Raw genomic sequence first — 230,686 nt, 5'->3', positions numbered from 1 at the left:
CATTTGTGACTGGTATGCTGGCTGCGAAATGGGAGACGCAGCGCTATGCAACGCAAATGCTTGGCAGTTCTGTTTCAACCACTCTGACGGCGCGGATTGTCTCGCTCGAGCAGGAGGCTGAAGACAATGGCAAAGCCGGACGCTGGCGTATTGTTGCCGATGTGCTGACAACGGAAAAACCGCATCTGCGCTTTGCGCCGCAGCGGTTGCGGCTCTCTGCCCGTGACTTACCTGCACAGGCTGAAACCGGTTCTGTTCTGAAAGGGGCGGTGCGATTGCGTCCCCATGGCGGGCCGGTACGTTCCGAGCAATATGATTTCGCATTTCATGGATATTTTCGCGGCATTGGCGGTAATGGCTTCTATCTCGGCGTGCCGAAACTGGTTGATGGTGAATTTGCCGGTGATGCAGTATTAAAGAGCTGGACTGCATCCGTTGAGGCACTGACCGGTCAGTTGCGGGCAATGATCGGCGGGCGGATTATGCAGGCACTGTCCGGTGAAGAGGGGGCGGTGGCCGCAGCGCTGATCTCCGGCCAGCGGGCAGGGATCAGCGAGACAACCAATGAGGCGCTGCGCATTGCAGGATTGGCGCATATTCTCTCAATTTCGGGCCTGCATCTGGCGCTGGCAGCAGCAATTGTCATGGTGAGCCTGCGTGGCATTGCCGGACTGTTCCCGTCTTTAGCGCTGTATTATCCGGTGAAGAAAATCGCCGCATTGATTTCGCTGTTTTCTTCGGGTTTTTATCTGGCTTTGTCGGGTGCAGATGTGGCGGCACAGCGTAGTTTTATCATGCTGGCCGTGATGCTTTGTGCGGTGATTTTAGATCGTAAAGCTCTGACCTTGCGCAATCTGGCGATTGCAGCGCTGTTCAGTATTTTTGTGACACCGCATGAAATTCTGGGGCCTAGTTTTCAGATGTCTTATTCGGCAACCGGTGCGCTGATTGCAGGTTTTGCGTGGTGGAAATTGCGCAAGAGACAAAACAACGAACAAGCGAAAAGGCAGACGACATTGGGGGGTAAGCTCAGGATTTGGCTTGGCGGGATTGCGGCGACTTCTCTTTTAGCAGGTACTGCCAGCGGGCTTTTTGCAGCCTTTCATTTTAACAATATGGCACCACTGGGAATGCTGGGAAATGCACTGGCATTGCCGGTGATCTCGGTGCTGATTATGCCTTTTGCGGTGCTGTCTCTGCTGCTGATGCCTTTAGGACTGGAATGGCTGCCTTTGCAAGTGATGGGGAAAGGCATTGAGCTGGTTAAATGGATTGCGCATTTTGTTGCCGGGCTTTCCCCTGATCTGATCCCCGGCCTGCTGCCCGTGCCTGTATTGTTGCTTTGGACGGCGGCAATGCTTTCGGCGATGATCTTCACCAGTCATTTGCGGCTGATATCGCTGTTCTTTCTCGTGGCTGGCGGGATTGTGCTGAGTATGAATACTTTACCGGATATTATTATCTCGGAAGATGCCAGACTGGTTGCAGTCCGTCAGAACAATAGTCTCTATGTAAACCGTGCACGACCGGCTGCCTTCACAGTCGATAACTGGCGCAAGGCCTATAGAATTCATGAGGTTAAAATGCCGGATACAAGCAGCGCGGCAAGTTCAGAAGGTTTTGTCTGTGAGGACGGGTTATGCAGTTTTGATCTGCAAAACGGGCAGGTGCTGGTCTATGCAGAAAACCGGCCTGCGGCAGATATTGCCTGTACTATCGGCGATATTATCGTTCTCGCTTATGCGGGAAACCTGTCTTGCCCCGATAGAAAAGCCGGCAATATTACAGGGACAGTGACGCAAAATGCCCCTGCCATCATCACCCGCCAGCAGCTGGCACTACGAGGCGTGGCAGAGATTTATCTGGAACCGGATAGCCGCAGATATACAGACACAGCACAAAGTCATACTTCAGATATGCTGCAAAGCTCTGTTTCTGGAACACAAGTACATCAAACTGGTTTGGCATATCGGCCGGAACAGGCTCAGGTCGTTTTTGCAGTGGGAGAGCCGCAACGACCTTGGCATAGCTACCGCCTCTGGTCTCGTGCTGCTCGCAATCTGGAAGATCCGAAATAAGGATTGTTACGTCTGTCTAGGGTGCCTGAGATTATAACTGTGTAATCGCAGCGAAACATAGCTTGTAGGGTACTATTTGTGTCATGAGGCGCAATACTTAAAATGACCCGTTATTGCCCATGCAAGAAAGGGCAGCAGGAGCAATGAACCGTCTGAAGTCGAAAACCGGCAGTAATGCCGGTTTTCGCCTCGATAGCATATTAGTAGCGGCGTACCAGACCAACCAGCTTGCCCTGAACGCGTACGCGGTCAGGACCGAAAATACGGGTTTCATAGGCCGGATTGGCAGCTTCAAGCGCAATAGATGCGCCTTTGCGGCGGAAGCGTTTCAGTGTTGCTTCTTCATCATCGACCAGAGCCACAACGATTTCACCGGCATTGGCGGTATCACCACGACGGATAATCACTGTATCGCCATCGAGAATACCGGCTTCGATCATCGAGTCGCCTTTAACTTCCAGCGCATAATGCTCACCGCTGCCAAGCATTTCCGGCGGTAGGGTAATCATATGGGTCTGGGATTGGATCGCAGAAATCGGTACACCGGCTGCAATACGTCCCATCACAGGAACGCTTATACCGGCAGGTGCCTCAGATTCTGTCGCAGGCGCTGCTTTTTTAGGCAGTTCGGTGACATTCTTTTTGCCGAGATCGCCTTCAATGACACTTGGTGAGAATTTCTTCTGGCTGTTGAGACCTGGTGCAATCGAGTCCGGCAGACGCACAACTTCAAGCGCACGCGCTCTGTTTGGCAGGCGGCGGATAAAGCCGCGTTCTTCCAGAGCAGTAATCAGACGGTGAATACCGGATTTGGAAGCGAGATTGAGCGCTTCTTTCATCTCGTCAAACGAAGGGGGAATGCCGCTTTCCTTCAGGCGGTCATGGATAAACAGCAATAATTCATGTTGTTTACGCGTCAGCATTATACGCTCCCAAAGCCTTTATATTATCTGCCGATTACTGAAATTATGGTGGCAGATAATGAAGTCGTGCGGACTAAACGCATTACCGCATGCACGGGGCGCGGTTGCGAGAATCAATTTTTAAAACAAACCCAGAACGAACACTATATGTTCCAGTATTGTTCTGCAAGGCTTTAAAAGTGATTAATCCGATTGTTTAAAGGATTTCAGCGTATCATCAGGATTTGACAGCGATCACCGGCTTTGGCTGCCTCAGCAAAAGGCTCACGGATCAGCAAAGCATCCGCACGGGTAATAACGGTCAGCATGGAAGAATCCTGCACCGGCAGGGGCGTTGCCAGTAACTCGCCATCGCTGTTGCGGGTTAGTGCTGCGCGGGCATAATCGCGGCGGTTGCCATTGGCAGCCATGTCCTGTGCCAGTCTGGCGCTGGCAATATAGGTGGTCGCGGCTTTGCCTGCCAGACGCGCAACCAGCGGCGCCAGAAACACATAGGAACAGACGAGACTGGAAACCGGATTGCCTGGAAGACCAAGAACGAGCAGGGGCACTTTGCCTTCGCGTTCCAGCTGGCCGAACATCAGCGGTTTGCCCGGACGCATGGCGATTTTGTAAAAGCCGAGTTCAACGCCGCAATTGGTCAGTGCTTTATGCACCAGATCATGATCGCCGACGGATGCGCCGCCCAGCGTAATCAGAATATCGGCATCCGAAGCTGCAACATTGCGAATGGATTGTTCGATAAGTGCCAGATCATCCGGCACAATACCCAGATCATCTGCCGTGCCGCCATTGCGCCGTATAATTTCTGCGACACCATAACTGTTGGAGCTGACGATCTGATCTGCCGCAGGAACAGTCCCCGCAGGCACCAGCTCATTGCCGGTAGCAAGAATAGCTGTTTTAGGGCGTTTATAGACCTGCAATTGCGCATGGCCGGACGCTGCAGCCAAGGAAAGCGATGCCGGATCAAGCAGATGACCCGTTTGCAGCAAGCATTCGCCGTCTTTGAAATCCAGTCCGCTGAAACGGATGTGACGGTTTTTGTCCACATCCCGTAACAATGTGACCAGATTGCCTTCCTGCTGCGTGTCTTCCTGAATGACAATCGTGTCAGCACCGGCAGGCATTGGCGCACCGGTGAAAATACGCACAGCCTCACCGGATCGGACTGTACCGTCAAAGCCTTTGCCAGCAGCAGATTCGCCGATGACTTTCAGTGTCACCGGCAGCTGTTCTGCATCGGCAAAGCGAATGGCATAGCCGTCCATAGCCGAGGCATCAAAAGGCGGCTGATTGAAAGAGGCAAAGATTGACGTGGCGAGAACACGGTCACCGGCTTCATGCAGAGCAACTTGCTCATGGCCGGAAGGCATTTTATCCGCCAGCAAAAGCCGCAATGCTTCGTCAACCGGTAATAATGCCATGAAATCTACCCCGTAAAAATAAGAGCGATATGCTAAGAGCGCTGCCAGTCACCGGATTTACCGCCGGTTTTGCTGTCGACGGCGATATTGCCGATGATCATGCCTTTATCTGCAGCTTTTGCCATATCATAAATCGTCAGGCAGGCGACGGAGACAGCCGTGAGTGCCTCCATTTCCACACCGGTTTTGCCGGTGAGTTTGACGGTTGCACTGACCCGCAAACCAGGCAATGTCTCATCCGGCTCGATATCAACCGAGACTTTGCTCAGCATCAATGGATGGCAAAGCGGAATAAGATCAGAGGTCTTTTTCGCAGCCATAATACCGGCAAGACGGGCGGTGCCGATCACATCGCCTTTGGCAGCATTGCCGGAAAGGATCAGCTCAAGCGTCTGCTTGTGCATAGTGACACAGCCCGAAGCCGTGGCAATGCGCACAGTCTCGGCTTTGTCGCCGACATCGACCATATTCGCAGCGCCGCTTTCATCGAGATGTGTCAGCTTGCTCATAGCTTACTCTTTGCCGGTCAGGAGTTTGCTGGTTGCACTGGCCACATCCTGCTGGCGCATCAGGCTTTCACCGATCAGGAAGGTGGAGATGCCGGATTTCTGCAAACGCAGGCAATCATCATGCGTGAAGATACCGCTTTCACCAACCAGAAGACGGTCATCCGGCACCATGGCTGCCAGACGCTCAGATACTGCGAGATCGACTTCGAAAGTACGCAGGTTGCGATTGTTGATGCCGAGCAGACGTGACGACAATTTGAGCGCCCGTTCCATCTCCGCTTCATCATGCACTTCAATCAGTGCATCCATGCCGAGCGAAAAGGCGGTGTCTTCCAGCTCTTTAGCCATAGCATCATCAACGCTTGCCATGATGATGAGAATGCAATCCGCACCCCAATGACGCGCTTCATAGACCTGATAAGGATCAAACAGAAAGTCTTTGCGCAGCGCTGGAAGAGAGCAGGCAGCGCGCGCTTGTTGCAGGAATTCCGGTGCGCCCTGAAAACTTGGTGTATCTGTCAGAACAGAAAGACAGGCCGCACCACCATCTTCATAGGCTTTTGCCAATGCAGGCGGATCAAAATCCGGACGGATCAGACCTTTGGACGGGCTGGCTTTTTTGATTTCCGCAATCAGACCGAAAGAACCGGCAGCCTGCTTTGCTTCCAATGCTTTAAGGAAACCACGGGCAGGTGGCTGATCGGCTGCAGCCTTCTTAACATCTGCCAATGGCAAACGGGCTTTGGCTTCTGCAATTTCAACAAGCTTATAGGCTTCGATCTTTTTGAGAATATCGGTCATTTTATTCACTTGTCTTGCTGTTCGATACAGCAATCAGCTGATCGAGTTTGGCTTTGGCCGCGCCGCTGTCAATCGACTGTGCAGCAAGGGCAATACCTTCTTTGATATCTTTGGCTTTACCGGCAATCACCAGTGCAGCACCTGCATTGAGCAGCACGATATCGCGATAAGCACCGGCTTCACCGCCAAGTACGCGCAGCAGGGCTGCTGCATTATGCTGGGCATCGCCGCCTTTGAGAGCGTCAAAAGCAACGCGCTTCAGGCCGACTTCTTCCGGTGTGATTTCAAATTCGGTGATTTCACCATTATGCAGCGCTGCAATATTGGTGGTGCCTGCGGTGGTCATTTCATCCAGACCATCGCCATAAACAACCCAGACATGATCTGAACCGAGTTCTTTCAGCACTTTAGCGATCGGCAGTACCCAGTCGCGGGAGAAAACGCCGACGAGCTGATGCTTAACACCAGCCGGATTGGCGAGCGGGCCGAGCAGATTGAAAATTGTACGGGTGCCAAGCTCTACACGGGCAGGGCCGACATGGCGCATTGAAGAATGATGCATCGGCGCGAACATAAAGCCGAGACCTGCATCATGAATGCAGCGGCTGATTGTTGCCGGATCGGCCTCAATATTAATGCCGAGCTCTGCCAGTGTATCTGCCGCACCGGAGCGTGAGGACAAAGCGCGGTTACCATGTTTGGCAACGATCACGCCTGCACCCGCAGTCACAATAGCTGCACAGCTGGACACGTTATAAGAGCCGGACTGATCGCCGCCGGTGCCGACAATATCAATTGCACCGGCAGGTGCATCAACGGGGATCATTTTCGCCCGCATTGATTCTACAGCGCCTGCAATTTCCGCAACGGCTTCACCGCGCATGCGCAGAGCCATCAGAAAACCGCCGATCTGGGCAGGGGTGGCGGAACCGGACATCATAATGTCAAACGCTGCTTTGGACTCCGCCTGAGTTAAAGGTGTGCCTGTAACAGCTTTGGCAATGTAGCTTTTGAAATCTGACATAGTGTACTCGAATCTTTAGTGAGGCTCCGCCTGCCTTCAAAGGTGAGAAGGCGTTAGAAGGACAGAGCCTGATCCATCAGGGTCTGATTGATTTTAACCGGATATTCGCTCTGCAGACGGCCAACCAGCTGTTCCAGCAGGTCGTCACCAATGCGTGAGGAAATCGCATCGCGTGTGCCCTGAGGCAGGCTTTCCGCGCTGACACCGGCAGGCTCGGTTGTCTCAATCACTTTGAACAGGATCTGAGTTTCTTTATTGATGCCGCTTGCAACGCCTGTGAGATTTTCTGCGCCGCCGAAGATCTGCGCAACCGCAGCCTCTGACAGTTCAGAATCTGTAGCCGTACGGGTCAGGCCGCGCTTGGTCTGTTTTTCAACGCCGGCTTCCTGAGCAAGAACATCCAGAGTTTCACCGGCTTCAAGACGCTTGCGCAGCTCTTCAGCTTTGGCTGTCAGGCGCTTTGCTGCTTCATCCTGTTTCCACTCGGCTGCAACCTGATCTTTGACTTCATCAAATGTTTTGTCGCGGGCAGGTGTCACGCCATCCAGCTGATACCAGATATAACCACGGGTTGGAGTTGGCAGTGCATCATTATCAATGCCCTGATCCGACTGGTAAACAGAGGTCAGGAAGGAAGGCAGCTGCGGCAGATCAGCAACCGGCTTACCGTCCGGAGCATTGCCGTTCACATCAACAGCTTCAACGGTTTTAACTTTAAGTTTCAGCTTTTCAGCAGCCTGCGCCAGCGTTGCACCATTGCCGCGTTCTTCTTCAAACGAGTCATGAACCGCATTCAGCGAGGTCAGCGCCTGTGTCAGAGCCAGAGTTTTGCGGATTTCCGGTGCAACTTCTGCTTCTGTTTTCACAGCTGCAGGCTCAATTGCGCTGACATGCAGCAGCACAGGGCCGAATGCGCCTTTTACAACATCGCTTGTACCATTGGCAGGCAGAGCGAAAGCCGCATCAGCAATCACTGCATCCGGCAGATCGCCTTTTACAAATGTGCCGAGTTTAACATCTTCTGGCTTTTTGCCGCTCTGGGTAACGAGATCAGCAAAGCTGGTGCCGGATTTGATTTTATCCGAAGCCGCTTTTGCTTCCTCTTCATTGGCGAAATTCAGCTGCTCAAGAGTACGCTTTTCTTCAGTCGAGAAACGGGCGATGTTCTTTTTGTAATATTCCTGAATCTCTTCCGGCATAACATCGGCTTCGTTGACAATGTCCTGCGCTTCAAGCGGTACATAGCTGACTTTGCGATATTCCGGTGCGCGGTAATTGCCGAGATGGCCATCATACCATTTTTTCAGCTCAGCATCATCAGGTGTCGCGATTGTGTCGGCTTTTTCCTGAGTAAGGGTGATGTAATCAACCGTGCGGCTTTCACCGTCATAAAGCGCCAGCGCCTTGAACAATGTGTCCGGTGCGCTCATGCCGTCTGACACAGCTTCAACGATCTGCTGACGCAGCGCATATTTGGTGCGGCTGTTGAAATAGTCCTGCGCGCTCATACCGGCCTGACGCAGCACTGCGTTAAACTGGTTATTGGAGAAGCGGCCGCTGGAATCCAGAAATGCCTGATCTTCACCGGTGAGACGGGCGAGGTGATCTTTAGACATGCCCAGTCCCATCTGGCGCGCCTGTTCATCAAGCAGAACGCCTGCAACCAGCTGGCCCGTTACCTGTGACGGAATACCGAGCGCTTTAGCCTGATCACGGGTCAGCTGCTGACGCAGCTGGTTGGAAACAGCAATCACCTGACGGTCATAGGCCAGACGATATTCAGTCGGCGATACGGATGAGCCTCCGGCTTCCAGAACAGCATTGCCGCTGAAACCTTCACGGAACACATCTGCGATACCCCATGCTGCAAAAGAGAGGACGAGAAGACCGAGAAAGAATTTCGAGACCCATGATTTGGATGCAGTGCGCAAGCTGTCAAGCATAGAAGTACCTTTGTGGAGTAAACTCACTTTGTTAAATAAGGGGATAGCCGCCGATGATAATGCAGTCAAACGGAAACCTGCCTTCAGGGCACTAAGAACGAAAAGAATTGTGGCATTATTGCCGTTAAAGCCATGTTGAGCGATGCGTTTGGGGATTTGCTTTCAGGTCTGAATTTGCTAGAGCGGTTTCAGTTTTGGGCACGAACCGGCTCTGCCGCACCGGTCTAAGCCGGCGAGGCCGTGTCAGAAGCCGCTATGCAATGCGGCTGAAATCATTGGTGAGGAGGGTGTAATGACCCCGGAAATACGTCCGCTTGTTGCGGGTAACTGGAAGATGAACGGCACCGGCGAGCAGCTGGGTGAACTGCGTGCAATCGCTGCCAATCTCAGCACGGATATCGGCCGCAAGTTCGATGTAGTGATCTGCGTACCTTCCACTCTTATTTCGCGTGCTGCGGCCACACCGGAAACCGATGCTATCGGCGTTGGCGGTCAGGATTGCCATGCAGCAGAATCAGGCGCGCATACCGGCGATATTTCTGCACTGATGCTGAAAGAAGCAGGCGCAAGCCATGTGATCCTCGGCCATTCCGAACGCCGCACAGATCATCATGAGACCAGTGAAGCCGTTTGCTCCAAAGTACAGGCCGCATGGAAAGCCGGCCTGACTACGATCGTCTGCGTTGGCGAAACCGCTGAACAGAAGCAGTCTGATCAGACCCTTGAAATCGTTGGTCAGCAGATCGCAGATTCGCTGCCTGAAGGTGTGACACCGGAAAATACCGTTGTTGCCTATGAGCCTGTCTGGGCAATCGGCACCGGCCTGACACCAACCGTTTCGGATGTGCGCACGGTACATGCTTTCATCCGCTCGAAGCTGATTGAGCGTTTCGGTGCCAAAGGTGCGCATCTGCGTCTGCTCTATGGCGGTTCGGTCAAACCGAATAATGCTGTTGAATTGCTCGGTGTTGCTGATGTGGATGGCGCGCTTGTCGGCGGTGCCAGCCTGAAAGCCACAGATTTCCTCGCAATTTGCGACGCCTATCGCGTGCTCTGAATTTGAATAAATATCAATCCCTTGCAAGCATTCGGTTGCAGGGGGTTGGATTGTCGGATAAATCCGTGTAGAAAGCCGTTTCTACTCCTATAAGAAAGCAGTCCGGAAACCCATGCAAACCGTTCTTATTGTTATACATCTCCTGATCGTTCTCGCACTTGTCGGCGTTGTGTTGATTCAGCGTTCCGAAGGTGGTGGTCTTGGTATCGGTGGTGGTTCAGGTTTCATGACTGCGCGCGGTGCAGCCAATGCTCTGACCCGCACAACTGCAATTCTGGGCGCAGGTTTCTTTGCAACTTCGCTGCTTCTGGGCATTATTGCTATGAACGGCGAACGTCCGACAGATATTCTCAACCGTATCCCTGCCGGCAGCTCGCAGACTGCACCTGCAGGCGGCAACGGTATTCTGGATCAACTTGGCGGTGGTACAACAACACCGGAAAGCACACCGGCACAGCCTGCCACTCCGGCAAGCCCGGTTCCGAGCTCACAGTAAGAGCCGGATTTATGAATGATAAAAAGCCTCCTTCGCGGAGGCTTTTTTATTTTAAAGGTTTTGCAATAAAAGTGTTGCAGGCTTGCCATAGACGACGGGATTAGCTTGTGGGTAACATATTGCCCGTTGAGAGATCAGTGAGTTTGGCCTATCAGCAAGCAACCTGTTTACACCTCATCTTCGGCTCATCGTTTTGATGAGACATAAAAGAGTGTTTTGAGAAAGCCCCATGATTTCATCCCGTGTTCTCATCGCCGGTTTTGCCGGTTTGTGCTTAAGTTTCTCCGCTCTCACCGGTCAGGCTGCCGCCCAGACGGCTGCTGCGGCCGCATCAACGGATACGACGGCTAAAGCCGCCAAGCCGGAGAAGAAGAAAGCCACAACCCAGAAGGCTGCCAAAGGCAAATATAATATTGATCCGAGATATCAGGCACAGACAGTTGCCTTTTCGGGCTATCCGGTAGGGACAATCGTTGTCGATCCGGCAAAATATTTCCTTTATCTGGTAGAAACACCAACCACAGCCCGCCGTTACGGTATTGCTGTCGGTAAAGTCGGTCTGGAATTTAAGGGCACCGGTACAATCAATGCCAAGCGTGAATGGCCGCGCTGGATTCCGACCGCAGACATGGTCAAGCGCAGCCCTGAACATTACGGCCGTTTCAAAAACGGTATGGACGGTGGTCTGGGTAATCCGCTGGGTTCACGCGCGCTCTACCTGTTTCAGGGCAATAAAGACACCTATATCCGTATTCACGGCACGGTTCAGCCTTGGACAATCGGCAGCTCGGCATCAAATGGCTGCTTCCGTATGACCAATGAAGATGTCATGGAACTCTATGAGCGTGTAAATCTCGGAGCGACTGTCGTCGTTCTCTGATTATGCCGACATAAAACAAAAGCCGGCTCAGGCCGGCTTTTTGCGTTTTTGTGAAGTAAATTTAGTTTTACAAAAAGTTTTTCAGGACAAGCGAATAAGCAGTGGCAATTTGTTTGTCGAAGCACTATCTGTTTGCTCAGAGCTGCGGAGCAGATTTCCGTAGCGCGTTATCAACGCAGGTTTTGTAATTTCAGCACTGTCAGGAAAATTCCTTACGGTGGTGTTGTTGCGTGAATTATGGGTTTTGCCAAAAAATCCTTCATGGATTTTACGGGTAAATGTTAAGAATAATGAAAAATCCGTTACGAAAGTCATTTTTTAGTGGCGGAATCAATCAGGAGAGTCTAACGACATAAGCCCATGGCGCGATATGTATTCATCACAGGCGGCGTGGTCTCTTCCCTTGGAAAAGGCATAGCTGCAGCAGCACTGGCGGCTCTTCTTCAGGCACGTGGTTACCGCGTGCGGATCAGAAAGCTCGACCCTTATCTCAACATTGATCCGGGCACGATGTCTCCTTACCAGCATGGTGAGGTATTTGTGACCGATGACGGTGCGGAAACCGATCTTGACCTTGGTCATTATGAGCGTTTCACCGGTCGTTCTGCGACAAAGCAGGACAATATCACCACCGGCCGCATCTACCAGAACATCATCGAGAAAGAACGCCGCGGCGATTATCTCGGTGCGACGGTTCAGGTTATTCCGCATGTAACGGATGAGATCAAAAACTTCATTACGGAAGGTAATGAGGATTATGATTTCGTGCTTTGCGAAATCGGCGGCACAGTCGGCGATATCGAAGCAATGCCGTTTCTGGAAGCCATCCGTCAGCTCGGCAACGAATTGCCGCGCAACACTGCCGTTTATATTCACCTGACACTGATGCCGTATATTCCGGCAGCGGGTGAGCTGAAAACCAAGCCGACACAGCATTCGGTGAAAGAACTGCGTTCTATCGGTATTGCTCCGGATGTTCTGCTGATCCGTGCGGATCGTGAAATTCCGGAATCCGAGCGCAAGAAGCTTTCGCTGTTCTGTAATGTCCGCCCGAGCGCGGTTATTCAGGCGCTGGATGTTAAGTCGATTTATGATGTGCCGATGGCCTATCATAATGAAGGACTGGATTCAGAGGTTCTGGCAGCTTTCGGCATTGAACCTGCACCTAAACCCCAAATGGAGCGTTGGGAAGAAATTGCCAATCGTATCCATAATCCGGAAGGTGAGGTTACTATTGCAGTTGTCGGTAAATATACCGGCCTGAAAGAAGCCTATAAATCGCTGATCGAAGCTCTGACCCATGGCGGCATTGCCAACCGTGTGAAAGTCAATCTCGACTGGATCGAAGCGGAAGTGTTCGAGAGCGAAGACGCTGCACCTTATCTCGAAAAAGTTCACGGCATTCTGGTGCCGGGCGGCTTTGGCGAGCGTGGTGCCGAGGGCAAGATTCTCGCGGCAAAATTTGCCCGTGAGCATAAAGTTCCTTACTTCGGTATCTGCTTCGGTATGCAGATGGCATGTATTGAAGCCGCGCGTAATCTCGCCGGGATCAAAGATGCTTCTTCTACAGAATTCGGTCCTGCGAAGGAACCGGTTGTCGGTCTGATGACGGAATGGCTCAAAGGCAATATGCTGGAGAAGCGTTCTGCGTCCGGTGATCTCGGCGGTACGATGCGTCTGGGTTCCTATGAATCCATGCTGAAAAGCGGCACCCGTATTGCTGATATTTATGGCTCGACAGATATTCATGAGCGTCATCGTCACCGCTATGAAGTCAATATTGACTACATGGAAAAACTTGAAAAAGCCGGTCTGACCTTCTCCGGCCTGTCACCTGACGGTGTTCTGCCGGAAACAATCGAATATGCTGATCATCCGTGGTTCATTGGTGTGCAGTATCATCCGGAGCTGAAATCGCGTCCGTTTGAGCCGCATCCGCTGTTTGCCTCCTTTATCGAGGCAGCGGTCACTCAGAGCCGTCTGGTTTAAGATCTGAAGCGGGCACTTTAACAGTGCCCGTTTTGCTTTTATCAAAAGGACTGGATATTGCGGTTTGCAATGTCCATATGCTGAAAATGAAACCGCGCTGCGGTTTTCTGCGCAAATTTACCTGCGCCATTATTTATTGGGAAAAGTCAGGTACTTTTCAATTTTGAGGAACAGATATGACTGCCAATCCTGTTGTTGAGGTTAAGGCGCCGTCAGGCAATGTAGTGTTTTCCAACAGGGGCGCATTGTCGATCATTGCCGGCCCGTGCCAGATGGAAAGCCGCGAGCACGCCTATGATATGGCTGGTGCCTTGAAAGAAATGACAGATAAGCTCGGCATTGGTCTGGTTTATAAATCGAGTTTCGACAAAGCCAACCGTACTTCGCTGAAAGGTCAGCGCGGTATCGGCCTCGAAAAGGCTCTGGAAGTTTTCTCTGATCTTAAAAAAGATTTCGGCTTTCCGGTGCTGACCGATGTGCATACTGAAGAGCAATGCGCTGTTGTCGGTGAAGTCGTTGATGTGTTGCAGATTCCGGCATTCCTCTGCCGTCAGACTGATCTGCTGATTGCTGCCGCCAATACCGGCCGTGTGGTCAACATCAAGAAAGGTCAGTTTCTGGCACCTTGGGACATGAAAAATGTCATGGCCAAAGTGGTGGAGAGCGGCAATCCGAATGTGATGCTGACCGAGCGTGGCGCATCTTTCGGCTATAATACACTCGTGTCGGATATGCGTTCCTTGCCGATTATGGCGGGTCTTGGCGCTCCGGTGATTTTTGACGCGACTCATTCGGTTCAGCAACCGGGCGGTCAGGGTGGCAGCACCGGCGGTCAGCGTGAATTTGTTGAAACACTCGCCCGTGCATCGGTCGCGGTCGGCGTTGCCGGTGTTTTCATTGAGACGCATCAGGATCCGGACAATGCGCCTTCCGACGGCCCGAATATGGTGCCTTTGAAAGATATGCCGCGTCTGCTTGAAACACTGATGGCTTTCGACAAGCTGGCAAAATCCCTTTGATCTTGCCGGTTGCCAATTAGCAAAATCTCTCTGAGATAATTGCCCAATAAAAAGCCCCGCATTATGTGGGGCTTTTTTGTGTCTCAGAACTTCTTGCTAAGGCTGACTTTGAAATTACGGCCAGGCATGGCGGTAATGCCATCGCTCAGATAAGGCTCGTATTTCTTGTCAAAAATATTGTCGAGACCAATATCCAGCTTGGCATCTTTCATCATGCCGCTTTGCGGTGCCCATGTCAGAAACAGATCATGGATACCATAGCCTGCACTTTCAGGACGGGCATAATCGCCGCCATTCTGATTATGCGGTGTCTTGGACTGTCTGGCGACAAAAGTCCCTGTCCAGCCCAGAGTCAGATCATAATCAGGCATTTTCCAGCCCAGCGTTGTCACCAGTGTCGCCGGTGCCAGATCCTTGAGATAGGTGTTATAGCCATAGATATTATTCAATGCACCATGACGGCTGCCATGCATTGTAGAGAAGGCCGCATCGGCAAACATATAAGTTGTGTCGTAATGGGCTGAAATCTCGATACCGGCAGAGTAGTAGGACGGCATGTTCCAGTAAGTGTCACCCGGTTCTCCTTTTGGTGGAGCATTTTCCTTGCCAAAGCGCCGGTTAATCGGATTGGTGACATGATTGTAATAGGCGGTCGCACGGAGTTTAAGCTGATCGTCACTGGTGAAAAGCTGATCGTGAATCGTTTCAACGCCAATCTGGAAATTGTTGTTGCGCTCCACTTCAAGATCGCGGCTGCTACGTGGCAAACTTGTTCTTTCACTCTGCACAGAATAGAGCTCATCAATATTCGGCATACGCATCGCATAGGCCCAATCAGCAAACAGACGGAGATTTGAGGTTGCGTCATAGGTCATGCTCAGACCCGGTGTCAGGCCGTCATGGCTGACTGCGCTGTAATCATGCCCTACCGTGATATCATTATAGGTCTTTGCAGCGTTAGGCTTGCCTGTTGATCGCACATAATCATAACGCAGACCCGGAATAATGGTCAGCCGATCGGTCAGAGCAATCTTATCAATCACAAAAGCGCTGAAAGTTTCCTGCTTGCCTTCAGGCATATTATACGGAGCAAAATAGCCGTAATTATAATTGGCATTATTTTTATAAGTATCGGCATACATGACAATATCACGGTTGTGACGCTGTAGCTGAATGCCGTAATTCAGGCTGTGATTAAAACCGCCGAGCGTGAAATTGGATGTGTTTTCCGCTTCGATCCGCAGGTCGGAATATTTGGATTCGTTCCACTTGCCGCCAAGCGATGCAGACGTGCTCACACCATCAGGGCGCTCGGCATAAAGCGATGTAAAGGCATAACTCACCATCAGGCGCGTATTGACCAGATCGCTGTTACCGGAAAATTTATGCTCGACCGATGAGCTGAAATCTTTGAGATCGCGCCAGGCGAGGCGGCGGCGGATCGCTTCATAATAGCCGTATTTTTTGACATCGCTGCCAATCGGTTCAACCTGTCCGCGAATAGCCGCAGGAGGCCCCCAGTTCTCGCTCATACCGTAGCTTGCAGTCGCTTTCAGCTCATGGCCGTCAGCGCTGGCACTGCCCTTGGCAGAGAAGGATGTGAGCTTGCTGTCGGAGAAATTATAGCGTTCACCGCCGCCGATACGCATGTCCTCAGTCTTGCGCCATGTGGCTGCGGCAAGACCGTCAAAATTGATGCCGCTATAATTTGTGCGGCCATAAACAGCGCCGCTCTGCACCCAGCCTTTATTGGCTGTCTGATAGCCGGTCTTTGACCAAAGACCCCAGTTCTCACCTTCGCGCAACATATCGGCTGCGTCTTTGGTTTCCATCTTGATGGTGCCGCCGAAACCGCCATTCCCATATTTGATGGAAGTCGCGCCTTTTTCGATCTCAACGCTTTTAAGCAGTTCCGGCTCGATAAAGACTGTTCCTTGATCATAACGCTCAAAATTCTTCTGCGCGCCGTCCATGATAATGCGCACATCTGTCTGACGGGCAAAGCCACGGATAGCAATGCTCTGACCCTGAATACGCACGCCGCCGAGCATGGTGACACCCGGTGTCTGTTTTACCAGTTCCGGCAGGCTTGCAGCCTGAACACGGTCAATTGTCTCGCGGTCGATGGTGACAATATTCGGGGCATCTGTGCCGTAGCTGCCGGAGCCGACTGTGCCGGTGCCGATAGTGATTGTGTTCAGCTGTAATGTGCCGGATGCATTATCCGCCTGCTGTTTTTCCGTTTGTTTTTTAGGCTGTGCCGTCTGGGCGAGAGCCGCAGGCGTAAGGTTCAGAAATGCAGCAGTGCTTAAAACCGTTGTTGTAAGAAAGAAAAGTGAAAATTTATGCAGGCATAAAAAATTGCGTGCACCGGTGGCAGAACCACCAGCAGCATAAGCAGACATCAGCGCAACTCCTTGGGAGGATGGTTGTTTAAGCTTTGTTAATAGATATGCGCTGCCATAGGAGGATTTATCGTATTTTGCAAATATGTAATTTAATAATTGAGTAAATTAATCATATTTAATCAAAGATCGGATTGATACTGTGTCCGTGTGGTTACAGCCGTGCTCTGGTACTGCGCGGTGTGGCCAGCAACAGATTGGTTTCACTATTGGTAATACCCGGAACCAGACGGACACGACGCAGCACACTGTCGAGATCGCTCAGCGTATCGGCATTGATTTCGGCAATCAGATCCCAGCGGCCATTGGTGGTGTGAATTTCTGAAATCTCCGAGAAACCGCCCAGCGCTTTCACCACGCGTTCTGTCACATGGCCTTCAATCTCGATCATCATAATGCCGCGAACAGCCTGCTCAACAGTGTCCGCACGCAGAATAACCGTATAGCCGAGAATATGGCCGTCTTTTTCCAGACGCTCCAGACGGGCACGGGCAGTGGCACGTGAGACACCGGCATCAAGGGCGAGATCGGAGATGCTGCGGCGTGCATTATGACGGAGCAGGGTGATGAGTTTCTGGTCGAGTTCGTCCACTGTCTTACCATTTTGTTCATTTAACTGCGCAATCTGATAAAGCATCTGTGGAGATTTGCCAATCTTCTCTGTCCACTCTGCCAATGTTTCGTGGTTTTATACCGGAAAATCACCGCTCTGATTGTGCTTTGCAGTCATGGCGGCAGACAATTTACAGTCGTGAGGAACATATATGCATTGTAAGCTGATTGGTGCACCTGTGCAGGACGGAACCGGACGCATGGGCTGCGAAATGGGACCGAGCGCGTTTCGCGCCGCCGGACTGACACAGGCTCTGGAAGAGCTGGGTCATGATGTTACCGATCTGGGCAATGTGGAACCGGCTGCAAAACGCAATCTGACCCATTCCAATCCGGTTCTGAAAAATCTGCCGGAAATCGTGGCATGGATTGAGGCGCTGGATAAAGCTGCCTATGAGCACAGTGCTGATGGTTTCCCGATTTTCCTCGGCGGTGATCATGCTTTGGCTGCCGGAACTGTTTGCGGTCTGAGCCGTCGCGCCAAAGAGCAGGGACGTCCGCTTTTTGTGCTGTGGCTTGATGCTCACACGGATTTCCACACGCTGGAAACCACCACAAGCGGCAATCTGCATGGCACACCTGTTGCCTATTATACCGGCCAGAAGGGTTTTGAAGGCACTTTCCCTGAAGTGCTGGCTCCGGTTGATCCGGCGAATGTCTGCATGATCGGTATCCGCTCGGTTGATCCGGCAGAACGTACAGCGATCCGCAAGACTGAAGTGACCGTCAATGACATGCGTATGATTGACGAGCACGGCGTTGTTGCACTGCTCAACCGCTTCCTGAAGCGTGTTGAGGAAGCCAATGGCCTGCTGCATGTCAGCCTTGATGTGGATTTCCTTGATCCGAATATCGCACCGGCCGTTGGCACCACAGTTCCGGGCGGCGCAACATTCCGTGAAGCCCATCTGATTATGGAAATGCTTCATGACAGCGAGCTGGTGACAAGTTTTGAGGCGGTCGAACTCAATCCGTTCCTTGATGAACGCGGTCGTACAGCCTTCCTGATGGTCGATCTGATCGCCAGCCTTATGGGCCGCAGCGTGATGGATCGTCCGACCCGCAGCTTCGTGTAAAGCTGACAAGATTTACAGCCAAAGCGCTTCAATTGTCTCTGATGGGCATGAAGCGCTTTTCTTAGTTTAACAGGTTCCGGCAAGACCGGAGGGAGAAAACCTGATGCGTGACAGAACAACTTTGAACCTCGTACCATTTGTCAGTGTTGACCACATGATGAAGCTGGTTCTGAAAGTCGGTATTGAAGAATTCCTGAAAGAACTCTCTGCCTATGTGGAAGAAGATTTTCTGCGTTGGGAAAAGTTTGACAAGACCCCGCGTGTTGCTTCCCACTCCCATGACGGCGTTATCGAGCTGATGCCAACCAGTGACGGTGCGCTTTACGGCTTTAAATATGTCAATGGTCATCCGAAAAACATGAAAGACGGTCTGCAGACCGTTGCTGCTTTCGGTATGCTGTCCGATGTGGATACCGGCTATCCGATGCTGCTGACCGAAATGACCATTCTGACAGCGCTGCGCACTGCTGCAACTTCAGCTGTTGTTGCCAAATATCTGGCACCGGAAAATGCGCAGACCATGGCGATTATCGGCAATGGCGCACAGTCCGAGTTTCAGGCGCTGGCATTCAAGGCGCTGCTCGGCATTAAGTCCCTGCGTCTCTATGATATTGACCCGTCTGCCACTGAGAAATGCAAACAGAATCTTGCAGGCTTCGGTTTTGAAATCACCACCTGCACCAGTGCGGAAGATGCAGCGCAGGGCGCTCAGATCATCACCACTGTGACCGCAGACAAGCAGAATGCCACGATCCTGACCGACAATATGATCGGCAGCGGCATTCACATCAACGGCGTTGGCGGTGACTGCCCGGGCAAGACAGAAATGCACAAAGACATTCTGCTGCGCTCCGATATCTTTGTTGAATATCCGCCGCAGACACGCATTGAGGGCGAAATCCAGCAGCTCGATGCCGATCATCCGGTTATCGAAATGTGGCAGGTGATGAACGGTACTGTTCCGGGTCGCCGTGACCAGAACCAGATCACCCTGTTTGACTCAGTTGGTTTTGCGACCGAAGATTTCTCGGCACTGCGTTATATTCACGACAAGCTGAAATCCACAGGTCTCTATGAAAATCTCGATCTGCTGGCAGATCCGGATGAGCCGCGCGACCTGTTCGGCATGCTGCTGCGCTGCGAAAAGAAACTCGCAGGCGAAGCAGCTTAATTCGCGAATAAATGACAGAGACGGGCAGGGTTACTCCTGCCCGTTTTTGTTTGTGCAATTGCTGAATACTAGACATCATTAAAACAACGGAGTAATTGCCGCTCATGGCACTGCATCTTGTAAAACTCTGTGTGGGATGTGATTCCCTTGAAGATCTGGCAGCGTGGATTGATTTCCGCCTTGAGGAATGCCGTGCAAATGGCGTGGTGCCGGAGCAGTTTCATACAACACGAATGGTACCGAAACGCCAAGCAGAGCTGCTTGACGGTGGTTCACTCTATTGGGTTATCAAAGGCAATATTCAGGCGCGCCAGCGTTTGCTGGAAGTGCGCACATTTACCGGTGAAGACGGTATCGGCCGTTGTCATCTGGTGCTGGAGCCGAAAGTGATCCCGACTGTCTGGCAGCCGCGCAGAGCGTTTCAGGGCTGGCGTTATATTGCGGATGAAGAAGTGCCGCAGGATGACAGAGCCGGAGCGGGCGGCGGTATGCAGGCTTTGCCTGTGGAGCTGCGCCGCGAACTGGCGGCACTGGGTCTTATTTAATCAATAAACAATATCAGCGCAGTTTAAGGCGGATTGCTGTGCGTCCGTTTACATTGCCTGTCACAATGCGCAGGGATGCTTCCGGCAGGCTGATACGACGGCTGCGCTGTGCATTGCAGACCAGAAGCCCTACAAATTCACGCGTATTCAGGGATGCGCCGTCAGCGCGCAAATCGGCAAGACGGGCAGCAGCACTACGCAGGGCGTGGACGCTGAGCAAAGTGGTTTTGCCTGGCTTTTGTGAGTCGGATTCCACCGGATCAACATTGGTGAAACCAAACAGATTGAGCATATTCGACATTGTAAACCCTTTACACAATACTCATTGGGTTTGCAGATGGCCTGCCTGAACTATACCGGCGAAACACAAAGCCGGATAATCTCGGATATTATGGTATTAAACGGTGCGAACCGCGCGCATTAACGCGCGATTGCATAGCAGCTGAAGTTCTTTTTCTTCAGGGCGGCACAGGCATCCCATGCGGCAGTTTTGGTGTCAAAACCAACAAAACGTGCACGGTAGAATGTGTTGTTACCCTTGTTGAAAGTCTCAGTCATCGGGGAGGTTGCACGCAGGGTGCTGCCTGCCTGCTGGGCGGCTTTATTCAGCATTTCCTGTGCCTGATTTTCGCTAGGCAGAGAGCCGATCTGAATAGCCCATGCACCGGAAATATCAGCTGCGGCAGCCATGGCAACGGCAGTCTGTTGCGGCTGTTGCTGGCGGGTATTTTCCTGCGGTACAGCAATCGGCTCATTGCGCACAGCAGCAACAGGCTTTGGTGCCAGACCCATGCGGGAAGCAGCTGTATTGGCGGAAGCTGTGGTAACCGGATCAACATTCGGGATCGATGCTTTAGGCGTCGGAATAGCCACAAGCTGAGAAGATACCGGAGCAGAAGGACGCGGTGTCGGCGCTGCCAGAGCCAGCATTTCAGGTTGCTGGGCAGGTACCGGTTTCTGACGGGCGATAACAGCGCTGATCGCATCCTGTGCGCTGCCTGCGGAGCCGGAAGCATCAGCAACCAGAACCGGCTGGTCGGCACGTTCAGCCGGCAGCGGAACCGCACGCGGCAGAGGAGATGGTTCAGCCGCAACTGCCGGACCTGCCGGTGCATCATTACGGGCAATCAGCAGGGCATCACTGCCACGACGCGACGGTGTTGCTTTTGGCAGATGTGCCTGAATAAGGCGGGTCATTGCTGCGTCACGGGATGCACCGCTGCTGCCGCCCATAACAACGGCGACGATGCGACGGCCGTCACGGTTGACGGAAGTGACAAGATTATAACCGGATGCGTTTACATAGCCGGTTTTAATGCCGTCAACGCCTTCAACGCGACCGAGCAGGCGGTTGTGACCATTGATCGTGCGGCCACGGAACTGGAAGCTGGAGCGGCCGAAATAGCCGTAATATTGCGGGTAATGCTGACGCAGCGCGATACCGAGAATCGCCATATCGCGGGCAGTGGTCTGCTGGTTCGGGTTTGGCAGGCCAGAAGCATTACGGAATGTGGTGGAGCGCATGCCGAGACGACGTGCCTTGGCTGTCATCATCTGTGCAAAACGTGGCTCGGAACCGCCGAGATATTCACCAAGAGCAGCCGCAGCATCATTGGCTGAGCGGGTAATCAGCGCCATAATCGCATCTTCAACGCTGATTGTCTGGCCTGCCGGTACACCGATTTTTGTCGGCGGACGGGTTGCTGCATATTTGGAGAACGGAATTTTGGTGTTTTTGTTGATGCGTCCGGCCTGCATCGCCTCGAAGACCATATAAAGGGTCATCATTTTGGTGAGGGAAGCGGGAAAACGCTTGGCATCTGCGCTTTCTGCAAACAGGGTTTTGCCGGTATTTGCATCAATCACAATCGCGGCATGACGCGGGTTCTTTGCTGCCTGAGCGGAACCTGTCGTGATGGTAAGAGTGAGGGCGCCGGCCATTGTTACTGCTAACAATGAGCGGGCCGCAATCTTGATGCCGGATGCGGCGTGACGGAACGCATGATACACGGTGACTTACCTACCTGGACTGCCAATTTTCAGGTGTGGCGCAAAGGACACGCCACGAACATTTCCGTGATCATATTGCCAACAGCCTTACCAATCCGTTTATAGACGGGCAAATCATGATCTTTTTTTGATTTTTATGATGCTTTTTAGCTGGCGGGCATGTCAGGACAGCCATCCGGTCTGTCTGCATCGTGTTAAGTACCTGCTAATAAATAAAAAATTTATGCGGTGTTTCTTCTCAAGCTGGTTTCAAGAAATTGTGAGTCTTACGAAAATTTTGCTCTGTAGAAGCGTATTTTCCTGTTTGTAACGCATCTTCTGTCCTGAAACTGTTAATAATCAGAGCTAAGGGACTAAGGCATTACGGGCTGCAATTTACCGGCCCTGATGAGAGTGATTTGGTTGAATCACTTGCCAGTCTTCAGGCCGATCTTGAGACTGGTATTTAAAATGCAGAAACGGGGACAATTTTGCGTGCTTTATTAATTTGCCCCTGTGCGGTTTGCGGAAATCTTTTCTTAAATGATGTGTTTCATGCTGGTTTTTTCCTGCAGGCGCGATACTCTGGACGTGAATGAGGACGTGTCGGGCTTTGTGTTCTGCGGGGCTTAACATTGCCGCGTTTCAACCTACATAATAGGTCTACGATGTGTGGTTTCCCGCCATACAGCGTGACTTCAGAAAATACAGATACGATCAGGACGGATACGATCAGGAATGTGTGCAGCAGACCATTTTTTACAGGTTACTCCTTTTATGCAGGCCAAGTCTCCTGTGATGGGGAGTGACGATGGTGACCCGAAGGACCCGGGTAATGGTACAGCTGTTATTACGCGGACGAAAACCCGCTTAAAACGGCCAAGCCTGTACAGGGTGCTGCTGCTGAATGATGACTATACGCCGATGGACTTCGTTATTCATGTGCTGGAGCGTTTTTTCCAGAAAAACCGTGAAGATGCGACACGCATCATGTTGCATGTCCATAATCACGGGGTCGGTGAATGCGGTATCTATACTTATGAAGTTGCCGAAACCAAAGTGACGCAGGTGATGGATTTCGCCCGTCAACATCAGCATCCGCTGCAATGCGTGATGGAGAAAAAGTGAGGTACAATGCCAACATTCTCCCAAAGCCTTGAAAAAGCACTTCATCAGGCGCTGACCATCGCCAATGAACGTCATCACGAATATGCCACGCTTGAGCATCTTCTGCTTGCTCTGATTGATGACAGAGATGCCGGCGCGGTTATGCGTGCCTGCAATGTCGATATTGCGCAGCTTAAAAAGACTGTCACCGACTATATCGACCGTGAGCTGGATAATCTGGTGACCGGTTATGATGAGGATTCCAAGCCGACAGCCGCTTTCCAGCGGGTGATTCAGCGTTCGGTTATCCATGTGCAGTCATCAAACCGCGATGAAGTGACGGGCGCCAATGTGCTTGTCGCAATCTTTGCCGAGCGGGAAAGCCATGCGGCTTATTTCCTGCAGGAACAACAAATGACCCGCTATGATGCGGTCAATTACATTTCTCATGGTATTTCCAAGCGTTCGGGTGTCAGTGATGATCTGACCGAAGGCAAGGCGCATAGTGCTGAAGATTCAGCGCAGCCTGAGAATGAAGAACAGAGCAAAAAGAAAATTGATGCGCTGACCGCCTATTGCGTCAATCTCAATGAAAAAGCCAAGGCCGGTAAAATCGACCGTCTGGTTGGCCGCGAAAGCGAAATCAACCGTACGATTCAGGTTCTGTGCCGCCGCTCCAAGAATAACCCGCTTTATGTGGGCGATCCGGGCGTGGGTAAAACCGCGATTGCCGAAGGTCTGGCCAAGCGCATTGTTGACGGTGATGTGCCGGAAGTTCTGCTCAATGACACGATCTTCTCGCTCGATATGGGCAGTCTGCTGGCCGGTACCCGTTATCGCGGTGACTTTGAAGAGCGTCTGAAGCAGGTCGTCAAGGAGCTGAAAGATTATCCGGGTGCCGTGCTGTTTATCGATGAAATCCACACCGTTATCGGTGCGGGTGCCACATCCGGCGGCTCGATGGATGCGTCCAATCTGCTGAAGCCTGCTTTGTCTTCCGGTCAGATTCGCTGCATCGGCTCAACGACTTACAAGGAGTTCCGCCAGTTCTTTGAAAAGGACAGGGCACTTGTGCGCCGCTTCCAGAAGATTGATGTGGCCGAGCCGACTATTCCGGATGCCATTGAAATCATGCGCGGTCTGAAGCCTTATTTTGAAGACTTCCATAAAGTGAAGTTCTCCAATGATGCGATCACTGCCGCAGTAGAACTGTCTGCCCGTTATATCACTGACCGTAAATTGCCGGATAAGGCGATTGACGTGATTGATGAAAGCGGTGCCAGCCAGATGCTGCTGCCGGAAGCCAAACGCAAAAAAATTATCGGCATCAAAGAGATTGAAGCGACCGTGGCAACCATGGCGCGGATTCCGCCGAAAACTGTCTCCAAGGATGACGAGCAGGTGCTTGCCAGTCTGGAAAAAGATCTCAAGCGTGTGGTTTATGGTCAGGAACTGGCGATTGAATCGCTTAGCTCTGCGATCAAACTGGCACGTGCAGGCCTGCGTGAGCCGGATAAGCCGATCGGTTCTTATCTGTTCTCCGGTCCGACCGGTGTAGGTAAGACGGAAGTTGCCAAACAGCTTGCCAGCACATTGGGCGTGCAGCTGCTGCGTTTCGACATGTCCGAATATATGGAGCGTCATACCGTATCGCGCCTGATCGGTGCACCTCCGGGTTATGTCGGCTTTGAACAGGGCGGTCTGCTGACTGATGGCGTGGATCAGCATCCGCATTGCGTGTTGCTGCTTGACGAAATCGAAAAAGCCCATCCGGATCTTTTCAACATTTTGTTGCAGGTTATGGATCATGGCCGCCTGACAGATCACAATGGCAAGCAGATTGATTTCCGCAATGTCATTTTGATTATGACCACCAATGCCGGTGCGGCAGATATGGCGAAAGCAGCAATCGGCTTTGGCTCCACCCGTCGCGAAGGTGACGATATGGAGGCGATCAACCGTCTGTTCACGCCGGAATTCCGTAACCGCTTAGATGCGATTATTCCGTTTGGCCCGCTGCCTGTTCCTGTCATCCATAAAGTGGTGCAGAAATTCATCATGCAGCTGGAAGCTCAGCTGGCTGATCGCGGTGTGACCTTTGAACTGGATAAGAAAGCTATCAACTGGCTGGCTGACAAGGGCTATGATGAACGCATGGGTGCACGCCCTCTGGGTCGTGTCATTCAGGAATATATCAAGAAGCCTCTGGCCGACGAGTTGCTGTTTGGCAAGCTCAAGAATGGCGGCACGGTCAAAGTCACAACCGGCGAAAAACCGGATGGCAAGACTGGTCTGGTGATGGATGTGGTGAAGGCCAAGCCGGTCAAGCCGCAGAAAGAACAGCCTGACGAGGAGGTTGCGGAAGCTGCGGCCAAGCCGGAAAAGAAACCGGCAAAAGTTGCAGCCGATAGCAGCTCTGCTCCTGAGACAACGGAACCGAAGCGTAAATCGGCTTCTGTGCCGAAGGTTCCAAGAACGAAGGAATAAAATAAAAAGCGCCCGTTTCAAACGGGCGCTTTTTTATTAGAGAAATCTATGTGCTGAAAGCCGGATCAGCTTTTCAGCATCGTACCGGTTTTCTCTTTTAGCGCATACCATGAGATGGCTTCTTCAAGAATATGCGGGGTCTGACCGCCACGCTCACAGGCGCGGGCAAAGTAGTCGCGCAATTGCGGGCGGTAATCCGGATGGGCACAATTCTCGATAATCACGGATGCGCGTTCACGCGGAGCAAGGCCACGCAGATCGGCAAGGCCGTGTTCTGTCACCAGAATATCCACATCATGTTCCGTATGGTCGACATGCGGCACCATCGGCACGACTGAGGAAATCGCACCATTCTTTGCCACCGATTTGGTGACGAAAACCGACAGGAAGGCATTGCGCGCAAAGTCGCCCGAGCCGCCGATGCCGTTCATCATATGTGTACCCGCCACATGGGTGGAATTCACATTGCCGTAAATGTCGAATTCCAGCGCGGTGTTGATACCGATAATACCAAGGCGGCGGATAACTTCCGGATGATTGCTGATTTCCTGCGGACGCAGCACCAGCTTGTCTTTGTAGCGGTCAAAATTGCCGAAAACGCGCTCGCCGCAAGCCTGACTGAGTGTGATCGAAGAGGCCGAAGCAAAGCTCAATTTGCCTGCATCCATCAGATCGAATGTGCTGTCCTGCAAGACTTCGCTATACATGCGCAAATGATGGAAGGGACTGTCCACGAGGCCGGTCAGAACCGCATTGGCAATCGTGCCGATACCGGCCTGCAACGGGTTAAGAGACAGGTCGAGACGGCCTTTTTCCACTTCACTTTCAAAGAAGTGAATCAGGTGTCCGGCAATAGCCGATGTTTCGCTGTCCGCCGGTTCAATCAGTGAAGCACTGTCCGACTGTTCGGTGATGACAATCGCTGCGATTTTTTCAGGCGGGATCGGAATATAAGTTGTGCCGATGCGGCTTTCACAGGACACAACCGGAATCGGATCGCGGGACGGGCGCTTGGTCGGAATATAGACATCATGCAGCCCCTCCAGCGCCAGAGAGTGACTGAGATTGATCTCAACAATCACTTTCTTTGCCAGAATAGCGAAACTGGCCGAATTGCCGATGGAGGTTGTCGGGATCACACCGCCGTCTTCATTGATGGCAATGGCTTCAATAACCGCATAATCAACCGGCCCGATCTGATTGGAGCGCAATTGCTCAACAGTTTCAGAAAGATGCTGGTCGATAAACATCACTTCACCGCGGTTGATGGCGGCGCGTAATGTGCGGTCAACTTGAAACGGCATGCGGCGGGCAAGTACACCGGCTTCGGTGAGGATTTTATCGACATCATGGCCGAGCGATGCACCGGTGAGCAGGGTGATTTTGAACGGTGTGTCTTTAGCCTGCGCAGCCATGGCAACCGGCACGGCTTTGGCATCGCCGGCACGGGTAAAACCGCTCATGCCGATTGTCATCCCGTCTTTGATAAAGGCTGCGGCCTCGGCAGGTGTCACAACTTTATCTTGCAGGGAGGAATTGCGGATACGATCTTCTAGCATGGGAAACCTATATTCGAAGGATCTCTGACAGGGAGGAGCCAGAGAGTTAGTCGCATATGTATTGTATGCTGTAGAGCATAATTTCTTAAACTTGAATTAGTTTAAATTATGCTCTCATTTTAAAGTGTTAGAGCGACCTTTGTGCGCCCATGGGGCGCCCGGCGCTCTAATACGCAGTATCGGCGTAAGAGCAGAAGTTGAAGATTAACCTAAACGTAAACTGCTCTGCCAAAAGGGCTTATCCCTTACCGGAGGCTTTTGCCAGCCTTGTCTTTGATAAGGTCATTCTGTCGCGATTTTACATTCATGTGTCTTGAACGGGCTATGCATAACAGGCTTGACGATAAGAACTTCATGCCTGTTACGAATGACTGCTTTTGACAGCATTGCAAAGCACATGGGCTGGGTCTAACAATAATGTCATATATGCTGACATTTATATGTAAGATAGTTTGCCATGCCAGATCATCAGCCGCCCGTTAGCCAGTCTGCGCCGCAGTTGCCAAAAGCGCATCGTAATGCAGACGACTATAATGCGGATGCCGTTTCATCCTTTGCGGAGCGGGCGCAATGGTTCGGACGTGGTGCGCGCAACATATTCAGCATACCGGCGCTGCTGCTGATCAGCTCTTTTATCGGCTTTTCCGGTCTGGCCATTGAGAGCGGTATTACCATGGGGCAGGCAGTGTTTATGACGCTGACGATCTGGGCTCTGCCCGCCAAAGTGGTTCTGATCGGTGCGATCTCCGCTGGAAGCTCAATGGCCGCCGCCGCATTGGCTGTGGCACTGTCCTCCGTGCGTCTGATGCCGATGGTTGTGGCCTTGTTGCCGGAGCTTAAAGGGCCGCGTTCACGCAAGATCACTTTGCTGTTTCTCTCGCATTTTGTGGCGGTGACCGCATGGGTGATGGCAATGGAACAGTTGCGCCATATTCGCCGCGATCTGCGCACCAGCTATTTTGCCGGTATCGGCGTGACACTGGTGCTGACCAATGCGGCTGTTGTAGCGCTGATTTATTTGCTCTCGGCCAGTTTTCCGCCGCTGCTCTTTGCAGCGCTTTTCATGCTGACACCGATGTATTTTCTCACTTCGCTCTGGCGTTCATCTCGTGAGCAGGCGGGTAAAGCAGCATTGCTGAGCGGTCTGCTGATCTTTCCGGTGATGCATGCCATTGCACCGGGTTATGATCTGTTGCTCACCGGCCTGACCGGTGGTGCGATGGCCTTCGGTTTCCATCTCTATGTGCAGAATTTGCGCCGGAAAGAACAACTGTCATGAACTTCGCAAGCTTTGATACATGGTGGTGGCCGTATCTGTTCATCCTGATCGCCGGTGCGCTGGCGACGGATATCTGGCGCTTTCTCGGCGTGTTGGTTGGCGGCAAAATGCGCGAGGATTCGCAGGCTCTGGTGCTGGTGCGCTGTGTGGCGACAGCCTTGGTGGCGGGCGTGATTGCGCAGCTTATTCTCTACCCGACGGGTGAACTTGCAAATTCGCCGATGTGGCTGCGGGCTGGTTCTGCCATTCTTGGATTCGGGGCGTTCCTGCTGGCGGGGCAGCGTATTCTGGTCGGTGTACTGATCGGTGAAGCCCTGCTGCTCGCAGGACTTCTTATTTTATAATGCTCTGTGCAGAGATATAAGTCTTATAGATTAAAGGCTTGCGATAATTTTTTGACAGTTTTCAGCAAGAACAGCCTGATCTTCCATCTTGCCGGTATGACCGGTCAGGGCAACGCCTTCAAAACGCGGAATGACATGGAAATGCAGATGGAAAACGGTCTGGCCTGCCGCCGGTTCGTTAAACTGCATGACGGTGACACCATCGGCATCAAAAGCCTTCTTCACCGCAACGGCTATTTTCTGCGTGGCAGCAACCAGCTTGGCCAGCACGGCGCTGTCTGCATCGAGAAGGTTGCGTGAACCCTGTTTCGGGATGACAAGGCTGTGGCCTTTGCCCTGCGGCATCACATCCATGAATGCATAGACATCATCATCTTCATAGATTTTATGGCTCGGAATTTCGCCGCGCAGGATCTTGGCGAAAATATTGTCGCTGGCATAAGGCGTGGTCATGGATGGCTCCCTATTCAGGTTGATGAAATTTACGAAACGGGCTGTGTTCCGTATAATAGCTGTTATTCATTTCGACTTCGCGGACCTCGCGGCGCAAATATTGCGCCACAGCATCACGAAAGCCGGGATGGCTGATATAATGGGCGGAATGGGTGGTCACAGGTTCATAGCCGCGTGCCAGCTTATGTTCCCCCTGTGCACCGGCTTCCACTACCGATAATTTATGTGCAATCGCATAATCAATCGCCTGATGATAGCAGACTTCAAAATGCAGAAACGGGTGATCTTCAATGCAGCCCCAATGGCGGCCGAACAGCCGGTCACCACCGATGAAATTGATCGCACCTGCAATATAGTGCCCGGCGCGCTTGGCCATAATCAGCACAATATCATCGCCCATGCGCTCGCCGATCAGCGAATAGAACTCACGATTGAGATATGGACGCCCCCATTTGCGGCTGCCGGTATCCATATAGAATGCGTAGAACTGATCCCAGATGTCTTCTGTCAGATCGGAGCCGGTCAGCCATTCAATAGAAATGCCATTGCTCAGAGCTTCGCGGCGTTCGCGCTTTAAGGCTTTACGTTTGCGGGAAACAAGTTCTTCTAAGAAATCATTATATTCCTGAAAGCCATTGTTTTTGAAATGAAACTGCTGATCCTTGCGATGCAGGAATCCGGTCTCTGTCAAAGCCTGAATATCCGGCATTTCAGCAAAGGTTACATGCGCCGAGGACAACTGGTTCTGATCAGTGAATTGCGCAACGGCACTGGCAAGCAGGCGGCGCAATTCAGGGTTATTCTCTGCGGTAAGCAGGCGCGCACCGGTCGCCGGAGTGAACGGAATACCCAGTTGCAGCTTGGGGTAATATTGTCCGCCCGCACGTTCAAAGGCTTCAGCCCAGCCGTGGTCGAACACATATTCACCCTGACTATGGGATTTCAGATAGGCAGGAGCTGCGGCCAGCAATACGCCCTGTTGTGTTTCAAGACGCATATGGCAGGGCAGCCAGCCGGTATTTTCACCGACGCAACCGGAATCCTCCAGCGCGGAAAGATAGGCATAAGAGAGAAACGGGTTATAGGATTTGTTCGCAGCAATGCCGTCTGTGGACGGAGCTGCGGAATGTTTGCTGGTTTCAGAAAATTGCGCCCATGCCTCAGGGCTGAAACCCTGCATGGAGCTAACGTTACGCAAAATAATGCTGGTTTCTTCCTCTGCTTCCTCACGCATAGCAATCAACCATTCCCACCCGTTTTGTCATGTCTGGTTTTTACCGGCGCATCACACTATGCGCCGGTAAGATAGTGTTGCCTCAGGCGATTACGCTGTCGGGTATAAAGCCTTCAAACGTGATCTGCTGTGCATGCATGTCGCTCACGGCCTTTTCCTCCGCGCTACGCACTGTCCATGTGATGACAGGACGGTTGAGCACGGTGCGGAAGAAGCTGATGAACGGATTTGGCAGATGGTGGAAATTGTAAGAAACAAAATCCACATCATGCGCGAGCATGGCAAAGTGCTTTTCCATATCGGCGGCACTTGTACCTTCTGCCGTCAGGCCGGCAGCAACACCTGGTGCATCGCTGCGGAAACGGCGGATGAGGTGATGGTCGAAGGACATGATCGCCGCTTCGCCCTGATAGTCTTTCAGCTCTTTGGCAACGGCGGCAACCAGACCTTCATCCTGACCTTCAATGCCTTTGAGTTCGATAACCAGCGGCACGCGTCCGGCAACCAGATCAAGCATCTGGCGAAGCGACGGAGCGTGATCCTGTGTGGTGCCGATGGTCAGGGCCTGAGCCTCGGCCAGTGTCAGATCACAAATGCGGCCTTCGCGACCGGCAAGGCGATCCAGCACATCATCATGAAACACGATGACTTCACCGTCTTTGGTCAGATGCACGTCGCATTCAATGGCATAATTGCCTGCAATGGCTGCACTGAAGGCAGGGAGAGTGTTCTCCCAGACCTTTTTATTCATATCGTGCAACCCGCGATGGGCAATCGGCCGGCGGGTAAGCCATTTCAGTTCATCACGAGGCGCAGCGCTCATAATCAGGCAACCTCAATCACGGCTTCGATTTCAACCGGTGCATTCAGCGGCAGACCAGCCATGCCAACAGCGGAGCGGGCATGTTTGCCTGCATCGCCGAGAACGTCGATGAACAGCTGCGAACCGCCGTTTGCAACAATGTGCTGATCGGTGAAATCAACAACAGACGCAACAAATACAGTGATTTTAACAATGCGCTTGATGCGGGAAAGATCGCCGCCAAGAGCCGCTTTTGCCTGCGACAGCACATTGATAGCGCAATATTTTGCAGCTTCCTGCGCCTGTTCAATGGTCAGGTCGCGGCCAACCAGACCGGTGGAAACGAGCTTGCCGTCTTTCAGTGGCAACTGGCCGGAGGTGAACAGCAGATTGCCGCTCTGGGAAAAAGGCAGGTAAGCCGCAGCCGGTGCTGCGGATTCTGGAATTGAAATGCCGAGATCTTTGAGGCGGGTTTCGATTGTCGAGGTCATGGCGCTCTTTCCGGTTTTATTTTATCGTCACATCAGAGTGGACGGCAAACAATAAGGTCATTTTGGGGCGGTTTATATTCCGCAGGGATTCTTTAACAGTTTGCCCTTCATTGTCGGTTCCGAATGTCGGCCCTGAATTGTTGGGATGAATGTTTATGCGTGATCTGTGTGTTTTAGGTGTCATGCATATACAAAAATAAAGTTCAAACTGACAGAATCAGTGGAGCATAGCAAAAGCTGTGATTTTTGCCTCGCTTCCGCCATGAGTTATTTTAACATGGCGATAAATTTATCGGAGAATCTTTATGCGTTTTTTGCAGGCCCCCATTTTGCAGGCCCTTGTGTTCGGATCTGGTTTTGTTGTTCCTGCAGTGCTGAGCACAGCAGCTTATGCAGGAAGCACACTTCTGCCGCATCGCGCAGTTTATGATCTGACACTGGAACGCGCCGATGAAAAATCCGGCATTGCCGGTGTAACCGGCCGTATGGTCTATGAGTTCAACGGCTCGGCCTGCGAAGGCTATACAACGAATTTCCGCTTCGTGACCCGTATCGATATGGAAGGGCAGGATCAGCGGGTTACAGATCAGCAGACCACTACTTTTGAAGCCGGAGACGGCAGCCGATTCCGTTTCGTCAATAAAACCTTTGTCGATAAAGAGCTGATTAAAGAAGTGCGCGGGAATGCGGCGCTTGGCGACAAGCAGATGGATGTGGCGCTGACCAAGCCTGAAAAACAGGATCTCAAACTGGCACTCTCGCAGTTCCCGACCCGTCATATGGAAGAACTGCTTGTTCGCGCGCAAAAGGGCGACACTTTTTATCAGACGACAATTTTTGACGGTTCCGATGATGCCAATAAGATTATGGCGACCACAGCTGTAATCGGGAAAGGGCAGGTGCTGCCTGAAGACACCGAAACGAAAGTCATGGGTGAGGTGGCCAAGCAGGAAAGCTGGCCTGTGACCGTCGCTTATTTTGATGATGAAGAGAGCGACGAGGGGCTGCCGGTCTATCGCGTGAATTTCAAACTCTACCGCAATGGTGTGACCCGTGATCTGAACATGGATTACGGTGATTTTTCCATGAAAGGCACCTTGGTCAATCTGGAAATGTTTAAACCGGCAGCGGCGGCAACCTGCGAATAATCCGGCATAATTCTACAGGTTTCGATGACAAGGCGGCACTTCCGGAAACGGATTTGCCGCTTTTTTCATTTTATTGAATTTCCGTGCCTTGTATTCTGTAGTCTTGACTATAAATATCTCTGTGACTGAGATTGATCCGTGCGTGCTGCGGCGGCGCGGATAATTTTTACAAGCAAAGGTATTATAATGTCCGATCTTTTTTCTTCCTATGACCTCAATGGCCTGCCGCTTAAAAACCGTGTGGTGATGGCGCCTATGACACGCGCACGTGCCGTTGATACGGTGCCGAATAGCGACACGGCATTATATTATGCCCAGCGTGCCGGAGCAGGCCTGATTGTGAGTGAAGGAACGCCGATCTCTGATGAGGGGCGCGGCTATCTCTATACGCCCGGTGTATATTCTGCCGAGCAGGTTGAGGGCTGGAAAAAAGTAACGGATGCCGTTCATGCGCAGGGTGGTAAAATCTTCTCACAAATCTGGCACGTCGGACGTGTTTCCCATGTTTCCGTACAAAAGAACGGTATTGCGCCTGTTGCGCCGGTTGCTGAAATTGCAAAAGACTCAAATGTTTTTGCCCTTGGTGAGGGCGGAACACCGGGGCTGGTTGCCCCCAGCGCACCGCGTGCATTGAATGCTGACGATATTGCCCGCATTACCAGAGAATTTGCCGATGCCGCGGATAATGCCGTTAAAGCCGGTTTTGATGGTGTCGAAATTCACGGTGCAAACGGCTATCTGATTGAGCAGTTCATCAATGCCGGTTTCAATAAGCGTGAAGATGGCTATGGCGGCGCGACAATTGCCGGACGTATCCGCTTTGCGCTGGAGGTTGTTGATGCGGCCGTTGCACGTATCGGCTCTGCCCGTGTCGGTATCCGCCTGACACCTTTCAGCCGCCTGTTTGATCTTCATGCCTTTGACGGGGAGGAAGAAACATGGCTGACACTGGCTGCTGAACTCTCCGCCCGCAAACTGGCTTATATTCATATCGGCAATGCCGGTGGTTTGCTGGCAAAAGAAGAAGGCCGCAATTTCCTGAAGAGGTTCCGTGAGGTTTATCAGGGCACATTGATCTTTGCCGGCGGCTATACGCAGGAAACGGCTGAGCGTGTTCTCGATGAAGGGCTTACAGATCTGGTGGCTTTCGGCCGGCCATATATCTCAAATCCTGATCTGGCCGAGCGTATGCAGCGCGGCTGGCCGCTGGCACCGGCCGATCACACAACTTTCTATGGCGGTGCGCAAAAGGGTTATACCGATTATCCGGCCTATGAAGCTGTTTAAACGCAGATAAGGGCAGGGATGTTTCCGCCGCAGAACAAGAGTTCCGGCGGGAATGTCCCTGTGCTATAGTCTTATGGCTGTGTAATATTTGATAATGAGGGCTGCGATCCGGCTCCTGACGGTTTTTGACCGTTCAGGGCTTGCATTTTCTTCATTCATCGTTTACCAGCCGCATTATTCCACACACGGGATTTGGGTTATGGGCGGGAGAAATCCGCACAACGCCTCCGGTGGCACATTTGTGCCTCAGCCCGTGGAGGTTCAACCGGAAAAGGAAAATACAATGGCATTGCCTGATTTCAGCATGCGCCAGCTTCTGGAAGCTGGTGTTCACTTCGGTCACCAGACACATCGCTGGAACCCGAAAATGGCACCTTTCATCTATGGTGCACGTAACAACATCCACATTCTTGACCTGGCTCAGACCGTTCCTCTGCTGCATAATGCGCTGAAGGTTGTATCCGATACTGTTGCCCGTGGCGGCCGCGTTCTGTTCGTTGGCACCAAGCGTCAGGCTTCGGAAATCATTGCTGACGCTGCTGGCCGTTCGGCTCAGTATTACGTCAACTCCCGCTGGCTCGGCGGCATGATGACCAACTGGAAAACCATTTCCAACTCGATCCAGCGTCTGCGCAAGCTTGACGAACTGCTGTCGAGCGAAGCTCAGGGCTATTCCAAAAAGGAACGCCTGACTCTGGAACGCGAACGCGAAAAGCTGGACCGCGCTCTCGGTGGTATCAAGGATATGGGCGGCGTTCCTGACCTGATGTTCATCATCGACACCAACAAGGAATCGATTGCAATTCAGGAAGCCAAGCGTCTTGGTATCCCTGTTGTTGCTGTTATCGACAGCAACTGTAATCCAGACCAGATCGATTTCCCGATCCCAGGTAACGATGATGCTGCTCGCGCAATCTCGCTCTATTGCGATCTGATTGCTAAAGCTGCTCTGGACGGCATTATGCGTCAGCAGGGCGCTCTGGGCATCGATATCGGTGCGCAGGCTGAAGCTCCTGTTGAGCCAGCTCTGGAAGCTGCTGAAAACGCTTAATTCGTTTTCTTGTCTGCCGGATCTGTTTTCAGATCCGGCAGATATTCTGCTTAAAAGACACAATTTGCCGTGTTTGCAGAGCTTCAAAAAACTGAAGTTTTAAACCGGTAAATATCTGAAACGGGTGAGTCGTTTCTGATTCCGTCCGCGCACGGTGAAATCTGTGTCTTATTTAATTGAGCCTTTTCGGCTCCTGCTATCCCGTATGTATACAGTTGACGTTTTGCAGAAATTGCAATGCGGGCTGTAATGATTAATCGGTCATTGGATAAAAGACAGGTCCGCTGTTTGAACAATGATCCATAGCGGGCATGCCGCTTTGCCGGATGTCTGCTGCTTTCTCTGAGAGGCGACAATGAGCATTACCGCAGCAATGGTTAAAGAACTTCGTGAACTCAGCGGCGCAGGCATGATGGACTGCAAGACCGCTCTGAACGAAAATAATGGCGATATGGAAGCTGCCATGGACTGGCTGCGCAAGAAGGGTATCGCTAAAGCTGACAAGAAAGCCGGCCGTACAGCTGCTGAAGGTCTGGTAAGCGTTGCCAGCGAAGGCAAAAAAGCTGTTGTTGTTGAGGTTAACTCCGAAACAGACTTCGTTGCCCGTAATGCTGCTTTCCAGGAAATCGTTCTGAACGTAACCAAGGTTGCTCTGGGCACCGACGGTTCGACTGATGCCGTTGCAAACGCAACCTATCCGGGTTCGGAAAAGACTGTAACTGACACTATTAAAGATGCTGTTGGCACCATCGGTGAAAACATGGCATTCCGTCGTTCCGCTGCTCTGAGCGTGGAAAATGGTGTTGTTGCTTCTTACATCCACAACGGCGTTGCAGACGGCCTCGGCAAGCTGGGCGTTCTGGTTGCTATCGAAACAACCGGTGATGCAGAAGCTGCTGCCGCTATCGGTCGTCAGATCGCTATGCACGTTGCTGCAACCAACCCGCTTGCTCTGACTTCTGCTGAAGTTGATGCTGCTGCTGTTGAGCGCGAAAAAGCAATCTTTGCAGATCAGGCTCGTCAGTCCGGCAAGTCGGAAGAAATCATCGCCAAGATGGTTGACGGCCGTATGCGCAAGTTCTTTGAAGAAGTTGTTCTTCTGTCGCAGGCTTTCGTTATCAACCCGGACCTGAGCGTAGAAGCTGCGCTTAAAGAAGCAGAAAAAACAATCGGCGCACCTGCTAAGGTAACCGGCTTTGTTCGCTTCGCTCTGGGCGATGGCATTGAAAAAGAAGAAACCGACTTCGCTGCTGAAGTTGCTGCCGTAAACAAAGGCTAATTCTTTACAGGCGCATCCTGAATTGCGATGCGCCTTTCAGAATGCGGTTTACTGCCCGAATTTAAAATGCCGGTCTGACTCTGTCAGGCCGGCATTTTTACGACATGCGTAAAACAAGAAAACAGAGCGGGCGCTATGCATTCCATAAAATGCAACAGGCTCTAAAAACTTGTCAGTTATGAAAGGGCATCGCGTGACAATGCGATGCCCTTGATGTATGCGAAACATATTCATGCTTTTTCTTGTCATCTGCACCGGTCATGCAATTATGCTTGGCGACGGTTGCTCGCGGCAGAAAATCATTCTGTGTTCCGGCTAAAAATGTGAATATCTGCAAGTTCATGTGCACCGGACTATTTAAAACCATGTCCGCTTGCCGGTGGGGAAGTTCGGACCGAAATCAAAAAAAAGGGATCCCATGGCTGGTAAGACACTGTATAAACGGGTTCTCCTCAAAGCGTCAGGTGAGGCGCTGATGGGTGAGCAGGGATTTGGCATTGACGTGTCCGTTGCTGACCGCATTGCAAGTGATATTGCTGAAGCGCGTGCGCTAGGCGTTGAAGTCGGCGTGGTTATCGGCGGTGGTAATATTTTCCGCGGGCTGGCTGTTGCCTCCAAAGGCGGCGACCGCGTAACCGGCGATCATATGGGTATGCTGGCTACAGTGATTAACTCGCTGGCTCTGCGCACCTCTCTGGTCAAGCAGGGTGTTGATGCGGTTGTGCTTTCGGCGATTGCTATGCCGGAACTGTGCGAGAGCTTCTCGCAGCGTCAGGCAACCGCCTATATGGATCAGGGCAAGGTTGTAATCTTTGCCGGTGGTACCGGTAATCCGTTCTTCACAACCGATTCTGCGGCTGCTTTGCGTGCTGCTGAAATCGGTGCGGATGCCCTGTTTAAGGGCACGCAGGTTGACGGTATTTACAGCGCCGACCCGAAGAAGGATCCGTCTGCCACGCGTTTCGACCGTCTGACCCATAAGGAAGTGCTGGATAAAGGTCTGGCTGTGATGGATGTGACGGCAGTGGCTCTGGCACAGGAAAACCGCATTCCGATCGTGGTTTATTCTATTCATGAAGCAGGCGGCTTTGCGCAGATTCTGCAGGGCAAAGGCCGCAGCACGGTTGTGACAGACGCCTGATAAGCACCGGTTCCTGAATTGAATCTGTGTGTGTACACAGATTCAATTCAGCAAAGCTTTGATTTTGTGCTTATCATTTGCGTCAAGCTGTTCTAAACAAAAAGCGAATTGTGTGGTCTGAAACCTGTTTCCGACTATCAGGCAGTATTATGCGCTGTAAAAGCGCAAGATGTTTGGTGTACGCCCAAGGAGAGATATTATGAGCGACGCTCTGGATGTAAACGATCTGAAACGCCGTATGGATGGTGCGATTCAGTCCTTCAAACATGATTTGGGTGGTCTGCGTACCGGACGCGCTTCAGCAAGCCTTCTGGAGCCTCTGACGATTGAAGCCTATGGTTCGACCATGCCGATCAATCAGGTGGCGCAGATTACTGTTCCTGAAGCCCGTATGCTGTCTGTTTCCGTTTGGGACAAGAGCATGGTCGGCGCGGTTGAACGTGCAATCCGCGACAGCGGTCTGGGTCTGAACCCGATCACTGACGGTATGACACTGCGCGTACCGCTGCCGGAACTGAACGAACAGCGCCGTAAGGAACTGGTTAAAATTGCGAACCAATATGCCGAAGGTGCTAAAGTTGCCGTTCGTCATGTGCGCCGCGATGGTATGGATCAGTTGAAGAAACTGGAAAAAGACGGCACCATCAGTCAGGATGACAGCCGCACCCTGTCTGACAAAGTGCAGAAAATGACTGACGAAACCATTGTGGAAGTTGATAAGCTTCTGGTTTCGAAAGAAGCGGAAATTATGCAGGTCTAAGGCACCATTCGCCCGATCGGGCGCATAAAGGTCGCTCTAAACTGTAAGAACAGGCATCAGAGTGGTTCAGTATCAATTAACCACTCTGATATCTGAGACTGCCGTATATCTCCGGTGAAAAGAATATATCCACGAATACGCATAGTGAATGCCGGAGTGGCCGTGCAAAAGACATTTTGCGGATTCTATTATAGTACAGAATAATTATGCATGTTGTTGCTGGTTGCAGTCTGATGCTGATAATTCTCTAAGTTCTTAAACCGGATAAGCATGGCGCCTGACGGCAGCCGTTCTGTCAAAAAAAGGAATATGCCTGAATGTCCGATCCGCGCCACATCGCCATTATTATGGATGGCAATGGTCGTTGGGCTAAAGCGCGCGGTCTGCCGCGTGTTGCCGGTCATAAAGCGGGTGTGGATGCTCTGCGCGGCATTGTGCGTGCTGCAGGGGATAAAGGGCTGGAATTTCTTACCCTCTTTGCATTTTCTTCCGAGAACTGGTCGCGTCCGAATTCCGAAGTCACGGAACTGATGGGATTGCTGAAGCTGTTCATCCGCCGCGATCTGAATAAGCTTCACAGTCAGAATGTCCGTGTACGTATTATCGGCGCGCGTGATGATCTTGCCTCCGATATTTGTGTGCTTCTGAATGAGGCCGAAAAACTGACCGCAGCCAATAGCGGTCTGACGCTTATTATTGCCTTTAATTACGGGGCGCGGGACGAGCTGACACGGGCAATGCGTCAGATTGCGGAAGCCGTTGCTGCAGGGCAGATGAAGCCGGATGCGATCACGGCCGAAATGATTTCTGAAAGGCTTGATACAGCAGATATTCCGGATCCTGACCTGATTATCCGTACCAGCGGCGAAATGCGGCTGTCCAATTTCCTGCTCTGGCAGGCTGCTTATTCAGAATTTCTGTTCGCTCCGGAATATTGGCCGGATTTCAAGCCTGCGCATTTATTTGCTGCGATTGATGAATATCGTAAGCGCGTTCGCCGCTTTGGCGGGCTGGAAGCTGATGACATGCAAAATTTGTCCGGTGAAACGGACGTGGTACCTTTGCGGCATAATGCGGGTTAGGTTCGTGCTGTGCGTTTCAGCTTGGCCGGATCATAAATAGACAGACTTAGAGCGCATCCCGAAAAGTGCGAAGCGGTTTTCGGAGCAAGATGCGCGTAAAATCAAACAGATAGAGCATTTGCAATGTTTCAATCTAAACTAAAAATGCTCTAGGGGCGAGGGTTTTCGTGTCCAATCTTCAATTGCGTATCATGACGGCAGCAGTGCTTGCGCCCGTTACAATTCTGCTGATCTGGCTGGGCGGTATGAGCTTCCGCGTGCTGGCTGTGGTGATTGGCTTCGCGATTTTCTATGAGTGGACAACGCTGAGCGCCTCGAAGCAGACGCGCTCCGGCCTGACGGCAGGCTGGGCGGTGCTCTCGGTTGCTGCGGGTCTTATGCTGATACAGGTTCCGGCAATTCAGATTCTGGCCATTCTTGCAGCCGGTGCGGTTTTCCTGATCCAGCGTTCTAACTGGACTGCGGCAGGGCTGATCTATGCCGGCGTGCCGATGGTTTGTCTGGCGGTCTTGCGCGGCGAAACGACATCCGGTCTGATTGCAATCATCTATTTGTTCGCACTGGTCTGGGCGACAGATATTTTTGCGTATTTCACCGGACGCAGCCTCGGCGGGCCAAAACTGGCTCCGCGCTTTTCTCCGAATAAAACATGGTCCGGCGCAATTGGCGGTGTTGTGGCAGCAATGATTGCTGCCGCGGCGGTCAGCTATTTCAGCTTTGACCGCGTGAAATATCCGATGGTTATTCTGGCTATTGCGCTCTCGGTTGCCTCACAGATGGGCGACCTCGGAGAATCATGGGTCAAGCGCCGCTTCGGAGCCAAGGATTCCGGCAAGCTGCTGCCGGGGCATGGCGGGGTGATGGATCGCGTGGATGGCCTGATTGTGGCGGCTGTCATGCTGTATATTATCGGTGCTCTGGTGACAGGGCCGGATTCACCTTCAGCAATGTTTATCGGCATTGTTTTGCAGCCTCTGTAAGTAGCGCTGCGGTAAAAGCATATTTTGAGACTTTGAATTACGGGAGTTAGAGTTTTGGGTGATCCCCTTGCATATTTATTCGGCGGCGACAGCCTGCTGGTTGGCACATTACTTCCGTTTATTCTCGTTCTGGCCGTTGTTGTTTTTGTTCATGAGATGGGACATTTCATCGTCGGCCGTTTGTGCGGTATCGGCGTTCAGGCCTTTTCTATCGGCTTCGGACCGGAGCTGATCGGTTATACAGCGCGTAACGGTACACGCTGGAAGCTCTGTGCGATTCCTCTCGGCGGCTATGTGAAGTTCGCCGGTGATATGAATGCCGCCAGTGCGCCGGACGGCGAGGGTCTGTCCTCCATGACTGAAGCCGAGCGCAAGGTTGCTTTTGCGACGCAGCCGGTCTGGAAACGCGCTGCAACCGTTTTTGCGGGCCCGGCATTCAATTTTCTGCTGACAATTGCCATTCTGAGCTTCTTCTTTGCCAGCTACGGACGCCTTGTTGCTGATCCGACCATTGCAGAGGTTAATGAAGACAGTCCTGCCGCTGTTGCAGGCTTTAAACCGGGTGACCGTTTCATCAATGTGGAAGGTACGCAGATCAATAGTTTTGCCGATGTGCAACGTATTGTGAACGGACGCAGCGGTGATGAACTGTCTTTCACTGTTGAGCGTGACGGGCAGGAAATCAACCTGAAAGCTGTTCCTGAAATTATGGAACAGACGGATGCGCTGGGTAACAAAATCAAGCTCGGTGTGATCGGTGTTACGATCACCAAAGACACAGGCAATTACCGCAAGGTTGAATATTCCCCGCTCGAATCGGTGGGTGAGGCTGTGGTCGAAACCGGACATATCATCAGCCGTACCGGTACTTTTATGAAGAGACTGGTAATGGGGCGTGAAGATAAATGTCAGCTAGGCGGGCCCGTAAAAATTGCTAATATGGCCGGACAAGCGGCGCAACACGGCTTTGAATGGCTGGTTCAGCTGATTGCGATGCTGTCGGTTGGCATTGGATTGTTCAATTTATTTCCGCTTCCCCCTCTTGATGGCGGGCATCTGGTGATTTATGCGGGAGAGGCTGTTTTGGGACGTCCTGTTCCGGTGGCAGTACAGGAATTATTCTTCCGGCTTGGTTTCTTTGTCGTTATCGGCTTTATGGGATTCGTCTTTTACAATGATCTCTTTGGCTGCTAATCTGAACTGGACAAGGCTCAAGCCTTTGAATTAAAACATTAACGAATTGTGTAAAATACGAGGGGATTATACAAGAAAAGCAATAATCTGTTTACCATGCTATTGGATTTGCGTGGCACCTGTGCCACGTTCAGGAATGAAGTAAACAGATTTTAATAGTGAAGCTTGCTTGTATATGAAAACTGGTTATTACAGTTTGCATTATGCGCTATTTTCCCGGATTACGGCCCGGGGCAACGAAACGAAGGTTAAATAGACCTATGACGGCAAATTCAAAGTTCTTTGGTGCTGCTTCTGCGGTCGCTATGTCGGTAGCTATGGTTGCTGCCGGAACGTCAGCGATCTCATTTGCTACTGTGAGTGTTGCACAGGCAGCAGTCGTTAGTCGTATTGACGTTCGCGGTAACAAGCGGGTTGATGCATCGACAATTCGTGGCGCCATCGGCATTAAGCCTGGCAAGTCATTCACCAATGCTGATATTGATGCGGCTGTAAAAAGCCTTTTCAATATGGGCCTGTTCTCTGATGTTCGTATCAGCCAGTCGGGTGGTGCACTCGTTGTCACTGTTTCCGAGTTCTCGGTTGTTAACAACGTACTCTTCCAGGGTAACAAGAAGGTCAAAGATGCTGATCTCGGTCGTGCGGTAGAGCTGAAGGCGCGTAGCCCTTTTGATCCTGCACAGATGGAATCAGATCGTCAGGCCATCATTCAGGCTTACCGCAATGTCGGCCGCAGCGACGCTGTTGTGAACGCCCGTACGGTTGATCTCGGTCAGGGTCGTGTAAACGTTGTTTATGAAATCACTGAAGGCGGCCGTACAAAAATCGCCAATATCGATTTCGTAGGTAATGAAGCTTTCGGTGGTCGTCGTCTGCGTGACGTGATCTCCACCAAGCGTACCAATCCATTGTCATGGCTGACACGCGGCGACATTTACAGCGAAGATCGTCTGCAGGCAGATGAAGAAGCGCTGCGTCGTTTCTACTACAACCGTGGTTATGCTGACTTCCGCGTGATTTCGTCCAATGCGGTTCTGGATCCTGCGACAAACGAATATACCATCACCTTCACTGTTGAAGAAGGTCAGCGTTATACATTCGGTGATGTTCAGGTTGAAAGCTCAATCGCCGGAGTTGATACTGAAGCGCTCGGCGGCATGCTGAAGACCCGCGCAGGTAAAGTTTATAGCGCCAACGACGTTGAAAAGTCGGTTGAAGCTGTAACTGAACGCGTTGCCGGCAGCGGTTATGCTTTCGCTAAGGTTGAGCCACGCGGCGACCGTAACTTCGAAAACCGCACAATCTCGGTTGTTTATAACGTGGAAGAAGGTCCGCGCGCTTACGTGCAGCGTATCGAAATCCGCGGTAACGATAAGACCCGTGACTATGTTATCCGTCGTGAATTCGACATGAGCGAAGGCGATGCTTTCAATCAGGTTATGATTACACGCGCCAAGCGTCGTCTCGAAGCTCTGGACTTCTTCCAGACAGTTAACATCTCGACCGCTCAGGGTTCTGAGCCGGATCAGGTTGTGCTGATCGTTGACGTTGTTGAAAAACCTACAGGTGAATTCTCCATCGGTGCAGGTTATACATCGGGTGGTGAAACACCGGGTGCTTCGGTTGAAGGTTCGGTTGCAGAGCGCAACTTCCTCGGTCGTGGTCAGTATATCCGTATCGGTGCAGGTGCCGGTCAGGATGATGCGCGTAACTATTCGTTCTCGTTCACCGAGCCTTATTTCCTCGGTCAGCGCGTTTCTGCAGGCTTCGATATTTTCCGTAAATCGTACCGCGTTAAAGATCAGTATGACGTAGAACAGACCGGTGGTACAATCCGTTTTGGTCTGCCGATTACCGATAATTTCGGTGCGAGCATCGGTTATAACCTGGTTCAGGAAAAGTATAAGCTCAAGAGCGATGATATGAATATCTACGCTCCGGCTTTGATTGAAGCTGCTGAACAGAGCCCATGGCTGCGTTCGTCGATTTCGTATGCTCTGACCTATAATACGATCGATAACCCGAACAATCCGCATGACGGTATCTATGTTCGCTTCGGTCAGGAATTTGCTGGTCTCGGCGGCGATGCCAAATTCATGAAGACAACTGCAAAAGCAAGCTATTACAAGACCTTGCTGCAGGAAGCTGATGTTGTTGGTGTGCTGACTGCCGGTGGTGGTTACATCCACTCCTTCACTGATGACGGTCTGCGTATCTTTGATATGTTCAAAGGTAACACTGACATGATCCGTGGCTTCAAATATAACGGTATCGGTGCTTATCAGGATGCTGCTAACGGTGACCGTTACTGGCTCGGTGGCACAACTTACTTCAACGCCAGCGCTGAAGTTCAGTTCCCGATGCCGGTTGTTCCGGAAAGCCTTGGTATCCGTGGTGCGTTCTTCGCAGATGCTGCAACGCTCTATGGTAACAAGACTGAAGGCGCAATGGGAACCGGCAGTGCACTGCGAGCTTCGGCTGGTGTAAGTCTGATGTGGGCTTCTCCGTTCGGTCCGCTGCGCTTTGACTATGCTATTCCTATTAAGAAAGAAGATTCCGACAAAGTTCAGAACTTCAATTTTGGTATGTCGAGCAAGTTCTGATAAATTTGCTTTTTCCTGAGGCGTAATCTCTGAAAAGAAGATCCGCCTCAGGAGAGAAAGTATGTTGATGGCAGATCCTGTATTTTATACGCTGTCCTGTGCACTCAACGTCGCTGATATTGCTCAATTTACCGGTTCCGAATTGCTGACAAAGCAATATGCCGACCGGAAAATTGAGCATTTGGCGTCTTTGGATAATGCAACACCGGATTCTCTTGTTTTCCTTGAAGGTAAGAAAAACGAAGCTGCTCTGAGCTCGCTCAAAGCGGCCGCTGTGCTATGCGCAGAAGCGCAGGCATCATTGATTCCTGAGGGCGTTGCGATTCTGGTGAGTAAATCGCCGCAGCGGGATTTTGCTGCTGTTGGCCGTAAGCTTTATGCGCAGGCTGTGCATCCGCGCTCATTGCTGGGCGTTCCCGGTATTTCTGAAAATGCCACGATTCACCCGAGTGCCGAGATTGAAAGCGATGTTACGATTGAACCGGGCGCAGTCGTCGGTGCTGGTGTATCTATCGGTTCCGGTACAACAATCTGTGCGAATAGTGTAATTGGTGCGGGCTGTAAAATCGGCCGTGATTGTATCATCGCGCCGAATGTTTCCCTGACCTATGCGCTGATCGGTAATCGCGTTTATCTGCATCCGGGTGTTCGAATCGGGCAGGATGGTTTCGGTTATGTACCGGGTCCTGCAGGACTTGAAAAAGTGCCGCAACTCGGTCGCGTTATCATTCAGGATGGTGTGGAAATCGGTGCGAATACCACGATTGATCGCGGTTCACTGAGTGATACTGTGATCGGCGAGGGCACCAAGATCGATAATCTGGTGCATGTTGCACATAATGTAAAAATCGGGCGGCATTGTATTGTGGCCGGTCACTGCGGAATTTCCGGCAGTGTTACCATCGGCGACATGACAATGCTTGGCGGGCGTGTCGGCCTTGCAGATCACATCACAATCGGTTCGCGCGTGCAGATTGCTGCTGCGAGCGGTGTGATGAATGATATTCCCGATGGTGAGAGATGGGGTGGTCTGCCAGCCAGACCGCTGAAGCAGTGGTTCCGCGATATTGCGACGTTGCGCAGTATCGGACAGTCTAAAAAGGAGAAATCCTGATATGAGTGAGAATGTTGAGCAGAACAGCCTTGGTTCAGCAGATATTCAGAAGTTGCTGGCAGTTCTGCCGCATCGTTATCCGTTTCTTCTTATCGACCGTATTGTCGATATTGACGGTGATGATTCCGCGACCGGTATCAAAAATGTGACATTCAATGAACCACATTTTACTGGACATTTTCCTGCGACCCCTATTATGCCCGGTGTATTGATCATTGAAGCTATGGCGCAGACCGCCGGTGCGATTTCAATGCTCAAAATGGGCCTTGAAAATGCAGGAACCGTATTTTTGCTGACAATTGATAACGCAAAATTCCGTCGTCCTGTTGTTCCGGGTGATCGCATGTTGCTTCGCGTTAAAAAAGTGAAGCAGCGCGGAAATATTTCAAGATTTGCATGTGTCGCTGAAGTTGACGGCGTTAAAGTTGCTGAAGCGGATGTCTCTGCAATGACCGGTGCGTAAGCAGACAGTCTGTTACAGGCGATCCTGCAAACAAATACATTAATTTTCAAAGTCCGGTTCGGGCTTTGACATAACTGAAGAAAAAGCGTGATTTGAATGCGTGAAACCTCTATTCACCCGACAGCCTGCGTTGAACCGGGCGCCAAACTTGGTCAGGGTGTTTCTGTCGGCGCTTTCTGCCATGTTCAGGCAGGCGCAGAGATTGGTGATAACAGCGAGCTGATGAGCCATGTTGTTGTCACGGGGTTTACGACACTTGGTGAAAACGCCAAAGTTTTCCCGCACGCTATTCTCGGTTGCGAACCGCAAAACGGTAAGCATAAAGGTGGCCACACCAAGCTGCTGGTCGGCAAAAATGCGATGATCCGCGAAGGCGTAACCATGCATCGTGGTTCCGATACCAGCCGCGGCTATACCAATGTCGGCGATAATTCCACATTTCTTGCGTATGCCCATGTCGCCCATGATTGCGATGTCGGTAATCACGTAACTTTTGCGAATAATGTGATGATCGGCGGCCATTGTGAAATCGGCGATCACGCAATTCTCGGCGGCGGTGCTGCTGTGCACCAGTTCGTCCGCGTCGGGCATCATGCTTTTGTTGGCGGTATGGCGGCTGTTGTGCAGGACGTTATTCCGTTCGGCATGGCTATTGGCGTTCATGCGCATCTCGGCGGCCTCAACATCATCGGCATGAAACGCTCTGGTCTGGAACGGAAAGAAATCCATGCTGTGCGCCGTGCAACACGTATGTTGTTTGACCGTACAAAACCGGTGAAAGAGCGCGTGGAAGACGTGCGTATTGAGTTTGCAGATTCACCGGCAGTGGGCGATCTGATTGCTTTCATCACAGCCGATGCCAAACGCAGCTCGTTTACGACACCGCTTCTGCATGGCAAGCACGGTCATATTGAAGACCATTCATAATATGACGAAAAGCGCTGTTTCTGTCCGGGCCGTAAATGCTGAAGCCAGAACCGCTATTATTGCCGGTAACGGGCTTTTGCCGCAAGTTGTGGCAGAGGCTCTTGAAAAGAAAGGCAATTCGCCCTTTGTCATTTGTCTGAAGGGCGAGGCGGACGAAAGTCTCAAACGCTTTGAACATGAAACTGTTTCAGTGGTGGAATTCACACGCCTGATTAAGGCGCTGAAACAAGCCGGTGCGAAGAATGTTATTCTGGCGGGCGGTGTCCGCCAACGTCCGCATTTAAGCGATATACGTTTGGATATGACAACCATCCGTGCTCTGCCGCGGGTGTTTAAAGCATTGGGCAAAGGCGATGATGCTTTGCTCCGTGCTTTTATCGGGCTTCTGGAATCCTACGGCTTTCATATGGTCGGCGCGCATCAGATTGTGCCCGATATTCTGGCACCGGCAGCATCCGTGCTGACTGCGGTTAAGCCGGATAAAAAAGAACAGCATAATATTGATCTTGCACGTGAGGCTGCCTTTATCTTGGGCAAGCTGGATGTCGGGCAGGGTGCCATTGCTGCCGGTGGTCGTGTTGTGGCGCTGGAGGGTGCTGAAGGCACCGACAATATGATTGAGCGTGTGCGCCAGCTGCGTGAGGAAGGCCGCATCCCGCGTCAGGGCGGAGTGCTTGTTAAATGCGCAAAACCTGCACAGGATGAGCGGGCAGATCTGCCGACGATCGGCATTGATACGGTGACCAATATTGCAGCTGCAGGGCTTGCAGGGATCGCTATCGAGGCTGGCCGTACTGTGATGTTGTCCTATCATGACACAGTTCAATCCGCCGATGCGCAGGGCTTGTTTATTGTTACTTTCGACAGTCCGCGCGAATAAATTTTCAAAACCTGTATAGCTCTGCCGCTGTTCAGCAACTATGCTGCAGCTCTTGCAACCGAAGCACTTTCGTTTAATCGGGCGTTCAATCGGGTGCGAGCCGGAGCATTTCAGAGTCAGGTTGGCTCAACTTGACGGCAGCTGTAATGCGACCAGATAAAGAGATAATACGGTTCCAATGATTTTGCTCTGACCGGAACCACTTTAATCCAAAGGATGCCGGTTTGAATATGAGTGAAAAACTTCCGTTGAAAATTGCTGTTGTGGCCGGTGAGGAATCCGGAGACCTGCTTGGGGCGGATCTCGTGGATGCGCTGCGTACGAAAACGGATCGCCTGATCAGCCTTGTGGGCGTTGGCGGTACTCATTTGCAACAGCGCGGATTGCAGAGCCTGTTTGATCCTGATGAGATTGCCCTGATGGGTATTGGGGCAGTGCTGGCGCGGTTGCCGAAACTGATTATGCGGATCAGCCAGACAGCCAAAGCGATTGTGGCTGAAAAGCCGGATTGCCTGCTGATTATCGACAGTCCGGATTTCACTCACCGCGTGGCGAAGAAGGTGCGTCAGGCCGATCCGTCGATACCGATCATCAAATATATTGCCCCGACTGTCTGGGCATGGCGTCCGCAGCGTGCCAAGGAAATGCGCAAATATATTGATCATGTGCTGACGGTTCTGCCTTTTGAAGTTGAGGTCATGCAGCGCCTTTCCGGCCCGAAATCGACTTATGTCGGCCATCGGCTGAGCAGCTACCAGCCATTGCTGGATGTGGCTAAAGCGCGGAAAAACCGCAAAGCACCGGCAGAAGATGCCGAGAAAACCATTCTGCTTTTGCCGGGCTCCCGCCGGTCTGAAATACAGGCTTTGCTCAAAGAATTTGGCACAACACTGCAATTGCTGAATGAGCGAAACGGAACTGTGCATGCAATTCTACCCACACCGGAACGCCATGAAGCCTATGTGCAGAACCTGACGAAAGACTGGCCGGTTAAGCCGGTTATTGTTACCGGTGAGGCTGCGAAATGGGATGCCTTTGCCAAGGCCGATGCGGCATTGGCTGCTTCCGGTACTGTGTCGCTTGAACTGGCGCTGACCAAAATTCCGGCAGTGATTACCTACAAGGCCGATCTCTTCAGCAGATTATTCATCACACGGCTGATAACCATCTGGAGCGCATCACTGCCGAATATTATTGATGATACGCCGGTTATTCCTGAATTCTTTAACGAGTTTGTCCGTGCGGGCATGCTGTGCCGTCAGATTGAGCGTTTGCTTGAAGATGGTTTGGTGCGGCAGGCACAGATCGATGGTTTCGAGCGGATTATCACTAAAATGCATACGGATAAGCCTGCCGGTGAAATGGGGGCTGATGTGCTACTGGAGCTTCTATCAAACAACAACTGATCTGATTGTTTGACCAATTAAAAAGCCTGCCTCTGGGATCAGAGGCAGGCTTTTGTGTTTGTCAAATGCCTTATCTTTTAAAGCATGTCGCGAAAAAGTGGGTACCGGTTTTCCGATAACGACATGCGTAAAAACAAGAAGATAGAGCGAGCGTAGTGGCTATGATTAAACGCGACACGCTCTATCGGATAAGGTGAACAGTGATCCGGCGCTCAATCCATTCAATGATATTGCGCAGCACTTCCACAATCGCCAGATAAATGATTGCCGCCCACAGATAGGTCTGGAAATCAAATGTACGGGAATAGGCGCGGCGGGTTTCGCCCATCAGGTCATAAACCGTGATGATTGCAACAATGGCGGAGCCTTTAATCATCAGAATGATTTCATTGCCGTAAGGACGCAGAGCAACAATCAATGCCTGAGGCAGGATGATTTTACGGAATGTCTGGAATTTAGACAGGCCGAGCGCATGCGCACCTTCCCACTGGCCTTTTGGCACGCTGAGGATTGCGCCACGCAGAATTTCAGCCTGATAGGCGGCTGTATTCAGCGTAAATGCCAGAACTGCGCAATACCATGCTTCGCGGAAAAAGCCCCAGAGCCCGATGGTTTCCAAAAACGGGCGGAAGGTTCCCAGACCGTAATAGATCAGGAAGATCTGCGCCAACAATGGTGTACCACGGAAGAAATACACATAGGCATAGGCAATGCCGCCCAGAATACGGTTGTCCGACATGCGGGCAAGCGCAACCGGCAGTGACAGCAAAGCGCCAAGCACAATCGACAGCGCAACCAGAATAAGGGTCGTTTTCAGACCGTTCCAGTAACGCGGCGCATAGGTTTCAACCAGATCAATCTGCCATGAATTATACAGATAGATTGCAAGACCGGCGAACAGCGCAAGCCAGATAGCAACCAGTATATGGCCGGTAATGCGTGCACCTGTCCACGGACGGGGCGGCTCAGCTGGGCGGAAAACGCGATCAGTTTGCATATTGCTTATTGTTGTCATTGACGCACCACACTTGCTGCCGGCTGTTTGCGGCTGCCTTCAGCCCATTTTTCAATGCGGGCGATAAAGTAAGAAGAGATAATTGCAAGTGCCAGATAGATCAGGCAGGCCACGCCGTAGAACAGGAACGGTTCTTTGGTGACGCGCGCAGCAACCGAAGTCTGACGCAGAATATCTGTCAGGCTGATAACCGATACCAGCGATGTATCTTTGAGCAGAACCATCCAGAGATTGGCGAGACCCGGCAGAGCAATCTTAATCAGCTGCGGGAAGATAATCTTGCGCATGGTCTGAAAATTGGTGAGGCCGATGGCGAAAGCGCCTTCATACTGGCCTTTCGGTATGGCGCGAAACGCGGACAGGAACACTTCACTGGAATAGGAAGAGAAAACAAAGCCCAGAGCAATCATACCAGCGGCAAAGGCATTGACCTCTACCGAACCCTGAAAGCCGATCAGCGCAAAAACCTTCTGAACTGCAAGAGAGCCGCCGAAATACACCAGAAACAGTGTGAGCAGCTCAGGCAGTCCGCGGAATATCGTTGTATAAATATTGGAAGCAAGGCGCAGCGATGGCTCAGCCGATTGCTTTCCTAAAGCCACAAGGAAACCGAGTAACAAACCGATTGGCAAAGTGGCAAGCGCCAGCAAAACGGTCGTCAACAGCCCCCATGCTATGCTCAGCCCCCATCCGTCCGGACCAAAGCCAATTAACACAGCATATTTTTCCATTTAGTCTATCCCTGTGAGGACGGGTGGCAAATCCGGTTTGTCACCCGTCAAGATCAGTTTATTAAAATACCGGCCAGACGGATCTGACCGGTTTCTTCGGAATTATTCGCCGTAAATATCGAAATCAAAATATTTGTCGTTGATTTCTTTGTATTTACCGTTGTCACGGATGGCGAGAATAGCTGTGTTGAATTTCTCAACCAGTTCTTCACGACCTTTTTTGATGGCAACGCCAACACCCGGACCGTGAATTTCAAGATTCGCCTTCACTGGACCGACCAGTTTGCAGCAGGTACCTTCCGGTGTCTTGAGCCAGTCAATCAGCGATACGATATTGTCGTTCACAGCATCAACACGACCGGCAACCATGTCCATACGCGCTTCATCCGAGCTGCCGTAATTGTTGATGGTGCTGTCGGAATAGGTTTGTTCAGAAAACACAGCATGAACAGTTGAGGACTGTACGCCGACTGTTTTGCCTGCGAGGTCTTCTTTTGCTGTGCCTTTGATATCAGAATCTTTTGGCACGGCGATTGCCGCAGCAGGATTGTAATATTTATTGCTGAAATCGACCTGTTCTTTACGGGCCGGAGTGATCGACATGGAGGAGATCACAACATCAAGCTTGCCGGACTGAAGGGCGGGGATCATACCATCCCAGTCCTGCACAATGATTTGACATTTGGCTTTTAATTCTTCGCATAGCGCGTTGGCGATGTCGATTTCAAAGCCTGCAACCGTGCCGTCAGCCTTGACGAAATTGTAGGGAGGATAGGCGCCTTCCGAACCGACTTTCAGTGTAAGCTGCTCCTGAGCATGCGCGGATGCGGTCAGTGCTGCAACGGCAGTGATTGTCACCACACCGGCAGTTGCCAGCCCGCGCAGAGCTTTGCTGAAACGACGGTTTGCTCCCGTAATTTTATTCATTCTTCTGATACCCCCATAAGTCCCATTGTAAGAAGCATTGTTGTTTTTTTCTTCTCTTCGCTGGCGTTTTTTTAGCGCATTTTCTTTGCGAAGAAAAATTTGTTAACGGCGATATTCCCATCATTCCGGCGTTAAAGGCAAGTATCAAAAATCATGTTTTGCCTGCACACGGAAAAATAAAGCACTGGACATGGTTTAAATCACTCTTAGTTGCAGGTAATCAGACGGTATTCTTGATATAAAATATTAAAAATCAACATATTATGGTGATAATTTAATATTGTGGATTTCAAAAATTTCTTTCTTCTCTATCAGTCACTCGCACGCAAAACACTCGCATTTACGACATGCAGGTGACGGCTTTCAGATGATTATGCATAGGTTGATGTGGTTTTTGCATTAAATCGGGATCAATGGCAGTAAACATAAAAAAAGCTGCATCACAAGGATGCAGCTTTAAGAGAGTTTCAGCCGGTAAACCCGCCGATATTAGTCTGTTTCCGCGCCATAAGCGTCGAATTCAAAGTATTTATCGTTGATTTCTTTATATTTGCCATTCGCACGAATAGCTTTAATCGCATCGTTGAATTTGGCGATCAGCTCAGGATTGCCTTTTTTGAAGGCTACGCCAGCGCCCGGACCATGAATTTCCAGAACCGGAGCCCATGTGCCAACCATCTTACAGCAAGCACCGTCTTCGGTTTTCAGCCACTGGGACAGGGTCACGCTGTCATCACTTGCGGCATCAAGACGGCCATTGGCCAGATCAAGACGATATTCTTCCGCAGTCGGATAGGCTTTGATGGTGCTGTCCGTGAAGGTTTTTTCTGCGTAATTGGCATGGGTTGTGGAGATCTGCACGCCGATGGTTTTACCGGCCAGATCTTCTTTGGTTGTGCCTTTGATGTCGGTATCTTTCGGAGCAGCAAGACCCGGAGGGGTGTTATAATATTTGTTGCTGAAATCAACCTGCTTCTTACGCTCATCTGTGATGGACATGGAAGCGATGAAAGCATCAAATTTACCGGCCTGCAGGCTCGGAATAGCGCCATCCCATTCAATGGTGATGAATTTGCATTCAGCCTTCATTTCTTCGCAGAGCGCGCGGCCGATATCCACGTCAAAACCGGACAGCTCGCCGGAAGCGCTGATGAAGTTAAACGGAGGATAGGCACCTTCAGTTGCAATTGTCAGCTTCAAAGGTTCCTGTGCCTGTACTGCTGTGGCAGTCAGGGAAACTGCACCGGTCATGACCATGGCAGACAGCGCGGTTCCGATAATTTTCTTGTAATTTTTCATGTACTTTTCACCCGTTTAACCCATCCAAAAGTTGCAATCATAATGTCAGAACTACAAAGCCGGTTTATTCTAATCGGTTTATTTTTTACCGGATTCTGACGTAATAATTGTTCGCTGGATATTCCCACCATTTTTGCGAGAAAGGCAAGGGTAAAAAAGCGTTTTAAAACAATGTGAGCAAATGTGAAAATTACTGCTCAGCAGTTCATAGGTGAGTTAGAATTAATTTTTTTAATTTATGATTTTAAATCAGTATATTGTTTGGATAAATTAATATTTTGATTTCATCATTTTCACCGGTTCTCAAACCTTGTTTTCCGGTTTCAGTTTTTCAATCCGCAGTAGTTTTCGACAAAATCGCTGACGGCTGCAATATTATTCAGGTCCAGAACCGGTACGCTCTGATCTCTCAAACCCTCATCAGTGGCGATGGCCACGATCGAATATTGCTCTGCATTGAGGGGGATTTGAGTCGGACTGTCTTTGCGCCGCACTTCAATTTTTGGATGTTTATCGTTCTTGTAACCCTCAACCAGTATCAGGTCGCAGGGTGCCATACGGCTGACAATTTCCTCAAGCGCAGGCTCCTGAGCATCGCGCAATTCATGCATCAATGCCCAGCGATTGAAAGAGACAATGGCAACCTCAGCCGCTCCGGCTTGACGGTGGCGATAGGAATCCGTTCCCACTGTATCAATGTCAAAACTGTGATGGGCATGTTTGATTGTTGAGATTTTATAGCCGCGTTTGGTCAGTTCGCGCACCACACATTCAGCAAGTGTGGTTTTGCCGGAGTTTTTCCATCCGGTGATGCCGAAGATTTTCTGAGTCATGATTCACGCTCCTGCCAGCCGCTCATATCCTGCAATTGCCAGGCTGATCTGGCCAGCGCCAGTTCCGTTTGTGTGTTTATGTTAAAAAACGGATCAAGACCGCTGATTTTATCAGTTTCGCTGAAATCTGCATAGGCAACAGTGTGATTATTCGCGAAAACGCGAATGCTGCGTCTTTTGGTTTCTGAGAGCCAGTTTTCCAATGAGGCAGCAATATTGGCAGGCCACAGTGCAAAGGTCGGATGCGCACCAAAATCCGAACGGGCGAATATAATCGTGTCTTCCATGGGGGAAGCTGCGTCCGCCAGAACCTGCGCAAAGCGGTGCAACAGATCGGGCGGGAAGAACGGTGTATCCGCAGCCACGCTCATCACATGGCTGCAACCAAGCTGGGTTGCATAATGACAACCGGCGAGAATACCGGCCAGCGGGCCGCTGTTAAGCCATTTCCCGTCATTGATGACCGGATAGCCGAAACTTGCGAAAAAGGCAGGATCGCTATTGGCGCTGAGAATGATCTGATCGGTTTGCGGCTTCAGGCGCGCGCATACCTGATGAAGAATAGTATGATCTCCGAGCGGGCGCAGGGATTTGTCGCCGCCGCCGAGACGCTGGCTGCTGCCGCCTGCCAGAATGAGCCCCAAAACATTTTTACCTGTCAGCACTTGTTTGCCGGTAGATATGATCGGGACAGACATGACTGACGCACCTTTGATTGAAAAGCCGGATTTCAGGGAGAAATACTGCTTCCGGCATTTTGCCGCCGCAACTCCCTACGCATCCGATAGCCCGTAATCGCTTCACGATAAAGCATATAGCAACCGCTGGCGACCACGATTGCAGAGCCGATCAGCGTATTCTGATCCGGTATCTGATTGAATACAATATAGCTCAGCGCGATTGCCCAAAGCAGACTGGTGTAACGAAACGGCGACGCAAAGGACATGTCACCGGCACGGGTGGCAAGGATAATGCAGTGATAGCCGATGATGAGCAGCACAGCAGCAATGCTGACATGGATAATATCTGTCGTCGTCGGCTGCACCCAGCCGGTATCCGTCTGCATGATAATGAAACCGGTAATGGTAATCATAATCGAAGTCATGGCAGAAATCAGAATGGTGGGGATTTGCATATTGATACGACGGGTAGAGAGATCGCGCATGGCTGTAAAGCAAACACCAACAAGCAGCAGCAGGGCATAGGCATTCATACCATTACCGGAGGCATCACCGCCAGGGCGGATGATAATCAGCACGCCGATAAAGCCGATGCCAATTGACAACCAGCGCCGCCAGCCGACTTTTTCACCGAGAAACAGCACTGCGCCCAGCGTTACCGCCAGCGGCACTGCCTGATAAACGGATGAGACAAATGCGAGGGACAGATGTGTGAGCCCCACCAGATAAAAGGTCGTCGCGCCGACTTCACCAAAGCCGCGCAGGATGGTGACTTTGTCCAATGCATCGCGCCAGCGGCTGAGCACGCCCTGTCGCGCGGCAATAAAGGCCAGCAGGAGAATGCATAATAATCCGCGCATAAACATGAATTGCCCGAGATTGAGCGTCTGCGTGGAATATTTGGTCAGAGCATCGCCGATGGCGAAAACACCCATGCCGAGCATCATATAAAGACTGGAGCGGATATTAGCTGAAAGTGCCACGGTCATATTCCTGCAGGAAAAGCTGAAGAGCTTTTCATTTAGAGCATCGTCCTGCGCAAAAGGCTCACGCACTTTTGCCGGAAATGCTTTTATGCCGGACTTATAACAAGTATTTATGCGACATGGTCACCCGTTTGCGTCATGCACAGCAAAATAATGATATAAAAATCAAGATAATGCCGGTTTATGATCCGGATTAGGCCATGTGCACATCGCATGGTCGCGGGCGTTAAATGAGTGCACTTAACGCTGATACGCTTTAGCCGCCGGTGACACTCATATGGCGCGAGACTGCAGGGCGGTTATGCCGCCGGTCGATGATGAAGTCATGGCCTTTTGGCTTGCGCAAAATTGCATTGTCGATTGCTTCCGACAGCAGCGCATTATCAGCACTTGCCCGCAGTGGTTCACGCAGGTCGGCCGCATCTTCCTGACCAAGGCACATATAAAGTGTGCCGGTGCAGGTGATCCGCACGCGGTTGCAACTTTCGCAGAAATTATGAGTCATCGGCGTGATGAAGCCGAGGCGGCCGCCGGTTTCCGCAATCTGCACATAACGGGCTGGCCCACCTGTCTGGTAGGGAATATCAGTCATGGTGAACTGTCGTGCAAGCGTAGCACGCAGCATGGAGAGCGGCAGATACTGATCTGTGCGGTCGAGATCAATCTCGCCCATCGGCATGGTTTCAATCAGTGTCATATCCATGCCGCGGCCATGCGCCCAGCGCAGCATGTCCGGAACCTCATGATCGTTAAAACCTTTGAGAGCCACGGCATTGAGCTTGATATGAATGCCTGCTTTTTGCGCGGCATCAATACCACGCAGAATCTGTGCCAGATCACCCCAGCGGGTAATTGTCTTGAACTTTTCCGCATCCAGCGTGTCGAGCGAGACATTGATGCGTTTGATACCGCAGGCTGCCAGTTCCTCTGCGTAGCGGGAGAGCTGCGAACCATTGGTGGTCAGTGTCAGTTCATCAAGCGCACCGGCTTCAATATGGCGCGACAGACTGCCGATGAGGTGCATGATATTTTTACGCACCAGCGGCTCACCACCGGTGAGGCGGATTTTGCGCACACCCTTATCAATAAAAGTTGAACAAAGGCGGTCGAGTTCTTCCAGCGATAACAGATCTTTCTTCGGCAGAAAGGTCATATGTTCGGCCATGCAATAGGTGCAACGGAAATCACAGCGGTCAGTTACAGAAACGCGCAAATAGGTAATTGCCCGTCCGAACGGGTCAATCATAGGTGCTACCGGCGTTGTTTTTTGGGCATTCAGTGCTGTTACGTCCATATTACCTGTATATCGGCTTCTTCAGTCATCGCTTCTATATAAGAGAGATAAGTTCAACATATGGTGCTGTCCAGTACCATTATGTCACGCAGGCTCTTGCCCGTCCGCGTTTCTGATACTACCACGTAAGGCAGACGTGAATATGGTGGATCATTCAATGAGCGATATCTGGCCGGAAGAGTTGCGGGTTTCCCAAGACCGCAAAACCCTGTCTGTGACATTCAATAACGGACATAATTATTCATTTCCGGCGGAGATGCTGCGTGTCTTGTCGCCGTCAGCGGAAGTGCAGGGACATTCGCCCGAGCAGCGCGTGACTGTGCCGGGTAAGATCAATGTTGGTATTATGAAGATTGATCCGGTCGGTAATTATGCGGTGCGCATCACTTTCGATGATATGCACGATACCGGCCTGTTCACATGGATTTATCTGCATCAGCTCGGTGAGGAATATGAAACCCGCTGGCAAGACTATCTGGATGAGCTGAAAGAGAAAAATCTCAGCCGCGAACCGAAGTTTCATTAAAGCAGTTTCAGAAAAAGTGGACGCCGGTTTTTCGTTCGAAACTGCGTAATTCTAAAAGCAAGAAAGCCGGAGTTTCCTCCGGCTTTCTTTTTGGTTTTATGAAAGATTGAGTTCTTTGAAGAAGTCATTGCCCTTGTCGTCAATGACGATGAAGGCAGGGAAATCTTCAACTTCAATACGCCAGATGGCTTCCATGCCGAGTTCCGGATATTCGACCACTTCAACTTTCTTGATGCAGTCCTGAGCCAGACGTGCAGCGGGGCCGCCGATGGAGCCGAGATAGAAGCCGCCATGTTTACCGCAAGCATCGCGTACCTGACGGGAACGGTTGCCTTTGGCCAGCATGACCATGGAACCGCCGAAAGACTGGAACTGATCCACATAGGAATCCATACGGCCAGCGGTAGTCGGGCCGAAAGAGCCTGAAGCGTAACCGGTTGGGGTCTTGGCAGGGCCTGCATAATAAATCGGATGATTTTTGAAATAATCCGGCATGCTATCGCCGTTTTCCAGACGCTCGCGGATTTTCGCATGTGCCAGATCGCGTGCCACGATGATTGAGCCGGTCAGCGACAGGCGGGTCTTCACCGGATGCTGCGATAGGGTCTTGAGAATCTCTTCCATCGGCTGGTTGAGGTCGATTTTCACCACGCTGTCAGAGAGCTTGGCTTCATCAATATCAGGCATATATTTCGCCGGATTGGTTTCCAGCTGCTCAAGGAAGATACCGTCTTTGGTGATCTTGCCTTTTGCCTGACGGTCGGCCGAGCAGGAAACGCCCAGACCAATCGGCAGCGATGCGCCGTGACGCGGCAGGCGGATAACGCGAACATCATGGCAGAAATATTTGCCGCCAAACTGTGCACCCACGCCCAGAGACTGGGTGAGTTTGTGGATTTCCTGTTCCATTTCCAGATCGCGGAATGCATGTCCGTCTTCCGAGCCTTTGGTAGGCAGGCTGTCGAGATAGCGGGTGGAGGCTAGTTTAACAGTCTTGAGATTCTGTTCTGCCGAGGTGCCGCCGATCACAATAGCCAGATGGTAAGGTGGGCAGGCTGATGTGCCGAGTGTCAGGATTTTCTCTTTGAGAAACTCGATCATGCGGTCATGGGTCAGCAGGGACGGTGTGCCCTGAAACAGGAATGTCTTATTGGCTGAGCCGCCGCCTTTGGCAACAAACAGGAATTTATAGGCGTCTTCGCCTTCCTGATAAATGTCGATCTGTGCAGGCAGGTTGTTCTTGGTGTTCTGTTCTTTGAACATTTCCAGCGGTGCCAGCTGGGAATAGCGCAGGTTCTTTTTGAAATAGGCATCCATCACACCGGAACCCAGCGCGCTTTCATCGCCGCCTTCAGTCCAGACGCGACGGCCTTTTTTACCCATAATGATCGCGGTGCCGGTATCCTGACACATCGGCAGCACGCCGCCAGCGGCAATATTGGCATTCTTCAGAAGATCATAGGCAACAAAACGGTCATTATCGGTTGCTTCCGGATCTTCCATAATATTGCTGAGCTGCTGCAGATGACCCGGACGCAGCAGATGGTTGATGTCGGCAAAAGCAGCTTCGGCCAGCAGACGCAGGCCTTCCTGTTCAACAGTCAGGATTTCCTGACCTTTGAATGTATCGACCGAGACATAATCAGATGTCAGTTTGCGATAGGGGGTTGTGTCCTCACCAAGCGGAAACATTCCGGTATTTACTTGCTCAGCCATATATCACCTTGTTCGCCGGTTTTGCCGCTGAGGTTTCAGCAGGCAGCCGGTCAGACGTAAGTTATCAGATGACGGGCTTTTAACGCTTGTGGCCGCTATTGCCACTGCGGCAGATTGATCTTTTTCTAAGTTTTGACGGGAGAAGGGGCTTTGACCGCTAAAATTATATTTATTGTTAAAAGTTTCTAAATCACAATGGCACACACTATTGGGAATGAATCATTGCGGTGCCGGATCATTTCGCCGTCCACTGCCTGCATAGCTTGTTTTGCTCGAGAACTGACGGACAGATATGACACTTTCGCTGAAATCCTTTCCCCTGATCGTAAGTTCTTCCATGCGCAATGCATTTTTTACAACGGCTATCACCGCTGTTACCGGTATTTCTGTGCTGGCTCCGGTGCAGTCAGCCAATGCAGCCAGCAATCTGATGGATTTGTTCCGTGAGAAGCGTGAGGCGCGTGAAATGCAGCGCCAGCAAATACAGCAGCCTGTTCAGCAGGTGCCGCAAGCCGCAGGCGCAGCGCGCACTGCCAAACCTGCCGGTGCCGCGCAGCCTGCCAAAACCGCAACTGCGCCTGTTAAGACTGTTGCGGTCAAAGGCCCGCAGATTTACGATTACAAGCCAGAAAAGCTGGTGAAAGTGGATTTCACCGCAGTTGATATGCAGCTGACCGCAGCCATTTCTGAGGATGAGGGTGGCTTACTGCCGTCTGAACTTTATGCTGAAGCCGCGGATTTTATCAGTACTCTGCCGCAGCGTGCCGATGGGCTGATTAATCCGGTTGCCCAAAAGACCGTAGTGCAAACAGACACAGCTCAGGTGACTGCCATTCTGGATGCAATGAAAGCCACGGATGTTAAGGCTGAGCAGTCTGTTGCAGAGGCAATTGTGTCCTTCTATGCAACCGAGCAGGCATTGTTATGGTCTGACGGGTTGAATGTTTCTTCCCGCGCTGAAGATGTGCTGGCGCTGTTCGAACGGGCAGAAGAAGAAGGGCTGGTTCCTGCAGAATATGCAGTGAAAGTGCCTGATCTGGCCTTTGACGCTGCGCAAAAAGATCAGCGCATTCGTGAAATGGCAGCATTTGAAATCAATCTGACCGCACGGGCATTGCGCTATGCGCTGGATGCCGGTGAGGGACGGGTGATTGCCAATCGCCTGAGCGGTTTCCACGATCTGCCGCGTAATCGCATCAAACCGGAACTGGTGCTGAAAGCACTGGCTGCTGATGCTGAACCTGCGGAAACATTGGCCGCTTTCAACCCGCAAAACAGCTATTATCAGAAGCTGAAAGCGCAGCTGGCTTCGATGAAGCCGGAAACAAAAAACACTGTTCGTATTGCCGCGGATACACTGATTAAGCCGGGTCAGGACAATGCGGAACTGCCTAAAATTCTGGCGCTGATCGTACAAAAAGCACCGGCCGGTTATCTGAATAGCTATCAGGAGATGTTTGACCGTCACAAAGACGGGACGCTGTATGATCCTGAATTGGTGGCTGCGGTTAAAGATTATCAGAAACTGATGGGAAAAACGCCGGATGGTGTGATTGGTCGCGCGACCATCGCAGGCTTGCAGGGTGAAACATCTTCGGTCAAACGTGAGCGTATTCTCTATGCGATGGAACGCCTGCGCTGGCTGCCGCGTGATTTCGGTCAGCGCTATGTCTTCGTCAATCAACCTGCCTATCGTGCGCAATATTTCGATCAGGGCAAAGAGCAGCTGGCAATGGACGTGGTGATCGGTTCACCGCGCAACCAGACGCATTTCTTCTATGACACAATCAGCACCGTGGTGTTTAACCCGTCATGGGGCGTGCCGCGCTCTATTGTAATGAATGAAATGATGCCGCGCATTCTGGCTGATTCCGGCTATCTTGACCGCAATAATTATGAGGTGATTGCCGGTGGCAAGCGCGTGGCTTCATCCTCGGTCAACTGGTCTGCGGTTGCGCAAGGTAAAGCACATGTTGGCGTGCGACAGAAACCGGGGCCGAATAATGCGCTGGGCGAATTGAAGATTCTGTTCCCGAACAGCCACGATATCTATCTGCATGACACGCCGTCAAAAGCAGCGTTCAAGCGCGATATGCGGGCGATCAGCCATGGCTGTATCCGTCTGGCCGATCCGCGTGCCATGGCTTCTGCGGTCATGAGTACCGGTGAGGAAAACCTGACCAAATATTTCGGCAAAAATGAGCGCGGCATTAAAGTGCCGTCCGGTGTGCCGATTTACCTGACCTATTTCACCGCATGGCCGGATGAGGCGAGCGGTAAAATCCGTTATTATGACGATGTTTATGCGCGTGATGAAGGTCTGGCTAAGGCTTTCCAGAAAACGGAACAGAGTCGGGTAGCGGCAATGTAAATGTAAAAAAGGAGCAGTTCATTTGCTCCTTTTTTATTTTGTGGGCGGGATTTTTGCCGCTGTCGCAAACTCTTCACTTTAATATCGTTTGAAAATCCGGAAATTAACATCTGATTGGCCGAAGCCCTTTGCGTCCGGCAATCTGATTGGTTATCAATAGCGCGAAATTTCTGTAATACCGTTTCGGCTGATGAGGGCGGCGCGGTGTTGGCTCTACCGGTTTGTTTTACGCATTGTCTTTACGCAAAACCGCTTCGTCATTTTGCCGGACATGCTTTATGGAAGGATACTCCCAATGACAGCGATCATCGATATTGTCGGTCGTGAAATTCTCGACAGCCGCGGCAATCCGACTGTTGAAGTTGATGTGACACTGGAAGACGGTTCTTTTGGCCGTGCGGCTGTACCAAGTGGTGCATCAACCGGCGCTCACGAAGCAGTTGAACTGCGTGATGGCGGTACCCGTTATCTGGGTAAAGGCGTTGAACAGGCCGTTGAAGCCGTCAATGGTGCGATTTTTGATGCACTGGCCGGTCATGAAGCGGAATATCAGATCGAAATCGACCAGACCATGATTGATCTGGACGGTACGCCAAACAAAAGCCGCCTTGGCGCCAATGCTATCCTCGGCGTTTCCCTCGCGGTTGCCAAAGCTGCTGCACAGGCCTCCGGTCAGCCGCTTTATCGCTATGTTGGCGGTGCCAATGCCCATATCCTGCCGGTGCCGATGATGAATATCATCAATGGCGGCGCACATGCGGACAATCCGATTGATTTTCAGGAATTCATGATTCTGCCGGTCGGCGCATCCAGCTTGCGTGAAGCTGTGCGTTACGGTGCGGAAGTGTTCCACACACTGAAATCCCGCCTGAAAGCTGCCGGTCACAACACCAATGTCGGTGACGAGGGCGGTTTTGCTCCTAACCTGCTGAGCGCGGAAGCAGCGCTTGATTTCGTTATGGAATCGATTGCGAAAGCCGGTTTCAAGCCAGGTGAAGAAATTGCAATCGGTCTGGATTGCGCTGCAACTGAATTCTTCAAAGGCGGTAACTACGTCTATGAAGGCGAGGGCGTAACCCGCACACCGCAACAGCAGGCTGAATATCTGGCCAAGCTGGCCACAGATTATCCGATCATCAGCATTGAAGACGGTATGTCGGAAGATGATTGGGCAGGCTGGAAGACCCTCACCGATCTGACAGGCAAGAAAACCCAGCTCGTTGGCGATGATCTGTTCGTAACCAATTCCGCACGTCTGCGTGATGGTATCAAAATGGGCGTTGCCAATTCCATTCTGGTTAAAGTCAACCAGATTGGCACGCTGTCTGAAACCATGGATGCCGTGGAAACCGCTCATAAGAACGGCTACACCGCTGTGATGTCGCACCGCTCGGGCGAAACAGAAGATTCCACCATTGCGGATCTCGCTGTTGCCACCAATTGCGGCCAGATCAAAACCGGCTCGCTGGCACGTTCAGACCGGTTGGCAAAATACAACCAGCTGATCCGTATTGAAGAAGAGCTCGGCACACAGGCGCGTTATGCCGGTCGTTCGGCTTTTAAAGGCCTGTAAGATCCTGCTTTGAGATAAATTAAGGAGAGGCCTGCATGAAAATGCAGGCCTTTTTTGTATTCGAGCGCCGTGTGCCCGATTGGGCGCACAAAGGTCGCTCGAACACTTTAAAATGAGAGCATAATTTTAACTTGAATTGATTCAGATTTAAAAAATTATGCTCTAAGTGCAGCTTTTCTCTGCTTCCGTAAGTCTCTGTTAAGGCTAATATGCTTTAAATAAATATCGGGTGGAATTTATCGTGTGTTGATAATTCCAGTCCTTATTTACGGGCAGATATCCGCGTATCGGATGCGTATTGCTCCAGAGGTGTGAGTATGTGGACAAAACAAAAGCGTAAAAGCATTAAAGGCCGCCTGATTGTGCCGGTTCTGGCTACGGCTTTTTTGTCCTATTTTGGTTTTCATGCTTATAATGGTGCCTATGGTATCTATTCCAAGGAACAATTGCTGGCGCAAACCGTTTCGCTCAATAAGCAACTGACTGATCTGACCGAGCAGAGAGAGTCTCTGGAGCGACAGGTTTTGCAGCTTCGTGACGGTTCAATTGACAAGGATATTCTGGATGAGCAGGCGCGCCGCGCATTGAATCTGTCTCATGCGGATGAGGTTACAATTATTGTCGATCGCGGCAAAAAGACCAATTAACTGAATTGCAGTTAATTGGATGTTTTCTTATTATTTTCAATAACTTAAATAGTGCAAAATTAGCTGTTTAGACATATTGTAAGTTTGGCTGATGAGGTTTATTCTGCGCCCACCATAACAGGGAGCAAAATATGGCACCTAGGGCACAAAAAACTGCTGCGGGTAAATCGCAGGCAGCTCTGTCTAACACTCTCAAGGCACCCCAGCCTAACCAGTTCACCAAAGAAGAAGATCTTCACGCTTACCGTGAGATGCTGCTGATCCGTCGCTTCGAAGAAAAAGCCGGTCAGCTCTATGGTATGGGTTTCATCGGCGGTTTCTGTCACCTTTACATTGGTCAGGAAGCTGTTGTTGTCGGCATGCAGAAAGCCATGCAGGAAGGCGATCAGGTTATCACTGCCTATCGCGACCACGGTCACATGCTCGCAGCCGGTATGAGCGCGCGCGGCGTGATGGCTGAGCTGACCGGTCGTCGCGGCGGCTTGTCGAAAGGCAAGGGCGGCTCGATGCATATGTTCTCGAAAGAGAAACATTTCTACGGCGGTCACGGTATTGTTGGTGCGCAGGTGTCGCTCGGTACCGGTCTGGCTTTTGCAAACCGCTATCGCGGTAATGACAGCGTTTCCATCACCTATTTCGGTGACGGTGCTGCCAACCAGGGTCAGGTTTACGAAAGCTTCAACATGGCATCGCTGTGGAAGCTGCCTGTTGTATTTGTAATCGAAAACAACCGTTATGCGATGGGTACTGCTGTAACCCGCGCTTCGGCTGAAACCGATTTCTCCCGTCGCGGTCTGTCCTTCAATATTCCTGGTATTCAGGTTGACGGTATGGATGTGCGCGCTGTGAACGCCGCCAGTGAAGAAGCACTGGAATGGGCACGTTCCGGCAAGGGTCCGATCATTCTCGAAATGCAGACCTATCGTTACCGTGGTCACTCGATGTCCGATCCTGCGAAATACCGCAGCAAGGATGAAGTGCAGAAAATGCGCTCCGAGCATGATCCGATCGAGCAGGTTAAATACCGCATGATGGATAATGGCTGGTTCTCGGAAGATGACCTGAAGGCGATTGATAAGGAAGTTCGTGACATTGTTGCTGATTCAGCAGACTTTGCACAGAATGATCCGGAGCCGGATGCATCTGAACTCTACACTGATATTCTGCTGTAAGGAGCGAGCGCTATGCCTGTTGAAATTCTTATGCCAGCGCTCTCCCCGACAATGGAAGAGGGCAAACTCTCCAAATGGCTGAAAAAGGAAGGCGATAAAGTCGCTTCCGGTGATGTCATTGCTGAGATTGAAACCGATAAAGCGACCATGGAAGTGGAAGCTGTTGACGAAGGCACTATCGGCAAACTGCTGATTGCTGAAGGGACTGAAGGCGTTAAGGTAAACTCAGTGATTGCTGTGTTGCTGGCTGACGGTGAAAGCGCTGACAGCATTGGCGCAGCGGCTCCTGCTGCAGCGCCTGCCGTTGAACAGCCGACCATGGTCACTTCGGAAGCGCCTGTTGTTGGTGGCGAGAAGCCAGGTGCTTCAACACCTGCGGCACCTGCTGCACCTAAAATCGAAGTTGCCAATGATCCGGATATTCCGGCTGGTACAAAGATGGTGCCTACCACTGTTCGTGACGCTCTGCGTGACGCAATGGCTGAAGAAATGCGCCGTGACCCTGACGTATTCGTCATGGGTGAAGAAGTTGCTGAATATGAAGGTGCCTATAAGGTAACCAAAGGCCTTCTGGCTGAATTCGGTGACAAGCGCGTTGTTGATACACCAATTACCGAACACGGTTTTGCAGGTATCGGTGTCGGTGCTGCTTACACTGGTCTGCGCCCGATTGTTGAGTTCATGACTTTCAACTTCGCCATGCAGGCGATCGATCAGATCATCAACTCTGCTGCCAAGACATTGTATATGTCCGGTGGTCAGATGGGCGCGCCTATGGTGTTCCGTGGTCCTTCGGGTGCTGCTGCACGCGTTGGTGCACAGCACTCCCAGTGCTATGCGGCATGGTACAGCCATATTCCGGGTCTGAAAGTCATCATGCCTTATTCGGCTGCTGATGCTAAAGGTCTGCTCAAGGCTGCGATCCGTGATCCGAACCCGATCATCTTCCTTGAAAACGAAGTTATGTATGGTCACACATTTGATGTGCCGGACATTGAAGATTTCGTGCTGCCAATCGGCAAAGCCCGTATTCATAAAGTCGGTAAAGATGCGACCATCGTGTCCTTCGGTATCGGCATGACCTATGCGATCAAGGCAGCTGAAGAGCTGGCTCAGCAGGGTATCGACGTTGAAATCATCGATCTGCGTACCATCCGTCCGATGGATATGCCGACTGTGATTGAATCGGTCAAAAAGACCGGCCGTCTGGTTACTGTTGAAGAAGGCTTCCCGCAGTCTTCCGTGGGTACAGAAATTGCAACCCGCGTGATGCAGCAGGCTTTCGACTATCTCGATGCGCCGATTATGACCATCGCCGGTAAAGACGTGCCGATGCCATATGCCGCCAACCTTGAAAAGCTGGCACTGCCATCGGTTGCGGAAGTTGTTGAGGCTGTTAAAGCTGTCACCTACGCTCGTTAAGGGGAAGATTAAACATGGCTATCAAAATCACGATGCCGGCTCTTTCTCCGACAATGGAAGAAGGTAATCTGGCAAAATGGCTGGTCAAAGAAGGCGATAAAGTCTCCGCAGGTGACGTTATTGCTGAGATCGAAACCGACAAGGCAACTATGGAAGTAGAAGCCGTTGATGAAGGTATCGTAGCCAAGCTGGTTGTGCCTGCCGGAACTGAAAGCGTGAAGGTCAATGCCCTGATCGCTGTTCTGGCGGAAGATGGTGAAGATGTTTCTGAAGCTGCAAAAGCAGCTTCAGGCGATGCACCTGCCGCAGCGCCAAAAGCTGAAGCCGCTGCACCGGTTGCTGCCACTGCTCCTGCGCCAGTTGCTGCTGCTCCGGCAGCGACACCTGCACCTGCTGCGGCTGCTCCGGCTCCTGTTGCTAAAGGCGAGCGTCTGTTCGCTTCGCCGCTGGCACGTCGCGTTGCCAAGGATGCAGGCGTGGAACTGGCTGCTGTTTCCGGCACCGGCCCGCATGGCCGCATCATCCGTAAGGATGTTGAAGCTGCGATTGCTTCCGGCGTTAAAGCTCCTGCCAAGCCGGTTGCTTCTGCTGCTGCACCTCAGATTGCCGTTTCCGGCGCTTCGGATGAAGCCACCCTCAAAATGTTTGAGGAAGGTTCATACGAGCTGGTACCACATGACGGTATGCGCAAAACCATTGCGCGCCGCCTGATGGAATCCAAGCTGACTGTTCCGCATTTCTATTTGACGATTGATTGCGAACTGGATGCTCTGCTGGCGCTGCGTTCACAGCTCAATGCTGCGGCACCAATGATCAAAACCGAAAAAGGTGAAGTGCCTGCTTACAAGCTTTCGGTCAATGATCTGGTCATCAAAGCAACGGCTCTGGCACTGCGCGATATTCCGGAAGCCAATGTTTCCTGGACTGATGCAGGCATGGTCAAGCACAAACATGCGGATGTCGGCGTTGCCGTTTCTATTCCGGGTGGCCTGATTACGCCAATCGTTCGCGGTGCAGAAACCAAGGCTCTGTCTGCCATCTCCAATGAGATGAAAGATCTGGCCAAGCGCGCCCGCGACCGTAAGCTGAAGCCTTCGGAATATCAGGGTGGCACCACTTCGGTGTCCAACCTCGGTATGTTCGGCGTCAAAGACTTTGCAGCGATCATCAACCCGCCACATGCAACAATCTTTGCAGTTGGTGCCGGTGAACAGCGCGCAGTTGTCAAAAACGGCGAACTGGCTGTAGCAACCGTAATGTCCGTCACGCTTTCCACTGACCACCGCGCCGTTGATGGTGCGCTGGCTGCGGAACTGGCGAAGGTTTTCAAGAACTACATTGAAAACCCGCTCGGCATGCTGGTCTAAGAAAAGACAGGCGCCTCAGATTTCTGGGGCGCCGTTGCTTTCCCGCAAAAGGCGCGAACATGAAATCAGTTTTATGTTTTGGTGATTCACTGACATGGGGCTATCAGGCGCCGGATGGTGCACGTCTGCCGCATGAGGATCGCTGGCCGTCTGTTTTGCAGAAAGGCCTTGGTGCTCAGGCGCATGTGATTGCTGAAGGGCTGAACGGCCGCACCACTGCTTTTGACGATTATACCGCACCGGAAGACCGCAACGGTTCACGCATTCTGCCGACATTGCTTGGCACCCATGCGCCGCTTGATCTGGTGATTATCCTGCTCGGCAGCAATGATATGAAACCGCAGGTCGTTGGTGATGCTTTTTCCAGCCATTGCGGTATGCGCAGACTGATCCAGATCATCCGCAATCATCCCTATCGTGAAGGCTATGCGGTACCAGATATTCTGATTGTGGCTCCGCCGCATATCACTGAGAGTGCTGATCCGTTTTTTGCCTCGCTCTTTGCCGGAGGTATTACGGAATCGCGCAAGCTGGGGCTGCTCTTGTCAGATCTGGCGGATGAAATGGAATGCAGCTTCTTTGATGCATCCGGCATTGCGAAAACCACGCCGCTGGATGGTGTGCATCTGGATGCGGAAAATACACGGGCTATCGGCAAGGCGCTTGAGCCTGTTGTGCGCCTGATCTTGGGTTTGTAGTTATAAGAGCGTATCCCGAAAAGTGTGAAGCGGTTTTCGGACAAGATACGCGAAAACCAATAGATATAATGAATGATGCGCCGGTAACCGGCATAGAAACCATTCAAGGAGAATGAGCGTGTCCAACAATTACGACGTTATCGTGGTCGGTTCCGGTCCCGGCGGTTATGTAACTGCTATCCGTGCCGCTCAGCTCGGACTTAAAACCGCGATTGTTGAACGTGAGCATCTTGGCGGTATCTGCCTTAACTGGGGCTGTATTCCGACCAAAGCTCTGCTGCGCTCGGCTGAAATTCTGCATTTCGGTGAAAATGCCAAGGATTACGGCCTGATGCTCGAAGGTAAAATCAGTGCGGATGTGAAGGCAGTTGTTGCCCGTTCGCGTGGTGTGTCAGCGCGCCTCAATGGCGGCGTTGCCTTCCTGATGAAGAAGAACAAGATCGATGTGATCTGGGGTGAAGCCAAAGTTACCAAAGGCGCATCCGCCGGTAAGCCTGCTGAAATCGTAGTTTCCAAAACCACCAAACAGCCAATGCTGCCACAGAATCCGGTGCCTAAAGGCGTTTTGGGTGAGGGTACTTACACTGCCAAACACATTATTCTGGCAACCGGTGCGCGCCCTCGTGCGCTGCCTGGTATTGAGCCGGATGGCAAGCTGATCTGGACCTATTTCGAAGCAATGGTTCCGCAAGAACTGCCAAAGAGCCTGCTGGTTATGGGCTCCGGTGCTATTGGTATCGAATTCGCTTCCTTCTACCGTACCATGGGCGTTGACGTGACTGTTGTTGAAGTCATGAAAAACATCATGCCGGTTGAAGATGCAGAAATCTCGACTTTTGCCCGTAAACTGCTTGAAAAGCAGGGCATGAAGATCATCACCGAAGCCAAAGTGACCAAAGTGGTCAAAGGTGCAAACTCGGTTACCGCCAGCGTTGAAACCAATGACGGCAAGGTGCAGGAAATCACGGCTGATCGCATGATCTCGGCTGTCGGTGTTGTCGGCAATATCGAGAATCTCGGCCTTGAAGCGCTTGGCGTTAAAACTGATCGCGGTTGCGTGGTGATTGACGGCTACGGCAAGACCAATGTCGAAGGCATTTATGCCATCGGCGACGTTGCCGGTCCTCCGATGCTGGCACACAAAGCCGAGCATGAAGGCGTTATCTGCGTTGAGAAGATTGCCGGTGTACCGAATGTTCATGCGCTGGATAAGGGCAAAATTCCGGGCTGCACCTATTGTAACCCGCAGGTTGCGTCCGTTGGTCTGACCGAAGCCAAGGCCAAAGAACAGGGCTTTGATATCCGCGTTGGCCGCTACCAGTTTGCTGCAAACGGTAAAGCAATTGCGCTGGGCGAAGATCAGGGTCTGGTTAAGACCATTTTCGATAAGAAGACCGGCCAGCTGCTCGGCGCGCACATGGTTGGCGCTGAAGTCACCGAACTCATTCAGGGCTTCGTGATTGCAATGAATCTCGAAACCACCGAAGAAGAACTGATGCATTCCGTATTCCCGCATCCTACCTTGTCAGAAATGATGAAGGAAAGCGTGCTGGATGCTTATGGTAAAGTTTTGAACGCCTGATAATGATTTCCGGCCTGATGATAAAATTCAGGCCGGTTTCGCTCTTGAGAAGGATTGCAATTGCCGCTGATTAAAGACGGATCACCCTATCGCAAAGCCGCGCTGACAGTGCTGAAATATTCAACGCTGATCGGTCTGGGGCTTGGTTTTGGTGTGTCGACACTCAGCTTTCTGTCCGGCAATGTAATTTCAATCAATGGCTATGCACTCTCGGGCTGGTATGGCGTGTGGAGTGTAACACTGGCGCTGGGGCTGGCCGGATTTTGTTTCGGCCTGATCTGGGCACTGGTATTCAAGGCAATCGGTGAAGCAGCGCGACGTTGAGACCGGTTGTATATAAAAGCTGACGGCTTATATGAGCTGTTATCAGTTTTGATAAGAACAGGGTTTGAAGCTTGTAGTTTACCTTGTTCGTCCTGCCTGATAAACAGGCGCAATATTCTGGCCGGACTTTCCGGTGTTACGAAATCTGAAGGCCGCAACGGCCGTTTTGGGAAAGACATATGGTTACGCTTCTGGACACCGTTAACGACGACAGAAAACGCCTTCGTCATCCTGAGAAGGCCAATCGGCCCGACACAGCACTTTTGAAAAAGCCTGACTGGATTCGCGTGAAAGCTCCGACTTCGCGCGGTTATGGCGAGACCCGCGATATTGTGCGCTCTAACAAGCTTGTCACAGTATGCGAGGAAGCCGGCTGCCCGAATATCGGCGAGTGCTGGGATAAGAAACACGCGACATTCATGATTATGGGTGAAATCTGCACCCGTGCCTGCGCGTTCTGTAACGTATCGACTGGTATTCCGACCAATCTCGACCCGAATGAGCCGGAAAATGTGGCCAAGGCCGTGAAGCAAATGGGGCTGACCCATGTGGTTATCACCTCCGTTGACCGCGATGATCTGGCCGATGGCGGCGCACAGCATTTTGCTGAAGTTATTCATGCAATCCGTGCTGCCAGCCCGCAGACCACGATCGAAATTCTGACACCGGACTTCCTGCGTAAGGAAGGTGCTCTTGAGATCGTTGTTAAGGCGCGTCCGGATGTGTTCAATCACAATCTGGAAACAGTGCCGTCCAACTATCTGAAGGTGCGTCCGGGTGCCCGTTACTTCCACTCCCTGCGTCTGTTGCAGCGTGTGAAAGAACTCGATCCGACCATTTTCACCAAATCCGGCATCATGGTTGGTCTGGGTGAAGAGCGCAATGAAGTGCTGCAGCTGATGGATGATCTGCGCTCGGCTGATGTGGATTTCATGACCATTGGTCAGTATCTGCAGCCAACCCGTAAGCACCATGCGGTTATCCGTTATGTGACACCGGACGAGTTCAAGTCCTTTGCCACAATCGGTAAAACCAAAGGCTTCCTGCTGGTCGCTTCCAGCCCGCTGACACGCTCATCGCATCATGCGGGTGATGATTTTGCCAAGCTGCGTGCCGCCCGTGAAGCGCTGATTGCCAGCCGTAACTAAAACTTATAGATCATGCCGCAATTTACTGCCACACGTCAGGTTCAGCACCGCGCGGAGCAAATGTTTGCTCTCGTCGCGGATGTTGAAACTTATCCGCAATTTGTCCCGATGTGTGAAGCATTGACCATCCGCTCGCGTAAAGAGCGCGATGGCAAGACATTACTGGTGGCCGACATGACTGTCGGCTACAAACTGATCCGTGAGACATTCACCACACAGGTGCTGCTCAAGCCGGATGAACGGGTAATTGAAGTCAAATATATTGATGGGCCGTTCCGCTATCTCGACAATCGCTGGACATTTGTACCGGTCGGTGACGGTACGCATAGCGATGTGGATTTTTTCATTGATTATGAATTTAAGAGCCGCACGCTTGGTCTGGTAATGGGCTCAATGTTTGATCTGGCTTTCCGCAAATTTGCTGAAGCTTTTGAAAAACGCGCCGATCAGATTTACGGCATTGAAGCCGGTAATGCGATTAAGTAATTAAAATTACTCAGTCAGTCTTTGCAGAACCAAATCCAGTGCGGCCTGCACTGTAGCTAAGCGGATGGCTTCGCGCGATTGGTCGCCGAAGCGGCATTCCAGATGCAAGGTTTCAAAACCCTGTCTCGCACAGGCAATATGCACCAGTCCGACAGGTTTTTCAGCGCTGCCTCCCGAAGGGCCAGCAACGCCGGTGACTGCAATGCTGATACCGGCCTGCGGGGCATGTTTCAGGGCACCTTCAGCCATGGCAATAGCGACAGGTTTCGACACTGCACCAAAATCACGGAGCAGGCTTTGAGGAACACCGATCAGTGAAGCTTTGGCTTCATTGCTATAGGTGACAAAACCACAATCCACCACATTGGACGAACCGGCTATGTCGGTCAGTGCGGCGGCAATCATGCCGCCGGTGCAGGATTCGGCAGTGGTAATCATGAGCTGCGCCTTGCGGCAGGCATCAAGAACGGCGAGGGCCTGCTCTGTTGATTTATTATTGCACATGTTCTTGTCCCAAAACCGCTGCCCACTTTTGGGGAACATGTTGTGCAATCAAACTCATGATCTTCTTCCTTTATGCGGGCACTTCACCCGGATAGATAACGCTGACAGTCACGATAGAGGCAATGCCTTCCTTGCGGCCGACAAAGCCCATTTTCTCATTGGTCGTGGCTTTGACCGAAACACGGTCGGCGCTCACGCCAAGCATATCGCTGAGTTCTGCGGTCATGGCTTCACGATGCGGGCCGATTTTCGGTTCTTCGGCAATCAGTGTAATATCGGCGTTAGCGATACGTCCACCGGCTTCGCGCACAGTTTTAACTGCAAACTCAACAAATTGCCGTGAGGCAGCACCTTTCCACTGCGGATCAGACGGCGGGAAATGCGTACCGATATCGCCTGCACCGCGGGTGGCGAGCAGGGCATCCGTCAGCGCATGCAGCGCCACATCGGCATCGGAGTGGCCATTGAGCTTGTGTGTGTGCGGAATTTTCACGCCGCAAAGCCACACATGGTCGCCTGCCTCGAAACTATGCACGTCATAACCATTGCCCGTGCGGATGTCTGGAAACGCAACCATATCCTGACGCAAGCGCTGATCTGCCATTTCAATATCCTTTGCCCATGTAATTTTAGTATTGTCGGCTGAGCCTTCGACAACACGAACAGGAATGCTCTGCCATTCTGCAATGGCGGCATCATCGGTGAAATCTGTGCGTCCCAATGCAAATGCTGCATTATGCGCATCGAGAATTGGGGCGAAGGGAAAACTCTGCGGTGTCTGCGCAGCAAAAAGGCCTGCGCGCGGCACGGTTTTGGTGACCAAAGCATCGCCGCCAGCCTGTTTCAGCGTATCGGACACGGCAAGGGCAGGCAGCACGCCGGTTTGCGGGTGCAGGGCAATCATGATGCGCTTGAGTAGATCCTGGGTGATGAACGGGCGCACGCCGTCATGAATCATCACATAATCCGGTGCATCCTCGCACAAAGCGAGCAGGCCGAGACGGGTGGATTCCTGCCGTGTCGGGCCACCGGTAACAAGGCGGATACGCGCGGCATCAATATCAGCGCGTTGCAGTGCAGCATGATAAAGATCGTGATCGTCGGAATGGATCACCACCACCACAGGCGAAATCTGCTCGCAGGCCAAAAAAGTACGTAAAGTATGCGCCAGCACGGCCTGACCGCCGATACGACGATATTGCTTAGGGCCTTCGGTGCTCTGACCGGCGCGTTCTCCGCGTCCTGCGGCGACTATAACTGCTGCTGTGCGAATGAGATAAGCCTTTCCGAGCTGCCACACCTGTGTTTATAGCGAATACCGCCTTGATAAACGAAATGCTAGAGCATTTCACAGTCAAGTTTGTACAGCTTGACGACAGTGATAATGCGATCATTAAAGAATCTAGAGCGACCTTTGTGCGCCCAAGAGGGCGCACGGCGCTCTAGTGATGTTTTTTTGATAATGGATTCATCGGTTAATCGCATTGCGACGAATCCGCTTTTTCTTGCATGAAGATGATAAAACCTATAAATCTGCTTAAAGTTTAAGCGTTTTTGATATTGCATAATTTTTAGGCTGATGATGACGACTGCACCCCTGCCATTGAAAATCGGACCGGTGGAAATCCGCAATCGCGTATTTCTGGCGCCGATGTCCGGCGTATCCGATCTGCCGTTTCGCCGTCGGGCGTGGGAGGCCGGTGCAGGACTGGTTGTATCTGAGATGGTTGCCAGTGCGGAGCTGTGCAATCATCATTCTGAAAGCCGTAAGCGGATGGAACGCGGTGACCTGCAAACCCATGTGGTGCAGCTCGCAGGCCGTGAAGCGCATTGGATGGGTGAGGCCGCCAAAATCGCTGAAGGTGAAGGTGCTGATATTGTTGACATCAATATGGGCTGCCCTGCCAAGAAGGTGACCGGTGGTTATTCCGGTTCGGCGCTGATGCGCGATCTGGATTATGCGCTGACACTGATTGAAGCCACTGTGCAGGCTGTCAAAGTGCCGGTAACGCTGAAAATGCGGCTTGGATGGGATCACAATTCAATCAATGCGCCGGAACTGGCGCAACGTGCCGTTGATGCCGGTGTGCAGATGATTACCGTGCATGGCCGCACGCGCTGTCAGTTCTATACCGGTCATGCCGATTGGGACGCAATCCGCGCCGTGCGTGAGGCAATTTCTGTACCGCTTGTTGCCAATGGCGATGTTGGCAGTACTGCGGATGTGCAGGAAATTATGCACCGCTCCGGCGCTGATGCGGTGATGATCGGCCGTGCCGCCTATGGTCAGCCTTGGCTGGCGGGGCAGGTCGCAAGCGAACTGAATGGTTTGCCACATGGTGCCGCGCCGCTAAACTTAAGTGATTATATTCTAGCGCATTATCACGCCATGTTGGAACATTATGGTGAGAAAACCGGTATCCGCCATGCCCGCAAACATCTGGGCTGGTATATGGAACGCCATACAGAGGGTGTCCCTGATACCGTCAAGAAGGCGCTGATGACCTCAGGCAATGCGCAGAAAGTATCAGACATTCTCACGGATATTTTTACCGGCCTGTCACCGGTGGCAGGGGCAAAATCCCTGAAGGATGCCGCCTGATGGACGCTGTAGTATTTTCTCTGTCCGATCATGTGCTGAATACATTGCCGCAAGCGGTGATAATGGCGGATGCTGCGGGACAGATTATTTACGCGAATGCGCAGGCTGAGGTGTTTTTCCGCTCCAGTGCGGGAATCTTGAAGCGCCATGGTCTCAATTATTTTCTGCCGCCTGCAAGCCCGCTGATCGGACTGATTACGCAGGTTATTCAAAGCGGTACAGCGGTTAATGAATATCATATTGATCTGTCATCGCCGCGTATGGGCACTGAGCGCATGGTGGATGTGCAGGTAACGCCGGTCAGTGAAATACCGGATCAGGTTGTTATCCTGTTTAAAGAGACAGCCATGGCGGAGAAACTCAATCGCCAGATGAGCCATCGCGGCGCGGCGCGTTCTGTCACCGGTCTGGCGGCAATGCTGGCGCATGAAATCAAGAACCCACTTTCGGGTATTCGCGGTGCGGCGCAATTGCTGGAAATGTCGGCACGCGATGCTGCCAATGAGTCCGACTGCGAACTGACACAGCTGATCCGTGATGAAGCTGACCGTATAGTCGCACTGGTCGACCGGATGAATGTGTTTTCCGACGAGCGTCCGATTGAGCGCTCTGCTGTCAATCTGCATACGGTACTGGGGCATGTTAAAACGCTGGCGAGCCACGGCTTTGCATCCCATGTCACGATCCGCGAGGATTATGATCCGTCTTTGCCGCGTGTCTGGGGCAATCGCGATCAGCTGATACAGGTATTTCTCAACCTGATTAAAAATGCAGCCGAAGCGATTGAGCCGGAAGAGCGCTCGGGGCGTAAAGGTGAGATATTGCTGACCTCTGCCTATAAAGCGGGCATGCATATGATTGTACCGGCGACGGGCGAGCGCCTGTCTCTGCCGCTGGAATATTGCGTGATTGATAATGGCGGCGGTGTCGCACCGGATATTCTGCCGATCCTGTTTGATCCATTTATTACCACCAAAACCAATGGTTCCGGTTTGGGCTTGCCCTTGGTTGCCAAGATCATTGCCGATCATGGTGGCATGATTGAATGCGAAAGTTTCTCCGGAAAAACCATTTTCCGTATTCTGTTGCCGATATGGAAACAGGACAGTACTGTTCTTTAAATTTAAATATTAAAACATCGATCTAATATCATGTAATATAATATTTATATGTGTGGGAGTGAGGCATTGAATGAACCGGTAATCATCGTTGCAGAAGATGATGCAGCCATGCGCACAGTGCTTAATCAGGCGCTGAGCAGAGCAGGTTATGCTGTGCGTCTTGCCAGTAATCGTGCGGCGCTTTGGGGGCTGATTACGAGCGGCGAAGGTGATCTGGTTATCAGCGATGTGAATATGCCGGATGGTTCGGTGTTCGAAATTCTGCCGCGCATCCGCAAAGCGCGCCCCGATCTGCCGGTAGTGGTGATGAGTGCGCAGAATACTTTCATGACCGCGATCCGCGCCTCCGAAGCCGGTGCCTATGATTATCTGCCAAAGCCTTTTGACCTGAGCGAGATGGTGAGCCTGCTGCGTCGTGCGCTGTCCGAACCAAAGCCGGTGCAGGCAAAGCAGGATGTGGACGATCAGGCAGAGAATATGCCGCTCGTTGGTCGCTCGGTGGCGATGCAGGATGTCTATCGTGTACTGGCACGCATGATGCAAACTGATTTGACTCTGATGATTACCGGTGAGTCCGGTACGGGTAAGGAACTGGTTGCCCGCGCTTTGCATGAATATGGCCGCCGCCGTAACGGGCCGTTTGTGGCGATCAATATGGCAGCTATTCCGCGTGATCTGATTGAATCTGAATTATTCGGTCATGAAAAAGGGGCATTTACCGGCGCGCAGCAGCGCTTTTCAGGTCGTTTTGAGCAGGCCAATGGCGGTACGCTGTTTCTCGATGAAATCGGTGATATGCCGATGGAAGCGCAGACGCGTCTGTTGCGCGTGCTCCAGCAGGGCGAATATATGACCGTTGGCGGACGCACGCCGATTAAAACCGATGTGCGTATTGTGGCCGCGACCAATAAAGATTTGCTCAAAGCAATTCATAAAGGACAGTTCCGCGAGGATTTATACTACCGGCTCAATGTGGTACCGCTGCGTATGCCGCCATTGCGTGAACGCAGTGAGGATGTGCCGGATCTGGTGCAGCATTTCTTTCGGCTGGTGGAAAAAGAAGGTCTGCCGCCGAAGCAGATCAGTGCCGAGGGCTTTGCTGCGCTGCGCCATTACACATGGCCCGGTAATGTGCGCGAACTGGAAAATCTGGTGCGCAGACTTGCAGCACTCTATCCGCAGGATGAGATTAATGCCGAGATTATCCGTCACGAATTGCAGCATCTGCCACCGTCATTACAGGCTGACGAAGCAGGGCTGAAAGCGGATCAGATCAGTAACTTACGTGAGGTGACAGAGATTTATCTGCGCCAGTATTTTGCCTCCTTCAACGGTGAACTGCCGCCGCAGGGGCTATACGACCGGATTTTGCACGAGATTGAATATCCGCTGCTGGCTGCAAGCCTGACAGCCACATCCGGCAATCAGATCAAGGCCGCAGAATTGCTGGGTTTGAACCGTAATACGCTGCGCAAAAAAATCCGCGACCACGACCTCAATATTTTTAGGGGTTGATGGAAATTTGTTTGATTTTTAAAGTAAAAATTTCAAGAGGTGTATTTAAGTAATTATAATATATAGGGAAAATATTTTATGGGTATTATAAGAACGCTGCTGCTTGCATCGATTTCGCTTATGTTTGTAGTTCCAGTAGCTGCTTTTGCGGAAGACAGGCGTTGTAATGATCGTAAGCCGGTGAATTCAATCAATGAAATGTTTTCGGCTCTTTATGCGTGCTGGCAACCACCGAAAGGAACTGTGGGTATGAGTATTACATTGCGATTTTCTCTGCGGCGCGATGGAACTCTCATAGGCAAGCCACGCACAACTTTTACCGAAAAAATAAATAATGATGAGCTTTCCAAGGCCTTTGTGGTTTCTATTTTAGAAGCGCTCAATAAGTCATTACCTGTGCCATTTACGGAAAGTATGGGGGGAGCGGTTGCTGGCAGACCTATGACTTTGAGATTTATATCCCAAGAAATTCGCGACCTTTAATAAAGCTATTATATTTTAATTCGCACAGCGATAACGTTGCATATGTGCAACATTCTGTTGCATGACGGCAACGGTTTATAATAGATTAACGAAATGGATAAGACGAGTCTGCTTGAGTGGTTGCGCGAATTTAAGCCTGCACGGGTGAGTGAACAAAGACGTTTGCTGGCTCTGCCGGGTGTGATCATTGTTGTCCTGTCGATTATTGCATCACTTGTCTCCTTTCTGATTATGATCGGTGTCACGCCGATTGTTCCTGATCTGCATGTGACGCTGACGCTCATCATCATCAATGTGGTGCTGGTCGTCAGCCTGCTGGCACTGATTATCCGCGAGATTTTCCGCATCACACAGGCGCGGCGTCATGGCCGCGCTGCCGCGCGTTTACATGTGCGCATTGTGGCGCTGTTCTCACTGATTGCAGCGGTTCCGGCGATTGTTGTGGCGATTGTCGCCAGCGTAACGCTCAATCTCGGGCTGGATCGCTGGTTTGAAACCAATACGCGCAATATCGTCAATTCATCGATCAGTCTTGCCAATGGTTATATCAATGAAACCGCGCGCAACCTGCAAAGCACCACCTATTCCATGCTGCAGGATATGGATGCGCAACGCACGCTCTATAGTCTCGACCGTAACGGTTTTGTGCAGCTGATGACCTTGCAGGCGCTGGGTCGTGGCTTGCTCGGAGCGCAATTATTACGCGAAGACGGTTCTGTCGCCTTGCGCAGCGAACAGGGCGGCGCAAATCTGCCGCAACCGCCGTCTGAGGCGGTTGAAACAGCACGGGACGGCAATCCGGTGATTATCCCGCCGGGTCCGACCAGCAACTTCGTTGGCGCGATTATCAAGATGCGTGAGATACCTGATGTGTATCTCTACACCGTACGTGCTGTTGATGCGCAAATTCTCGATTCCATGCGTCTGATGGAGGCGAACACCAAGCGCTATCAGGATATGGAGGCGAACCGTATCCCGACGCAGGTGATCTTTGCGCTGCTCTATTTCGGCCTGATGCTGATTGTTTTGCTGCCGGCGATCTGGACAGGTATTGCTGTGGCAGACCGTCTGGTACGGCCAATCCGCCAGCTGATCGGCGCTGCTGATGAAGTGGCTGTCGGTAATCTGGATATTTCCGTGCCGGTGCGCTCCAGCGATGGTGATCTCGGCGCATTGTCCGGCACTTTCAATAACATGGTTGCCGAGCTGAAAAGCCAGCGCACCGATCTTTTGGCCGCTAAAGACCAGATTGATGAGCGCCGCCGCTTCTCCGAGGCTGTGTTGTCCGGTGTTACCGCCGCGGTGATCGGGGTGGATGCACTTGGGCTGATTAATATCGTCAACCGCTCGGCAGAGCAGATGTTCTGCCTTGAGCCGGATGAGGTTATCGGCACAAGCCTGAGTACGCATATTCCGGAAATCGGACAGGTTTTTGAAGTGGCGCATGATTCCGGCCGTGCGGTTTACCGCGAGCAGGTCTCGATGATGCGTGGCGGGCTGACCCGTACCTTCAATGTGCAGATCACGATTGAGGACGGCACAGGCGATGAACGCTCCTATGTGGTTACAATTGATGATATTACTGATCTGGTACAGGCACAGCGCTCAACGGCATGGGCCGATGTGGCGCGGCGTATCGCCCATGAAATTAAGAACCCGCTGACACCGATCCAGCTTTCTGCCGAGCGTATCCGCCGCCGTTATGGCAAGGTTATTACCGAGGATCGTGAGGTTTTCGACCAGTGCGTGGAAACGATTATCCGTCAGGTCGGCGATATTGGTCGTATGGTGGATGAATTCTCGTCCTTTGCACGGATGCCGAAGCCGAAAATGGAAACCATTGATTTGCGGGATTCGCTGAAAGAAGCCGCATTCTTGGTGGAAGTCAGCCGCAGTGAGATCAGTTTTGAGCAGCAATTGAGTGAAATGCCGCTTTATGGCCATTTTGACAGTCGTCTGCTTGGACAGGCTTTTGGTAACATTATCAAGAATGCCAGCGAGGCTATTGAAGCAGTTACTGATGAAGATAATTATCACGGACATATTCTGCTGAAAGCCTATCAGGACAAGGATCAGCTGATTGTCGATGTGATTGATAACGGCAAAGGCCTGCCCGGCGATAACCGGCAGCGGCTGCTGGAGCCTTATATGACAACGCGTGAAAAAGGCACCGGCCTTGGCCTCGCTATTGTCAGAAAAATCGTTGAGGATCACGGCGGGCATATGGAACTGCATGATGCACCGGCTGACTTCTATCAGGGCAGAGGTGCGATGATCCGTATGGTTTTCCCTGCAACACCGCCGGAAATGGCAGGGACACAGACAAATGAGGAGTTGCAGGCATGACAGACAGATGCAGGCAGCTGAATGATAAATACCTGCGGATAGATCACTTTGTGGTAAATCTGCAGGATAATGGGAACAAGGCAGGTGGATTAAATGGCTTCTGATATTCTCGTCGTTGATGATGAAACGGACATCCGTGATCTGGTTGCTGGTATTTTAAGCGACGAAGGTCACGAAACCCGCACAGCTTTTGATGCGGACAGCGCATTGGCCGCGATCAATGATCGTGTGCCGCGGCTGATTTTTCTGGATATCTGGTTGCAGGGCAGCCGTCTGGACGGGTTGGCATTGCTGGATGAAATCAAGAAACTGCATCCGGATCTGCCGGTGGTGATGATCTCCGGTCACGGTAATATTGAAACTGCTGTCTCGGCTATCCGTCGCGGCGCTTATGATTTCATCGAAAAGCCGTTCAAGGCAGATCGTCTGATCCTCGTGGCAGAGCGGGCATTGGAGACATCAAACCTTAAGCGCGAAGTTTCTAACTTACGCAAACGCTCCGGTGAGACATTCGAACTGCTGGGTAATTCGCTGGCGATGAACCAGTTGCGCCAGACCATCGAACGCGTGGCACCGACCAACAGCCGTATCATGATTACCGGCCCTTCGGGTTCGGGTAAGGAAATGGTGGCACGTGCCATTCATGGACAGTCGAGCCGTGCTAACGGGCCTTTCGTGACTGTGAATGCCGCTGCTATTACACCGGAACGTATGGAAATCGAGCTTTTCGGCACCGAAATGGATGGCGGGGAACGCAAGGTCGGCGCACTGGAAGAGGCGCATGGCGGTATTCTCTATCTCGACGAAATTGCCGATATGCCGCGTGAAACCCAGAACAAGATTTTGCGTGTTCTGGTTGACCAGCAGTTTGAACGTGTTGGCGGAACCAAGCGTGTGAAGGTTGATGTGCGTATCATTTCTTCGACCGCGCAGAATCTTGAAGGCATGATTGCCGAAGGTCTGTTCCGTGAAGACCTGTTCCATCGTCTGGCCGTTGTTCCGGTGCAGGTACCGCCACTGGCACAGCGCCGCGATGATATTCCGTCACTGGTGTTCTTCTTTATCAATCAGGTGGCTGAACAGGCCGGTATCAAACCGCGCCGTATCAGCGATGATGCGATGGCGGTTCTGCAATCCCATAGCTGGCCCGGCAATGTGCGTCAGCTGCGTAACAATGTGGAACGCCTGATGATTTTGGCGCGCGGCGATGATGTGGATGCGCCGGTAACGGCTGATCTGCTGCCGGCGGAAATCGGTGACACGCTGCCGCGCACACCGACTGATTCCGATCAGCATATTATGGCGCTGCCGCTGCGCGAAGCGCGTGAAATGTTTGAAAAGGAATATCTGGTCGCACAGATCAACCGTTTCAGCGGTAATATTTCACGCACGGCTGAGTTTGTGGGTATGGAGCGTTCCGCTCTGCACCGTAAACTCAAGTCGCTCGGAGTGTAATTATGCGCATCATTATCTGCGGTGCCGGTCAGGTCGGCTTCGGTATTGCTGAGCGGCTCGCTGCGGAACATAACGATGTGTCGGTGATTGATACATCGGAAAAGCTGATCCATGCCGTGCGTGATCTGCTTGATGTGCGTGGTTTTGTCGGTCACGGCTCGCATCCGGATGTACTGGAAGCGGCCGGTGCCGATGAAGCGGATATGATTATCGCCGTTACACTTTACGACGAGATCAATATGGTGGCCTGTCAGGTTGCCCATTCGCTGTTTAATGTGCCGACCAAGATTGCCCGTATCCGTGCGCAGACCTATCTGCAAAAGCAGTATCAGGAGATGTTCTCGCGCGATAATATGCCGATCGATGTGGTGATCTCGCCGGAACTGGAAGTCGGCGACATGGTGCTGCGTCGTATCGCTTTGCCGGGTGCTTCCGATGTGTTGCGCTTTGCCGATGACAAAGTGGTCGCGTTTGCCATTGAATGTATGGAAGACTGCCCGATCATCAACACACCGCTGAAACAGCTGACCGATCTGTTTCCAGATCTGCCGTCAACGGTGGTCGGCGTGGTGCGTAATGACAAGCTGTTTGTGCCGCATTCCGAGGATCATCTGCTTGCAGGCGATCTGGCTTATGTGGTGACAACGGTAGAGCAGGTGCGTCGTACGCTCGGCCTGTTCGGGCATGACAAGCCTGAGGCACGGCGGATCATCATTGCCGGTGGCGGTAATATCGGGCTCTATGTCGCGAAAAAGATGGAAGAGCGCCAGCCGCATACACGGCTGAAGATCATTGAACATAATCGTGAGCGTTCAGCCTTTGTGGCTGATGAGCTGGATAAGACGATTGTGCTCAACGGCAGTGCGCTGGATCAGGAATTGCTGCGCGAGGCGGAAGTTCAGGATGCTGATCTGATGGTGGCACTGACCAATCAGGATCAGGCGAATATTCTGTCCGGCATTATGGCCAAGCGCCTTGGCTGTAAGTCGAATATGGTGCTGATTAATAATTCTGCCTATCAGGAATTCATCCATACGGTTGGTATTGATTCTTACGTCAGCCCGAAAAATGTGACGATTTCCAAAATTTTGCAGCAGGTGCGGCGCGGGCGTATCCGCTCGGTGCATAGTGTCTATGACGGGCGGGCGGAGCTGATTGAGGCGGAAGCCCTTGAAACTTCACCATTAGTCGGCGCGCCATTGCGCAATATCGACCTGCCGGCCGGTTTGCGGGTGGGGGCGGTTTACCGTGACGGAAAAGTTATTAAGCCGCATGGCGATCTGCATATTCGCCGCAATGACCGCGTAGTGATGTTTGCGACAAGTGATGCGGTGAAGCACGTAGAACAGATGTTCCGCGTGAGTCTCGATTTCTTTTAAGCGCCTCATTTTAAAATTGAGTATGTTTTATGGATATTTGTACATTCTGGTACGGCAGCCAATTACGGCCGGTGGATCATATGTGCCTGACTTCCATGGTCAGAACCGGACAACGGGTTAAGCTGTTCAGCTATCAGCCCGTCGAAAATCTGCCGGAAGGTGTGGAGCAGCATGATGCTGCAACGATCATGCCGATTAAATCATTTCGCCGTCTTGATCCCGGTTTTCCGAACCTGAAAGATAATCTGACGATTGTTCAGTTCAGCGATATATTTCGTATCAATCTGATGAAGCATCGTCAGGGTGTGTGGCTGGATACGGATGTTTATCTGCATAAGCAGTTTCATCCGGATGCATCCAAACCCTATCTGGCGCGTGAAAACAGGGAGCGCGTCGGCGTTTCGGCTTTGTATTTCCCGCCCGATCATCCGGTGATTGCCGAATTTGATGCTTATATGGCCGGTGATTATCCGCTGCCGAAATGGCTCGGTTTACGCAGACGGGTTCTACGCCCGCTCTGGTACCGCCTCATCGGCAAGGAAGTGACCCCTGCTATGATCGGCATTACCATTTTTGGCAATGACGGTATTTCAAGGCTGGCCAAGAAATATGGCTGTTTCAATGATGCGGCGCCCAAAGAAAGTTTTTACTACTGGACTGCGCGTGACTGCCTGAACATTTTTGATCCGAAATATGGTCTTGAACCGCTGAAACATCCTGAATTTATCGGCTTTCATGTGCATCGCAAAAGTCCGGAAGAACTGGTTGCGCGCAAGGGCAGCTTTTATGAATGGATGCTGAAGCAGACAGGTGAGCTGACGGAGGCTGATTAAGCGCCATGAATTGTCAGAATACAGGTCAGATACAAAATATATTTGGCCTGAATGGCATAGTTCTGACTGTGCGGCAGCTAATCATCCGGCAGCATACAACATTTTGACGTTGCGCAAAAAATAGCGGCCTGTTAACCCTTTGCGGAATGTGGGATTATTCCCGCAACTATTGATTCTGTATCAATATACAGGTGCAATATCTGGGGCAGATGATAAAACCGGATGACAGGGGAAGTTTTTCTGCTGTTTCTTCGGAAATGAACTGTTTACGGGCTATGCGCTTCAGGCGGCATATTTGTAAACAGGGTAGATGTCTCCCCGAAATCAGTGCTGGTTGCGGATCGAAATAAAGGAATAAAAAAATGGCTGAACGATCGCAAAATCTTCAGGATCTCTTTCTGAATTCTGTACGTAAGCAAAAAATCTCTCTGACGATCTTTTTGATTAATGGCGTTAAGCTGACAGGTATTGTCACATCCTTTGATAACTTCTGTGTCTTGCTGCGCCGTGACGGACATTCACAGCTGGTATATAAACATGCCATCTCAACCATTATGCCAAGTCAGCCTGTGCAGATGTTTGAAGGCGAAGAAGAGTAAGTATTACAGGTCATTACGACTGTTTACTGAAATTTCGGAATGTTTTTATATCCGCAGTGCCTCAAGGCCTGCGGATATATTTGTTTGTAAATACGGGAATAATTATCTGAGGCGCGCTCATTGATGCAGGCAGCCCTGATGATTATCTGATGGGAACAGAAGCCGTTCCGGACAAAGATGGCCGGTTATGGCGATACATAAATCAGGATACACATTTGAAAAAACGCAATGATCCGGCAGCTGATCTGACGCCAGAAACAGAGATGCCAGAAACATATGAATTATCATCCGATGATAATTATGATGACGGCGCCAAACAGAAAAGCAGCAGAAAGCCTTTCACAACAAAAGTAGAAGATACACGGGCTTTTGTTGTCGTGCCGATTTTGCCGGAACGTTACGCGCTGGTCGTCGATCAGGATGAGAGCGAACGCCCGAAATATCGCCGGAGTGATGAAGCGCGGCTTGAAGAAGCTGCGGGACTTGCACGGGCGATTGATCTGAAAATTATCGACAGTTTTCTGGTGCAGACCTCCCAGCCGCGTCCTGCTACTCTGCTTGGCACGGGTAAAGTTGAGGATATTGCCGAACGCATCGAGCGTGAAGAAATCGAGCTGGTGATTGTCGATCATCCGCTGACACCGGTGCAGCAGCGCAATCTGGAACGCGAATGGAAGGTCAAGGTTATTGACCGTACCGGCCTGATTTTGGAAATTTTCGGCCGCCGCGCGCAGACCCGTGAGGGTAGTCTGCAGGTTGAACTGGCACATCTGAATTATCAGAAAGGCCGTCTGGTTCGCAGCTGGACGCACTTGGAGCGTCAGCGTGGTGGTGGCGGCTTTATGGGCGGTCCGGGTGAAACCCAGATCGAGGCCGACCGGCGTATGCTGCAGGAGAAAATCCTGCGGATCAAACGCGAGTTGGATACGGTTGTGCGTACCCGTCAGCTGCATCGCCAGAAACGCCGTAAGGTGCCGCATCCGGTGATTGCACTGGTTGGCTATACCAATGCGGGCAAGTCTACTTTGTTCAATCGTCTGACCGGTGCTGATGTGCTGGCGGAAGATATGCTTTTTGCCACGCTTGATCCGACTTTGCGCCGTCTGCGGCTGCCGCATGGCGATATGATTATCCTGTCCGATACGGTTGGTTTCATTTCCAACCTGCCGCACCATCTGGTTGCCGCGTTTAAAGCGACACTGGAAGAGGTGATTGAGGCAGATCTGATCCTGCATGTGCGTGATATGTCTGACCCTGACAATGCGGCGCAGGCTGAGGATGTGGAGACAATTCTCAGCGGTCTCGGCATTAAAAAAGGCGATGAGCGTGTCATTGAAATCTGGAACAAGATAGACCGTTTGAGCGAGCCGATGCAGGACAGCGCGGAAAATCTGAGCAGCGGCAGTCATGAAGATGCACGGCCTTTGCCGCTGTCTGCGTTGACAGGGCAGGGTACGTCTGAATTGCTGGCTTTGATCGAAAGCCGTATTTCCGGTGCGATGGAAAAGGTGCAGGTCAGCCTGCAGCCGGATCAGTTCGGTCTGATTGACTGGATTTACCGCCATGGCAGCAATGTGCGCCGTCAGGATGAGGAAGACGGTTCGGTGATTATCGATGTGGATATGACCGCCGGTTCCGCGCAGAAATTCCGCGATAAATATGCTTCCGTAACAAAACGCAGCTAAGGATGTGCAGCAGTCTGCCGTCATTTAGATTTCGGTAAGCATGAAAGATTAGACAGGGGCGGAATAGGGCGTTTATAGCGCAACACCTTGCGAAACGGGTACGCCTCGCCCTATGTATTGAGTATTACGAATCCTGACGGCAGTGTTTCGCTCCGTTCTCCGATAGCCAAAGGCAGTTAATGATGAGAGATCCAATTGAAACCGTTATGAATCTGGTCCCGATGGTGGTTGAGCAGACTGCACGCGGTGAGCGGGCCTATGATATTTTCTCGCGTCTTCTGAAAGAGCGCGTGATTTTCGTGAACGGTCCGGTTGAAGACGGCATGGCTATGCTGATCTGTGCGCAGCTTTTGTTCCTTGAAGCGGAAAACCCGAACAAGCCGATTGAAATGTACATCAATTCGCCAGGTGGCGTGGTCACTTCCGGCATGGCAATTTATGACACGATGCAGTTCATCAAGCCTCCGGTTTCCACGCTCTGCATGGGGCAGGCGGCATCCATGGGCTCGCTGCTGCTGACAGCCGGTGCAACCGGTCAGCGTCTGGCACTGCCGAATGCACGTATCATGGTTCACCAGCCATCCGGCGGTTTTCAGGGGCAGGCTTCCGATATCGAGCGTCATGCGCAGGATATCATCAAGATGAAGCGTCGCCTCAATGAAATCTACGTCAAACATACCGGCCGTGATTATGAAACTATCGAGCGCACACTCGACCGCGATCATTTCATGACCGCTCAGGAAGCGCTCGAATTCGGCCTGATCGATAAAGTGATCGAATCACGCGATCTCGGCGAAAAGAAAGACTGATAAACCGGATTCTGATCCGTTTTGCCTGAAAAACGGATCAGTTTTCTGAAGACCGGAATTTCGTGACAAGTGGTTTTCCGGCAGAAATCTTCGGCATTGTATAATTTTAGCCACATTTTTTCTGCCATTACCGCTTTTACTGTACTGTCGCATAAAACAGTGCGGTAGACAGGTTGTAAAACTGTCTTTTGCCTGTTTATGCTGAATGCTGTGTTAAGTGATTGTTTGGGTCTTGTGCCTAAAAAGACGACTGCCGTTCATGTCGGTTTCGGTCGGGAAGACATAACGGTTAGAACTTGGTGCCTGTTGCGGACAGCGGGCGGCCATTACTGAAAGGAAACTGCGATGAGCAAAGTCAGCAACGGCGGTGGCGATTCCAAAAATACGCTCTATTGCTCCTTTTGCGGAAAAAGCCAGCATGAGGTGCGCAAGCTGATTGCGGGGCCGACCGTTTTTATCTGTGATGAGTGCGTCGAGCTTTGCATGGACATCATCCGCGAGGAAAACAAATCCTCGATGGTGAAGTCGCGTGAAGGCGTTCCGACCCCGCAGGAAATTATGGCGGTTCTCGATGATTACGTCATCGGTCAGAGCCATGCCAAGCGTGTTCTGTCGGTTGCGGTTCATAATCACTACAAGCGTCTGGCTAACCAGCCAAAGAGCGGTGATGTTGAACTGGCAAAATCCAATATTCTTCTGGTTGGCCCTACCGGTTGCGGTAAGACCTATCTGGCACAGACACTGGCGCGCATCATTGATGTGCCGTTCACCATGGCTGATGCCACGACACTGACCGAAGCCGGTTATGTCGGTGAAGATGTTGAAAATATCATTCTCAAGCTGTTGCAGGCTGCCGACTACAATGTCGAGCGTGCGCAGCGCGGTATCGTCTATATCGACGAAGTGGATAAAATCAGCCGTAAGGCCGATAATCCGTCGATTACCCGTGACGTATCCGGTGAGGGCGTGCAGCAGGCTCTGCTGAAGATCATGGAAGGCACTGTGGCTTCCGTACCGCCGCAGGGCGGGCGCAAGCATCCGCAGCAGGAGTTCCTGCAGGTGGACACAACCAATATCCTGTTCATTTGCGGCGGTGCATTTGCCGGACTGGATAAGATCATTTCGTCCCGTGGCGAAAAGACCTCCATCGGCTTCAGCGCGACTGTAAAAGCGCCGGATGAACGCCGTATCGGTGCGATTTTCCACGAGCTGGAGCCGGAGGATCTGGTGAAATTCGGTCTTATTCCGGAATTTGTCGGTCGTCTGCCGGTTATTGCGACACTGGAAGATCTGGATGTGGCCTCTCTGGTCAAGATCCTGTCTGAGCCGAAAAATGCTCTGGTGAAGCAGTATCAGCGCCTGTTCGAGATGGAAAATGTTGAGCTGACATTCCATGAAGATGCGCTGCTGGCAATTGCTGGCCGTGCGGTAGAGCGTAAGACCGGTGCCCGTGGTCTGCGTTCGATCATGGAAAAAATCCTGCTTGATACCATGTTTGACCTGCCGACACTGGAAGGTGTTCAGGAAGTGGTTATTTCCGGCGAAGTCGTGGATGGCAAAGCGCAGCCGCTTTACATCTATGGCGACCGTAAGGAAGAAAAAGGCACGGTTTCCGCTTAAGGAAACAAACAGCCTGTCAGCTGTGACGAAAATTAAAAACGCTCAGGAGCAATCCTGAGCGTTTTTCGTTTGAATATACGCTCCAGAGCTCACATTCTTATATTTATGAGTTAAAATATCATATTTTATTGTGCTGGATTGTGGACGATAGGGGAAACACGGCGAAACCGGCACTTTAGGCGTTTCTTTAACCGCGAAACCGCTTTAAAAGATGGGTATGAAAATTGCATTTTGATCCGGTGGTCATAAATGCGCTGATTTATTCTGCTGTATGAAGCATAAACAGTGCTTGAAATAGCGGCAACGGGTGGCCAATTATACAGTCGATGCACGCAGTGATTTGCTGATGAAACGGGGGTCATTGTGTGGCGATCGGGTGGTTAACCCGGGAAAGGACTTAAAATGACGGATACAGAGTTGAAGACATCGGTGGGTGGTCAGGACGGGCTCTATGCCGTATTGCCATTGCGCGATATTGTTGTCTTCCCGCATATGATTGTGCCGCTTTTTGTCGGCCGCGAAAGATCAATCCGTGCGCTTGAAGAAGTGATGGGCGTTGATAAGCAGATCCTGCTTGCCACGCAGAAAAATGCTGCCGACGATGAGCCGGCCAATGACGCGATTTATGAAATCGGTACAGTTGCCAATGTGCTGCAGCTGCTGAAACTGCCGGACGGCACTGTAAAAGTGCTGGTCGAAGGTATTGCACGCGCCAAGATTTCCAAATTCAGCGACCGTGAAGATTATCACGAAGCCTATGCTGACATTCTTGAACTACCGGAAGAAGAGCCGGTGGAAATCGAAGCGCTGTCCCGCTCGGTGATGAGCGACTTTGAAAATTACGTAAAGCTGAACAAGAAGATTTCGCCTGAAGTTGTCGGCGCGACCAGCCAGATCGACGATCATTCGAAACTGGCCGATACGGTAGCCTCGCATCTGGCGATCAAGATTGCTGAAAAGCAGGAAATGCTTTCGATCCTGTCGGTTCGTGAGCGTCTTGAAAAAGCTCTGGAATATATGGAATCCGAAATCTCGGTTCTTCAGGTTGAAAAGCGCATCCGCTCGCGTGTTAAACGCCAGATGGAAAAGACCCAGCGCGAATATTATCTGAATGAACAGATGAAGGCGATCCAGAAGGAACTGGGCGACGGTGAAGACGGCAAGGATGAACTGGCCGAGCTGGAAGAGCGTATTGCCAAGACCAAGCTGAGCAAGGAAGCTGCGGAAAAAGCGCAGGCTGAAATGAAAAAGCTGCGGTCGATGAGCCCGATGTCGGCGGAAGCCACAGTGGTGCGCAACTATCTCGACTGGCTGCTGTCCCTGCCGTGGAACAAGAAGTCCAAGGTCAAAACCGATCTGGCTTTTGCCGAGGAAGTGCTGGATACAGAACATTTCGGTCTGGATAAGGTTAAGGAGCGTATTGTCGAGTATCTCGCGGTACAGTCACGCGCAGCTAAGATCAAAGGCCCGATCATCTGTCTCGTAGGCCCTCCGGGGGTTGGTAAGACCTCGCTGGCGCGCTCGATCGCCAAGGCAACCGGTCGTGAATATGTGCGTATGTCGCTTGGCGGGGTGCGTGATGAGGCTGAAATCCGCGGTCACCGCAGAACCTATATCGGCTCCATGCCGGGCAAGGTTGTGCAGTCGATGAAGAAAGCCAAGAAGTCCAACCCGCTGTTCCTTCTCGATGAGATTGACAAGATGGGGCAGGATTTCCGTGGTGATCCGTCATCGGCTATGCTGGAAGTGTTGGATCCGGAACAGAATGCAACCTTCATGGATCATTATCTGGAGGTCGAATATGACCTGTCCAACGTAATGTTCGTGACGACTGCAAACTCGCTGAATATTCCGGGTCCTCTGCTTGACCGTATGGAGATCATCCGTATTGCCGGTTACACCGAGGATGAAAAACTTGAAATTGCCAAGCGGCATTTGCTGCCGAAGGCAATCAAGGAACATGCTTTGCAGCCGAATGAATTCTCGGTTGATGAAGCAGCCATTCTTGCTGTGATCCAGCACTATACCCGCGAAGCCGGTGTGCGTAGTCTTGAACGTGAAATGATGAAACTGGCGCGTAAAGCTGTCACGGAAATCGCACGTAAAAAGACCAAGTCGGTTCATGTGACCAAGGATAATATTTCTGATTATCTCGGTGTCATGAAGTTCCGTTACGGACAGATCGACGGTGAAGATCAGGTTGGTGTTGTTACCGGTCTGGCATGGACGGAAGTGGGCGGCGAATTGCTGACCATTGAAGGCGTGATGATGCCGGGTAAAGGTCGTATGACCGTGACTGGTAACCTGCGTGATGTGATGAAGGAATCCATTTCGGCTGCGGCATCCTATGTCCGCTCCCGTGCGGTGGATTTCGGCATCGAGCCTCCGCTGTTCGACAAGCGTGACATCCACGTGCACGTACCGGAAGGTGCGACTCCGAAGGATGGTCCGTCTGCCGGTACAGCAATGGTAACGGCAATTGTTTCTGTGCTGACCGGTATTCCGGTACGCAAGGACGTTGCTATGACCGGTGAGGTCACATTGCGCGGTCGTGTTCTGCCGATCGGCGGCCTGAAGGAAAAACTGCTCGCAGCTCTGCGCGGTGGTATCAAGAAGGTGCTGATTCCGGAAGAAAACGCCAAGGATCTGGCTGAAATTCCGGACAATGTGAAAAACGCATTGGAAATCATTCCGGTCTCTTATGTCGGTGAAGTGCTTGAACATGCACTGATCCGCAAGCCGGAGCCGATCGAATGGGTTGAACCGGAAGTATCAGCCATTGCCAAAACCGGCGATGATGATGCTGTTGTGGGCATGGCTCACTAATCATCTGCAATAAAAAATCAAAAGCCCCGCAAGTCTGACTTGCGGGGCTTTTTTATTTCACAATGATAGTAAGGGTTTTCTCTTCTAAAACACCGTCTGAATATGCAAATCGTAATTTAATAGTATCTGTTCCCTTAAATCCTGAATTGGCCGTGTAATAGGCGACAGGCCCGTTAACTTTAGTCGACCGACACCGCTTATACGCTGTATCGCTTGGGAATATGCGCTTCATGCCAAGATCGACTTTGCCATTTTTAGGTGCAGAAATTACTTGAATAATAGGGAGGCCAAAGTTTTCGCAATCTGGTTGTATGTGCCAAAGCGCTGCAATCTCGATCCTTTTACCTGCGATTGTGTATTTCGTACTATTAAATTGCTTTATTCCGGGGGCGGATACACATCCGGAAAAAATAAAACCAACAACAATCAGCAGCCAGATTTTATTCAACTGCCTCATACATCCCTCCGGTAATCCCAAATCTAAGATGTAATGTATCTGGAAATACCACTCTCGCAAAAACAACTAAGTGCTAGCAAATCAATGTTAAATCGCTTTTTTGGAGTCTGTCGCTTAATTATCCGTGCCTGTTGCTTTGACGGTTTCGAGCGTTTTGGTGTCGAGCAGATTGCCCTTGCCGTAAGCAGCGAACATCCGAATAGCAAATATAAAAAAGACCAGTATCAAACTGGTCTTTTCATTTTGTGAGGCTTTTTATTTTTAGTGTTCTGCGCCTGAGCCGCCGACAGCAACAATGCTGAATGGCTGATCGGCCACAGGTATGGTGCGGTCTTCTTTAAAGCTTTCAATATTAATCAGACGTACCAGACTGTGGCGCGGATCGGTAATCGCAATATGGTCACCCGCAACGGCCAGACGCGGGCGCGGATCACGCCAGTGGCCGTCTTTGCTGTAAGGCTCGGTCACTTTCGCAGAACGGGTGATTGTGCCATCCAGAATATTGATGAGATGCAGCTGGCCGTCTTCCGTCAGCACATAGGCATTTTTCAGACGGGCAGGGTCGAGCGCAAAATCCACACGGCGGGTCGGCAGATCAACGAGGCGGTAAGGCGTGTCGCTTTCCGGATCAATCAGCGCAATCTTATCCTCACCGTAATTGCCGAGAAAGAACTGCATCGCCTTGCTGCCGATGAGCGTGCTGACTTTGCCCTTTGGCAGATCGGCACCATAGGTCAGCATTTTCAGCTCGGCTTTTTTGTCTTTGGACGGGCTGGCAATCAGCACGCCTTCCTCACAACCAAACGCAGCGAGACTGGCGGAGAAGGCTTCGCCATGCAAGGCTGTGCAGGTTGCAACATCGCCGGTTTGCGTACCGTCAGATTCAAGAACACGCAGGCCGAGGCGTGGCGGCAGGGCATCGGGCTTGGTTTCTGCTTCCAGATTTGGCACGGAAGCCAGATATTGAGTGCCGAAAGGCACGATCACACCATGATGCGGCGCAGTTGCATCAATGATTTTTGCCTGCGGCTTGCCTTTCAGAATATCCTGCTCGGACAGTTCATGGCCTTTACCTTCCCGGTCGAAGAACAGCACAACACTGTCACCATGCATCACCGCATGAACCGGCCGTTTGCCTTCAAATTTCTCATCCAGCAAGGCTGTGTCTGAAATTTCCAGATCACGATGGTCGCCATGATCGGAAAGGCTGATGCCGGTTTTAATGACATTCACCTGATCGGCATCGGATTGCACGGCGAATACAGTTTCACCGGATGCACTCGCCGTCAGACCGGCATGGCCTTTGATATCAAATTTTCCGAGTTCTTTGCCGCTCTCCAGATCAATCGCCCGAACCACCGGCTTGGTATGATCGGCAACAAACAAACGCCAGACTTGCTTGTGTTCCTCATCTGCACCGGCATGACCGGCAATCAGTAGGGAGCCTAATATGCCGAGCGCCGTTGCGCATTTTAGCTGTTTTAGCATCATAAACCTCAAGTCGAAATGTAATAACATTACGATTGATAGATGCGTTTATCTGACATGTCTATGCCACAAAAGAAATTATTGTAATTTTATAACATAATAGAGCGGTCTGATTGAAACTTAATCGTGAGAACCGCTCTATCTTTTTTATCCTCGCATTGTTCGACGCAAACCGCTTCGCACTTTGCTGGAAATGCTTTTATGGCTGCGTTTATAAATGCAGCCATTCCTTTGCACGGGCAATATCATCCTGCGAGAGCTGATGACCTGCATTGAGCGTCTCTGCCGTTAAACTCGCGCCGTTCTTGCTGAGCCATGTATTCAGCGCTTCAGCATATTTGCCGTAAGGATCAGATTTTCCGGCCAGAGTCAGTACCTCTGTGCCGGACAGGTCAGCCTGCGGTACATCTTCCAGCACATGCATCGGGCGGCACAGAATAGCGCGGCGGATCAGTTTCGGGAAAAGCGCCATCACTGCAGCGGCAAAATTTGCACCATTGGAGTAGCCGAGCACCGTGATATCTTCCGGTTTCAGGCCATAAGAAGCAATTGCCCCTTCAAAAAAGGCGTTAAATGCCTCAGCCTCCGAGCGGATATCCGCCTGATCGAACTGCGTGGCGCCAAAGCGGCGGAACCAGCGGGCAGTCCCTTCCTCATGGCTGCGTCCGCGCACGCCGAGCAGGGTAGCACGCGGGTTGACGCGATGCGCCATCGGCATCAGATCAGCTTCATTGCCGCCGGTACCGTGTAGCAGCAGAATAACACTGCCATCGGGATTTTCCGGCGTATAGAAGCGATGCACAAAGGGCAGGTCACGCATGGCAATTCTTTCCTCTCCGGGCATCGCAAATTGCGGCATTATCACTTTCAGATCCTGCGCGCGCTCCTGATTATGCGGTGGTACAAACAGTGTTTCACCCAGATGCTCCGGTGTTTCATCAATGGTAAAACCCGGTCCGTCGGTTGCCAGCTCAATCAGCGTTCCGCCCGGTTCACGCACATAAAGTGAGGTGAAATATTTGCGGTCATGGAAATTGGTGATCGACGAATTGAGGCGAGACAATTCCGCTTCAGACGCTTTGACTGCATCGACATCTTTGGCGCGGAATGCCACATGGTCGGCAATGCCGGTTCCGGGAATGCCCGGCACAAAGCCGCTGACATTGCGAACATCCACGAAATCCGTGTCGGAAACCATGCGCAGTACGGTTTCTTCACGCTGACCTTCACTATAACCGAAGCGCTTGATGAAAGCGGCGGTTTCTTCCTGCGTTTCTGTGAAAAGGGTAACGCTGTGAAGACGGGTAGGGGCAGAATTCCACGGATGTGCAGCCGGCATGTCATGACCGACCAGCTTGACGGTAACACCATCCGGATCTTTGAGGCGCAATACCGGTTCACCGAATTCACGCTTTGGCCCTTCAACGCGAATCTGCCGGGACAGAGCGCGTGTCAGCCAGTCACCGATTGATTCCGGCGGGACTGCGAGTGCAATTTCCGCTACCTGACCATGCCCGACACGGCCGCGCGCACCTTCTTCCCAGACAAGAAATGTAATCAATGAACCCGGAGAGCCAAGGGCATCACCGTAAAACAGGTGAAGCTGCTCACCGTCTTCAAAGCCGCCGGTTTGCTTGACCAGACGCAACCCCAGAAAACCTGCATAAAAATCAATATTGGCCTGCACATTGCGGGTGATAAGGGTCACATGATGGATACCGGAGGTCATATTGGCCTTTCTGATACTGATAAAGCAGAGAATGAAATCAATCTCTGCCGAACTGTTCTGTGTTTCGCATTATATTATCGTAGATTTGTATTTTTGTAATATGGGCAGGGTGAACACTGTATCAACACCGTTCAATTCCAGAAAAGTTGATTTTTTTCACAGGCATAAAAAGACCCCGCATTGCAGAGCAATACGGGGCAGATATCGAGTAGGTATCATGAGGAGATCAACTTGGTGAAAATATCATCTGTTGACAGTCCAACTATACGCATGAGTGCATATTAAAATAGTCCAATATAAGACTGGCAATTTGTTGTTATTCTAGCATTCTGATTTTTATGAAATCATCGTAAGTGTGTGAAAAATACAGCTTATGATGTTGTTTTGGTGCGTACTGCACGTTACGTACTTTATTTTTTGTGTTCTTATATAAGTATATTCACACATAATAAATGTGGAGGTGCTTATGAAAGAGCTCTTATTAGCAAGTACAGTACTTAGCGGTGCATTTATTTTCAGTTCTGCTGCGAATGCCGCACCATGTGTAGTCAATGCAAACGGAACCTTTACCGTTAACAACGGCAATAATCAAAACGGATGTTCTGTATCATCTGTCCAAAATATAATTGGTAATACATCTTCAGGAAATATCGGTTTTCTCATTTACAGTCAGAGACTTAATCGTGTTTTGACAATTGAGAATGATTTCACAACGACGGTTAAGGGAGCTGTAGGTATCTCAGCTTATGGTACGTCTCCTGATTTTACCTCAACATTTGACGCCGCCGGTAAAACAATTAATCTAACAATTGAAAATACTGATGCAAACTCTGCAGCGCCTGCCGGTGATAATATTGCCAAGAATGGTGTCGGGGTGACGCATGGTGGTACCGTGAGAATCGGTACATTGAATTTAAAAATGTTGAATTTGCCAAGCCGTGGGTTTTTTGAACATTATGGTGTGGTGGCCGGATCGACAAATAATGCCGGTGAAACATCCGCATTTAATGGTATGCGCTCAAGCGCGCTTTTTGATAATCTTGATATAAAAATGCAATCCGGACCGTATATTTTTGGTTACCCTCTTTTAGTCGGTATTCGTGCTATACAGGGTGCGCATCAGCAAAGCGGAAACGGATCTGCAGGATATGTGGAAGTAAAAGGTAATCTGGCAATCGATATTGATGCGGCATCAAATGATGCTATCGGTATTTATGTATCAGGTTCAGAGCAAAACCGCAGGGTTCCGGAAGTCAGGCTAAACAACAGCAATATTAAAATTAAGAGTACATCCGGTCGTGCCAATGCAATCCGTCTTGGTAAAACTGCTAATGTTGGCACAGGTGAAGGCCGCCTGACCTCACTTGGACACATGGAAATTGATACTACGGCTGCCGCCAACAGTTCCGCCATCGCTGTTATCTGGCAAGGGGCTGTTTTGGATGCCAATACCGATACTTCAAGTACGACCATTAAAGCAGGCCGTGAAGCCATTAGTATCAGCGGTAATTTCAACCAATCCAATGCACAGACCGACACGATGTTTAATAATCTTGTTGCGTCTACAACTTCAACAACGGCGAACCTTGTTGAAGTTGCAAGTAATCAGCAAAGTTATTTTCTGACTGTGCGTGGCACGGATAGTTTGCTGACAGCTGCCAGTGGCGGATATCTGCTTAATGTCGGCGGAACTGCTCTTGCCCCAAGTATGACCACATTCAATTTTTCAGAAGGTACAATGCTTGGCCTGACCAATAAGGCAGCTGTATCAACTTTGAATCTGAATCTCGATAAGAAGGCAAAATGGGTTTTGCAGGAGAAAACCGGTTCTGCGCCTTCAACGACGGCTGTATTCACCAAGCTGGATCTTAAAAATGCTTCCGAAGTTGTAGCTTACGGATCAGGCGGCGCTCCCGCTGCTTTTACATTGCAGGGAGACATCAACAGCATTGGCGGTATTCTCAACCTGTCGGATGGTAAAACCGGCGATCAGCTGATTTTGCAGGGGCAATATATGGGCTCACAGGGGGCTGTTGCCCATCTGGATACATTCCTTGGCGCCAGCGGCTCAGCTTCTGATATGATTGTGAATGATGGTGGTTCAATTTCCGGACAGACTTTGCTGCGTATTAAAAATACAGGGACTGATCCTGATGGGGCAGATACTGAGCCGGGGCATGGCATTAAACTTGTAAATTCCATGAATGGTGGCACAACAACAGCTGATGCTTTTATGCTTGATGCAAGTGCAGCCAATGCCTATCAGTTTAATGGCAAGACTGTTGTTGGTGCCGGTGCCTATGCCTATTCCTTATATAAAGGCCCAAATATCAAATCCTCCTCCGTAGCTGATGACTATTCAGACAGTGAGATTGCGGATGACTGGTATTTACGCTCGGAACTCGACAAGAAAGATCCAGTCGATCCGGTAGATCCAGTCGATCCGCAGTTTACACAAGGCGTGCCTGTCTATGAGGCTTATCCGCAGGTTCTGTTGGCTTTGAACAGTCTGCCGACACTCCAGCAGCGCGTCGGCAATCGTTACTGGAGCAATGCCGGTAATATTATGATTGAGCAGGGCGCAGACGTGATCGGCACTCCGGCTGTTCCTGCGGCTGAAACCGGAAGTTTTACCGAACGTAATGGCATTTGGGGACGCATTGAAGGTCAGCACCTGAAGTCCAAGCCGGCCGTCACCACATCAGGCACGCAATATGATGTTGACATCTTTAAAATGCAGGCCGGTCTTGATGGCGTTTTAACAGAGACTGACAATGGTCTGCTGATTGGCGGTATTACAGTTCATTATGGTCATGCATCGGCGGATACCCGTTCTGAACATGGTCTTGGTAAGATCTCGACAGATGGTTATGGTTTTGGCGGCACGCTGACCTGGTATGGAAATAACGGTTTCTATGTCGATACACAGGCACAGGCAACTTGGTATGACAGTGATCTGAGCACGAGAGGCGGAAGCGCTGTCTCTCTCGTCGATGGTAATAACGGCTTTGGTTATGCTTTATCTGCTGAAACCGGTAAACGAATTACGCTGAATGACCGGTGGTCGGTTACACCTCAGGCGCAGCTCACTTATTCCAATGTCGATTTTGATAATTTTACCGATCAATATAGTGGTGCTGTTTCCCTTCACAAGGGCGACAGTCTTCAGGGACGTATCGGTATTTCCGCAGATTATCAGAACTCCTGGTACAATGATAAAGGCATGATAAACCGTTCTTATGTCTACGGTATTGCCAATCTGTATTATGAATTCCTCGATGGCTCAGCAGTTGACGTATCGTCTGTGCGTTTTGCCAGCCGCAATGACCGTTTCTGGGGCGGAATTGGACTGGGCGGCAGCTATAATTGGGATAATGATAAATATTCCATCTATGGCGAAGGGTCGGTAAATACCAGCCTCAATAATTTCGGAGACAGCTACGCCTATAAAGGAACCATCGGACTTCGCGTCAAATGGTAACAAGTTTGAAGATCTTTTAAAAACATTGAAAGCCCTGGAGACATCCGGGGCTTTTTTATTCAGCAAGCATTTGATAATGCGAAGCGATTAAAGAAAATATCTGTAAGCTATTTGAGGGGAAAGTGGTGAGCGCGCACGGGTTCGAACCGTGGACCTACTGATTAAAAGTCAGTTGCTCTACCGGCTGAGCTACGCGCTCTTGCAATTTCTGAGACATGAAGTCCCTGTCAGGAGCATCTCGGTAATGCTCTGCAAGTGGGGCGATACATAAGGCGGTTTGGCGCCATCGTCAACACTAAAATCAGTGTTTAAATTCAAAATCTTAAGTTTATACACAAGACAGGTACAAAGACAGATTTAATGCGCAGACAAACAAGCTGTTCAAATTTAAGAGGATTTTATAAGGGGAGAAAGTGGTGAGCGCGCACGGGTTCGAACCGTGGACCTACTGATTAAAAGTCAGTTGCTCTACCGGCTGAGCTACGCGCTCTTGCAATTTCTGAGACACGAAGTCTCTGTCAGGAGCATCTCGGTAATGCTCTGCAAGTGCGGCGATACATAGGTGCCGATATCGCGATCGTCAACACCAAAAATCATTGTTTTTGATGTGAAAGTGGATTTTTTGAAGTTTTTTCCGGTTTTTCCCCATGTTGAGGTGCGGAAATCGCGCTCATATCATGCATATTTGATGATTTTTGTGTTCTGAAGAAAAATATAGAGGGGCGATTCATGTCTCCGAATGAGATTCTTTTAAAGAATGATTCCGGCAAGCCATTGTTTGCGTGATTGATTCCTGAAAATTTACAGATATTCGCACCTGCAGTTCCTATCCGGAACATTTCTGGCTATAAGACCCGCACGACTATAAGCAGCACCATGCCCGTGAGCTCGCACTGAATCGGCGGGGCAAGGCTGGTGGTTGCTGAAAGTCGCAGATTTCGTAATTTGACAGGGAAATAATATGGCAATCGACATTTCTTATCTGACAGCTGTTGGTGCCGGTGCCTTATCTTTTCTCTCTCCCTGTGTTCTGCCGCTCGTGCCGCCTTATCTCTGTTATATGGCCGGTGTGAGTGTGGATGATTTCCGCAATGGCGGAGAGGCCTCGCAGGCCACACGCAACCGCATCCGGTTGCTGGTGACGTCATTTGCATTTGTTCTCGGCTTTACCACCGTATTTGTGGCACTTGGTGCCGGTGCATCGTCAATCGGTCACTTTCTGCGTCAATGGCAGCAGGAAATGGCGATTGCCGCCGGTCTTGTTATTATTGTGATGGGGTTGAATTTTCTCGGACTGATCCGCATTCCGTTGCTGTCACGGGAAGCACGTTTTCAGGCAAATTCCGCACCGGCCACACCTTTGGGTGCCTATATTATGGGGCTGGCCTTTGCATTCGGCTGGACACCATGTATCGGGCCGGTATTAGGGCCGATCCTGACACTGGCAGGCTCCAAAGCTTCTGTGCTGGATGGTGCATCGCTGCTGGCTGTTTATTCGCTGGGGCTGGGCATTCCGTTTATGCTGGCGGCGCTGTTCTCCGGCCGTTTCATGCGGTTCCTGTCACGTTTCCGCGTGCATATGGGCAAGGTCGAAAAAGTAATGGGTATTTTGCTGGTGCTTGCCGGTATCCTGTTCCTCACCGGCGGTATGGAAGCTTTTGCTTTCTGGCTGCTTGAGACATTCCCTGTATTGGGCAAGCTCGGCTAATCACGATACGTACCGGCTGTTTCTGAAAAGTGACCGGCACAACCATAAATCCTGAACAGGAAACTGTTTAAAAACAGAATAATACCGCGATTCATACAAAATCATCGGCACCTTGCTTGTTTTGTGTAAATGAATCTATACGTTTTGCCTTTAAAGTGGTTCTGATAATTCAGACCTCTTTGCCAGTTATGAAACACGGAATTAATATGGCTTCCAGATCCTGCCTGACTATCATCCTCGCTGCCGGTGAGGGTACCCGCATGAAGTCTTCCATGTCCAAAGTACTGCATGAGATTGCCGGCCTGCCGCTGGTGGGGCATGTAGTTAAGGCCGTGCAGGGTGCTGATGATCAGGCTGATCTGGCCGTTGTTGTCGGTCGCGGCGCGGCTGATGTGCAGAAGGCTGTTGGCAAAATCAGCGATAAAGCGCGTTTCTACGAGCAGACCGAGCGTCTTGGTACTGCCCATGCGGTTCTGGCTGCGCGTGAAGCTCTGGCGGAATCGCATGATGATGTGCTGGTCGTGTTTGGTGACACACCGCTGATCGAAGAGACCTCTTTGCGCGCTGCCCGTAACAAGCTGGCGGAAGGCGCGGATATTGTGGTGATGGGCTTCCGTCCGGAAAACCCGACCGGCTATGGCCGTCTGGTTGAAGAAAATGGCAAGCTGATTGCAATCGTTGAAGAAAAAGACGCGACGGACGAGCAGCGTAAAATCACATTCTGCAACGGCGGATTGATGGCGCTGAATGGCAAGCATGCGCTGCAGCTGATCTCTGCCGTGAAGAACGATAATTCCAAAGGCGAATATTATCTCACCGATGTGGTGAAGCTGGCACATGCGCAGGGGCTGAATGTTATTGCCATTGATGTACCGGTTGAGAATGTCATTGGCATCAATAATCGTGCAGAACTGGCCGAGGCTGAAGCTCTGTGGCAGGCACGCAAGCGCCGTGATGTAATGCTATCCGGCGTGACGCTGATTGCACCTGAAACGGTTTTCTTTGCGCATGATACGCTGATTGAGGCCGATGTGCTGATTGAGCCGAATGTGTTCTTTGGTCCAAAGGTGACCGTTGAGTGCGGTGCCGTTATCCATGCATTCTCTCATGTTGAAGGCGCACATATTGGTGCCAATACCAGTGTGGGGCCGTTCGCACGCCTGCGTCCGGGTGCAAAACTGGCCGAGAAAGCCAAGGTCGGCAATTTCTGCGAAGTGAAAAATGCGGATATCGGCGCCGGTGCCAAGGTCAATCATTTGTCCTATATCGGTGATGCAACTGTGGGTGCGGAAACCAATATCGGCGCGGGCGTGATTACCTGCAATTATGATGGCTATAACAAGTTCAAAACCATAATCGGTAGCAATGCCTTTGTTGGTTCCAACTCTGCTCTGGTTGCGCCACTGACAATCGGCAATGGTGTTTATGTGGCTTCCGGCAGTGTGATTACCGATGAAGTGCCTGAAAATGCATTGGCTCTCGGCCGCGCCCGTCAGGTTAATAAAGAAGGCCGTGCAGAGATTTTGCGCGAAAAATATAAAGCCATTAAGGCAAATAAAAACAAATAATTATCATAAAATAATCATTTTTAAATTTAAAGTGATGATAGGAATTGTGTGGTCTTAAGGCCTATAGGTCAGACCTTAAAACAAAGACGCAACAGGAACAGACACTCATGTGCGGAATTATTGGTATTGTCGGTAAAAAGCCGGTCGCAATGCGGCTTGTGGATGCGCTGAAGCGTCTTGAATATCGCGGTTATGATTCAGCCGGTATTGCCACTCTGGTAGATAATCAGATTTCCCGCAGCCGTGCGGAAGGCAAGCTGGTTAATCTGGAAAACCGATTGGCAGCAGAACCGCTGAGCGGCACAATCGGTATCGGTCACACACGCTGGGCAACCCACGGTGCGCCGACAGAACGCAATGCGCATCCGCATGCCACTGAGCAGGTTGCGATTGTTCATAACGGTATTATCGAAAATTTTGCTGAACTGCGCACAGAGCTGGAAGCTGAAGGCGTTAAGTTCCAGAGCGATACGGATACGGAAACTGTAGCGCAGCTGGTAGCACGCAATATCCGCTCCGGCGATGCACCTGTTGATGCGGTGCGCAATGTGCTTAGCCGTTTGCGCGGTGCATTTGCACTGGCTTTCCTGTTTACCGGCGAGAACGAAATGCTGGTCGCAGCACGCCGCGGTTCGCCACTGGCAATCGGCTATGGTGAAGGGGAAATGTTCCTCGGCTCCGATGCGATCGCGCTGGCACCGTTCACCGATAAAGTGACCTATCTCGAAGATGGTGACTGGGCAGTTCTGACCCGTGACAGCGTAGCCATCTATGATGAAGGCAACAATGCGGTCAGCCGTGTTGTGCAGCAATCGGCCAGTGGCGCTTATGTTGTTAATAAAGGCAATTATAAGCACTTTATGGAAAAGGAAATCTATGAACAGCCGGAAGTGATTTCCCGCACATTGGCGCATTATCTGGATTTCGCATCCTCGTCGATCCGCACCGATGTCAATGATATCGACTGGTCGAAGATCAACCGTATGGCCGTTTCCGCCTGCGGAACCGCCTATTATGCTGCAACCATCGGCAAATACTGGCTGGAACGCTATGCGCGTCTGCCGGTAGAAATCGATATTGCATCGGAATTCCGCTATCGAGAAATGCCGCTCTCAACTGATACGCTGGCATTGTTTGTGTCACAGTCGGGTGAAACTGCCGACACGCTGGCCTCGCTGCGCTATTGCCGCTCACAGGGACTGCCTATTGCCGCTGTGGTCAATGTGCGCGAATCCACCATTGCCCGCGAGTCCGATATTGTTCTGCCGACACTGGCAGGGCCGGAAATCGGCGTGGCATCGACCAAGGCTTTCACCTGTCAGCTTTCGGTTCTGGCCTCGCTGGCACTATCCGCTGCCAAAGCCCGCGGCACGATTACACCGGAAGAAGAGAAACAGCTGGTCAGCGAGCTTGGCAATCTCTCCGGCGTGCTGCATGAAGCGCTGAAACTGGCGCCAAAGGTCGAAGCAATCTGCCGTGATCTGATGAATGTCAAAGATGTGCTTTATCTGGGTCGCGGTACTTCCTATCCGCTGGCTCTTGAAGGCGCGCTGAAGCTCAAGGAAATCTCCTATATTCACGCAGAAGGCTATGCAGCCGGTGAGCTGAAGCACGGCCCGATTGCCCTGATTGATGAAACCATGCCGGTGATTGTGATTGCACCATTCGACCGTCTTTATGAAAAGACCGTATCGAATATGCAGGAAGTGGCAGCCCGTGGCGGCCGCATCATTCTGATCACTGACAAAGAAGGTGCGAAACACGCTAATGTGGATGCCCATTCCGTGCTGATTATGCCGGATGTGCCGGAATTCATTGCACCTCTGGTTTATGCTCTGCCGATCCAGATGCTGGCTTATTATACTGCTGTGTTTATGGGTACAGACGTCGATCAGCCGCGCAATCTGGCGAAATCAGTGACTGTTGAATAAGCCAAAGCAGTCTGTTTTTTCAAAGCCCGCTTGTCTCAGATAAGCGGGCTTTTTATTTATAGATCATAAGCAGCGGGAGGATGGTTATGCTGGTGCAGCAAGGCAGATTGGCGATACGTGTTTTGCAGAAAAGCGATGCGCCGCTGATGCTGCGCTGGCTGCAGGATGAGCGGGTGCTGGAATTTTATGAAGGGCGCGACAAGCACTTCGACCTGCAAACGATCATCGAAGTTTTTATCGATGATCAGGGGGAAACCACACCATGTCTGGTGTTGCTGGATGATAAACCGCTGGGCTATGTGCAGTTCTACCCGCTGGATAGCGAAGATAAACAGGCACTGGAACTACCGGTTGAGGACGTGATCTACGGGCTGGATCAGTTTATCGGCGAACCGGATTTCTGGGGGCTGGGACTTGGCGCACAGCTTGTCTCACTGATGCGCGATTATCTCATAACAGAAAAGGCAGCACAGCGCCTTGTGCTCGACCCGCAAAGCCGTAACTTACGTGCTATTGCCTGTTATGAAAAATGCGGCTTTGAGAAACTCCGCCTGCTGCCCGCCCATGAAATGCACGAAGGGCAGCTGCAAGATTGCTGGCTGATGCAGTATTATCCCGCACGCAGCAGTCTGATTGCCTCGTCACGGCCGAAAATATAGAGCAGCAGGCGCAGAGCCTGACCACGCTCAGATTGCAAATCAATATCGCGCTCCAGCATCAGACGGGCATCTTTACGGGCGATTTCCAAAAGATCAGTATGCGCTTCCATCGAGGCGAGCTTAAAGCCCGGCGTGCCGGACTGGCGGGTGCCGAGCAATTCGCCTTCGCCGCGCAGTTTCAGGTCTTCTTCAGCAATGCGGAAACCGTCTTCCGTCTCGCGCATCACCTGTAAACGCGCTTTGGCAATTTCCCCCAGCGGGCCTTTATAGAGCAGCAGACAAGTGGACGGCTTATCACCACGTCCGACACGACCACGTAGCTGATGTAATTGCGACAGGCCGAAGCGCTCGGCATGTTCAATCACAATCACAGTTGCATCAGGCACGTCCACACCAACCTCAATCACCGTTGTGGCAATCAGCAGGCTTGTATCACCGCGCTTGAAAGCCAGCATGGCATCATCTTTTTCCTGTCCGGTCATGCGGCCATGAATGAGGCCAAGCTTGTCACCAAATACCGGCAGAAAGGATTGAAAGCGTTCTTCGGCAGAGGTCAGCTCAACATGTTCTGATTCTTCCACCAGCGGGCAGATCCAGTAGATTTTCTGCCCCTCAGAGATTGCCTTACGCATCCGGTCAACAATTTCACTCAACCGCTCACTTGGCACAATCGCTGTGGTGATCGGCTGGCGGTCTGCCGGTTTTTCTGTGAGCTTGGAAACATCCATATCGCCAAAGGCGGTCAGAACCAGCGTGCGCGGTATCGGTGTGGCGGTCATCACCAGCATATCCGGCGCAGTACCCTTGGCGGTGAGCTGCAGACGCTGATGCACGCCAAAACGGTGCTGCTCATCAATAATCACAAATACCAGATCATGATATTCGACTTTATCCTGAAACAGCGCATGGGTGCCGATAATGATATGGATTGTACCATCAGCCAGTTCGTCGAGAATGCGCTGACGCTCTTTGCCTTTTTCACGCCCTGTCAGCAAAGCAGCTTTCAATCCGGCTTTTTCAGCCAGCGGTGCAATGGTTGCAAAATGCTGACGTGCCAGCACTTCAGTCGGTGCCATCAAGGCGGATTGTCCGCCTGATTCCGCTGCATGTGCCATAGACAGTAAGCCAACTACAGTTTTACCCGCGCCGACATCACCTTGCAGCAGGCGCAGCATGCGCTCCGGCTGCTTGAGGTCGCCGATAATATCTTTAACTGCCTGTTCCTGACCTTTCGTCAGGCTATAGGGCAGATTGGCCAATATCTGCGCGGTGATTTTGCCTGTGCCATTGAGCGGGCGACCTGAGAGACGCTTGGTCTTGGCGCGCACCAGTGCCAGTGCCATTTGTCCGGCGAGAAATTCATCATAGGCGAGGCGGCGACGCGAAGGGCTCTCTTGCGCAATATCTTCCGGTTCTTCCGGCAAATGCAGATGATGCAAAGCTTGCGAGAAAGACGGAAAGCCCTCCCGCTGCATCAGCGTCTTATCCTGCCATTCCGGCAGATCAGGAATGCGTGTCAGCGCATCACGCATCGCGCGTGCCAGTGTTTTGGGTGAAAGACCGGCAGTCAGCGGATAGACCGGCTCGATCAGCGGCAGATCATCGCTGCCGTCAATCGGCGCAATATGATCGGGATGCACCATCGAGGCACGACCATTGAACCATTCCACCTTGCCGGAGACGATGACCTTTTCGCCAAGAGGCAGGCTCTTTTCCAGCCACGGGCGCTGGGCACGGAAGAAAACCAGTGTTACTTCGCCCGTATCATCATGGGCATAAATGCGATGGGGTACGGAGCCACGCATAAAAGCACCGGATTTGGCCGTAGAGGGTGAGAACTGATATTCATCAACTGTCACTTCCAGCGTGACCACCGCACCGACCTCGGCAAAAGCCACACCCGGACGGTTGCGCCGGTCGATCACACTGTTTGGCGGCAAGAACAGCAATTGTCCCACACGCGGTTCAAGCATCGTCGCGCTTTCCGCGCCGAGCAGTTTCAGCAACAGAGCAGAGACTTTAGGTCCGATGCCGGTAAGGGTGCGGACGGATGCAAACAGGGGATCAAGCAGACTTGGACGCATGAAAGCAAACTTACTTAGATCTTATTAACTTGCAAGCTGACATCGCGCTCATCCCGCGTTATATGGCTGGTAACATACTTGAATACACAGACGTTAATCCGGAGAGTGATATGAGCACAGGCAGTAAATTATCGGGCACCGAGGCAGGCGCGCAGCTGGATCCGCGCCGTCGCAAGCTGCTTTTCCGCTCATGGCACCGCGGTATGAAGGAAATGGATCTGATCTTCGGTCAATATGCGGACATGCATATTGCAACAATGGATGAAGATACATTGAATGAGTTTGAGCGCCTGCTCGAAGTGCTCGACCGCGACCTGTTCAAATGGATTACCGGCGAAGACAAAACACCGGAAGATTTTGACACGGTTTTGTTCCGTGATCTTATTTTGTTCCGCGATAAAATCGACTATTGATCTTATAAATCAGAAGTTCGTACACATAGCAGAGACATCCTATGCCCGTATTTTCCAAACTTGGTCTGAAACCGGTACTCGTCAATCATGTGCTGATTGACGGTGTAGCCGATGGTTATGAAGCCTTTGTGCTGGCCAAGATTCTGGAAGAGGCGGGGGATAAAGGGCCTGTCCTGTTTATCGCGCGTGACGGGCAGCGCGTGGCGGATATTGAGCAGGTGATCGGTTTCATCATGCCGGAATTGCCGGTACTGCATATTCCTGCATGGGACTGTCTGCCCTATGACCGCGTTTCCCCCGGTGCAACAGTCTCTGCCAGACGTCTGAATGCGCTGAGCCAGTTGAGCGCTTTGCGGGAGCAGAAACATCCGGCGCTGATTATTGCCACAGCCAATGCGGTGTTGCAGAAGCTGCCGCCACGCGCTGTGCTGGCCGAGCAGAGTTTCTCTGCACGGCCGGGCAACCGCGTGAATATGGATGAATTGACCCAGCGCCTTGAGCGCAACGGCTTTGAACGCGTGCCGACAGTGCGCGATGTCGGTGAGTTTGCAGTCCGTGGTGGTATTCTCGATCTGTTTGTACCGGGTGCGGAAGAACCGCTGCGTCTCGACTTCTTCGGGGATACGCTGGAGAGCATCCGTGCGTTCGATCCGGCTTCGCAGCGCACCACCGAGACGCGGAAGGAGTTCACACTCCAGCCGATGAGCGAGATTACGCTCTCGCCGGATATGATCAGCCGTTTTCGTAAGAATTATATTGCTGCCTTTGGTGCGCCGTCGCGTGATGATGCGCTTTATGCGGCAATCTCAGAAGGTCGCCGCTTTGCCGGTATGGAGCACTGGCTGCCGCTGTTCTATGACGAGATGGAAACCCTGTTCGATCATACAGGCGCAATGCCTGTTGTATTTGATCATCTGGTGCCTGAAGCCATTGCCGAGCGTCACAAGCTGGTGCTTGACCATTATGATGCCCGTCAGAAACAGGCAGAGGGCAAAGAAGCAGCAGATGCTATTCCCTATAAGCCGGTAGCACCAAGCCAGCTTTATATGTCGCTGCGTAAGGTGGAAGAGGCGGCAGAAGCCAATGGCAAGCGCTATGATCTCACGCCTTTTGAAGCGCCTGAGGCCAGTGGCCGGCATATTATCCATGCGGATGCCCATAAAGGCCGTAGTTTCGCTGAGGAACGCGCCGCTAAAGACGTCAATCTGTTCGAGGCCGTAACCAAATATATTGCCGAACTGCGTGCAAGCGGCAAAAAGATCATGATCGCCGCATGGACGGAAGGCTCACTTGATCGTCTGCTACAGGTACTGGATGAACATGGTCTGGAAAAGATCGAGACAGTCAAAGACCTGCGTACGGTCAAAGCGCTGTCGCGCGATAAGATCACTGCGACTGTGCTGGCGGTAGAAAGCGGTTTTGATGCCGGTGATCTGGTTGTGGTGGCCGAGCAGGATATTCTCGGTGATCGCCTGATCCGCCGCACCAAGAAACGCAAGCGCGATGCGGATTTTATCTCCGAGGCCGGTAGCCTGACCGCAGGCGATATCGTGGTGCATGTCGATCATGGTATCGGTAAGTTTGTCGGCTTGCGCACAATCACCGCTGCCGGTGCGCCGCATGATTGCCTTGAACTGCATTATGCCGGTGACGACCGTCTGTTCCTGCCGGTTGAAAATATCGAACTGTTGTCGCGCTATGGCTCGGAAGGCTCAAGCGCTGTTCTCGATAAGCTCGGCGGCGGTGCATGGCAGGCGCGTAAAGCCAAGCTCAAGAAGCAGCTGCTGGAAATGGCCGGACAATTGATCCGTATTGCTGCGGAACGCGCAATGCGTGGTGCGCCGGTGCTAAATCCGCCCGATGGTCTCTATGGCGAATTTGCTGCCCGTTTCCCTTATGATGAGACAGAAGACCAGCAGCGCGCCATTGATGCGATCTTTGATGACTTAAGCGATGGCAAACCAATGGATCGTCTGGTTTGCGGTGATGTTGGCTTCGGTAAAACCGAAGTTGCGCTGCGTGCGGCCTTTGTAGCGGCTTTGAACGGCTATCAGGTGGCTGTTGTTGTGCCGACCACGCTGCTGTCTCGCCAGCATTTCAAAACCTTCTCCACACGCTTTAATGGTCTGCCGATCAATGTTGCCCATGCCTCGCGTCTTGTCGGCAGCAAAGAACTGGCACTGACCAAGAAGGGCGTTGAAGAAGGCACGGTGGATATTGTTGTCGGCACCCATGCGCTGCTTGGCAATTCGATCAAGTTCAAAAATCTCGGCCTGCTGATTATCGACGAAGAACAGCATTTCGGCGTGAAACATAAAGAACGCCTGAAAGACCTGAAATCCGATATTCACGTGCTGACACTCACAGCAACGCCGATCCCGCGCACCTTGCAGCTGGCGCTCACCGGTGTGCGTGAATTGTCGCTGATTACCACGCCGCCGGTTGACCGTATGGCCGTGCGTACCTTCATTTCACCTTTTGATGCGCTGGTCATCCGCGAAACCCTGATGCGCGAACGTTATCGCGGCGGTCAGAGCTTCTATGTCTGCCCGCGTATTTCCGATCTTGCCGAGATCAAAGAATTCCTCGACCAGCATGTACCGGAGCTGAAAGTTGCCGTGGCTTATGGGCAGATGGCGGCCGGTGAGCTGGAAGACATTATGAATGCCTTCTATGACGGGCAATATGATGTGCTGCTTTCCACCACTATCGTGGAATCCGGCCTGGATATCCCGACAGCCAATACCATGATCGTGCATCGCGCGGATATGTTCGGTCTTGCGCAGCTTTATCAGTTGCGTGGTCGTGTTGGCCGTTCCAAGCAGCGTGCATTTGCGCTGTTTACACTGCCTGCGGGCAAAACGCTGACGCAGACCGCTGAGCGCCGTCTCAAAGTGCTGCAATCGCTGGATACTTTGGGCGCTGGTTTCCAGCTTGCGAGCCACGATATGGATATTCGCGGCGCGGGGAACTTGCTGGGTGATGAGCAGTCCGGTCATATTAAAGAAGTCGGTTTCGAGCTGTATCAGCAGATGCTGGAAGAGGCGGTTGCCGAGTTGAAATCCGAAGGTCCTGTGATTGACAGCCATTGGTCGCCACAAATTGCGGTTGGCACAGCGGTGATGATACCGGAAACTTATGTGCCGGATCTGCAATTGCGTCTTGGTCTCTATCGTCGTCTGGCCGATCTGGAAACAACGCAGGAAATCGACGGTTTTGGTGCCGAGCTGATCGACCGTTTTGGCCCGCTGCCGGAAGAAGTACAGCACCTGCTCAAGATCGTGTTTATCAAGGCGCTGTGCCGTAAGGCTAATGTTGAGAAATTGGATGCAGGGCCGAAGGGCATTGTTATTCAGTTCCGTGAGAAGACCTTCCCGAATCCGGCAGGTCTGGTGCAGATGATTGCGGCACAGGGCTCGCTGGCGAAGATCCGGCCGGATCAGAGCATTGTGTTTATCCGCGATTATCCGACCGCTGAAAAACGCCTGACCGGTTCAGCCGTAATCATGACGCAACTGGCAAAAATCGCCGGAGAATAAGCAAAAAACAGGGGGAATAGAATGCAAAAACAGCTTGTTGAAACCAGACATGGCCGTCTTGAGGTCATGACAAGCGCAGGCAAGGGCGCACCGGTTTTGTTTATTCACGGCAATTCTGCGTGCAAGGAAGTGTTTCACAAGCAGTTTGAATCCTCTCTGGCGCATGATTTCCGGCTGATTGCTTTTGATTTGCCGGGGCATGGCGCTTCTAATGATGCTGCTGATCCGCAAAAGTCCTATACATTGCACGGCTATGCGCAGGCCGCAGCCGATGTGCTGAAGGCGCTGAATGTATCATCGGCATCCGTGTTCGGCTGGTCGCTCGGCGGGCATATCGGTCTGGAAATGATTGCGCAGCAGGCACCGGTCAACCGGTTGATGATTACCGGCACACCGCCTTTTACTAAAAATGCGGATGCGGTAGGTCAGGCTTTTGTGGCGAGTGAAGCGCTGAAATATGGTGGCCAGCGTGATCTGGACGATGCGGAGGCACAATCCTATGCGCGCCATGTGGTGCATCCGGATAAACCGACACCGGCTTTTATGGTGGATGCCGTACGCAGAACTGACGGGCTGACACGCCAGACAATGTTCGAAAATATTCTGGCGGAGAATATCGCCGACCAGCAGCATATGGCTGAGAATTGCCCCGTGCCGCTGGCTATCCTCAATGGTGCTGAGGATCATTTCATCAATAATGCGCATATCGCATCGCTGAATTATAAAAACCTCTGGGAAGAGACGATTTTCCTGCTGCCACAGGTCGGCCATGCGGCTTTTCTGGAAAAGCCGCAGCTGTTTAACCGCATATTGGAACGCTTCCTGCGCGGCTAATCTTATGGTTTGCGCAGGCGCACAATCCATGCAATCGGCGTAACGCGCGTATCGGCTACAACATCTTCACGTGTAGCCAGTTCTTTCGTGGCCATTGGTTCAACACTGGCCTCGAGAATGAAACCTGCAGCGTTGATCATGCCGATCCACTCGCTCAAAGTACGGTGAAAGCGCGGAATATTGAACGGTTTATGCTGCTCACGCTCAGTTTGCGGAACGCTTGAAAACAGCCATGTTTCAAGACTGCCGTCAATATTCTCAAAATAATCTGCAACCATAACCGCGGTTACTTTACCATTCTCATCACGAATATTCTTACGAAACGGCGGCACAAAACACGGATGCAGAATGGTGAACTGGAAGAAACCCTGCGGTTTAAGAATGCGGAGTATTTCTTTCAGTACATCGCCTTGTTGCGGCATATCCATCATCGACATGAAGGCGCTGGCGAAGTCAAATTGTGCATCATCGAATGGCAGGTGCAGGGCATCCGCCGTCAGATAACGGATACCAAGCGGCTCGTTTTCTTCATATTCGGAAGCATGGTGCACAAAGGTCGGCGCAATATCAATGCCGGTCATTTTCGCACCGGCGCGTGCCAGAGCGCGCGTATTGGCACCTTCACCGCAGCCGACATCTAATCAGTTCAAGCCTTTGATATCCGGCAGCATTTCCAGAAAAGCCGGTGTGTGCAGCGCATCGCGGTAAATATCATAACCGGCGCGGACAAGCTTCGTCCATGTCGCAGCATTGGCCTCCCAATTTTCTGACACTGAGCGTTTCAATGCATTATTTGTGGACTGATCTGCCATAGAGCACCTTTATAATGGAAGGAAAGACGAAAAAGGCTCCTTGGTGAGCACCAAAGAGCCTTAGAATAATATTGTTGCAGTGGTTTAAAGATCAGCGATCTTCGCTTAGACCCGGCTCATAACCTTCCGCAATCTGACGGATAGCATCAGCCATGGCCTCGGCGCTCTGTGCACCCATGACCGCATATTTCTGATCGAGAATGAAGCATGGCACACCGGTCACGCCCATCTGTCCGGCAACGGCGATTTCCGCACGAACATTATCGCTGTCCGTGTCACCTTCAAGCAGGGTTTCGATAATGGTATATTCCATACCGGCATCTTCTGCGGCTTCGATCAGGATTTCATGGCTGCCGATATTTTCGCCCTGTTCAAAATAGAGTGAGAACAATTCGCCGACAACGCGATCCTGTACTTCCGCGCTGACTTCACCCGCCCAGCGGATCAGGCGATGAGCATCCAGCGTATTTGGTGCCACTTCAATCGCATCAAAGTCGAACTCTATGCCTTCTTCTTTGCCGATGGCGATCAGCTGGTCATGCACTTCATTCACGCGGCTCTGGGAGCCGAGCTTTTCAACCAGATAGCGTTTGCGCTCTTTGCCTTCAGCCGGAAGTGTCGGGTCGAGCTGAAACGGACGCCAGCGCACTTCAACATTCAGTTCCGGCAACATTTCAAGGGCGGCTTTCAGGCGCTGACGGCCGAGATAGCACCACGGGCAGACGACATCGGAAATAACATCGATTGTGATTTGTTTATTAGTCATGAAATTACCTGTCATCATTTACCAGTTATTATTAGTTCACAGAGGTGGTTTCAGTCCACCATGTAGGGAATTGATAGCCGTAAAGCGAGGTTTTTTGTGGAATTTTTATCCGTTCCCACCGTGCAACTTGCTGTTTCGGCAAATAATAGAGTGGCAGATAATAGCTGCCGGAAATCAGTAACCGGTCAAAGGCGCGCACTGCATCGGTAAAAGCAGGGCGGTCTTTTGCGGCAAGCATGGCTTCAATCATCGCATCAATAGCCGGATCCTGCGCACCCGGATAGTTGAAACTGCCGGATGCATCACGGGAGCCGGAACCCCAGCGCATCCATTGTTCATTGCCGGGTGAGAGCGAGGCTGTCAGCGCACCGATAATCATATCATAATCGAAATTCTGCAAGCGCTGCTGATATTGTGCATCATCAGCACTGCGGATTTCCGCAACAATACCAAGTCGTGCCAGATTGCGCTTATAGGCCAGTGCCAGCTTTTCCTCATCGACCGAGCGGGTCATGATTTCGAAACTCAGACGCGTGCCTTCCGGTGTGTGCGCTACACCGTTTTCAAAAGTAAAGCCTGCCTGCTTCAGAAGATCATAGGCTTTTTTGGCAGGCGCACGGTCATGACCGCTGCCATTGGTTGTAGTCGGACGCCATGTGCCGTCCATTGTTTCCGGCAGAATCTTATCCTGATAGGGCGCGAGTAACTGCTTTTCACCTTCGCTCGCCGGACGACCGACGGATGATAATTCCGAACCCTGCCAGAAACTCGCCATACGGTCATATTGACCGGAGAACAGTGAGCGGTTTGCCCATTCAAAATCAAAGAGTTCGGAGAGCGCACGTCGGACTTTGACGTCGGCAAATTTTTCGCGTCGCGTGTTGAAGACAAAACCGAGCATATTGGCCGGTGTGCCTTTGACAAACGTGTCCTTAATGACTTTCCCTTGTTTTACCGCAGGGAAATCATAGGCTTTGCTCCAGTGGTTAGGTGAACCGTCAACATAAACATCAACGATTCCCTTCTTGAAAGCCTCGAAATAGGAGGTTTCATTGCGGAAATATTCGATGGTGATGGTGTCGAAATTGCTGAAGCCGCTGCGGCTTGGCAGGTCTTTTGCCCAGTAGTCAGGATTGCGTTGATAGGTGATGCGCTCACCAGGTTTAACTGTCTTAACAATATAAGGGCCGCTGGCGATCGGTGGCTTCAGCGAAGCTTTGCCGAAAGTTTCCGGATCAACGGCATGTTTCGGCAGCACCGGCATAGTACTGGCCAGCAGTAACGGGAATTCCCTGTCAGCCTTGTCATTAAAGGTAAAACGGATGCCGCGTTCACCGGTTTTCTCGATTTTGGCAATGCGGTTCATACGGGCATTATAGGGCGGGCGGCCTTTTTCCGTCAGGATTTCATAAGTGAATATCACATCTTCCGGTGTCACCGGCTTGCCGTCAGACCATTTTGCCTGTTCGTTCAGTGTGAATTCAATGAAACTGCGCGCATCATCCGTTTCAACACGTTCTGCCAGCAGGCCGTAAAGCGTGAAAGGCTCATTGGCAGAACGCTGCATCAGTGTTTCAAACATCAGATTGCCGAAATCCGCATCATTGAACATGCCACGCGCTGTGGTGCGCATGCTTTGCAGAACAAACGGATTGAGGCTGTCAAAGGTACCGACCACACCATAGGTGATATTGCCGCCTTTAGGTGCTGCCGGATTGGTATAAGGGAAATGTTTGAAATCGACTGGCAGCGCAATGTCGCCATGCATGGACAATGCGTAGGATGGCACGCTGTCTTGTGCGGTAGCTACAGTCTGCGCCTGTGCTGTATCATGAGTAAAGGGCAGGCCGGTTGTGCCAAATGCGGTTGCCAGAACGGAGGTTCCCAGCATGGCAAGCAGATGACGCCTGTTGATGATGCGCGGGAAGGGCTGGAACGGCTGTGTCATTGGTCAATCACTATCCGGTAAAATTATAAGAATGCTCTGATTTGTCAGAATTTTGCGTGTTTTTGATTAATTTTGAGAATGTTTGAGGATTATACCGTTCCGGTACCATATTTGATTCGTATCGGATGCACTGTATAAACCGCTTTTTTAGCGGGAATATGCAGCAAGCCACAGAATTATAATATGAAATATTGACCGGCCGGTTTTCGTTTTCTGATAAGTCAGGCGGGAAATGCGTTGTTTTTATAGCGCAAATCGACGTTAAAAAACTATGGTTAATAAAACGGCACTGGATAATGCGTTACAGTCAGTGTAACACCGCAAATAACGCAGGGTCACGCTGTTGCCGTATTTTATCCGCAGTCATGGTTGCGAAAATTCGGTTCACTTGCTGATCCGCAAGGGGAAAATGTTGTCTTGCCAGTCTCGATGATAATTCCCGTAAAAAATACAGGCTGTTTATTTCTCTGAAACAGCATAGCCAGAATTCAGATCAGAGTGTTGAAAGGAACCTGTTGATCATGACCAGCACGAAGACATTCGCTGCCGCATCCGCAATTGCCGGCGCCGTTGCCCTGCTTGCAACCGCGACCCTTCCGGCCACAGCTCAACAGCTGCCGCCGCAGGGATGGTTCAAGGTCTGCTCGAAGCAGGAAGATAATGATATTTGCAATACACAGAATATCGTGACTGCAGATTCCGGTCAGCTGCTGACCGCGATCAACCTGATCGAAATCAAAGGCAAGATTAATCGTAAGATTTTTCAGGTTTCCGTTCCGACCGGTCGTCTGATCCCTGCCGGTATCGGCATGCAGATTGATGCGAACAAAACCACCAAGGTTGAATACGGTATCTGCTTCCCGGATCGCTGCATTGCAGAAGCTCCGCTGACAGATGAAATGGTCAATGCGCTGAAAAAAGGCGGCAAACTGACCCTTACATCCGTAAACTTCCAGAATAAGCCAAATCCGATCACTGTTCAGCTCACCGGTTTCTCCGATGCTCTGAATGGCAAGGGTCTGCAGCAGAACGAACTTGAACAGCGCCAGAAAGAACTTCAGGACGCAGTTCAGAAGCGCCAGAAAGAATTTGAAGCCAAGATGAAAGCAGAACAGGAAAAGGCGAAAGCCGGTAACTGATCTGGAACATCCGGAAACAGATTTTAAAGGGCGCCTCTGGCGCCCTTTTTTATTGGAGGAAAAATGACAAGACCTGAACTGACAACGCAGCGTCTGAAACTGCGGATATATACACCGCAGGATGCTGCGGAAATGTACAGCCATATCACACCGACGCTGACCCGTTTTATGGCGTGGGAGCCGCCTGCATCCTATGAAGAGTTTCTGGAGAACAAACCTCTGTGGGAGGAGCGTTTTCTGAAGGGGACAGATTACCACTTTGTTGCCAGAGATATCCGAAGCGGTCGCTATATCGGTATTGTCGGTGTGCATCGGGCAACAACGACTACACCGGAATTCGGCGTTTGGATGTGTGAGGATGTGCACGGGCAGGGTTTTGGTAAGGAGGCGGTCACTGCTGTGTTCGACTGGGCAAAGGAAGCGTTACAGGCAGACTATTTCGTCTATCCGGTAGCCGAAGAAAATCGGGCTAGCCGCAAGATTGCCGAAACTCTGGGCGGCAAGCTTGTCTCCTCTGAGCAGAAGCCGAAATATATGGCTGTGACCTATCACATTCCGGCTTAAAACATACGCGGAGTATAGGCGTTAACGTGTAATTTCTTGTAATTGCCACGTAATGCTGAAGTCATATCATCGGGTTTTCTTTATAAGGAAACTCGATGATACCAGAAATTGAAACAACGCGTATGATCTTGCGTCCATTCAGGGCAGAAGATGCGGATGAAATCTGGCCGTGTATGACAGCGAATTTAGCACGTTATATGCGCTGGGAGCCGCCTGAGCGGGCTGAAGATTTTGAAAAAATTTGGCGTAAATGGCCGATGCAATTTGCTGAAGAAAGCAATTGCATTTTCATCGCGCGGAAAAAAGTGGATCATTCTTTTATTGGTCTATTCGGTATGCATAGTTTTAAAACACCAACGCCACGTTTAGGTCTTTGGGTGCGTGAGGAACTGCACAGGCAAGGGTTCGGGCCTGAAGGCATAGTTTCTGTCATGAATTGGGCGCGAGGGGATTATTCACCAGACTATTTTATTTATCCGGTAGCAGAAGAAAATATACCGAGCCGCAAGCTTGTAGAAAGCCTTGGCGGGAAAGCTGTGACAACGGAACAAGATCCCAAGTTCACGTTGATTATTTATCATATTCCGGCTTAAAATTTCATGATAATAATGGCCGGATATGTCCGGTTATTGTCCCGATACTGACTTTTTCATTATGTTTTGGCGCGGTAATTTCTGTTATACCACTTTACAGGAGTTACCTAAAATGTCCGCCAATGATACTGCTCTGATCGTTATTGATGTTCAGGAATCTTTTCGCCAGCGTCCCGTATGGCAGGATGATATCGCCCGTCCTTTTATCCGGAATGTGCAGACGCTGATTGATGGTGCTACAAAGCGCAAGATTCCGGTCGTGCAGATTTTGCACACGGATAATGATGATGTGTTTCAGCTGGAAAGCGGTTTTGTGCGCACATTGGAAGGTCTGGAGATTGAGCCAACCGTACAGTTCTACAAGAAACGTCATTCTGCTCTGGTGGAAAGCGGGCTGAATATCTGGCTGACGGAGCGCGGTATTCGCAAGCTGATTATCTGCGGCATCAGAACCGAACAGTGCTGTGAAACGACAACACGTCATGCGTCTGATCTGGGCTATCAGGTGGATTATGTAACGGAAGCCACGCTGACTTTTCCGATGCAGCATCCTTCAGGGCAGGTCTTCTCCGTTGAGGATATCAAAATGCGCACGGAGCTGGTTCTGGCAGGACGTTTTGCGCGCATTGCTACGGTTGAAGAAGCACTTCAGGCTGCCTCACTATAAGGAAACCGGATTGTGAATAAGCCAAGCGGCACGACGGTCCCAAAGATTATACCTGTCTATGTTGTTGTGCCGCCGCATATCCTGCTGCTGGATGTGGCAGGGCCGGTAGAAGTACTGCGCCGTGCCAATGCGGAACAGAAGGACATTCTGTTCGATTATCATTTTGTCTCAACGCAAGCGGAGCAGGTGAGTTCAATCGGGCTGGCTGTTGCAGGGCTTGAGTCGTTGCCCGCACAGCTGCCGGATGATGCCTATATTCTTGTTTGCGGCACCATAACAGCACCGGCAGAGGCAATTGATCCTGAGCCGGAATACCGGCAATTGGCTACATGGCTGAAAACGGTCTTCCGGCCAACAATGCATCTGGTAACGATCTGCTCCGGTGCTCTGATCGCTGCGCGTGCCGGTTTGTTCGATGGTTATGCCTGCACCACCCATGCGCTGTCCGTCGATGAATTGCGTGAAATTGCTCCGGCGGCGCGTGTACTGGATAACCGGCTCTATGTGGAAGATGGCTCACGTTATTCGAGTGCAGGTATCTCCACCGGAACTGACCTTATGCTGCATCTGGTGGCAAAACTGACATCGCCGGTCGTGGCTCTGAACATTGCGCGTTACATGGTTGTCTATATCCGGCGTACCGGTGGCGAGCCGCAATTCTCACCGTGGCTGAGCGGGCGTAATCATATTCATCCGGCAATTCATCGCATTCAGGATGCGATTATTGCTGATCCGGCGCGGTGCTGGTCTCTGGCAGAGCTGGCTGATACCGGTTTTATGAGTGTTCGCAATCTGTCGCGTCTGTTTCAGGAGCATACGGGGCTGACGGTGACGGAATATGTCAATCTGATCCGCGTAACACTGGCCAAAGATATTCTGACCAATTCACCGCTGGATATGGAGAATATCGCCGAGAAAACCGGCTTTACCTCAGCCCGCCATCTGCGCCGTGTCTGGTCGAAATATAATGCTGTGCCGCCGAGCCATTATCGCCGGATTACCGGACAGGTGTAAGATCACGTTGCACAAGACCGCAAATCACTGCGAGTAATAACAATCCGGCCGAAGCCCACAGACCACTTGAGAGATTGTGCGTCAGGTCATTGATAAAGCCGATCAGCACAGGGCCGACAATTTGTCCGATTGAGAACATAACAGTCATCATACCGATTGCTGCTGCCCAGCCTTCCGGTGGCAGATTGCGGCGCACATAGACTGTAGTTGAAGCAACAACTGCGAAAAAGGCACAACCGAAACCGGCAGCAGAAACCATCAGCAGAGGCGTGCCGGATGAGAAAATCGGCAGCAGTGATGCAATCAGCGTGACGAGTGAGAGCAGAGCGAAACCATAGCCATGCAGCACTTTTTTCTGAATACCTGCACAAACCCATGGTGAGGAAATTGCGCCAAGCCCGATCACAAACCAAAAGGCTGATTGCAGCATAGCCCCGCCGCCGGAATTCTGCACCCATGCGATCATAAAGGTCATATAGGCAATATAACCGGCACCGACAAAGAGATATCCCGCTAGAATGCCGCTCATGGCTTTGTAATCAACGCGGTAAGGTTTGCTTTTCTGATCCGGCTTGTAGAGCGTTACATTTTGTCCGCGCGCACCGATCAGCAACAGAGCCAGCGGGGCGGCGACCAGCGCCAGCAAAGCCCATGCATAAGGCCATGAACCTGCACCCAAATAGGCAATCAGATAAGGAATGACGAGACCGGACAGGAAAATACCGATGCCCGGTCCTGCATAGAAAATACCGAGAATAACCGAACTGCGTTCAGGATGGCGTTGAGCAAGACCGGTTGTCAACAGGCCACCGGCCACAAAAGCCAGACCTGCACTGAGTCCGGCAATAAATCGCAGCAGGTTGAGAATAAGCACATCGCGGAAGACCGCGCAGAGTGCCAGCGAAGCGACAACCAGCCAGATATTGATGATCATCATTTTATAGGCACTGATATAGCGCAGCAGGCGCGATGTGAGCAAAGCGCCGAACAGATAACCAATCCCGTTGCTGGTATTCATCCAGCCTGCATCCGCATAGGACCAGTGCAGATCGGCACGCATATCCGGCAGCACAAGCGCATAGGCAAAACGTGCAAAACCCAATCCCAGTGCCGGAACCATTGCTAAGGCCAGCACAACGGCTAAGGCATTTTCACTTTTTCCGAACGGGTTTTGGGTGGTCATTACAGGCATTCCGGTATTGTTTTACAGTATAACTTATAGCGGATTCACAGCTTGGCGGTGATGATTAATCCGCATGAGAGAGCGTGTTCAAATAGAAAAAGCCCCGCCTGATTATTCAGGCGGGGCTTTTACAAATCATGGCTGATTAAGCAGCCATTGCTTTCTGCAGGTTTTCGTCGATCTTGTCGAGGAAGCCTGTTGTGGACAGCCAAGGCTGATCCGGACCGATCAGCAAAGCCAGATCCTTGGTCATGTAGCCGGATTCAACTGTGTCTACGCAGACTTTTTCCAGTGTATCGGCAAAGCGCTTCAGTTCGGCATTGTCGTCGAGCTTGGCGCGGTGCGCGAGACCACGGGTCCATGCGAAGATCGAAGCGATCGAGTTGGTTGAGGTTTCCTCACCCTTCTGATGCTGGCGATAGTGACGGGTTACAGTACCGTGAGCAGCTTCTGCTTCAACAGTCTTGCCATCCGGTGTCATCAGAACCGAGGTCATCAGGCCGAGCGAGCCGAAGCCCTGTGCCACGATGTCGGACTGCACGTCGCCGTCATAGTTCTTACAAGCCCAGACATAGCCGCCGGACCATTTCAGAGCCGAAGCAACCATGTCGTCGATCAGGCGGTGTTCGTACCAGATCTTGGCTTCTTTGAACTTCTCAGCAAATTCAGCCTGATACACTTCTTCAAAGATATCTTTGAAACGGCCGTCATAGGCTTTGAGAATGGTGTTCTTGGTCGACAGATAAACCGGATAGCCGCGCTGCAGGCCGTAGTTCAGCGATGCGCGTGCGAATTCACGGATGGATTCGTCGATATTGTACATAGCCATAGCTACACCGGAGGATGGTGCATCATAGACTTCGTGTTCAATGGTTTCGCCGTCTTCACCAACGAATTTGATCGACAGCTTGCCTTTGCCCGGGAATTTGAAATCAGTCGCGCGGTACTGGTCACCGAAAGCATGACGGCCAACGATGATCGGCTGAGTCCAGCCCGGCACCAGACGTGGTACGTTTTTGCAGATGATTGGTTCGCGGAAAATGACGCCGCCGAGAATGTTGCGGATGGTGCCGTTTGGCGATTTCCACATTTTCTTGAGTTTGAATTCTTCAACGCGGGCTTCATCAGGGGTGATGGTGGCGCATTTCACACCAACGCCGTGCTCTTTGATAGCATTCGCTGCGTCGATGGTAACCTGATCATTGGTTGCATCGCGGTGTTCTACCGACAGATCATAATATTTCAGATCGATGTCGAGATATGGATGGATGAGTTTGTCTTTGATAAACTGCCAGATGATGCGGGTCATCTCATCGCCGTCAAGCTCAACAACGGGATTTGCAACTTTGATCTTTGCCATTAAAACCTCTCCTTCATGAAGTTGCGCCTCTCATAGCACTGCTTAGGCGAGAGGCAAAGTGCTAACGACGCCTTGAGAACAGGAATAATAAAAAACGCCGGAGATAACGGGTTTTTATACTGTCAGAGGGCAATTTATTTGTTCACGATGGTGTGAGATTTGCTTCGCTCCGGTGCATGACAGAGCCGGTACAGGTTGCGGGCGATTCAGTTTTTTGAACTGAGACCTGTTTAATTATCATGCATGATTTGAATTCCGTCACTCTTCCGTTTAAGAAAAGCGCGAAAAGCGCATGCGGAATGTCTCGTTTTGCGCGTGAAGTTCGAGTTTTGAGAAGATAATGGCCGGTACAGACAAACAGCGCCCGATGATTTCAGAAGGCCCAGCAATCATTCTCGTGGAGCCGCAATTGCCGGAAAATATCGGTATGGTGGCACGCGCTATGGCGAATTTCGGCCTCGGCGAATTGCGTCTGGTCAATCCGCGTGAAGCCTTTCCGAATGATAAAGCCCGCTCTGCTGCCAGCAAGGCCGATCATATTATTGACAGCGCGGTTCTCTATGATGATCTGCCGTCAGCGCTGGCTGATCTGAATTTTGTCTATGCTACAACCGCCCGCGAGCGTGACGGTTTCAAACAGGTGCGCGGCCCTGTGGAGGCAGGTAAAATCCTGCGTCAGAAATTCCGTACCGGTGAGAAAACCGGCATCATGTTCGGCCGTGAACGCGTCGGCCTGAAAAATGATGAAGTCGGTCTGGCTGATGAACTGGTGACTTTTCCGGTCAATCCGGCCTTTGCCTCGCTCAATATCGCGCAGGCTGTGCTGCTGATGTCCTATGAATGGATGAAATCCGGTCTGGAAAATGAAACAGACACGGTTTTCCGTGGGCCTGAACTGCAACCGGCGAATAAAGAATATCTACACGGTTTCTTTAATCATTTGGAGGAAGCTCTGGATACGCGCGGTTATTTCCGGCCAGAAGCGCGTAAGGAGATCATGGTGAATAATCTGCGGGCAGTGCTGACCCGTCCGGCATTTGCGGAAGCTGAAATCCGCTTGCTGCGCGGCGTGCTGACCTCGCTGGATTATTTCTCACCGAAGAGCCCGCGTGGATCCGGCGCGCCCGAAGGCCGCGCCAGAATACCCAATGATGCCGCTCCAGAAGGTAGAGCCAGAGTGCATAAAGACGAGACACAGAATACTGAGCAGGATAAACCGGACGAAAAGTCCTGAGGCAGGTTTGCGATGCACCATCTCGCGCAATATACAGCAACCAATATTTCCAGCAGGCAGGATGCGCCGGTCATCGTTTTTGACAGCGGTATCGGCGGTCTGACCGTGTTGCGCGAGGCGCGGGTGCTGATGCCCGACCGTCATTTTATCTATGTGGCTGATGATGCAGGTTTTCCCTATGGTTCATGGGAAGAGCCGGCTCTGCGCGAGCGTATTGTCAGCCTGTTCGCTGATCTGATCCGCCGGTTTCATCCTCAGCTCTGCGTGATTGCCTGTAATACAGCGTCCACACTTGTGCTTGATGATCTGCGGCAGGCTTTTCCCGATACGCCTTTTGTCGGTACAGTTCCGGCGATTAAGCCTGCAGCTGAGCGCACACATTCCGGTCTTGTCTCGGTTCTGGCGACACCGGGCACGGTTAAACGCGCCTATACGCGGGATCTGATCCAGTCTTTCGCTACACAGTGCCATGTGCGCCTTGTCGGCGCTGACCGGCTTGCCACATTGGCCGAAGCGCATATTCGCGGCGAAAAGATTGATGATGAGCTGGTGCTTGAGCAAATCACGCCATGCTTCATTGAGAAAGACGGTAAGCGTACGGATATTGTTGTGCTTGCCTGCACGCATTATCCGTTTTTGGCCAATGTATTCCGCCGTTTAGCACCATGGCCGGTTGACTGGCTTGATCCGGCTGAAGCAATCGCCCGGCGTATGTTGTCGCTGCTGCCTGAGAATAAAGACAAGATTCTCCATCATCATGATGATCTGGCTGTGTTTACATCCGGAAAACCGGATTATGCGATCCGCCGCTTGTTGCAGGGCTTTGGCCTGCGGAACTAGAGCTAAGCAGCAAATTGCTATGCCCGCTTCCGGCGGGCAATCTTCACCATTCCTGCGGATAAAATCTTTTTTAAAGAAAGCACTTGACCTTAACCTAAGGGCAAGCCTGCATAACTTGTGCGATGATAGTCACAAGGAGAAAGCATGCTCACAATAGGACAAATGGCGCGCTCCCAAGGGGTAACGACAAAAACACTGCGCCATTATGACAGTATCGGTCTGTTCAGCCCCTGCCTGAGCGGGCAGGATAATGGCTACCGCTATTACCGGCCGGAGCAGATTGTAACACTGGGGCGCATTGTCTGGCTGAGGCAGCTTGGTATGGCGCTGGATGAGATCAAAACACTGGCTGCCAGCGGCGGTCTGGACAGTGTGGAGAAGATGCATGCAAGCCTGCAAAATCATGCAGTGCAGCTTGAGGCTGACATCAACCGCCGTCAGAAAACCCTCGATCATCTTTATCGCTATCTCGCACAACCGGAGCGTAAAATGCCTGAATTACAAAAGCCTGAACGTGTTTTCTTCGCTGCTCAACGGATTATCGGCATGTGCTGGTATCCTGAGGATGAGGGCAGCATCGCGCAAATGTGGGATCGCTTTGAAGCGCGTGAGCATGAGATTGAACGCCTGAATGAGCCTGTCGGTACTTTCGGCATTTGCCAGCCGCTGGAAGACGGCCAGTGGCGTTATATTGCGGGTCTTCCGGTTGGCGCAGATGCTGTGATTCCTGAAGGACTGGTCGCCATGGAAATTCCGGGACGCTATTACGCGAAAGTTGAGCATCAGGGAGAAGTGACGACCTTGCCGGAAACATTCCGTGCGGCCTATTCCGAATGGCTGCCGAGTGCAGGTATGCAGCCTGATGAAGGGCCGGAATTTGAATATAGCGGCGCGCGTTTTCTCGGGCCGATGAATCCTGAAAGCGTGACCGAGATTTATATTCCGCTGAAATAATCCGTATTCAAAAATGAAGTGATAAATGAGCGACCTTGATCATGTTTCAGGTCGCTCTTTTTATGATTGCGTTGTACTGCCGGTAACGAAAAAGAATATCAGCGGAGATTGGAATGATGAAACAGACAGTGGCTGTATTGGCGGCAGGGCTTGGTATTTTGACGCTGACAGGCAGTTTGGCCTCTGCAAATGAGCAGGTGGGTTTCCGGCAAACCGAACTGGCAGATAAGAGCGGCAAGCGTGACTTGAAAGTCGCGCTTTGGTATCCGGCATTCGACACAAAAGCAGCCGAGACTGTTGGTGAAAATCCGGTCTTTAAAGGCATTCAGGCAATGCCGGATGCTGCGCCTGACGGCAAAACGCATCCGCTTGTAGTCTTGTCGCATGGCTATGGCGGTAGCTGGCGTAACCTGAACTGGCTGGCAGGTGAGCTGGTCGGGCAGGGCTATATCGTTGCCGCGCCGGATCATCCGGGCACAACGACATTTAATCGTGACAAAGAGCAGGCTGCGCAGCTCTGGGAACGACCGTATGACCTTAGTCGTGTGATTGATGCTGTGACCACTGACAGCGCCTTAGCGGGCAAAGTTGAGCCAAGCCGCATTGCTGCGATTGGTCATTCACTCGGAGGCTGGTCGGTTGTGGCTCTGGTTGGCGCACAGTTTGACCCTGCGCGCTTTGACAGGGATTGCACAGAGCAGCCCAATCCGCGCACTTGTGGTCTGGCGAGTGAGCTGATTACCCCGCGAGGCGAAGTTGCGGCAGAAAAACTGAAAACAATGAAGGCCGATCCGCGTGTTGGTGCGATTGTCACGCTCGATCTGGGCTTGGCGCGCGGTTTCACACCGGAGAGCCTGAACAGCATTACTATACCGGCGCTGATTTTTGGGGCAGGCGTTGATATTGGTGATCTGCCTGCGAAACTGGAATCCGGCTATGTCGCTTCCAATATGTCAGCAAAAACTGCGCAATATGTTGAGATTGCGGATGCCATGCATTTCAGCTTCATGCAGATATGCAAGGCCGGTGCATCAGAACTTATCGAGGCAGAAACCCCGGGAGACGGTATTGTCTGTAAAGACGGCGGAGAGCGCGGCCGCGAGGCAATACATCGTGGAGTCGCTGATATGATTATTGCATTTCTGGCGAAATCACTACCTGCAAAATGATAAGAAAAAGGCCGCTAAATAGCGGCCTTTCTTTTGAGAGCCTTGGGAGGCTTATTTTGCTTTTAACTCACTGACTTTGCCGACGGTGAAGAACTGGGTTTCACCATTGGAGTCATCCACACCGTCATTATCAGTCACAACATAGCCGATGCCGTTTTTGTCGATGGCGAAGCCTTCAAGTTTATCCGGAACAAAACCGTTGAGCTTCTTGAGGTCAGGAATGAAATCATAGACCAGTGTTTTGCTGACAAGCGGCAGTTTCTCACCGATCTTCGCTGGCTTCAGATCAGCCAGAGCCACTTTGTAGAGGCGCTTGTTGACAGCTTCATTGCCGATCAGGTTATCACGCTCAACGATATAGAGCTGACCGTCATGGGCAGTGATTTCCGACAGGCCGACCCAGCCTTTTTCTTTCTTATCCAGCGGATAGGAAACGGCAGCCCATTCTTCGCTCTTCAGATTGTAGCTGAGGATTTTGACATTGCCCTTTTCGTCGTCAGCCCATTCGCGCTGTACAACCATCCAGAGCGTTTCATTGTCGCCTTCACCGGTGCGGGTGATGCCTTCAAGACCGAAACGGGTTTGATGCTTGAGCAGGTCTTCAGGCAAAGCGATTTCTTTTTTGATCTCGCCTTTATCATTCACATTGAGAATGGCATGCGGCACCAGTTTCTTCTGGTCGCCTTCATTAGCCAGCCAGAAACCGCCTTTGCCATCGGTCGTAATGCCTTCAAGATCAATCTTTTGCGCTGCATCTTTACCGCGCTTGACGAGCAGCGCAGAGGTGATTTTCGCAGGCTTCTGATTGGCGTCAATCGTGTAGATTGTCGGCGCAGCGAAATAAGCAGAGTCAGAGACTGCATAGAGAATGCCGTCTTTGCTTTCATCAGTAACCAGACCGGAGAGCGCGCCCCAGGCGATGGGTGTGCCTTCTTCCGTCAGTTCGGAAACCAGTTGCGGATAATCTGCGGCTTTGTCCTGCAACTCATAAATCATCACATGGGAGCGGGCGGCGCCGTCTTCACCCAGATCAGTTTCATTAGCGGTTACCAGCAGGTTACGTGACGGGATCGCCAGAACACCTTCAGGGCCGATGCCTGATGGCAGCAGCTGAACGAATTCAGGATCTTTACCGGTATCTTTATAAACACCGACCATCGAGCCGCGCTCGCTGGCAACGAAGAGATAGTTGGTCTCGCCAAAACGACCGACCTCGGCACCTTCCAGCTCAACGCCTTTCTTGTTGCGCTTTTCCGGATAATGGCCGTGTGCAGCAATTTTGTGCTCCAGCGTATTGCCGGATTCGTAAGTTACCTTGCCGGTCTTATCGAAAATCGTGAAGCCGCGGGAGCCGTCTTTATAATCGCCTTCATTGGCGGTCAGCAGGCGATCATCGCCAACCCATTTGATAGTGTCCGGCTCGCGGGCGACATTTTTCATCTCGCCGTTAAATTTGATCTGGCCGTCTTTCTTGGTATCGATCTTGTCGAGGTCAACAGTACCGGCAGAAAAATGCGCGGTGATCTTGCCGGAAGCAGCATCGACGATCGCAATATGGTTGTTTTCCTGAAGGGTAACAGCAATTTCATTCTTGCTGTTGATGGAAACAAATTCCGGCTCCGGATCTTCCGGTGCAACTTCTGCAATGCCGGTCAGATCAACCACTTTCATGGTTTTGCAATCCGGTGTGCCGTCTTTGAGATTGAGAATAACCAGATTACCGGCTGGCAGCTGTGGCAACTCACCATCATTCAGCTCTTCATCGCGCTCATTCTCAATGGCAACGGCGAGGAATGTCTTGTCCGGTGAAACGGCAACGGAATCCGGCTGACCGCCGAGATCGCAGCTCATTTCAACCTTGCGCGATGCAATGTCAATGACATCCAGACGGCCGGATGGCTTCACATAGCTTTCAGATGTGTTGACACCGGCGAAAACGCGCTTGCCTGCAACGGCGACCGATGTCGGTTCGCCTTCAACTTTAAGAACGCCGCCGGCTTTAGGGTTTTTAGGATCGGTAATATCAACAAAACCGATGCCGCCATACGGGCTGTCGGAATAGATCAGCATATTACCGTCTTCCGAAACCGTAATGATTTCAGAGGAGGTTGCCGCTTTTGCATCTGCATCTTTCGGCAGGTTATCGGCGACTGCAAAGCTGGCGATGCGGTTGAAAACCGGCTCAGCCGAAGCGGAAAAAGCAACGGAACTTGCCAGAGTGGCAGTAAGAGCGGTGATGAGAGAAAGTCTCATAGAACGGCGCGACATGAATATCCCCAAATGTTGGATAAAATTCTGGATCTCTGATCCAAAAGCCGCCATGCCTTGCAGCAAATGGCAATTTCTACGCTTCCGGTACTCACGTACTTATATATACGCTGCGTTCCGGTGCTCGAAATCACCATTTTCGCTATGGCCTGCCACTTTTTGATTCAGACATTGAGGGGAGATTTCGCCGTTCTCTGTTTCAGACAAATGTCACTTCCATGAAGAAATGATGACATGGCTTTTATTAGCATTTTATTCGCTGATAAAACGGTGGGAAAACGGGATGCGGTCGGTTTCAGAAAACGCTGAAACGCTTGCAGATTGTATTGTCGCCGGTGCGATAGCTTTGGAAACCGATTGCGTCATAATAAGCAAGCCCGTTGGCATTATCCGCGCCGATAGTCGCGTCAATATTTTGCAGGCCTGCATTTTCAGCAGCAAGTTTTGTTGCGGAAAACAGTGCCTTGCCGACACCGTGTCTGGCCGCACTTGGACTGACATGCGTGCCGATAATACCCCAGCCCGCTGAGACACCATATTTATTGCCCTCAGCTGCGCGGATCAGCGACTGGAAGCCCAAAACCTCGCCATTTGCATCTTCTGCCACGCTGCATAGAATGCCATGCGGGTTATTGATATAAGTATCGCGCACGAAATCCTGATCATGCGGGCGCTGCCGTTGTGTAACTGCAATAATATCTGTCAAAATGCGGCTCATGGCTTCAGCATCACTCAATCGGGCAGTTCTGATGAACATTGTTTTATCTTCCAAATAGCTGAGTGCATTTATTTGTCTGACGGTGTCTGCGGTCGTGCGAGGTTGCCTTTGCCGAAAGTGTAACCGGTCTCCACTGTTTTCGATCCGAATTTTGAGCGCAACTTATCAATGGCTGTTTCAGCCGCCGCACGCTTGCCGGCTTTGATATCCACGAGATCAGGCGGATCAGCCTTCACCGGATCGGTGAGGTCGGTCACGCCGATGCCGAGCAGACGATATTTGGTGCCGTCAATTTCCTTTTGCAGCATATAAAGGCCGGTGCGGAAAATCCTGTCGGCAAGCTGCGTAGGATCGCTCAGACGATGATTGCGTGTACGGCTTTGGAAATCCTTGGTTTTGAGTTTCAGCACCACTGTATGACCGGCAATCTCGCCATGTTTCAGCCGTCCGGCCACTTTTTCCGACAGTGCACGCAGAACCGGCACCAGCTCTTCAGCCTTGGCGATATCAATATCAAAAGTGGTTTCATTGGAGATGCTCTTCATCTCACTTTCAGGCTGGACGGTGCGTGTGTCCATGCCGCGGGAGAGGCGGTAGAGACGCTGCCCCATCACGCCATAGGACTTCATCAGCGCAGATTCTTCCATTTGCTGGAGCTGTCCAATGGTCTGAATACCGTCAGCATTGAGCTTGGCATTGAGCGCCTTGCCGACACCCCAGATCATACCGACTGGCTTAGGCTTCAGAAAATCCAGTGTTTCCTTTTCCCCGATCACCGAGAAACCACGCGGCTTCTCCATGTCTGAGGCAAGTTTCGCCAGAAATTTGCAATAGGACAAGCCGACAGAAACGGTGATGCCGATTTCCTGTTCAATCCGGCGGGCGAATTCTGCCAGCACAAGGGCAGGCGGCGCACGGTGCAGTTTGGCCGTACCGCGCAAATCCAGAAACGCCTCATCAATCGAAAGCGGTTCGACCAATGGCGTGAGATCAAACATCATTTGGCGAATCTGATGCCCGACCTTGCGGTATTTCTCCATATTCGGCTTAACGAATATGGCCTGCGGGCAGAGCTCAATAGCTTTGAAGGTCGGCATGGCAGAACGCACGCCGTGAATACGCGCAATATAGCAGCAGGTGGAAACCACACCACGCTTGCCGCCGCCGACAATCACCGGCTTGTCACGCAGTTCAGGATTGTCGCGTTTTTCAATGGAGGCGTAAAAAGCATCGCAATCAATATGTGCAAAGCTTAAATCATATAGCTCTTCATGACGTACCAGACGCGGGCTGCCGCAAGCGCTGCAGCGTGGTCTCGGTTCATTACGGCGTTTTTTCTGCACAGTCAGGCAATCGCGGCAGAAACCTGCCTGCGGATCGGCCTCAGCAAAATAACCGGAAACACCGTTGACCATCGTAAAACCTGTATCATGATCCGAACATAAGCGGAACATTTGCACAATACAGGCAGATGGTTTCAAGTGCCAGCGAATTTTATACACAATCTGCAGCGATGCAGGAGGTCGCACTTACATGGATTGGTCGTAAGCACTGTCGCCGTTCGGCAGAAAGCGCAGCGCCTGATTCATGCTTTCCGGCTTATGGCCGGTGGCTTCACAAAACTGCATGAGCGTTGGCTCATGTGCCAGATAGAACTGCAAAACACCGGTCAGAAAAGCCGGTTCCCCTGCGGCTTCGCGGATAGATGAGACTTCAATACCGGTGAGGGACAAAAAGCGATTCATCAGATCTGGTTGCTGCGCCAGAAAGACCAGAGCTTCAATGGCCAGATTTTCAGCATCGCTTTGATTCAAGATGGTTTTTGACATTTTATATCCGGCTGGCTTTTACGTTTTGGCAACTGTAATTGCATCTTTAGCTGTATGAAAGCTGTTTAGGAGCATTTTGGTCATTGTTCAATGCTATGCTGATGGGGTTGGAATAATCATGGTCTCTGTGTGCTGTACCCGTGCGTGGTAATTGACGTGAGCCGAAAACTACGAAATGCTGCGGCCAGCACGCGGATATATTCAGACAATGTTCTGAGTAATAAGGTATTTTTTCATGACCAAAAAAGTAATGATCGTCGAAGACAATGAGCTGAATATGAAGCTTTTCCGCGATCTGATTGAAGCCAGCGGTTATGAAACCATCCGTACGCGTAATGGTCTTGAAGCTATGGATCTGGCGCGAATCCACCATCCCGACCTGATTTTGATGGATATTCAGCTGCCGGAAGTCTCCGGCCTTGAAGTCACAAAATGGCTGAAAGAAGATGACGACCTGAAAGCCATTCCGGTAATTGCCGTCACAGCCTTTGCTATGAAGGGCGATGAAGAGCGTATTCGTCAGGGCGGTTGCGAAGCCTATATTTCCAAGCCGATCTCCGTGCCGCGCTTTATTGAGACGATCAAGTCCTATCTCGGCGACCTGTAGTTACAGGATTTCGCCTTACTGAGGTGAATGATGAAAATTCCTACGTTCCGCATTGTAAGGCCGACAGATAATCCGGATGTATTGCTTCCCTTTTATCGGGATGGTTTAGGACTGACAGTTCTTGATAGTTTTCAGGATCATGACGGTTTTGACGCGATCATTATGGGGCGTGAAAATGTGCCCTATCATTTTGCGTTTACACGCACCGATAAGCATCAGGCCGGTAAAGCACCAACCAAAGAGAATCTGCTGGTTTTTTATTTGCCGGATCATGCCGAGTGGGAAAATGCTGTTGAGCGTATGAAAGCGACCGGCTTTGTGCCTGTGAGCGCATTCAATCCCTATTGGGACAAGAAAGGGGTAACTTTCGAAGATCCGGACGGTTACCGTATTGTTTTGCAGCAGACAGATTGGGCGCCTTAATTACGGTTCCGACACAAATTGCCAATCGAAAATGCTCTGTATTCAGACAACAAAAAACCCGGGCTGATAACAGTCCGGGTTTTTTTAATAACCGAAACCAGAATTATTTGATTTTGGTTTCTTTGAATTCGACGTGTGCCTTAGCAACCGGGTCGTATTTACGCTTTGTCATTTTTTCAGTCATTGTACGGCTGTTCTTCTTGGTTACGTAGAAGAAGCCTGTGTCTGCGGTCGACAACAGCTTGATTTTAATTGTTGTAGCCTTAGCCATAACGATATCCTGCTCTTTTAAATAATAAAACCGCCTGCTTGTCCGGCGATTTCATCCGGGTGCGGGAATTTGGCGCGACACTACGGATACACGCCGAAAAGTCAAGCCCGCTGTTTACGAACTACCAGTCTGATAAGCAGAATTATGATAAATGCTGCAAAAAAGAGTGATAAAGTGACCGGGAAACCTGTTGCTCCCAGCAAATCCATACCGACACCGGCTGCCTGAGGGCCTGCCAGCATACCGATGCCATAGCAGAAAATGAACGCGGCATTGGCCGAAGCAAGCTCACGTCCCTGCAATTGCGAACCAAGGTGGGCGAGGCCGACAGTGTAAAGACCGGCAACCACACCGCCCCAGATCAGTAGCAGAACTGCCATCAGATACCAGTTGCTGACAACATAAGGCAGCAGCACCATACCGGCGAAACCGATAATAGCACAAATCAGCAGCAGAATACGGCGGTCACCGATGCGGTCGGAGACGAGGCCGAGCGGAATCTGCATCAGAACATTGCCGAGACCGACCATGGTCAGCAACAGCGCGGCATCGCCTTCATTGAGGCCGACACGCGTGCCGAAGACCGGAAACAGGGCAAAGCCGCCGGTTTCTACCGCACCATAGACAAAGACCGCCATTGTCGCTGCCGGAACCGCGAAAATATAAGGCATGAAGGGAACGTGTTCACCTTCTTCAAATTCAGGGCTGTCTTTACTGGCAATCATGACAGGGAAGGCTGCCAGCGCAATGATGACGATGCCGATACCAAATGGCATGAAACCGCCGCTGCCGATGATTGAGAACAACCACGGGCCGACCGCGAAGCCGAGCGATAGACAGGTCGCGTATATACCAAGCACCAGTCCGCGTTTGGCAGGCGGGGCAGAGGTATTGACCCAATATTCAGACAGCACAAATAGCACTGTGAGCGCGAAATGCAAGGAAACGCGCAGTGCAAACCATGCAATAATATTCGGAAACAGATAGAAACCGAGGAAGGACAGACCGCTGATGAACAGCATCAGCATCATCGAACGGGCAACGCCCAGATAGGAGCCGATACGCGCGGATAGCGCTGCGCCGAACAGCGATGCAAGACCGGCAACAGCCGTATTTGCACCGATGGTGCTGGCTGAATAGCCACGGCTTTCCAGAAGCACACTCAGCAGCGGAATACCAAGGCCGATCGCTGCACCAACGGCGCTGATCGTAGCAATGGCTGCGCCAAGAGAGCGCCATTGCGTTGGTTGAAGTACCTCTGATGCGGGTTCAGTTGAAAGATGGTCTTGCTGCATGAAACTTAAATCACCTCACGGACATGACGGCCATGCCGTTTACGATAGAACGGAACCGGATATATAGAGGACAAATTCCTGTCTTCGAGCAGGAGTTTTTCGATATCCCGCAAAATAATGCGCGTAATCGCTGCAATATTGAGATTAAAGGCCTCGGAAAAGCTCACAAATTTCAAATCAGACAATTCCGGCTCATTATAAGCAGATGATTCTATAGCGCTTATGTCAGCCGGATTGTGGTTTCGGGCAGGGAGTTCCGGGCTGATTTCATCCAGGAAACTGGCAAAGAAACGCGCATCATAGCGGCGCACATGACCGGGCGGGGTGATCGCGCGCGCCACATAACGCAGCTGCGATAAATCGGGCAGGTGATTGCTGCGGGCAAAACCTGTCCACGGATGTGTTTGCGCATCATCATGCGGCGTACCGAGCAACAGGCCGGTTTCCTCATAGGTTTCGCGTATTGCAGTCATGGCAAGCGCACGCGCGCGTTGTGTGCTGGCACGTTTGCCAAGTCCTGCCAGCAATTTTATTTCATCCTGCGGCCTGAGGCTGTTGGCAGCATTAATTCTGCCGTCCTGCGCTTCTGTACCGCCGCCGGGGAAGACAAACATATCCGGCATGAAATGCATCGCACGGGCGCGGCGCCCCATGAGAATACGCGGCTCATTGCCGTTGCGGTCGATGAGGATGAGTGAGGCAGCATCACGCGGCCGTATAATGCGGGATGCTGCGGTGCCCTGATTACTCAAAGCTGTCGCATCATCCGGCCGGTGCATATCCTGCAAAGCGTGGTCTGTTTTATGTCCTGACATTTGCGTCAGATATATTCCTGCTGACTTTCTTTATCAAAGCCATGCATATAAAGCGCCCATTGCAGGCCGATGGTGGCACCCTTGATCGGTTGCAGCAGCACCAGTGACATCAGAATGGTCACCGGCCCCCAGATGGCCAGATGCCCCCAGAGTGACAGGCCGCCCATATTTTCCACCATCATGAACAGCGCGACGACAACGTGGCCGACAATCAGCACGGTCAGATAGGCAGGCAGATCATCGGCACGCTGCGGTGTGTAATCTTCATTACAGACAGAGCAATTGGCGACCGGACGCAGGAAGGAGCGGAACAATTTGCCGTCACCGCAATGCGGGCAGCGGGAGAGAAAACCGCGCTGCATGGCTTGTCCCAACGGGCGCGGGGTGCGGGCGGGTTTTGTCTTTTCGCCGCCGAAAACCTGCGCTTCCGTCTGTGTCAGGGTCTGATCGCTGCTCATCATCGTCTCCCAATACCTGTGTCGGGGTTATCTTTTGCTCTTACGCGAAATATGGGCTGGTTTGCCTCTGGCCGGACCGCCGGTACGGGATTTCCCCGCCTTGCGGCTGAATTTGGTAGCTTTGTGGTGCGATTGCAAGGATGCAGGCAGCAAACGCGGTTCTGTCAGCATTTCAAAACGCAGCGCTCCGGCAACCGGCTGCGCTTCAACCAGTCGTACTTCCACACTGTCGCCAAGACGATAGCCTTTGCCTGACCGTTCACCGGCGACAGAATGACCGGCTTCATCATAGTGATAATATTCCCGGCCCAAAGTGGAAATGGGAATAAAGCCGTCGGCACCATATGTCGCAAGGGTCACAAACAGACCGGCTTTGGTCACACCCTGCACACGCGCCTGAAATTCATTGCCAACCTGTTCGGCCAGATGATGGGCGATCAGACGATCTGTCGTTTCACGTTCGGCCAGCATGGCGCGGCGCTCTGTCTGGGAAATGCTGAGCGCAATGGCAGACAATTCGCCAATCTCGTCATTGCTCAGACCATCGGGTCCCAGATTGAGCGCGCGGATCAGCGCACGATGCACGATCAGGTCAGCATAACGGCGGATCGGCGAGGTGAAATGCGCGTAATGGCGCAGATTCAAACCAAAATGGCCGATATTATCGGTATTATATTCGGCCTGACTTTGCGAGCGCAGTACCACCTGATTGACCAGTTCTTCATGGTCTGTACCCCGAATGCGGGACAGAATGCCGTTGAACTGACTCGGGCGCAGTTCCGCACCGCGGGCAAGGCTGATTTCCAGTGTTTTGAGGAAGTCACGCAGGGATTCCTGCTTGGTCAGCGACGGCAGATCATGAATACGATAGATCAGCGGCTGGTTTTTTGCTTCCAATGTTTCAGCGGCGGCGACATTGGCCTGAATCATAAATTCTTCGATGAGCTTATGCGCATCGAGCCGGTCAGGCACGATAACTTTCAGCACCTGTCCCTGATCGTCGAGGATCAGTTTCTTCTCCGGCAGATCAAGCTCCAGCGGCTCGCGCTTGTCGCGGGCTTTTTTCAGCGCCGCATAGGCCTTCCACAGCGGCTTCAGGCTGATATCAATAACGCGTTCGGTCTTCTCATCCAGAGCGCCGTCAATGGCCGCCTGTGCCTGTTGATAGGCGAGGCGGGCAATAGAGCGCATCATGATGCGGTGGAAGCTGTGCGAGCGTTTGCGGCCATCTGCACCGATGATAATGCGCACCGCCATGGCCGGACGGTCAACACCTTCACGCAGCGAGCACAGATCATTGGAGATGCGTTCCGGCAGCATCGGCACCACGCGGTCAGGGAAATAGACCGAATTGCCGCGCTTCAGTGCTTCATGGTCGAGCGAGGAGCCGTGCTGCACATAATGGCTGACATCGGCAATCGCCACGACAATGACAAAGCCGCCTTCATTGGCCGGATCAGTATCCGGTTCGGCAAAAACCGCATCGTCATAGTCTTTCGCATCAGCCGGATCGATGGTGACCAGCGGCAGCGAGCGCCAGTCCTCACGATGAGCCATAGTGGCAGGTTTAGCGTTTTCCGCCTGCTCAATCGCTCTTTCAGGGAAAATATGCGGAATTTCATATTCGTGAATCGCAATCATCGACAGCGCTTTTTCACTGCCGATTGAGCCGATCACCTGTTCAATCTTGCCCTGCGGCAGGCCAAAGCGGCTTTTCTGATGCGGGATCGCCTCAACCAGATCACCCGGTTCAGCACCGTTCAGATGTTGCGCATCAATGCTGATTTCATTCTGTTTGCGGTTGACCGGCTCAAGGCGGTATTCGCCGCTCTGCAGCTGGCGTAAAACACCAAGCACGGCATTATCGCGTTTTTCCAGCTTTTTGATAACGCGGCCGGTATAAGGCGCGGCGCTTTTATCGGAACTGGCAAAGATTTTCGCCAGAACCTGATCGCCAACACCAACTGTCGGGCCTTTATCCTTGTGTGTCCGGCGCAGCAGTACCAGTGGCGCTGCTGTTTCACCATTCCACTCAATCGGACGTGCAATCAGGCCGCCATCGCTGTCGCGACCGGTAATGGTCAGCGCTGCAATCGGAGGCAGGGTATTCGGGCGTGACAGTTTCTTGGCACGCTTCTCCACCTGTCCGTCATCGGCCAGTTCACGCAGAATATCTTTGAGATAAATGCGGGCATCACCCTTGAGATTGAACGCCTTGGCAATATCACGCTTGGCAGCGCGATCCGGATTTTCAGTGATGAAAGTGAGGATATCTTCCTTCGTCGGAAGATAGGCTTCCGAGAGCGGCTTCACTTTGGATTTACCGGAAAAGCTCTTGTTGTTTTTTGCGCCCTTCTGGTTTTTTTGTTTGCCTGAGCCGCTGTTACGGTCAGATGAAGGGTCTATTCTGCGAGCCAATCCGGTCATCCTTAATATTTACTTTTCATAAAGTCCTGAAAACTCTTTAAAGCATTTCAGCACAGAATGGAAACATTTGCTGTGCCTGCGCTGATGCAAATAAAAAAGGCACCATAGTAACTATGGTGCCCTCTGTTTTACGTGCTTTGTGCTGCTTATTCAGCCGCATCCGCTTTTTTAGGTTTAGCGGCTGCTTTAGTCGCAGTCTTTTTAGCTGCCGGCTTTTTGGCTGCTGCCTTTTTTACCGGTTTGGCTTCATCATCCGCAGCCTTGGCTTTGGTTGTCTTCTTCGGAGCCGCCGGTTTTTTCGGTGCGGCTTTCTTCGTGGTCTTCTTGGCGGAACCGGCTTTCGCTGTAATCAGCTCCAGCGCTTCTTCCATTGTTACCGTTGCCGGATCTTTGCCCTTTGGCAGCGTGGCATTGACCTTGCCCCAATTGACATAAGGGCCGTAGCGGCCGTCACGCACCGTAATTGAACCGCCATCCGGATGATCGCCGAGTGTGGCAAGCGCAGCCGGTGTTGCGCGGGTGCGACCGCCTTTAGCGGCTTTCTCCGCCAGCACAGTCACAGCACGGTTGATGCCGATTTCAAACACATCCTCAATGCTGTCGACATTGGCGAAAGCGCCGTCATGGGCAATATATGGACCATAACGGCCGAGGCTTGCGGTGATCATCTTGCCGCTTTCCGGATGCGGACCCACATCACGCGGCAGATTGATAAGCTGCAAGGCTTTTTCCAGATCAAGTTCAGCCAGTGACCAGCCTTTTGGCAGGCTGGAACGCTTGGCTTCCTTGCCTTCACCGCGCTGAATATACGGGCCGAAACGGCCGGTACGCGCAGTGATATCTTCACCGGTTGCCGGATCCTGACCAAGTACTTTTGGTTCATCAGATGCAGCTGCTGCATCACCTTCGCCTTCACCACCAAGCTGACGGGTGAATTTGCACTCCGGATAGTTGGAGCAGCCGACGAAAGCACCATATTTGCCGAGCTTCAGCGAGAGATTGCCGGTGCCGCAGGTCGGGCAGATACGTGGATCCATGCCATCGCCGCGATCAGGGAAGGCAAGGGCGGAAAGCTGCTCATTGAGCGCATCCAGCACATTGGTAACGCGCAGTTCTTTGGTGCTGTCGACATTGCCGGAGAAATCCTGCCAGAAGTCGCGCAGCACGTCTTTCCATGCCAGTTTGCCATCGGAAATCAGATCGAGCTTTTCTTCCAGCGCAGCGGTGAAATCATATTCCACATAGCGCTCAAAGAAGCTTTCAAGGAATGCGGTGACCAGACGGCCTTTGGCCTGCGGGATCAGCTTGCGCTTATCCATCGTGACATAATCGCGGTCACCCAGAGTTTTCAGCGTTGCAGCATAAGTCGACGGGCGGCCGATGCCGAGCTCTTCCATGCGCTTGATGAGCGATGCTTCGGAATAGCGCGGAGGCGGTTCAGTCGAATGCTGGGTTGCGTCGATTTTCTCGCGCTTCAATGTCTCACCGGCATTGATCTGCGGCAGACGTGCGCTGTCCTCGTCTTCATCTTCTTCTTCGCGGTGATCAGTATAGGCCGCGAGAAAGCCGTTGAAGCGGACAACCGAACCATTGGCACGCAATACAGCCGAACGGGCGCCGTTTTTAGCTTCAATATCAACGACTGTGCGTTCAATATCGGCAGGCTGCATCTGGCTGGCGATGGCGCGTTTCCAAATCAGCTCATAAAGGCGAGCCTGATCATCATCGAGATATTTGCGCACTTCTTTCGGATGACGGCTGAAATCGGTCGGACGCACCGCTTCGTGCGCTTCCTGAGCATTTTTCGCTTTAGTGGAATAGTAACGCGGCTTTTCCGGCACATAATTATCGCCGAATGTCTGGCCGATTGCTTTGCGCGCAGCGGAAATCGCTTCCGGTGCCATCTGCACACCGTCAGTACGCATATAGGTAATCAGACCGGTGGTTTCACCACCAAGTTCAATACCTTCATAAAGGCGCTGCGCAACCTGCATAGTGCGCGATGCGGAGAAGCCGAGCTGACCGCTGGCGGCCTGCTGCAAGGTGGAGGTGGTGAATGGCGGGCCCGGATTACGTTTGGTCGGCTTGGCATCAACGCTCATGACATTGAAGGCCGCGCCTTCCAGCATGGTGCGGATGGCACTTGCCTGCTCTTCATTTTTAATATCGAGCTTGCCGAGTTTTTTGCCGTCAACAACAGTCAGGCGGGCAGTGAAATTATCGCTGCGCGGTGTCTGGAGCAGGGCGGCAATATTCCAGTATTCTTCACGGATGAAGCGTTCGATCTCGGTTTCACGGTCGCAAACGAGGCGCAGTGCAACCGACTGCACACGGCCAGCCGAGCGCGAACCCGGCAATTTGCGCCACAATACCGGCGACAGCGTAAAGCCTACCAGATAGTCGAGCGCACGGCGTGCCAGATAGGCATCCACCAGCGGCACGTCGATTTCACGCGGATTGGCCATCGCTTCGAGCACGGCATTTTTTGTAATGGCGTTGAACACCACGCGCTTGACCGGCTTGGAGCCGAGCACTTTTTTAGCGCGCAGCACATCCAGCACGTGCCATGAAATTGCTTCCCCTTCGCGATCAGGGTCAGTTGCCAGAATCAGTTCGTCACTTTCCTTGACCGCTTTGGCGATCTCGGAAAGGCGCTTGGAGGAGGCCGCATCGACCTCCCAGCTCATGGCAAAATCTTCATCAGGACGAACAGAGCCGTCTTTTGCAGGCAAATCGCGGACATGACCGAAAGAGGCCAGAACCTTATAGCCTGAGCCTAGATATTTATTGATTGTTTTGGCCTTGGCGGGCGATTCAACGACAACGACATTCATATTGCGGGTCCAGATTAACGTACACAGCCGGATATGCCCGGATTGCGCCAGTGTTGATAATCATCAGGCTGGCAGGATATTTGTCATTCAAATGAACAGCGAAATCAGATTGGTCAAGAGCAAGCCACTGTTTTTTACGCAAAACAACGACAGGTTGACATTGTTTATTTTGTAATCATAGGTTGATTTCAGGCATTGTACATATCAAATTTGTCTGTTCCGGCTGCAATAGAATGACATTTTATTTGGTTCTTTAATTTATATATTTAGGCTTAAGGCGGGCTCATGAAGGCAGATAAAGAGAAGTCCTATCATGAAATCATTTATGTTCATGATAAACTACTGGAATTACGTCATATTGCTCAGTCCAACCACTATCCGATGCTGGCTTATTTCATAGAAATGGCATGGGTTGAGGCATCAGATGTTTTGCGCAGCCAGTCAGGCCGGATGACGAAAAACTGATTATTGTGAGGGCAAAAGCGCAACCAGACCATTGTCGCTGCGTTGCAACTGCCCCGCGAGATCAAGCTCCAGCAATGCCAGATGCACGGCAGAGGCACTGAGACCTGTGTGGCGGATAATCACATCCGCTGAAACGGGGGGGTTGCTGAGAGCGTTGCGGATACGCTCATAATCATTGTGTGCCGGAACAGGATTTTTACCGGTATCGAAACCGATACTTGCCGGCTGCTTCATCAAAATCTGAGCTGTGTCTTGATTGAACAATGTTCCGGCCTGCATTTGTGCCGTACAGGCCTTACGCAGCATCGGCTCCAGTGCATCCAAAATATCCTGTGCTTCGGTGAGCATGATAGCGCCGTTCTTGAGCAGAGAATTGGCACCATTCGCACGCGGATCAAGCGGTGAACCCGGTACAGCAAAAACCAGCCTGCCCATTTCTGCAGCCAGTCGTGCACTGATGAGCGAACCGGAACGCTGCGCCGCTTCAATCACTGCAAGCCCGAGCGACAGACCGGCGATGATGCGGTTGCGGCGCGGAAAGTCCTGTGCGCGCGGAACCCAGCCCATCGGCATTTCAGTAATAATGACCCCGCCATTATCAATGATCTGGTCGAGCAGCGGAATATTTTCCGGCGGATAGGGGCGGTCAAGCCCGCCTGCCAGAACGGCAATCGTACCGGTCTCAAGGCTGGCTTTGTGCGCCGCCGTATCAATGCCTCGCGCAAAGCCGGAAACGATGGCGCAGCCGGATTGCCCGAGATCGCGAACCAGCTGGCTTGTGAAAGCGCAAGCTGTAGCAGAAGCATTTCGTGCGCCGACAATCGCCACGGGCGGCTTGCTGAACAGCGACGCATCTCCAAGCACAGTTACCAGTGGCGGAGGATTGAGGATTTGTCTGAGATAGGGTGGATATTCCGGCTCGCCCATTCCGATAAGTTTGGCACCGGCGCGTTCTATCGCTTCCAGTTCCTGTTCGGCTTCATCAATTGTATGAATACGCAGCGGGCGTTTGGCTGTGGAGCGCACCAGTTGCGGCAGGCGCTCAAGTGCGGCAGCAGCGCTGCCGCAATAGGCGATCAGATCGCGAAAACTGGCAGGCCCGACATTATCGCTGCGGATCAGCCGCAACCAGTTGAGTCTCTGCTGATCTGAGAGACGAATTCCTTTTGACTGCGAACCCGTCTCTGCGATCATTTATTTTGATCCTATTTTGGTTTCTGTGCCGCTCAGTAACCGTTCAATATTTGCACGGTGCTTGATAAAAATTATCAGCGTCAGAACTGCAAAGAGCAGCGCTGTTTTCGTCAGCCCGAGATAGAGAATGGAAAGTGGAACGATGATACAGGCGATCATCGCTGAGAGCGATGAATAGCGTGTGAGAAGCGCGATTACGATCCACACTGCGGCAAAAACCAGTGCACCCGGCCATGCCAGTCCCAGCAGAATACCGAGATAAGTGGCAACGCCTTTGCCGCCTTTAAATCCAAGCCAGACCGGAAAAATATGGCCGAGAAATGCGCCAAGCCCTGCGGCCAAGGCATAGTCGCGGCCGAAATAGGCAGCAACCAGTACGGCAATAGTGCCTTTGAGCATGTCGCAGAGCAGAGTTGCCGCAGCAATTTTCTTATTGCCGGTGCGCAACACATTGGTTGCGCCGATATTGCCGGAACCGATGGAGCGCACATCGCCGAGACCCGCCATGCGGGTGAGCAGTAAACCAAAGGGGATTGAACCGAGCAGATAGCCAAAGACCAGCGCTGCAAAAATGCCAGCCGCGCTGCCGGTGATAATCAGTGGTTCAAGCATGAAGTCCCCTCAGAGTGATTTGTCCGCGCAACCGGACAGCAGAAATTAGGCATAAAATCCGCACCAAAACAATATTTATAATGCGAAGACTGTTTTGCCGCTGACCACGGTACGGATCACGCGACCCTGAAATTTAGCATCTTCAAAAGAGCTGTTTTTCGAGAGCGAGTGCAATTCTTCAGCCTTTACAACCCATGGTTCATAAAGATCAACCACGGCGAAATCAGCTTTTGCACCAACTTTCAGAGTGCCTGCATCCAGACCATAGAGTTTGGCCGGAGCGGTGGAAAGCACTTCGATCAGACGCAAGAGGCTCAATGAGTCATTGTGATAGAGACGCAGCGCTGCCCCCAGCAGGGTTTCCAGTCCGATTGCACCGGCTTCCGCATCGGCAAATGGCAGACGTTTGGTATCAACATCCTGCGGATTATGCGCGGAGACAATCACATCAATCGTGCCGTTGCGCACGGCTTCAATCATCGCCTGACGGTCATCTTCATTGCGCAGCGGCGGCGAAAGACGGAAGAATGTGCGATATTCGCCGATATCATTTTCATTCAGCGATAAATGATTGATCGAAACAGCAGCGCTGACTTTTGCATTGGTTTCCTTGGCGCGGCGCAGAACCTGAGCCGACATATCGCAGGAAATTTGCGCAGCGTGATAATTGCCGCCAGTCATGCTTGCTAAGCGCAGGTCACGTTCCAGCGGAATGACTTCTGCTTCGCGCGGCGCACCGGAAAGACCGAGCCAGCTGGCATAAAGCCCGCTATTCATTGCACCGCCGCCGAGATAAGGGTCGATTGTCTCATGGGCAATCACCGCGCCAAAATCCTTGGCATAGGTCAGCGCACGGCGCAGCAGCAGCGTATTGGCCAGTGATTTGCGGCCTTCGGTAAAGGCAACCGCACCGGCTTCGCGCAGCAGACCCATTTCGGTCATTTCCTCACCCAGCAAGCCACGGGTGATGGCCGCAGCCGGATGCACATTGACAATGGCGGTGTCGCGGGCAGTCCGCTTGACGAATTCGACCAGTGCCACATTGTCAATCACCGGATCAGTATCCGGCATCATAATCATGGAGGTTACGCCACCGGCAGCAGCAGCCTGACTGGCCGAGGCGATAGTTTCACGATGTTCTGTACCCGGCTCACCGATAAACACGCGGCTGTCGACCAGACCCGGGATCAGTACATTGCCGTTAAGGTCAATGACTTCTGCGCCTTCCGGCGTGCCCTGATTATTGGTATCCGCACCGCTGGCAATAATAATGCCGTCCTGAACGATCAGCGTGCCGGTTTCATCGAGATTGCGCGAAGGATCAATGATGCGGGCATTGGTGTAAACTGTAGTGCTCATCATCAGGCTCCAACACCGTTAAAATTTTCAGGATTTCGTCGCGGGTCAAGCAAAGCTTCCATCACGGCCATGCGAACGGCAACCCCCATTTCCACCTGTTGCTGGATCACGCTTTGCGGGCCGTCAGCAATATCCGAGGCAATCTCTACGCCGCGGTTCATCGGGCCCGGATGCATCACCAATGCGTCCGGCTTGGCATATTTGAGCTTTTCTTTATCCAGCCCGTAAAAGTGGAAATATTCACGCACGGATGGCACAAAAGAGCCGCTCATACGCTCGCGCTGCAGGCGCAGCATCATCACTACATCGGCGTCTTTCAGGCCCTCTTTCATGGAGTTGAACACTTCAACGCCCATTTGTTCAATGCCGGATGGCAGCAGGGTGGATGGTGCAATCACCCGTACCCGCGCACCCAGCGCATTGAGCAGCAGAATATTGGAGCGAGCCACACGCGAATGCAGGACATCACCGCAGATAGCCACGATCAGACGACCGACTTTGCCTTTAGCGCGGCGGATGGTCAGCGCATCGAGCAGGGCCTGTGTCGGATGTTCATGGGCACCGTCGCCGGCATTGACCACCGAGCAGCCGACTTTTTGCGCCAGAAGCGCCGCAGCGCCGGCAGAAGCGTGGCGGATCACCAGAATATCCGGCTGCATCGCATTAAGCGTCATTGCCGTATCAATCAGCGTTTCACCCTTTTTAACCGACGAGCTGCCGACCGACATGTTCATCACATCGGCACCGAGGCGCTTACCGGCCAGTTCAAAGGAAGATTGGGTACGGGTGGAGTTTTCAAAGAAAAGATTAATCTGCGTGCGACCGCTTAGGATTGTTTTCTTTTTTTCCGGCTGACGGGAGACAGCAACTTCACTGTCGGCCAGATCCAGCAATGTGGTAATATCGAGAGGAGAAAGACCTTTAATCCCGAGCAAATGGCGGTGGGGAAAAAGAGGCGCGGGAGATTGTTCTGTCATCACAGCTATTCCCATATATTGTTTGCAGAGAAACTTGTTTGCGGCCTTATATATGCTTTTGCGGCTTTGTCGAATAAACAGTGTGGAGAAAAACGGATTATTGAGGGGATATTTATAATTTTGCCGCAAACAATACCGCAAGGCGGATATTAGAGATTCGCGTATAGATTTTAAATACAAAAACCGGCGGCTGAAATCTCCGGCTAAATGGATGGAATATGTCGGTTAACACTCCTGCAGACGTTTCTGAAGTAACTAATCAGGCGCCGCAGCGCACCAATTATGCGCCGGATACGTCTCCATATTCCGTGACCAAAAATCTCAACGGGCAGGCTGCTCCGCAATATAATGCTTATCTGAGTGATCCGCTGCTGCTGCAATGTGCAGCGCGCTTTCCGGAAAACCTGCAAAAAGAGCTCGAACAGACCGGCCGTTTTGTTTTATCTGCCGATGCGCAGGAAATGGCGCGTCTTGCCAATTCCGAAGTGCCGCGCTTGCAAACCCATGATCGTCAGGGCAACCGCATTGATCAGGTGGAATATCATCCGGCCTATCATGCTTTGATGCGCCGTTCCGTTGCGCATGGCCTGCACTCATCTATCTGGGAAAACAGCCCGCAACAATCTGCTGAAGCAGGTCGTCGCCATCAGGCGCGTGCAACACGTTTTTATCTGACAGCGCAACTGGAATGCGGCCATCTCTGCCCGCTGACCATGACAAGCGCATCACTTGCAGTGCTGATGACCTCTCCGGCGCTTTATGATGAATGGTCGCCGCGTATCCTCACCCGTAAATATGACTCGTCCAACAAGCCGCCTGTTAAAAAAGCTGGTCTGACACTTGGAATGGGTATGACAGAAAAGCAGGGCGGCACCGATGTTCGTGCCAATACCACCCGCGCCGATCATGCGGGTAATGGTGTCTACCGTCTTAACGGCCATAAATGGTTTATGTCCGCACCGATGTCTGATGCCTTTATGGTGCTGGCGCAGGCCAATGGACAGGCTGCCGGTGACAATAAGTCCGGCCTGTCCTGTTTCCTTGTGCCGCGTTTATTGTCTGATGGCAGCGGCAACGGCTTCCGCTTCCAGCGTTTGAAAGACAAGCTCGGCAACCGCTCCAATGCCTCTTCCGAAGTGCAGTTTGAAAATGCACTTGGCCAGATGGTCGGAGAGCCGGGGCAGGGTGTGAAGACTATTATTGATATGGTGACACTGACCCGTCTGGATTGTGCTGTAGCCTCCGCCGGACTGATGCGTGCCGGTATGAGTGAAGCTGTTCATCATGCCCGTCACAGAAGTGTCGGCGGTGTACCGCTGATCAATCAGCCGCTGATGCAGCGTGTTCTGGCGGATATGTCACTGGATGTGGCGGCTGCTACTGCTCTGTCACTGCGCCTTGCCCGTGCTTTTGACATGGCGGCCAATGATCGTATGGAAGCTGCTTTTGCCCGTGTTATGACACCTGTGGTCAAATATTGGGTGGCAAAAATTGCACCGGCGCTGCTCTATGAAGCGATGGAATGTCTCGGCGGCAATGGCTATGTCGAAGAAAATCCGCTGGCGCGGCTTTATCGCGAGGCTCCGGTCAATGCGATTTGGGAAGGTTCCGGCAATGTGATGGCGCTGGATATTGTGCGTGTATTGCACCGCGCACCACGTTTGTTTGACGATGTGCTGGAGTGGATCGGCACACAGCTTGGCCGTCGCGGTCAGGGCACTGTTGCCGTATTGCGGGCTGCGATGCAAGTAACCATGACCGATGAAGGTGCGGCACGTATGCTTACCGAGCAAATGGCACTGGCGGCCAGTGCCGCCTGCCTGAAAGAACTCGGTGCGGATGATATCGGCGATGCCTTTATCGAAACCCGTCTTGGTGGTCAGTGGCGCACAACCTATGGCATGATTGATGCCCGTCATGACGCATTAGGCATTATCAACGCACTCTATCCGCAGGAATAAGCTGCAACCGGCTTATTGACGGACGGTTGACTAATCCTGCTCACTGTCACGGCGCAGCATATGTAGCCGGTCAAGTGCACCCTGCAAAATGAACGAGGCAGCAGCGGAATCAATCCGCTCTGCGCGTTTGGCGCGGGAAACATCCATGCCGATCAAGGCGCGCTCTGCCGCAACCGTTGAAAGCCGCTCATCCCAATAGATAAACGGAATATCGGTGAGCTTTTCCATATTGCGCACAAAAGCGCGGGTGGCCTGCACACGCGGGCCTTCTGTGCCGTCCATATTGACCGGCAGGCCGATAACCACGGCTGAAATCTTTTCTTTTTGCAGCAGTTCCAGCAGTTCCTGTGCATCCAGTGTGAATTTGCGTCGTTTCAGAACAGGGCGCGGATGGGAGAAGGAAAGTCCGAGATCAGAGACAGCGATGCCGATGGTTTTGGTACCCAGATCAAGACCGGCAACCATCTGACCATAGCTCAGGCTTGCCGCAAGCTCTTCAATTGTTGATACAGCCATATCTCGTTTCCTGATCCGGTAATGTCATACTATATTGCAAAGACAGCGCAGTGCATTCTAACTGTGCCTATAACAATATGCATCGGCAAAGGGAATATCATGAAAATCACCTGGCTCGGCCATTCTGCTTTCCGCGTTGAAACTTCGCAGGCGGTCATTCTGATCGATCCTTTTATCAGTCAGAGCCCGACCGGTTCCGCTTTGGATTTTGCTGAAGTGACCAAAGGCGTGACGCATATTGCCCTGACACACGGCCATGGTGATCATGTCGGCGACACTATTCGCATCGCAAAAGAAACAGATGCAACGGTTATCGCCAATGCTGATCTTTGTGACTGGCTGGAGCATCGTGGTGTTGCGAAAGTCGATCCGACGAATACCGGTGGTACAGTTTTTCACAACGGATTTTCTGTAACATTCGTCAATGCGCTGCATTCTTCCGCAAGTTTGACGGAAGACGGTATTTCCCATTCGCTTGGTAATGCCAATGGCTTGGTGTTCCATTTTGATGATGAGGGCGCACCGGTGCTTTATCATATGGGGGATACGGATATTTTCTCCGATATGGCGCTGATTAATGAATTGCATCAGCCGGAGATTGCTCTGGTGCCGGTCGGTGACCGCTTTACCATGGGCGGCGCAGTGGCCGCACTGGCCTGCCAGCGTTATTTCCCTGCGCTCAAAACAGCCATTCCATGCCATTTCGGTACATTCGGTCTGCTGGATGCAACCGCAGATGATTTTGTACACGGTATGGAAAAGATCTCAACGGAAGTTAAGGTTCTGGAAGTCGGCGGTAGTTTGACAGTTTGATAGCAAATACTCCCCATTTATCAAGTTAATGGGGAGCTTGATCATTGATTTTAAGATGGATTTTCAATATAAAAACTAACAGCCCAGACAGATTCAACGTCATAATCTATGTCGTTGCTAAGAAATACACCAAGATCAGATGTGTAGCATAAATTAAATTTGTTATTATTTATTGTAGTTGAAATTTTAAAAATTGTTGCGCTTTTTCTCTTAATGATAAATTTCGTTGCGAGTGCCGGCGTAACATTCGTAACCAATCCAACATCAATACTGCCGCCTGGGGTTGCTGTTGCAGCGAGTGCTTGTATAAAGCCTTCATACTTCGGACTGTAAAATACTGATGTAAACTCGTTTGTAGCTGTTATGTCTGTAATATTATTTGAATTTGTGTAGTCAATTGTGCTGTAATCCAGTGTTGGATTTGTGGTTAATTTGTATCCGCTGTATACTGGATCCGTAATTGGATTTGTTGTATCTGTAACTATATTTGGATTGTTGTATGAAAATGGTTTGAAGCTAAATAAAAACATCTTACATCCTTTCAAATGTTGCGTTTTTATTTTGGCATATTTAAAAAATATTATTAGCTGTTATTTTTTTCAGTGCTAGTCATGTTGCGGGTATATATCTATGAGCCAGATTTTTTCATTTGGATAAAGAGGGCTTTTAGAAAAATAAACTTTATCCTCTGCTGCATGATAGGATAAGACGTATGTGTTTGAGTAATCAATTGCTGGGTCACTGTTTGCTGTGTGTACGTAAATGTAGCATGTGCTTATATTAATCATATTGATGTAAAGTTTTGAAAGTATAGATGGTTCGACTGAATTTTCTGCAACGGCAATTAGTGCTCCGTATGCATCTAAGGCAGGTTTAAAATATAAAAATGAATTTTCTCCAGGATTGTAGTGCAAGGATGGATTTTCTGTAATTTCATTGTTTATAATTGACTGAGTTGATGTGAAGGATATCGATTTTTGATCTTTTGTTTTTGCTACAGTTAAATAATATCCACCAAAATATGGTCTATCTGTATTTACAGAGAGGTATTTATTTGGATATGACATTGGACGTATACTAAATATTAACATAAGTTGCCTCTTCTAATTATGATTTATAATCCATAAATATTTATCATCATTGATGTAATTTAAAAAATTTATATCATTGTTTAAGTTGTTGAAATATAAGTAATATTTTATATTTTCTTTTGTTGTGTGTATCGTGTAGTAATTGTCTGTTGTTTTTGTGATGTGAAATTTCGGTGCTGTTTGTGGGGTGAGGGCGCGGTTGATTGCAGCTGGAGCATGGTCATTGTTATTTCCAAAAGTGAGAAAACCGTTGCTATCTGCATGATAAAATAAGGAGGCAGCAAAGCTCTCCTGAGCTGGATGGTCGTTTCGCGGACGACGTGCAGAGTGAGTAAATAAAGTGTGGCTGCTAAGTATTTCGGAAGAATTTGGTATTGGAGCTAATATAAGTGAGAATACATTATCATTCTCAATGAGTGCTTGTGCCTTTATGTAAAAATCTTCTGCATTTTTAGGGCTCAGGGTGAACAAAAACATATGACTTCCTCGGGAAGAATTTATTTTCTATGATATTAAATTACATTTTCAGATGTATCGCCTGATTTATTTGACAGGTCTCACTCCTCTTTTCTGAGGTGAGCTAAGCTGGCGCAGGGGGGGGGATGAATTCGCATCATGGTGTGTGCTTTAATGCATCACCAATATTGCACTTGAGCGGGTGCAGGGTTATAGCCGGAATAAGAGAAATTCCTTGCGGGCTGTATTCATGCCGGACGACCGGCAGCGATCACCGCATTTTCGCATTTATCGGAGAACGACATGTCCGTCGATTTAACTACAGTCAAGCGCGTTGCGCATCTTGCCCGTATTGCGGTCAATGAAGAACAAGCCGAGAAAATGACCGGTGAACTCAATGTTATTCTGGGCTTTGTGCAATCACTCGACAGCGTGAATGTCGATGGCGTGGAGCCGATGACCTCAGTTATTCCGACCGCCATGCGTCTGCGTGAAGACAAGGTGTCTGACGGCAATATCGCTTCGGAAATCGTATCTAATGCACCGATCACCGAAGAAAACTTCTTCATGGTGCCAAAAGTTATCGAATAATCCCCACCCTGATCCATCCGACTGCTGTTTCCTGTTTCAATATGAGCTGTAACTGCTCCCGACACGAAGTCTGGTTTTTGAAATAGTGCGGACAGCACATGAAAAGCCCTGAACAGGATTGATAGAATGACTGATTTAACCGCACTCACCATTGCCGAGGCGCGTGACAAGCTGAAGGCCAAAGCCTTTACCGCAACCGAACTTGCCGATGCCTATCTCAAGGCGATTGATGAAGCGAATGGTGCGATCAACGCCTATGTCAGCGTTACCCATGATAAGGCCCGTTCGATGGCCAAGGCTTCGGATGAGCGTCTGGCAAAAGGCGAGGCCGGTGCGCTGGAAGGTATTCCGCTTGGCGTAAAAGACCTGTTCGCGACCAAAGGCGATCATACGCAGGCCTGTTCGCATATTCTTGATGGCTTCAAGCCGGATTATGAATCGACTGTTACTGCCAATCTCTGGGCAGACGGTGCGGTTATGCTCGGCAAGCTGAATATGGACGAGTTCGCAATGGGCTCCTCCAATGAAACATCTTATTACGGCCCTGTGGTCAGCCCTTGGCGCGCAGAAGGCTCGGAAGAAAAGCTGGTTCCGGGCGGTTCTTCCGGTGGTTCTGCTGCGGCTGTGGCTGCACGTCTTTGCGCCGGTGCAACCGCAACCGACACCGGCGGCTCGATCCGTCAGCCTGCGGCTTTCACCGGTACTGTTGGTATCAAGCCGACTTATGGTCGTGTTTCCCGTTGGGGCACAATTGCTTTCGCATCGTCGCTCGATCAGGCAGGCCCGATTGCCCGTGATGTGCGTGACAGCGCAATTCTGCTCAAATCAATGGCTTCGGTTGATCTGAAAGATACGACTTCTGTCGATCTGCCGGTTCCTGATTATGAAGCAGCCCTTGGCAAATCCGTAAAAGGCATGAAAATCGGTATTCCGCGTGAATATCGCATTGACGGTATGCCTGCGGAGATCGAAAAGCTCTGGGCGCAGGGCGTTCAGTGGCTGAAAGATGCCGGTGCGGAAGTTGTTGACATTTCGCTGCCGCATACCGAACAGGCACTGGCTGTTTATTACATTGTGGCACCGGCGGAAGCATCGTCGAACCTCGCACGTTATGACGGGGTTCGCTATGGTCTGCGCGTACCGGGTAAAGACATTGTTGAAATGTACGAAAACACCCGTGCGGAAGGTTTCGGCAAGGAAGTCAAACGCCGCATCATGATCGGCACTTATGTGCTGTCAGCCGGTTATTATGATGCCTATTATGTTAAGGCGCAGAAAATCCGTACGCTGATTAAGAAAGACTTTGAAGATGTGTTTGCTGCCGGTGTGGATGCAATCCTGACACCAGCAACGCCATCCGCGGCCTTCAAGCTGGGCGACAAGGAAATGGCCGCTGATCCGGTGAAAATGTATCTCAATGATATCTTCACCGTTACTGTGAACATGGCTGGCCTGCCGGGTATTTCCGTACCTGCCGGTCTGTCCGAAAATGGTCTGCCGCTTGGTCTCCAGCTGATTGGCCGCCCGTTTGAGGAAGAGGCGCTGTTTCAGGCTGCTCATGTGATTGAGCAGGCTGCAGGCCAGTTCGCGCCTAAACGCTGGTGGTAACGCCTCATGCAGCTCCGGCAGGCAACAAACGCTGATCTGGCGATGATTGCCCGTATCGGAGCTGATGCATGGGCTTCCCACATATTCAGTCATGAAACAGAAGAGCCGGATCAGCGCAGACGCGCTGAACTGGCTTTTTTGCATTCAGCGCAGGATTATCTGGATTATATTCTCGTCGCTGAACAGGATGGCGTGATTTGCGGCTGGGGCGCACGCGATACCAATCAGAATTATATATCTGATATCTGGGTGGATCCGGCGCATCACGGGCAGGGCATCGGCACATTGCTGGTTGATGCATTGCTGGCACAAATTGTTATGCTCGGATTTCAGAGCGCGGAAATCGGCACCCATGCACGCAATTTACCTGCAATAAAGCTTTATGAGAAATGCGGTTTCCGGATTATCCGCCGCTATGAAGAATGGTCAGACAGTCTGGCGCGGGTTGTGGAAAAGGTGAAAATGCAGGCTGATCTGTAATTCAGGCTTGCCAAAATCATTTAATGTTCCTATTTTGTTCCATGATAGTTGCGGAACAAATACCATGCGTAAACCTGATCTGCCGGAACGGCTTTATCTCGATTTTGACAGTTTTTTTGCCAGTGCCGAGCAGCAGATGAATCCTGCTTTGCAGGGCAGGCCGGTGGGCGTTGTGCCTCATGCCAGTGAATTTACCGGTCTGATTGCGGCCAGTAAGGAGGCGAAGAAGCTTGGTCTGAAAACCGGCACATCGGTACGTGAGGCGCGGGCAATCTGCCCAGAGATTGCGATTGTGGAAGCGCGACCGGATGAATATGTCAAACTTCATCACAAAATACTGGATATTATTGATACGGTGCTGCCGATAGGCAGCGTGCGCTCAATTGACGAATTGGTTTGTCGTCTGCTGCCGTCGGAGTCCCGACAGGCAGAAGCTCTGGGACTGGCGATTAAAGCGGCGCTGCGTGAGAAACTAGGCTCGGCACTGACCTGTTCTATAGGCGTTGCTCCCAATGAGCTGCTGGCCAAAATTGCTGCGGAAATCGACAAGCCGGACGGCTTGGTGATTGTGCGGCCGGAGGATATTCCGCATCGTTTTTTAGGGCTGAAACTGCGTGATCTTCCGGGCATTGCCGCCGGTGTGGAAGCGCGCCTGCTGCGCTCCGGTATTACGACGGTTGAAGAGCTCTGGAAGATCAGCCCGAAACAAGGTCGGGCGATCTGGAATAGCGTTGAGGGGGAGCGTTTCATCGCCGGATTGCATGGCTATGCGGTGGAGAAACAGGAAACGCATCGCCGTATGTTCGGCCATGGCCGTGTGCTGCCACGGGACTGGCGTCAACCGGATAAAATTCTGCAATGCGCGCGGCTGCTCTGTATGAGTGCCTCGCGCCGTTTGCGTAAGGAGCATTATCGTGCCGGTGCTCTGGTCTATGGCTGGCGGATCAAGGGGCAGGAATCCGTCTCGGTTGAAGGTGTGTTCCCGCCGTCACGTGACGATCATTGTTTTCTCACCTGTCTCTCGCAACTGCACCGGCGACTGCTCATGCACCCGTCGTTTCGCAAGGCTGATTTCCGGCAGGTCAAGAATGTGCATATTTATCTGCATCATCTGTCCGGTGAGGTGGTCGACAGTCACGACTTGTTTGATGAGCCGCAAGACAAGCAGCGTCAGCAGCGCTGGGAGCAGGTTTCAGATACGCTTGACCGCGTGCGTAAACAATTCGGCTCGGATGTTCTGAGCCTCGGACCATCTATTGCCCCCGGCTCTTATATTGGCGGTAAGATCGCTTTTGGCCGTATTCCTGATCTGGATGATTATTGATCTGCTTTGATGCAGACTGCTTAAACGCAGTCAGATGGGGCAGGTTCCGGTTGAAAAAGAATGTCGGCGTGACCTGAGAGTGCCTCAAAATACGGCATAGTATATGTCTGCCTGAGGCGTTCCATAGACATAAAATGACCGGTATTGCCGTTGGATCGTTTGTGTCCGCGCTGCACCGTAACTTCAACCGGAGCATCAACCAGAATGATGATGTCTAATGCAGTGCTTATCGGTTCATGAAGAAGATAAATACCATCGCATAGCACAATGGACGGAGCGTTTTCAGGCAGAGCAATATTGTAATGCTCGTCCAGATTGCCAGTTTTCCCGTTCCATGCGCGATTATAGCTGTAATGTCCGTGCGCTCTTAATGCGTGGATGGCAGCTATTATATCATCATAGGCATACCAGTTCTGCGGATTTTCAGCAAAAGCGATATGCTCTGTTATGCCGGAAGCATAGGCGCTCTCAATGCTTGCCTGACGGTCAGTATAACTATGGGAAGAGAAGCGGTCACAGCTCAGATGTACAATATTGAAACCTGATATTGCTGTGAGCTGCCGACATAAAGTGGTTTTTCCGGCTCCTGCTAATCCGCATATTCCGGCAATTAAAATATTCTTTTGAACTGCTTCAGATTCAAGTCGCTGCCGGAGCTCATCAATTGTCCGGATTATGGCTTTCGCGGCACACATCAGCAGCTCCGGTTGAACGGTCTTGCAATTCAGATCCGAATATATTGCCAGAGTTGGAGTGCATCCCCAAAAGCGTGAAGCGCCCATGCAGGGAAATCAGTTCACCGGAATGATTTCTTGTCCTGTTTCGACCGGAACAAGATGCGTGTAAAATCAACAGGGCGGTTCTGACATTTCCGTATTCACCGGAACCGCCCCGGATGTCTGATATCATCGCTAATGTGCAAGGCGAAGCCTTGGGCCAAAGCCTTAAATATCCAGCTCCTGAACGAATTCAGCATTTTCCTGAATGAAGCGGAAGCGGGCTTCCGGCTTGGTGCCCATCAGGTCATCTACTGTAGATTTGGTCGAGCCGTTTTCATCTTCCACCAGATCCACGCGCAGCAAAGTACGTTTCTTCGGATCCATGGTTGTTTCTTTAAGCTGGTCAGCACGCATTTCGCCAAGACCCTTAAAGCGGCCGATTTCGATCTTGCTTTTGCCTGTAAACATCGTGCGGATCAGCTCATCTTTATGGGCATCATCGCGGGCATAGGCAACTTTACCACCCTGACTGAGGCGGTAAAGCGGTGGCACTGCAAGATAGAGATGCCCGCCGGTAATCAGCTGCGGCATTTCCTGATAGAAGAAAGTGATGAGTAGTGAAGCAATATGCGCACCATCGACGTCAGCATCGGTCATGATGATGATGCGGTCATAACGCAGATCATCTTCACGATAATTCTTGCGCGTGCCACAGCCGAGTGCCTGCACCAGATCACCGATCTGCTGGTTGGCTGTCAGCTTGTCACGCCCTGCGCTGGCCACGTTGAGGATTTTACCGCGTAGCGGCAAGATCGCCTGATTGGTACGGTTACGCGCCTGTTTTGCAGAACCGCCCGCCGAGTCACCCTCAACGATAAACAATTCCGCACCGGCAGCCGAATTCTGCGAGCAGTCAGCCAGTTTGCCCGGCAGACGCAGTTTTCGTGTTGCAGTCTTGCGGGTTGTTTCTTTTTCCTGACGGCGGCGCAGACGCTCTTCCGCACGCTCAACCACCCAGTCGAGGAGTTTTGAGGCTTCCTGCGGGGAGGCTGCCAGCCAGTGGTCGAACGGATCGCGGATCGCATTTTCCACGATACGCTGCGCTTCAACTGTTGCCAGCTTGTCTTTAGTCTGACCGACAAATTCCGGTTCGCGGATGAAGACCGACATCATACCGGCGGCAGAAATCATCACGTCATCAGTGGTAATCACCGAAGCGCGTTTATTATTGGTCAGTTCCGCATAGGCTTTGAGACCGCGTGTCAGCGCCAGACGCAGACCCGCTTCATGCGTACCCCCTTCGCCGGTCGGAATGGTATTACAATAGGAATGAACGAAGCTGTCGCCGCCATACCATGCAATGGCCCATTCAACGGCACCGTGACCGCCTTGTTTTTCAGTCTTGCCGGAGAAAATCTCTCTGGTGACCATAAATTCTTTGCCGAGCGAGGCGGCGAGGAAGTCCTTCAGACCACCCGGGAAATGGAAAACAGCTTTTTCCGGAATGCCTTTTTTTGGATCGAGCAAAGACGGGTCGCAGGACCAGCGAATTTCAACGCCACCGAACAGATAGGCTTTTGAGCGTGCCATGCGGTACAGACGCTCAGGATCAAATTTCGCATTCTTACCGAAAATATCCGGATCGGGATGGAAACGCACACGCGTACCGCGACGGTTATGCACTTCTCCCAGTTCTTCCAGATCGCCCAATGGCAGGCCACGCGAAAAGCGCAGACGATAGAGACGACGGGCGCGCGCCACTTCGACTTCCAGCAGGTCGGACAGCGCATTGACCACCGAAACACCCACGCCGTGCAAACCGCCGGAGGTTTCATAGGCCTTGCCGTCAAATTTACCACCCGCGTGAAGCTTGGTCATAATCACTTCAAGCGTGGATTTGCCCGGCACCTGCGGGTGGTTTTCAACCGGAATACCGCGTCCGTTATCGCTGACAGTCAGGAAGCCTTCAGCATCGAGATTAACATCAATGAAATTGGCGTGACCGGCAACAGCTTCGTCCATCGCATTGTCGATGACTTCGGCAAACAAATGGTGGAGTGCTTTTTCGTCGGTACCACCGATATACATGCCCGGACGCAGACGTACCGGTTCCAGCCCTTCAAGAACACGAATGGCGGAGGCGTTATAATCGCTGCCATCGGAACTTGCCGGAGCAGAACGGAGTTCCGCGACAGGTGCAGAAGTCGGAGCGGGGCGAAGCTCCGTGGCAGGCTTTGGAGCAGCAGGGCGAAGCTCTGCGACTGGTTTTGGAGCAGGCTCAACGACAGCAGGTTTGGCAGGAGCAGGGCGCAACTCTGCTACCGGCTTTGCAACAGGTGCAGGCTCAAGAGGGGACGAAACAGTTTCGGCAACACTGACCGGAGATTCAGGCTGTATCGCCTGACGTCCGCGTGCATTGCTGAGAATATTCGAAAAAAGATCGTCGCTATTATCCATGTGAAATGGCTGGCCTGTTCGTTCAAATAGATACGGAGCATTTTGCTGCTGAAAGAATGCTTCAGCTTCGCATAAATGCGGGAAAACAAAGTTACGAAACGGATTTTCTGTTTCAGGAAAACCGGAACCGCTTCGGAATTACGGAAAATCGAATCACAGATAGTTTGGCATGTTTATATCGCTAAAGCGATAAAGGTTCTCTTTACGTTCCTGTTTAAATGCCGGTAATCCTGACTTTTCCGCAGATTTATTTTGTTTGAACAATTATATCGGAATTGTCAAATCATGCCGCAACCAATCCGCGACAGCATAGCGGGCTCTGTGTCCTTATAGTGACGGTTTGGCACAATCAGACAAGGGGCGGGAGAGAGTGGTTGCTTAAACATATAAGCCGTGATGAGAACAGAGAATGAAATGAAGGCGGCTCTGCCGCAGGGGAATGAAAATGCAAGACCGGTTACAGCCGCATGTGCGCGGAATGATTACGATGATCTGTGCCATGCTTATTGTGCCGCTTATGGATGCAACCGGCAAATGGCTGGCAATGGAAGAGAATATTCCGCCTGCCACCATCAGCTTCATGCGTTTCTTTGTGCAGGGGCTGATTAGCTTAGGTGCAATTGTCCTGTTCAGTCGCGGGCTTGGCCTTAAAACAGAGCATCTCTGGGGTAATCTGTTTCGTGGCTGTCTGCTTGCACTCGGCAGCCTGTGCTTTTTCACGGCGGTAAAATATATGCCGTTGGCCGATGCGCTGGCCGTGTTCTTTGTTGAACCGCTCATTCTCACAGTTCTTTCGATGATTTTTCTCAATGAAAAGGTGGGCTGGCGTCGTCTCAGTGCCGTGCTGGTTGGCCTGCTCGGAACCGTGATCGTGATTCAGCCAAGCTGGAGCGTGTTTGGCTGGGTATCGGTTCTGCCGATGATTTCAGCTTTTCTGTTTGCAGTTTATCTGGTGCTGAACCGTAAATTCGGCCTCAATGAGCGTCCCGTCGTCATGCAGCTTTATGCCGGTATCGGCGGCAGTATCATGGGGCTGGCCGTTATGATCTTCGGTGAGGCTGCGGCTATTCCTGATCTGCAATTTGTATTGCCTACCTCGCTGTTCCCGTGGTTCATGCTGATTATGATTGGCGTCTTTGCTGCCAGCGGCCATTTGCTGGTGGTGCAGGCATTTCAGCTGGCACCGGCATCTATTCTCGCGCCATTTCAATATGTCGAAATCGTTATGGCCGTGACCGTTGGGCTGATCTTCTTCGGGGATTTCCCAAGCCTGTCAAAGTGGTTCGGCATCGCCATTATTATCGGCTCCGGTATTTATGTGTTCATCCGCGAGCAAAAGCGCAGTGCTGAAGCGGAGAAGGCAATGCTTTCCGCATGAGTGAAAAAGTAAAGGCGGCTCAAAAACCGCCTTTATCATTTTAAAATAATATGTTGCTTGATATTTTTATTATCTCACATCACCAAAAACATCATTGAAACTTTGCTTCAACGCCACATCCAGATCATCCATGGAGACCGGCAATCCCAGATCAACAAGGCTGGTCACGCCATGTTCGGCAATGCCGCAGGGAACAATACCGCCGAAATTTTCAAGCTGCGGCTCTACATTGATGGAAATACCGTGAAAGCTGACCCAGCGACGCAAACGAATACCGATTGCAGCAATCTTGTCTTCAGCCATTGAGCCATCGGCGAGGCGAGGTTTTTCAGGGCGCATAACCCAGACACCCACGCGGTCTTCGCGGCGCTCACCTTTGACATTAAAACTGTCGAGCGTGCGGATAATCCATTCTTCGAGCGCGGCCACAAAGGCACGAATATCCTCGCGACGTCGTTTCAGATCCAGCATGACATAGGCCACGCGCTGCCCCGGACCATGATAGGTAAACTCACCGCCGCGCCCCGTCTTGTAAACCGGGAAACGATCAGGTGAGAGCAGGTCTTCTTTGCGGGCACTGGTACCTGCAGTATAAAGCGGCGGGTGTTCCACAAGCCAGACCAGCTCATTAGCTGTACCGTCACGAATGGCTGCGACGCGGGCTTCCATAAAAGCTTCAGCATCCGGATAGGTTGTGAGACCGTCGGCAACCAGCCATTCAACAGGCGGAGAGCCGTCAGCAGCCTGAAAACGCGCGGATAGATCATTACGGTTTGTCGCGGGGCGACTCTGTGCAGGGGAATTTTCTGTCATGATGGCATTCAGGTAGAGATTACAGCTCAAAAAATCCAGATGGCAAATTGACCGCTTTTCACAGCAAGGTCTGGCATTTGTTTACCTGCGACCTGGGATTTGCAGCTGGATGAATATGATTGTGGACTTACTGGTCGTTTGTCGCCTAACAATGCCACAGCACTTCGCATCTTCCTGTCTTGAATAACTGTATAGGACACAAGTGCTGAAGTGGGGGAACTACAATGAAACTACTTTGGAAAAGGACGCTACAAGTCCATATCTTGTTGTGGGTGGTGCTTGCAATTGTGTCCTACGCAACCGCCGGAATCTACGCATTTGTGAGTTGCTGGCCTTTCATCTTGATTATACCGCCTCTCGGTTTTGTTTTTATTTTTCTGTTCCTGTGCAGTTTAGTGACTTTGATACGCTGGATGTTCTATCCGCAGTTTCGCACGAGGCGATCATTTATAATTGAGAGTCACATCATGATAATTATTTTTGGTGCAGTCATTTGCCGGGTGGTCGCGAATATCGCGGTTGGTCAGGTCAGCTGTCTTTAGATGCGATTATCCCGCTCTCTGTATGATGAATTTGTGCGCCTTCGACGAGGAGGCAATCCTATTCATGGCAGCAGCTATTTGCTGATTGTGCAAAGCTTCAGGCTTGGCTTCACTGCAAGGCATATGAATTTGTTGTGAGGAATGACTGTGTGAGGTGTTTTGAGGGTTTTTAGGCAATACTGCCAGATGTTGCTCAGGTCTGAATTGTGTAAATCAGTTGTAATTTTTCCGTGCATGCAGATGAGTGCATTGGGAATTCTGATTTAATTATATTTTTGAAAAACCAAATTCTCTAAAAAGAGAATGGTGCGGTCGAGAAGACTCGAACTTCCACGGGTTGCCCCACAGCGACCTCAACGCTGCGCGTCTACCAATTCCGCCACGACCGCACTGTGTGGTAGAAACCGAACTGCTTCGGTGAGGGCGATGTAGCAAATCACTATTGCAGTGACAAGGGTCTTATATTCAATAATTTCAAACGGTTTCAGAGTTTCCTTAAGGTGACACTCGAATGATTGTTTTTCAGTCTTTGTGTTGTACCCTTTAGTCGTCTTGAATGTCAGCTAGGAGAAAAGCGCAGACAAGCCATTCAAAGGGAAATAGTTAGAGGTCGGCCATTGTGTACCTCGTGTGGTGCAAAATGTGTACCTCTGATTGAACCAATAGCAGCACTTATAGGGAACGCCAAGAGGTAATCAAACGGACTCTCAACCTTCTACTTCAACAGCAATAAAATTCGCGTAGTCACTACTGATGACGAGCCATGGTTCGTGGCGATTGATATTTATGATGTACTGTACGGAAAGCGTACAGGGCTAAACACCGCCAAGATTTTGGACGCTGATGAAATCAAAGTAGTTTACCGGCACACGCGCTTCTCACTTTGCGCTAATTTCGGAAAGCGGTCTGAACCGTCTTGTGATGAGGTCAGACAGAAGCGAAGCGCGTCCTTTCCAGAACTGGGTAACTCGTGAAGTCCTCCCAACTATCCGCAAAACAGGTTCCTATTCTGTCAATAAGGAAAGTACGCAACCTCCTGCATCATGTGGCGCAGAGGCATTCTTCCACAGGCTCTATGCAGACGTGAATAGATCAGCGTGACACAGATTTGCGTCACATCGACGACTAAGTATTTGTAAAGAAATAAAATCTTCCAGATGTAAAGTCTACATTGAAATCCACCTATTCATAAGTGGATAAGTCATTGAATTTATTATATAAAATTCATTGACTGCAGCATTAAATGTGGTGTCAATTGCCCTCATCCAAATCGCTAGAGGAGTAATTAGAATGGTTATTCGTACACAACAAAGCACATTTGAGTTTTATAGCCTTCGCCGTTTTTATTTCAGGTCAAAATGGCTTGGAGAGGCATTTGCTAATGTTGAACCAGCGCTTGAGAAGCGTGAATTTAGCGCGTTTTGGGATATCGAAGATTTGACTGTTTTCAAGGTGTATATTGGTCATTGGCGCTTAACTTATGACGTACCTCAGTGGTCTTTTAAAAAACGTCATGCGCTGAAAGCCGAGCAACTACATAATAAAGAGAAACTACTAGGCACTCTATAAGTACGATTAAATTACAATCCTCTGCGTTTTAAAAAGAAAAAGGCCACAGTCTGCATAACTGTAGCCCTTTATTTCTTCCTCTAAGCGCAGAGGGTGGAGCGGTCAAAATGGCCGTTCCGCTCTGCTTATATAAATAAGGTGTGCAATTAAAACAACGGTCTCGTCCTCACAACCTTCAATTTCAACAGTAATGAAATTCGCGTAGTCACCATTGCTGACCAGCCTTGGTTCGTGGCGGCAGACGTTTGCCGTGTGCTGGAGATTAGGCAGACAACATACGCAATGCATGTACTCAACGATGAGCAACACCAACAGGTTACAAAGTCTATGGTGGGTTCGACCCACGTTAGCTTTCCTAATCGCGGTGCTACCTGCATTTCAGAAGGTGGCCTCAATCGTCTTGTCATGCGTTCGGACAAACCAGAAGCTCGACCTTTCCAAGATTGGGTAACAGACACAGTTCTCCCAGCTATGCGCAAAGATGGTGCTTACATCATGGGCGAAGAGAAGGTCACGTCTGGTGAGATGGATGAAGACGAGTTCGTCCTGAAAGCCATGACGATCTTGCAGGGCAAGGTTGAACGCCTCAAGCAAGAGAACACTAAGCAGGCTCAGGTCATTACTGAAATGAGGTGACACTTAAAATATCCTTAGAGATTGCTCGTAGAGCGCCTTTTGTATTTTAAGCTACCCCTCTAGCTTGCCCTACAAAACAACCATCAGCACTCTCATTACGAGCAAATCAATTACCCCCTCCATATGCATTTTTACACACGGGGCTTTCACTGCTCAGTCAAAGAAGGATTATTCAAATGTACGATATAAACACACCAATCGTAAACGATCATTTTGATGCACCAGCCACAGCTAATAGCCGCCATGTAGCTGAAATGCTCGGTAAGTCACACAAGGCTGTTTTGAGCAAAATCAAAGAACTTATTTACAGCGAATCCAGTTTTGCAGATGAATTTCTACCCGCGTCCTATACGCTTTCTAGTGGCGTGTTCCGTGTGACTTCATTCAATATGACAAAATCTGGTTTCAACAGTCTTATGCGCATAAGTGGTTTATATGGACGAAAATCCCGCGCTACTGCACAAGAATTTCTTGATGCCTTTGAGGAGGTGCGGAATACACCTCATAATTGAGCGGGATGTTTAGTCATATTGCGTTACTGACAAATTTTTATTTGCCTTGGATAAAGAGGATATTCTCACAAATAAAATCTCGTCGGTGACGCTATATGATGAAATCAATTACCCCCTCCATATGGAAGGGGAGAAAATTCCCCCTCCCGTTTACATACACAGACACATGATTTCTGAGACCACCATATCTAAAGGACATAAAGAGAGTATGAGAATACGATTATCTTTTGATTTTCTTTAGGCGGTAGTGATGGTGATAAATCATAACCTCCTTGTATAGATACCCTAAGGATACCTTTATTATCTCTTTAACAATCCTGTCAGAGTGAACATCACCACCATAGAGCATCAAGACCACAGTCAATCATGACACCCGACAATTAGGGATATGGTCTTACAACACTCACCAAAATCACAATCGCGATCAGAGCCTTGCCTGTCTATATGACCAGCGGGGTGTTTTGTCGTGTCGTTGTGTAACCAGCAGAATGAACATGGAATATACAAACGAAATTATAGATCGTAAAACAGGAGAGATTATTTCCGTCAGTTCTGGTGACTGGCTGACACTAAAAGAGCTTGCAGCGTTTCTTTCCTGTGGTCGCAGGGAGATGACCGTCATCCTCAAAGAGCTAAATTTCTTACAGCTAGAGAATGATGGACGATATAACCGTCACAGATTGGCCGACTGGCTGACGACCAAGGGCTGGGGTAAACGTCTACATTGTAGGGGTAATAAGTATCCTTTTGATGTGGTTAGCCCTGATGCTGTTCTTTGGCTCATAGAGCGTTGGGAACAAGCTGTTCAGGACTACCATGATAAGACCTACACCACAGAGATTGTTGCTGCCAGAGAGTCATTGCGACGGTTTCAATCTGATCGTTGTCGAAATGACATGACCGTACAAATGATGGTCTGTTGGCTGACTGATACATTGCCCCAGCTAACACAGGAAAAGATTGCCGGTGTTCTTGATGTAACTCAGCAGGTGGTCAGCAAGTTTCTTAAGACGCGCTCTAAGCAGTTGTCTGAACTGAGAGAGATGAAAGCCAATATGTTTTTACCCTAGTTGTACGGGGTATATACACAAGAGTACAACCACCCGAAAAACAAACTTGAACACCGTCAAACACTGACAATCACGACCAGCAGTCATTCATGACAACCGACCTCATAGGTAATCTGGTCTGATACTCCCCCGCCACCACGAACAATTCTGATCATCAGCACTTTGCACCATTTCGGTGTCAGAGCGTTTTTTGCTGTCTTCGTGGTGGTCATCAAAACCAATCAAAAGAAATAACGGAGTAACCTATGGCTAGAACGTCAAAGGAAATCATCACGTCTGCCGCTACCCGCTACGGTATCGACCCTGATCTAGCCACGCGCATTGCGCATATTGAGACAGGCGGGACGTTCGACCCACGCGCCTTTAACAAGGGCAGTAAGGCTTCCGGCCTGTTTCAATTCATTCCCTCAACATGGCAACAGTATGGTAACGGGGCTTCCCCCTTCGACCCTGAGGCCAATGCTGATGCAGCTATGCGTCTTCTCTTAGCAAACAAGAAAGTCCTGACCAGCCGTCTTGGTCGTGAGCCGACCGGCGGTGAAATCTATATGGCACATCAGCAGGGCGCTGGCGGTGCTTCTGCAATTCTCCGGCGTGGCGATGAGCTGGCCTATAAGCTGGTCGGTCAAAAGGCTGTAGCAAGTAATCTCCCGACCGCTCGTCGTGGTGAAGCCATGACCATGACCGGCAAGCAGTTCGCTGATTTGTGGACGCAGAAGCTCAATTCGGTCGGTGGCACTCCGCTTGTCAAAGGCGGCACCACAACAGGCTCAATTGACGCTACCAGTGACTTTCGTTCTCATGACGGTATCAATCCTAACCGCACTCAAGTAGCGATAGGTGACATTGATACGACCCGCCAAGACGACCAGTTCACAGCCCGTCAGAAACAGATTGAGGAAGACGAACGCCGTGAGAAGGAAGCCCCAAGTCTCTGGCAAGGTGCAAAGATTGCTGTCCAGAATGAATGGTCTCTACTGGCTCCCTTCCGGTTCCTCGGTAACATGCCTGATGACCCCGACTATACCTTTGATGAAAAGGAGATGAAGCGGGTCGGTGAGGGTGTTCCTACTGAGTACCTGAAAGAGTTTGAAGGGGCAGTTTCGGCACAACATGCAGACGCTATTCGTAGTCGTCTGATGAACCAGATTGAGAGCAACCGTCAGCTGTCCATGATGGGCGGTACTGGTATAGCTCTTAACATTGCAGCGGCTGTGACTGACCCAGCTGCATGGGCAGCAACGGCAGGTGTTATGGCTGCAACTGGCGGTATCGGCGCTCCAGCAGCTCTGGGCGCTCGTTTCGGTCGTATTGGTACGGCGGCGTTAAGTGCTGCTGAGGGCGCGGCTGCAAACGCTCTTGTGGACATTCCCTTGATCGCCACGAACCCGACAAAGGAATGGTCAGATCTAAAATACTCCATTGGCACTGGTATCATCATGGGCGGTATCTTTAACCAGTATCGTCACGCTGACCGTGTATTGGCAGATGAGAACGCTCTGATTGAAGATATGGCGCGTAACCTCCACAAAGAACCTGCACCACAAGCTGACACTCTCGGCTCTTCTGCCGGTGCTAAGCAGGTGGGGTATGTGGAGCCGACCTTACGTACCGATGCCCGTGAGCAGCATCGTGCATGGAAAGAGTTTGACAAGACCTACAAGCTGGCCTTCGGGCAGGCTCGTTTCGATCTTGCTGCTCAGCTAGGCAAGTCTGGCAATCCAATGGTTCGCGGTGTCGGCAAATACTTTGTTGAAGATGCGACCGGCAATGCCATGAAGGGCGAGGTCACGGCTATCGCTGCGACTGAGCGTAAGCGCCGGTATCAACGTGTAGCTGATGCAAACTGGGCGATGACCTTCAACGAACAGGGCAAGGCGTTCTTAAAGAACAATAACGTGCCGTGGACAAAGACCGAGCAGGAGCTTTCTAAGTTCTCCGATATGGTCACTGATTACGTCCGTGCTGATGATCTGGCTAAGGCTGCTTTCCCTAAGGAAGTGCAGGCGGCTGGGCAGCAGTGGAACAAGATCATGCAGTCGTGGTGGCAGAAGGCCAGTGATGCCGGTATCGTTCGTTCTGAGATTGGCGCACAGAACTACGTCCCTCGTGTCCCTGATCGCAGTGCTTCAATCGACCTGCTGACCAAGTTCGGCTTTCAGAAGAACCCTACTAACGGGGAATATACCGGTGTAACAAAGCTGTTCTCTGAGGCTATCCGTAAGAACCAGCCTGAGATTAAACCTGAGCTGGCCGATAAGATGGGCTTCGCTATTGCTGACCGCATGCATAAACTCAGCAATGGTCAGGAATACACAGCAGCTCGTGCCTTGTCCGGTGAAGATATGGATGACCTCCGTCACTTCCTCACAGAGACCAAAGCCAATGGTGACTTTCTCTCAGACGCTGAGATTGAAGAAATCATGGGCGCAGTAAGTCGGAAGCGTTCTGAGCCTAATAAGGACGCTGGCGGTAGCTCTCGGGTGAAACATCGTATCATGCTGGATGAAAACCACGAGATGAAGCTGAGAGACCCGAACGGTCAGGAATATGCAGTCAAGGTCAGTGACTTTTATATCCGCGACAGCAACCTTCTCATGAGGATGTATAACAACCAAATGTCCGGTCAGCTGGCACTAGCCGATATTAAGATACCGAACCCGCTCTCTGACACCGGCGAACTGCTGGTTGATGGTTTCCGCAAGTCCGGCGATTTGGATACCTTCATTGAGAAGGTTAAGGCGGTCGCTGACGAGGAACGTAAGACTGGCAATACCAATCTCAGTACAGAAGCAGATATTGAAAACCTCAGGTTCGCTTATAATGCTATTGCCGGTATCCCTAACTACTCCGAGACAGGCAACATCCCGCGCTTCTTACGTCTGCTCAGAGACTTCAATTTTGCTCGACTTATGGGGCAGGTGGGTTTCTCTCAGATACCGGAAGGTTCCCGTGCTATCGTACAGATGGGCTTCAAGACCAGCTACCACGCTCTGCCAGCCTTCCGTCAGCTAATGAACACCATAAGGACAGGTAAGCTCACAGACGAGCTGGGTGCTGAGATTGATGACATGGTTGCTATTGGTCGTGACTTTGAGATTAGTAAGCGGTTGGTTCATACGGACGACTTCGGCATTCCTATGCATCTCAATGATAGCGACTCAAAGTACAGCAAGGCAATGGACTGGGCAGAGCCTAAGATGCACCGTATCAATCAGGCGGTAGCGTTATGGTCTGGCATGGTGCCAATCAACAACCTGTTGCAGAAACACGCAGCACGGACATTCTCTCAGAAAATGTTTCAGGCGGCTAATGGCGGTAAACCTATCTCAATGGAACGTCTTCGCTTAGCTGGTTTGAATGATGATCAGGTGAATGGCATTTATGATGCTATTCGCAAGCACGGTAAGAGTGAGAACGGTAAACTACTCGCCCTTGGTAAGGATAACTGGCCTACAGCGGTTCGTGCTGCTTATGAGGATGCTCTTTACAGGGGCATTAAAGGTATGATCTTGGAGAATGACGCAGGTCAGTTTGCTAAGATAATGACCACCCCAGTTGGAAAAGTCATCTTACAGTTCCGCTCGTTTGCCGTTGGGGCTTACACTCGTGGTCTCTTGCAGGGTATCAACATGAGGGACTTTCCTGCCGCTATGCAGCTTCTTACGGGGGCTATCGTCGGTAGTCTGGTCTATGCTGCTCAATCTCATTTGCAGCTCATTGGCGACCCTGACAGGGAACGTAAACTGGCACAGAGACTGGAGTTCGGTAATCTGGCTTTGGCTGGTTTTATGCGCTCTTCGGAGTCGTCTTTGGTGCCTATGATGATCGACACAGGGGCGTATTTCACGACCGGCGAAACGGTTCTTGATTTCCGTTCAAGCGGGCTGACAGGTCTCTGGACAAGTAACCCGACAGGTGACCTTATCGGTACTGCTGGAAATGCCACGTCAGGTATTATCACTGCTTTGTTTGGTGATGACTACTCACGTCCAGACGCTAAGGCTGTTTACGACCTTCTGCCTATGCAGCGTATTTTGCCTATGCAGTGGATGTTCAACTTCCTGACTGCTGAGCTGCCTCGTCGGGAAATGCCTTAAGAATAGGTATACGGGGGAAATGTTTGGTAGAAAAATCTGAGACCCCAAATCAGATATATGGAAACCACGCTTCCCCCCTTGCCGCCTCCAAGTTAAAAACTACGTAAATAATTGTTATATTCTGACGGTTCTCAGGGGTGTCTTGAATTCACTAGTTCGACGACCTTCAACCTTTCTCTAATTCTCTGATTGATCTGGTCGAGATTGTGGAGAGTGATAGGTTGTTCGATAGCTGGGGGCATAGGCCAAGAGAGTGGTGCAGGGTGTTGATGCCTATCCCGTAAGACGTTCGGTTTCTCTGAAATTCTATCAATCAGGATTGCCGTACATTCAAGAGACTGCACTTCATCTGTAAGTAGAACTGCCCCTAGCTTGAGTTTTCCGTTTATTGACGGCATTCCATACCTATTGAAATGGTTCATATGAGCATCTCGCATATTCAGAATACACTCTGCTTCACGCTCACCGAGCTGCAGGCCTTTGTCTATGGCTTGTCGCAAGCATTTGGTTAGATCATGTCCAAGACGTTTTGCTAACTGATCATCGCTCATCCCCTTCTCAGAAAGAAAAGCCTTCAGTGCAATTTCCGAGCACATTGCAAGAAGGTAACCTACTGGTTCCAAATGCTCCACTGGGCGAATTTGATGTTGGATTACCAATCTTGCAGCCTGCCAATATCGAGTAGCAAGTGCCATGCGATAACTACCTACCTGTTTCAATAGTCTTATTCTCCTTGAGGAAAAGCGGGAGCGCCTTTAACAATCGTTAACTCATCGCATCAAATAAACTCATCAGAAATTCAGCAATCTCCACGAGTTTATGAACGCGATCAATGCCACGGCACAGAATGCCTAGGCAATAAACGAAGTTAGATTTCTGAGACGAAGCAACGCTCATTATCCAGCCTCCATACATTGAATAAGCTGGAGTTGGTCTCCAGTTCCCTAGTCTCCACAGGCTGTGTGACTACTGCTAATTGCAGGTGACTAGCAGGGTAATGTATGAGGCGCTCCCAATTCCTTCTCTCCTATAGACAGGCTCCATAGTCAAGCTACTGAAATCAATAGGAATGTCCATAAGGGTATGCCTCAACGGTCGTCCGTAAAGTACATTTCTTTTTGCCCGTTAGGGTTGACTATTGTTATTCGTACAGATATTCATTCGGACAATAACCTAACGGACATGTACGGAGACCACATGGCAACCTTTCTTTATGCTCGTGTATCGACAGTAGAGCAGACCCTCGACCACCAACAAGCACAGGCAGAGGCGGCAGGCTTTATATTTGACCATGTGATTGCTGATCGTGGTGTTTCCGGTGTTAACGTCCTGATGAAAGACCGGCCTGAGGGCAAGCGTCTGTTTGATATGCTACGTTCTGGTGATATGCTGGTGGTTCGCTGGGTTGATCGTCTAGGCCGCAACTATGCAGACGTGACAGACACAATCAGAGAGTTCATTCGTCGTGGTGTGATTATCCGTACTGTCATCAATAACATGACCTTTGACGGCTCCACCACAGACCCCATTCAAATGGCCGTAAGAGACGCACTGATAGCGTTCATGGCGGCAACAGCACAAGCACAGGCAGAAGCAACGAAAGAGGCTCAGAAGGCTGGTATTGCCAATGCTAAGGCCAAGGCTGATACGAATGATTACAAGGGCAGAAAGCCCAGCTACAGCCGTGAAAAATACGATCAAGTGATTGATCTGCTGAGTAAAGGTGCCTCGGTCACTCAGGCGGCAACCGAGACCGGCCTCTCACGTCAGACCATCTACCGCATTAAGGACGAACCAGCAGCGGCAGAGAAAGCCTTGGCAATGTGGGGGCTGTGATTGTTATGGGGTGATTATGTATTTTCCAGTGAATTGTTTTGGAGTACTCATGCCACCTTTTTATCTTGCCACACAACCCTGCATGTCGAGCTATCAAAATCAATCAATTAGAAACAACACTCGACTTAACCATCATATGATTGCCAGCGACAATGATAGTGGGTTCACAAATAATGCAATTATGAAATGGGCAGATCGAACCAAATTGAACTGGTGTTTTGTTGCGCCTAGAAAGCCTATACAAAACGCTTTTATCAAAAGCTGTAACGCACGGCCGCGAGACAATTTTATTCATGAAACTCTATTCTCGTGACTCGTTAACGTACGATTTGTACTTTTAAACTGGTACAGAGATTGCAATAATTATCGTCCACATTCCAGCTTTGACTGGATGACACCAGTCGATTTCGTTCGGGCTATCAATCCGAGACGCGATACGGTGTTGCGCTGCAGAAATAGCGCCGCACTGTTACCAAGCAACATAATAATCAAAATAAAGAACAGCTAGAGCTAATACAAAACGTGATAAAATGAAGCAACAATACCATCCGCGATAGTGTTCAATATTTTTCACTAACGAATATAGGCCGAAAATTAATATTGCTTCGTCTGATTGAATAATAAAATATTGTCTTCTCAATATAACTGAATTAATATTTGATTACGCTAACTTAAAGAACGACTTCATAAATCTTTATAGATAATTTTGGAGGGTGAATGTTAGATGAAATTTCGAATTTCGATCGCAACGTTCTAGAGGTCATTGCGCGAGGGCATCCGTACAGATTGATAGCAGTATCAAAATCCAATAGGGAGCTGAAAGTTCCTGCCATGACTTGGAATGAAATACAAATCACGATCAACATGCCTCTTTCAGATGTATCAAAAAGTATAGCTACTCTGTCATCCAGCAACCTTATAAATTCAGTATCAATGTTGGAAAGGTTGGGGTTCTGGCAAGAAATATTCCGTCAAAACAAAACGTCAACGGTGTATTTTTGGATATCTGATCTAGGTGAAAAATTTCTTCAAGAGACTAGTAATCAACTATCAAACAGCAAAATTGATCCTCTAGAAGAGGCGGTAGTTCTCCTCAAGAAACTCGGATATCACACTACTCAATTCGGTTTAGCTGTTGCTCTATTAAGTCTTGAAAGTGGATATAGTCCTGCTGAAACGGCCTCCCATTTGGCTAGGGCAACTTTGGCGCTTGATATAAAAGAGGCAGAAAACGACTTCGATAAAACAATGGCTCTTCTCGCCCATGCAGCTTCAATGATCGACGTTCTAGGTGGCTTTAAAGATGCAAATCTAATGCGAGAAGAAATTTTCAAGCAAGATGCCACTGTACTGGCTAAAATTGCCATTCCCGATAAAGAACAGTTAACGTGGATCGAAACAATATTGAGTGAACCAGTAATTTCGGGGGGTAGGGTCGCAACATCTCAAATTAATTACTGAGGTTGATTGTTTTTGCTGTCGGCAGCATCACACCTCCAACACACTCCCGCTTCTGTTTTGCTGAAGCTTCATGCGTATAACACTAGACGCCAGGGTCTTCTTCTGCACCGTATCAAGGCTGACAATATGCGTTATGGTCCTCTGAGGAAAACCAGTGTGACGGGCTTTGGTTATGAATGTACAGCTTTCTACTGTATTTAAGCATGATGTAAAAGTCCGTGTTGACCTAGTCATTCATTGTAGTTTTCATCAATGCCTTATGTGCCATTTCTAATCTCACCTCAGCGCCACCGTAACGCTCACTCATACCGCCGCTTGAGTGTCCGAGAACAAGGTTACGGTCAAACTCAGAAACACCAGCTCGGGTTAACTTGTCTTCCATTCCGTGACGGAGTGAGTGGATGGTGTGCTTCGGGTTATCAGAAATGGCTCTGAGATGCTTCATGAGGGTGGCTGATGCACTGTCAGCACCACGCACACGACCATAGCGGGGAAACAGGAGGGGGCTGTCTCCGGCTTCTTTGAGGGCGCTGTTGACTGCAATTAATGCGTCTCCGACAAGTGGTACACGACGGATTGAGCCGTTTGTCTTGAGCCGTCTGTGGACATGGAAGACCAGATCAATGTAGGGAATTTGATCGTCTGTATACACATCTGATTTGAGCAGGCCGGTTACTTCACCAAGGCGACAACCCGTACCTTCCACAATCCGCCATAAATTCCATATATCTGATGCTGCATGGGCAGACAGGCGTTCTCGCATAGCTATCACTACATCAGCAGGAAGTGGGTCTCGTTCTTCTCTGGCGACTGTATCAATCTTGATCGGTAAATTAAGAAACGGGTTTATTGCGTCCCGTATATCAAACTCCCTGAGACCGAGATTTACCATAGCGCTCACATCACACAGATAGCGCTTGACTGTGATAGGTGTCATTTCCAGCTCGTTTAACATCCTGTCGCGGACTTCACGAGCGTGGTTACGGGTGAGGTCGGACAGCAAGCATTCAGGCTCAATCACTGCATGAAGGTGAGTCATAACGCGCTCAATACGGGCAGTCTTATGACGCTCGTTAATATCCCCGATAATGCGCTCTTGTAGGTATAGCTGTTTTGCATCTGCCAAGGTTGGTTTCAGGGCTTTGGCTTTGTGATGACTGCCTTTGCTTGTGCTAGTGGTGGGGTGCTGACAATCACTTCTGAATGAGAGTCTGTCGATACATCCATAGAGCGCAGTTGGTCTCTAGCTATTGGGACAGGGCGTTGTTGTGCTGCGTGATTCGAGGTCAGGCGTTCAAACTCAGCATGGACATGCGGCCAGTTACGCAGAGCCTCACGTCGACTGTCGCCAAGCAGTCTTTTAAATTCACTCTGAGGGAAGGTTGTCCGAGCTGCCTTAGGAACCCTACGGCGGTAATGCCAAGTGCCAGCATTTGTCAGGACTACGTATTTCAGCGACAAACCCATTGTGTACTTCCTGTGTACTCGAATGTGTACCTAAGAAGTGCTGAAACTGTTATGTCATTGAAATATAAGGGGCAATGAAAGCCAAATGGTGCGGTCGAGAAGACTCGAACTTCCACGGGTTGCCCCACAGCGACCTCAACGCTGCGCGTCTACCAATTCCGCCACGACCGCACTGTGTGGTAGAAACCGAATTGCTTCGGTGAGGGCGATGTAGCAAATCACTATTGCAGTGACAAGCCAAATTATTCGTTTCATTGCATTTTTTTAAAAGTAATTCACAGAAGCCCGTTTTTCTCCCGCAAAACCGCGTTTTTATAATCCCTTCAATAGGATGAAGCGGGGCTATTTTCTTCACTGGGTAGTTAGTTCGCCATATTTTCCGGAATCAAACTGTCAAAAAACTGAAAAGTTTCGTCTTTTAAGCCGGAATTTTTGATTCAAAAGATGACGCGTTGCAGTCTTTCAATATTTTCCAGCTGTTTTCGGGTTTCCTGATAGCCGATATCAATGGTTTCAGCCGCGCGGTGAAACTCGGTCAGGCCGATATGGCCGATGCTTGGCATCAAAGCGATGTCCGGCGGATCGCCGGCCATACGGGCGCGCGAGATTCTGTCCTGTATAATATTGAAAGCGTCCATCATGACGCCGGTTATGCCCAAGCGCGATTCATGGCTTATGACTCCTGCCTGAGCAGGGCTTATTGTGTCTTCCTGTCCGGCACGTGCTGGGCTTGTATATTTGACTACGGCTGCGCGGCCGAACTGGTCATAGTTGAGATTGACGGCCAGAACCAATTGCTGCTCATAAGCACGGCATACGGAAACCGGAACCGGATTGACCAATGCGCCGTCCACAAGCAGCCGGTGGTCGTAACGGATCGGTTCAAAAACGCCCGGCAACGCATAAGAGGCGCGCATTGCCATAATAAGTGAGCCGGTGGAGAGCCAGATTTCGTGACCCGTGCGTAATTCAGTGGCGACAGCCACATAAGGACAGGGTAGGTCATCAATATTCAACCCGTCGAGATGCTGGTGCAATTTGCGATCCAGTTTCATGCCGCCGAATAATCCGCTGCCACGAAATGTAATATCCATCAGGCTGAACATGCGTCTGCGTGTAAGGGAGCGTGCAAACTCTTCCAGCTCATCCAGTTTTCCTGCCAGATAGCAGCCGCCCACAAGTGCCCCTATTGAGGTGCCTGCAATCATAGATATTTTGATATTGGCTTCATTGAGTGCGCGTAATACGCCGATATGTGCCCATCCGCGTGCCGAACCGCCGCCTAAAGCAAGAGCAATTGGCTGGGGTGTTTTAAGAATAACAGGTTTGGGAATTTCCGCCTGAGCCGGTGCATTGGCAGCAGCAGTCGTGCGGCGGCGCGGTACCCATGAAAGCATGCAATATCTCCCGAATATACCTGTGTTTGCAACCAGAATACAGGAACAAGTATATTCAGACTATGGCTTTCATGCGATTGCAGTGCAAGGCAATTCATACGGTTATAAATTGCAGAAAACGCACAAAACAATATGAATTATGTAAATTTAATGTAATTTTAATTATTATTAATTGTCAATTAAGTAATTATATTGAAGTTTATTTGTGTTTACTTTGATTTTTCAAATTAACGCAATAGTAACCATAAGCTCTTCTGAATATACGTGTTGCAATATTGTTACAGCATTTTTGTCCGGTTGGTGTAAAACAAGATCAAGAAAGATTTTTGAGGTTCTCCCATGTTTAATAAAGTCATCCTCGCTGCTTCCGCAGCTGTTCTGTTCTCCGGTACTGCAATGGCTGCAGACGCTATCGTTTACAACGAACCTGCACCAGCCGTTGAAGTGAATACCTTCAGCTGGGAAGGTGGTTATGTTGGTGCCAATGCCGGTTACGGTTTTGGTAAAATGAAAGAAGACGGCGTCAGCATCAAGCCACGTGGCTTTGTTGGTGGTGTGCAGGCTGGTTACAACTGGCAGTTCGATCAGGTTGTTGCCGGTATCGAAGCTGACTTCCAGGGCTCGACCATGAAGAAGTCGGTTGATTTCTATGATGCAGCCGGCGCTTACGAAGGCACTGTAAAAGGTAAAGTTCAATGGTTCGGTACTGTTCGCGGTCGTCTGGGTGCAGACATTGCTGAACGCACCATGCTCTATGGTACAGCCGGTCTTGCATACGGTAAAGTGAAGATCGAAGGTTATAGTGCTGCTCTGGATGCGTCTGAAAGCGCTTCCAAGACCCGCGCTGGCTGGACTGCCGGTGCCGGTGTAGAACACGCCTTCACTGACAATGTAACTCTGAAGACAGAATATCTCTACACTGATCTGGGCAAAGTTAAGTTCAGCGACGGTGCAGATGTATCCAAAGTTAAAACCAACTTCCACACTGTGCGCGTTGGTGTAAACTACAAGTTCTGATAATCTGACGGGAGGTGAAGGACGCCTCTCATGTCTTCAAGATTTCTTTCGCCGGATTTGATATTTGGCGAAAGAACCGTCCTCCAGACAAAAAGCCCTGCGTAATTAATATTACGCAGGGCTTTTGTGTTTCGTATCAAGTAATAAATCTAATAGTTTGATTTATTTATGTAAAATGACGTTGTTGCCTGAAATGTCTACCGTGCGATAAAAGCAGGAGTGACGATCTGTGTGGCATGTCGGGCCATTACCGGCAACTCTGACCTTGAGCCATAGGGCATCCTGATCGCAGTCTGTGCGCATCTCAATAACAGTCTGCAGATTGCCGGAGGTTTCGCCTTTCTTCCAAAGCGACTTGCGTGACCGCGACCAGTAATGGGCGATGCCGGTTTCCAGTGTCAGCCGCAGGGCTTCGCTGTTCATATGCGCAACCATCAGCAATTCGCCGTCATCCGCACTTGTCACAACTGCGGTTATCAGGCCTGAACTGTCAAAGCGGGGCGCAAAGACAGCACCTTCTTCGGTGCTGTGCTTGTCGGTCTGCGCAGGGAAATCGGCAGGCAGTTTGGTCATGAACCGCTCCGCAGCATGGTCATGAACCGAACCTGATTGGCAACATCCTGCTCGAAAGCACCTGTAAAGGTGGTCGTCAATGTGGTTGATCCCTGTTTGCGAATGCCGCGCATAGCCATGCACATATGTTCCGCTTCAATCAAGACAGCAACGCCGAGGGGCTTGAGAATATTCTGAATGCTGTGAGCAATCTGCGCAGTCATGCTTTCCTGAGTTTGCAGGCGATGGGCAAACATATCAACGACACGCGCAATTTTCGACAGGCCGACAACGGAGCCATTCGGCAGATAGCCGATATGTGCCTTGCCGATAATCGGCACCATATGATGTTCGCAATGCGAGAAGAACTTGATGTCTTTGATGAGAACCATGTCTTTGTAGCCGGCAACTTCTTCAAAAACAGTGCCAAGCTCTTCTTCCGGAGACTGATGATAGCCGGAAAACAGTTCTTTATAGGCTTTTGCCACGCGTTTCGGGGTTTCAAGCACCCCTTCGCGCGACGGATCTTCTCCCATCCAGAGCAGCAATGTTTTTACAGCGGCCTCTGCCTCAGCCTTTGTCGGGCGTGCAACATTGCTGGTCTGTGAATCGGAAATGTGCTTGTTCATATCGAGCTCCCGTAGTCTCTCTCTGTGGAGAGACGAGTTAAACGGACACTGTTACGAAGCTTGCTCAGGCGGTAATCTTAGCTGTACCGCTGAAGGCTTGGCATTTATGTCGGGGCAGTTGTCTGGCGTTTTGCAGAATGCAGCCAAAGGCCTGCTCTGCCTGTTTGCATTGACTGTCGCGGAAATATCCGCAAAAGGCAAATGCCTGTCCTATATAAAGTATGTCGAAGATATTAAAAGAGCAAAGACAGCCGATTTATGTCGTATTTCGGTTGTGCTATTCTCTATAGCGGCTTGAAATGAAATATTTATATAGCCACTTATACAATCATGTCCGGCAATGCGCCGGAACATGCTGAAGGAGAAACCGGATGATCAATGATATGTATAATGCCCGGATTCTCGAATTTGCCGGTAACATTCCGCATATTGGTCGTCTTCAGTCGCCGGATGCAACAGCTAAGGCACATTCAAAACTTTGTGGTTCTACAGTGATTGTCGATCTCAAAGTCAGAGATGGTATTGTCGTAGATTTCGCGCATGAGGTAAAGGCCTGTGCTTTGGGGCAGGCGACATCCTCGGTGATGGCACGTCATATTATCGGCTCCACAGAAGCTGAACTGCGTGAATTGCAGGCGCAAATGACTGCAATGCTGAAAGACAATGGTGCACCGCCTGAAGGGCGCTTTGAAGATTTGCGTTTTTTCGAGCCGGTGCGTGATTATAAAGCTCGTCATGCATCCACTTTGCTGACATTTGACGCTGTTGTTGACTGTCTGGATCAGATTGCCGCAAAAGCTGCCGTGTAAGCGATATGTGCCCGCAGCCTGAAACCAAACCTCGTAAAAAATACAGCCGTAACTATCAGGGCGCATGGCGCAAGACACCGGATCGTTTGCTGGGTACAGGGCTTGTGCGGCTTTATCAGCTGACTTTATCAGGCTTTATCGGCAATTCCTGCCGCCATATGCCGACCTGTTCCGAATATGCCTATGAGGCTATTGCCCGTTACGGTTTGTGGACCGGCGGCTGGATGGGCTTGTTTCGGGTTATGCGTTGCGGGCCGTTCGACACATGCGGCATTGATCGCGTGCCGGAAGTGCTGGAGCCGCGCTATAAGTGGTATTTTCCGTGGCGTTATTGGCACATTTCCGCTGCAAAACCCGATAATGACTAAGCTTTTACGGGGGAAAGGTTTATTTCCCCGTTTAGATTGATTATAGAGACACTGCCGGTCGCATCTGCACTTCGTTTTGCAGGAGCCGGAAAGCTTTTATTTTGCTCTAAATAACCACCCGCAATCGTTGGCGGGACTGGATGAGGATGACAATGTCTGATCTTATTACTCTCGAATTTCCCGACGGCTCACAGCGCGAATATGATCCGGCCATGACCGGTCTGGCGCTTGCCGAATCCATCTCCAAATCACTGGCTAAAAAGTCTGTCGCCTATGCGGTTGACGGCACCGTGCGTGATTTGTCCGAGCCGCTTGGCGCATCAGGCAAAGTCGAGATTCTCACCCGTGAAGATCCGCGTGCGCTGGAGCTGATCCGTCACGACTGCGCCCACGTTCTGGCTGAAGCTGTGCAGGAGCTTTTCCCTGGCACGCAGGTCACAATCGGACCGGTTATCGAAAACGGTTTCTATTATGACTTCGCCCGCAATGAGCCTTTCACACCCGATGACCTGCCGGTTATCGAAAAGAAAATGCGTGAAATCATTGCCCGCAACAAGTCGTTCACACGCGAAGTCTGGACACGCGAAAAAGCCAAGCAGGTTTTCTCCGATAAGGGTGAATCCTATAAGGTTGAGCTGATTGACGCGATCCCTGAAGGTCAGGATCTGAAGATCTATTATCAGGGCGACTGGTTTGATCTTTGCCGTGGCCCGCATATGGCGTCCACAGGCCAGATCGGTAATGCGTTCAAGCTGATGAAAGTTGCCGGTGCTTATTGGCGCGGTGACAGCAACAATCCGATGCTGACCCGTATTTACGGTACAGCTTTCGCGAATGATGCTGATCTGCAGCAATATCTGACAATGCTGGAAGAAGCTGAAAAGCGCGACCATCGCCGCCTTGGTCGTGAAATGGATCTGTTCCATTTTCAGGAAGAAGGTCCGGGCGTTGTGTTCTGGCATTCCAAGGGCTGGCGCATGTTCCAGAGCCTTGTCAGCTATATGCGCCGCCGTCTCGACGATCATGGCTATCAGGAAGTCAACGCACCGCAGGTGCTGGATAAATCCCTTTGGGAAACATCCGGTCACTGGGGCTGGTATAAAGACAACATGTTCAAGGTCACCACTGCCGGTGATGACACTGAGGATGACCGCGTTTTCGCGCTGAAGCCGATGAACTGCCCGGGCCACGTGCAGATTTTCAAACATGGTTTGAAATCCTACCGCGATCTGCCGATCAAAATGGCGGAATTTGGTAATGTGCATCGTTATGAGCCATCCGGTGCACTGCATGGCCTGATGCGTGTTCGCGGCTTTACGCAGGATGATGCGCATATCTTCTGTACAGACGAGCAGATGGCGGATGAATGCCTGCGTATTAACGACCTGATCCTCTCGACTTATGCCGATTTCGGCTTCGATCAGATCACCGTGAAACTCTCCACACGTCCTGAAAAGCGCGTGGGTGATGATGCGCTGTGGGATCGTGCGGAAAGCGTTATGGGCGAAGTGCTCAAGACAATTGAAGCCAATTCCGGCGGTCGCATTAAAACCGGCATTCTGCCAGGTGAGGGTGCGTTCTACGGTCCTAAGTTCGAATATACGCTGAAAGATGCGATCGGTCGTGAATGGCAGTGCGGTACAACGCAGGTTGACTTCAACCTGCCGGAACGCTTCGGTGCATTCTATATCGATAACAACTCCGAGAAGCAGCAGCCGGTTATGATTCACCGCGCTATTTGCGGCTCGATGGAGCGTTTCCTCGGTATTCTGATCGAGAACTTTGCCGGTCATATGCCGCTGTGGTTCGCACCAATTCAGGTTGTTGTGGCAACGATCACTTCGGAAGCGGATGAATATGGTCAGGAAGTTGCTAACTTGTTCAAAAAAGCAGGCTTGCAGGTGACAACTGACTTCCGCAACGAGAAGATCAACTACAAGGTGCGTGAGCACTCGCTGCAGAAAGTACCGGTTATTCTGGTGCTTGGTAAGCGTGAAGCAGAAGAGCGTACAGTGAATGTACGTCGTCTCGGCTCCCGCGACCAGACACCAATGTCGCTGGATGAAGCACTGAGCTCATTGCGCGAAGAGGCAACACCGCCGGATCTTCGTCGTGCATAATCGATATAAAAAAGGCCGGAGCAATCCGGCCTTTTTGTTTATTGTTTAAAGCAGGTATCCATGCGCAGCACCCCGTTTTCACAATTCTGGAATAGTATATATTCAGGCTCGCTGCCTTTGATGTATCTTCTGCGGGAAGAAAAACGGCAGCAATGGGTACGCTTTTACGCATTGCCTGAAGGAAAGCGCTATCCTTCTAATGTTGCTGAGCAGCAGGAGGTTTTAGAGCGATTTAACAGCATTGCCTCTGCAATTTTCAATGAGAATGAACCACTTTGGTTAGTGTCTGATACTGACATTGAAAAATCTGCAACCAGTAAAACTTTAAGCTTTCTCAGGATGGGTTTTAAAAGTTCAGGTATAAAAACATATTTTGACAATGATAGAGATAAGTGCAAATCCCGTTTTCTCTATAAACAAGATCATTGGAAAAGCGGCGCATTTGACGAGTTATTTTCTCTCATTCTTCATGGGGAAATATCAGGCATTTTGTTTGTAAATCAAAAAACGCAGCTATTTTATGTTTATGACGGCGGAATGGATGTCATCCTGCCGGATAGTCTGCAACTCAATCACCTCAAAGAGAGGTTTAAACAATGGCGCTCACCGCTTTTAAGCGGACTTTAATTCAGAGGTGCAGCTTTAAAGCGATATTCGCCCTGACTGTCGATGTCGAAATAGTCACCGATCTGCGGGTGGCGCAGCGGTTCACCGCTTTCATCTTCTTCCAGATTTTGCTCGGAAACATAGGCTACGTAATCCGTTTCCTCATTCTCCGCCAGCACGTGATAAAACGGCTGCTCGCGTTTCGGGCGTGAGGCTTCAGGAATGGACATGTACCATTCTTCCGTATTGGCGAATTCCGGATCAACATCGAAAATAATACCGCGAAACGGCAGCAGGCGGTGACGCACCACCTGTCCGATCTGGAAACGTGCATATTTTACTTCAAAAGCACTCATTGTGATCCGTCGTGATGTGGCGTGACAGTTGGCAGTGTCGTCTTCTTATTCGCTGCGGTGAAAGACGGCAGCAGGGCTTTGAAACCGCCACCGGGACGCAGCCCCTCACGCATGAAGAAAGCACGCAGCGGCGGTACAACACGCAGGACTTCCAATCCCGTGCCGCGAATGATCTGTGCTGGCAGGAAGTCTGACAACAGCGTGCGGTTCAGAACATCGACCGAGCCGGTACGTGCCAGAATATCAGGGCGGCGACCGCTGTCATAGGCGCGGATCACGCGATCAGAACCGGCATCCTGCTTATCTTTGCTCAAAGCGGAGATCAGTGTTTCCACGTCACGAGTGCCGAGGTTCAGGCCTTGTGCACCGATTGGCGGGAAAACATGCGCTGCTTCGCCGATCAGAATGGTACGCTTGGCTGCAAATTTCAGCGGTACCAGACCGGAAAGCGGCCATGCCTGCTGTTTGGTATCAACCGTGATTTCGCCCAACATGGATTGCATTTTTGTTTCAATCTCACGGGCAAGCTGTTCGCTGTCGAGCGCCATCAGCTTTTCAGCATAGCGCGGATTGGCAACCCAGACGAGACTGGAGCGATTGCTGGGGAGCGGCACCTGCGTGAAAGGGCCGTCCTCGGTGTGGAATTCGGTCGAAATATTCTGATGCGGAACTTTATGGCTAAACGAGCACACAACTGCCGTTTGCGGATAGCGCCAGCGGCGGGTTTGAATGCCGGCTGCATCACGTGCCAGACTATTGCGGCCGTCAGCTGCCACGACCAGTGGAGTGGTCACAACCTGTCCGTCGCTGAAAGTGACAGAAATACTGTCTGCATTATGCTGATAGGCGGTAGCATTGCTGAAATTACGGGCAATGCGCGGATGCGCGGTTACAGCTTCATGCAGCACCCGGTTCAGCACCAGATTGGGAATATTATAGCCGAAAGCTTCCGTGCCGATTTCTGAAGCGCGGAATGTCACCGCAGGACTGCGGATCAGTCTGCGGGTGCCGTCAACAATGCGCATGGAGGCGAGGGCGGCTGTATCCGGACGGATCGTTTGCCAAACGCCGAGACTGTCGAGATATTCAATAGCAGGCATCATCAATGCTGTGGTGCGCCGGTCATCCTGATCGCTTACCGGACCCGCGAGCAGAATATCATAGCCCGCCTGCGCCATCGCCAGTGCCGCAATCATTCCCGCAGGGCCGCTGCCGCTCACAAGAATGCGTGCCGAAGTGAACTCTGATGAATGAACGGAGCCTGACATAATGCACCTCTTAGTTATCCGGTTTTTGACAATCCAACAGTCAAATCACCGGAATATCCTGCTAATTTTTAAAAACCATAAGCAGATTTGCCTGCTCATTCTTTTAGGCCATAAGTCGCCGTTACGACACTAAAAACATATGCTTAAAGCGGAGATAGTCACGAATAGCGGGTAACTTCTTTGGATGAGCGACATTTTGTCTGTTTTTCAAGTCAGCTTTTCTTGCACTTTTGGTGTTTTTCGACAAAAGCTGTCAGGACTGATAATTCATTAATTTTTTGTAACAGAATCGGCAAAGATCTTGAAAGCGAAACTGACAGACAAACTGAAAGCTAAAAAAGTCACTCTGCCTCAGGTCAGGGCTTTTTCTGTTCACCTGTTAACGGCTTCCGGCTCCTTTCTGGCCTTTCTGTCACTGGTTGCTGCCAGTGAAGAAAACTGGACGGCAATGTTTCTCTGGCTCGGGCTGGCACTTTTCGTCGATGGTATTGACGGGCCGATCGCCCGCAAGCTGGAAGTGAAATATGTGTTGCCAAACTGGTCGGGCGAGCTTCTCGATAATATCATCGATTATGTCACTTATGTGCTGATCCCTGCATTTGCGCTTTATCAGAGCGGCTTCATGGGACACGGCCTGTCGTTCCTGTCAGGCGCGATCATCGTTATCAGCAGTGCGATTTATTATGCTGATACCGGCATGAAGACCAAAGAAAACTTCTTCAAGGGTTTCCCTGTGGTCTGGAATATGGTGGTCTTCACCCTGTTCATCGTCGGTCCGGGTGAATGGACAGCCTTTGCGGTTGTTGTTGTCTCGGCGATCTTGTCATTCATGCCGCTGAATTTTCTGCATCCGGTGCGCGTGGTGCGTTTGCGTCCGCTCAATCTCACAGTGTTTCTGCTGTGGTGCGTTTTCGGTGTGGCGGGTATTTTCTATCAGATGGATGCGCCGCTCTGGGTGCGCATCGGTATCTCCGTCACCGGTATTTATCTCTACTGCATCGGTATCGTGATGCAGTTCCTGCCTAATCTTGGTCTTAAAACTGCTGCGAAATAACAGGGAATTCTGACAATGATAAATGCAATTCTGATCCGTGAAACCGGTGGTGCTGATGTTCTGAAATATGAACAGGTCGAACTTGGGCAGCCTAAAGCAGGCGAGGCACGTATCCGCCATGAAGCGGTCGGATTGAATTTTATCGATGTCTATTTCCGCACCGGTCTTTATAAGGCGCCGCAACTGCCTTTCATTCCGGGGCAGGAGGGCGCAGGCACAGTCGTCGCTGTCGGTGAAGGCGTGACGAATGTGAAGGTCGGTGACCGTGTGGCCTATACAGGTGCTATGGGCTCTTATGCGGATGAACGGCTGATTGCTGCGGATCGTCTGGTTAAAGTGCCGGATAATATGGATTTGCGCCTTGCCGCATCCATGATGCTGAAAGGCATGACAGCCTATTATCTGATTAACCTGACCTACAAGGTGCAGAAGGGCGATACAATCCTGATCCATGCCGCCGCCGGCGGTGTCGGGCAGATTGCCGGCCAGTGGGCGAAGCATCTTGGTGCAACAGTCATCGGTACTGCCGGATCGCAGGAGAAAATCGACCTCGCACTGTCCCTCGGCTATGACCATGTTATCAATTACCGTGAAGATAATTTCGTCGAGAAGGTGAAGGAAATCACCGGCGGCAAAGGCCTGCCGGTGGTCTATGACAGTGTCGGTAAAGATACGTTCCCGGCATCGTTGCAAGTTCTGCAACCGCGTGGCTTGTTCGTGAGCTATGGCAATGCATCGGGGCCGGTGCCGCCATTTGAGCTGGCACTGCTCAATCAATATGGTTCGCTTTATGCAACCCGCCCGACGCTTGGTTCTTATATTGCTACAAGGGAAGAGCTGGAACGTGCGGCGCAGGCGCTGTTTGATGTGGTTGCCAGCGGTGCAGTCAAAATCAATGTCAATCAGACCTATGCATTGCGGGATGCCGCACAGGCACAGCGTGATCTCGAAGCGCGCAAAACCACCGGTACAACGATACTGATCCCGTAAAATCATTTTCAGATTTGAAAAACAATATTCCGGCGAAATCTGATTTCGCCGGAATTTCTTTATGCATCTTGCAAAAAGTGTTCATAGAATTGTTATAAATTACTTTTCGGCTTTCCTATTTTTTTGACTGTGGCATAAGGTGGGCGGAAGAAATGTCTAGGGGACACATGACAGAACCTTCCGCAAAACCTCAACAATTACTGGCTGAGCAATTACTGGATGTACGGCGTTTAACCAAACAGTTTGGTGCGCTGAAAGCATGTGACCAGATTGATCTGACGATTGAACATGGCGAAATCCACGCGCTGCTGGGGGAAAACGGCGCAGGAAAATCCACGCTTGTCAAAATGTTGTTCGGCTCTTTGCAGCCACAGGATGGTGAGATTTTCTGGAAGGGACGCAAAGTCCGCATGAATAATCCGGCCTATGCCCGCAAGCTCGGCATTGGTATGGTTTTTCAGCATTTCTCTCTGTTTGACAGTTTGACCGCTGCAGAAAATATCGCGCTGTCACTGGATGCGGGTCTCTCCCTTAATGAAGTTGCGCAAAAAGCATCGCAGATCGGTGAGACTTACGGCCTGCCGGTTGATACTAATGCGCTTGTCGGCGATTTATCGGTTGGGGAGCGCCAGCGCATCGAAATTATCCGCTGCCTGTTGCAGGAGCCGGAACTTATTATTCTCGACGAGCCGACATCTGTTTTGACACCGCAGGAAGCGGACAAGCTGTTTATCACGCTTAACCGCCTGAAAAGCGAAGGCAAATCCATTCTCTATATCAGCCACCGGCTGGAAGAAGTGAAGCAGATTTGCGACCGCGCAACCGTGCTGCGCCACGGTAAAGTCGTATCCCATTGCACGCCTTCGCAGGAAACCGCAGCATCGCTTGCCCGTATGATGGTCGGTGAGGATGTGGCACTGGTTGAACGTCCGAAAGCTGAATTGAAGTCAGCGGAACAGGCGACATTGCTGGAGATTGACGGGCTTTCACAGGCACCGCGCGGACCATTCTCAACGGCCTTACGCAATATTTCCCTGAATGTCGCTGCCGGTGAGGTGGTTGGCATTGCCGGTGTTGCCGGTAACGGCCAGAGCGAATTTTTTGAAGCTGTATCCGGCGAGTTGCGGCAGGATCAGGCATCAACCATCCGTATTCGCGGGCAGCAGGCAGGTCTTGCCGGTATCACACAGCGCCGGATGCTGGGAGCAGGTTTTGTGCCGGAAGAACGTCTGGGACATGGCGCTGTGCCGGAACTGCCGCTGACGGATAATCTGTTTCTGTCGCGTTACCGTACCGATGCAAAAGTGTTTCTGAAGGGTGGCTGGCTCAAAATCATTTCGCAATCCGCATTGTCTTCCGCTGCTAAACGCATCAATGCGATGATGGATGTGCGCAAAAATGCGGAAAATCCGGTGGCTGGTGCGTTGTCTGGCGGCAATTTGCAAAAATTCATTATCGGCCGTGAGCTGGATCGCAACCCGTCTGTTCTTGTCGTCAATCAGCCGACATGGGGCGTGGATGCCGGTGCGGCAATGCGTATTCGTCAGGCTTTGGTGGATCTGTCACGTCAGGGCTCTGCCGTGCTGGTCATCAGTCAGGACCTTGATGAACTATTTGAAATTTGTGACCGTATCGCAGTGATGCATCATGGTCAGTTATCCGAAGCCATGCCGCGCGATGTTGTAACGGCTGAAAAAATCGGCCTGATGATGGGCGGGGCAGTCTGATGCGTATTGAACTGATTAAAAGACCACAACCCTCACGTTGGTTCAGCGCAATTTCTCCGCTGTTAGCACTGGCGCTTGCAATGATTTGCGGCGCCATTTTGTTTGCGCTGATGGGCAAAGATCCTTTTGCAGCGCTCCATGCGTTCTTCATTGAGCCGCTGCTGGATATGTGGTCAATCCATGAATTGCTGGTCAAAGCTGCGCCGCTGATCCTGATCGCTGTCGGGCTTTCCGTCTGTTATCTGTCTAATAACTGGAATATCGGTGCCGAAGGTCAGTTGACCATGGGGGCGATTACCGGCTCGATCCTGCCGATATTGTATCCCGACGTGCAGGGCTGGTATGTTCTGCCGCTGATGCTGTTGATGGGGATGGTTGGCGGTGCGCTTTATGGTGCGGTACCGGCGCTTTTAAAAACCCGTTTTAATGCCAATACGATCCTGACCAGCCTGATGCTGGTCTATGTGGCGCAGTTCTTTCTGGACTGGCTGGTGCGCGGGCCTTGGCGCAATCCGGAGGGCAATAACTTCCCTGAAAGCCGTCAGTTTCATGAATATGCTGTGCTGCCGGAAATCTGGTCAGCCGCAGGGCGTGCGCATTGGGGATTCATCTTCGCAATTATTGCCGCATTCCTACTGTGGTTCATGCTGCACAGCACCCTGAAAGGTTTTCAGATCAAGGTTGTCGGGCAAAGCCCGCGTGCAGCGCGTTTCGCCGGTTTCAGTGCGGGCAAGATTACATTCTTTGCCTTTCTGGTCTCCGGTGCGCTGGCAGGTCTTGCCGGTATCAGCGAAGTGTCCGGCGCTATCGGACAGCTGCGTACGACAATTACACCGGGCTACGGATTTACGGCGATTATTGTTGCCTTTCTCGGGCGGCTTAATCCGCTGGGTATTATTGCAGCCGGTCTGGTGCTGGCATTGTCCTATCTCGGCGGTGAGGCAGCACAGCTTTCTATTGGTATCTCAGAAAAATCCGCGCGCGTGTTTCAGGGGATGATCCTGTTTTTTGTGCTGGCCTGCGATACTTTCATTCACTACCGCATTCGTTTTGTCAGTCGCAGTCAGCATGATCTGCGCGGGGAGGCCTGAGCCATGGATATGACACAGGCAATTATGCTGACTATTGCAACAGCGGCCACGCCTCTGCTGATTGCCGCCATCGGCGAGTTGGTCGTTGAACGCTCAGGTGTGCTCAATCTCGGTGTTGAAGGCATGATGCTGATGGGCGCAGTCACCGGTTTCGGTATCGCTCATTTAACCGGCAATGCGTGGCTCGGCATGATAGCAGCAATTTTTGCAGGAGCAGCCTGCGCATTGCTGTTCGGCTTTCTGACACTGACACTGGTCACCAATCAGGTGGCAACAGGTCTGGCTCTGACCATTCTCGGGCTGGGCGCATCGGCAGTGATCGGCGAGGGCTTTGTCGGTCTTCCGGGCGTGCGCCTTGGCGCGATCTATATTCCTTATCTGAGCGATATCCCGCTGATCGGAAAATTGCTGTTCGGGCAAGACCCGATTTTCTATATCGCATTATTGCTGGTTATTGGCGTGAGCTGGTTTTTGTTCCGCTCACGGGCAGGGCTTAAACTGCGCTCTATCGGCGACAATCACGGCTCCGCCCATGCGCTCGGCATCAATGTGGTGCGCACGCGTTATCTGGCTGTAATGTTCGGTGGTGCCTGTGCGGGTCTTGCCGGTGCGCAGCTCTCCCTCGTCTATGTGCCGCAATGGGTGGAAAATATGACGGCTGGCCGTGGCTGGATTGCGCTGGCTCTGGTGGTTTTTGCTTCATGGCGGCCTTGGCGTGTGCTGATCGGCGCCTATCTTTTTGGTGCAGTGACGATCGGTCAGCTCCATGCGCAGGCATTCGGCATCGGCCTGCCGCCGCAACTGTTGTCGGCACTGCCATATCTGGCGACAATCATTGTGCTGGTGATTATTTCGCGTAACCGCCGCCTGACAATGATGAATACACCGGCATCGCTCGGCAAGCCATTTGTGCCGGATAGATAATACAAAGTCGTTTTACAGTTTTTTGATTACGGACCTTAACAGGAGAACGGGGACAATGAAGAAAACGCTAACAATTCTTGCCACTGCGGCAACGCTTGCCATGGCAGGCACCGCCATGGCTGAAGAAAAGCTGAAGGTCGGCTTTATCTATATCGGCCCTCCGGGTGATTTCGGCTGGACCTATCAGCATGACGAAGCCCGCAAAGAGCTGGAAAAAGAACTGGGTGATAAGATCACAACCAGCTATCTGGAAAGCGTACCGGAAGGTGCGGATGCCGAGCGTTCGATTGAACGTCTTGCCCGTGCAGGCAATAAGCTGATTTTCACGACATCTTTCGGCTATATGGATCCGACCATTAAAGTTGCGAAAAAATTTCCTGATGTGAAATTTGAACATGCAACCGGCTATAAGACAGCAGAAAACGTATCTGCCTATAATGCGCGCTTCTATGAAGGCCGTTATGTGCAGGGTCAGATCGCTGCCAAATTGTCGAAAAACGGTATGGCTGGCTTCATCGGTTCCGTGCCGGTGCCGGAAGTTGTGCAGGCTATCAACTCCTTCATGATCGGCGCGCAGTCCGTTAATCCGGATTTCAAAATCAAGATCATCTGGGCAAACTCATGGTTTGATCCGGGCAAAGAAGCAGATGCTGCCAAGGCGCTGATCGATCAGGGCGTTGATATTCTCACCCAGCATACAGATTCCACCGCACCAATTCAGGTTGCGGCAGAACGCGGTATCAAGGCATTCGGTCAGGCTTCGGACATGATCAAGTTCGGCCCTGAAACCCAGCTGACAGCGACAATCGACCATTGGTCGCCATATTATATCGAGCGCACCAAAGCTGTTCTCGATGGCACATGGAAGTCGCAGAATACATTCAACGGCATGAATACCGGTCTGGTTGCTATGGCACCGCTGACCAATATGCCTGACGATGTGAAAGCAATGGCTGAAGAAACCATCAAGAAGCTGACCTCCGGCGAGCTGAAGCCGTTTACCGGCCCGCTGAAAAAGCAGGATGGTTCTGAATGGCTCAAAGCCGGTGAAACCGCCGATGATAAAGCAATCGTCAGCATGAACTTCTATGTTCAGGGCATTGATGACAAGCTGCCGCAATAAGCTGCTTGCATGAAGAAATGAAAAGGCTCCGCATTTGCGGAGCCTTTTTTATATGGTTCAGGCGCGGTCAATACGACCGGAATAACAGCCGCGTCCGGCATTATGCGCATGAATATAGGCGGCGTTCTGATCGCTGAAGAGGCGTTCAATTGCCGCTTCAATATCCGTACCCTGCACAACTTCAGCTCCTATAATCATGCCTGTAGCATTATAGGCACGCAAAGACAGGAGCCGCGTGCGCATGACTGAGGGAACCTCGTTGATCTGGTCATAGGCTGCCACTGCATTCTCGCGTACATAAATCGCATGAGTTGCATAATAGGGTGTTTCTGCGCTTTGGCAGACATGGTTGAGCAGCAGCAGGCTTTCACCTATTTCAGCCTCACACATCTCAATACGGTCAGGATAACCTCTGTCTTCAGCAAATACGCGTAGTGCACGATGCTGTTTCAGTTCATGATCGGGTAAACCAAATAGGTGGCGAAACGGCTCCGGTGAAAGCCCTGTGATACGAAAATCCATAGAGAGTCTCCTGTAAATAACAGGAGGATTAAATTGCAGATACAAAGCGGAAACACTGCAATTCTGCTTTTCAAATTTTTGATTTGTAAGATTGGTACGGCGTGTATCCGGCAATAAAAAAGGCCCCGCAGAGCGGAGCCTTTCATTGCAATCGCAATAACGATTTTATTCAGCAGCATCTGCCGGTGCGGCATTGAGCATACCATAGCGTTCTTCGCCGATTTTGCCGAGCAGTTCGAGCTGGGTTTCGAGGAAGTCGATATGGCCTTCCTCATCCTTCAGCAATTCGTCGAAAAGCTGACGGCTGACATAGTCACCTGCTTCATCGCAGATTTCGCGGGATTTCTTGTAAGAGGCGCGGGCGTCATATTCACCGGCCAGATCAGCTTCCAGAACTTCTTTTACAGTCTGACCGATACGCAGCGGCGCAACAGTCTGCAGGTTCGGATGGCCTTCGAGGAAAATGATGCGGTCGATGAGGCGGTCTGCATGCTGCATTTCTTCAATCGACTCTTCGCGTTCCTTTTTCGCCAGACGGGTATAACCCCAGTCAGACAGGAGGCGGTAGTGCAGCCAATATTGGTTTACTGCGCCGAGTTCGAGGAAAAGTGCCTCGTTAAGCCGCTCGATGACCTTTTTGTCGCCCTTCATTCCATTTGCTCCCGAATTGTTCACGTAACGCACGAACGCGATCAATATAGACAATGAACTCAGAATCATTGTGCTCGCGCCGAAGATGATATTCTTCAGTCACTCTTATGATCGTTTCAACAACATTTGGGAAGCAGCCGCAGCACCGGCCACGCTTCTTCATAGCATGGTAGACCTTGGCAGGAACAATCAATTGCCAGCAATCTTCATCCAGCATCTGGATGATAGTATTTTCGATTTCTTTGGCAGTAATTACATTGCAATGGCAGACTAGCATGCTGCACCATGCATAGAAAAAGCGGTGTTTAAGCCGGAAAATACGGAAAATGAATCTGAAATATGCAAATGACCTGAAGAAATCATGTTCTGATTTTCATCATGGTCGCTGAAAAAGAAAGCAACCCTGGCTGCATTCATAAAATTATACTGATTCATCATTCCTCCAAATGAATGGGTCAAGGCCAAACATTTAAAGTTGCACTGTAACTGTTTGATTTTCTAATGCTTCACAGAGGCGGGCTTGTCAAATTGTGCAGATTAAAACCATTCTAAAAATCAACAATTTAGAATGACTTTAAACCTGAGTTAAATACCCATATTAATTGAACTATTCGGTACGGAAAAACGGCAGAACGGAGAATTTACGGTAAAATCATACCGCTGTGGCGTGTTGTCACACTACGTATAAAAACGGAATTTCAACAGGATTTTGAAAAAAACAACGCGCCCCGAAGAGCGCGCTGCATCATCTTCTATATCCGGCTCAACTCAGAACTGGAACTGAGTGGCGACAACGAATGTACGACCCTGACCGGAGCCCGATGTGCTGAGTGCCGGTGTATATGTTTTATCAAACAGGTTGGTGACTTTGAGGGACAGGTCAACATTTTCATTGAATTTATAGGTCGCGAAAATGTCTACCAGATCATAGGAGTCGGATTTTGTCGGAGGCAGCAGATTGCCCCGTGCATCTGCAGCAGCAACCAGACTGCTGGAAACATAGGAATATTTCACACCGGCAGAGAGCTTCTTATCAAAGAAATAACCGCCGAGGGTCGCCGCAAAAACATCATCCGGCAGATACTGGCTTGCACCAAGACCCGGTGTCTGCGACGGCAGGTCAGACTTGTTATGGGTGTAGGAAAGGCTGCCGAACACATAATCGGAATTATAATGTGTTTCGAGTTCAAAGCCTTTTACGCGGGATGTGCCCGGCAGGTTAACAAACTGCAGCTTGTTGAAAGTCGTATTACGCTGCGCTGCGATATAATTTTTGACATCCATATCAAAGTAATTGGCTTTGAAGCGGATTGTGTCGCCTGCGGTAATCAGATCATCATGCTTCATGTTCAGACCGATATCCCAGCCGCGCTGCTCTTCAGGCGCGAGATAAGGGTTTGGCACATAGCTGGATGCTGTTCCACCGGGATGCGTGCCGCCGATCATTGTTTCCTGCAATGTTGGCGCGCGCATTGATTGCGAATAGGTCACATATGGCTGGAGCCAGTCAGTTACATTGTAAGCGACTGTAACTTTAGGGTTCCACAAGCCTTTGGACTGATTGGCCGAATACATGCCGTTATCTTCAAAGCCCGGAATACCGCTATCGGCTGTACCGTCCAGCTTGTAGAAGTCATAACGCAGACCGGTCAGAACCTGAAGGCGGTCGTAATTCCACTCAACCTGAGTAAAGGCTGCGCCGCGGTTCATGCTTGAATCAACCGGATTAACGCCGACTTTCACGCCGCCGGTATTGTCGTGATTGTATTCAACGCCGTATTTCCAGTCGATATACAGATCATTGACTGTGAAACGGGAAGTGTTGGCGACCGAGAAGCCGATGGATTCATTTTTGATTTCACGGCCAAGGCTCGACAGAGTAGGGCTGTTGCCACCGACATAAGTCAGTTTTGTGCTGTTGAAATAACCGTTGATCGCAAGGTCAATCAGATCATTATCGATAGGCTTGTAGACGTAATTGGCTGTAAATGTACGGTTCTGCAGCAGCAGATCATAGTCAATTGTCGGCGGCACAGGCATGAAATTCGTCTGCGATGTGCCGTATTTATTATTATAGATCACGCCGCCAAGTGTCAGCTTGTGATCTTCGGCAAATCCGAATTCTGTTTTGAACAGGCCGGAAGTCATTTCCTGACCGGTTTTATTCTGGGTAATGCCGTCACCGTTTTTATAATCATTGGAATCGCGGCGGCTGAGAGCGGCAACAATGCCCACTTCATTGACGCGCATCGCACCGGCAAGCATTTCAGAGAAGCCGACGCCGTTGCTGCCCCATGATGCGCGGCCGAGAACGCCTTTGTCCTTGCCTTCCATCAATACGTCATCAACGCCGAGTGTTTTGAAATTAACACTGCCGGCAAGACCGCTGCCGCCTTCGGTAGTCACTGCGCCGCGGGTAATATCAACGGAGGACAGCAGATTCGGATCAATATAGCTGTACCCTTGAGCATCATGCGCCGTGGTGCGGAAAGTCTGCGGCGCACCGTCGATCATCATATTCACGCGGCCGGAGCCTTCAAAACCGCGAATATTGACCGCAACACCCGGATTGGAGCCGTTAATACGGGTGAATATACCCGGAGTTTCACGCAGAACCGTATCCAGTTTTTCACGGCCGTTCAGCTTGATTTCGGTTTTGGAGATTGTGCTGACCGGTGCCGGACGGGATGTAATATCCTGAGGATTAACGGTTTTAACGTTGATTGTGTTGAGCTGCACGTCGCCGGATGCGTTTTCCGCAGCCGGTTTTGCAGTCTGAGTCTGTGCCTGCTGGGCATTGGCTGCGCCAGCCATAACCACAAGGCTGATAGCCGTGCTGCCGAGACCGATTTTAAGATATCTGGAGAGGTTGGAAGGCTGCTGCATTGAAAGTCTCCGCATCGTTGCCGCTTATGGGCGGGGCAAGCAAGGCATTAAAATTGCGTTCGGAACCTTGGCGCTTGCACCGGAAAAATGTTCTCAGCAACAATCAGCAGCTTTTCCGTACTGATCTGCGAGTTCCCTGATCCGGCTGGTGCAGGTTCAATTCTGTACTATGCGGAGGCCAGATATCCTCTGTTTTTCCACACAAGTTTATGGACAATCACATGATTTTTAATATGACTCTTAAAGTCCACTATTGCTTCCAATAATTAATATGATATTTTGTGTCAAGAAAACTTCCTGAAAATAAACAGGATGGTTGCATTGATGCAACGGGGGCCAGAAGGCGCCGATAAACTGATCCGGCAGTTTTGTTGAAAAGCCGGATTTGACGATGACACTAATAGACTGCATCCGGCGGATGTGGTCGGTACAGGCGTATAATAATGACTGCAACGCAAACACATTCTCAGTCCCTGACACCGCAAGATATCCTGCGTCTGCGCAGTGAAAATCCGAAATCCCGTGAGAGGGACTTTGCTCAGGCTCATGGTATTACCGAGGCTGATTATGTTGCTGCCCATGTCGGCACATCTGCTATTCGCCTGAATGTGGACATTGCTGCAATTCTGAACGGCGCAACCACACTCGGCGAAGTTATGGCGCTGACCCGCAATGAAAGTGTTGTGCACGAAAAAATCGGACCTTATGAAAAAGTCTCCGTCGGACCGCATGCGTCTCTGGTGCTCGGCAAGCAGATCGATCTGCGTATTTTTCCGAAAGCATGGGCCTATGGTTTCGCTGTAGAGAAAACTGACAGCGAAAATAATATCCGCCGCTCATTGCAGTTCTTCAACAAGGCTGGTGATGCGGTTCACAAAATCCATCTGCGCGATGCGTCCGATCTGGCCGCCTATGAAGCACTGGTTGCTCAGCTGCGCTCGGACGATCAGAGCCAGACAGTTGAAACCAAAGCTGCAACGCAAAAAGAGCCGACAGACATTGATACAGTTGATGTAAACGGCTTCCGTGAGCGCTGGACAAACATGACTGACGTACATCAGTTCGTGATGATCCTGCGTGATTACGCTGTCAGCCGCAAACAGGCTGTTGAGCTGGCCGGTGAAGAATTCGCCTGGGAACTGGAAGCCGGTACGGTTGAAAGCATGATGAATACGGTTTCTGAAACCGGCCAGCCGATCATGGTTTTTGTCGGCAATAACGGCTGCATTCAGATCCATACCGGTCCGGTTAAAGAGATCAAAATGATGGGCCCGTGGCTCAATGTTATGGATCCGACATTCCACATGCATTTCCGCACCGATCATGTTCATGCCGTTTGGGCTGTTCGTAAGCCTACCAAAGACGGCCATGTAACATCGCTGGAAGCCTATGACGAGCAGGGCGAAATGATTGCCCAGTTCTTTGGCGAGCGTCACGAAGGTGAAGCAGAGCGCACAGACTGGCGTGAACTGGTTGAAGCGCTGCCGCGTTTGGCACGCTCCGCAGCAGCCTGAAAACTCTGAAAGCCATGCAGGGCGGTTTATGCTGCTCTGCATGGTTCACTTTTAAAATTGCCCGCTGTCTCCCTTGGCGGTGAGTATTATCAATGACGGTCAGGATAGTTATCTTTGGCCGGAACAGTCTCGGATTGACCAATGTCTTTTGCCCGCAGCACTCTTTTTTCATCCCGGATCAGGTCTTATCGTTTGGTTGCAGCTTTTGCTGCCGGTCTGCTTACTGCCACCACAGGCGTTTTGCCGGTCGCCGGTATGATCTCACCTGCACAGGCAGAAGAGGTCAAAACCTTTACGGATACAACACGACTGGTGAGTGTTGGCGGCGCGTTGACAGAAATCATCTATGCGCTGGGTCTTGAAGACAAGCTTATTGCCCGCGACCGTACCAGTATTTATCCGGAAACAGTCAAAAAGCTCCCTGATATCGGCTATATGCGCCAGCTTTCATCCGAAGGTATTTTGTCTGTTGCACCGACAGCCATGCTGGTGATTGAAGGCAGCGGCCCTGCAGAAACTATGGATGTGCTAAAACGTGCTTCTGTGCCGATGATTATTGTGCAGGATCAATATACCGCTGAAGGTATTACCAATAAAATCAATGCTGTGGGACAGGCATTAGGTGCTCAGGATAAAGCCGAGGCTCTGGCGGAAAAAGTCCGCACTGATCTGAAGGCTGTTGAAGCCGCCACCAGCAAAATCACTGAGAAAAAGCGTGTCCTGTTTATTCTGTCCCGTCAGGGCGGACGTCTCATGGCATCAGGGCGGGAAACTGCGGCTGACGGCATGATTAAAATGGCTGGCGGCATCAACGCGATTGACGAATTTCAGGGCTACAAACAGCTGACCGATGAAGCGCTTGATAAAGCTGCTCCGGACATGATCCTGTTGATGAATACCGGTCCGGACAAAGCATCGAATGATTATTCCGATCTGCTTGCCAATCCGGCGCTGGCTGCCACACCGGCAGGTCGCAACAAAGCTATTCTGGCCATGGACGGGCTCTATCTGCTTGGTTTTGGCCCGCGCGCTGCTGAAGCCGCGCGTGATCTGGCAGAAGGTCTTTATGGCAAGGCTGTTCAATAAGACATTGAATTGGTTCAGCCCGCTGCCGGAAGACTATACGGCAGCGGGTAACGCATTCTGAAAAGGTATGAAGCTGTCTTCTGCCGGAATGTGTTTTCATAAAATTTCACATTCGCAGCAGCTTTTTGATCTGCCTGCTGCATGGCTGAAACGGAAAGCATAAGATTTTGACTGATACTGTTGGCGATATGCCTGCTTCCCACTTTGCCAAACGCAACACAGTCGCGGCATCCTCAAATGTGATAAAGCCTGCTGAGAGCGGTAAAGGCGCAGCTGTCCTGCAAGGTGATCGTTCGCGTCAGGCGCGTATTCTGATAGCACTTCTCGCGGTTCTGCTGGTGGCTGTTGCATTATTCAGCCTGACAGCCGGTGCTTCGCAGGCATCAAGCTGGTCGGTGCTGAAATCCCTGTTCTCCTCACAGATCAATCCTGATGATATTACAGCGCAGCGCGATCATATCATCATTATGGATATCCGCCTGCCGCGTATCATTCTTGGTATTCTGATCGGCGCTTCACTGGCCGTTTCCGGTGCAGTTATGCAAGGTCTGTTCCGCAATCCGCTGGCTGATCCGGGACTGGTCGGCGTTTCTTCCGGTGCCGGCCTTGGTGCGATTGTCGTTATTGTTTTAGGCAGCACTTTCCTTGCACCGGTACTCGGGTTTTTCGGCATGTATACATTGCCGCTGGCAGCCTTTATTGGCGGCCTGACGACAACACTGATCCTGTATCGTGTTGCCACGCGCAGAGGCAGAACTTCAATTGCCACAATGCTGCTTGCCGGTATTGCGCTTGGTGCCATGACCGGCGCTTTCAGCGGAGTGCTGGTTTATATTGCGGATGACAGACAGCTGCGCGATCTCACTTTCTGGGGGATGGGTTCGCTGGCCGGTGCCACATGGATTAAAATCCTCACCGCCGGACCGATTATTGCGCTGACATTGTTTGCGGCTCCGTTTCTGGCACGCGGATTGAATGCTCTGGCTCTGGGTGAGGCGACAGCCAATCATCTGGGTCTGCCAATTCAGCGTATTAAAAACACAGCAATCATTCTTGTAGCCGCAGCCACCGGCGCTTCGGTTGCAGTCAGTGGCGGTATCGGTTTTGTCGGCATTGTGGTGCCGCATTTGCTGCGCCTTTCCATCGGACCTGATCACCGCTATTTGCTGCCTGCCTCTGCATTGCTGGGCGCTTCGATGCTGCTGCTGGCGGATGCTGTCAGCCGTACTATTGTTGCTCCGGCTGAAATCCCGATCGGCATTGTCACTGCATTTGTCGGTGCTCCGTTCTTCCTTTGGATTTTGCTGCGTCGCCGTGGTTTGCTGGACTTATAATCATGATAGAAACAAAAAATCTGGCCGTTCAGCTCAGCGGCAAAACCATTCTGAAAAATGTTAATATCACTGCCAAACCCGGTGAGGTGACAGCCATTGTCGGGCCGAACGGCTCCGGCAAGACTACGCTGATCCGTGCGCTTTCCGGCGATCTGCCTTATACGGGGCAGGCGCTGCTTGATGGCGCATTGTTTGAAACCTATAAGCCCTGGCAGATGGCTGAACGCCGCGCAGTGCTTCCTCAGAATAGCGCTTTGTCCTTTCCGTTTACTGTGCGTGAGATTGTTAATCTCGGCCTGACAGGCGGCCGTTCCGGCCTGACAGCAGCGGAAGAAATCCGTTTGCCGGATCAGGCATTGGAGCTGGTCGATCTGAGCGGTTTCGGCGGCCGTTATTATCAGGAGCTTTCCGGCGGAGAACAGCAGCGCACGCAACTCGCGCGCGTGCTCTGTCAGGTATGGAAACCGGTGCTCGATGGTCAGCCACGCTTCCTGCTGCTGGATGAACCCGTCTCCAGTCTTGATATCCGCCATCAGATTGTGGTGATGGATATTGCCCGTAATTTTGCGGCCAAAGGCGGCGGTGTCATTACGATTCTGCACGATCTTAATCTGACAGCCCTTTATGCAGATCATGTTGTGATGGTGCATAATGGTGAAATAGATGCCAGCGGCTCTGTCGCAACCACACTGACCAATGATCGTTTGCTGCGGGTCTATGAATGTCCGTTGCAGGTTGGTGTCGCACCGCCTGCCGGTCAGCCTTTTGTGCTGCCGCATTCGGTATTCGGTTAAAATAAAAAAGCCCTGAAACTGATGTTTCAGGGCTTCTTAAATTCTTGGATAAACGGGATTAGAGCGGTTTACGTCCGGATTGAATCATAGTGCTCACTCTAGATTCTTTATTTGGTCGCATTATCACGGGCGTCAAGTTGATCCAACTTGACTGTGAAATGTTCTAGTGTGCCGCAGCGACTGCGCGAACTTCCAGCTCATCAATACCCAGCAGCTTGCGTACATTCGGCCGTGCATCAATCAGATCCTGAATGCTGTATTTGCCAAGCACTGTGAAGAAAGCATTCAGTGCTTCGCGCAAAGCAGAATTCAGCGCACAGCTGTCAATCAGCGGGCACTCACTATCACTGTCGAAGCATTCTGCCATCGCAAAATTATCTTCAGTCACACGCACCACATCAAACAGCGAAATTTCCGCAGCAGGGCGGGCGAGTTTCACGCCGCCATTGCGTCCGCGCACTGTTGTGACAATGTTGTTTTCAACGAGCGGCTGCAAAATCTTGAACAAAAACAATTCCGAGACCGTATAGGCTTTGGCGATTTCAGCAATACGGCTGAGACTGCCTTCATTTGCTGCACAATACATCAGCATCCGAATAGCATAATTGGTCTGTCTGGTAAGACGCATTTCAGGTCCTTTCCCGCAGCGTATCAGGGCGCTGCTAAAAACATGAGCGCAGTTTAGAACTATTCTGAATAAATATGAAGTCCTGTTTTGAAATTAAAGTCACTAAAATTAATCATGTTTTAGTGATTTTGCACAGCCCTTGTTTTAAAGTCACATTCCGGTGAGCGTTTACAGGCCGTGATTATGGTTTCAGCCGAAGCGAAGCTGCTGATTCCGCAAGAGATTTCCAATATCTGTCAGAGGCTTACTGACATACATCCACCCATTTTGCATTGGTCAGTTCGGCCAGACGATGCGGATTAATTCGCACAGCACTGTTAACAGCACCGGCCGCAGGCAAAACCTCTTCAAAGGCTTTTAGCGATACGTCACAATAGATTTTCAGATGTTCCGCAACACCGAAAGGGCAGACCCCGCCGACAGGATGACCTGTGGCCTCCAAAACAGAATCAAAATCCAGCATGCGCGGCTTGTTCTGAAACTGATCTTTGAACTTGCGGTTGTCGAGCCGTGCATCACCGCGGGCAACAAGCAGAATAATATCTTCACCAAGTTTGAGTGAAAGTGTTTTGGCGATTTGTGCAGGCTCCACATTATGAGCGGCAGCGGCTTCAGCAACTGTTGCAGTGCTGGTTTCCAGCTCAATAACCTGCACATCCGGTGCTTTTTCAGCAAAAAAGGCTTTCACAGTTTCAAGGCTCATGAGATTTCCTGTGCGCTTTCGTCAGAACAGTCACATCAAAGAGGAATGGTTCTGAATTTCTGGATTGCCCGCATGATGGTACAGAACATCATGTGGTCTCAACAATTATTTGCAAACAAGCACAATAATTTAAGCGGAGGCGATTGACGAAACGACAAGAGTGCCTGTATGTAGCCTTCATTCGCCATCACAGTGCGTTTCGGGCTGATTTGCCTGAGGAGGGGTGGCCGAGTGGTTTAAGGCACCGGTCTTGAAAACCGGCGTGCGGGAGACCGTACCGTGGGTTCGAATCCCACCCCCTCCGCCATTTCAGTACAGAACAGAGCACTGCTGAACCGGTCAATTTCCCGCTACTTACTACAACAAATATCCGCAATAGCTCGTCTTTCGCCCCCTTTATGAACACCTCGCGCTCGGCAATATCGACGCGCTGCGCTTGTTCAGTTCGACTGATATGCTCGCCGCGCCTTGATTGAACAAGCATAGTAGCGATAGTGCCTGCCAGCACTTTTGCGTTGCGCTAACATTTTTTTTGTGGTCCGTTGCGAGAAGTATTCGATGTGCTGCATGCACTTAGCGGGAGCTGTAAGAGTTTGGCTGTAATTTCGATCAACGCTATTTCGTCTGCGCGCCACCATATCACCGATGCTGGATTTATTGTCCGCGGCACCTGCGCGGCTGCCTTGGCTCTTGTGGCTGTGTCTGTCGTTACACCGGCTCAAGCCGCAGGCTCGGATCAGCCTGCACTCAACCCGGCACCGTCGCAAGGCTATGAATTCACAGTCACCCTTGCTGAAGCTCCCGGTCCATTCAAAGTCGTCACCGCCGGTGCTCAATATGATGCTGAAAACTATGCCCGCTGCGGCAAATTAATTCGTCTGGCTGGCACAATCTCCCGTGTTACCAGCCATCAGGAAATCAAGCTGACTAAAATATCCGACACGACCTATCGAGGCATCGTCTATGCCGACCAGCTCATTGATGAAAGCTATTACGGCCGCGATGTCTGCCACTGGAAACTGACGAATGTCAGCGCATCGTTCAAGGCGAATGCCGACAATGTCAGTACAACCCATATTATGAGCCTTCCTGCGAAACTCATTGCCGCTGAAGGCACAGATACCCGGTACTTTTGGGAGGGCTACTACCCTCGCGCCAAAATGGAACGCTTTCGCGACTTCGGTGACGATTCCCTTAAAGAGGCTGTCAGACGCGAGCATGGAGATGAGTTTTTTTCGATTACAATGTCAGCCAAAAAGATATCCGCGCAAATGCCCTACGAGCTGGATTGAATCCCTTTACAACCCGATGCCTCTGGCACGGAATCAACATCAGTCTGGCAGATCATTATCATTGGAGGTTCTATGTTTAAATGCACTGTAATAGCGACATCGCTGGCACTCATGATCATACCGGCTCTTGCTCAGAACGAAGAAAACAATCACGCAGGGCGCTATGAAAGCGAAGGAGGGCAGTCCCTCACAGCCGACCTGACCCATCTCTCTGGCAATCGCTATTCGGTCGAACTTTCCACGACAGTCCCCATCAGTGGCGAGCGGCCCGGTTGCGGCGGCGGTCTCAAGGGGGAAATCGCTATCGAGGCCGATGCAGGAACGCTATCGATTCCCAATGAGGGTTTCATCGCATCAGAAGCCGAATCCGTACTAAACAGCAAACTCTGCAAAGTGAACTTCAAATTCAGCGATAAGTATACGTTGCAAATCGAAGAGGGCTCCGGCTGTACCTTTTATCATGGCGCAAGTTGCAGCTTTGATGGCACCCTCGTGCACGAAGCCAGCGGGATCTAGCTAGATTGCGATTCATTAATTGCCCTTTCCAGAAAGCTCCCTGCGGTTATAACCGTCCGCATCTTGAGCAACACTTGCGTGCTCACTTCCTGCGCTGTCCTGGTGGTAGTTGTTTGTCAATGAGGTCAATATGAGAATAGTCATGGCTATTTTTTTGTTTTGATCGTTACCTCTTATGCCAATACACAACATCGCATGACAACCCTTGATCAGGACAGAGCGGACTGCACCCGTTTGGGTTGGCGATTGGAGGTCCAACCGAAGGAGGTGTACTGCCATCTTTCAAATGGCGAAGTACGAGACGGCCTGGATTTCATTCTTGACTAGTGACTAGCTAATCCACCTTCGAGCATCACTGCCCTAATTCGGGCTCTGCAAATCTCCTTGCAGACAATAATCGAAAGCGTGGAGCGTGTCGGCCGCAGACCGGTTTTCCCAGAACGAGGGTGGAAGACACGCTCTCGACCCTGCTCAGAGGCCATGTTGAGGACCAGAGAGCCGTTCTTGTGCTCCCGCAGCCCTTTTTTTGATATGGCTATTCAAATCTCCCATGTTTTTCGCCCTCAGACTTATTGTGAGATTGGTTTCCAACGCAGCTATGGCCGGATCAGGCCGTAGCCCTCCAAGAGCCTGTAAGACATTAAGAGTTATGGCAGTGGCCGCCAAGCAGTGCAGCCACTGCCAGTACATATCGCAATGACTCTGCCGGTTTTATTCCGGCAGGGGTATTTTTCTAACTCGACACCGTAATCTTGCCTTTCATATTGGGATGAAAGCGGCAGTAGTAATCGACCGTATCGTCAGCGGTAACGATGTGAGTTGCTGCTTTGCCGGGCGGGATCATCACCTCCCAACCGCCTTTAACAGTGGCAGTGTGGGCAAAAGGATCCTTATTTGTCCATTCAATGGTCTCACCGGCTTTTACCGTGATTATAGCTGGCACAAAGGCCAGCTTTTCAATAACCACGTGGACGGTGCCGTTATGGGCGCGAGCCAATTGTGTTGCGGCGAGTGTCGCCGCACCGGCAGCGAGTAGCTGCCGTCGGTTGAGAAGGAGCGCGGTCATTTCAGGCTGGCCGCAACATGTTCGGCATGCTGTTTATGGCCTTGAAACAGCTTCAAACCGGTTTCCAGCAGGCCTTTCAGCTCTGCATTCTGAGCAGAAGGGATCAGCAGCGTTTCCAGTGCGCCATTCACCTGCTTGTGATAGGCGACTTCATTATCGATATAAGCCTTGTCGAAGGCAGCTCCCTGAAGCTTATCTAGCTTGGCGCGTTCTTCTTCACCCGCTTTGGCCAGTGACTGGCTGGTGGCATTATCTTCCGGCGTTACATTGAGTTTTTTGACGAGCGCCAGAGCCATTTCATTGACGGCTGCATGGTCTTTCTGCATCGATTCCGCGAAGGCTTTAACCTCAGGATTCGTCGTTTTTGACAGTGCAAGCTTGGCCGCTTCAATATCGATGGCACCGGCACTATAGGCGATATGAGCGATCTGAGGATCGGTCGGTTTGTCAGCAGCCATCCCGAGCGAGCTGGTGAATGCAAGGGCGGCAGTGCCGAGTACAGCGATCAGAGTTTTCATCGGACTCTCCTTGGCGCCGTTTTGTTCAGCGCCTGTTTCGGTTGACACTACATTTGATGTCAGCCCGCCGGAGAGGTTCCCGTTATTTTTCGAGACTTAGTTTTGTAATCACGGTTTCAGTCAGCCGGGCGCAGCGCATACCGGCAAACGGGAAAGCGTTGATCAATATCGGCCCGATCTGTTCTTCAAGCTGCATGCGGATGAGTTTTCTGGCGCGGTGCAGGCGGGTCTTGACCGTAGCGACCGGAATATTGAGCGCAGCGGCAGTTTCCTCAGCACTCAGCCCCTCAATGACGCGGGCAACGAAGACAAGGCGGAAGCTTTCAGGAAGCGCATCAGTGGTTTCCTCGACGAGAGTGAGAAGCTGGCGCTGCGCCATGATACGCTCCGGATCGGCAGTGGTGGAATGGGAAAGCGGAAAGGGGATAATCTCTGCATCCATATATCCCGCTGCTGGCACGGGATATGTGACAGCTGTGCGCTTCAGGCGTCTTTGTGCCCGAAGTCGCATCAGTGCCGCGTTGAGCGCGATACGCGACAACCATGTCGAGAGCGAAGCACTGCCTTCAAATGTATCAAGATGGGTAAAGGCGTTCAAATAGGCTTCCTGCAACACATCTTCGGCATCCGCATTATTGCGCAACACCGCGCGGACGAGCCGGTAGAGGCGTTGGTTATGCGTCTTGATGATCTGACGGACGGCTTCCGTTTCTCCGGCGGCAGCGCGGGAGACGAGAGCCGCTTCTTGCGGTTCGGCGGCGGGCAGCAAAACGGACATGAATTTTCTCCTCTCAGAGACTATTGGATGCCGGTTGTTCCATAAGGTTCCGCAGGTTTCACAAATTTAAACATCATTCAGCTTGTCAGAAGCTGAGTATAGCCTCAAAACCGTTTTTCTGCCCGCTTGGCGGGGAGGAAAATTGCAGGCGGGCGTGCATCTGACCGGCAATTTCAGTGGCAATGGGAATACCAAGTCCTGAACCCGGCGCTGCAGTTGTGCCGCGGCCAAATCTTTTCTGAACACGCAGTAATTCTTCAGCAGTAAGGTTCTTGCCACTATTTATGATGCGGATCGTACCGTTTTTATCGGCCTGAATGATAACCGGTTCATTCTGCGCACCATGAAGCAATGCATTTTCAAGCAGGTTCCTTATGACAATAGCAAAGGCATCTTCATTGACCGGCTTCATCAGACTGGCTTCAGCATGGCGTTGATAAATAATCCGGTCATTGGAAGCCATTTTACGCTGAAATTCCTCCACCAGAAGATCAAGGACACTCAGGAGATTCACCGGCTTATCGGCAAGCGCTATATTGGCTTCTGCACGTGCCAGCTGCATCAGTTTTTCAACCAGTCGTTTCAGTTTTTGCAGCGATGATTCGATCTGTTCGACCCGCGCTTTGCCCGATGCGCTTTTCACTTCTGTCATCAGCAATTGCGTATGCGCCAATGCACCGGCAATCGGCGTGCGTAATTCATGGGCGCTGTTTGCGGTGAATGCCCGCTCTGCTTCAAGAGCGGATTGCACGCGTCCCATCAAAATATTGACCGAATGCACGATCGGCTGAAGCTCGATCGTCAGTCCTTCAGCTTTTATCGGTGTCAGATCTCCGCTGTCTTTCTCGGATATTGCCTGCCGCAAATCGCCGATAGGATTAACCGAACGCCGCGCAACAAGGCGGATAATATAGAGGCTGAGCGGCACAAGCACGAGGATCGGCAGCAGCAGGGCAAGCGCACCTTCATTGATGGCTTCGCGCCTGTTTTTCATCTGATCCGCGACCTGAACAAAGATCGTATTATCGGCTGCGGCGACAGTATAGTAGCGCGCAGTGTCATCCTCCCAGAAACCCTCAGCTAATGGCGCAGGGAAGGCACCGTCGATAATATCCGAGGAGTGAACAAGGATTTTGCCGCTGGCGTCTCTGGCCTGATAGGTCAGATATTGGCGGGATGAGGATTGAGCGCCGTTGTCCAGCGACAGAACTGCACCGGATTGGTCACGATGCATAATGTCGTCGACGATGAGCGGTGTCAGCCGTTCGGTGGTTTCCTGCAAGGCACTGTCAAAAATCTCTGCAAATTCGTCCCGCATCACCAATATGCCGCCGACAGCGGCGACGACCCAAAATGTCACCACAGCTGCAGTCACAGAAAACATGAGACGTCCGATGAGGCTGGGAGACTTCATGTTCTGTCCTCAACTTTGTAACCCACACCACGCACCGTACTTATCCGGTCATGACCGAGCTTTTTACGCAGGCGGCTGATATAGACCTCGACTGTATTGCTCTCAATTTCCGAGCCGAAGGCGTAAAGCGCTTCTTCAATCTGTGCTTTGGAAACAATAGCACCGGAACGGTGGAGCAGACATTCCAGCACTGCCCATTCGCGTCCCGAGAGGATAATTTCACCCTGCGGGGACAGGATATTGCGCTCGGAGATTTTGATTTCGAGATCACCGACATGCAATACCGATACGCTGTTGCCGCCATATCTTCGTGACACAGCCAGCATACGTGCGGTCAGCTCATCGAGATTGAACGGTTTCACCAGATAATCATCTGCGCCTGCATTCAGCCCTTCAATACGGTCTGATATCTGGTCATGCGCGGTTAATATGATAACCGGCACCGGATTATTGGCGCTCCGCAAATCTTTGAGAATAGTGAGGCCGCTGCCGTCAGGGAGACGCAGATCCAGCAAGATCAGGCCATAAGCAACGCTTGTCGCAGCCAATGCCGCATCTTCAGCCGTCTGCATCCAGTCAACAGCATGACCGCTTGCCAGAACATGATCGCGCACGGCCTGACCAAGTGTATCATCATCTTCAACAAGAAGAACTCTCAAGCAGCAATCTCCGGCGGATAGTCTGAAAACAGGCAGGGTGATGGATTATCCGCAGACAATCCGTCACCCTGTAACCGGTTTCAAGTATATAATGTGATTTCTATCTGCGAACAGCCACAGAATTAGCAACCTGCGGATTTGTTTGCCCGTTCACGCGGCATGAAGAGAGCGTATCCAGAGCCGGAGAATAAACCTGTGTTTTCACCTGCATCAGACCGAGAACTGTATGGAACAGCTTGTCATGAGATTGCGGCTCGGTTGCTTCTTTCGCGAGACAATCCTGCCTGATTGTGGCTTTGGCATCTTTTCCGAGCCACAGCACATAAGGCACGTGAGTCTGTTGTGACGGTGCTACAAAATAGGGTGCACCATGGAGATAGAGGCCAAATTCACCAACGGATTCACCATGGTCTGACATGTAAATCAGCGAAGTATCGAGCTTGTCCTGTTTGTCGCGCAGCCGGTCAATAACCGATGAAATAATATGATCCGTATAGGCAATACTATTATCATAGGCATTGAGAATTTCTTCGCGGCTGCATTTTGAAAATTCAGCACTCTGACAATCCGGTGTAAAACGGCGATATTCATCAGGATAACGCAGATAATAAGCCGGACCGTGGCTGCCAAGCTGGTGCATCACCAGCACCGTGTCCTGTGTTATGCCGGACATCCATGTATCAAGCTTATCCAGAAAAATCCCGTCCAGACATTCTCCGTTTTTACAATATTTCGGATTGTCTGATGTCGACAGCGCTTCACTTGTCACGCGATCAGCAACAGATTTGTGGCCTGTATTATTATCCCACCACTCCACATGCACACCGGCATGTTTCAGCACATCGAGCAGGTTTTCCGTCTCCAGACCCTTCTCATGGGTGTACTCATCGCGTGTGTAAACCGAGAACATACATGGCAGGGATACCGCTGTGATGGTGCCGCAACTGCTGGTATCGGAAAAATAGGTGATATCCTGACGGGCAAGTTCAGGATTGGTATTTTTCTTATAGCCTCCGAGGGAAAAGCTTTCGGCACGGGCAGTTTCACCTGCAATAACAATCGTCAGACGCGGTTTTCTATTGCCTGAAACAGCATTGGCAACCTTGGCATCCGTACCGAGCGGCTGCACGATAATATTCTGATTTTTACCGGAGCGGATGCCCAGCTTGACAGCATTGCCAATCGGCATCACCGGATTGAGCGTTGCAATCCATTCCTTATGTTCGCGCCCCAGCGAGGTAAAGGTGCTGGCATTCAGCATGAAAAGTGCGGCTGCAGCAAACAGCGCAGGAAAGATAAAAGCAGAATTCTGCTTCACTTTTTGCAGGAAGGAACGGTGCTCGATTTTTACCCATAAAATCAGCAGGGAAGGCAGAATACCAAATATAACAACATGGCGTATGAAGCCGAAGCTGATGAGATGTCCCGCTTCGGCATTGGTTGTGTCGATCGCACTTTGCAGCATTTCCACATCAATGATGGTTCCGAACTGATCGATGAACCATGATGCTGTGGCCGAAACCATAATGAGAAAAATAAACAGCGGTTTGGTGAGATATTTCACGGAAACAGTGATGCAAAGCGCTGTTAACAGGCAGAATATGCCCGCAACAAGAGCCAGAAGCGCGCCGGTTGGCAGCAACTCCTCTGAGCGGTGCCAGAATGTTGCATTGTTTACTGCGGTAAGATAGCCGGCTGTGATGATGCTTAAGGTTACGCTCTCGATATGCGGGCGGCGCAACTCTGCCGGAATATTCAATGCCATGACTCGTCGTCCTTGAAGTTCTGTACTTTGGACAAACGAGTGAATGGTTTTCCTGACAGGAACCTGAACGCGACTTTCTCTGATCGCTAAATGAAAGTCTGATCTTCGCAAAAAATAAAACGTGCCGGTACTTTTGCTCCGGCGCGTGCATATCCAATATATGCCTGCGTTTTATTCTGATCTTGTTTTCAGGAATATTTTAGGCACCCAGAAACCGGGTTTCGGGTCAACGATGGCACTCAGCGCACGGGCATAATCAAGAACGAGACCCGGTGTCCATGCCATGGTTTCTGCGCGCTTGCGCATCATGCTGGCAGCCCAGAGTTCCGGATAAACAATCGCACGGAATGCTGAGAAGACCGGCCAGCGTTTATTCCGGTATACACCTTCCAATGCGGCATCCAGAGCATCAGCCACTGCGCTGGAACAATTGCGGTTTGTCAGATTATAGGTATTGTCGGCCTTATAGGTCTTCCAGAAAGCACGCAGCTTATCTTCATCAATATTATTGATAACCACCTGTACCGTAGACTCGCACCAGTCTGCGGCCTCCGATTTATAATCAGGTAAAAATCTGCCTTCGATATTATTATCGGCAGTGGCGCGCAAAGTGCGGCTGAACTCATTGGGAGAACGGTCAATTTCTACTGCCGGATAATGACTGATATAAACATCAGGCACCAGCTCCAGAGCCGCATGGCCGGTGGAGATAACACCATTGGCATCAACAGCAGCAATATAACGGCTGATCGCGCGCTGGCGCAGTGGTGTCATGGCCGTACCGGTTGGTGTCCAGACATGAACGATTAATTCGCCGCGTTTAGGGTTTTTCTCATCCGTTTCATGATGCGCGGTCATTGCCGAGAGCAGGCTGCTGCGGCCGAAAAGACGTGAAAGCGGCGCACCGGCTTCAAGACTATGGATGCGAAGCGCAACATGGATAATACCGAAGCTGGTGAGCATAATAACAGCGCCGACATTGGCGCCGACAGTGCCTTCATACCAGGTCGGCCATGGCTGCAAGGTTGCAACGGCCAGAATAAGTTCCAGCACACCACCGGCAATACCGGCCTTCCAGCGCGGATAGCGCACAACCCACGCGCTGGCGATACGCATACTGCCGTCAACGAGAAAACACAGGCCGAACACCATGGCCAGAAAGAAATTGCTGGCGGCACTGGAAGTGTAAATAAGAATACCGACAGCGAATAATGCAATCCCTTGCACTATGCGCATCTGTCTGGCTGTGCCTTCGCTACCGGCTGCGGCAAGCAGGCTGAGAGCCGCTTCCGGCACCAGAAAATAAGCAAAAAGATACGGGCGGAGCAGGGTATCTCCGTCCAGTGCATCAATCAGAATAGCAAGGCCGACAAGAAGCCAGAGAACGCCGATGACGAACAGTGTTTTCCAATGTCTCTGGATGATTTCACGACCCAGAAAAAGAAACAGAATACGTATCATGCGTTGATCTCGGTTGTTCTCTTGTAATTGTCATAGCGGCGCTTTTATTCAGTTAAGCGCGAAGAATTTACTATTACATTTAAAATTGTACAGACAGCTAAATAAATATTACAAAAAAGAATAAAAAACCTGCGGGTCATAATATTGTCCGGTCAGGCTCCCAATTATGCCTCATTCCGCCGCAAAGCATAGGCATCGTTTATTCTTCGGGGAAAATAATGGTTCGTTCTTTGCGCGCTTTCGGAAAAACACTTGCTGCCGGTCTTGCTGTCACTGCATTGGCTTCACCGGTTTTTGCAGCCAGTAATGATCAGAACCAACGTATTGAGGTCGCTTTTGTACTCGATACAACCGGCTCAATGGCCGGCCTTATTGACGGTGCCAAAAAGAAGATCTGGTCGATTGCCAATACCATCATTGATGTGAATCCCGATGCGGATATTCGTATGGCACTCGTGGCCTATCGTGACCAGGGCGATGAATATGTCGTTAAATCCTATGATATGAGCGCGGATGTGCAGGGACTATACGGCAAGCTGATTAAGCTTGAGGCAGACGGCGGCGGCGATACACCCGAATCCGTCAATGAAGCGCTGGATGAATCTGTCCGCAAGCTGCAATGGACTAAAAATGATAATACCAGACGGATCATTTTCCTTGTCGGAGATGCGCCGCCGCATATGGATTATCCGAATACATGGCAATATCCGCAAATTCTGAAACGTGCGAAAGAAGATAAAATCACCGTCAATACAATTCAGGCCGGTGATGATCCTGACACGACCAAAGTCTGGCGGGAAATTGCCCAGCTCGGACACGGGCGTTATATAGAAATTCCGCAGGACGGCGGTAATATCACTGTTATGGAAACGCCGTTTGACAACGAAATTATCGTTGTTCAGCAAAATCTTGATAAAACCGTGATTGCCTATGGCAGTTCAAAAGTTCAGGCTGAGCTTTTCAGCAAGATGGATGCAAAATCTGCCGCTCCCGCAGCTGTAAAGGTTGATAATTCACGCTATTACTCGAAAAAAGGCGGCGCTAAAGAGGTTGTAACCGGCGGCGGCGATCTTGTGGCGGATGTGCAGAATGGCAAGCAAAAACTGGATGCCGTGAAGGATGAGGAGTTGCCGGAAAATATGCGCGGCAAATCCGGTCAGGAGAAACAGGCAATTCTCGACCGCAATGCGCAGGAACGCACGAAATTTGAAGGGGAAATGGCAGGCCTCATCAGCAAGCGTGATGATTATATAGCCAAGAAAACAGCCGAGCTGAGCAAAGACAGCGGCGGAGATTCATTCGATACAGTTGTTAAGGAAACTCTGGTTGAACAGCTGAAATAGTATACGGATTTTGGCACTCTGTTCATAGCGGACAGGGTGCCTCGTGCTGTAAGCATTTTATAAATACATAAGCGGTGAAAGCCCCAGAAGCAGGCCGGCAACGGCGATACTACTGCGCCAGTAAAACACGCCCCATAGGCCGGTAACTAAAGCGATTGGCGCCGTAAAAACGCAATATATAATCGCATAGCCGTCATTTCCCGCGCCAAAGAAGACCAGATAATAGAATATAAAGGCCGTCAGCGCGCCGAAAATCACGGATATGATTGCAGACAGGCACCAGTTTTGTTTGCGCGAGGGGGGGGCTGGCTCATATGTCGTAAGCAATCCGCTCAATAGTCCCGTTACCGGATAATCCGAACAGAACATCCTGAGGGACTTCAAGTTTCAGCGCTTCATTTTTTGGGATATTGGCATAAATACTGCGAATTATCCGGCCGGTCACACCATGCGAAACGATAATTTTGATCTGAGCCTTATATTCTTCAATAGTGGTCAGCACGTCTTGAACGCGGGCGGACATATCTTCAAAGCTTTCACCGTCAGGAGCGTGAAAGAACCATTCGTGGCGTTCCAATCCATCACGGGCATTCGGCCATTCCTGCTCTATTTCGTAATCCGTAAGACCTTCCCATGAACCCATACCAATTTCCATCAGGCGCGGATCGAGTATGATTTCATCCGGTTTGCCCAGTTTTTCGGCGATTATTTTTGCAGTGCTATGCGCACGGCCTAGCGGGCTGGAAAAGAGAGCAATATCATCGGAGATGATGTTTTTGCGAAGAGTTACACCTGCAGCAGCAGCCTGACGCAATCCGAGCGCGGTTAGCGGAGAGTCGATTTGTCCCTGCCAGCGTGCGGCAGCGTTAAAAATCGTTTGGCCGTGACGAACTAAATAAATCACGCTGCTTTGCTCCTGAGTCCAAGGCTGTTTTGTTTTCGCAGTGATGAGAATACTCAAAAATAATCCCTCAAGCCATCGCTGGCTTGAGGGATAGTTTTTTAGCCGATTATATCGCCGGTGACAGGGCCTTCCCAGTTCGGTTTCCAGCCAAGGGCAGGAGCCACATATTTGGCAAAAGATTCCAGCATATGCAGGTTATAATCCGGCCCAAGCTGGTTCGGAATTGTCAGCATAAGAGTATCAGCCAGTGCAATGGCGCGATCATTCTTCAGCTCTTCAATCAGCCGGTCCGGTTCGGCAGCATAGGTACGGCCGAATGTTGAACGGAAACCGTCAATCATACCAACCCCGTCATATCTTTCAGATGCATTACCAAAATAAGCGGCATCCTGTTCGTTCACAATCGGGAAGATGCTGCGACTGACAGAAACACGCGGAGCGCCGGTATGACCTGCCGCACGATAGGCTTCGCGGAAACGAATAATCTGCTCCGCCTGAAGCTCATCAAAAGGCATTCCCGCATCTTCCGTCAACAAAGTAGACGACATCATGTTCAGGCCTTGTTGTCCTGTCCATTCAGCACTTTCACGGGTCGCAGAACCCCACCAGATATGATCGCGCAACGTAGAAGAACGCGGTTCAATCGGCATCATCTGACCGCCGGTCGTGCTGCGTTCGCCCGGTGCCAGTCGTTCGCCGTCAATTGAACGCATGAACAAATCGAATTTCGTGCGTGCAATATCAGCGCCGCGCGGATCCGTTGAACCGGTATAGCCAAAGGTTTCGTAACCGCGCACCACTGTTTCCGGTGAGCCGCGACTGATCCCCAGTGCAATACGTCCGTCTGCGAGAATATCGAGAGCGGCAGCTTCTTCAGCCAGATATAGCGGGTTTTCATAGCGCATATCGATAACACCGGTACCGACTTCGATATGTTTTGTCTTCGCCGCAATCGTCGCCAGCAATGGCATTGGCGATGCCTGCTGACGGGCAAAGTGATGCACGCGGAAATAAGCGCCGTTCACACCAAGCTCGTCCGCACCAACGCCGATATCAACGGCTTGTTTCAGCATGTCACTGGCTGTCCGCGCCTGCGAACCTTGTGCATTCACATAGTGACCAAAACTTAAAAAACCAAAAGCTCTCATAGAGTTACTCCTGCCGCTCAAGCGGTTTCAATAGCAATTGGTCTTGATATAGTATGCGGGTGGAAGAGGCGCAAAGCTTGCAAATAGGACACTGTGTTCATCATGTGACCTATAGTGAGGAGAAATCCCTCTCATTGCGTTGTTGGTCATTTTTTGACCTGATGTCTTGATACCTGATTATAGGCAAGAGGCATTTGCAAGGGATAGTATTCTTGCTGGATCTACCTCATGTATTGTTACAGCTATTTGAAATGGGGTTCGAGTAATTCTTGTAGCTAATTAGCAGACTGGCATTTTATCCCCCAGCAAATTGATATCATTTGTGGAAGCTATGAATGCATTAGAAATGTTTCATAGCTATACACACGGCCGGAGTGAGTACGAATATTGGCTTTATCGTCCTTACTCTGAGAGTTTTCCGTGGTTTAGCGCACGTTGAAACTTCACCACAAATTTATCATAATCTGCGCCGTAATATCCGCCCGTTCTCATGGCGCAGGCAGCGATAAATGACGGCTCCGAATGATAAAAAACAACACGCACATTCCGAAACAACACTGCAGCCTGAAGGGGTTGCGCAGTCATCCCGACGCTTTGACCTGATAAAGCGCTATCAGCATTTTTTCTTTCCTGTTGCCGGTTTCGTTGTCGTTCTGCTGGCAATCTATGTATTGGAAAATATGCTGCAGAATACGTCCCGTTCGCAGACAATGGCGGCGTTTCATACGATTTCATGGCAAACAATCAGCCTTGCCGTATTTTTCACAATGCTCAGCTATGCCGCTGTTGCACTATATGACGTGGTTGCAGTCGAGACGATTGCTCCGGGGCAGATTCCAAAACGTCTTGCAGCGATTGCAGGAGCGGCAGGCTATGCAATCTCTAATGCGCTTGGTTTTTCACTGCTTACCGGTGGTGCATTGCGTTACCGTATTTATGCAGCGGAAGGTATCAGCCTTGCCGATATAGGAAAAATAGTCGGCACATCGTGGTTTGCCATCTGGTTCGCCCTGATTATCATGGTTGGCGCGGCACTGTTGATTGACCCTCAGGACGTGCCCTGGCTGTCCGCTTTTGACAGCCGTATTGATATTGTGGCCGGACTTGTCATTCTTGGTGGCATCGGCTGGCTTATTTACTGGCTGTCACACAGCGAACGCCATATCAGGATCGGCACTTTCAGCCTGCGCTTACCGGATTCCAAAGGCGCTATGGTTCAAATATTCGCCGGTCTGGTTGATGTCGGTGCCGCAGCTGCTACGCTTTATGTGCTGATGCCGGATGGCGCGGTCCCAAGTTTTGCGGTTTTTGCGATTGTTTATGTAATTGCGGTGGTGCTGGGTATTGCCAGTCATGCACCCGGCGGGCTTGGTGCTTTTGAGGCAACAATCATTGCCGGTCTTGGCCTTGGCGGCAATCCGGAAGCCATTGCAGGCTTACTTGCCTATCGCGTTATCTATACGGTCTTGCCATTGGTTACCGCGGCAGCCGGTCTGTTATTCTGGGAGATCATGCGCCGCCGCCATATGCTCGGCAAGCAGGCACGACTTGCCAAACGTCTGGTTGAGCCGCTGATACCGGGACTGAGCGCCAGTATTATTTTTCTGGGCGGGATTATTTTGCTGATTTCCGGAGCCACGCCGGATAAGCGCTATCGTGTGGAATTGCTGTCTGACATTGTGCCGGAATTTCTGGTTGAAATGTCTCATCTGGCCGCGAGCTTGGTCGGGGTTGCCTTGCTGATTGTTGCGCGGGGGCTGGCAAAACGGCTGGAGCGTGCATGGCTGGCGGCATTGCTGCTACTTTTAAGCGGCGCTGTTTTCTCCCTTTCGAAAGGGCTGGATTGGGAAGAAGCTGTTACGCTTTGTCTTTTTTCTGTCGTGCTCTGGGAGTTTCGCGATTCATTTTATCGTCGCCCGATCACCGGTAGTTTTGAGCTAAGCTGGCATTGGATTGTGACAGTCGGCACAACATTGCTGGTTTCTACATGGCTTGGTTTCTTTGTGTATCGCCATGTCGAATATTCCAGTGATCTTTGGTGGGATTTTGCATGGAATAGCAATGCGCCACGTTTTTTGCGTGCCACAGTACTGGTTTTCGCTGTTGTCGCTGCTTTTGGTCTGCATACATTAATCAACCGTCATAGCCAGCGCAGACAAAATACCAATCATGATATACCTGAAGCCGTGCCTGCTTTAGTTGCGGCCTGTCCTCATACGGATGCGGCTCTTGCTATGGTGGGGGATAAACAGTTTCTCCTTGCACCTGACGACAGTGCTTTCATCATGTATGCGCAGTCGGGCGGCAGCCTGATTGCATTGGGTGAACCGGTTGGCCAAATCTCTACGGCAAAAGAACTGGCATGGTCATTTCACGCTTTGGCGGATCAGCAGGCATTACGCACAGTGTTTTACGGAGTGGGGCCGCAAAGTCTGCCATTGTTTCTGGATATGGGATTGGTAGCCCTTAAGCTGGGTGAAGTGGCGCGGGTGGAATTGGCGGATTTCTCTCTTGAGGGCGCACGGCGTCAGCCTTTCCGCTATGCAGATCGTAAAGTCAGTAAAGACGGGTTAGTCTTTGAAGTTATTTCTGCAGCAGATGTACCGCCTTTGTTGCCGCGCTTGCGTGAGATTTCTGATGCCTGGCTGGAGTTTAAATCCGGAAGTGAAAAAGGCTTTTCACTCGGATATTTTGATGAAGATTACCTCAAGCGATTTGATCTGGCTGTGCTCCGGCAGCAAGGGGAAATCGTTGCTTTTGCCAATTTATGGCGCGGTGGTGACAAATACGAAATTACCGTCGATCTGATGCGTTATATGCCGAATGCGCATAAATTACTGATGGATGCGCTCTTTGCCAAATTGCTGATCTACAGCAAAGAGCAGGGTTATAAATGGTTTAATCTCGGAGCAGCGCCCCTGTCAGGCTTAAGTGGCAGCAGGCTTGCTTCCCGATGGAACCGGTTTGGTTCATTTGTCTACAAACGTGGCGCAGATCTTTATCATTTTGACGGGTTAAAGGCGTTTAAGGAAAAATTCGAACCTGTCTGGACACCGCATTACATGGTTTGCCCCGGCGGATTTGAAACGCCGCGCGCACTTTTGGACGTAACGAAACTGATTAACGGCAGTCCGCTGGAGTTTATTCGCAAATGAAAGCAAAACGGCTTGTGGGACTCTTCGGATTACTGGTGCTGATTGCAGCAGGTATCTATTTTTCTATGCATCCGGGCAAAGTGCTTCGTTTCTGGGCAGGTCTGACTGTTTCGGACAAGCCGGTAACGCATGTAAGTGCGGAGCGGCTGTCAGAGATTCCTGTTTATATGCCGAAAGGCGATCCGGCAGGGCTGGCGATTATTATCAGCGATCTTAACGGAGGCGGCGATCGTGAACGCCGTTTTGCCGATGCGCTGCTGGCACGCAACCTGATTGTCTTGCCGGTTGATCTCCGGCAATGGCGTGCAGCACTCGATAAAGAGGATGGTGAATGTAATTATCTTGATTCAGACTTTGAAGCGATCACCAAAGAGGCTCTGCGTGCGCTGGATCTGAATGTTTATTTTCATCCTGTTGTAACCGGTATCGGGCAGGGGGCGACGATTGTTTACGCCGCTGCATCTGATTCACCCGATGCTACAATTGCCGGTGCTGTCGGAATTGATCCCGTGCCCGCCCGTACCCGTCTGCCATCCTGTACCGAACAGGCGCAGGCCAGCAAAACGCCGGACGGCGGTTTCACTTATGAATATGGTAAGGAGCTTCCGGTTTCTGCTTTGCTTGTTGCAGCAGGAGGCTTGCAAGCCAACCAGCCGGAAGCTGCACGCGAACAGAATATTGCGATATTGCAAAATGTGCCTGATCCGGATCAGCGTTTACGCGTGGCCGCTGATGAGGTGTTGTCAATGGCCGGGCAGGATGCTCAAAATGCAGCTATGCCGGTTGTTGATTTACCTGCACGTGGCGGCAAAGCAAAATATGTAGCGGTTTTTTATTCAGGAGACGGCGGGTGGCGCGATATTGATAAATCTATCGGGGAGTGGCTGCAGACGCAGGGTGTGCATGTGATTGGTGTGGATTCTCTGCGTTATTTCTGGAGCGAACGTAAACCCGAGGATATTGCGCGCGATACAACAGCTTTACTGAAGAAAGCAGATCCGGGCGGAAAGTTACCTATAGCGGTTCTGGGCTATTCATTCGGTGCTGATACATTCCCTTTTGCATGGAAATATCTTGATCCGGCACTGCAAAACCGGATCAGAATGGTAGGCTTACTGGGAGTCTCAACCACAACATCTTTTCAGATTTCCGTTCAGGGATGGCTCGGTTTTGAAGGGGAACAGAAAACGCTGCCGGCTATTCTTTCCATACCACAGGATCGGGTCGTCTGCGTCTATGGTGAAGATGAAGAGGATACGGCTTGTACTGCGGATGCTTTAAAAGGTGCGGATATTATGAAAATCAGCGGCGGGCATCATTTTGACGGGAATTATGAGGCACTCGCCCAAACATTGTTACAGAAAATGCAGAAACTTGCAGCAGTGTTGGAATAATAAATGAAAAATGCACCGCAGATAATATACATGACAAAAGTACATTTATTATATCGATAAAATAATGAGAGAATATTTCGCTGATTAAACAAGATATCTTCATGATTAATATGGTTAAAACAAAGAAGTAATGTTTCGTATATTCTTTTGCAATTCAGAGATGCGATTACCACTTAATGATAAAATATCCAAAATGACAATATAGTCTGTTCGCGTATAACTGGCGCTTGATATGTTTTAGACCAGCAGTAAGATTTTACACAAATTACAGGCGGAAACCTCTGACTGGTTCGACAAATAATAATTTATACTGAAAACAGCGCGTTATCAGCGCAAGTTTTGTCATTGAGAGAATAATGATATCAGAACGCGCAGAACGCTTAAAAAAAATAGCACCAGCTAAGTCATTGAAATAGCTGGTGCGGACGGCGGGACTTGAACCCGCAAGCTCTAAGAGCGGCAGATTTTAAGTCTGCTGAGTTTACCGATTTCTCCACGTCCGCAGTGCAAGATGTTTTATGCACCTGAAACCTGCCTTTTGATCCGTGATTTGCTTGCGGAAGTCAAGGCGCAGATTGCGTGCTGAGTGAAAAATCTGCCGGAATATCACTCGGCATAAATATATTTTGCAAAAATCAATATTGATTGAAATCAGTAATTTAGTCTTGTGCAATTCACGTCACATAAGAGAGGCAGCGGCCGGACTATACCGGCCGCGGCAAGATATTCTTAAACTGAACGCGTAATGCCGCCATCAACGCGGATATTCTGGCCGGTAATATAACCTGCGCCATCAGACGCCAGAAATGCGATGGTTTCGGCAATTTCCTGTTCGGTGCCATAACGCTGCATCGGAATACGGTCTTTGAATTCCTGCTTTTCCGGCAGGCTGTCGATAAAGCCCGGCAGAATATTATTCATGCGGATATTGTCAGCAGCATATTTGTCGGCAAACAGCTTGGTGTAGGAGGCGAGACCTGCACGGAACACGCTGGAAACCGGAAAAGCCGGATCAGGCTCAAAGGCTGCAAAAGTCGAGATATTGATGATCGAGCCGCTTTTTTGCGCCTGCATGATTGGCGTTACCAGTCGCACAGAGCGCACCACATTCATGAAATAAACATCCATGCCGCGATGCCAGTCTTCATCTGAAAAATCCAGCAAACCGCCACGTGGCCCGTGGCCCGCGCTATTCACCAATACGTCTACGCGACCCCATTTCTGATGTGCGCTGTCGATAAGCTTTTGCAGGTCATCATTAGACTGGTTGCTGCCGGTTACGCCGATGCCGTCATAGGTCTTTGCCAGCGCTTCACCTTTGCCAGATGAGGATAAAACTGCAATTTTATAGCCGTTATCCGCCAGTTTGCGTGCTGCCGCTGCGCCCATGCCTGAACCACCGGCAGTAATAATCGCTACTTTTTCGTCCATATTCTATCGCTCCCGATTTGAATTTTCCTGAAGCTGCCATGAAAATGCTTTTGCTGTAAAGTATTATATAGTCAGTGTTATAATAATTATTGTGCCGTTTGAGAGACGCGGCTTAGCTGTGTAATCCGATGAGATAATTGCTTAAACAATCAAAACAAACTGGTAATTTCCGGCTAAACTTGGCAAAACTGATTTTTGCCTGCGCCGGATATATTTATGACCGGTCATGCCATGGAGGCCATCTTGTCATCATCAGATCTAAAAAAGTCAAAAACTGAAATCAAATCATGGGCAGCATCTGCGCCTGTTCTGGTTGATGTTGCCATGGGGCGCAAACCGGCCGATCTGGTTGTGCGCAACGGTCGTCTGGTCAGCGTTTACTCTGGTGAGATTGTTGCGGGCATTGATATCGCTATTGCCGAAGGGCGTTTTGCCTATGTCGGTCATGATGCAACCCATTGCATTGGCGCAACGACTAAAGTGGTTGATGCTGAAGGGCGCTATCTGGTGCCGGGTCTGTGCGATGCACATATGCATGTCGAGAGCGGCATGGTGACTGTGACAGAATTTACCCGTGCGGTTGTTCCGCATGGCACGACCTCGATGTTTATTGATCCGCATGAAATCGCCAATGTGCTGGGTCTTGAGGGTGTGCGGTTGATGCATGATGAGGCAATGGCTATGCCGGTCAATGTCTACGTACAGATGCCGAGCTGTGTGCCTTCTGCACCGGGGCTTGAAAATGGCGGCGCGGAAATCGGTGCGGCAGAAGTGCTGGAAGCTATGAGCTGGCCGAATATTATCGGTCTTGGTGAAGTGATGAATTTCCCCGGCGTTGCCAATAATGATCCGACAATGCGCGGCGTGATTGATGCCACCATGAATGCAGGCAAGACAGTTGGCGGCCATTATGCTTCGCCTGATCTTGGACGTGCATTCCATGGCTATGTGGCCGGCGGCCCTGAGGATGACCACGAAGGCACACGTGCGGAAGATGCGATTGCCCGTGTGCGTCAGGGTATGCGCGCAATGCTGCGCCTCGGTTCCGCATGGTTCGATGTGGCAACACAAGTCAAAGCCATTACCGAGCAGGGGCTGGATTCCCGTAATTTTATCCTCTGCACTGACGACAGCCATTCTGGCACGCTCGTGCATGATGGTCATATGGATCGTGTTGTGCGCCATGCGATTGCGCAAGGGCTGAAACCTGTCACCGCGATCCAGATGGCGACGATTAATACGGCTCAGCATTTCCGCTTAGAGCGCGAAATCGGCTCTATCACACCGGGTCGCCGTGCGGATTTCCTGATCGTGTCTGATCTCTCGGCGCTGACGATTGAGCGCGTTTACGGACGCGGTGTGTTGCTGGCTGAGCAGGGCAAACTGGTCGCGGAAATTGCACCTTATAAATATCCTGCAAAAGCAAAGAATACGGTAAAGCTTGGTCGTAAGTTTTCTGCACAAGACTTTGATATTCAATCACCAAAGCCAACTAAAAATGTAACGGCGCGCGTTATCGGCGTGATTGAAAATCAGGCGCCGACCCGTGCATTGGAAGCCGAACTTTCCGTGAGTGACGGCATTGTGCAGATGGATCGCCGCAATGATGTTTGCCAGATTGCTCTGGTTGAGCGTCATCGCGGTTCAGGACAGATTACCAATGCTTTCGTGTCCGGCTTTGGCTATACGCTGGATTGCGCGCTGGCATCGACCGTTGCCCATGACAGCCATCACATCATCGCTGTCGGCACCAATAAGGAAGATATGGCGAAAGCCGTTAATCGTCTGGGTGAGATCGGTGGCGGCGTGGTGCTTTATTCCAAGGGCAGGGAACTGGCCTGTGTGGAAATGCCGATTGCCGGACTGATGTCTGATGAACGTGCCGAGATCGTTGCAGCAAAAGCGGACAAGCTGGTGAAAGCCATGGCTGCGATGGGTTGCACATTGAATAATGCCTATATGCAGCACTCGCTGCTGGCTCTTGTGGTGATACCGGAACTGCGCATTTCCGATATCGGTTTGGTGGATGTGCGTAGCTTCGAGAAAGTTGATTTGTTCCTATGAGTGATTTTATACAATCGGTAAAACAGGCTACGCAGCAAATGCGCGGCCTGTTCGGCGAAACACCTTTGCTGCGTAATGATTATCTGTCGCGCAAATATGGTGCGGATATCTGGCTGAAGCGCGAAGACCTGACGCCGGTACGCTCCTATAAAATCCGTGGTGCATTCAACTTTATTTCTGCCGCGATTAAAAAAGCCGATCCGAATGCGGTTTTTGTCTGCGCGTCTGCGGGCAATCATGCGCAGGGTTTCGCCTATGTCTGCCGCCACTTCGGCCGCAAGGGCGTGGTCTTTATGCCGGTGACAACACCGCAACAGAAGATCGACAAGACCCGCGCTTTCGGTGCCGAGTTTATCGAAATTCGTCTGGTCGGCGATATTTTTGACCAGTGCTATGCCGCCTCGCAGGATTATGCCAAGGCCGAAGGCGGAGTGATGGTGCCGCCATTCGATCATATGGGCATCATCACCGGTCAGGCATCGGTTGCGCAGGAAATTTCCGAGCAATTGCCGGAAGGCAAAATCCCCGATCTGATGATGCTGCCGGTTGGCGGCGGCGGTCTTTCTGCCGGTGTAACGCTTTATGTGAAAGCGCTTGGCTGGCCGACAGAGTTTCGCTTTGTCGAGCCGCAGGGTGCGCCAAGCCTCAAACTCAGCCTTGAAGCAGGCAAGCGCGTCAAGCTGCAGACTGTTGATAATTTTGTTGACGGTGCGGCTGTTGGTGAACTGGGCGCTGAGAATTTCAAAATTCTCAAAACCTATCCGGCATCATCCGTTATCAATGTGCCGGAGAACCGTCTTTGCGGCACGATGACGGAAATGCTCAATGTTGAAGGCGTGGTGCTGGAGCCAGCCGGTGCTCTGGCGATTGATGCGCTGAAAGATTTCAAGAAGAGTGAACTCAAAGGCAAAACCATTGTTCTGGTGGTTTCCGGCGGTAATTTCGACTTTGAACGTCTGCCGGATGTGAAAGAACGTGCGCTGCGCTATGAAGGGCTGAAGAAATATTTCATCTTCCGCTTCCCGCAGCGTCCGGGCGCATTGCGCATGTTCCTCGATCTGCTCGGGCCGGAAGATGATATTGCTCGTTTCGAATATTTGAAAAAATCGGCACGAAATTTCGGTTCTGTGCTGATTGGTATCGAAACCAAAGATGCTAAGAATTTCGCTGTCCTTGATAAAAAGTTTAAGGAAGCAGGCTGGGCCTATCAGGATATTACCGATAATCAGGTTCTGGCCGATTTCATTATCTGATACTATTTTAAATAGTGTCCTATGTTTATTTGCATAGGACACTGTTGTTTATTTCATTTGCTTTTTGCAGAGAAAGCGCCCATATGCAGCTCAGGCGCTTGGGTCTGATGCGAGATATTGCATTAGGGCTTTCCATGCTGGACTTCGTTGCGTCTTGAAACTTTGCCTCATGAAGAGGTGAAATAATCCGGTCATTCCGTACCGGATACGGCAGCGCAAGTCGCGTGAGAACATCAATGTTCCGGCGCTTCGTCGTATAAAAATTTGTTTCCGGATTGCCAGCTGCGCATGGTGGTCTGATGATGCGTGTGTCCGGTTCTCCCGACCGGCGGCGCATATCGAAAGCTTATATTTTGACAAATCAAAATGAATCCGACCTGACCGCTGTTGCGGAAATTCAGGAAACCTCCGGCTTCGCCGCTAAAACTGAAGATAATGCCGGCTTTGCCGCTTTGGGCATTACCGGTCTTTTGCTGAAAAATCTGGATGCAGCGGGCATGACTTCGCCAAAGCCAATTCAGCAGCAATCCCTGCCAGCCCAGCTTAAGGGCAAAGACATTCTGGGTATCGCGCAGACCGGCTCCGGCAAGACTGCGGCCTTCTCTCTGCCGATCATCGAGCAGATTCTGGCACTTGGCGATAAGCGTCTGCCAAAGACCTGTCGCGCCCTGATCCTCGCGCCAACCCGCGAACTGGCTGTGCAGATTGAGGAAACCGTTCGTGTGCTCACCAAAGGCGCACATCTTTCGACCGCTTTGATTTTGGGCGGTGTTTCCCGCGCTTCTCAGGTGCGCAAAATGGCGCCGGGCGTGGATATTCTGGTGGCAACACCGGGTCGTCTGACCGATCTGGTGCGTGATAAATGCGTTGATCTGTCCGCTACTAAATGGCTGGTGCTGGACGAGGCCGACCGTATGCTGGATATGGGCTTTATCAATGATGTGAAGCGCATTGCCAAAGCAACACGCTCTGACCGTCAGACTGCTTTGTTCTCGGCAACCATGCCTAAGGAAATCGTGGCACTGGCTGAAGGCCTGCTGCGTGATCCGGTGCGCGTTGAAGTTTCGCCTGCCGGTACAACTGCGGCTGAAATTACACAGGTTGTTTATACTGTCCCGACCAAGGACAAGAAAAAAGCGCTGTCCGGCCTTTTGACCAATCCAAAGCTCGAAACCGTTATTGTCTTTACCCGCACCAAACATGGCGCGGATGCGGTAACACGCACGCTGGAAAAAGACGGTTATTCTGTTGCAGCCATTCACGGCAACAAATCGCAGAACGCCCGTCAGCGTGCGCTGAACGGCTTTAAAGACCGTTCTGTGCGTGTGCTGATTGCTACTGATATTGCTGCACGTGGTATTGACGTTCCGGGCATCAGCCATGTCATCAATTATGACCTGCCGGATGAGCCGGAGAGCTATGTTCACCGTATCGGCCGTACCGGTCGTAATGGTGCTTCCGGTGCAGCGATTACGCTTTATGACGGCGGTACAGAACATGCAAAGCTCAAAGCTGTTGAGCGTGTTATCCGCAATAAGCTGACACTGAAAGATCTGCCGCCGCAGTTTGGCCCGTTGCCTGAGCGCACAGAAAAGCCAACCTTCGAACACGAATGGCCAAAGCCTGATCCGCGTGCCACCGGCAAGCGTAAAACCTCGCGCCCGTATAAAAATCTGGATAAAGCACCGCAGCGCACCACTGGTTTTTCCGATGTGCGTGAACTTTATGATGATGCCGCACCTGCCAAGCCACGCGAAGCAAAGCCTGCACAGGGCGAACGTGGCCGTCAGAACCGCAATCATTCCGGTCGTGGCGGCAAAAGCTCCGCTCAGGGCGCCGGTTATAATTCCGGTCAGGCCAATAGCGGCAAGCCTGCGAATAAAAAGACCTTCCACCGCAATAAGAAACGTGCGGGTCAGGACTGGAACAGCTAATTTATAAGTCTGTTCTAAACCTTGCATAATAGTGAAATAAAACACCGCAGGAACGCTTTCCGGCGGTGTTTTTTATTGTCGGATGCAGGCTTGCCGGAAAACTGTACCTTGAATAAGCTGTTCAGCAACAATAGGTTCTGCGCAGCAATGCGTATTTCTGCGCAGAATTAAAGGACAAATATAATGGTGCAGTCAGGTGTAACAAATTCTGTGATCGAGGCGATCGGCAACACACCGCTGATCCGCCTGAACAAAGCTTCAGAGCTCACCGGCTGCGAGATTTTCGGTAAGGCTGAATTTGCCAATCCGGGACAGTCCGTCAAAGATCGCGCGGCGCTTTATATTATCCGTGATGCAGAAAAACGCGGGCTTTTGCGCAAAGGCGGCGTGATTGTGGAAGGCACTGCCGGTAATACCGGTATCGGCTTGACCATGGTGGCCAAAGCACTTGGCTATCGCACTGTTATCGTTATCCCTGAAACACAAAGTCAGGAAAAGAAAGATGCTCTGCGCCTGCTGGGTGCGGAACTGATTGAAGTTCCGGCTGTTCCTTACAAAAACCCGAATAACTATGTCCGGCTTTCCGGCCGCTTGGCCGAGCAACTGGCCAAAACCGAGCCGAATGGCGCGATCTGGGCAAACCAGTTTGACAGCCAGATCAACCGTCAGGCGCATATTGAAACAACCGCACCGGAAATCTGGCAGCAGACAGAAGGTAAAATTGACGGTTTCATTTGTGCTGTCGGTTCCGGTGGCACACTGGCCGGTGTGGCAGAAGGTCTGCGCGGCTTCAGCAAAGATATCAAAATCGGGCTGGCTGATCCGGAAGGCGCGGCGCTCTATTCCTATTACACCACGGGCGAATTGAAGGCTGAGGGATCATCCATCACGGAAGGTATCGGGCAGGGACGCATTACCGGTAATCTCGAAGGTTTCAAACCGGATTTCGCCTATCAGATCAGCGATGCAGATGCTCTGAAAATCGCTTTTGATCTGGTGCAGGAAGAAGGCCTCTGCCTCGGCGGCTCATCGGCTATCAATATTGCCGGTGCTATCCGCATGGCGAAAGATCTTGGCAAAGGCGCACGGATTGTGACAATTCTGGCTGATTACGGTAATCGCTACCAGTCAAAAATGTATAATCCAGCCTTCCTTGAAGAGCGTGGCCTGCCGGTGCCGCAATGGCTTCTGACACGTTCAGACATTGCAGTTCCTTACGAGGTGTAAAACCTAGTCTCTATGTTGTTATCATAGTTTCAGGAAAAGCGGTTTTACTTTTCCTGAAACTGCTTTAAACCTCTCGCAAAAGACTTTTTCTTAAATATTTGCATGAGGGTATGATGACACAGAGTCTGGAAACCAATCCGCTTTTCCGCGAAGATGCTTATCTGAAAGCGACACCGGCCAAGGTGATCGGTCTCACGGATGAAGGCGGCGTTATTCTCGATCAGACCGTGTTTTATGCCACATCCGGTGGTCAGCCCGGCGACAGCGGTTTGCTGCGCCGTGCAGACGGGAGCATCATTCAGATTGCCACCACCGTTAACGGCGCTACCAAGAATGATTTCATTCATGTGCCTGCTGAAGGTGAAACACTGCCGCAGCTTGGTGAAGAGCTGATTGCAGAGATCGACTGGGAGCGCCGTTTCAAGCTGATGCAAATGCACACGGCCTGCCATTTGCTTTCCGTGATTTGTCCGTTTCCGGTGACCGGCGCTTCAGTTAATATTGATGACAGCCGCATTGATTTCGACATGCAGGGCAATGACCTGACAAAAGAGCAGGTCAGTGAAAAGCTGATGGAAATGGTCAATGCCGCATCGCCGGTGACTACAAACTGGATCAGCGATGAAGAACTGGCTGCCAATCCCGATCTGGTTAAATCCAAGAATGTGCGCCCGCCAGTCGGGCAAGGACGTATCCGTTTGGTGCTGATCGGCGACAATGGTTCCGTGGACTCTCAGCCATGCGGCGGCACGCATGTGGCCAATACCTCTGAAATCGGTGAAATTCATATCGGCAAGGTTGAGAAAAAAGGCAAAGAAAACCGCCGCTATCGTATCCGTTTCGGTAAGGCTCCGGCATAATATCGCTGCTTTTCCTTGTCATTATCAGGAAAACAAAGCAGTTGAGCGATCCGGCGTGCATAATGAAATATGCATGCCCTGAAATAAAGATCGGAACCCTATGAGCGATCCTACGGATAACGACGATAAAACGCTCGCTGATGAAGTGAGCGTTAATATTACCCGGCTGGAAATGGCTGCACCGTTAAATGTCGCGGTGCCTTTGCCTGCCGGTCTCCGGCTGGCAATCATGCTGGCAGAAAATATGCCGGTGCATCTCTATCGCTATCTTTATGAGGTCATCGGCAAGCCGCATCACTGGATGCTGCGCCGTATGCAGAATGACGAGACTGTTACCTCGATCATTCAGGCCGAGGAAACCCGCATTCTGCTGCTCTATGTGGATGGTTGTCCCGCAGGTTTTGCTGAAATGCGGCTCAATCTGCCGGAGAGCGTCGATCTGCTCTATTTCGGGCTGGTGCCGGATTATCAGGGGCGGGGTCTGGCAAAATTTTTCTTTGCCGAGGCTCTGGCAGCAGCATGGTCGCATAATCCGGAAAAACTGCGCCTTGAAACCAATACGCTTGATAGCCCCCGTGCTTTGCAGCTCTATCAGCGCATGGGCTTTTCGCCGGTTTCCACAGCTGAGGATGTGATTACGCTCTGGAAATAGAGCGTAATCCGTCAGAAATTGCGCCGGTCCCGGCTTTCTTCCGCATCTGAAATCAGGTGAATTTTCCTGGCGTCTGTTTCAGCTGCTTCTGCCGGTTCAAAAACAATACAGTTCCGCCCCTGATTTTTCGCCTCATAAAGACAATGGTCGGCACGGCTGAAAATCTGCGAATTGCTGTCGCTTTTATGGGCAAGGGCACCGCCCGCACTGATTGTCAGCGGTTCAACATGGCTCTGTGATACATAAAACGGCGTATTCTCTATTTCCACGCGAATACGCTCGGCAACGCTGATAGCGGCAGCGCGGCTGGCATTGGGCAGGTAAACGCAAAATTCCTCACCGCCGACACGACCAACCAGATCACCCTTTCGGGTCACATTCTGCAAAGCATAGGCGATCAGCTTTAAGGCGCGGTCGCCGACTGTATGACCGTATTTATCATTGATGTTCTTAAAGTGATCCGCATCAATAAGCAGCAACGCGCCTGCATCCTGACGGGAGCGGACAGTGCGCATCATTTCAAAGAAAGCCTCACGATTATAGAGGTTGGTCATATAATCGATCTTTGAACGCGCCTGTAATTCATGATGGGCTTTTTCCAGATCGGAAAATGCTTTCGAAAGCTGCGTATTACGGTGAAACACCACCGTCATTGCCGGAAAAGCTGTAATCAGGGGGAGGATCAGACTCAGGCTGATGCTGAGCGTGCCAACCGGCTCATTGCGGATAAGCCCGACAATCATGTTGATCGCAACACAAAGCAGCGCAGCCGCAGCAGAAACAATAAAGGCTTTTATAAGAGCTGATTTCATAGTCTGTTCAAATATCCCTGAGCGTATGCTGTAGTCTGAATATTTCAGTTAATGACTGGAAATGCTGAATAGAAATTACTGGCCAACCCGATATTCTCCTCCACATAAAGGAATAGTTCTTTCAAGCCTATTAAAATCAGGAATTGGCGTAAATTCTTTATAAATAAGAGCTTTTTATTTTAGCGATACATAAACCTGCATTATACGAATAGTCCCGTCAGTGCCAAAATTATCATGCCAAGTCCGGCCAGAGAGACAACCCAGATCAGGCTTCGCACATAAGGAATCCCGAAAGCATAAGCGGGAATATAAAAGATGCGCCCGATAACATAGATCCACGCGCCTGCAGTAGTGAGCCCGCTTTCCCGACCGGCAATATGGGCAATAAGCACGGCAGCGAGAAACAGGGGCAGGGTTTCATAAAGATTGCGCTGCGCCCGTTGCAGCCGTGCGGTGATAATACCGACAGGCGGCCCCGCCTCATCACGTGGTCCGGCATTATAGTCCAGACCTGTCTCACCGTTGCGGAAAAACGCGGGAAGCAAAACCTGAATAATTGCTACAATAAGCATGACGACAGCAAGGTTCAGTTCTGTACTCAAACTCTTCTTCCTTCATCGGAGGCAGATGCATGTCCGCAGCATTTATGACAGCGGTTTATTTCAGGAAAAGATCAAAGCGGAATTTCATCTGTCCCCAGCGAAATATAAACTTGGTTAACGCGGGCACATCAAGAGAAATCCGGCACCGGGATTTTGGGGCGGATAAAGCTGCTGGCAGATATTCGTTTGTTTCTTCATGGCAATAAACCATTGTTAATAAAGCGAGTTAATCAAATAGGGTTTGTCGTACTGCTGATTATCAAAAAAGAAATTATCCCCCGAAATACACATAAATAATGAAAGATCTGATTTAAATATGTAGGCGAAAAAACCGGCGGGCAAGGTTTGGGGATTTGCTTTGTGCGGATTTTTAAGATTCTATCAATTAATTCTTGCGAACAGTCGCCAAATGTTGTGCATTTTCCGCTCTGAACAAAGGCGGGATAAAGGTTTTGAAACTGTTTCGTTTTACAAGTGACAGGCTGGCATTGTCTGACTGGTATAAATGACAGGGGAAATGCCGGTTTTGTTGCAGACTGAATGTTGTTGTTTGTAATGGGTTTGAGTAGCGTAATGAAGTCATTTCAGAAACAGCCGCATGGGCCTGTTGCAATGAACAAGAGCGGGGGCCGGATGCTGCATTCTTCTCGGGTGAAACATATTCTTTGTCTTGGTGTGGTGGGATTGCTGGTTACAGCCTGTGCCTCTCCCCAGCCGGAAGTGAAGAAGAAAAAACGCTCCAAGGAATATTTTGCAGAATCCGTCTATGGCGTAAAAGCCAGTCCGCGTGTTGCCAATGGCAAGAAAATCCCGCGCGGTGGCGGTCGCAATCAGGTCGGCAAGCCTTATAAAGTCAAAGACAAGTGGTATAAGCCGAAGGAAGACCCGAATTATGTGAAGGTCGGTCGCGCTTCCTGGTATGGTTCGGCATTTCATGGCCGTCTGACCGCCAATGGCGAGGTCTATGACATGACCCATCTGACAGCCGCGCATCCGACTATGCCGCTGCCAAGCTATGCCCGCGTCACCAATACCGCCAATGGCAGTTCAGTTATTGTACGCGTGAATGACCGTGGCCCTTATTCCAACGAACGTATCATTGATATGTCGGAAAAAGCGGCTGAAATGCTGGATTACAAGCATCACGGCACCGCGAATGTTAAAGTGGAATATGTTGGCCGTGCGCCTTTGCATGGTCAGGATGATGCATTCCTGCTCGCTTCTTACCGTCCGGCGGGCGGCGATAGCATTGGCCAGCCTGCGACAGGCGTGATGATGGCCATGAACGGCCCGACACCGACATCTGCGCCAAACCGTGCAGAACAGGGTGTAGCCAGCGCATTTGACCAGATTTCCGCACAGCCGGAACTGCCTTTCGGTTATGCTGACGGCGCAGCGCCTGTGCTGCCATCTGTTATTCCTGTGCCGCTGGATAAGCCATATGGCCTCTATGCATCTGCGCAGAATGATATTCTGGTCAGTGCCTATGCCGGAAACCGTATCGCTCAGGCCAATGAGGGTATCTATTCCAAAGTGCTGATGCCGGATGCCGCCTCTGCCGAATGGCGCAATGCGCAGGCCGCAAAATATCTGCAGGCCGGTGCGGAGCAGGGTGAGTTTGTTGATCTCGGTACTTTCAACAGCAAGGATGAGGCAGATCGTATCGCCTCCGCGCTTAAAAATATTGGAACAATCAGCAGCAGCATGACCCCGCAGGCTCAGGGCGATTTATACAGCCTGACTGCAAAATCACGCAGCGGCAATAATGACGCGCTGTTGCAGGCTGCATGGGCTGCCGGTGCAAATGATGCTTTTGTGGTGCGTGCCGAGTAATTTTTTACAGCGTGATATATCGTGTTCAAACGTCCGGCTATGCCGGACGTTTTTGTTTCAGCTTCATTGATCGTCAATCATCGTGAACTATTTTTGAGTCTGTTACAGAGAGAAATCACAACCGGAGAACAAGGTGGCCTGCTTTACCGGCACATATGAAAAGACAAAATCTGCAGGAAAGCTGCGTTTTGCTGCTGTGCTGATCGTGAGCCAGTTTATACTATCTCATGCGCAAGGCGCCGAGCCGCCATTTGCGGTGAAGTCCGAACAGGTTTTGCTGTTCGATTCCGATACAGGCAGCGTCTTATTCGCCCGCAAAGCCGATGCACCGTTTCCGCCGGCCTCTCTGGCAAAGCTGATGACTGCGGAAGTTGCGTTTCATGCGCTGACAACCGGAAAATTGCAACCGGAAACCAGTTTTACAGTCAGTGAACATGCGTGGCGTACCGGTGGCGCACCATCTGGCACAGCGACAATGTTTGCCAAAATCAAATCGCAGCTGACCGTGAATGACCTGATACAGGGCATTACAGTGCAATCCGCCAATGACGGCGCAATTGTACTGGCAGAGGGCATGAGCGGCAGTGAGCAGGCTTTCACCGTGCTGATGAACCAACGGGCGCAGGAACTGGGGTTAAAAAGCTCCGTTTTTGCGAACCCCACCGGTTTGCCGCTGGATGGAACAGTGCAAAAAGTAACGCTGAACGATATGGTGAAACTCGCGCAGCATCTGCACAAAACCTATCCGCAATATTATCCGCTTTATGCGCAAGAGAGCTTTACGTGGAATAATATTATGCAGCGCAACCGCAATCCTTTGCTGCGGTTGAATCTGGGTGCTGATGGTCTGGCTATGGGCGGCACCAAGGATTCCGGCTTTTCTTTTGTCGCATCCGCTGAAACCGGCGGACGGCGCATATTTATCGGGCTGAACGGAGCCAAAACCATTCAGGACAGAACCGAAGATGCTGAAAAGCTGATCCGCTGGGCAATGAATGATTTCGTTAAACTGCCGGTTTTTACTGCGGGTACAGAAGTGGCTCAAGGCTCGCTCTATGGCGGAACGCAAGGATCAGTCGGGCTTGTGGTTCATGATGCGGTTTCCGTGCTTGTGCCTGTTCAGGATAAAGGCAAACTGCGCTCGCAAGTGATTTATCAGGGGCCGGTATCGGCACCGGTCTCCAAAGGACAGGAAATCGGCAGGATTCAAGTGCTGCGGGATAAGGAAATATTGCTCGAACGCCCGGTCTTTGCAGTGCAGGATGTGCGTGAGGGAACTTTGCGCAACAAGTCGATGGATGCGCTCTATGAGCTGGCGACAGGCTGGATACGTCGTTTGCTGAAATAAGAGTGCTTGTTTCCTTTGTCAGTTTTATTTGACAAAGCCATGCCTATCCCTCATTAAACTTATAATTATTAACGGCGTACAGCGTAGGAAAATCAGAGCTTTGTCAGGATTGCTGATCACATTTGAAGGCGGAGAAGGCGCGGGGAAATCCACGCAGATTCTTGCTTTGGCTGATCATCTGCGCGCTCAAGGCTATGAGGTTGTAGTCACGCGTGAACCGGGTGGCTCTGCGGGTGCAGAGGCTGTGCGCCATGTCATCCTGAGCGGCGCGGCAGAAACCTACGGCCCTGCCATGGAAGCGCTGCTATTCGCAGCTGCACGCAGCGATCATATTGACCAGAAAATCCGCCCTGCGATTGAAGCCGGACAGATTGTGCTCTGCGACCGATTTATTGATTCAAGCCGTGTTTATCAGGGCATCAGCGGCAATCTTGATCCGCAATTCATGCGCTCGGTTGAGCGTATTGCCATTGATGGCACTATGCCTGATCTGACTTTCATTCTCGATATTCCGGCGGATAAGGGCTTAGCCAGAGCAGGCTTGCGCCGAGGCAATGAAGTGGCAGATCGTTTTGAAAAAGAAACCATTGCCACCCACGAAGCGCGTCGTCAGGCATTTCTGGCAATTGCCGCCGAAGAGCCGCAACGATGCAAGGTAATTGATGCGGACCGCTCGGTGCATGAGATCAGCGCTGAAATAGCTGCACTCACCGATGCTGTTCTGAGCCCGCAAGAGGTGTCTGCCCATGGCTGAACAGGCACCCAACAGTACCTATGATGCAATTGACGGTGTTCCTGCACCCAATGCGACCAGTTTTCTGACTGCGCATGAGGAAGTGCGCACATTTCTTGCGCAGGCCTATCAGGAAGGGCGCATGCATCATGCGCTGCTGTTTGAAGGCTTGCAGGGCATAGGTAAAGCGACAACCGGCTTTCATCTTGCCGGACATATGCTGAAATATCCCGACAGTGCATCAGCTCCACAGCAACTGAGCACGCCGGATCAGGATGCAGCACCTTACCGCCAGATGTCGCAGGGAATGCATCCGGCGCTGTTACATATTACGCGACCGTTTGATGCGAAAACCGGCAAATACCGCACGGCGATTACCGTTGAGGAAATCCGCCGTATCACGCATTTTCTGAGCCGCACGTCCGGTGACGGTGCATGGCGCATCGTTATTATCGACCCTGCGGATGATATGAACCGCAATGCCGCCAATGCGCTGCTGAAAACGCTGGAAGAACCACCGGCGCGGGCGCTGTTTATTCTGATTTCCCATTCGTCCGGCCGCTTGCTGCCGACGATCCGCTCCCGTTGCCAGTCACTGGCTTTCAAACCGCTGAATGATAATGAGCTGAAGCGCGCGCTGGAAGTTGCAGGCAGAGATGTCGGCATTGATGTACAGGATCAGGCTTATTTCGCTGCACTC

At 51.0% G+C, this 230,686-nt stretch carries 197 protein-coding genes, 6 tRNA genes and 3 pseudogenes (2 of these 206 running past the window's edge); 119 read left to right on the top strand and 87 right to left on the bottom strand.

Annotated features, from left to right (window positions below; all coding sequences use genetic code 11):
- On the top strand, window positions 1-2,078 hold the 3' portion of the coding sequence (locus tag BKD14_RS09540) for a ComEC/Rec2 family competence protein (RefSeq protein ID WP_075655462.1). 466 nt of this gene lie to the left of the window's left edge; 2,078 of the gene's 2,544 nt are visible here — the last part of the coding sequence; its start codon lies beyond the left edge, outside the window; its stop codon occupies window positions 2,076-2,078.
- 200 nt (window positions 2,079-2,278) lie between these two features.
- Here BKD14_RS09540 and lexA read toward each other — a convergent pair whose 3' ends face one another.
- From lexA to BKD14_RS09510, 6 genes are all read right to left on the bottom strand, one after another.
- Complete coding sequence (gene lexA, locus BKD14_RS09535) at window positions 2,279-3,001, bottom strand: transcriptional repressor LexA (RefSeq protein WP_075655460.1); 723 nt, start codon at window positions 2,999-3,001, stop codon at window positions 2,279-2,281.
- Between the two features lie 206 nt (window positions 3,002-3,207).
- Entirely contained in the window at window positions 3,208-4,428 is a 1,221-nt protein-coding gene (gene glp, locus BKD14_RS09530; RefSeq protein WP_075655458.1) for a gephyrin-like molybdotransferase Glp, read from the bottom strand.
- A gap of 32 nt (window positions 4,429-4,460) precedes the next feature.
- Window positions 4,461-4,937, bottom strand: coding sequence for a cyclic pyranopterin monophosphate synthase MoaC (gene moaC, locus BKD14_RS09525; protein ID WP_075655456.1), 477 nt, complete (start codon window positions 4,935-4,937; stop codon window positions 4,461-4,463).
- Between the two features lie 3 nt (window positions 4,938-4,940).
- Window positions 4,941-5,738 carry an indole-3-glycerol phosphate synthase TrpC gene (gene trpC / locus BKD14_RS09520; RefSeq protein WP_075655454.1) on the bottom strand — a complete coding sequence of 266 codons (798 nt, stop codon included), beginning with the start codon at window positions 5,736-5,738 and terminating at the stop codon, window positions 4,941-4,943.
- A gap of 1 nt (window position 5,739) precedes the next feature.
- Window positions 5,740-6,762, bottom strand: a complete 1,023-nt coding sequence (gene trpD / locus BKD14_RS09515; protein WP_075655452.1) for an anthranilate phosphoribosyltransferase — start codon at window positions 6,760-6,762, stop codon at window positions 5,740-5,742.
- Window positions 6,763-6,815: 53 nt separating this feature from the next.
- Window positions 6,816-8,705 carry a SurA N-terminal domain-containing protein gene (locus BKD14_RS09510; RefSeq protein ID WP_022712423.1) on the bottom strand — a complete coding sequence of 630 codons (1,890 nt, stop codon included), beginning with the start codon at window positions 8,703-8,705 and terminating at the stop codon, window positions 6,816-6,818.
- Between the two features lie 292 nt (window positions 8,706-8,997).
- Here BKD14_RS09510 and tpiA point away from each other — a divergent pair, with 292 nt between their 5' ends.
- The 5 genes from tpiA to kdsA all read left to right on the top strand — a co-directional run bounded on the left by tpiA (window position 8,998) and on the right by kdsA (window position 14,146).
- On the top strand, window positions 8,998-9,762 hold the full coding sequence (gene tpiA, locus BKD14_RS09505) for a triose-phosphate isomerase (RefSeq protein ID WP_075655450.1): 765 nt from the start codon (window positions 8,998-9,000) through the stop codon (window positions 9,760-9,762).
- A gap of 112 nt (window positions 9,763-9,874) precedes the next feature.
- On the top strand, window positions 9,875-10,258 hold the full coding sequence (gene secG / locus BKD14_RS09500; protein ID WP_075655448.1) for a preprotein translocase subunit SecG: 384 nt from the start codon (window positions 9,875-9,877) through the stop codon (window positions 10,256-10,258).
- A gap of 229 nt (window positions 10,259-10,487) precedes the next feature.
- Entirely contained in the window at window positions 10,488-11,138 is a 651-nt protein-coding gene (locus BKD14_RS09495; RefSeq protein WP_022712420.1) for a L,D-transpeptidase, read from the top strand.
- A gap of 360 nt (window positions 11,139-11,498) precedes the next feature.
- Window positions 11,499-13,127, top strand: a complete 1,629-nt coding sequence (locus BKD14_RS09490) for a CTP synthase (protein WP_022712419.1) — start codon at window positions 11,499-11,501, stop codon at window positions 13,125-13,127.
- A gap of 176 nt (window positions 13,128-13,303) precedes the next feature.
- Window positions 13,304-14,146, top strand: coding sequence for a 3-deoxy-8-phosphooctulonate synthase (gene kdsA, locus BKD14_RS09485; protein WP_075655446.1), 843 nt, complete (start codon window positions 13,304-13,306; stop codon window positions 14,144-14,146).
- A gap of 83 nt (window positions 14,147-14,229) precedes the next feature.
- On the opposite strand, the gene BKD14_RS09480 is transcribed toward kdsA, so the two are convergent.
- Together BKD14_RS09480 and BKD14_RS09475 are read right to left on the bottom strand one after the other, a co-directional pair.
- On the bottom strand, window positions 14,230-16,551 hold the full coding sequence (locus BKD14_RS09480; RefSeq protein ID WP_075655444.1) for a TonB-dependent hemoglobin/transferrin/lactoferrin family receptor: 2,322 nt from the start codon (window positions 16,549-16,551) through the stop codon (window positions 14,230-14,232).
- Window positions 16,552-16,705: 154 nt separating this feature from the next.
- Complete coding sequence (locus tag BKD14_RS09475; RefSeq protein ID WP_028233989.1) at window positions 16,706-17,143, bottom strand: Lrp/AsnC family transcriptional regulator; 438 nt, start codon at window positions 17,141-17,143, stop codon at window positions 16,706-16,708.
- Window positions 17,144-17,315: 172 nt separating this feature from the next.
- Here BKD14_RS09475 and rocF point away from each other — a divergent pair, with 172 nt between their 5' ends.
- The 3 genes from rocF (at window position 17,316) to BKD14_RS09460 (ending at window position 19,955) form a co-directional block, all read left to right on the top strand.
- Window positions 17,316-18,239 carry an arginase gene (gene rocF, locus BKD14_RS09470; protein ID WP_075655442.1) on the top strand — a complete coding sequence of 308 codons (924 nt, stop codon included), beginning with the start codon at window positions 17,316-17,318 and terminating at the stop codon, window positions 18,237-18,239.
- Window positions 18,240-18,342: 103 nt separating this feature from the next.
- Window positions 18,343-19,410: an ornithine cyclodeaminase gene (locus BKD14_RS09465; RefSeq protein WP_075655440.1), complete on the top strand. Its 1,068-nt coding sequence runs from the start codon at window positions 18,343-18,345 to the stop codon at window positions 19,408-19,410.
- Between the two features lie 104 nt (window positions 19,411-19,514).
- On the top strand, window positions 19,515-19,955 hold the full coding sequence (locus tag BKD14_RS09460) for a DUF1489 family protein (protein ID WP_075655438.1): 441 nt from the start codon (window positions 19,515-19,517) through the stop codon (window positions 19,953-19,955).
- Window positions 19,956-19,968: 13 nt separating this feature from the next.
- On the opposite strand, the gene BKD14_RS09455 is transcribed toward BKD14_RS09460, so the two are convergent.
- Window positions 19,969-20,256 (bottom strand): hypothetical protein, encoded by a 288-nt coding sequence (locus BKD14_RS09455; RefSeq protein ID WP_075655436.1) that lies wholly within the window; start codon window positions 20,254-20,256, stop codon window positions 19,969-19,971.
- 119 nt (window positions 20,257-20,375) lie between these two features.
- A complete protein-coding gene (locus tag BKD14_RS09450) occupies window positions 20,376-21,896 on the bottom strand; it encodes a D-alanyl-D-alanine carboxypeptidase (protein ID WP_022712410.1) in 1,521 nt (506 codons plus the stop codon).
- Between the two features lie 825 nt (window positions 21,897-22,721).
- On the opposite strand from BKD14_RS09450, the gene clpS reads away from it, so the two are divergent.
- Both clpS and clpA read left to right on the top strand, forming a co-directional pair.
- A complete protein-coding gene (clpS, locus tag BKD14_RS09445; protein WP_028233987.1) occupies window positions 22,722-23,072 on the top strand; it encodes an ATP-dependent Clp protease adapter ClpS in 351 nt (116 codons plus the stop codon).
- Between the two features lie 6 nt (window positions 23,073-23,078).
- Window positions 23,079-25,538 (top strand): ATP-dependent Clp protease ATP-binding subunit ClpA, encoded by a 2,460-nt coding sequence (gene clpA, locus BKD14_RS09440; protein WP_075655434.1) that lies wholly within the window; start codon window positions 23,079-23,081, stop codon window positions 25,536-25,538.
- Between the two features lie 65 nt (window positions 25,539-25,603).
- Here clpA and BKD14_RS09435 read toward each other — a convergent pair whose 3' ends face one another.
- Window positions 25,604-27,097, bottom strand: coding sequence for an acetyl-CoA hydrolase/transferase family protein (locus BKD14_RS09435; protein ID WP_075655432.1), 1,494 nt, complete (start codon window positions 27,095-27,097; stop codon window positions 25,604-25,606).
- Window positions 27,098-27,554: 457 nt separating this feature from the next.
- Here BKD14_RS09435 and BKD14_RS09430 point away from each other — a divergent pair, with 457 nt between their 5' ends.
- On the top strand, window positions 27,555-28,376 hold the full coding sequence (locus BKD14_RS09430) for an AzlC family ABC transporter permease (protein ID WP_083646956.1): 822 nt from the start codon (window positions 27,555-27,557) through the stop codon (window positions 28,374-28,376).
- Window positions 28,373-28,720 carry an AzlD domain-containing protein gene (locus tag BKD14_RS09425; RefSeq protein ID WP_075655430.1) on the top strand — a complete coding sequence of 116 codons (348 nt, stop codon included), beginning with the start codon at window positions 28,373-28,375 and terminating at the stop codon, window positions 28,718-28,720. The genes BKD14_RS09430 and BKD14_RS09425 overlap by 4 nt, the downstream gene beginning before the upstream one ends.
- Before the next feature lie 30 nt (window positions 28,721-28,750).
- On the opposite strand, the gene BKD14_RS09420 is transcribed toward BKD14_RS09425, so the two are convergent.
- The 4 genes from BKD14_RS09420 to BKD14_RS09405 all read right to left on the bottom strand — a co-directional run bounded on the left by BKD14_RS09420 (window position 28,751) and on the right by BKD14_RS09405 (window position 31,700).
- Window positions 28,751-29,173 carry an HIT family protein gene (locus tag BKD14_RS09420; RefSeq protein WP_022712403.1) on the bottom strand — a complete coding sequence of 141 codons (423 nt, stop codon included), beginning with the start codon at window positions 29,171-29,173 and terminating at the stop codon, window positions 28,751-28,753.
- A 10-nt stretch (window positions 29,174-29,183) separates the two neighbouring features.
- Complete coding sequence (locus tag BKD14_RS09415; RefSeq protein ID WP_139316374.1) at window positions 29,184-30,407, bottom strand: GNAT family N-acetyltransferase; 1,224 nt, start codon at window positions 30,405-30,407, stop codon at window positions 29,184-29,186.
- A gap of 82 nt (window positions 30,408-30,489) precedes the next feature.
- Window positions 30,490-31,230 carry a glycerophosphodiester phosphodiesterase gene (locus BKD14_RS09410; protein WP_075655428.1) on the bottom strand — a complete coding sequence of 247 codons (741 nt, stop codon included), beginning with the start codon at window positions 31,228-31,230 and terminating at the stop codon, window positions 30,490-30,492.
- 2 nt (window positions 31,231-31,232) lie between these two features.
- Complete coding sequence (locus tag BKD14_RS09405; protein ID WP_022712400.1) at window positions 31,233-31,700, bottom strand: RidA family protein; 468 nt, start codon at window positions 31,698-31,700, stop codon at window positions 31,233-31,235.
- A 305-nt stretch (window positions 31,701-32,005) separates the two neighbouring features.
- Between BKD14_RS09405 and BKD14_RS09400 the strand changes: the two genes are divergently transcribed.
- The 15 genes from BKD14_RS09400 to lpxB all read left to right on the top strand — a co-directional run bounded on the left by BKD14_RS09400 (window position 32,006) and on the right by lpxB (window position 49,015).
- Window positions 32,006-32,848 carry a cell envelope integrity EipB family protein gene (locus BKD14_RS09400; RefSeq protein WP_022712399.1) on the top strand — a complete coding sequence of 281 codons (843 nt, stop codon included), beginning with the start codon at window positions 32,006-32,008 and terminating at the stop codon, window positions 32,846-32,848.
- 186 nt (window positions 32,849-33,034) lie between these two features.
- Complete coding sequence (locus tag BKD14_RS09395) at window positions 33,035-34,135, top strand: alkene reductase (protein ID WP_075655426.1); 1,101 nt, start codon at window positions 33,035-33,037, stop codon at window positions 34,133-34,135.
- Between the two features lie 283 nt (window positions 34,136-34,418).
- The gene (rpsB, locus tag BKD14_RS09390) at window positions 34,419-35,186 is read left to right on the top strand and encodes a 30S ribosomal protein S2 (RefSeq protein WP_075655829.1); all 768 of its coding nucleotides are present in this window, start codon (window positions 34,419-34,421) and stop codon (window positions 35,184-35,186) included.
- A 355-nt stretch (window positions 35,187-35,541) separates the two neighbouring features.
- Window positions 35,542-36,465, top strand: coding sequence for a translation elongation factor Ts (tsf, locus tag BKD14_RS09385; RefSeq protein WP_022712396.1), 924 nt, complete (start codon window positions 35,542-35,544; stop codon window positions 36,463-36,465).
- 418 nt (window positions 36,466-36,883) lie between these two features.
- Entirely contained in the window at window positions 36,884-37,606 is a 723-nt protein-coding gene (gene pyrH / locus BKD14_RS09380; RefSeq protein ID WP_022712395.1) for a UMP kinase, read from the top strand.
- Between the two features lie 199 nt (window positions 37,607-37,805).
- Complete coding sequence (gene frr / locus BKD14_RS09375; RefSeq protein WP_022712394.1) at window positions 37,806-38,366, top strand: ribosome recycling factor; 561 nt, start codon at window positions 37,806-37,808, stop codon at window positions 38,364-38,366.
- A 317-nt stretch (window positions 38,367-38,683) separates the two neighbouring features.
- Complete coding sequence (locus tag BKD14_RS09370) at window positions 38,684-39,448, top strand: isoprenyl transferase (RefSeq protein ID WP_075655424.1); 765 nt, start codon at window positions 38,684-38,686, stop codon at window positions 39,446-39,448.
- A gap of 167 nt (window positions 39,449-39,615) precedes the next feature.
- Complete coding sequence (locus BKD14_RS09365) at window positions 39,616-40,428, top strand: phosphatidate cytidylyltransferase (protein WP_075655422.1); 813 nt, start codon at window positions 39,616-39,618, stop codon at window positions 40,426-40,428.
- A gap of 54 nt (window positions 40,429-40,482) precedes the next feature.
- Window positions 40,483-41,622 (top strand): RIP metalloprotease RseP, encoded by a 1,140-nt coding sequence (rseP, locus tag BKD14_RS09360; protein WP_075655420.1) that lies wholly within the window; start codon window positions 40,483-40,485, stop codon window positions 41,620-41,622.
- A 260-nt stretch (window positions 41,623-41,882) separates the two neighbouring features.
- Window positions 41,883-44,225: an outer membrane protein assembly factor BamA gene (bamA, locus tag BKD14_RS09355; protein ID WP_075655418.1), complete on the top strand. Its 2,343-nt coding sequence runs from the start codon at window positions 41,883-41,885 to the stop codon at window positions 44,223-44,225.
- A 67-nt stretch (window positions 44,226-44,292) separates the two neighbouring features.
- Window positions 44,293-45,339 carry a UDP-3-O-(3-hydroxymyristoyl)glucosamine N-acyltransferase gene (gene lpxD, locus BKD14_RS09350; RefSeq protein WP_033316251.1) on the top strand — a complete coding sequence of 349 codons (1,047 nt, stop codon included), beginning with the start codon at window positions 44,293-44,295 and terminating at the stop codon, window positions 45,337-45,339.
- 1 nt (window position 45,340) lies between these two features.
- Window positions 45,341-45,802: a 3-hydroxyacyl-ACP dehydratase FabZ gene (gene fabZ, locus BKD14_RS09345; RefSeq protein ID WP_022712388.1), complete on the top strand. Its 462-nt coding sequence runs from the start codon at window positions 45,341-45,343 to the stop codon at window positions 45,800-45,802.
- Window positions 45,803-45,898: 96 nt separating this feature from the next.
- Entirely contained in the window at window positions 45,899-46,729 is an 831-nt protein-coding gene (gene lpxA / locus BKD14_RS09340) for an acyl-ACP--UDP-N-acetylglucosamine O-acyltransferase (protein ID WP_022712387.1), read from the top strand.
- A gap of 1 nt (window position 46,730) precedes the next feature.
- Complete coding sequence (gene lpxI, locus BKD14_RS09335) at window positions 46,731-47,609, top strand: UDP-2,3-diacylglucosamine diphosphatase LpxI (protein ID WP_075655416.1); 879 nt, start codon at window positions 46,731-46,733, stop codon at window positions 47,607-47,609.
- Between the two features lie 230 nt (window positions 47,610-47,839).
- A complete protein-coding gene (gene lpxB / locus BKD14_RS09330; protein ID WP_075655414.1) occupies window positions 47,840-49,015 on the top strand; it encodes a lipid-A-disaccharide synthase in 1,176 nt (391 codons plus the stop codon).
- A 181-nt stretch (window positions 49,016-49,196) separates the two neighbouring features.
- On the opposite strand, the gene BKD14_RS09325 is transcribed toward lpxB, so the two are convergent.
- From BKD14_RS09325 to moaA, 8 genes are all read right to left on the bottom strand, one after another.
- Window positions 49,197-50,030: an ABC transporter permease gene (locus tag BKD14_RS09325; RefSeq protein ID WP_075655412.1), complete on the bottom strand. Its 834-nt coding sequence runs from the start codon at window positions 50,028-50,030 to the stop codon at window positions 49,197-49,199.
- The gene (locus BKD14_RS09320; protein ID WP_022712383.1) at window positions 50,027-50,761 is read right to left on the bottom strand and encodes an ABC transporter permease; all 735 of its coding nucleotides are present in this window, start codon (window positions 50,759-50,761) and stop codon (window positions 50,027-50,029) included. Before BKD14_RS09320 ends, BKD14_RS09325 begins: the two co-directional genes overlap by 4 nt.
- Window positions 50,762-50,863: 102 nt before the next feature.
- Complete coding sequence (locus BKD14_RS09315; protein WP_083646954.1) at window positions 50,864-51,688, bottom strand: transporter substrate-binding domain-containing protein; 825 nt, start codon at window positions 51,686-51,688, stop codon at window positions 50,864-50,866.
- Between the two features lie 489 nt (window positions 51,689-52,177).
- Complete coding sequence (locus BKD14_RS09310) at window positions 52,178-52,945, bottom strand: ABC transporter substrate-binding protein (RefSeq protein ID WP_225688414.1); 768 nt, start codon at window positions 52,943-52,945, stop codon at window positions 52,178-52,180.
- 365 nt (window positions 52,946-53,310) lie between these two features.
- Window positions 53,311-53,820, bottom strand: coding sequence for a molybdopterin-guanine dinucleotide biosynthesis protein B (gene mobB / locus BKD14_RS09305; RefSeq protein ID WP_022712380.1), 510 nt, complete (start codon window positions 53,818-53,820; stop codon window positions 53,311-53,313).
- Entirely contained in the window at window positions 53,817-54,518 is a 702-nt protein-coding gene (gene mobA / locus BKD14_RS09300) for a molybdenum cofactor guanylyltransferase MobA (protein WP_075655410.1), read from the bottom strand. Before mobA ends, mobB begins: the two co-directional genes overlap by 4 nt.
- 32 nt (window positions 54,519-54,550) lie before the next feature.
- A complete protein-coding gene (locus BKD14_RS09295) occupies window positions 54,551-55,483 on the bottom strand; it encodes a DMT family transporter (protein WP_033316248.1) in 933 nt (310 codons plus the stop codon).
- Window positions 55,484-55,742: 259 nt separating this feature from the next.
- Entirely contained in the window at window positions 55,743-56,780 is a 1,038-nt protein-coding gene (gene moaA / locus BKD14_RS09290) for a GTP 3',8-cyclase MoaA (protein ID WP_075655408.1), read from the bottom strand.
- A 157-nt stretch (window positions 56,781-56,937) separates the two neighbouring features.
- On the opposite strand from moaA, the gene BKD14_RS09285 reads away from it, so the two are divergent.
- On the top strand, window positions 56,938-57,306 hold the full coding sequence (locus BKD14_RS09285) for a DUF971 domain-containing protein (protein WP_075655825.1): 369 nt from the start codon (window positions 56,938-56,940) through the stop codon (window positions 57,304-57,306).
- A 96-nt stretch (window positions 57,307-57,402) separates the two neighbouring features.
- Here BKD14_RS09285 and BKD14_RS09280 read toward each other — a convergent pair whose 3' ends face one another.
- Window positions 57,403-59,022, bottom strand: coding sequence for a fumarate hydratase (locus tag BKD14_RS09280; RefSeq protein ID WP_075655406.1), 1,620 nt, complete (start codon window positions 59,020-59,022; stop codon window positions 57,403-57,405).
- A 292-nt stretch (window positions 59,023-59,314) separates the two neighbouring features.
- Between BKD14_RS09280 and BKD14_RS09275 the strand changes: the two genes are divergently transcribed.
- The 11 genes from BKD14_RS09275 (at window position 59,315) to BKD14_RS09225 (ending at window position 71,812) form a co-directional block, all read left to right on the top strand.
- Window positions 59,315-61,393 (top strand): L,D-transpeptidase family protein, encoded by a 2,079-nt coding sequence (locus BKD14_RS09275; protein ID WP_245293607.1) that lies wholly within the window; start codon window positions 59,315-59,317, stop codon window positions 61,391-61,393.
- 295 nt (window positions 61,394-61,688) lie between these two features.
- On the top strand, window positions 61,689-62,966 hold the full coding sequence (gene eno, locus BKD14_RS09270; RefSeq protein WP_075655404.1) for a phosphopyruvate hydratase: 1,278 nt from the start codon (window positions 61,689-61,691) through the stop codon (window positions 62,964-62,966).
- 317 nt (window positions 62,967-63,283) lie between these two features.
- A complete protein-coding gene (locus tag BKD14_RS09265; protein ID WP_022712372.1) occupies window positions 63,284-63,613 on the top strand; it encodes a septum formation initiator family protein in 330 nt (109 codons plus the stop codon).
- Between the two features lie 131 nt (window positions 63,614-63,744).
- Complete coding sequence (gene pdhA, locus BKD14_RS09260) at window positions 63,745-64,785, top strand: pyruvate dehydrogenase (acetyl-transferring) E1 component subunit alpha (protein ID WP_022712371.1); 1,041 nt, start codon at window positions 63,745-63,747, stop codon at window positions 64,783-64,785.
- A 12-nt stretch (window positions 64,786-64,797) separates the two neighbouring features.
- Complete coding sequence (locus BKD14_RS09255; protein ID WP_075655402.1) at window positions 64,798-66,207, top strand: pyruvate dehydrogenase complex E1 component subunit beta; 1,410 nt, start codon at window positions 64,798-64,800, stop codon at window positions 66,205-66,207.
- Window positions 66,208-66,221: 14 nt separating this feature from the next.
- A complete protein-coding gene (locus BKD14_RS09250; RefSeq protein WP_075655399.1) occupies window positions 66,222-67,574 on the top strand; it encodes a pyruvate dehydrogenase complex dihydrolipoamide acetyltransferase in 1,353 nt (450 codons plus the stop codon).
- A 59-nt stretch (window positions 67,575-67,633) separates the two neighbouring features.
- Entirely contained in the window at window positions 67,634-68,272 is a 639-nt protein-coding gene (locus tag BKD14_RS09245) for an SGNH/GDSL hydrolase family protein (RefSeq protein ID WP_075655397.1), read from the top strand.
- A gap of 118 nt (window positions 68,273-68,390) precedes the next feature.
- On the top strand, window positions 68,391-69,854 hold the full coding sequence (gene lpdA / locus BKD14_RS09240; protein ID WP_075655821.1) for a dihydrolipoyl dehydrogenase: 1,464 nt from the start codon (window positions 68,391-68,393) through the stop codon (window positions 69,852-69,854).
- Window positions 69,855-69,980: 126 nt separating this feature from the next.
- Complete coding sequence (locus BKD14_RS09235; RefSeq protein ID WP_028233977.1) at window positions 69,981-70,178, top strand: hypothetical protein; 198 nt, start codon at window positions 69,981-69,983, stop codon at window positions 70,176-70,178.
- Between the two features lie 179 nt (window positions 70,179-70,357).
- The gene (gene lipA, locus BKD14_RS09230) at window positions 70,358-71,326 is read left to right on the top strand and encodes a lipoyl synthase (RefSeq protein ID WP_022712365.1); all 969 of its coding nucleotides are present in this window, start codon (window positions 70,358-70,360) and stop codon (window positions 71,324-71,326) included.
- A 12-nt stretch (window positions 71,327-71,338) separates the two neighbouring features.
- Complete coding sequence (locus tag BKD14_RS09225) at window positions 71,339-71,812, top strand: type II toxin-antitoxin system RatA family toxin (RefSeq protein WP_075655395.1); 474 nt, start codon at window positions 71,339-71,341, stop codon at window positions 71,810-71,812.
- A 6-nt stretch (window positions 71,813-71,818) separates the two neighbouring features.
- On the opposite strand, the gene BKD14_RS09220 is transcribed toward BKD14_RS09225, so the two are convergent.
- Both BKD14_RS09220 and BKD14_RS09215 read right to left on the bottom strand, forming a co-directional pair.
- Window positions 71,819-72,316, bottom strand: a complete 498-nt coding sequence (locus BKD14_RS09220) for a CinA family protein (protein WP_075655393.1) — start codon at window positions 72,314-72,316, stop codon at window positions 71,819-71,821.
- A gap of 70 nt (window positions 72,317-72,386) precedes the next feature.
- Entirely contained in the window at window positions 72,387-73,616 is a 1,230-nt protein-coding gene (locus BKD14_RS09215) for a bifunctional 2-C-methyl-D-erythritol 4-phosphate cytidylyltransferase/2-C-methyl-D-erythritol 2,4-cyclodiphosphate synthase (RefSeq protein WP_075655391.1), read from the bottom strand.
- Window positions 73,617-73,898: 282 nt separating this feature from the next.
- Here BKD14_RS09215 and dusB point away from each other — a divergent pair, with 282 nt between their 5' ends.
- The 13 genes from dusB (at window position 73,899) to lon (ending at window position 91,589) form a co-directional block, all read left to right on the top strand.
- Entirely contained in the window at window positions 73,899-74,918 is a 1,020-nt protein-coding gene (gene dusB / locus BKD14_RS09205; RefSeq protein ID WP_139316393.1) for a tRNA dihydrouridine synthase DusB, read from the top strand.
- Window positions 74,918-76,039: an ATP-binding protein gene (locus BKD14_RS09200; protein WP_075655385.1), complete on the top strand. Its 1,122-nt coding sequence runs from the start codon at window positions 74,918-74,920 to the stop codon at window positions 76,037-76,039. Before dusB ends, BKD14_RS09200 begins: the two co-directional genes overlap by 1 nt.
- 66 nt (window positions 76,040-76,105) lie before the next feature.
- The gene (gene ntrC, locus BKD14_RS09195) at window positions 76,106-77,554 is read left to right on the top strand and encodes a nitrogen regulation protein NR(I) (protein WP_280949116.1); all 1,449 of its coding nucleotides are present in this window, start codon (window positions 76,106-76,108) and stop codon (window positions 77,552-77,554) included.
- Between the two features lie 78 nt (window positions 77,555-77,632).
- Window positions 77,633-78,037 (top strand): hypothetical protein, encoded by a 405-nt coding sequence (locus BKD14_RS09190; protein ID WP_075655381.1) that lies wholly within the window; start codon window positions 77,633-77,635, stop codon window positions 78,035-78,037.
- A gap of 93 nt (window positions 78,038-78,130) precedes the next feature.
- Window positions 78,131-80,383, top strand: coding sequence for a PAS domain-containing sensor histidine kinase (locus BKD14_RS09185; protein ID WP_075655379.1), 2,253 nt, complete (start codon window positions 78,131-78,133; stop codon window positions 80,381-80,383).
- A 93-nt stretch (window positions 80,384-80,476) separates the two neighbouring features.
- Window positions 80,477-81,838: a sigma-54 dependent transcriptional regulator gene (locus BKD14_RS09180; RefSeq protein WP_075655377.1), complete on the top strand. Its 1,362-nt coding sequence runs from the start codon at window positions 80,477-80,479 to the stop codon at window positions 81,836-81,838.
- A gap of 2 nt (window positions 81,839-81,840) precedes the next feature.
- Window positions 81,841-83,217 carry a Trk system potassium transporter TrkA gene (gene trkA / locus BKD14_RS09175; protein WP_075655375.1) on the top strand — a complete coding sequence of 459 codons (1,377 nt, stop codon included), beginning with the start codon at window positions 81,841-81,843 and terminating at the stop codon, window positions 83,215-83,217.
- Window positions 83,218-83,246: 29 nt separating this feature from the next.
- Window positions 83,247-84,050: a capsular polysaccharide synthesis protein gene (locus BKD14_RS09170; protein ID WP_075655373.1), complete on the top strand. Its 804-nt coding sequence runs from the start codon at window positions 83,247-83,249 to the stop codon at window positions 84,048-84,050.
- A gap of 362 nt (window positions 84,051-84,412) precedes the next feature.
- Complete coding sequence (gene hfq, locus BKD14_RS09165) at window positions 84,413-84,649, top strand: RNA chaperone Hfq (protein ID WP_022712353.1); 237 nt, start codon at window positions 84,413-84,415, stop codon at window positions 84,647-84,649.
- A gap of 215 nt (window positions 84,650-84,864) precedes the next feature.
- Window positions 84,865-86,334: a GTPase HflX gene (gene hflX, locus BKD14_RS09160; protein WP_225687779.1), complete on the top strand. Its 1,470-nt coding sequence runs from the start codon at window positions 84,865-84,867 to the stop codon at window positions 86,332-86,334.
- Between the two features lie 182 nt (window positions 86,335-86,516).
- Window positions 86,517-87,143 carry an ATP-dependent Clp protease proteolytic subunit gene (locus BKD14_RS09155; RefSeq protein WP_022712351.1) on the top strand — a complete coding sequence of 209 codons (627 nt, stop codon included), beginning with the start codon at window positions 86,517-86,519 and terminating at the stop codon, window positions 87,141-87,143.
- A 345-nt stretch (window positions 87,144-87,488) separates the two neighbouring features.
- Window positions 87,489-88,763, top strand: a complete 1,275-nt coding sequence (clpX, locus tag BKD14_RS09150; protein WP_075655371.1) for an ATP-dependent Clp protease ATP-binding subunit ClpX — start codon at window positions 87,489-87,491, stop codon at window positions 88,761-88,763.
- Between the two features lie 402 nt (window positions 88,764-89,165).
- Window positions 89,166-91,589, top strand: a complete 2,424-nt coding sequence (gene lon / locus BKD14_RS09145) for an endopeptidase La (RefSeq protein ID WP_075655370.1) — start codon at window positions 89,166-89,168, stop codon at window positions 91,587-91,589.
- Window positions 91,590-91,641: 52 nt separating this feature from the next.
- Here the strand turns inward: lon and BKD14_RS09140 are convergent, their stop codons facing one another.
- From BKD14_RS09140 to BKD14_RS09130, 3 genes are all read right to left on the bottom strand, one after another.
- A complete protein-coding gene (locus BKD14_RS09140; RefSeq protein WP_075655367.1) occupies window positions 91,642-92,046 on the bottom strand; it encodes a hypothetical protein in 405 nt (134 codons plus the stop codon).
- Between the two features lie 261 nt (window positions 92,047-92,307).
- The gene (locus tag BKD14_RS09135) at window positions 92,308-93,534 is read right to left on the bottom strand and encodes a metallochaperone AztD (protein WP_245293606.1); all 1,227 of its coding nucleotides are present in this window, start codon (window positions 93,532-93,534) and stop codon (window positions 92,308-92,310) included.
- 211 nt (window positions 93,535-93,745) lie between these two features.
- Window positions 93,746-95,263 carry a VOC family protein gene (locus BKD14_RS09130; protein WP_075655363.1) on the bottom strand — a complete coding sequence of 506 codons (1,518 nt, stop codon included), beginning with the start codon at window positions 95,261-95,263 and terminating at the stop codon, window positions 93,746-93,748.
- 688 nt (window positions 95,264-95,951) lie between these two features.
- Here BKD14_RS09130 and BKD14_RS09125 point away from each other — a divergent pair.
- On the top strand, window positions 95,952-98,744 hold the full coding sequence (locus tag BKD14_RS09125) for an autotransporter outer membrane beta-barrel domain-containing protein (protein WP_245293605.1): 2,793 nt from the start codon (window positions 95,952-95,954) through the stop codon (window positions 98,742-98,744).
- Window positions 98,745-98,867: 123 nt separating this feature from the next.
- On the opposite strand, the gene BKD14_RS09120 is transcribed toward BKD14_RS09125, so the two are convergent.
- Both BKD14_RS09120 and BKD14_RS09115 read right to left on the bottom strand, forming a co-directional pair.
- Window positions 98,868-98,943, bottom strand: a tRNA-Lys gene (locus BKD14_RS09120).
- A gap of 215 nt (window positions 98,944-99,158) precedes the next feature.
- Window positions 99,159-99,234, bottom strand: a tRNA-Lys gene (locus tag BKD14_RS09115).
- 471 nt (window positions 99,235-99,705) lie between these two features.
- Between BKD14_RS09115 and BKD14_RS09110 the strand changes: the two genes are divergently transcribed.
- The 4 genes from BKD14_RS09110 to aac(6')-Ian all read left to right on the top strand — a co-directional run bounded on the left by BKD14_RS09110 (window position 99,706) and on the right by aac(6')-Ian (window position 104,610).
- Entirely contained in the window at window positions 99,706-100,452 is a 747-nt protein-coding gene (locus BKD14_RS09110; RefSeq protein ID WP_022712343.1) for a cytochrome c biogenesis CcdA family protein, read from the top strand.
- 206 nt (window positions 100,453-100,658) lie between these two features.
- Window positions 100,659-102,020 carry a bifunctional UDP-N-acetylglucosamine diphosphorylase/glucosamine-1-phosphate N-acetyltransferase GlmU gene (glmU, locus tag BKD14_RS09105; protein ID WP_075655819.1) on the top strand — a complete coding sequence of 454 codons (1,362 nt, stop codon included), beginning with the start codon at window positions 100,659-100,661 and terminating at the stop codon, window positions 102,018-102,020.
- A 107-nt stretch (window positions 102,021-102,127) separates the two neighbouring features.
- Window positions 102,128-103,951, top strand: coding sequence for a glutamine--fructose-6-phosphate transaminase (isomerizing) (glmS, locus tag BKD14_RS09100; protein ID WP_075655359.1), 1,824 nt, complete (start codon window positions 102,128-102,130; stop codon window positions 103,949-103,951).
- A gap of 86 nt (window positions 103,952-104,037) precedes the next feature.
- Window positions 104,038-104,610 carry an aminoglycoside N-acetyltransferase AAC(6')-Ian gene (aac(6')-Ian, locus tag BKD14_RS09095; RefSeq protein WP_075655817.1) on the top strand — a complete coding sequence of 191 codons (573 nt, stop codon included), beginning with the start codon at window positions 104,038-104,040 and terminating at the stop codon, window positions 104,608-104,610.
- Here aac(6')-Ian and recG read toward each other — a convergent pair.
- The gene (gene recG / locus BKD14_RS09090; RefSeq protein WP_075655357.1) at window positions 104,562-106,694 is read right to left on the bottom strand and encodes an ATP-dependent DNA helicase RecG; all 2,133 of its coding nucleotides are present in this window, start codon (window positions 106,692-106,694) and stop codon (window positions 104,562-104,564) included. The genes aac(6')-Ian and recG overlap by 49 nt on opposite strands.
- A gap of 110 nt (window positions 106,695-106,804) precedes the next feature.
- Between recG and BKD14_RS09085 the strand changes: the two genes are divergently transcribed.
- From BKD14_RS09085 to BKD14_RS09075, 3 genes are read left to right on the top strand one after another with little or no spacing between them, the layout of a single operon-like run.
- Window positions 106,805-107,107, top strand: a complete 303-nt coding sequence (locus tag BKD14_RS09085) for a succinate dehydrogenase assembly factor 2 (RefSeq protein WP_075655355.1) — start codon at window positions 106,805-106,807, stop codon at window positions 107,105-107,107.
- 41 nt (window positions 107,108-107,148) lie between these two features.
- Entirely contained in the window at window positions 107,149-110,646 is a 3,498-nt protein-coding gene (mfd, locus tag BKD14_RS09080) for a transcription-repair coupling factor (protein ID WP_075655353.1), read from the top strand.
- Between the two features lie 21 nt (window positions 110,647-110,667).
- Window positions 110,668-111,480: an alpha/beta hydrolase gene (locus BKD14_RS09075; RefSeq protein ID WP_075655351.1), complete on the top strand. Its 813-nt coding sequence runs from the start codon at window positions 110,668-110,670 to the stop codon at window positions 111,478-111,480.
- A 2-nt stretch (window positions 111,481-111,482) separates the two neighbouring features.
- Here the strand turns inward: BKD14_RS09075 and BKD14_RS09070 are convergent.
- From BKD14_RS09070 to BKD14_RS09060, 3 genes and pseudogenes are all read right to left on the bottom strand, one after another.
- Window positions 111,483-112,292: pseudogene (locus BKD14_RS09070) on the bottom strand (class I SAM-dependent methyltransferase).
- A gap of 91 nt (window positions 112,293-112,383) precedes the next feature.
- The gene (locus tag BKD14_RS09065; RefSeq protein ID WP_075655349.1) at window positions 112,384-113,058 is read right to left on the bottom strand and encodes a DsbA family oxidoreductase; all 675 of its coding nucleotides are present in this window, start codon (window positions 113,056-113,058) and stop codon (window positions 112,384-112,386) included.
- A 31-nt stretch (window positions 113,059-113,089) separates the two neighbouring features.
- On the bottom strand, window positions 113,090-114,826 hold the full coding sequence (locus BKD14_RS09060; RefSeq protein WP_245293620.1) for an extracellular solute-binding protein: 1,737 nt from the start codon (window positions 114,824-114,826) through the stop codon (window positions 113,090-113,092).
- Between the two features lie 701 nt (window positions 114,827-115,527).
- On the opposite strand from BKD14_RS09060, the gene BKD14_RS09055 reads away from it, so the two are divergent.
- The 5 genes from BKD14_RS09055 to BKD14_RS09035 all read left to right on the top strand — a co-directional run bounded on the left by BKD14_RS09055 (window position 115,528) and on the right by BKD14_RS09035 (window position 118,983).
- Window positions 115,528-116,145 (top strand): invasion associated locus B family protein, encoded by a 618-nt coding sequence (locus BKD14_RS09055; protein WP_075655347.1) that lies wholly within the window; start codon window positions 115,528-115,530, stop codon window positions 116,143-116,145.
- A 63-nt stretch (window positions 116,146-116,208) separates the two neighbouring features.
- On the top strand, window positions 116,209-116,709 hold the full coding sequence (locus tag BKD14_RS09050) for a GNAT family N-acetyltransferase (RefSeq protein WP_075655345.1): 501 nt from the start codon (window positions 116,209-116,211) through the stop codon (window positions 116,707-116,709).
- Window positions 116,710-116,804: 95 nt separating this feature from the next.
- On the top strand, window positions 116,805-117,302 hold the full coding sequence (locus tag BKD14_RS09045) for a GNAT family N-acetyltransferase (RefSeq protein WP_075655343.1): 498 nt from the start codon (window positions 116,805-116,807) through the stop codon (window positions 117,300-117,302).
- A 112-nt stretch (window positions 117,303-117,414) separates the two neighbouring features.
- Window positions 117,415-117,969, top strand: coding sequence for an isochorismatase family protein (locus BKD14_RS09040; protein ID WP_075655341.1), 555 nt, complete (start codon window positions 117,415-117,417; stop codon window positions 117,967-117,969).
- A gap of 12 nt (window positions 117,970-117,981) precedes the next feature.
- Window positions 117,982-118,983: a GlxA family transcriptional regulator gene (locus BKD14_RS09035; protein ID WP_075655339.1), complete on the top strand. Its 1,002-nt coding sequence runs from the start codon at window positions 117,982-117,984 to the stop codon at window positions 118,981-118,983.
- Here BKD14_RS09035 and BKD14_RS09030 read toward each other — a convergent pair.
- On the bottom strand, window positions 118,967-120,166 hold the full coding sequence (locus BKD14_RS09030; protein ID WP_075655336.1) for a YbfB/YjiJ family MFS transporter: 1,200 nt from the start codon (window positions 120,164-120,166) through the stop codon (window positions 118,967-118,969). The genes BKD14_RS09035 and BKD14_RS09030 overlap by 17 nt on opposite strands.
- Before the next feature lie 145 nt (window positions 120,167-120,311).
- Window positions 120,312-121,526, bottom strand: a complete 1,215-nt coding sequence (locus BKD14_RS09025; RefSeq protein ID WP_075655334.1) for an NADP-dependent isocitrate dehydrogenase — start codon at window positions 121,524-121,526, stop codon at window positions 120,312-120,314.
- A gap of 340 nt (window positions 121,527-121,866) precedes the next feature.
- Here BKD14_RS09025 and BKD14_RS09020 point away from each other — a divergent pair, with 340 nt between their 5' ends.
- The 4 genes from BKD14_RS09020 to BKD14_RS09005 all read left to right on the top strand — a co-directional run bounded on the left by BKD14_RS09020 (window position 121,867) and on the right by BKD14_RS09005 (window position 125,723).
- Window positions 121,867-122,760, top strand: a complete 894-nt coding sequence (locus BKD14_RS09020; protein WP_075655332.1) for an RNA methyltransferase — start codon at window positions 121,867-121,869, stop codon at window positions 122,758-122,760.
- Between the two features lie 12 nt (window positions 122,761-122,772).
- The gene (gene murI / locus BKD14_RS09015; protein WP_075655330.1) at window positions 122,773-123,600 is read left to right on the top strand and encodes a glutamate racemase; all 828 of its coding nucleotides are present in this window, start codon (window positions 122,773-122,775) and stop codon (window positions 123,598-123,600) included.
- A 144-nt stretch (window positions 123,601-123,744) separates the two neighbouring features.
- Window positions 123,745-124,554 (top strand): MerR family transcriptional regulator, encoded by an 810-nt coding sequence (locus BKD14_RS09010; RefSeq protein ID WP_075655328.1) that lies wholly within the window; start codon window positions 123,745-123,747, stop codon window positions 124,552-124,554.
- A gap of 113 nt (window positions 124,555-124,667) precedes the next feature.
- On the top strand, window positions 124,668-125,723 hold the full coding sequence (locus BKD14_RS09005; RefSeq protein ID WP_139316373.1) for an alpha/beta fold hydrolase: 1,056 nt from the start codon (window positions 124,668-124,670) through the stop codon (window positions 125,721-125,723).
- A 51-nt stretch (window positions 125,724-125,774) separates the two neighbouring features.
- Here BKD14_RS09005 and BKD14_RS09000 read toward each other — a convergent pair whose 3' ends face one another.
- From BKD14_RS09000 to BKD14_RS08980, 4 genes are all read right to left on the bottom strand, one after another.
- Window positions 125,775-127,991 carry an esterase-like activity of phytase family protein gene (locus tag BKD14_RS09000; protein ID WP_075655810.1) on the bottom strand — a complete coding sequence of 739 codons (2,217 nt, stop codon included), beginning with the start codon at window positions 127,989-127,991 and terminating at the stop codon, window positions 125,775-125,777.
- A gap of 295 nt (window positions 127,992-128,286) precedes the next feature.
- Window positions 128,287-128,748, bottom strand: coding sequence for a GNAT family N-acetyltransferase (locus tag BKD14_RS08990; RefSeq protein WP_075655806.1), 462 nt, complete (start codon window positions 128,746-128,748; stop codon window positions 128,287-128,289).
- A gap of 29 nt (window positions 128,749-128,777) precedes the next feature.
- Entirely contained in the window at window positions 128,778-130,124 is a 1,347-nt protein-coding gene (locus BKD14_RS08985) for a DNA polymerase IV (RefSeq protein WP_075655326.1), read from the bottom strand.
- Between the two features lie 114 nt (window positions 130,125-130,238).
- Entirely contained in the window at window positions 130,239-130,538 is a 300-nt protein-coding gene (locus BKD14_RS08980) for a DUF3572 domain-containing protein (protein ID WP_075655324.1), read from the bottom strand.
- Window positions 130,539-130,773: 235 nt separating this feature from the next.
- Between BKD14_RS08980 and BKD14_RS08975 the strand changes: the two genes are divergently transcribed.
- The gene (locus BKD14_RS08975; RefSeq protein WP_022712318.1) at window positions 130,774-131,145 is read left to right on the top strand and encodes a response regulator; all 372 of its coding nucleotides are present in this window, start codon (window positions 130,774-130,776) and stop codon (window positions 131,143-131,145) included.
- Window positions 131,146-131,175: 30 nt separating this feature from the next.
- Window positions 131,176-131,568, top strand: coding sequence for a VOC family protein (locus BKD14_RS08970; RefSeq protein WP_245293604.1), 393 nt, complete (start codon window positions 131,176-131,178; stop codon window positions 131,566-131,568).
- Window positions 131,569-131,671: 103 nt separating this feature from the next.
- Here the strand turns inward: BKD14_RS08970 and rpmG are convergent, their stop codons facing one another.
- From rpmG to topA, 6 genes are all read right to left on the bottom strand, one after another.
- Complete coding sequence (rpmG, locus tag BKD14_RS08965) at window positions 131,672-131,839, bottom strand: 50S ribosomal protein L33 (RefSeq protein WP_022712316.1); 168 nt, start codon at window positions 131,837-131,839, stop codon at window positions 131,672-131,674.
- Window positions 131,840-131,940: 101 nt separating this feature from the next.
- Window positions 131,941-133,134, bottom strand: a complete 1,194-nt coding sequence (locus BKD14_RS08960; RefSeq protein ID WP_075655320.1) for an MFS transporter — start codon at window positions 133,132-133,134, stop codon at window positions 131,941-131,943.
- Window positions 133,135-133,139: 5 nt separating this feature from the next.
- Window positions 133,140-133,913: an NUDIX hydrolase gene (locus tag BKD14_RS08955; protein WP_075655804.1), complete on the bottom strand. Its 774-nt coding sequence runs from the start codon at window positions 133,911-133,913 to the stop codon at window positions 133,140-133,142.
- A gap of 41 nt (window positions 133,914-133,954) precedes the next feature.
- Window positions 133,955-134,407, bottom strand: coding sequence for a DUF983 domain-containing protein (locus BKD14_RS08950; protein WP_075655802.1), 453 nt, complete (start codon window positions 134,405-134,407; stop codon window positions 133,955-133,957).
- A 27-nt stretch (window positions 134,408-134,434) separates the two neighbouring features.
- Window positions 134,435-136,834 (bottom strand): ribonuclease R, encoded by a 2,400-nt coding sequence (rnr, locus tag BKD14_RS08945; protein WP_083646952.1) that lies wholly within the window; start codon window positions 136,832-136,834, stop codon window positions 134,435-134,437.
- Window positions 136,835-136,980: 146 nt separating this feature from the next.
- Window positions 136,981-139,668, bottom strand: coding sequence for a type I DNA topoisomerase (gene topA, locus BKD14_RS08940; RefSeq protein WP_075655318.1), 2,688 nt, complete (start codon window positions 139,666-139,668; stop codon window positions 136,981-136,983).
- Window positions 139,669-139,953: 285 nt separating this feature from the next.
- Between topA and BKD14_RS08935 the strand changes: the two genes are divergently transcribed.
- The gene (locus BKD14_RS08935; protein ID WP_022712310.1) at window positions 139,954-140,133 is read left to right on the top strand and encodes a hypothetical protein; all 180 of its coding nucleotides are present in this window, start codon (window positions 139,954-139,956) and stop codon (window positions 140,131-140,133) included.
- Here BKD14_RS08935 and dprA read toward each other — a convergent pair whose 3' ends face one another.
- The 4 genes from dprA to BKD14_RS08915 form a co-directional block, all read right to left on the bottom strand.
- Window positions 140,134-141,327, bottom strand: a complete 1,194-nt coding sequence (gene dprA, locus BKD14_RS08930; RefSeq protein WP_075655316.1) for a DNA-processing protein DprA — start codon at window positions 141,325-141,327, stop codon at window positions 140,134-140,136.
- Window positions 141,328-141,939 carry a glycerol-3-phosphate 1-O-acyltransferase PlsY gene (plsY, locus tag BKD14_RS08925; protein WP_075655314.1) on the bottom strand — a complete coding sequence of 204 codons (612 nt, stop codon included), beginning with the start codon at window positions 141,937-141,939 and terminating at the stop codon, window positions 141,328-141,330.
- Window positions 141,940-142,014: 75 nt separating this feature from the next.
- On the bottom strand, window positions 142,015-143,298 hold the full coding sequence (locus tag BKD14_RS08920) for a dihydroorotase (RefSeq protein ID WP_075655798.1): 1,284 nt from the start codon (window positions 143,296-143,298) through the stop codon (window positions 142,015-142,017).
- Between the two features lie 2 nt (window positions 143,299-143,300).
- A complete protein-coding gene (locus BKD14_RS08915) occupies window positions 143,301-144,275 on the bottom strand; it encodes an aspartate carbamoyltransferase catalytic subunit (protein ID WP_028233959.1) in 975 nt (324 codons plus the stop codon).
- A gap of 218 nt (window positions 144,276-144,493) precedes the next feature.
- On the opposite strand from BKD14_RS08915, the gene BKD14_RS08910 reads away from it, so the two are divergent.
- Entirely contained in the window at window positions 144,494-146,236 is a 1,743-nt protein-coding gene (locus BKD14_RS08910) for an acyl-CoA dehydrogenase family protein (protein ID WP_139316372.1), read from the top strand.
- A gap of 30 nt (window positions 146,237-146,266) precedes the next feature.
- On the opposite strand, the gene ruvX is transcribed toward BKD14_RS08910, so the two are convergent.
- The gene (gene ruvX, locus BKD14_RS08905) at window positions 146,267-146,752 is read right to left on the bottom strand and encodes a Holliday junction resolvase RuvX (protein ID WP_075655312.1); all 486 of its coding nucleotides are present in this window, start codon (window positions 146,750-146,752) and stop codon (window positions 146,267-146,269) included.
- Window positions 146,753-146,851: 99 nt separating this feature from the next.
- Between ruvX and BKD14_RS08900 the strand changes: the two genes are divergently transcribed.
- Window positions 146,852-147,565, top strand: a complete 714-nt coding sequence (locus BKD14_RS08900; protein ID WP_075655310.1) for a metal-dependent hydrolase — start codon at window positions 146,852-146,854, stop codon at window positions 147,563-147,565.
- 50 nt (window positions 147,566-147,615) lie between these two features.
- On the opposite strand, the gene BKD14_RS08895 is transcribed toward BKD14_RS08900, so the two are convergent.
- From BKD14_RS08895 to BKD14_RS08890, 3 genes are all read right to left on the bottom strand, one after another.
- A complete protein-coding gene (locus tag BKD14_RS08895; protein ID WP_075655308.1) occupies window positions 147,616-148,095 on the bottom strand; it encodes a hypothetical protein in 480 nt (159 codons plus the stop codon).
- A 75-nt stretch (window positions 148,096-148,170) separates the two neighbouring features.
- A complete protein-coding gene (locus BKD14_RS19100; RefSeq protein WP_139316371.1) occupies window positions 148,171-148,656 on the bottom strand; it encodes a hypothetical protein in 486 nt (161 codons plus the stop codon).
- 12 nt (window positions 148,657-148,668) lie between these two features.
- Window positions 148,669-149,133: a hypothetical protein gene (locus BKD14_RS08890; RefSeq protein WP_075655306.1), complete on the bottom strand. Its 465-nt coding sequence runs from the start codon at window positions 149,131-149,133 to the stop codon at window positions 148,669-148,671.
- 282 nt (window positions 149,134-149,415) lie between these two features.
- Here BKD14_RS08890 and gatC point away from each other — a divergent pair, with 282 nt between their 5' ends.
- The 4 genes from gatC to BKD14_RS08870 all read left to right on the top strand — a co-directional run bounded on the left by gatC (window position 149,416) and on the right by BKD14_RS08870 (window position 153,115).
- Window positions 149,416-149,703 carry an Asp-tRNA(Asn)/Glu-tRNA(Gln) amidotransferase subunit GatC gene (gatC, locus tag BKD14_RS08885; RefSeq protein ID WP_022712301.1) on the top strand — a complete coding sequence of 96 codons (288 nt, stop codon included), beginning with the start codon at window positions 149,416-149,418 and terminating at the stop codon, window positions 149,701-149,703.
- A gap of 126 nt (window positions 149,704-149,829) precedes the next feature.
- A complete protein-coding gene (gatA, locus tag BKD14_RS08880; RefSeq protein ID WP_075655304.1) occupies window positions 149,830-151,311 on the top strand; it encodes an Asp-tRNA(Asn)/Glu-tRNA(Gln) amidotransferase subunit GatA in 1,482 nt (493 codons plus the stop codon).
- 6 nt (window positions 151,312-151,317) lie between these two features.
- The gene (locus BKD14_RS08875) at window positions 151,318-151,791 is read left to right on the top strand and encodes a GNAT family N-acetyltransferase (RefSeq protein ID WP_022712299.1); all 474 of its coding nucleotides are present in this window, start codon (window positions 151,318-151,320) and stop codon (window positions 151,789-151,791) included.
- A gap of 64 nt (window positions 151,792-151,855) precedes the next feature.
- Entirely contained in the window at window positions 151,856-153,115 is a 1,260-nt protein-coding gene (locus tag BKD14_RS08870; protein WP_075655302.1) for a type VI secretion protein ImpB, read from the top strand.
- Window positions 153,116-153,135: 20 nt separating this feature from the next.
- Here the strand turns inward: BKD14_RS08870 and BKD14_RS08865 are convergent, their stop codons facing one another.
- Together BKD14_RS08865 and parE are read right to left on the bottom strand one after the other, a co-directional pair.
- On the bottom strand, window positions 153,136-153,810 hold the full coding sequence (locus tag BKD14_RS08865; protein ID WP_075655300.1) for a hypothetical protein: 675 nt from the start codon (window positions 153,808-153,810) through the stop codon (window positions 153,136-153,138).
- Window positions 153,811-154,059: 249 nt separating this feature from the next.
- Window positions 154,060-156,291, bottom strand: a complete 2,232-nt coding sequence (parE, locus tag BKD14_RS08860; protein ID WP_075655298.1) for a DNA topoisomerase IV subunit B — start codon at window positions 156,289-156,291, stop codon at window positions 154,060-154,062.
- A 445-nt stretch (window positions 156,292-156,736) separates the two neighbouring features.
- Here parE and BKD14_RS08855 point away from each other — a divergent pair, with 445 nt between their 5' ends.
- The gene (locus BKD14_RS08855; protein WP_075655794.1) at window positions 156,737-157,669 is read left to right on the top strand and encodes a DMT family transporter; all 933 of its coding nucleotides are present in this window, start codon (window positions 156,737-156,739) and stop codon (window positions 157,667-157,669) included.
- Between the two features lie 69 nt (window positions 157,670-157,738).
- Here BKD14_RS08855 and lipB read toward each other — a convergent pair whose 3' ends face one another.
- Both lipB and BKD14_RS08840 read right to left on the bottom strand, forming a co-directional pair.
- Window positions 157,739-158,482 (bottom strand): lipoyl(octanoyl) transferase LipB, encoded by a 744-nt coding sequence (gene lipB, locus BKD14_RS08850; protein WP_075655296.1) that lies wholly within the window; start codon window positions 158,480-158,482, stop codon window positions 157,739-157,741.
- An 846-nt stretch (window positions 158,483-159,328) separates the two neighbouring features.
- Window positions 159,329-159,413, bottom strand: a tRNA-Leu gene (locus tag BKD14_RS08840).
- Window positions 159,414-159,915: 502 nt separating this feature from the next.
- On the opposite strand from BKD14_RS08840, the gene BKD14_RS19650 reads away from it, so the two are divergent.
- From BKD14_RS19650 to BKD14_RS08810, 6 genes are all read left to right on the top strand, one after another.
- Complete coding sequence (locus BKD14_RS19650) at window positions 159,916-160,125, top strand: BRO family protein (RefSeq protein ID WP_280949118.1); 210 nt, start codon at window positions 159,916-159,918, stop codon at window positions 160,123-160,125.
- A 189-nt stretch (window positions 160,126-160,314) separates the two neighbouring features.
- Window positions 160,315-160,593, top strand: coding sequence for a hypothetical protein (locus BKD14_RS08830; RefSeq protein WP_075655290.1), 279 nt, complete (start codon window positions 160,315-160,317; stop codon window positions 160,591-160,593).
- 195 nt (window positions 160,594-160,788) lie between these two features.
- Window positions 160,789-161,229, top strand: coding sequence for a BRO family protein (locus tag BKD14_RS08825; RefSeq protein ID WP_075655288.1), 441 nt, complete (start codon window positions 160,789-160,791; stop codon window positions 161,227-161,229).
- A 176-nt stretch (window positions 161,230-161,405) separates the two neighbouring features.
- Window positions 161,406-161,741, top strand: a complete 336-nt coding sequence (locus BKD14_RS08820; RefSeq protein ID WP_075655286.1) for a Rha family transcriptional regulator — start codon at window positions 161,406-161,408, stop codon at window positions 161,739-161,741.
- Window positions 161,742-162,235: 494 nt separating this feature from the next.
- On the top strand, window positions 162,236-162,811 hold the full coding sequence (locus BKD14_RS08815; protein ID WP_075655791.1) for a hypothetical protein: 576 nt from the start codon (window positions 162,236-162,238) through the stop codon (window positions 162,809-162,811).
- Between the two features lie 245 nt (window positions 162,812-163,056).
- Window positions 163,057-166,911 carry a transglycosylase SLT domain-containing protein gene (locus BKD14_RS08810; RefSeq protein WP_075655284.1) on the top strand — a complete coding sequence of 1,285 codons (3,855 nt, stop codon included), beginning with the start codon at window positions 163,057-163,059 and terminating at the stop codon, window positions 166,909-166,911.
- Between the two features lie 131 nt (window positions 166,912-167,042).
- Here the strand turns inward: BKD14_RS08810 and BKD14_RS08805 are convergent, their stop codons facing one another.
- Complete coding sequence (locus tag BKD14_RS08805; protein WP_075655282.1) at window positions 167,043-167,606, bottom strand: hypothetical protein; 564 nt, start codon at window positions 167,604-167,606, stop codon at window positions 167,043-167,045.
- 502 nt (window positions 167,607-168,108) lie between these two features.
- Here BKD14_RS08805 and BKD14_RS08800 point away from each other — a divergent pair.
- On the top strand, window positions 168,109-168,747 hold the full coding sequence (locus tag BKD14_RS08800) for a recombinase family protein (protein WP_075655280.1): 639 nt from the start codon (window positions 168,109-168,111) through the stop codon (window positions 168,745-168,747).
- A 717-nt stretch (window positions 168,748-169,464) separates the two neighbouring features.
- Window positions 169,465-170,208, top strand: coding sequence for a hypothetical protein (locus tag BKD14_RS19010; RefSeq protein ID WP_083646944.1), 744 nt, complete (start codon window positions 169,465-169,467; stop codon window positions 170,206-170,208).
- A gap of 226 nt (window positions 170,209-170,434) precedes the next feature.
- Here BKD14_RS19010 and BKD14_RS08790 read toward each other — a convergent pair.
- The 4 genes and pseudogenes from BKD14_RS08790 to BKD14_RS08780 all read right to left on the bottom strand — a co-directional run.
- Window positions 170,435-171,343: pseudogene (locus BKD14_RS08790) on the bottom strand (site-specific integrase); the annotation flags it as partial.
- 146 nt (window positions 171,344-171,489) lie between these two features.
- A pseudogene (locus tag BKD14_RS19095) lies at window positions 171,490-171,675 on the bottom strand (DUF6538 domain-containing protein); the annotation flags it as partial.
- A gap of 86 nt (window positions 171,676-171,761) precedes the next feature.
- A tRNA-Leu gene (locus tag BKD14_RS08785) sits at window positions 171,762-171,846 on the bottom strand.
- A gap of 266 nt (window positions 171,847-172,112) precedes the next feature.
- On the bottom strand, window positions 172,113-173,072 hold the full coding sequence (locus BKD14_RS08780; RefSeq protein WP_075655278.1) for a patatin family protein: 960 nt from the start codon (window positions 173,070-173,072) through the stop codon (window positions 172,113-172,115).
- A gap of 339 nt (window positions 173,073-173,411) precedes the next feature.
- On the opposite strand from BKD14_RS08780, the gene BKD14_RS08775 reads away from it, so the two are divergent.
- Complete coding sequence (locus tag BKD14_RS08775) at window positions 173,412-174,089, top strand: outer membrane protein (RefSeq protein ID WP_075655276.1); 678 nt, start codon at window positions 173,412-173,414, stop codon at window positions 174,087-174,089.
- Window positions 174,090-174,251: 162 nt separating this feature from the next.
- Here BKD14_RS08775 and hisI read toward each other — a convergent pair whose 3' ends face one another.
- Together hisI and folE are read right to left on the bottom strand one after the other, a co-directional pair.
- Window positions 174,252-174,662 (bottom strand): phosphoribosyl-AMP cyclohydrolase, encoded by a 411-nt coding sequence (gene hisI, locus BKD14_RS08770; protein ID WP_022709988.1) that lies wholly within the window; start codon window positions 174,660-174,662, stop codon window positions 174,252-174,254.
- Entirely contained in the window at window positions 174,659-175,270 is a 612-nt protein-coding gene (gene folE, locus BKD14_RS08765; protein WP_075655274.1) for a GTP cyclohydrolase I FolE, read from the bottom strand. Before folE ends, hisI begins: the two co-directional genes overlap by 4 nt.
- Window positions 175,271-175,641: 371 nt before the next feature.
- Between folE and BKD14_RS08755 the strand changes: the two genes are divergently transcribed.
- From BKD14_RS08755 to BKD14_RS08740, 4 genes are all read left to right on the top strand, one after another.
- The gene (locus BKD14_RS08755) at window positions 175,642-176,079 is read left to right on the top strand and encodes an iron-sulfur cluster assembly scaffold protein (RefSeq protein WP_075655270.1); all 438 of its coding nucleotides are present in this window, start codon (window positions 175,642-175,644) and stop codon (window positions 176,077-176,079) included.
- A 5-nt stretch (window positions 176,080-176,084) separates the two neighbouring features.
- Window positions 176,085-176,447 (top strand): membrane protein insertion efficiency factor YidD, encoded by a 363-nt coding sequence (gene yidD, locus BKD14_RS08750; RefSeq protein ID WP_075655268.1) that lies wholly within the window; start codon window positions 176,085-176,087, stop codon window positions 176,445-176,447.
- A 152-nt stretch (window positions 176,448-176,599) separates the two neighbouring features.
- Window positions 176,600-178,567, top strand: coding sequence for a threonine--tRNA ligase (gene thrS / locus BKD14_RS08745; protein WP_075655266.1), 1,968 nt, complete (start codon window positions 176,600-176,602; stop codon window positions 178,565-178,567).
- A gap of 60 nt (window positions 178,568-178,627) precedes the next feature.
- Entirely contained in the window at window positions 178,628-179,194 is a 567-nt protein-coding gene (locus BKD14_RS08740) for a hypothetical protein (protein ID WP_139316370.1), read from the top strand.
- Here BKD14_RS08740 and hspQ read toward each other — a convergent pair.
- Both hspQ and BKD14_RS08730 read right to left on the bottom strand, forming a co-directional pair.
- Window positions 179,191-179,529: a heat shock protein HspQ gene (gene hspQ / locus BKD14_RS08735; protein WP_022712123.1), complete on the bottom strand. Its 339-nt coding sequence runs from the start codon at window positions 179,527-179,529 to the stop codon at window positions 179,191-179,193. The genes BKD14_RS08740 and hspQ overlap by 4 nt on opposite strands.
- Window positions 179,526-180,797 carry a UbiH/UbiF family hydroxylase gene (locus tag BKD14_RS08730; protein ID WP_075655262.1) on the bottom strand — a complete coding sequence of 424 codons (1,272 nt, stop codon included), beginning with the start codon at window positions 180,795-180,797 and terminating at the stop codon, window positions 179,526-179,528. Before BKD14_RS08730 ends, hspQ begins: the two co-directional genes overlap by 4 nt.
- Before the next feature lie 301 nt (window positions 180,798-181,098).
- Between BKD14_RS08730 and pcsA the strand changes: the two genes are divergently transcribed.
- From pcsA to BKD14_RS08700, 6 genes are all read left to right on the top strand, one after another.
- On the top strand, window positions 181,099-181,851 hold the full coding sequence (gene pcsA, locus BKD14_RS08725) for a phosphatidylcholine synthase (protein WP_022712121.1): 753 nt from the start codon (window positions 181,099-181,101) through the stop codon (window positions 181,849-181,851).
- Between the two features lie 15 nt (window positions 181,852-181,866).
- Window positions 181,867-182,841 carry a quinone oxidoreductase gene (locus BKD14_RS08720; protein ID WP_075655260.1) on the top strand — a complete coding sequence of 325 codons (975 nt, stop codon included), beginning with the start codon at window positions 181,867-181,869 and terminating at the stop codon, window positions 182,839-182,841.
- 167 nt (window positions 182,842-183,008) lie between these two features.
- On the top strand, window positions 183,009-184,568 hold the full coding sequence (locus BKD14_RS08715; protein WP_075655258.1) for an ABC transporter ATP-binding protein: 1,560 nt from the start codon (window positions 183,009-183,011) through the stop codon (window positions 184,566-184,568).
- Window positions 184,568-185,659, top strand: coding sequence for an ABC transporter permease (locus BKD14_RS08710; RefSeq protein WP_075655256.1), 1,092 nt, complete (start codon window positions 184,568-184,570; stop codon window positions 185,657-185,659). The genes BKD14_RS08715 and BKD14_RS08710 overlap by 1 nt, the downstream gene beginning before the upstream one ends.
- Window positions 185,660-185,662: 3 nt before the next feature.
- On the top strand, window positions 185,663-186,583 hold the full coding sequence (locus BKD14_RS08705) for an ABC transporter permease (RefSeq protein WP_075655254.1): 921 nt from the start codon (window positions 185,663-185,665) through the stop codon (window positions 186,581-186,583).
- Window positions 186,584-186,638: 55 nt separating this feature from the next.
- Window positions 186,639-187,706 (top strand): BMP family ABC transporter substrate-binding protein, encoded by a 1,068-nt coding sequence (locus BKD14_RS08700; protein WP_075655252.1) that lies wholly within the window; start codon window positions 186,639-186,641, stop codon window positions 187,704-187,706.
- Window positions 187,707-187,763: 57 nt separating this feature from the next.
- Here BKD14_RS08700 and BKD14_RS08695 read toward each other — a convergent pair whose 3' ends face one another.
- From BKD14_RS08695 to BKD14_RS08680, 4 genes are all read right to left on the bottom strand, one after another.
- On the bottom strand, window positions 187,764-188,228 hold the full coding sequence (locus tag BKD14_RS08695) for a DUF1203 domain-containing protein (RefSeq protein ID WP_075655250.1): 465 nt from the start codon (window positions 188,226-188,228) through the stop codon (window positions 187,764-187,766).
- Window positions 188,229-188,393: 165 nt separating this feature from the next.
- The gene (gene bfr, locus BKD14_RS08690; RefSeq protein ID WP_022712114.1) at window positions 188,394-188,879 is read right to left on the bottom strand and encodes a bacterioferritin; all 486 of its coding nucleotides are present in this window, start codon (window positions 188,877-188,879) and stop codon (window positions 188,394-188,396) included.
- A complete protein-coding gene (locus BKD14_RS08685) occupies window positions 188,845-189,156 on the bottom strand; it encodes a (2Fe-2S)-binding protein (RefSeq protein WP_075655248.1) in 312 nt (103 codons plus the stop codon). The genes bfr and BKD14_RS08685 overlap by 35 nt, the downstream gene beginning before the upstream one ends.
- A gap of 491 nt (window positions 189,157-189,647) precedes the next feature.
- Entirely contained in the window at window positions 189,648-191,765 is a 2,118-nt protein-coding gene (locus BKD14_RS08680) for a TonB-dependent receptor (RefSeq protein WP_075655246.1), read from the bottom strand.
- Window positions 191,766-192,208: 443 nt separating this feature from the next.
- Between BKD14_RS08680 and BKD14_RS08675 the strand changes: the two genes are divergently transcribed.
- The 4 genes from BKD14_RS08675 to BKD14_RS08660 all read left to right on the top strand — a co-directional run bounded on the left by BKD14_RS08675 (window position 192,209) and on the right by BKD14_RS08660 (window position 196,493).
- Window positions 192,209-193,279: a ChuX/HutX family heme-like substrate-binding protein gene (locus BKD14_RS08675; RefSeq protein ID WP_075655244.1), complete on the top strand. Its 1,071-nt coding sequence runs from the start codon at window positions 192,209-192,211 to the stop codon at window positions 193,277-193,279.
- Window positions 193,280-193,471: 192 nt separating this feature from the next.
- Window positions 193,472-194,365, top strand: coding sequence for an ABC transporter substrate-binding protein (locus BKD14_RS08670; RefSeq protein ID WP_245293603.1), 894 nt, complete (start codon window positions 193,472-193,474; stop codon window positions 194,363-194,365).
- Between the two features lie 167 nt (window positions 194,366-194,532).
- Complete coding sequence (locus BKD14_RS08665; RefSeq protein ID WP_245293602.1) at window positions 194,533-195,699, top strand: iron ABC transporter permease; 1,167 nt, start codon at window positions 194,533-194,535, stop codon at window positions 195,697-195,699.
- A gap of 2 nt (window positions 195,700-195,701) precedes the next feature.
- Window positions 195,702-196,493 (top strand): heme ABC transporter ATP-binding protein, encoded by a 792-nt coding sequence (locus BKD14_RS08660; protein WP_075655240.1) that lies wholly within the window; start codon window positions 195,702-195,704, stop codon window positions 196,491-196,493.
- Between the two features lie 163 nt (window positions 196,494-196,656).
- On the opposite strand, the gene rirA is transcribed toward BKD14_RS08660, so the two are convergent.
- Both rirA and BKD14_RS08650 read right to left on the bottom strand, forming a co-directional pair.
- Window positions 196,657-197,121, bottom strand: a complete 465-nt coding sequence (rirA, locus tag BKD14_RS08655; RefSeq protein WP_022712105.1) for an iron-responsive transcriptional regulator RirA — start codon at window positions 197,119-197,121, stop codon at window positions 196,657-196,659.
- A gap of 244 nt (window positions 197,122-197,365) precedes the next feature.
- Complete coding sequence (locus BKD14_RS08650; RefSeq protein ID WP_022712104.1) at window positions 197,366-197,824, bottom strand: YbaK/EbsC family protein; 459 nt, start codon at window positions 197,822-197,824, stop codon at window positions 197,366-197,368.
- A gap of 217 nt (window positions 197,825-198,041) precedes the next feature.
- Here BKD14_RS08650 and BKD14_RS08645 point away from each other — a divergent pair.
- The 3 genes from BKD14_RS08645 to BKD14_RS08635 all read left to right on the top strand — a co-directional run bounded on the left by BKD14_RS08645 (window position 198,042) and on the right by BKD14_RS08635 (window position 199,632).
- Window positions 198,042-198,131: transfer RNA gene (locus tag BKD14_RS08645), tRNA-Ser, on the top strand.
- Between the two features lie 286 nt (window positions 198,132-198,417).
- Window positions 198,418-199,116 carry a hypothetical protein gene (locus tag BKD14_RS08640; RefSeq protein ID WP_075655238.1) on the top strand — a complete coding sequence of 233 codons (699 nt, stop codon included), beginning with the start codon at window positions 198,418-198,420 and terminating at the stop codon, window positions 199,114-199,116.
- A 111-nt stretch (window positions 199,117-199,227) separates the two neighbouring features.
- Window positions 199,228-199,632, top strand: coding sequence for a hypothetical protein (locus tag BKD14_RS08635; protein WP_139316369.1), 405 nt, complete (start codon window positions 199,228-199,230; stop codon window positions 199,630-199,632).
- A 733-nt stretch (window positions 199,633-200,365) separates the two neighbouring features.
- Here the strand turns inward: BKD14_RS08635 and BKD14_RS08620 are convergent.
- The 7 genes from BKD14_RS08620 to BKD14_RS08590 form a co-directional block, all read right to left on the bottom strand.
- Complete coding sequence (locus tag BKD14_RS08620) at window positions 200,366-200,698, bottom strand: cupredoxin domain-containing protein (RefSeq protein ID WP_075655230.1); 333 nt, start codon at window positions 200,696-200,698, stop codon at window positions 200,366-200,368.
- Window positions 200,695-201,216, bottom strand: a complete 522-nt coding sequence (locus tag BKD14_RS08615; RefSeq protein WP_075655785.1) for a DUF4142 domain-containing protein — start codon at window positions 201,214-201,216, stop codon at window positions 200,695-200,697. The genes BKD14_RS08620 and BKD14_RS08615 overlap by 4 nt, the downstream gene beginning before the upstream one ends.
- 82 nt (window positions 201,217-201,298) lie before the next feature.
- Window positions 201,299-201,994 (bottom strand): RNA polymerase sigma factor, encoded by a 696-nt coding sequence (locus BKD14_RS08610; RefSeq protein ID WP_075655228.1) that lies wholly within the window; start codon window positions 201,992-201,994, stop codon window positions 201,299-201,301.
- Window positions 201,995-202,079: 85 nt separating this feature from the next.
- Window positions 202,080-203,408, bottom strand: coding sequence for a HAMP domain-containing sensor histidine kinase (locus BKD14_RS08605; RefSeq protein WP_075655226.1), 1,329 nt, complete (start codon window positions 203,406-203,408; stop codon window positions 202,080-202,082).
- Window positions 203,405-204,067 carry a response regulator transcription factor gene (locus BKD14_RS08600; protein WP_075655224.1) on the bottom strand — a complete coding sequence of 221 codons (663 nt, stop codon included), beginning with the start codon at window positions 204,065-204,067 and terminating at the stop codon, window positions 203,405-203,407. The genes BKD14_RS08605 and BKD14_RS08600 overlap by 4 nt, the downstream gene beginning before the upstream one ends.
- 100 nt (window positions 204,068-204,167) lie before the next feature.
- Complete coding sequence (locus BKD14_RS08595) at window positions 204,168-205,832, bottom strand: phosphoethanolamine--lipid A transferase (RefSeq protein WP_075655222.1); 1,665 nt, start codon at window positions 205,830-205,832, stop codon at window positions 204,168-204,170.
- A gap of 171 nt (window positions 205,833-206,003) precedes the next feature.
- Entirely contained in the window at window positions 206,004-207,293 is a 1,290-nt protein-coding gene (locus BKD14_RS08590) for a DUF308 domain-containing protein (protein WP_075655220.1), read from the bottom strand.
- Between the two features lie 218 nt (window positions 207,294-207,511).
- Between BKD14_RS08590 and BKD14_RS08585 the strand changes: the two genes are divergently transcribed.
- The gene (locus BKD14_RS08585; protein ID WP_075655218.1) at window positions 207,512-208,636 is read left to right on the top strand and encodes a vWA domain-containing protein; all 1,125 of its coding nucleotides are present in this window, start codon (window positions 207,512-207,514) and stop codon (window positions 208,634-208,636) included.
- Window positions 208,637-208,946: 310 nt separating this feature from the next.
- Here the strand turns inward: BKD14_RS08585 and BKD14_RS08575 are convergent, their stop codons facing one another.
- Window positions 208,947-209,540, bottom strand: coding sequence for a histidine phosphatase family protein (locus BKD14_RS08575; RefSeq protein ID WP_075655781.1), 594 nt, complete (start codon window positions 209,538-209,540; stop codon window positions 208,947-208,949).
- A 98-nt stretch (window positions 209,541-209,638) separates the two neighbouring features.
- Window positions 209,639-210,688 carry an LLM class flavin-dependent oxidoreductase gene (locus BKD14_RS08570; RefSeq protein WP_075655216.1) on the bottom strand — a complete coding sequence of 350 codons (1,050 nt, stop codon included), beginning with the start codon at window positions 210,686-210,688 and terminating at the stop codon, window positions 209,639-209,641.
- Between the two features lie 509 nt (window positions 210,689-211,197).
- Here BKD14_RS08570 and mprF point away from each other — a divergent pair.
- Both mprF and BKD14_RS08560 read left to right on the top strand, forming a co-directional pair.
- On the top strand, window positions 211,198-213,843 hold the full coding sequence (mprF, locus tag BKD14_RS08565; protein WP_075655214.1) for a bifunctional lysylphosphatidylglycerol flippase/synthetase MprF: 2,646 nt from the start codon (window positions 211,198-211,200) through the stop codon (window positions 213,841-213,843).
- Window positions 213,840-215,237, top strand: a complete 1,398-nt coding sequence (locus tag BKD14_RS08560; RefSeq protein WP_075655212.1) for an AcvB/VirJ family lysyl-phosphatidylglycerol hydrolase — start codon at window positions 213,840-213,842, stop codon at window positions 215,235-215,237. The genes mprF and BKD14_RS08560 overlap by 4 nt, the downstream gene beginning before the upstream one ends.
- Before the next feature lie 417 nt (window positions 215,238-215,654).
- On the opposite strand, the gene BKD14_RS08555 is transcribed toward BKD14_RS08560, so the two are convergent.
- Together BKD14_RS08555 and BKD14_RS08550 are read right to left on the bottom strand one after the other, a co-directional pair.
- Window positions 215,655-215,740, bottom strand: a tRNA-Leu gene (locus BKD14_RS08555).
- Between the two features lie 226 nt (window positions 215,741-215,966).
- Complete coding sequence (locus BKD14_RS08550) at window positions 215,967-216,668, bottom strand: SDR family oxidoreductase (RefSeq protein ID WP_075655210.1); 702 nt, start codon at window positions 216,666-216,668, stop codon at window positions 215,967-215,969.
- Window positions 216,669-216,992: 324 nt separating this feature from the next.
- On the opposite strand from BKD14_RS08550, the gene ade reads away from it, so the two are divergent.
- The 6 genes from ade (at window position 216,993) to BKD14_RS08520 (ending at window position 224,658) form a co-directional block, all read left to right on the top strand.
- The gene (ade, locus tag BKD14_RS08545; RefSeq protein ID WP_245293618.1) at window positions 216,993-218,732 is read left to right on the top strand and encodes an adenine deaminase; all 1,740 of its coding nucleotides are present in this window, start codon (window positions 216,993-216,995) and stop codon (window positions 218,730-218,732) included.
- Window positions 218,729-219,985, top strand: coding sequence for a threonine ammonia-lyase IlvA (gene ilvA, locus BKD14_RS08540; protein WP_075655208.1), 1,257 nt, complete (start codon window positions 218,729-218,731; stop codon window positions 219,983-219,985). The genes ade and ilvA overlap by 4 nt, the downstream gene beginning before the upstream one ends.
- 395 nt (window positions 219,986-220,380) lie before the next feature.
- Window positions 220,381-221,919 carry a DEAD/DEAH box helicase gene (locus tag BKD14_RS08535; protein ID WP_245257347.1) on the top strand — a complete coding sequence of 513 codons (1,539 nt, stop codon included), beginning with the start codon at window positions 220,381-220,383 and terminating at the stop codon, window positions 221,917-221,919.
- Between the two features lie 183 nt (window positions 221,920-222,102).
- Window positions 222,103-223,146, top strand: a complete 1,044-nt coding sequence (locus BKD14_RS08530) for a cysteine synthase A (protein WP_022712087.1) — start codon at window positions 222,103-222,105, stop codon at window positions 223,144-223,146.
- A gap of 113 nt (window positions 223,147-223,259) precedes the next feature.
- Window positions 223,260-224,006 (top strand): alanyl-tRNA editing protein, encoded by a 747-nt coding sequence (locus tag BKD14_RS08525; RefSeq protein WP_075655777.1) that lies wholly within the window; start codon window positions 223,260-223,262, stop codon window positions 224,004-224,006.
- A gap of 100 nt (window positions 224,007-224,106) precedes the next feature.
- Entirely contained in the window at window positions 224,107-224,658 is a 552-nt protein-coding gene (locus BKD14_RS08520; protein WP_022712085.1) for a GNAT family N-acetyltransferase, read from the top strand.
- 11 nt (window positions 224,659-224,669) lie between these two features.
- Here the strand turns inward: BKD14_RS08520 and BKD14_RS08515 are convergent, their stop codons facing one another.
- Together BKD14_RS08515 and BKD14_RS08510 are read right to left on the bottom strand one after the other, a co-directional pair.
- Entirely contained in the window at window positions 224,670-225,470 is an 801-nt protein-coding gene (locus tag BKD14_RS08515) for a GGDEF domain-containing protein (protein ID WP_075655206.1), read from the bottom strand.
- A gap of 200 nt (window positions 225,471-225,670) precedes the next feature.
- The gene (locus BKD14_RS08510) at window positions 225,671-226,072 is read right to left on the bottom strand and encodes an MAPEG family protein (protein ID WP_075655204.1); all 402 of its coding nucleotides are present in this window, start codon (window positions 226,070-226,072) and stop codon (window positions 225,671-225,673) included.
- Between the two features lie 633 nt (window positions 226,073-226,705).
- Between BKD14_RS08510 and BKD14_RS08505 the strand changes: the two genes are divergently transcribed.
- The 4 genes from BKD14_RS08505 to BKD14_RS08490 form a co-directional block, all read left to right on the top strand.
- Complete coding sequence (locus BKD14_RS08505; RefSeq protein WP_075655202.1) at window positions 226,706-227,905, top strand: septal ring lytic transglycosylase RlpA family protein; 1,200 nt, start codon at window positions 226,706-226,708, stop codon at window positions 227,903-227,905.
- Window positions 227,906-228,038: 133 nt separating this feature from the next.
- Window positions 228,039-229,253 carry a D-alanyl-D-alanine carboxypeptidase family protein gene (locus BKD14_RS08500; RefSeq protein WP_245293601.1) on the top strand — a complete coding sequence of 405 codons (1,215 nt, stop codon included), beginning with the start codon at window positions 228,039-228,041 and terminating at the stop codon, window positions 229,251-229,253.
- Window positions 229,254-229,353: 100 nt separating this feature from the next.
- Entirely contained in the window at window positions 229,354-230,007 is a 654-nt protein-coding gene (tmk, locus tag BKD14_RS08495) for a dTMP kinase (RefSeq protein WP_075655200.1), read from the top strand.
- Window positions 230,000-230,686, top strand: partial view of a DNA polymerase III subunit delta' gene (locus BKD14_RS08490; RefSeq protein WP_075655198.1) — the 5' portion only. The gene runs 393 nt beyond the window's last position; only the first 687 of its 1,080 coding nucleotides appear in the window; its start codon is at window positions 230,000-230,002; the stop codon falls past the right edge of the window. Before tmk ends, BKD14_RS08490 begins: the two co-directional genes overlap by 8 nt.

Source organism: Pseudochrobactrum sp. B5, from assembly GCF_001939785.1.
GTDB lineage: Bacteria > Pseudomonadota > Alphaproteobacteria > Rhizobiales > Rhizobiaceae > Pseudochrobactrum > Pseudochrobactrum saccharolyticum.
The sequence above is the reverse complement of the archived record's forward strand: the minus strand, read 5'-3'. Positions and strand labels throughout refer to the sequence as shown.

Bases quoted from the DNA above. Each gene is read 5' to 3' on its own strand.
- BKD14_RS08520 (WP_022712085.1), top strand. From the start codon at position 224,107: ATGAGCGATCCTACGGATAACGACGATAAAACGCTCGCTGATGAAGTG.
- ilvA (WP_075655208.1), top strand. From the start codon at position 218,729: ATGAGTGATTTTATACAATCGGTAAAACAGGCTACGCAGCAAATGCGC.
- BKD14_RS08875 (WP_022712299.1), top strand. From the start codon at position 151,318: ATGCAGCTCCGGCAGGCAACAAACGCTGATCTGGCGATGATTGCCCGT.
- dusB (WP_139316393.1), top strand. From the start codon at position 73,899: ATGACGACTGCACCCCTGCCATTGAAAATCGGACCGGTGGAAATCCGC.
- moaA (WP_075655408.1), bottom strand. From the start codon at position 56,780: ATGGACGTAACAGCACTGAATGCCCAAAAAACAACGCCGGTAGCACCT.
- BKD14_RS09025 (WP_075655334.1), bottom strand. From the start codon at position 121,526: ATGGCAAAGATCAAAGTTGCAAATCCCGTTGTTGAGCTTGACGGCGAT.
- pyrH (WP_022712395.1), top strand. From the start codon at position 36,884: ATGGCTGGTAAGACACTGTATAAACGGGTTCTCCTCAAAGCGTCAGGT.
- BKD14_RS08910 (WP_139316372.1), top strand. From the start codon at position 144,494: ATGTCGGTTAACACTCCTGCAGACGTTTCTGAAGTAACTAATCAGGCG.
- BKD14_RS08970 (WP_245293604.1), top strand. From the start codon at position 131,176: ATGAAAATTCCTACGTTCCGCATTGTAAGGCCGACAGATAATCCGGAT.
- mobA (WP_075655410.1), bottom strand. From the start codon at position 54,518: ATGTCTGTCCCGATCATATCTACCGGCAAACAAGTGCTGACAGGTAAA.
- BKD14_RS19010 (WP_083646944.1), top strand. From the start codon at position 169,465: ATGTTAGATGAAATTTCGAATTTCGATCGCAACGTTCTAGAGGTCATT.
- secG (WP_075655448.1), top strand. From the start codon at position 9,875: ATGCAAACCGTTCTTATTGTTATACATCTCCTGATCGTTCTCGCACTT.
- tsf (WP_022712396.1), top strand. From the start codon at position 35,542: ATGAGCATTACCGCAGCAATGGTTAAAGAACTTCGTGAACTCAGCGGC.
- tpiA (WP_075655450.1), top strand. From the start codon at position 8,998: ATGACCCCGGAAATACGTCCGCTTGTTGCGGGTAACTGGAAGATGAAC.
- BKD14_RS08680 (WP_075655246.1), bottom strand. From the start codon at position 191,765: ATGCAGCAGCCTTCCAACCTCTCCAGATATCTTAAAATCGGTCTCGGC.
- eno (WP_075655404.1), top strand. From the start codon at position 61,689: ATGACAGCGATCATCGATATTGTCGGTCGTGAAATTCTCGACAGCCGC.
- BKD14_RS09005 (WP_139316373.1), top strand. From the start codon at position 124,668: ATGATGAAACAGACAGTGGCTGTATTGGCGGCAGGGCTTGGTATTTTG.
- lexA (WP_075655460.1), bottom strand. From the start codon at position 3,001: ATGCTGACGCGTAAACAACATGAATTATTGCTGTTTATCCATGACCGC.
- trpD (WP_075655452.1), bottom strand. From the start codon at position 6,762: ATGTCAGATTTCAAAAGCTACATTGCCAAAGCTGTTACAGGCACACCT.
- glp (WP_075655458.1), bottom strand. From the start codon at position 4,428: ATGGCATTATTACCGGTTGACGAAGCATTGCGGCTTTTGCTGGCGGAT.
- BKD14_RS08530 (WP_022712087.1), top strand. From the start codon at position 222,103: ATGGTGCAGTCAGGTGTAACAAATTCTGTGATCGAGGCGATCGGCAAC.
- BKD14_RS08585 (WP_075655218.1), top strand. From the start codon at position 207,512: ATGGTTCGTTCTTTGCGCGCTTTCGGAAAAACACTTGCTGCCGGTCTT.
- dprA (WP_075655316.1), bottom strand. From the start codon at position 141,327: ATGATCGCAGAGACGGGTTCGCAGTCAAAAGGAATTCGTCTCTCAGAT.
- BKD14_RS08635 (WP_139316369.1), top strand. From the start codon at position 199,228: ATGATCATACCGGCTCTTGCTCAGAACGAAGAAAACAATCACGCAGGG.
- BKD14_RS09130 (WP_075655363.1), bottom strand. From the start codon at position 95,263: ATGACCTCCGGTATCCATCATGTGACCCTTATCACCCGCAATGTGCAG.
- rpsB (WP_075655829.1), top strand. From the start codon at position 34,419: ATGGCATTGCCTGATTTCAGCATGCGCCAGCTTCTGGAAGCTGGTGTT.
- moaC (WP_075655456.1), bottom strand. From the start codon at position 4,937: ATGAGCAAGCTGACACATCTCGATGAAAGCGGCGCTGCGAATATGGTC.
- hspQ (WP_022712123.1), bottom strand. From the start codon at position 179,529: ATGAGTGCTTTTGAAGTAAAATATGCACGTTTCCAGATCGGACAGGTG.
- parE (WP_075655298.1), bottom strand. From the start codon at position 156,291: ATGGATAATAGCGACGATCTTTTTTCGAATATTCTCAGCAATGCACGC.
- BKD14_RS09450 (WP_022712410.1), bottom strand. From the start codon at position 21,896: ATGGCCGGCGCCCTCACTCTTACCATCACGACAGGTTCCGCTCAGGCA.
- BKD14_RS08805 (WP_075655282.1), bottom strand. From the start codon at position 167,606: ATGGCACTTGCTACTCGATATTGGCAGGCTGCAAGATTGGTAATCCAA.
- BKD14_RS09050 (WP_075655345.1), top strand. From the start codon at position 116,209: ATGACAAGACCTGAACTGACAACGCAGCGTCTGAAACTGCGGATATAT.
- BKD14_RS09250 (WP_075655399.1), top strand. From the start codon at position 66,222: ATGGCTATCAAAATCACGATGCCGGCTCTTTCTCCGACAATGGAAGAA.
- BKD14_RS08810 (WP_075655284.1), top strand. From the start codon at position 163,057: ATGGCTAGAACGTCAAAGGAAATCATCACGTCTGCCGCTACCCGCTAC.
- BKD14_RS09255 (WP_075655402.1), top strand. From the start codon at position 64,798: ATGCCTGTTGAAATTCTTATGCCAGCGCTCTCCCCGACAATGGAAGAG.
- BKD14_RS09465 (WP_075655440.1), top strand. From the start codon at position 18,343: ATGCGTGACAGAACAACTTTGAACCTCGTACCATTTGTCAGTGTTGAC.
- BKD14_RS09400 (WP_022712399.1), top strand. From the start codon at position 32,006: ATGCGTTTTTTGCAGGCCCCCATTTTGCAGGCCCTTGTGTTCGGATCT.
- BKD14_RS08780 (WP_075655278.1), bottom strand. From the start codon at position 173,072: ATGCTTTCATGGGTACCGCGCCGCCGCACGACTGCTGCTGCCAATGCA.
- glmS (WP_075655359.1), top strand. From the start codon at position 102,128: ATGTGCGGAATTATTGGTATTGTCGGTAAAAAGCCGGTCGCAATGCGG.
- BKD14_RS08505 (WP_075655202.1), top strand. From the start codon at position 226,706: ATGCTGCATTCTTCTCGGGTGAAACATATTCTTTGTCTTGGTGTGGTG.
- BKD14_RS08560 (WP_075655212.1), top strand. From the start codon at position 213,840: ATGAAAGCAAAACGGCTTGTGGGACTCTTCGGATTACTGGTGCTGATT.
- BKD14_RS08985 (WP_075655326.1), bottom strand. From the start codon at position 130,124: ATGGTCAACGGTGTTTCCGGTTATTTTGCTGAGGCCGATCCGCAGGCA.
- BKD14_RS08570 (WP_075655216.1), bottom strand. From the start codon at position 210,688: ATGAGAGCTTTTGGTTTTTTAAGTTTTGGTCACTATGTGAATGCACAA.
- lpxD (WP_033316251.1), top strand. From the start codon at position 44,293: ATGGCAGATCCTGTATTTTATACGCTGTCCTGTGCACTCAACGTCGCT.
- BKD14_RS09275 (WP_245293607.1), top strand. From the start codon at position 59,315: ATGACACTTTCGCTGAAATCCTTTCCCCTGATCGTAAGTTCTTCCATG.
- BKD14_RS09310 (WP_225688414.1), bottom strand. From the start codon at position 52,945: ATGGTCATGACCGGTGCAGTTTCCCTGACTGCCACAGCAGTACAGGCA.
- BKD14_RS08950 (WP_075655802.1), bottom strand. From the start codon at position 134,407: ATGAGCAGCGATCAGACCCTGACACAGACGGAAGCGCAGGTTTTCGGC.
- BKD14_RS09425 (WP_075655430.1), top strand. From the start codon at position 28,373: ATGAACTTCGCAAGCTTTGATACATGGTGGTGGCCGTATCTGTTCATC.
- bamA (WP_075655418.1), top strand. From the start codon at position 41,883: ATGACGGCAAATTCAAAGTTCTTTGGTGCTGCTTCTGCGGTCGCTATG.
- BKD14_RS08870 (WP_075655302.1), top strand. From the start codon at position 151,856: ATGCGTAAACCTGATCTGCCGGAACGGCTTTATCTCGATTTTGACAGT.
- BKD14_RS08915 (WP_028233959.1), bottom strand. From the start codon at position 144,275: ATGACAGAACAATCTCCCGCGCCTCTTTTTCCCCACCGCCATTTGCTC.
- BKD14_RS08800 (WP_075655280.1), top strand. From the start codon at position 168,109: ATGGCAACCTTTCTTTATGCTCGTGTATCGACAGTAGAGCAGACCCTC.
- BKD14_RS08980 (WP_075655324.1), bottom strand. From the start codon at position 130,538: ATGTCAAAAACCATCTTGAATCAAAGCGATGCTGAAAATCTGGCCATT.
- BKD14_RS09245 (WP_075655397.1), top strand. From the start codon at position 67,634: ATGAAATCAGTTTTATGTTTTGGTGATTCACTGACATGGGGCTATCAG.
- BKD14_RS09135 (WP_245293606.1), bottom strand. From the start codon at position 93,534: ATGCTAAAACAGCTAAAATGCGCAACGGCGCTCGGCATATTAGGCTCC.
- yidD (WP_075655268.1), top strand. From the start codon at position 176,085: ATGTGCCCGCAGCCTGAAACCAAACCTCGTAAAAAATACAGCCGTAAC.
- BKD14_RS08650 (WP_022712104.1), bottom strand. From the start codon at position 197,824: ATGAGCCTTGAAACTGTGAAAGCCTTTTTTGCTGAAAAAGCACCGGAT.
- recG (WP_075655357.1), bottom strand. From the start codon at position 106,694: ATGCGTCCAAGTCTGCTTGATCCCCTGTTTGCATCCGTCCGCACCCTT.
- BKD14_RS08890 (WP_075655306.1), bottom strand. From the start codon at position 149,133: ATGTTTTTGTTCACCCTGAGCCCTAAAAATGCAGAAGATTTTTACATA.
- BKD14_RS09315 (WP_083646954.1), bottom strand. From the start codon at position 51,688: ATGAATAAAATTACGGGAGCAAACCGTCGTTTCAGCAAAGCTCTGCGC.
- mfd (WP_075655353.1), top strand. From the start codon at position 107,149: ATGCCCGTATTTTCCAAACTTGGTCTGAAACCGGTACTCGTCAATCAT.
- BKD14_RS08775 (WP_075655276.1), top strand. From the start codon at position 173,412: ATGTTTAATAAAGTCATCCTCGCTGCTTCCGCAGCTGTTCTGTTCTCC.
- BKD14_RS09435 (WP_075655432.1), bottom strand. From the start codon at position 27,097: ATGCTAGAAGATCGTATCCGCAATTCCTCCCTGCAAGATAAAGTTGTG.
- fabZ (WP_022712388.1), top strand. From the start codon at position 45,341: ATGAGTGAGAATGTTGAGCAGAACAGCCTTGGTTCAGCAGATATTCAG.
- BKD14_RS08815 (WP_075655791.1), top strand. From the start codon at position 162,236: ATGGAATATACAAACGAAATTATAGATCGTAAAACAGGAGAGATTATT.
- BKD14_RS09040 (WP_075655341.1), top strand. From the start codon at position 117,415: ATGTCCGCCAATGATACTGCTCTGATCGTTATTGATGTTCAGGAATCT.
- lpxA (WP_022712387.1), top strand. From the start codon at position 45,899: ATGCGTGAAACCTCTATTCACCCGACAGCCTGCGTTGAACCGGGCGCC.
- BKD14_RS09075 (WP_075655351.1), top strand. From the start codon at position 110,668: ATGCAAAAACAGCTTGTTGAAACCAGACATGGCCGTCTTGAGGTCATG.
- BKD14_RS08695 (WP_075655250.1), bottom strand. From the start codon at position 188,228: ATGGATTTTCGTATCACAGGGCTTTCACCGGAGCCGTTTCGCCACCTA.
- topA (WP_075655318.1), bottom strand. From the start codon at position 139,668: ATGAATGTCGTTGTCGTTGAATCGCCCGCCAAGGCCAAAACAATCAAT.
- BKD14_RS09020 (WP_075655332.1), top strand. From the start codon at position 121,867: ATGGCCGGTACAGACAAACAGCGCCCGATGATTTCAGAAGGCCCAGCA.
- BKD14_RS08740 (WP_139316370.1), top strand. From the start codon at position 178,628: ATGCGCAGCACCCCGTTTTCACAATTCTGGAATAGTATATATTCAGGC.
- lipB (WP_075655296.1), bottom strand. From the start codon at position 158,482: ATGACAGAAAATTCCCCTGCACAGAGTCGCCCCGCGACAAACCGTAAT.
- BKD14_RS09030 (WP_075655336.1), bottom strand. From the start codon at position 120,166: ATGACCACCCAAAACCCGTTCGGAAAAAGTGAAAATGCCTTAGCCGTT.
- pdhA (WP_022712371.1), top strand. From the start codon at position 63,745: ATGGCACCTAGGGCACAAAAAACTGCTGCGGGTAAATCGCAGGCAGCT.
- BKD14_RS08705 (WP_075655254.1), top strand. From the start codon at position 185,663: ATGGATATGACACAGGCAATTATGCTGACTATTGCAACAGCGGCCACG.
- BKD14_RS09410 (WP_075655428.1), bottom strand. From the start codon at position 31,230: ATGAGCGCTGCGCCTCGTGATGAACTGAAATGGCTTACCCGCCGGCCG.
- BKD14_RS08865 (WP_075655300.1), bottom strand. From the start codon at position 153,810: ATGTGTGCCGCGAAAGCCATAATCCGGACAATTGATGAGCTCCGGCAG.
- BKD14_RS08550 (WP_075655210.1), bottom strand. From the start codon at position 216,668: ATGGACGAAAAAGTAGCGATTATTACTGCCGGTGGTTCAGGCATGGGC.
- BKD14_RS09200 (WP_075655385.1), top strand. From the start codon at position 74,918: ATGGACGCTGTAGTATTTTCTCTGTCCGATCATGTGCTGAATACATTG.
- BKD14_RS08920 (WP_075655798.1), bottom strand. From the start codon at position 143,298: ATGAGCACTACAGTTTACACCAATGCCCGCATCATTGATCCTTCGCGC.
- clpA (WP_075655434.1), top strand. From the start codon at position 23,079: ATGCCAACATTCTCCCAAAGCCTTGAAAAAGCACTTCATCAGGCGCTG.
- BKD14_RS08700 (WP_075655252.1), top strand. From the start codon at position 186,639: ATGAAGAAAACGCTAACAATTCTTGCCACTGCGGCAACGCTTGCCATG.
- hisI (WP_022709988.1), bottom strand. From the start codon at position 174,662: ATGACCAAACTGCCTGCCGATTTCCCTGCGCAGACCGACAAGCACAGC.
- lpxI (WP_075655416.1), top strand. From the start codon at position 46,731: ATGACGAAAAGCGCTGTTTCTGTCCGGGCCGTAAATGCTGAAGCCAGA.
- BKD14_RS09265 (WP_022712372.1), top strand. From the start codon at position 63,284: ATGTGGACAAAACAAAAGCGTAAAAGCATTAAAGGCCGCCTGATTGTG.
- BKD14_RS09220 (WP_075655393.1), bottom strand. From the start codon at position 72,316: ATGTGCAATAATAAATCAACAGAGCAGGCCCTCGCCGTTCTTGATGCC.
- rirA (WP_022712105.1), bottom strand. From the start codon at position 197,121: ATGCGTCTTACCAGACAGACCAATTATGCTATTCGGATGCTGATGTAT.
- BKD14_RS09370 (WP_075655424.1), top strand. From the start codon at position 38,684: ATGTCCGATCCGCGCCACATCGCCATTATTATGGATGGCAATGGTCGT.
- BKD14_RS09060 (WP_245293620.1), bottom strand. From the start codon at position 114,826: ATGCATGGCGACATTGCGCTGCCAGTCGATTTCAAACATTTCCCTTAT.
- rnr (WP_083646952.1), bottom strand. From the start codon at position 136,834: ATGACCGGATTGGCTCGCAGAATAGACCCTTCATCTGACCGTAACAGC.
- BKD14_RS09190 (WP_075655381.1), top strand. From the start codon at position 77,633: ATGGGTATTATAAGAACGCTGCTGCTTGCATCGATTTCGCTTATGTTT.
- BKD14_RS09045 (WP_075655343.1), top strand. From the start codon at position 116,805: ATGATACCAGAAATTGAAACAACGCGTATGATCTTGCGTCCATTCAGG.
- BKD14_RS09170 (WP_075655373.1), top strand. From the start codon at position 83,247: ATGGATATTTGTACATTCTGGTACGGCAGCCAATTACGGCCGGTGGAT.
- BKD14_RS08960 (WP_075655320.1), bottom strand. From the start codon at position 133,134: ATGCAGCAAGACCATCTTTCAACTGAACCCGCATCAGAGGTACTTCAA.
- BKD14_RS08820 (WP_075655286.1), top strand. From the start codon at position 161,406: ATGTACGATATAAACACACCAATCGTAAACGATCATTTTGATGCACCA.
- BKD14_RS08620 (WP_075655230.1), bottom strand. From the start codon at position 200,698: ATGACCGCGCTCCTTCTCAACCGACGGCAGCTACTCGCTGCCGGTGCG.
- BKD14_RS08525 (WP_075655777.1), top strand. From the start codon at position 223,260: ATGACACAGAGTCTGGAAACCAATCCGCTTTTCCGCGAAGATGCTTAT.
- BKD14_RS08990 (WP_075655806.1), bottom strand. From the start codon at position 128,748: ATGTTCATCAGAACTGCCCGATTGAGTGATGCTGAAGCCATGAGCCGC.
- clpS (WP_028233987.1), top strand. From the start codon at position 22,722: ATGCAGGCCAAGTCTCCTGTGATGGGGAGTGACGATGGTGACCCGAAG.
- BKD14_RS09320 (WP_022712383.1), bottom strand. From the start codon at position 50,761: ATGGAAAAATATGCTGTGTTAATTGGCTTTGGTCCGGACGGATGGGGG.
- BKD14_RS08610 (WP_075655228.1), bottom strand. From the start codon at position 201,994: ATGTCCGTTTTGCTGCCCGCCGCCGAACCGCAAGAAGCGGCTCTCGTC.
- BKD14_RS08855 (WP_075655794.1), top strand. From the start codon at position 156,737: ATGCAAGACCGGTTACAGCCGCATGTGCGCGGAATGATTACGATGATC.
- lipA (WP_022712365.1), top strand. From the start codon at position 70,358: ATGGTTACGCTTCTGGACACCGTTAACGACGACAGAAAACGCCTTCGT.
- BKD14_RS08900 (WP_075655310.1), top strand. From the start codon at position 146,852: ATGAAAATCACCTGGCTCGGCCATTCTGCTTTCCGCGTTGAAACTTCG.
- thrS (WP_075655266.1), top strand. From the start codon at position 176,600: ATGTCTGATCTTATTACTCTCGAATTTCCCGACGGCTCACAGCGCGAA.
- trpC (WP_075655454.1), bottom strand. From the start codon at position 5,738: ATGACCGATATTCTCAAAAAGATCGAAGCCTATAAGCTTGTTGAAATT.
- BKD14_RS08755 (WP_075655270.1), top strand. From the start codon at position 175,642: ATGATCAATGATATGTATAATGCCCGGATTCTCGAATTTGCCGGTAAC.
- lon (WP_075655370.1), top strand. From the start codon at position 89,166: ATGACGGATACAGAGTTGAAGACATCGGTGGGTGGTCAGGACGGGCTC.
- plsY (WP_075655314.1), bottom strand. From the start codon at position 141,939: ATGCTTGAACCACTGATTATCACCGGCAGCGCGGCTGGCATTTTTGCA.
- BKD14_RS09010 (WP_075655328.1), top strand. From the start codon at position 123,745: ATGCTCACAATAGGACAAATGGCGCGCTCCCAAGGGGTAACGACAAAA.
- murI (WP_075655330.1), top strand. From the start codon at position 122,773: ATGCACCATCTCGCGCAATATACAGCAACCAATATTTCCAGCAGGCAG.
- BKD14_RS09325 (WP_075655412.1), bottom strand. From the start codon at position 50,030: ATGACAACAATAAGCAATATGCAAACTGATCGCGTTTTCCGCCCAGCT.
- BKD14_RS09110 (WP_022712343.1), top strand. From the start codon at position 99,706: ATGGCAATCGACATTTCTTATCTGACAGCTGTTGGTGCCGGTGCCTTA.
- BKD14_RS09420 (WP_022712403.1), bottom strand. From the start codon at position 29,173: ATGACCACGCCTTATGCCAGCGACAATATTTTCGCCAAGATCCTGCGC.
- BKD14_RS09180 (WP_075655377.1), top strand. From the start codon at position 80,477: ATGGCTTCTGATATTCTCGTCGTTGATGATGAAACGGACATCCGTGAT.
- BKD14_RS08895 (WP_075655308.1), bottom strand. From the start codon at position 148,095: ATGTTTTTATTTAGCTTCAAACCATTTTCATACAACAATCCAAATATA.
- BKD14_RS09455 (WP_075655436.1), bottom strand. From the start codon at position 20,256: ATGTCGAATATGCTCAATCTGTTTGGTTTCACCAATGTTGATCCGGTG.
- BKD14_RS08710 (WP_075655256.1), top strand. From the start codon at position 184,568: ATGCGTATTGAACTGATTAAAAGACCACAACCCTCACGTTGGTTCAGC.
- BKD14_RS09430 (WP_083646956.1), top strand. From the start codon at position 27,555: ATGCCAGATCATCAGCCGCCCGTTAGCCAGTCTGCGCCGCAGTTGCCA.
- mobB (WP_022712380.1), bottom strand. From the start codon at position 53,820: ATGACTCAGAAAATCTTCGGCATCACCGGATGGAAAAACTCCGGCAAA.
- frr (WP_022712394.1), top strand. From the start codon at position 37,806: ATGAGCGACGCTCTGGATGTAAACGATCTGAAACGCCGTATGGATGGT.
- BKD14_RS09480 (WP_075655444.1), bottom strand. From the start codon at position 16,551: ATGTCTGCTTATGCTGCTGGTGGTTCTGCCACCGGTGCACGCAATTTT.
- BKD14_RS08720 (WP_075655260.1), top strand. From the start codon at position 181,867: ATGATAAATGCAATTCTGATCCGTGAAACCGGTGGTGCTGATGTTCTG.
- BKD14_RS08715 (WP_075655258.1), top strand. From the start codon at position 183,009: ATGACAGAACCTTCCGCAAAACCTCAACAATTACTGGCTGAGCAATTA.
- BKD14_RS19100 (WP_139316371.1), bottom strand. From the start codon at position 148,656: ATGTTAATATTTAGTATACGTCCAATGTCATATCCAAATAAATACCTC.
- BKD14_RS09055 (WP_075655347.1), top strand. From the start codon at position 115,528: ATGACCAGCACGAAGACATTCGCTGCCGCATCCGCAATTGCCGGCGCC.
- ade (WP_245293618.1), top strand. From the start codon at position 216,993: ATGGGGCGCAAACCGGCCGATCTGGTTGTGCGCAACGGTCGTCTGGTC.
- BKD14_RS09280 (WP_075655406.1), bottom strand. From the start codon at position 59,022: ATGGCTGAGCAAGTAAATACCGGAATGTTTCCGCTTGGTGAGGACACA.
- bfr (WP_022712114.1), bottom strand. From the start codon at position 188,879: ATGAAGGGCGACAAAAAGGTCATCGAGCGGCTTAACGAGGCACTTTTC.
- BKD14_RS09510 (WP_022712423.1), bottom strand. From the start codon at position 8,705: ATGCTTGACAGCTTGCGCACTGCATCCAAATCATGGGTCTCGAAATTC.
- BKD14_RS09405 (WP_022712400.1), bottom strand. From the start codon at position 31,700: ATGACCTCGACAATCGAAACCCGCCTCAAAGATCTCGGCATTTCAATT.
- BKD14_RS08590 (WP_075655220.1), bottom strand. From the start codon at position 207,293: ATGATACGTATTCTGTTTCTTTTTCTGGGTCGTGAAATCATCCAGAGA.
- mprF (WP_075655214.1), top strand. From the start codon at position 211,198: ATGACGGCTCCGAATGATAAAAAACAACACGCACATTCCGAAACAACA.
- BKD14_RS08605 (WP_075655226.1), bottom strand. From the start codon at position 203,408: ATGAAGTCTCCCAGCCTCATCGGACGTCTCATGTTTTCTGTGACTGCA.
- BKD14_RS08935 (WP_022712310.1), top strand. From the start codon at position 139,954: ATGAAGGCAGATAAAGAGAAGTCCTATCATGAAATCATTTATGTTCAT.
- BKD14_RS09085 (WP_075655355.1), top strand. From the start codon at position 106,805: ATGAGCACAGGCAGTAAATTATCGGGCACCGAGGCAGGCGCGCAGCTG.
- BKD14_RS08730 (WP_075655262.1), bottom strand. From the start codon at position 180,797: ATGTCAGGCTCCGTTCATTCATCAGAGTTCACTTCGGCACGCATTCTT.
- lpxB (WP_075655414.1), top strand. From the start codon at position 47,840: ATGAGTGAAAAACTTCCGTTGAAAATTGCTGTTGTGGCCGGTGAGGAA.
- BKD14_RS08660 (WP_075655240.1), top strand. From the start codon at position 195,702: ATGATAGAAACAAAAAATCTGGCCGTTCAGCTCAGCGGCAAAACCATT.
- BKD14_RS09140 (WP_075655367.1), bottom strand. From the start codon at position 92,046: ATGAGGCAGTTGAATAAAATCTGGCTGCTGATTGTTGTTGGTTTTATT.
- folE (WP_075655274.1), bottom strand. From the start codon at position 175,270: ATGAACAAGCACATTTCCGATTCACAGACCAGCAATGTTGCACGCCCG.
- BKD14_RS08975 (WP_022712318.1), top strand. From the start codon at position 130,774: ATGACCAAAAAAGTAATGATCGTCGAAGACAATGAGCTGAATATGAAG.
- BKD14_RS09460 (WP_075655438.1), top strand. From the start codon at position 19,515: ATGGCACTGCATCTTGTAAAACTCTGTGTGGGATGTGATTCCCTTGAA.
- BKD14_RS09285 (WP_075655825.1), top strand. From the start codon at position 56,938: ATGAGCGATATCTGGCCGGAAGAGTTGCGGGTTTCCCAAGACCGCAAA.
- gatA (WP_075655304.1), top strand. From the start codon at position 149,830: ATGACTGATTTAACCGCACTCACCATTGCCGAGGCGCGTGACAAGCTG.
- ruvX (WP_075655312.1), bottom strand. From the start codon at position 146,752: ATGGCTGTATCAACAATTGAAGAGCTTGCGGCAAGCCTGAGCTATGGT.
- BKD14_RS08595 (WP_075655222.1), bottom strand. From the start codon at position 205,832: ATGGCATTGAATATTCCGGCAGAGTTGCGCCGCCCGCATATCGAGAGC.
- BKD14_RS08515 (WP_075655206.1), bottom strand. From the start codon at position 225,470: ATGAAATCAGCTCTTATAAAAGCCTTTATTGTTTCTGCTGCGGCTGCG.
- kdsA (WP_075655446.1), top strand. From the start codon at position 13,304: ATGACTGCCAATCCTGTTGTTGAGGTTAAGGCGCCGTCAGGCAATGTA.
- BKD14_RS08955 (WP_075655804.1), bottom strand. From the start codon at position 133,913: ATGCACCGGCCGGATGATGCGACAGCTTTGAGTAATCAGGGCACCGCA.
- BKD14_RS09225 (WP_075655395.1), top strand. From the start codon at position 71,339: ATGCCGCAATTTACTGCCACACGTCAGGTTCAGCACCGCGCGGAGCAA.
- BKD14_RS09000 (WP_075655810.1), bottom strand. From the start codon at position 127,991: ATGTCGCGCCGTTCTATGAGACTTTCTCTCATCACCGCTCTTACTGCC.
- BKD14_RS09415 (WP_139316374.1), bottom strand. From the start codon at position 30,407: ATGCGTGAGGAAGCAGAGGAAGAAACCAGCATTATTTTGCGTAACGTT.
- BKD14_RS09490 (WP_022712419.1), top strand. From the start codon at position 11,499: ATGGCGCGATATGTATTCATCACAGGCGGCGTGGTCTCTTCCCTTGGA.
- rocF (WP_075655442.1), top strand. From the start codon at position 17,316: ATGCATTGTAAGCTGATTGGTGCACCTGTGCAGGACGGAACCGGACGC.
- trkA (WP_075655375.1), top strand. From the start codon at position 81,841: ATGCGCATCATTATCTGCGGTGCCGGTCAGGTCGGCTTCGGTATTGCT.
- clpX (WP_075655371.1), top strand. From the start codon at position 87,489: ATGAGCAAAGTCAGCAACGGCGGTGGCGATTCCAAAAATACGCTCTAT.
- BKD14_RS08830 (WP_075655290.1), top strand. From the start codon at position 160,315: ATGGTTATTCGTACACAACAAAGCACATTTGAGTTTTATAGCCTTCGC.
- BKD14_RS09495 (WP_022712420.1), top strand. From the start codon at position 10,488: ATGATTTCATCCCGTGTTCTCATCGCCGGTTTTGCCGGTTTGTGCTTA.
- glmU (WP_075655819.1), top strand. From the start codon at position 100,659: ATGGCTTCCAGATCCTGCCTGACTATCATCCTCGCTGCCGGTGAGGGT.
- BKD14_RS09395 (WP_075655426.1), top strand. From the start codon at position 33,035: ATGTCCGATCTTTTTTCTTCCTATGACCTCAATGGCCTGCCGCTTAAA.
- BKD14_RS08685 (WP_075655248.1), bottom strand. From the start codon at position 189,156: ATGCTAGTCTGCCATTGCAATGTAATTACTGCCAAAGAAATCGAAAAT.
- rpmG (WP_022712316.1), bottom strand. From the start codon at position 131,839: ATGGCTAAGGCTACAACAATTAAAATCAAGCTGTTGTCGACCGCAGAC.
- BKD14_RS09065 (WP_075655349.1), bottom strand. From the start codon at position 113,058: ATGACTAATAAACAAATCACAATCGATGTTATTTCCGATGTCGTCTGC.
- gatC (WP_022712301.1), top strand. From the start codon at position 149,416: ATGTCCGTCGATTTAACTACAGTCAAGCGCGTTGCGCATCTTGCCCGT.
- BKD14_RS09155 (WP_022712351.1), top strand. From the start codon at position 86,517: ATGAGAGATCCAATTGAAACCGTTATGAATCTGGTCCCGATGGTGGTT.
- BKD14_RS09185 (WP_075655379.1), top strand. From the start codon at position 78,131: ATGGATAAGACGAGTCTGCTTGAGTGGTTGCGCGAATTTAAGCCTGCA.
- BKD14_RS08615 (WP_075655785.1), bottom strand. From the start codon at position 201,216: ATGAAAACTCTGATCGCTGTACTCGGCACTGCCGCCCTTGCATTCACC.
- hfq (WP_022712353.1), top strand. From the start codon at position 84,413: ATGGCTGAACGATCGCAAAATCTTCAGGATCTCTTTCTGAATTCTGTA.
- BKD14_RS08675 (WP_075655244.1), top strand. From the start codon at position 192,209: ATGACTGCAACGCAAACACATTCTCAGTCCCTGACACCGCAAGATATC.